The following is a 162,581-nucleotide window of genomic DNA, read 5'->3' as shown; positions in this document are numbered from 1 at the left end:
AAAGTATTTGAAAAACCGAAAAACTCTAATCCCTGATGGCCTAGCTTTAAGGGAAGCTTACAATACCTGTCAAAACCTGAAACCGAATTGAGCAAGCCTGCAATCTGTAGCTGGAACGAAGAGGAAAGATTTGAAAAATTCGTGGAAGAAGGTGCCCGTGGCTCTTTTATCGCCGTAAAACCAAACCTCGCCTACTTCAGGAAGAACTTACCTATGTCATCGCCACAATTTTTTACTGTTGTGTATAAAATAGCACACGGCGACCCTGTGTTTGAAGAAAATATAGAAGCAATAAAAAAATCCGTTGATTTTGCAACCCTGAAAAATATGCTGGGCAAATAATACCCGGAATTTTGGGAGAATTCACTACCCTCCCGATGCCTGTCGGCCCTTCCAGCCGATCAGCAACACGCCGATAATTACAAGCACAGTACCGGCAATCTGCCCGATATGCATCGTCTCACCCAAAAACAAGTAAGCCTGTGCAATGGTGCTCACCGGCCCAATGCTCGACACAATAGCGGCATTGTTTGAGCCGATCTGCTTCAGCCCCGCATTCATCAAAAACGCCGGCAGCACAGTAGCAATGATCGCCAGCAACAACCCGTATTTCCACATACCTGCCTTCAGCTGGAGGTCGCCCACCTCATGTGTAAAGAAGAAATGCAACAGCACGCCTGTCGTAGCCGCCAGCATCGCATAGGCAGTAAACCGCGTTGATCCTACCTGCGGAATCAGCCTGCCACTGCCGGCGAGGTAAATAGCATAAGTGATGGAACAGAAAAAGACCATCATGGACCCGAAGAGGAAATTCGGATTGCCGAAGTCGAGCAGCAACTCCCCATAGTAGGCCATCCCGATGCCGAGGTAAGTGCACAACAAGGCCCACTTCTGCATCCGGCTCAGCCGCTGACGAAAGAAAACCATATTGATCAATGCAACAAAACTCGGGTAAAGAAAAAGGATCAATCGCTCCAGTCCCGCCGAGATAAACTGCAGCCCGATAAAATCGAACCAGCTGCTGATATAATATCCCATCATGCCAATGACAGAAACCAGTACCCACTGCCGTGCCGTCATTGGCTTAACAGCCGCATCGCGCGTCCAAATAGCCACGCCCAGGAAGAAAGGCAGGGAAAACAGCATCCGCAAGGCCAGCAGGGTGATCACATCAACCTGTTCATTGCGGAAGGCCAGCTTTACAATGATCGCCTTGGTAGAAAAAAGAACCGCCCCCAGGAATGTGAGCACAATACCTGGGAGCGGAAGATTCTTCGAAGTCGCCATTAAACGCTCACATTAAAGTCCCTCAATGCATCATTCAGGCTCGTCTTCAGATCTGTGCTTGGCTTACGCTGACCAATGATCAACGCACAGCTCACATTATATTCTCCTGCAGGGAATTTCTTCGTATAAGTTCCTGGAATCACCACGCTGCGTGCTGGCACACGACCCTTGTATTCCAATGGAGCAGGTCCGCTCACATCTATAATTTTTGTGCTCTGGGTAAGTACTACGTTTGCGCCAAGTACTGCCTCTTTCTCTACATGAACACCTTCCACTACGATACAGCGTGAACCGATGAAACAACCATCTTCAATAATTACGGGAGAAGCCTGCAAAGGCTCGAGAACACCACCGATTCCAACGCCACCACTCAGGTGAACGCCCTTACCGATCTGCGCGCAGCTGCCGACAGTAGCCCAGGTATCGACCATGGTACCTTCGTCAACATATGCACCAATATTTACATAGCTGGGCATCAGCACCACGTTCCTTGCAATGTAGGCCCCATAACGGGCAACAGCATGCGGAACCGCGCGAACACCGAGAGACGCATAATTCTTCTTGAGCTCCATCTTATCGTAGAATTCAAACGGCGCCAGGTCCCAGGTTTTCATCTGCTGGATGCTGAAGTACATCAGGATCGCCTGCTTCACCCACTCGTTCACCTTCCAGCCGCCTTCTGCCGGCTCAGCCACGCGTAAACGGCCTTTGTCCACTTCTTCCATTACCGCGCGGATTGCATCGGCGAAATTGTTTTCCTTGCACAGTTCCCGGTCTTTCCAGGCTTGAGCGATCTGATCCTGTAATGTCATCGTTTGCAAAATTTATTTACAAACTTAATGAAGAACAGGTGTAAACGCTATAAGATTTTTATGCCAACACTAACCTGGAAACCCTTGTTCTTCCAGGCATTTTCAAGCTCTGAGGTGTTGATGTCTTTAAGCCCGCTGTAGTAACGCCCGGTGATCCGGAACGCACCAAAGTTGACCTGTGCACCAGCGAGCAAAGCGAAATCGCCGGACTCAAATGCTTCCTTTCCATTTGCGAGAAGATCCTTTTCATTGTCCAGCAATACGCCGAACTGCGGTCCGGCCTGCAGGCTTAGCCAGTCGAGCAACCTGTAGTTCAATGTAATCGGAATGGTGAGGTAATTCAGTTTAATGTCCTGGTTCGAACTGCCAGGTTTTGCGTCATTCACGATGTCTTCAAAATCATCGGCAGTCTGCGTGTTATATTGTGACCACAATAATTCCGGCTGGATGAACCATTTTTTTCCCAGTCCGAGTTCAGCAAAACCACCAAGATGGTAGCCATAGTTGAACTCATCTTTCAATTCCTTGCCATCAATTTTCGTAATGTTTGCGCCCCCTTTTATCCCAAGATGAAAACCCTGGGCCTGCGAATAAGAATACGCCATTAACATGGCCAGCAATGCAAATAATCTCGATTTCATAAAACGGGTATTTGATTGAAAGTTAATTCAATTGGTATGCCAACCAGATGTAATGGCTGTTAATTAAGCGCAAATTTGTGGAAGCCCGTCTACACCAGTTCTATGACCGTTATCTCGGGAAGGATACCCACGCGGCCGGGATAACCAATGAAACCGAAGCCACGGTTCACATAAAGTTTTTGTGTTCCTTCTTCATACAACCCTGCCCATTGCTTATACATGTATTGGACAGGGCTCCAGCGGAAGCCGGGCATTTCAACCCCGAACTGCATGCCGTGGGTATGTCCGCTCAGGGTAAGATCTATATCGGGATAATTGTTGCGTACCTCGCCATCCCAGTGACTCGGGTCGTGACTCATCAATATGCGGAAGGGATAACTTTCGGTTCCTTTATATGCATCGGGAAGCTTACCATACTTTGGAAAATTTCCTTTCGCACTCCAGTTCTCGATGCCGAGCAATGCGATCTGTTCACCACCACGTTCTACCACAACGTGTTCATTCATTAATAATCGCCAGCCCATTTCTTTATGTACGCCTTTCAGTTTCTCGAGGTTTTCAATTTTTACTTCGGGCGAATCCCAGCGAACATAATCACCGTAGTCATGATTACCTAGCGTGGAGAAAACACCCATAGGTGCGCTGAGCTGTGCAAAGAGATGTTTGAAGTCGTCCATCTCCGTAGCCCTGTCGTTCACGAGATCGCCGGTAAACAGGATCATGTCGGGCTTCTGATCCATGATCTTCTTCACGCCTTTTTCAACGGCACGGTGATCTGTGAAGCTGCCGGAATGGATATCGCTGATGTGCACGATCTTCAATCCTTTAAACGCAAGCGGCAGGTGACCATAAGCCAGCTTCAACTTCTTCACATTGTAATTATACTTGTTGGAAAACCCGTAAATGAAAGTCCCGAGTAGGGTACTGCCCGCCGCCAGTCCAAGCCAACTGAGGAAAGCAGAACGGGTGATGCCGTTCGGAGCCAGCGAAACCGGCACAGACGGATTACTGTACAATTTCCCGATCGTCCACATCGCTCCTCTTCGCACATCATCAACCAGAATAAAAATGGAAGCGATAAGCTTCGCAAAGAAGAGACCGACAATGATGGCGAAAATATAGCTCCGCAGCGACCGCGGCCAATTAGTGGTGTCGAGGTAGGGAAATGCGATCAGGAAACCCATTGCCAGCACGGAGATCGTCCAGTAAGCTGTGTGCAGAATGATTCTTGTCTTTGACCCGGCACCCTGGCTCACGAACCGGAGGGCCTGGAAAACATAAATGTCGAGGATCAGCAGGATGGCGATGATCACCCAGAGAAAACCGGAATTGCGCATTGATCAGCGTTTTTAAAATGCAATGAATTCATCGAGCTGGTGATTGATGGCATAGAGCGTAGGCTCATCTTTAATGCTGCCATCAAGGTTCAGCAATACATTCACAACCGATATCGGCAGTTTGTTCGGATGCACGTAAACTTTCATGTAATTTAAGATCCCTGTAAGGTGTTCCATGCCGCGCAGGTTACCCGCCCTTCCGGTTGAAACGCCGGTGAGCAGGGCCTTCTTCCCCCACCACACGCGCTGGATATCGCTGCTGTCGAACAGGGATTTCAACACCCCGGGAATGCTGCCGTTGTATTCAGGGGATACGAAAATGAATTTTTCCGTCGGGATCAGCACGGATGCTTCCAGCTCACGGATGGAGTCGTTCCGCAGACTCACATCCAGGTTTTCCAGCGAGATCAGGCGCGTTTCCACTCCCTTCTGCTCCATGATATGGTGGTACTGCCGCGCGATTTTTATGGTATTACTGCCTGGTCTGTTGGTGCCGGAGATGATGGTATACATATAAATCTTTCTGTCTGTAAAATTATTGCCCCGAAACGTTATTTTTGCCATCCTTACCCCAAAAGGTATAATAATATAGAATGCAATTCACTTATTACGGTCATTCCTGTTTTTCGGTGGCGATCAATGGCAAACATATATTGTTTGATCCATTTATTACGCCCAATGAACTGGCCGGCGGGATTGATGTGAACAGTATTGCAGCGGATTATATCCTGGTTTCGCACGGCCATGCCGACCACGTGGCGGATTGTGTCGCCATTGCGAAACGGACCGGGGCGAAGGTGATCGGTGCCTATGAAGTGACCGGCTGGCTGGAACAGCAGGGTGTGACCAACACCCACCCCATGAATACCGGGGGCGGCCGCGATTTTGGGGATTTCCGCGTAAAATGCGTGGTAGCGCAACATTCGAGCAGCATGCCCGACGGAAGCTATGGCGGTAACCCGATGGGCTTCATTGTATTTACAGATGCTGGAAATTTTTACTATAGCGGTGATACGGCGTTAACGATGGACATGCAGCTCATTCCCCGATGGGCAAAACTTAATTTTGCGGTGTTGCCAATTGGCGACAACTTTACCATGGACGCTACTGATGCGCTGGCATGCGCCGACATGGTGCAGTGCACGAACATCATCGGTGTTCATTACGACACTTTCGGCTATATCAAAATTGACCATGCAGCTGCGCAGCAGGTATTTGCCGCTGCGGGAAAAAAACTAAACCTGGTGCCGATTGGCGCCACTGTGAATATATAATTCAAACCCTGGAAAACCACGCAAGAACGAGGATCTATTATGGCAAGAATCATTGGCGTTGCAAATCAGAAAGGTGGTGTAGGAAAAACCACAACTGCTATTAACCTGGCGGCAAGTTTTGCCGTGCTCGAATTCCGCACGTTGCTGGTGGATGCCGACCCACAGGCCAACAGTACAACCGGTGTGGGCTTCGACCTGCATAATGTCACGCAGAGTCTTTACGACTGCATGGTGAATGCAACTCCCATCCGGGATGTGATCCTGAAAACAGATATTCCCCACCTCGACGTGGTTCCCTCGCATATTGACCTGGTTGGTGCGGAAATTGAAATGATCAATTATCCCAACCGTGAGAATGTGCTGAAAGGAATTCTCCAGCCCATACAGGATGATTACGATTTTATTGTGATCGATTGTTCGCCTTCACTTGGACTGATAACCGTAAACGCCCTTACGGCTGCCAATTCGGTGATCGTTCCGGTGCAGACCGAATTCTTCGCCCTTGAAGGACTCGGGAAACTGCTTAATACCATCAAGATCGTTCAGAACCGGCTCAACCAGGAGCTGGCGATTGAAGGGATCCTGATGACCATGTATGATGGCCGCTTAAGGCTCTGCAACCAGGTGGTGAGTGAAGTCCGCAGGCATTTCGATGAACTGGTATTCGATACCATCGTTCACCGGAATACGCGGATCAGTGAAGCCCCTTCCGTAGGAAAACCGGTGATACTATACGATGCGTACAGCAAAGGCTCTGTTAACTACCTCAACCTCGCAAAGGAGATCCTCCAGAAAAACAATATGACGCGCATCAGCCAGGAAGAAAGGATCATGGAAGTGCCCGAGGGCGAAGCCGACGAGGAAGCATAAGCCTGGCAATTTTCAATTTCTACTTTTGACTTTTTACTTTGAAACATGAACAGTCCGAATAAAAAAGAAGCACTCGGCAAGGGAATCCGTTCCCTGCTGCAGAACATAGATGCTGACCTGAAAAACACGTCAGGCCAGCTGAAACCCCAGGTGGTTGAACAAGCCACCGGAATGATGCGGATCGCAATCGACCAGATCGAGACCAACCCCAAGCAGCCCCGTCACGACTTCGACGAGCAGGCACTGAATGAACTGGCGGCGAGCATTAAGATCCACGACATTATCCAGCCTATCACGGTATCAAAACTGCCTTCAGGCAAGTACAGGCTGATCTCGGGTGAAAGAAGGTTCCGCGCTTCGAAGATTGCAGGACTGAAAGACCTTCCCGCCTATATCAGGCAGGCAAATGACCAGCAGTTGCTGGAGCTCGCGTTGCTGGAGAACCTGCAGCGTGAAGACCTGAATGCGATTGAAGTAAGTCTCAGTTACAAGCGCATGATGGATGAACTTAGCTATACCCAGGAGCAGGTTGCAGAAAGAATGGGAAAGGAAAGAAGTACGGTTGCCAACTATATCAGGCTGCTGAAACTCCCGCCCGATATCCAGGTGTCAGTGCGTAACGCAGACATCAGTATGGGTCATGCGCGTGCGCTGATCAATGTGGATGTGGTGGACAAGCAGCTGTATATTTTCAACGAGATCAAGAATAAGGGACTGTCCGTTAGGCAGACAGAAGAACTGGTGCGTAAGATGTACAAAGAGGAAGCCCCGGCTGTTAAAAATGCTGCAAAACCAGCCTTACCTCCAGCTTACAAGAAAATAGAAGATAATTTAGCGACACATTTCAGCACCCGGGTGAAACTCGCTCATAACAAGAAAGGACATGGCAGCATCACCCTGGAATATTATTCCATCCAGGAACTGAATAAGATCCTGGAAGCGATGGGTGTGACGGTGAACTGATCACATGAAACAAACCAGATTTTTCGCCTGTATCCTGTGCATAATTTTCGGTGTTAGCCCGGCATTTGCGCAGGATACTGTTGTTGTGGTTCCCATTGTACGGGAAACCATTCCCAAAGATTCCGTCGTAACGCGTGTGCAGGGCATGCGGATCAAATCAGATGTTGTGGATGAAACGCAGCTTAAAAAGTCTAACATCGACACCATTCCGAAAGGGCCCAACCATCCGCGCCGGGCAGCCATCCGCTCTGCCCTGATTCCTGGCTGGGGACAGGTGTACAACAAGAAATACTGGAAAGTTCCCATCGTATATGCCGCGCTGGGTATCACCGGCTATATCTTCTTCGATAACCTGCAAACCTACAAGGATGTCCGGTATGCCTACAAGGTTACCGTAACCAAGGACACGGCGAACTATGCTAACGTTCCCGACTACCTGCAGCAGCACGTGATCCGCGGCAATGTGAATGGTCTCGACAACTACCGTCGGGAAGTGCGCCGGAACATAGACTACTCTGTACTCATCTTTGCACTATTCTGGGGATTGAACGTGATAGACGCTACCGTTGATGCACACCTGAAAGAGTTTGATGTGAGCCCGACATTGAGTATGAAGTTCAAGCCCCAATTACCCAACGGTACTTACGGCAGTGTAGCAGGTTTGACCCTGAAGTTCGACATACACTCCGCCAAGTCAAAATTGAAATTCCAAAATTAAAAACGGGTTGTCCTTTTGCTTAATTTTGGGATCGCCAATTTTTCCTTTTTAGTTTTCACTTATTAATCAGAACCATGCGTATTGCGTTAATCGGATATGGCAAAATGGGCCAGGCAATTGAAAAAATCGCCCTGGAAAGAGGCCATGAAATAGTACTGAAAATAGATGTAGACAATATCGACCAGTTTACCCGTGAAAACCTGGCTAATGCTGATGTTGCGATAGAATTCACAAGTCCGCACAGTGCGTACGACAACGTGATGAAGCTGTTTGAATACAATGTTCCCGTGGTATGTGGTTCTACCGGTTGGCTCGACAAATACGAAGCGGTGGAGGAATACGCGTTGCAGCAACAGTGCGCTATGGTATATGCCAGCAACTATTCGGTGGGTGTAAATATCTTTTTTGAAGTGAACAAACGCCTCGCTGAGCTGATGTCTTCTCATCCTGACTATACTGTTTCAATGGAAGAGATCCATCACACCCAGAAGAAAGATGCACCCAGCGGAACAGCCGTAACCCTCGCCGAACAGGTGATACAGCGGATTCCGCAACTGAAGAAGTGGGTGAACAATATGTCGGATAATCCGCAGGAGCTCGGGATCATCAGTGAAAGGATCGACCCCGCCCCGGGCACCCATAAAGTCCTTTACAGTTCAGAGATCGACGATATCGAGATCATCCACACGGCACATAACCGTACCGGTTTTGCCACTGGTGCGGTACTCGCAGCTGAATTTATTATCGGGAAAAAAGGCCTCTATGGTATGAAAGAGGTATTAGGTTTGTAAATTACCTCCTGAATGATTTCCAAAAAGACCCAATACGGACTAAAAGCCCTGACCTACCTTGCCCAGCAGGAAAGCATGGGACCTGTACTCATTGCAGACATTGCTGAAAAGAAGAATATTCCCCTGAAGTTTCTTGAAAGCATCCTGCTCGACCTGCGGAAAGCAGGACTACTGGAAAGTAAGAAGGGAAAAGGCGGCGGTTACTTTTTCGCCGTTCCACCCGCAAAGATCAAGGTAGCGACCGTGATCCGCCTGCTCGATGGCCCCATTGCCCTCCTGCCCTGCGCCAGCCTTAACTTCTATAAGAAATGCGACGACTGCGATGAGCGCTCATGCGGCCTCAACCACATTATGCGTGAAGTACGTGATGCCAGTCTACGGATTCTCGAAGAGAGAACGGTGGCTGATATCGCGGAGGAATATTAAGCTGGCATCCTTCATTTTTTTTACTCCTGAATTCGGATTATTCCCGGTTTTAATCAGATTATTCCCTTTTTTAATCGGATTATGAAAAAGTGCTTGCAAGTATTTTCAATTGCTTATAATTTGCAAACCCGTGGAAGCCGTCTAAGAGCCGTCTAAGAGCCTTCCAGAAGCATAAAACAAGCATAAAACAAGCTTCCCGGAAGCATCCCGGAAGCATGTTTGAAGCATGTTTGAAGCTATAACGAAGCGTCCCGGAAGCTAGCCGGAAGCTACAGAAGTGCATGAACGACACACACAGGGGTGCGTGAACGACATGAAAAAGGCACAAATTAGTCCACCAAAAGGGAGTCGATCGTTTCCTCGAACTCGCGGGTATACTGCGTATAGAGATCACCGGTAGCCGGTCCAAAAAAGCCGCCATGAACTTTCTTCACCTTGCCATCTTTGCCTATGAAAATCGTACTCGGGAAAGATTTGATCTGCGTGATCTGCGGAAGTGTCTTCTCCGTACGCAAAGTATCAGAACTTGTGACCCCAGTCAGCAGAATGGGATAGTCGACATTGAACCTTTGCTGGAATTTCCGCAGGCTCTTCTTTGAACGTTCGTTATCGAGGCTGTATTCATATGCCAGCGCCAGCATTTCAATTCCGCGTTCTTTATTCTTTTTATAAAAGTCGCTCAGGTATGCGGTTTCATCCATACAGTTCGGGCACCAGCTGCCCATGATCTGGATCACCACCACTTTATTACGGAACCGCGCATCATCGATGCCAACCAGTTTATCATCAAGATCAGGAAAACGGAAATTCAGTTTGTCTTCGCCCGGCTTGAGCTTAACGGCAACTTCATCCATAGACAGAACTGCGTTTTCGTTGCGCTTGCCGGAGAAGTTTCCTGTGTATACCGGACCGGAATAGTGTACACCACTTTCAATACGATCGGATCCGGCAAGCTTTGCCTTAAACACATACGCGTGACTGCCATCAAACGTGGAGAGGAAAAGACTGTCACCCTTTACGATACCCTCGAGGTAGCGATAGTCGCCCGAAGCGAGTGAAATGCTTCCCGTCAGTTTATTTCCTTTTTGTTGAAATTCGGCAACTGCAGGTTCTGAGTTTCCATTCTTGCTGGTGAAGGTCAGCTCCCACTTTCCGCCCAGTTTAGCGGCAGCCGGTTGCCCTTTTGGGAATCTTTCAGTTACTCCTGGTGTGGCAACAAAAGGCATTTCCTGCGTTTTACGGCTCGTGCCCTTGATCCACTTTCCCTTTAGCGATCCATCCTTCTGCAGCTGAAGTGCAAAGGATGATTCGAAGAAAGGCATCTCGATGAAAACGGAATCACCCTTTTGGCTAACCTGTTTAACCTCGAGGCGTTCATCTGCATTAATGATATGTATAACAGGCTGCTGTTGTTTGTAGCTTACATCAAATAAGAAAACAATGTGCTGACCATCTTCCCTTAAAAGACTTCCTTTCCAAACGCCCTTTTTGAGTTTCTGGGCATTCAGTGAACCAAAGCCAAGCAGTATCATTCCAACCAGTGTAAACACAGATTTCATAGTCTACCAAATTAATGGGCAAATATATGATAATGTCAACAACCAGTAATGAACGAACTGTGAAAGTTGCCGGAACTTATCAGACCGCAGCACTTTGCGCTTCCTGCTTTTCCAGGTTGAGCAGCATGTCCTCCGTCATTTTGGGAAGGTCGTATTCATGTTTCCAGTTCCAGTCGTTACGTGCAACACTGTCATCGATGCTTTGCGGCCAGCTGTCGGCTATGGCTTGCCGGTAGTCGGGCTCATAAGTGATCTGGAAGTCAGGAATATGCTGTTTGATGGTTGCGGCGATCTCCTTTGGAGAAAAACTCATTGCCGAGATATTATAGGAAGTACGCACCGTGATCTGGCTCGCAGGCGCTTCCATGAGCTCGATAGTTGCCTTAATGGCATCGGGCATATACATCATGGGCAGGTATGTATCTTCCTTCAGGAAGGAAGTGTATTTTTTTTCTTCCAGTGCTTCATGGAAGATCTCTACGGCATAGTCGGTTGTACCACCACCGGGGGCAGACTTATAACTGATGAGGCCGGGGTAGCGCAGGCTGCGCACGTCAACACCGAAACGCTGGAAATAATAGTTGCACCAGAACTCACCTGCATACTTGGAAATTCCATACACCGTGGTGGGCTCAATGACGGTGTACTGGGGACATTGCTGTCTTGGTGATGTAGGTCCGAACACGGCAATGGATGAAGGCCAGTACACTTTATGGATCTGCTCTTCGCGTGCGATATCGAGCACGTTCAGGAGGCTTTGCATATTGAGGTTCCAGGCGAGGTTTGGATTTTTTTCACCGGTAGCAGAAAGAATAGCTGCCAGCAGGTAGATCTGGGTGATACCCTGCCTGATCACCATCACATGCAACATTTCCCTGTTAAGGGCATCGAGGGAAACGTATGGCCCGGTACCACGCAACAGTTCATTTTCTTCACGGAGGTCCGAAGCGATAACATTGCTGTTACCATAAATGTTACGCAGCGCGAGCGTAAGCTCAACGCCTATTTGTCCGCACGCACCTATTACAAGTATCTTTTCTTTAGTCATATCGGAAGCAATTTCGGGTGCAAACGTAAACAGGAAATTCAAAATTTAAAACTCAAAATTCAAAAGAGTTGCCGGGGGAGCCAGGCTTCCGCGTAGTTTCAGCCATGCAAACGTTTCCGGAAAATCAGAACAACGACTTTCCTTATATCTTTGCACGCATGGAACAATTTCTGAAAGACCTGTTCAAAGGTCAGTCTTACGATGAGAAAAACTTTTTCCTGGTTGCCGGTCCCTGTGTAATTGAAAGTGAAGAGCTGCTTTTGGAAGTGGCCACAAAAGTGAGCGCGATCTGCAAGGACCTGGGCATCCCTTATATCTTCAAATCTTCTTACCGGAAGGCAAACCGCACCAGCGCCAGTTCATTTACCGGGCTTGGTGACGATATGGGTCTCGGCCTGCTTAAAAAGACCGGCCAGGCATTCAGCCTGCCCACCACCACAGATATTCACGCCCATGATGAAGCGGCCCATGCTGCGGAGTATGCAGACGTGCTGCAGATCCCTGCATTCCTTTGCCGCCAGACCGACCTGCTGGTAGCGGCGGGTGAAACCGGGAAGGTGATCAATGTGAAGAAAGGCCAGTTCCTCAGCGGTCCGTCCATGAAATTTGCGGTAGAAAAGATCCGGAATACCGGCAACAATAAAGTGATCCTGACAGAGCGTGGAACGACGTTCGGGTACCAGGACCTGGTGGTGGATTACCGGAATATTCCGTGGATGAAAGAACATGGTGTTCCGGTTGTAATGGATTGTACCCACAGCCTGCAGCAGCCCAACCAGACATCCGGCGTTACGGGTGGCAACCCGGCCATGATTGGCACTATAGCCAAAGCTGCACTCGCGGCAGGTGCGGATGGATTGTTCATTGAGACACATCCGAACCCCGCGGTAGCATTAAGTGACGGGGCAAATATGTTGCAACTTGACCAGTTGGAGTCGCTTTTGAGGCAACTGGTAAAGCTTCGAAAGGCACTATAGTCCAGCAGGTTACAAAGGTTACTTCGCGTCAGCGCCGTAGATCTCCACAACAATAGAGCCATCGGCTTTCACAACGCCACGGTACATCCCCTCGGTGTTGAAGGGCATGGTATAGTTTCCATTCTTGTCGACTGCGATGAGGCCGCCATCGCCGCCGAGGGCGGGAACGCGCTTCATCATGACTTCATTGGCCGCATCTGACAAGGAGCGGTTCCCGAATTCCATCATGTCGCTGATGGTCTTGGCTACCACTACCCTGATGAAGTATTCACCCCAGCCGGTACAGCTGACCGCGCAGGTCTCGTTATTGGCATAGGTACCGGCGCCAATGATCGGGGCATCCCCAACCCGGCCGTATTTTTTATTGGTCATGCCGCCCGTACTTGTGGCGGCAGCGAGGTTGCCATGCTGGTCGAGGGCAACGGCACCAACGGTACCGAATTTATTATCCTTATTGGTAAAGAGGTAGGCTTTTGACTTTTTGCTGCCGTGGTCCAGTTCCATTTTAAGGGAATCTTCTTTTTTAGCGTTCTGGAGTCCGCGCCAGCGTTCTTCCGTATAGAAATAAGACGGGTCAACGATCTTTATCCCCTGGCTGGCTGCAAATTTTTCAGCACCCGCTCCCACCATCATTACGTGATTGCTCTTTTCCATTACTGCACGCGCGGCAAGAATGGGGTTACGGATGGTGGTAACACCGGCAACAGCACCTGCTGCCTGGTCCTTCCCGCTCATGATGGCAGCGTCGAGCTCATTACGGCCTTCGTTCGTAAACACCGCGCCTTTACCTGCATTGAAGAGCGGGGAATCTTCCATAACAGTAACTGCTGCGGTTACGGCATCCAGTGAGCTGCCGCCTTTTTGAAGGATGGCATAACCGTTTTTCAGGGCGAGCGTCAATGCTTCCTTATAAGCCTTTTCCTTTTCAGGGGTCATCTTACTTTTCAGGATGGTTCCTGCGCCGCCATGAATTACCAAAACATATTTATTCTTTGCCGGCAGGGGGGCTTCCTGTGAGAATGACGTGTTAAAAAGCAACAATACAGAGAGCCTTACAAACCATTTCATATAAATAATTCGTTAGTTTATAAAAATAACAGGGCCCGCAAAGTAGCGAATATTTATTTTTACCAGTCAATTCCCGCATCCTGAAACGCGTTCGAAATATAATTGGTTACATATTACTCTCGCTGCTCCTGTTGGTGGTGTTGGTTTACTTCTCCCTGCAAACATCTTTTGTACAGAATTTTCTCGCCCGGCATGCGGCATCACGGTTATCTAAAGCGCTGAATACGGAAGTGCGGGTTTCGCATATTGACTTCGACTTTTTCGATAAGCTTGAACTGAAAGGTACCCTGGTGCGCGATCGCAATAAAGACACCCTCCTGTATGCGGGCGTTCTGAGGGTGAATATCACCGACTGGTTCTTCGTAAAAGACAAGATCGAACTCAAGTATATCGGGCTGGAGGGAACAAATATTTTCCTTCACCGGAAGGATTCCGTCTGGAACTACCAGTTCCTGGTAGATTATTTTTCCGGACCGCCTTCTGCAAAAAAGGCCAACCCGATCGAGCTTACGCTGAAAACAGTCGACCTGAAGAATATCCGCGTTTTGCAACAGGATGAGTGGCGGGGCGAGAACCTGGGACTTTCGCTGAGTTCCATGCACCTGGAAACGGATAAGTTCGACCTGCACGGAAAAGCGATCAGCATCAAAGAGCTGGCGTTTGTAGAACCGGTCTTCTCCATTTATAATTATGATGGGTTACGGCCACCACGAAAAAGAATCCAGAACGACAGCATTCCGCCCAATGACCCGGAGCACCTGCGCTGGAACCCGGGAAAGTGGTCGCTGACCATCAACTCGCTTACCATCAAAAACGGGGCAATGCGGCATGACCTCGAAAACGACCGCAAACCCTATTATTATTTTGATGGCGCCCATTTCCTCTGGGGGAAGATCAACAGCAAATTCACCGACGTTAAACTGGTGAACGATACTTTCAGCGGGGCGATCAACCTTTCCACCCTCGAGAGAAGCGGGTTTGAAGTGAAGCAGCTGAAGGCTAATGTCCGCTTCCACCCTGAAGCAATGGAATTTGCGAAGCTCGATATCCGGACCAATAAAAGCAGGCTGCGGAATTTTTTCGCCATGCGGTACGACAGCTTCGACGATATGAGCCAGTTCATCGAGAAAGTGCGGATGGAAGGCGCCTTTGAAGATGCATTGATCCACAGTGATGACATCGCCTATTTCGCTCCCCAACTGGCGAAATGGGATAAGCGCATATCGATATCCGGTAAAATAAAAGGATCAGTTAATAACCTCAGCGGTAAAAAGCTGGTGGCCAAGGCCGGGCAGAACACTTACCTGGTTGGTGACTTTGACCTGACTGGCCTGCCGGATCTTGACCGGACATTTCTTGACTTTACGGCAAACGACTTCCGTACGACCTATGAGGATGTAAAAAAGCTTATCCCCGAACTGGCAGGCATAACCGAACCGAAGCTGGATGAACTGCAATACCTGCGTTTCCAGGGAAACTTCACCGGTTTCCTGAAAGACTTTGTTACGTACGGCACGATCGAAACCGCATTGGGAACCATCCGGACCGACGTGAACATGAAGCTGCCGGATAAGGGTCCACAGGTGTATAAAGGAACCATTCGAACCGAAGACTTTGACATCGGGAAGTTCCTGAATGATCGCAACATGGGGAAGCTTGCCTTCGAAGGCGACATCAGGGGCAAGGGCTTCTCGCTTCATAACCTTGATGCCACACTCAAGGGCAACCTGGGTTTCCTGGAATACAGGGGTTACACCTATAAGGATATTTCGGTCGACGGGCAGGTGGCGCAAAAACTCTTTAACGGGAATATCGCCATCAACGATGAACACCTTGAAGCAACGATGAAAGGTCTCGTCGACCTTTCGGGCAAGGTTCCGGTTTTTGACTTCACTGCCCTCATCAATAATGCCAACCTCAGGAACCTGAACTTCACTAAGGATGAGTTGGACATCAACGGCAGTTTCAACATGAACTTCAGCGGGAACACGATCGATAATTTTATCGGCACGGCCCGGGTATCAGATGCTTCCGTGTTTAAGAATGGCCAGCGTATTTCGTTTGACTCTTTATATGTTGAGTCATCGTTACAGAGCAACGGCAATAAGACGATCACCGTAAAAAGCAATGAATTCGAAGGTATACTTGCAGGAGAATTCAACATAAGTTCTTTACCCGATGCCTTCCAGACCTTTCTCAACAGGTATTATCCCAGTTATATTGCAGCGTCGAAGAAAAAGGTGGACAACAATTTCAGCTTCTTTATTACGACGAGGAAAGTAGATGATTACCTCGACCTGCTTGACAAGCGACTGAAAGGATTTAATTATTCCACCATCAACGGGCGGCTGAATACCAGGGATAACATCTTCGATGTAGATGCGGATATTCCGCAGTTTGGCTACAACAAGCTTGGCTTCTACGATGTAAAACTGCAGGGACGGGGAAATTATGATTCGTTGTCAGTCTCCACAGCTATCGGCGATATATTTGTTAACGACAGCCTGCATTTCCCGGGCACCCAGTTGTCTGTCCGCTCTGCAAATGATATTTCACAGGTGAATCTGAAGACCAGCGCCAGCCAGACATTGAACCGCGCAGATGTTTCCGGTGAAGTGCAGACCCTGAAGAACGGGATCCGCGTCATGTTTCATCCTTCGAGCTTTGACATCAACGAGAAACAATGGGTCATAGACAAGGGTAGTGAGATCATTCTCAGTCGTGAGCTTGTGACTACCGACGGCGTCCGTATTTACAGCGGCGACCAGGAGATCCTTGTAACATCCGCCCCCTCTTCCATCGGCAAAGGCAATGACATTAAAATAGAATTGCAGAAAATAAACCTCGGTGACTTCACTCCTTTCTTTGTGAAGAGCAACAGGATCGAAGGACTCTTCACCGGTACTGTTGAAGTGATTGAACCTTTCGGTAACCTGCAGGTGGATGCAACGGCAAAAGCTGAACATTTCCGGCTCGACAACGATTCGATCGGGATACTCGACCTTGTTACTACTTATTCGAAGAAGTCGGGCAAAGTGACGTTCAAAGCCACTTCCGCCAATGAGAACTATACGTTTGATCTCGCAGGACTGGTAAATACGAAGGATAGTCTCGCAGATGAGATAGACATCAATACTACGTTCGACAAGACAAACATTTCCATGCTCCAGAAGTACCTGGCAGGTATTTTCAGTAAAGTGGACGGCAAGGCAACAGGAAAACTGCAGATCAAGGGAAAGGCCAATAACCTCAAATACATTGGTGATGTAAGTCTCGCGGATGCAGGCCTGCTGGTCGATTATACCAAAGTATATTACAAGCTTAAGAATGCCCGGGTTCTGTTCAGCGATGGCCTGATCGATTTCGGAAAGATCCAGCTCGAAGATACACTTGGCAACAAGGGCGAACTCGTGGAAGGGAAGTTATATCACAATAACTTCAAGGACATGGCATTTGATTTCCGCGTGCGAACCAATAAAATGCTGTTGCTGAATACGAAGGGTGTCGATAACAAAATTTTCTACGGAACAGTGATCGGCAAAGCGAACCTGAACCTTACCGGTCCCATGTATGATATGAATATGGATATCAGCGGTGAGCCGACTGACAGCAGCAAGTTCTATATCGTTACCGGCTCGGGAAGGGAAAGCGCGGAAGCTGACTTTATCGTGTGGAAGAAATACGGGAAAGAAATGGAAGCATACCGGCCCTATGGCAAGGAAAGTAACCTGACTGTTTCACTGGATATCAATGCCAATAATAAAGCGACAGCGTATGTAATCCTGGATGAAGTTTCAGGAGATATCATTTCTGCGCAGGGAAGTGGCAACCTTAAAGTGCGGGTCGGCACCAACGAGGCACTTAGTATGAATGGCCGCTATGAAATAGAAAGGGGCTTTTATAATTTCAATTTCCAGGCGTGGAAGAAGACCTTCAAACTGATGCCCGAGCGGGGTAATTATATTACCTGGTCAGGCGACCCTTATGAAGCGCAACTGAAGATCGACGCCTTGTATGAAGCAGAGAATGTGAAGTTCAGCGACCTGTTGAGCAGCGGTGGCTTCAGTGTTACCAGCGAGGATGTAAAACATTACCGCGGAAAAGTAAATGTGATCGCGACCATCTCTGAGCGACTAACCCAGCCGAGGATCAAATTCCAGATCGAGCTTCCTGAAAACAGTTCGCTCAAAAACAATTCGGAAGCGCAGGCCTTGATCCAGATCATCCATCGTGACGAAAATGAATTGAACAAACAGGTGTCCTACCTGATCCTGTTCAACAGCTTTGGACCGCTTACGGCTGCCGGAAGTACGTCAAACAACAGTTCATCATTTGCAAGCACGGCATTCGAAAGCCTGGTTTCGAGCAGCATTTCCGGTTTCCTGTCGAGCGTGCTCACCAATGAGTTTTCCAAGCTCCTTCAGAATGTATTCAATGATAAGAGCCTGAAGGTAAACCTCAGTGCTTCACTTTACAGTGGCACAAACATTACAGGAGAATCCAACTCCCAGATCACACTCCCCGACCGTACCAATATCAACCTGAGTGTAGGGAAAAGCTTTTTAAATGAGCGACTCACTTTCGTGGTGGGAAGCGCCATCGATTTCGGGATAGGTTCGCAGCAGGCGTCTACATTCCAGTTCCTCCCCGATGTTACAGCCGAATACAAGCTGACACCCGACGGCAAATTCCGGATCACGTTCTTCTATAAGAATAACTGGAGCTACATCGCGCAGAACGCCCTGCAGCGTTCGGGTGTAAGTATCTCCTACCGAAAGGAATTCGACCGGATCAATGAGTTGTTCCGCCGCAAGAAGAAGAAAGAGTTAGGTGTTCCCCCTACGGTGGACTCAAGCGATGAGGCGAGCCACTAAAAATGGAAACATTTATTCTCCGTCGAGGATCCGGTGTCCCAGTTTGTCGCGCTTTGTCTTCAGGTATTTTTCGTTGTGGGGGTTTGGTTTGACCTTGATGGGAACGCACTCGACGATCTCAAGACCGTAGCCAATAAGGCCAGCCCGTTTTTTCGGGTTGTTACTGATGAGTTTCAGCTTGGTGATATTGAGGTGTCGCAGGATCTGGGCGCCCACGCCATAGTCGCGCTTGTCCATCGGGAAGCCCAGGTGCAGGTTAGCCTCAACAGTATCCATCCCTTCTTCCTGCAGCTTATAAGCCTGCAGCTTGTTCATCAGGCCGATACCGCGTCCTTCCTGGTTCATGTAAAGGACCGCACCCTTGCCGGCCGCTTCAACCATCTGGAGGGCTTTATGCAATTGCTCGCCACAGTCGCAGCGGAGGGAACCGAGGATATCGCCGGTAAAGCAGGAAGAATGCACCCGTACGAGAACGGGTTCATCTTTTTCCCACTCGCCTTTTATCAATGCAATATGTTCATTCTGGGTATGTTTCTCGCGGAACGCGACCATCTTGAAATGGCCGTATTTTGTAGGCATATCAACCCGCACTTCTTCATCGATCAGGGTATCGCGCTTCAGGCGGTATTCGATCAGGTCTTTGATGGAGATCAGCTTCATGCCGAACTTTTTCGCCAGCTGCTCGAGCTCGGGAAGCCTGGCCATGGTGCCGTCTTCGTTCATAATTTCCACCAGTGCACCGGCAGGTTCGAGGCCGGCGAGGCGTGCCAGGTCTATTGTGGCTTCTGTGTGCCCTGCCCTGCGGAGTACACCACCTTTCTTGGCTTTCAGGGGAAAAATATGTCCGGGCCGGCCAAGGTCGGACGGCTTGGTTGATGGGTTGATCAGTGCCTGGATCGTTTTTGCGCGGTCATGGGCGGAAATTCCGGTTGTGCAACCATGACCCAGCAGGTCAACGGAAACGGTAAAAGCAGTCTCATGAAGGGCGGTATTGCTGTTAACCATCATTTCCAGCTGAAGTTCTTCGCACCTGTCCTCCACCAGCGGAACACAGATCAGTCCACGCCCCTCCTTGCTCATGAAATTGATTACCTCGGGCGTCACGTGGCGGGCGGCAACGATAAAATCCCCCTCATTTTCCCTGTCCTCATCATCCACCACGATGACCATCTTTCCGTTCCTGATGTCTTCTATAGCACTTTCGATACTATCCAGCATAGTGATTATTTAACCACAAAACTAACGAATATTAGGGACGGGAATACCCAGTTGTTCTCCGGGGGCCGGGCAGCCCTGCTGGCATGACAATTTGTTAATATTGTCTTAATCCCATTAGACTTTTATTTATTTTATTTGCAGCTAAATAACACACATATATGCTTATGAAGCGAATTGCCGGACTAATATGCCTGCTAATGGCATTTTCGATCGTCACATTGGCTCAGGTAACTACCAGCAGCATGACGGGAACCGTTAAATCGGCAACCGGCGAAGCCCTGGTAGGCGCTACAGTAACAGCCGTACATACCCCGACGGGAACTGAATACAAAACTGTTACCCGCACATCGGGGCAATATTCGATTCACAACATGAACCCGGGCGGTCCCTACACAATTACGTTTACACATGTGGGTTTTGATAATGTAACCCGTACGGATATCCATTTGAACCTGGGAGAATCATCCAGCCAGGATGCACAGATGCGCGACAAGCAGAGCACGCTTACCGAAGTTGTGGTTGCCGGCCGGCGGAATACGAGCGCTTCGGGCAAAGGAGGAACAGAAACAGCGATAGGCCGTGACAAGATCGCCAACCTTCCGTCTGTGGGCAGAAATCTTTCAGATTACCTGCGGTTTACTCCGCAGGTAAAGGTGACGTCCACCGGTGGTTTATCCATCGCGGGACAGAACAACAGGTACAACTCATTCATGATCGACGGGGCAGTAAACAACGACGTATTTGGTTTGAGTGACCAGGGTACCAATGGTGGCCGTGCCGGAGCACCACCTATCAGCATTGATGCGATCGACCAGATCGCCGTTCAACTATCACCTTATGATGTTTCCCTCGGTAACTTCACCGGCGGTGGTATCAACGCCATTACCCGCCAGGGAACAAATACCCTTACCGGGTCGGTATATTACATTTTCAGGAATGAGCAGCTGACAGGCAAGAGCCCCCTTGCGACCGTGAACCCTGCGACAGGAAAATCCGAACGCACACGCCTGCCCGACTTTTCGAACAAGACTTACGGCTTCAGGGTCGGCGGTCCCATCATCAAGAATAAGCTGTTCTTTTTTGCCAACCTCGAAAAGCAGGATGATAACCGTCCACAGCCCTTCGATACATCATTCTATGTTGGCCGTTACCTGAGGAATGACAGTGTGAATGTTTTGGTCAATCACCTGAAGTCGGCATATAATTATGATCCGGGCGAATACATCAACAACCCCGACCAGATCGAGGCAACGAGGCTGGCATCAAGGATCGACTGGAACATCAATCCATCCAACCAGCTGATCGCAAGCTATCGATATACGAAACTGGAGAGGACCAACCCCGACAGGAGTGCGAATACGAATATCTACTTCTTTAATAACGCGGAATATTATCCATCCATAACACATTCGGGATCTGCGGAACTGAATACAAAGATCAACAATTCCGTTTCCAACAAACTGCGTGCGACGGTAACAACGGTAAAGGATGACCGCGCGATTGTCGGAAATCCTTTCCCCGAGATCCAGATCAGGGATGGAAGTGGGAACCTGAATTTCGGCAGTGACATTTCGTCAACCGCCAACCTGCTGAAACAGGACATCATCAACATCTTCGACGCGTTGAAAGTGATCAAGGGCAAACACACCCTGACGGCAGGTTTTGACCTGGACTTCAACAAAACATATAACCTGTTCATCAACAGGAATTACGGCTTCTACCAGTATGCCAATATGGGAGAATTTATCCGTGAAGGCGCTCCCATCCGTTACCGGAGAGGATACTCGCTGGTTGACGGAAACAAGATCGGTGACAATTCGGAAGGTGCCGCTGCGGAATTTAAAACCAACAGGCTCGGATTCTTCGTGGGTGATGATATCAAGTTCGATAACAATTTCACACTGACAATTGGACTGCGTGCAGACCGTACCGCGTTCCAGGACGACCCCGTTACGGATGCATTCTTCCGGGATACAGCTGCTGCAATCATCGGGCAGTACTACGACCTGAAAGGTGCTGAGACAGGAAAGATGTTCAAGCCGAAGTTTATGTTTTCACCCAGGATCGGGTTTAAGTATAATATCCCGGAAGAGAATATTACTATACGTGGTGGTATCGGCCTGTTTTCAGGAAGGATCCCGCTGGTATGGCCTGGAGGCGGCTTCCAGAATACAGGTGTAACAGCCGGGGCAATCGATCGCCAGAACAACAACGGTATTACCTTCCCCGATGGCACGAAAGTTCCATTCCGCAGCGATGTGAACAACCAGTATACTGCATCAGATTTCGGTGTAACTACAGTTATTCCGCAGGGAGAGCTGAACCTGGTTGCAAAGGACTTCAAACTGCCACAGGTATTACGTTATTCACTCGCGATGGATAAGCGCTTCGGCAATGGCTGGACTTTCACCGCAGAAGCGCTGTTCACACACAACATCCATGAAGTTGACTGGACCAACCTTGTCTTCGATCCGAATACAAGGGTTACCACCACTGGTCCTGATGAACGCACGGTATACGATCCGAAGATCCCGTTTGTTGATCGCAAGATCGCTCTGCGGCCATACCTGCCGGCAGGCAACGAGGGACGTAACCCCTATACTTCTATAATCCTTGTTTCTAATAACGAAGACAAAAAAGGATTCGCCTACAACTTCAGCTTTACTATCGACAAAGCATTCAGGAATGGCTGGGCTGCCAATGCGAATTATGTGTACGGCTCTTCACTCGTGAAGAATGAGGCAACCAGTTCCATTAACTCTTCCAACTGGAACAACATGGAAGCAGTGGATGGACGGAACTATATTGGTCGCACCCGTTCCGACTTCGACCTGGGACACCGCATCACTGCATATGTTTCCAGGAAGATCAGTTACCTGAACAAGAAGATGGCAACCACTATTACGCTTGATTATGTGGGACAGTCAGGAAGCCCGGTAAGTTATACCATGACCGGAAACATCGGGCAGGATGGTGTTGACTTCAACGACCTCATGTATATTCCTACAGAGACAGATTTACAGTCAATGGTATTCCTTTACCAGAATACAGTTCCCGGATTCCCGTCATCTACAACTGACCCGCAGGTAATTGCTTCCAACATTGCAAAACAGAAAGAGTTGTTCAATGCATTTATTGAAGATGATAAATACCTGAGTAAAATGAGGGGCCAGCATGCAGAGCGCAATGGTGCAAGGCTGCCTTTCACCAATGTGATCAACCTTGGTATTAAACAGGATTTCAACCTTACGCTCTCTAATAAAGTGTACAGCTTCCAGATCGGCTATGATGTGTTCAACCTTACAAATATGCTGGACAAGGATTGGGGACGCCAGTACTTTGCAAACTTTGACCAGGTGCAGATCCTGCAGTTTGCAGGCTACCAAAGCGGAACAACAACTCCGACATACAGGTTCATTCCGCAGACCAATGCGCTGGGACAACCATACCAGATCAGCGATGGTACTACGTTGTATAATAATACGCGCTGGAGCAGCCAAATAAGTTTGCGGTTTAACTTCTAAATAGAAGTTGCTGTGAATACGTGAACAGGTCAATAGGTGAATAAATCACTTATTGACCTGTTTGCTTAGGAGAATACCACTAAAAGGGCATTGCCTGTGAAGATGAGCAAATTATCTTAGCAATGGTTCCTGGTCTTTTAAGGTGGTAATTGTTTTGTCATAAAACTCAGGATCAGGAACCTCTCTTTTTGTTCTTCCTCATTACAGGTTCTTTTATCGTGTAATCATAGTCCATTCCAGGAACGCAGGCATCGCCCTTGCCCAGGTTGCAATATCATGTTTGCCGTCGGAGAGTTCGAGATATTTCATGTCGTGATGCTGGTCATAACCTTTGGCAGTTAATTCTTTCATCAGGTCGAGCGTATCGTCGATCGAATCAATGATGCCGTTGTTGTTGCGGTCATGGGTTTCATCCATGGTACCGGTGGAGAAAAAGAATTTCAGCCATGAGGCATAGTTTCCTTTCCTGATGAGCTGGTGCATGATCCGGTGCTGGTCGTCGCTGTATGCCGGATCGTCCTGGTCGATCGTGCGCCACCATAGGGATCCGGAAAACACACCTACTGCAGAAAATTCATGCGGGTGAGCCCAGACGATGTCGAGTGCACTGAGGCCGCCGAGGGAAAAACCTGCGAAGATCTTTTCACTGAATTGTTCGTAGCCAAGCTGGCGGCGGACAAATGGAAGCAGTTCTTCAAAAATAAATAAAGTGTATGCCATGGCTTTGCTGCCCTGGCCGAGGTAGTCAAGTACTCCTGCCGTTCCGTATTCCTGTTTTCTTTCCGGGCCGGCATGAATGGCAACGGTTATAATTTTTTTTGTGAGTCGCTGGATGTTATCTTCTAAAATATCCGTGAGTCCTAATGATTCCATTTGCTGTCCATCGTTGATGAGCAGCAGTGCAGGAAGTTCATATGAACTGAGTTGCTTAGGCGTCCATGTTGAAATGGTTACCTGCCTCTCGAGGTGATCCGATTTTATCTCAAATTGCTGGGTGGTCAGGGTCGAAGTTTTCTCGGGGCAAATCTGTTCCGTCATGTCTGTACTGAGAGTAATTGTTCTGAACGCTCAAAATACATGTTTTTCACTAAATAATAGTATATTGAAAACAGTTAGTAATCACTAAACTGTTGAATGAGATATGAAAAAGATCGGCATCCTATTTGGGCAGGAACGGAGTTTTCCAATGGCTTTCATCGAACAGATCAATAGCAGGAATATAGAAGGAATTGTGGCAGAACCGGTACGCATAGAAAAGGTAATGCAGGGAGAGCCAACAGAATACGCAGTAATAGTTGATCGTATATCCCAGGATGTTCCATTTTACCGCGCTTACCTGAAAAACGCGGCTTTGTGTGGATCGGCTGTGATCAACAACCCCTTCTGGTGGAGTGCCGACGAAAAATTCTTCAACAATTGTCTTGCAACAAAAATCGGGGTTCCGGTACCGAAGACCGTGATACTTCCATCGCGGGACCTACCATCCGATACAACTGACCAGTCATTCAGCAATCTTGCCTACCCGCTCGACTGGGAAGGGATTTTTAAATATGTTGGATTCCCCGCATATATGAAACCATTCGCCGGGGGTGGCTGGAAAAATGTTTACCGGCTAACCAGCATGGAAGATTTCTTTGAAAAACATGCTGAAACCGGCCAGCTCGTAATGCTTCTGCAGGAAGAAATAATTTTTGACGAATACTACCGGTGTTATTGCATAGGCGGGAAGGAAGTGCGCATTATGCCTTATGAGCCGCGTAACCCGCATCACCTCCGTTATCAGGCCGGTTTTTCGCCGTCTCCAGAGCGGCTGAAACAAATGGAAGAAATCGTACTTCAGCTTAATCATTTCCTTGGCTATGATTTCAACACCGTTGAACTGGCCGTACGGGATGGTATTCCATATGCGATCGACTTTTGCAACCCTGCTCCTGATGCTGAAATAAAAAGCGTGGGAGAAGATAACTTCGCCTGGGTTGTTGAAACCGCTGCGAATTATGCGATCGAAAGAGCGATGGCACATCAACCAGGGAAAGACAATCTTACCTGGGGTAAATATGTTCAACGCAGTTCTGCAAAAACAAACCTTGTATAAATCCTAACCGTTACTGACGAATCATGAGTGCCATCAATTACCAACAATTCACCCTGGGAATCGAAGAAGAGTATATGGTGATTGATCCGCAAAGCCGGGAGCTGAAGAGCCATGAGCAGCGCATTGTGCTGGAGGGCCAGAAGCTCATCAAGGATAAGGTGAAAGCGGAAATGCACCAGGCCGTAGTGGAAGTAGGTACGGATATCTGTAAAGACATTGACGAAGCATTGCATGATGTGGCTACCCTGCGCAAAACTATTTCACAGGTGGCCACTGAACTTGGATTTGCAATGGGTGCAGCAGGAACCCACCCCTTCAGTCACTGGGAAAGCCAGCTGATCACAGACCACGTACGTTACAGTGAAATCGTTAACGAGCTACAGGAAGCAGCACGCAGTAACCTCATTTTCGGGTTGCATGTGCATGTTGGAATGGAAAGCCGGGAAATGGCCAACCATATTGCAAACAGCACGCGCTACTTTCTTCCCCATATTTATGCATTGAGCACCAATTCGCCCTTCTGGGAAGGACGACAGACGGGCTATAAATCATTCCGCACAAAAGTCTTCGACAAATTCCCACGGACAGGTATACCCGAATATTTCGCTACCATTGAGGATTACGATAATTATATTAAGATGCTCGTGAAAACGAACTGCATCGACAATGCGAAAAAGATCTGGTGGGACCTGCGTGTGCATCCTTTCTTTAATACGGTTGAGTTCAGGATCTGTGATGTTCCGCTGACCACACATGAAACAATCATCATTGCGGCGCTGTTCCAGGCTATTTGTGCCAAGATCTATAAGCTTCGCACGAACAACATGAATTATATCCAGTACTCACGTGCACTGATCAACGAGAACAAATGGCGCGCAAGCCGGTATGGCATTGACGGCAGGCTGATCGATTTCGGGAAAGAGGAAGAAGTGAATACCCGCGTACTGATCTATGAACTGCTCGATTTTGTTGATGATGTGGTTGACCAGCTCGGCAGCAGGCATATTTTATCACTCGTTCCCAACCTGCTTGAAACAGGCACTGGTGCAGACAGGCAGCTGAGGGTTTATAATGAAACCAACAGCATGGTGGCTGTGGTCGACTATATCAAAGACCAGTTCCTCTACGGTATCTGATTTATATTTGCCCCTTATGCGTATATCATTTTTGATGCTGGCCATGTCAGCAATCCTGCTCTCCTGTTCGGGAAAAAAACCTGCCGACCTGGTAGTACACAATGCCCACATTTACACGGTTGATGAAAATTTCTCAACCGCCGAAGCACTTGCCGTTAAAGACGGCCGGATCCTCGCTTCCGGAACCAATAAGGAAATACTTGATGGTTACGAGGGTGCTGAAGTTATTGATGCCGGGGGAAAATTTTTGTATCCCGGGTTTATCGATGCCCATTGCCACTTTTATGCATACGGGCTCGGTCTCCAAACAGTGAACCTGGTAGGCACAGACAGCTGGTCTGCCATACTCGACAGCCTGAAATCCTTTGCTGTTCGTTATCCCGAAGGATGGCTGGTAGGTCGCGGGTGGGACCAGAACGACTGGCAGGCAAAAGAATTTCCAACCAATGATGAGCTGAATAAACTGTTTCCTGATCGCCCTGTGATCCTGTCGAGGATTGATGGACATGCAGCAATTGCAAACAACAAAGCGCTGGCTTTGGCAGGTGTGAAAGCCGGGGATAAAATGACCGGGGGCGAAGTGGAAGTGAAGAATGGTGTAGCTACCGGATTGCTGATCGATAATGCCGTAGACAGGGTAGCTGCGGTTATACCAGCGCCGGGAGCAGACCAGGTCAGGTCCGCGTTGTTGAGTGCGGAAGCGAATTGCTTCGCAGTGGGACTTACAACTGTCGACGACTGCGGTCTTGATTACACCAATGTAGAATTTATTGACAGCCTGCAGAAGAAGGGTGACCTGCAAATGCGCGTATATGCGATGTTAAGCGACGCAAAAAGAAACTACGATTACATTCTGCCGAAAGGACCGATCAAAACGGAAAGGCTGACTGTACGTGGATTTAAAGTTTATGCAGACGGCGCACTTGGGTCGAGGGGAGCCTGCCTGCTTAAGCCATATAGTGACAAGCCGGGTCATTATGGTTTCCTGCTGAGCGACAGGGAACACTTTGATTCTGTTGCCGCCCTGCTTGCGCCGACGGATTTCCAGATGTGCACACATGCAATCGGCGACAGCGGTAACAGGACGGTCCTGAATATATATGCGAAATATCTGAAAGGAAAGAACGACAAGCGCTGGCGGATCGAACATGCGCAGGTGGTTGACCCGGCGGATTTCAGTTTGTTCGGCAATTTCAATATTGTTCCTTCTGTACAGCCCACACATGCAACATCAGACATGTATTGGGCAGGTGAACGCCTTGGTAAGGAAAGGGAAAAAACAGCGTATGCTTATAACGACCTGCTGAAGCAGAATAATTGGATTGCCCTTGGTACTGATTTCCCTGTTGAAGACATCTCTCCCTTTAAAACATTCTATGCTGCAGTAGTACGAAAAGACAGCAAAGGTTATCCCGCAGAAGGCTACCAGGTCGAAAATTCCCTGAGCCGTGAAAACACCCTAAAAGGCATGACCATCTGGGCCGCCCAAAGCAACTTCGAAGAAAAAGAAAAAGGTAGCATCGAGAAGGGCAAACTGGCCGACTTCATCCTGCTCGACCAGGATCTTATGAAGGTCGCCCCCGATAGCATCCTGTCCACCCGCGTACTCCGCACCGTTCTCGGCGGCAAATCCGTTTTCGTTCGCTGACGCTGCCTCTCCCGTCGGGTCTCTCCCGTCGGGTCTCTCCCGTCGGGTGCCACCCGTCGGGTGAAAAAAGGTGAAAAAGCGTATTTTTGGTGCTATGCAAGCGAAGGGAAATAAGGTTAGGGTGGCGATCCTGGACCTCTATGAGGGGCAGGAGAACCAGGGCATGCGTTGTATCAGGGAAATTTTGAATTCATTTGGGGATGAGCACCAGATCGACCTGGAATGGGATGAATTTGAAGTACGCCTGGGCAAAAAGGTGCCGGACCTGAGTTATGATCTTTACATTTCGAGCGGCGGGCCGGGCTCACCACTGGAAAGTGAAGGTAGCGAATGGGAAACTGTTTATTTCAGCTGGTTGAACAGCGTCGAAAACCATAACAGGCAGCATTCTAACACCAGGAAAAAATATGTCTTCTTCATCTGTCATTCTTTCCAACTAGCCTGCCGGCATTACAAGGTTGGGACAGTAGCCCCGCGAAAGTCAACAGCATTTGGCGTCTTCCCCGTGCACATGCTTCCGGGAGCGCAAAAAGAAACCGTGTTTGACAGCCTGATGGATCCTTTCTACGCGGTGGACAGCCGTGATTTCCAGGTGATCCAACCCGATCATGCGCTTATCCGCCGTATGGGCGCAAAGATCCTTGCGATTGAAAAGGAACGTCCGCATGTACCCCTCGAGCGCGCCATGATGGCCATCCGCTTTAATGAATACATGATAGGCACGCAATTCCATCCTGAGGCTGATGCGACTGGCATGTCGATGTACCTGCAGCGCGAAGACAAGAAAAAGACTGTTATTGCCAATCATGGACTTGCCAAATGGAAAAGCATGATCGAACATCTCAACGACCCGGACAAGATCCTGAAGACATACGGAAGTGTGTTACCAAATTTCCTGAGAGAAGGAATCGAAAAAGTACAAAGTCAATAACAGAAGAGCCCCCAACGGGGCTTTTTTAATTTTGAATTTTTACATTTGATTTTACAACTATAAACTATGGTTCCGGCAATAAGGGAGGCATTCAACAAAGCATTTACCGTTCAGCGTTACGAATCATTCCTGGCAGACTTACACAATCACCATCCCGGGGCAATAGAATTCAGGGTGGCAGAGACACCGGTTTTCATTGACAAAGCTTTCGCGGCCAAACTCACTGATGCATGCGAAAGCATTATAGATGTGATCCTAAAACCGGACTTCAAACAGCTGACAGAAAAAAGTATTCCCGATCATGAAAGGGTGCCCGGCGAAAACAGCCATCCCCACATGATCGCTTTTGACTTTGGAATTTGCCGGAACGCACAAAACGAATTGGAGCCACAACTGATCGAAATGCAAGGCTTCCCTACCCTGTTTGCTTTCCAGGTATATTATCCTGATATCCTGCGCGACCATTTCCAGATCCCCGGGAACTACTCACAATTCCTGGGCGGCTACGATCGTGAAACATATCTTGCAGAACTTGAAGACCTTTTACTTGGACCATATTCACCTGAGGAAGTAGTATTGCTCGAGATCAAACCACATGAACAGAAGACACGGATCGATTTCTACTGCACCCGGGAATACACAGGAATACAACCCATATGTATAACCGAACTAATCCGCGAAGGCGACCAGTTGTTTTACCTGAACAATGGGCACAAGACAAGGATCAGGCGCATATACAACAGGGTCATCTTCGATGACCTCAGGAGCCAGAAGGACAACCTGGGTGAATTTGTTGACATAACCCAGCCACTTGATGTGGAATGGTTGCCGCATCCAAACTGGTTCTACCGCATCAGCAAATTCACGCTTCCATTTATACATCACCCGTACGTACCGGAGACCAGGTTCCTGAATGAAATAAAGGAAATGCCACAGGACCTGGAAAACTATGTCCTCAAGCCCCTGTTTTCCTTCGCAGGGCAGGGCGTGGTGATCGATCTTACCAAAAATGACCTGGAAGAAATAAAAGATCCGGAAAACTGGATCCTGCAGAAAAAAGTACAATACGCGGAGGTAATTCCTACACCTGATGAACCTGCCAAAGCGGAGATCAGGATGATGTATATTTGGAAAGATGGCTGGGCAAGACCGAAGCCAGCCATCAACCTAGCGCGGCTCAGCAAAGGTAAAATGATTGGAGTTCGCTACAACAAGGATAAAGAATGGGTCGGTGGAAGTGTTTGTTTTTTTGAACAATAAAATATGATCTGCTATGATGCATCTCAATGATATTCCGGCTAAGGAAGTGGTACCCGGATTGTTCGGCAAATTTGTGCATGGTGAACAGACAACACTTGGGATCTGGGAAATAAAAAAAGGCAGCAAATTGCCTGAACATGAGCACGAAAATGAACAGATCACTTTCATCGTGGAAGGTGAACTTGAAATGACGATCGGTGGCATTACAACCGTATTCAAAGCCGGCAACCTGCAGGTCATTCCCCCGCACGTTCTGCATAGCGCAACAGCACTAACCGACGTCAAAGTGATCGACACCTGGACGCCGGTTCGTGAGGCTTACCGTTTCGGACTGGAATAAACGGAATAAGCGATACTATTCTTCCTCTGCTGTATTCTTCATCTTGCCAAGCACGGCGTGGGCATTACGCAACACCAGCTGGCTTTCTTTCAGCGTTTGGTCGGCACTTGTGATCCCGAGTTGATCTACAGAAACCGTGTCGACTTTTACTTCCACCATCCTGAACCTGTTAGGACCTTCTTTGGCAAAAACATATTGACGACCTCCAAACCTGACAATGGCCTCATCCGGCACAACCAGGGCCTGGCGTTTGTCGAGCAGGATCCGCGCATTCAGGAACATGCCCGGCATAAGATTTTTCGGCATCGTTTCAAAATGACAATGCACGATGCCGCTCCTGCTTTCGTCAACATTACGGGTGAATACAATCACTTCACCATTGTAAGTGCGCTCCGGATCATCTACAAATTGCATGATCACTTTCTGTCCAATCCTGACCTTACTGATATCCTTTTCAAATACCGTGAGCGCCCCGTGCATATCGTCGGGATTGATCAGTTCAAAAAGAACATCAGTCGGGTTGACATACTTGCCAATATTTACATTCACCCGCGACACGTATCCATTTATCGGCGAACGAAGGGCAACAGAGCGCGACAGATTTGATTCATCAAGCCTTGCAGGATCAATTCCAACCAGCTGTAACTTTTCCGAGAACCCTTTCAGCAATACCTGCTGTGACCGGTAGTCAGTTGCAGCCTGTTCAAAAACTTTTCCTGCATTCACCTGCTGTTCATTCAGGAGTTTCTGACGTTCATATTCCTGGCGAAGGTATTCGAGCTTCGATTTTGTGACCAGGTAATCCTGTTGAAGCTGAACCAGCGCCTGGTCTTCTATCATCCCGATCACTTCTCCCCTGCTGACATGCATACCTGGCAACAGCTTTGTTGATTTCAGGTAGCCACCAAGCGGAAAGCTTACGGAAACAATATTCTGCGGCGGCACGTCGATCATTCCATTCACCCGCAATTCAGAACTTACCACAGTATCATTCGCCTGGCCCACCACAATGCCTGCATTCTTTAACTGCTCTTCACTCAGTTCAACAATTTCTTCCGGTTGTTTATTTTCTGCCGGTGCCTCCTCATTTGCGGGAGATGCACATCCTGCCATTACCAGCAGCAATAAAAGGTTCAATATTTTATTTTGGATTTTCATTAGTTTCCATTGATATATTCCAATTCAATAATTGTCTGGTTAAGGGCACGTACTGCCTCAAGATATCCCAAACGGATAGATAAAGACTGGTTCATCAGCTGAGTCCATTGCAGGTAGTTGATCTCCCCGTTTGTAAAGGAAAGTCCCGCCTGGCGCTGAAGCATTTCGGCATGTGCATTACCGTTACCAATATAGTAGTCGGCCTGTTGCCTGAGTTTCCGGTATTCTTCCATAAGTTCTCTTTTCCGGAAGTGGATGGAACGCTCAGCAGCCTTAACGGAAATGGAAGCAGCTTCCGCTTCAACAGTTGCAGCTTTCACCCGGCTGCGGGTCGCCTTCATAAAAAGCGGAAGTGACATCGTGAGGTTGACCAGGTGAAAGCGATCGCCACTGCCATAGTATTTCTGGTTGACTCCATCGGGTGACTGGTAACCAACTATCGACTGGTTGCCATACCCCACGCTAAGGTCGGGCGTTAATTTCGCCTTCTCTGCAGCAGCTGTGGCTTCGGCAATTTCAACCTGCTGTTGTTGATACTGAACCAGCGGGTGACTTCCGGCTTCATCCAGAGCCGGCAATTCCATTTCAATGCGCCCGTATTGCGGCAGAAGGTATTCGTCGGTATTAAGGATCCTCGCCAGTTGTTCCTGCATCACCAGCCGGTCTGCTTTCAGCTCCTGGATCTGCAGTTCCAATAGTCCGGCCTGCGCTTCAGCTGAGGTCTTCTCCAGCGGTGCAGCTTCCCCCGTTTTAACCCTGAGTTCAGATACGGTAAGGAAACGGGTGAAAACAGAATCAAGCTGAACCAACAACTTTTCTTTCTCATCGAGTTCTGCAAGCGAATAAAACAGGCGCCTGGTTTCCCTGCGAAGGTCAGCTGCCTGCAGGTTCACATTGGCATCCTGGCCGGCGCGCTCCTTTTCATATAACTGCCGCTGACGGCGGTAAACTACAGGCAGGGAAAAACCCTGGCTGACAAACAACCTGCTGTCGTTGGCGGCACTGTTGATATTTCCATACTCAACTCCAAGTTGGGTCTTCGGCAGTTCTACAGTTCCTTTGCTCAAAACGGACCAGTAATCCGATTTTTTCCGGCCAGCCTGCAATGAGAGATTTTCCCGCTGCAGGATCTGTAACATAGAGTCGAGCGGAACCCGCCTCGCAGTTTTCGTTTGTGCAAAACTGTTATTACTTCCCAGGATCGGAAGAAGAATTGCCAGCATAACCGTTCCCATGACGTTACTTGTGCGGCGCTTCATTTGACGTTGTTCAACCCAGCGAAATACAATGGGCAATACAACCAGTGTAAGCATGGTTGCCGTGATGAGTCCGCCAATCACGACAGTCGCAAGCGGACGCTGTACTTCTGCACCCGGACCGTGGCTCAGTGCCATTGGCAGGAAGCCGAGCGAAGCAACGGCAGCGGTCATCAGCACAGGCCGCAGCCTTATGGTAGTTCCTTCCATGATCAATTGATTTATATCTGTGATGCCCTGCTGTTTTAACCGGTTAAATTCGGCAATGAGGACGATCCCATTTAATACCGCTACACCAAAGAGCGCAATAAATCCAATGCCTGCCGAGATGCTGAACGGCATTCCACGAAGAGTAAGCGCCAACACTCCGCCGATAGCAGAGAGCGGGATAGCCGAAAAGATGAGTAGTGCATAACGCATAGACCCGAATGAAAAATACAGTAGGAGAAAGATCAGCAACAAGGCAACAGGCACTGCAATCGCAAGCCGCTGTTTGGCCTCCTGCAGATTTTCAAACTGTCCGCCGTAGTGAACCGAGTAACCGGCATTCAATTTCAGTTGCTTTCTCGCACGGCCCTGCAGCTCTTCCACAACGGATTCCACGTCGCGGCCGCGAACGTTGAAACCCACAACAATCCGCCGGCGGGCATTTTCCCTTTGGATCTGGCTGAATCCATCCTTTACCTGCACGTCCGCCACCTGGTACAGGGGGATCTGGGAACCCATTGGAGTGGGAACCAGCAACTGGTTGATATCGTTCAGGTCTGTCCGTCCCTCCGGGCTCAGCCGAACGACCAGGTCAAACCGCCGTTCATTCTCATACACGAGACCGGCACTCTCACCAGCAAATGCGGCCCTGATCAAACGGTTTACTTCGTTTACGGATAACCGGTAACGTGACATTGCCTCGCGGTTATACTTCACCACGACCTGTGGCAATCCGCTAATGCTTTCGATATAAATATCCCGCGCACCACTTACCTGCCGGATGATCTCTCCCATCCGGTTTCCATAGCGCACCAGAGAATCCAGGTTCTCACCATAAATTTTGCAGACTACATCCTGCCTTGCCCCCGAGATCAGTTCATTGAACCGCATCTGTACCGGGAATTGAAAACCGGCCGTAACGCCCGGGATCTCTGCGAGCGCCGCACTCATTTTGTTGGCCAGTTCATCATAGGTCCGGGCCGAAGTCCACTCCTTTTTGTCCTTCAGCAAAATGATCATATCCCCTACCTCGATGGGCATCGGATCAGTTGGAATCTCACCCGCTCCTATCCGTGTTACGATCTTTTCAATTTCAGGAAATCGTTTCTTAAGGATCTCTGCACCCTTCCGGGAAACATTTACAGAAGCGGAAAGTGCACTGCCGGGTAGTACGCGGGTGTCGACTGCAAAGTCCCCTTCCTCGAGTTCCGGAATGAATTCACCACCCAGCCTGTTCATGAGGAAGATCGTGATTACAAACAGAACCAAAGCGCCTGCCACCACTGTTTTAGGAAAGGCCAGCGACTTTAGAAGCAAGGGACGGTACCAACTGGTCACCTTATCCATTAACCTGTCTGACAATACTTTTTTATGTCTTAGCTTCTTGCTCAGCACCAGTGAAGTCACCATGGGCACATAAGTAACAGAAAGCAGGAATGCGCCAACCAGTGCGAAGGCAACGGTCTGTGCCATGGGACGGAACATTTTTCCTTCTATGCCCACCAGTGACAGGATCGGCAGGTAAACTACGAGGATGATGATCTGGCCAAATATGGCGGCATTCATCATTTTGCCGGAAGCTTTTGCTACCTCATCATCCATCTGGTCGCCGGAAATCTGCTGGATACCTGCGAATGTCTTTGAATGATATAACCGGAACAACACTGCTTCCACAATAATCACGGCGCCGTCGACAATGAGGCCGAAATCAAGCGCACCCAGGCTCATCAGGTTGCCGGAAATGCCGAACAGGTCCATCATGATCACCGCAAACAACATTGATAAGGGAATCACTGAGGCTACGATCAGTCCTGCACGCAGGTTACCGAGAAACAGCACCAGCACCAGCACCACGATCAATGCGCCTTCCACCAGGTTCTTCTTTACTGTACTAATGGCATTGCCGACCATTTTGGTGCGGTCATAAAACGGTTCCACCTCAATGCCCGGGGGAAGGGTTTCCCGGATCGCCTCCATTTTTCGTTTTACTTCCGCAACCACCTGCGACGCATTGGCTCCTTTCAGCATCAGCACCACAGCCCCGGCAACTTCACCCTCATCTTCGTAAACCATTGCACCGTACCTGACGGCATGGCCTATGCGAACATCGGCAACGTCGCGCAGGTAAACCGGAACCCCTTCTGCGGTATGTTTGACAAAAATGGAACGGATATCATCGAGCGATGTGGCAAGTCCCTCGGTGCGGATAAATAATGCAGTCGCATTTTTTTCGATATATGCACCGCCGGAATTCTGGTTGTTCTGTTCCAGCGCCTGGAATACTTCAGCAACCGAAGTACCCATGCTCTTCAGCCTGTCGGGCATTACAGCCACTTCGTATTGCTTCAGGTGTCCCCCGAAACTGCTGATATCTGCAACTCCCGGTGTACCGAGCAATTGTCGCCTGATGATCCAATCCTGGATCGTCCGGAGGTCGGTGAGGCTATATTGCTGTTCATAACCTTTGGCCGGTTTAACCACATATTGATAGATCTCACCCAAACCTGTGGTTGAAGGGGCCAGTTCCGGTGTACCGGAGCCTTCGGGAATCTGTTCCTTGACCGTGATCAGTCGTTCGGACACCTGTTGCCTGGCCCAGTAAACATCCGTTTCGTCGCTGAACACAATGGTTACAACCGAAAGCCCGAACCGGGAAATTGATCGCAGCTCCGCCATCCCAGGAATATTGGCTGCAGCCTGTTCAATAGGAAATGTGATAAGACGTTCCACTTCCGGCGCGGCAAGCGTCGGGGAAACGGTGATCACCTGCACCTGGTTGCTGGTGATATCTGGAAGGGCATCTACCGGAAGACGGGTCAATGAGTAGGTGCCCGAGGCAATAAGCCCAATTATAAACAGGCTTACGACCAGCTTGTTCCGGATGGAAAAGCGGATTATTCTATTTAGCATATTTAGTCTTTACATGATCAAAGAGAGTGAATGATCATGCATGCCGTGGAGGCTGGAAGATGCTGTGCAGCGCCTGGCTGGAAGAAAAGGAGCCCTTGTGAAGATTATATTCCTTCCGGATCTCTGCAACCTGTTGCTCAAATTCTATGGAGACAGGTTCTTCAAACACAAAGCTGATTGCGGTGAGGCAGTCTGCCGTTTTAAAAGGCAGCTGCATGTCGCGCTGGTAATCATTATCCATAACCGTGTGGCCCTGGTAATGCTCTTTCAGGAAATCCAGCAGTGTAATGGAAGAATTGAGTTGGCGGTGCTCAATGAAATGTTCGATAAGTACGGGTAGTTTCATCAGTTGATGCAACTCCGTCTGTGCCAGTACGAACAGCACCAGGAAAAATATGGTGGAGGCTTTCCTCACGCCGTAAAGATAGTAAGGGAAGCTGCAACCCGCTGTATTTTTTAATCTGTACGGCCTTTCCAGGTGTATCTCAATCCGAAAAAAAGCTTTCTTCCCTGGTTGGGGGCATATACATAATTGGGGTCGAAAGTCAGGCCGTAGGGGTTCTCTGGCGTAGCCACAACTTTACCATCCGTCCCATACTCAACTTTCTTGTCGAAGGGATCATGAGCCCGCGCAATAATGAAATCAGTATTGCGAGCCGGGGTAAAGTTGAGCAGGTTCTTCACCCCACCGAACCATTCCATTCCTTTTCTACCCTTATACGTAAGCTGCACATTCTGAATGCTCCATACGGGTGATTTTTCCGGCCGCGGATCAGTAGGACCAAGCAGCGGCAGTAACATCGGTCCATACAGGTTCCCTGTATAGTCGATCATCCAGTTGCCTTTTCCAAGGGTGTAGGAGACCGTCCATGTACCTGACCATGGCTCGGTAAGCAGCTGGCGGCTATGCGCGGTTTTTCCGGCGGCATCCCTGTTTGTTATGGAAACGTCCTGGAGGGTAAAACCAGTGGTCAGTCTCAACCTGTTGCGGAAAGCCGCTTCCATGTTTATGCTGAATCCTTTTGATTCCGCATAACCATCAAGGTTTGAATAGATGATCTTATCCGGGTCGCTGGTATAATCAGGAATGATCCGGTTGGTAAAATAAGTGTACCAGGTTGCAGCTTCCAGGTTCAGGTAACCACCGGGCACCACGAATTTGCGGGAGTAGTTCAGGTTCACATTATAGCTCTTCTCCGGTTTCAGCGAGCCAACGATCTCCACCTTACGGGCACCTGTAAGCGCTGCATGATCTTCGGTAAAAAGATTAACTACCCTGAAGCCGGAACCGGCATTGAGCCTGAGGTGATCCATTTCGGAAATGGTCCATTTCCAGGCAATGCGTGGGGTTATGATGTTCCCGTGACGTTTATCATAGTCGTATCGTAAACCAGTCAGTAACAGGTGATCACTATGCAGCTGCCATTCGTCCTGGATAAAGATTCCCGGCAGGAAGATCTTATCAGGTGAATTCTTCGCACCTGTTGCGGAAGCTGTTGCCGGCGTATTATCATCATACCAGGTGTAACGCCCCACAATCCCTGACAATAACTGGTGACTACCGGCATCCTTTTCCCAGGTGAACTGGCCAAAGCCGATCCGCTGGTCAGCGTCGAAGATTGTATTGCCATAGGCAGAACGCTGGCGATGTGCGTTTGCTGAAAAGGAGAACATAATTTTTTCAGGTACCGGTAACTGGTAATTCCCGATCAGCTCTCCCCTTGTTGTGGTGATCTGTTCGCCGTAAACTGAATCGCCGCCGCGGAATTTGCGTGTCCATTGCATTTCACCACCCCAGCGATCTTCCGCAATGACGCGTACCGCAACTGCTGCCTGCCGGTTCTCCTTCCTTTGCCAGCTGATCTTCTGGAACAGTGAGATCCTGTTCTGCAAGGTCACGTCAGTGAAATTGTCCCTATTCTCATCATAACGATGGGTGAAGTTGTAATAACTGATGCCCAGAAGCGACTGGCTTTTTTTGCCTGTTGCAAAGCGGAAACCCGCATCCAGGTTATGTTCGCGCCAGCTGGTACCGCTGTATTCCACCGAAACTGCAGGAGCTTTGCGCGGATGTTTGGTTATGACGTTGATCAGTCCACCTATCGCTTCACTCCCATACAGTGATGAAGCGGGCCCCTTTACGATCTCAATCCTTTCGACAAGTGAATTCGGAATACCCTGCAACCCGTAAACCGACGCGAGGCTGCTGACGATCGGCATCCCGTCGATCAGTACCATGGTATATGGACCTTCCAATCCATTGATATGGATATCGCCTGTATTGCAGACATTACAGTTCAACTGTGGCCGAACACCATTCACCATCTGCAGCGCGTCAAAAATTGAAGGTGACGGATTTTTCCGGAAAAAGACCGGTGTATATACTTCAACCGGAACCGGGCTTGCAGAACGCTGGACCGCTCTCATGGTTCCTGTCACTACCACTTCATCCATACTTTTTCGCGAAGGCTGCATCCTGACAAGCAGCTCCGCGCCATCAAGCGCGACCACCTGCTTCTCAAACCCAATCGCCGTTATTTCTAGGGCCATTATGGAGTCCGGCACCTGCAGCCGAAAGCTGCCGCTGCTTGTTGATGCTACCGAAATTTTCAAGGCCGGGAGACTGATCGTGGCTCCTGCAACAGCTTCCCCGTTTTCTGCATGAACCAGTTTTCCGGACACCCAACGGGTTTGGGCTGAAGCGCTCAAACCCAGTACTATCAATATTATAAGAGTAAAAACTAACCGCATTTTTAGACTTGTCTAAATTTATTTTTAGACAAATATAAAGAAACAGGGAGTCTGTCACAAATAATATTTTTTGCTAATTGGTAATAATCGCTGAGAATGGCACGTTATTCGCAAAAGCAGCCATATGAAACAAAATTTAAACAGCATCAGGAATGCCGACAAGATCTTCCTCGCGCTGATCGTTACTTCTCTCGTCGTGTTTTACTCAATAGTTGCGTTGGTTCTGGGATAAATAAGTTGCCGTAGTTTTATGGCATGGAACTAACCATCAGACCGATCACTGTTGACGACAATGCTGAGATAGCAGCGATCATCCGTGCAGCGTTGAAGGAATTTGGGGCAGACAGGCCAGGCACGGTTTATTACGACGACACCACCGACCACCTCTTTGAACTTTTCCAGGAACAAGGCAGTGCTTATTTTATAGCTGAGTCCGGTAACCGGATCATCGGCGGAGCTGGTATTTACCCGACGAAAGGATTGCCTGAAGGCTATTGTGAACTGGTGAAAATGTACCTGTCGCCCGATGCACGGGGTAAGGGCCTTGGCAAACAGCTGATCAGCCTCTGCCTTCGTACAGCCGCAGACCTGGGTTATTCCCATATATACCTGGAATCGATGCCTGAGCTGAAAAAGGCGCTTTCCGTTTACGAAAAATTCGGCTTCACCTACCTTAAAGGCCCGCTGGGCGAGTCCGGCCACTTTGGCTGTGGATTGTGGATGCTACTCGACCTAAGCAGGGATTACTTCGTAAAGACCGCTGAAGAGATATAATTTCCCGGTTGCCACTTCCTTACACTGGTATCGTTTTCTAAGTTTCTTTCCTTTCCGGAACAACCGTCCGCCGTCAATCGCAAACAAAGTGCCTTCCGGAAGTTCCTCCACCAGGGTGCCCTTTGAATCGGGATGATCGTGGTGCCGGAGCACCCGCATCAGTGGTTCATCGGCACAGCTGCTCGCAGGCAGGTTATGAAGGCTCTTCGTCAATGCAGCTTCCACGTCAGCAGGAAACAATTGTTTGCCCAGGAATTCCTGCAGCAGAAGCCGGTACAGGTCTTTCCACTCTTTTCCGTGTGCAGCAACCCGGTGTCCGAATCTTTCAAAAGTGACCAGGTGGGCCAGCTCGTGCACGAGGGTGATCAGGAATGCATACGGGTTAAGATTCCCGTTAACACTGATCCGGTGATTCAATCCGCGATGGGCGTGGCGATAATCACCAAGCACTGTCTTTCGCTCGCGGGTGATCGTGAGGTGTACTTTATAGTGATGCAGGTAATTTGCCACCATTTCAAAAGTTCCTTCAGGCAGGAAATGGGAAAGTTGCTGGAGCGGGTATTCCTGTTTTGCCATCGTCAGCTGGTCTTGGATTTCTTCAACACAACCCTGAGTTCGATGAACGTGTAGAGCATATACAGGAACATACAACCGAATAAGGCAGGTTTGTTGACCTTATCACGGAACAGGAAGATATAAACGAAAGCTGCAGTAGCACCGCCGAAAAGTTTGAGCAGCATACCGCCGTAAACGCTCCTGAGGAAAGCCGGGGTAGAGGAATTTTCAGCACTGCGGGCGTGCATCACGAAGGAGAGTAAAAAAATAACAAACAGGATGAGGTTCCCGGTGAGCAGGATTGCGGTATCCACACCCAGTCCGTCCATCCGCTGGCGGAAAACCAGCAATAAACCATTCACAACCAGGAAGACGATCAACAAGGGTAACAAATCAGGTCTGATTCGGGCGGTCTTTTTTTCCATTTCTGTCGCGCGCTGTTTCTTTTACCAGTTTTATTATGGTAACAGCAATTATGAGCAAAGGTAATACCCAAACCAATAGGGGCACACCGATGCCCAGCCACCGGTCTGCACTGATTCCGGCCCATACGGCCAGAGCCAGGGCAACCATTAGCTGGCTACCCAGTGAAATATACCTGAGCCATGAAATCTTCTTATCAGGCTGCCGGTGCTGCTTTAGTCTTTTCATTTACGGCCGGAGAAACTTCCGTTCCCATATGGCATGCGCCGTTAAAGGTTGCTGCCGGTTCGATCTGCAGTTTGCCAGCGTGGATGTTACCGTTTACAATGCCGGAAGACTTGAGTTGAAGCAGTTCCTTTACTTTGATAGTGCCGACCACTTTACCCATGATGTCTGCCTGCAGACCATGGATATCGCCTTCTACAACGCCATTGGCGCCGATCACTACCTTGGCAGAACTGTGCACATTGCCGATGAGGGTTCCGTCGATCCGCAGATCGCCGTTACTTGTAATGTCCCCTTTCAGTGTAGTCCCGTTTCCGATCAGGCTGGTGCTGTTACCGCCTGTTTCTGCAGCAAATTCAGTTTTGGATTTTCCGTTGAACATAGCTTTGGATTTAATCTGTGGTTGTTTCCGTAGGTGGTATATTCAGGGAGGTGGTATCCAGCTTAACGGTTACGTCTCCCTGTAAAACTTTTTTTATGCTTTGCAGGTATTGATCCTTGTACTGCATGGCCTGTTCCAACGAATCTGTCCGGATCTTCAACTGCCTTAATTCTTTTGTTGCACTGGCGCTGCCGTACCCCGGTATATACAATTTCAGCGGGGTAAAAACGATCAGTGCCACTGTCAATCCCGTCAGTAAAACGAAAATGGTGCTCATAACGATATACACACTCAGCCTCGATAACTTAAAGGTTACCACCTCCTCATAGCTGTCATCGTTCATTACCACCAGGCGGTACCGGTTACGTAAACGCTTAAAGGTGGTATTTGTATTGTTTTCAGGCATTAAAATTGTTCCGTTTTCCTTAAAAGACAGCCACAAACTACATAAAAATCGAGCCAATTAATTTGGATAACTTTAAAATAATTTTCTTGCAGAAGAGTTAATATCACTTTAGTTTGCGCAGATGATCAATACACAAGGCACCAGGATCCTGATTTCGTTCCTAATCTGCCTTTCCTGTTTTTTACCTGGATTGGCTCAGCCAACCCTCGACCCTGATCTGAAAAAACCCGCCAAATACGAGAACCGTACGCTGAGGGCAGAGAAAACCGGTCAGAAAAAATTCAACGCTCCCAGGAGATTCTTCCAGAACACCTATACACATTACAATTTTTTCTTTAATGCACGGGAGAAGCTGAACAGGGTGCTGGACAACGCACGGGCCCAGCAGATAGACCGTTACACCGAATTGCTGTCCTTCTATAACTATTCGCTTGAAAATACCTCATCACAACAGACGGAACTGGATTCCGTGATCTACAAGGTAAACGCCGGCATCTTCCTGCATGACCTGCGTAGCGACTGGATGGACAATCTTTACCTGCTGATGGGCCAGGCCTATTACTACCGCAATACGCTCGATACGGCCTATATGACCTTCCAGTATATGAACTATGCCTTTTCGCCGAAGGAGGAAGACGGTTACGATAAGGTGATCGGCAGCAATGCCAACGAAGGTGGAAGTGTGATGAAAGTGTCTACGGTCGAAAAACGCAATGTGATCGATAAGGCATTGTCGGAACCTCCCAGCCGCAATGACGCGCTGATCTGGCTGGTACGCACCCATATTACGAGGAATGAAATGCCGCAGGCTGCCACACTTATCCAGACACTCCGGCATGACCCCACTTTTCCCAAACGCCTGCATAACTCGCTCGATGAAGTGAGTGCATACTGGTTCTATACAGCTTCACAGTACGACAGTGCAGCATATTATCTTGAAAAGGCGCTTCCGGTGGCTTACGATAAGAAGGAGCTTGCAAGATGGGAATACCTGCTTGGACAGTTGTACTCGCGTGCAGGAAAAACTGCCCTGGCAAAAGATGCCTTCGAGCGTTGTATCAAACACACCATGAACCCGGTAATGGAAGTTGCCGCGCAATTGCAGGCTACCCAGCAGATCACGGGCATCAATGATGTAGACTGGCAAGCAGCCATTGCAGCCCTGGAAAAAATGGCCAGGAAAGAGCGGTATACAAATTACCGCGACCTGATCTATTATACCATCGGGCAAATTGAAGTAAGGCGCGGAATGATTCCCGCGGCCCAGGCGCACCTGTTGAAAAGTGTAAAATACAGCACGGTAAACCCGGATCAGAAAACCCGCTCCTACCAGCTGCTGGGTGACCTTTCATTTAACCAGAAAGAATACGTTCCGGCAAAAAACTATTACGACAGTGTAGAAATGGGTTATTTACCCGAAGCAGAAGCCCAGGCACTCACTGCCCGTCTTGAAGGGCTCGAGGTCGTAGCTTCCAATTATTATGTGATCAACAGGCAGGATAGCCTTCAGCGGCTGGCGGCAATGCCTGAAGACAAAAGAAACGATATTCTCACCCGGTACCTGCGACAGCTTCGCAAGCAAAGAGGCTTAAAAGATGATGACCTTTCCGGGGCTCAACAGGCTGGCGGACCGGTTTTCGTTCCGGCAGGAAACACAGTTCCGTCGGACCTGTTCGTAACCTACAATTCCGGCGAGTGGTATTTTTACAACAACTCCCTTAAGAGCAGGGGATTTACTGAATTCCGGAACAAGTGGGGCAACCGTCCGAATACAGACAACTGGCGGCGCAGCAACAGTGTGAGCAATGTTACTTTCAATAAAGAAATAAAAACGGAAGAAGCAGAAGCGGCGGCAGAGGATGCAGAGCTTTCCCTCGAAGCACTGATTGCAAAACTGCCGATAACACCTGAGCAGCAAAAGGTCTCCAATGATTCCATCCTGCAGTCCCAATACATGCTTGCCAATACCATTCAAAACAGCTTCGAGGACTATGCCACTGCAGCAGTGAATTATGAAGGTCTGCTTGATCGATTCCCAGCCAGCAGCAAAGAAGCCGAAATCCTGTACCAGTTATCTATATGCTATCAGATGCTGGGTAAAACAGCGGACCTGGACCGGGTAAAACAAAAACTCGCAAAGGAACATCCGGAAACCCGCGAAGCGAAGCTGGCTGCTGACCCGGTAAAGGCGCAAGAAGAAGAGAATGCGCACGTGAAAGGCGCAACGGTTTCGTATAGTCACGTGTACGACTTGTTTATCGAGGGTAATTTCGATGGCGCTATTGCGGCAAAAGCAATTGCAGACAGCATTTACGGTTCGAATTTCTGGACGCCGCAGTTACTGTATATTGAAGCAATTTATCATATCAAGAAAAGGGACGACAACCAGGCCATTAATGTGCTCCAGTTACTGATTGGCCAGTTTCCTGATCACCCCATCGCCGAGAAAGCCAAAAACCTGATCAGCGTTGTGCAGCGAAGGGCTGAGATTGAAGACTACCTGACGAAGCTCGAGATCCAGAGACCTGCTGAAGACAGCGTCGTAACCCTGGAAGAAAAAGCAGTTGCCGCACCGGTTGAAAAAAAGCCTGAAGCAGTGACACCCGACCCCAGGGAAGCGAAAGCGGTGCAGCCCAAAACGGAATTGCCGGCAGTTAAGCCTGTGCCTGGAATCACTGATAGCAGCAGGCTGAAAAAAGAAGCTCCTGCCGTGCCCACAGGAACTGCATTCAGCAGGCATGCCGCACAGCCTCACTTTGTTGTGATTGTGCTGGAAAATGTGGACCCCGTTTATGTTAATGAAACACGAAATGCATTCAACAGATATAATAAAGAAAACTACTATACAGTTCCTATGAATGTGACGATTGTAGGACTGACAGACCAGGTTAAGATGGTTGCCATCAAAGGACTGGCAAATGAGCAGGCGGCAAGGGATTATATTGTGAAGGCAAAAGCACAGGCTTCAAAGGATATCATCCCCTGGCTCAAGGCGGACAAATATTATTTCATTCCTGTGGCTGAATCCAATATGGACCTGCTGATGAACAATAAAGACCTGCCTGCCTACCGAAATTTTTTAAAACAATTGTTCCCGAGTGAGTTTTAGGCCATCAGGTCCTGATTTTATACTTTCGGGCGTAATATTTGAAAGTTCAATTCCAAGAAAGAAAAATTATGAAACATTCCGCACGTGTTTTCTGGAAAGTGTTTTTGATAGGTTTTGCCGCATTTGCCCTGCTACTCATCCTGATCAATGTGGGGGTTTTCGGCAAATTGCCCTCCCTGAGTGAACTCGAAAACCCTTCCATCCTCCAGGCTACAGAGATTTATGCGGCGGACGGTACGCTGATGGGAAAGTATTACAGGGAAAGGGGGAACCGCAGCAATGTTGACTATCACGATATCTCAAAACACGTGGTAAATGCCCTGGTAGCTACTGAAGATGAAAGGTTTTATGAGCATTCCGGGATAGACGGAAGATCTGTTGCGCGGGCCATCATCTTTCTCGGCCGCGAAGGCGGCGGCAGCACTATTACGCAGCAGCTGGCGCTCAATATGTTTTCTGAACGTGCCAGGAATCCCATTACCCGGGTGATCCAGAAACTGAAAGAATGGATCATTGCCATTAAACTGGAAAGAAATTTTACAAAACAGGAAATCCTCACGCTTTACCTGAATACAGTTCCATTTGGTGAGAATGTGTATGGTATCCGGAATTCTTCGCTGACATTCTTTCAAAAGGAACCCGACCGCCTCAATGTGGAGGAAGCGGCAGTACTTGTCGGAATGCTGAAGGGAAACACGATCTACAATCCCCGGAAAAATCCGAAAAATGCAATGAACCGCAGGAACGTCGTACTCGACCAGATGGCCAAGAACAACTACCTGACTGCAACGGAAAACCAGAAGCTGAAGCTGAAACCAATTGTACTGAATTATCGCAAACAGGATGAAAATGCCGGGCTTGCGCCTTATTTCCGCGAGGTGTTAAGGGACGACATCAAACAGTGGTGCAAGAATACCACCAACCCTGCAACCGGCGATCCTTATGACATTTACAAAGACGGGTTAAGAATTTATACTACCATCAACCCTCGCATGCAGCTGTATGCGGAGGAAGCGGTAGCTAAGCAGATGCCGGTACTCCAGAAGGCACTCAACGCCCAGGGTTCCATCAAGAAAGGAGGCGTATGGAAAGGGCACAACAATGTGCTGGACGCCGCCATGAAGAACAGCGAGCGCTGGAAAAACGCTAAGGAAGACGGCCTTTCTGAGGAAGCGATCCGCAATAGTTTTAAGCAGAAGGTGCCGATGAAGATCTTCGCATGGAACTCGAAGCGTGAAAAGGATACGGTAATGACACCGCTTGATTCCATCAAGTACCATCGCCAGATGCTGCAGACTTCATTTATGGTTATGGATCCGGTAACAGGTGAAGTAAAAGCCTGGGTTGGTGGCATTGATTTCAAGACATACAAATTTGACCACGTTAACCTGAATACGAAACGCCAGGTAGGATCATCCATTAAGCCATTCCTGTATTGCGAAGCAATAGAAGAAGCTGGGTTTACTCCTGAAACTCCTGTTGAGAACGTGGTCCAGGACTTCCCGGGTTATGGACTTGTACCTGCCAAAGCGGAATGTAAAGGCAATACGGTGAGCATGGCAAGTGCCCTGACCTATTCCCTGAACTGTGCCACTGCCTATATCATGAAGCAGATCGGGCCGAAACGTTTTGTGGAATTCCTGAATAACATCAATATCAAAACGAAGGTGGAGCCCTACCCTTCCATCTGTCTTGGTGCCGTTGACCTGTCGATGTATGAAATGCTGTATGGATACACCATGTTTGCAAACCAGGGATTCAGTACTCAGCCAACATATATTACACGCATCGAAGACCGCAATGGTAACGTACTGGAAAGTTTCCAGACGAAGATGAACCAGGTTATCAGCGAATCTGCGGCTTATACCACAACAAAGATGCTTGGCGGACCAGTTGAAATGGGTACCGCGGCCGGATTGCGTTCCCGTCTTGGTGTAGCAGAGCTGGCGGGTAAGACCGGTACCACCAACGACAATGCGGATGCATGGTTCATTGGATTTTCACCACAGTTGCTGGCTGGTACATGGATAGGTTGCGATGACCGGTTTATCAGGCTGGAAAGCGGCTTAGGTTATGGCGGACAGGCAGCAAGGCCAATCTGGGAGTATTTCTTTAAAAAAGTATATGCAGACAAGACCCTTGGAATTGACCCCCTCGCGAGGTTCCCGCAACCCGAGAAATTACGGAATGAGCTGACCTATGACTACATGAACATTATTGACCAGACCCCGCCACCGGGTGCAGAAGGCACAGACCAGGGCAATGGCATGGCAGAACAATATCTTGCGGCTCCCGATACGAGCAATGTTCCGGTAGAATCATCACTCAATGCTGAAGAACAGAAAGTGTTGAACGAAGCGAATCAGAATGGCAGGAAGGATGAAAAAAAAACAACTGACAAGTCTGCGGTAGAACCACCGAAGGAAAAGAAAAAAGGAATCTTCCGCAAGATCTTCGGCAAAAAAGACAAGAAGGACGAATAATACCCAGTTTTGATGCACAATAAAAAAAGCGCCTTGCGGCGCTTTTTTTATTGACTTATTTTGAATTCGACCCGCCGGTTCTTTGCCCGGCCTGCGGAAGAATTGTTATCGGTAATTGGGTTTCCCTGTCCCTGCCCTGTTGCAGTAAGCCTGTCTGCAGCCACACCTTTTTTGCCAAGGTAGGCCTTCACAGCATTGGCACGTTTCTCACTCAGCTTTTGGTTCAGCTCAGCGCCACCGGTATTATCCGTGTGACCCACGATATCCACTTTCAGTTGCGGGTATTCTTCATTGAGAATTTTAGCAGCCTTGTCAAGCTCTTTCTTTGCCCCGGCAGTAAGTGTGGCACTCCCGGTAACAAACTGGACATTACTTGCATTGAATTTCGAAGTTTCAAGCCTGGGGCAACCGAAATTGTCTGCAAGCCCGGGAACATCGGGACATTTATCTTCTTCATCATTCACCCCGTCTTTGTCCGTATCCGGAACCGGGCATCCCTGGTAGCGGGCCAGCCCGGCCACATCCTTACATTTGTCTTCTTCATCATTGATGCCATCTCCATCAGTATCGGGAATGGGGCATCCTTCATAACGGGCAATGCCTGGCTGGGTGGGACATTTATCATCCTTATCGGCAATCCCATCACTATCCTGGTCTTTCTCCTGTTCCACAACTACAACCGGCGGCGGTGGTGGTGGAATTACTTTTTCTTCTTTCGGCCTTCCTATATTGCCAGCGAAGCCGATACCCTGGTAAAAATGATAATTAGTAGTACTGGTCACTTTCATCCTGTACTGGGTATTGATCAGGAGAAAAGCTTCGTCAAAAAAGTTTACCTGGATACCTACACCCACGGGAATGAATGCCCCGAAGTATCCTCTCCACTGTGATGCACCGATACCGGCTGAGATGTATGGCGAAACCCAGTATTTATCAGAAACCATTTTGCCGTGAACCATGGCATCCCATTCGAACAGTGCCCCGTCTTTGCCATTCTGCGGCTTATCATCCATGGGATATTCCAGGAATGAAACACCAAGAGTTGTTGAGAAATCAAAGTGGTTGCTTAGACCCTTCATGTAGTTGCCGGCAAATCCAAAGTTCAGGTCGCTGAACTTAGCCCAATCATTGTCTTTCAATACAGTGCTGAGGGAGGTTGACCGGATGCGTTGCGGCGTTACAAAGTCATTGCCGAAAAAGTGGATCCCGATAGCGGGTCTTTTGATATAATTTTCATCCTGGCCAAAAGAGTTCGTGAAATAGCAGCATACTGTCAATACTGAAAGTACTATTTTCTTCATAATGGGTGTTTGGTTTGCTGGGGTCAAAAATAGTTTTCAGCTACAAATATTGAAAATTATTTATTGGTTGCTTCGTTGGCAGTTGCCAGTTCTGCAGGCATTTTTTTTCCCAGTACCTCCACTTTCACTTTCGCGAGACCGTGACCGGTGTAACCCAGTTTTTTTGCGGCGGCGCGTGACAGGTCGACCAGCCTGGGGTTCTTATAATGCAGCCTGTCATTGACCTTCACGAGGACTTTGCGCCCGTTACGCTGATTAGTTACCCTGATCCAGGTTCCTAAAGGCAGACCGTTATGTGCGGCAGTAAATTTATTGGCATCATAGACTTCACCACTGGCCGTTTTACGTCCATGGAATTTGGCGGCGTAATAACTTGCGGTTCCAAACTGCACTTTGGCAGTGTTGGCCTTCCTTTTTTTCCTGCTTTGTGTTTTTAAACTGTCGGCAGGCGTTGCGTGAGCTACCCCCGTATAAAGGAGACTCACTGCGAGGAGCAGTCGTTTCAGGATTTTCATAGATCAACTTATTGGTTTGGATTTGAAATATCTGTCTGCAAGAAAGCGGTCCTCGCCATAGATATCGTCGAAAAACCGCAACTTATCATCCTTCGCTTCAATGGTAAAATAGCGTATATAAATCGGAACGCGCGCAAAATCTGAAATTATATGCTTCTCCTGCCGGCCAATCCATGCTTTGATCGTATCCGGATTATACCGGATCTCGTCATTCCTGACCAGGAACCTCGATAGTTTCTCCCATTCCTGCACTCGCACACAACCGTGACTCAGTGCCCTGTCCTTTTTACCGAACAATCCGCGTGCATTTGTATCGTGCAGGTAAACGGCATATTTATTCCTGAAATTGAATTTCATCAGTCCAAGTGAATTGTCATCTCCCTGGCGTTGCCTGATCAGGTAGGGGAAATTATTCCTGGTGACTTTATTCCACTCAACTTCCGCTGGGTTCACCACGCTGTCATACTTGTCAACCACCATCAAGTTCTGTTTTTCCAGGTAAGTGATATCTTCCTGAATTTTCGGCAGCATCTCTTTGAAGATGATACTATATGGAACCGTCCATTGCGGATAGGTAATAAAATTCGTGATCTCACTGCTCAATACCGGTGTTCGTGTTTTGACGGCACCCACAATGATCTTTGACTGCATTACAACGGTATCGGTATCCACTACTGTCAACTGGTAAGCAGGAAGGTTAACCCAAACAAATGTTTCGGGCATATGTTCCGGGATCTGCTGGCGGTAACGGTCAAGCGTAATCGCAATACGTTTGAATTTTTCCCAGTCTGTATTGTTCAGGCTCTTAATGGTGAGCTCAGCTGCGACACCTGTTGTACGGATCCCGTTCGCCTGCTGGTAAGTTTTTACTGCCTTTGTATACGTTGCCGAATCGGCGGGGTTCCAGTCAGCCGCAAGCAGCCCGGCTTCCTGCAATCGTTTTGCAACCTCACCATAAACTGCGGTGCTGTCAGGATTGGGAAATGTAATGATCGTGTATTCACGAAACTGTGCTGTGTCAAGAAACCTCGGTAACAATTCCCTGATCTGTTTGTAACCCTGGTGAACTGGTTCCAGGCTTTCGAGCGTAGACCTGAGTTGCCCCTGCACAATCCCGTTCTTTAATACATCGACCTGCTTTGTTGTATTGAAAAGTGAATCGTTACTAACAGTTATGCTGTCCCTATCAAAGTGACCGTATTTAAGATGCGATGCCATTAGCAGGTAGGCGTCGCTCAGCAGCAGGTCGGCCCTGGCCCACAAGGCAACATTCTTCCTTGCAACCGTGTCAGTAACAATTTTATTACGGATGGCAAGAAGTGGAAGCAGGTGATAATCGGAAGGAAATAACCCAAACTCTTTTGCTTTGCTGACAAGGAAAAACAGTGAGTCGCCCCGTGGCAGCCAGTTGCCTTTATCACTCCAAAGTGGCTGGTAAGCACCTGATGTATAAACTTTATTCAACGCATCAATATGCGGAATGACCGTTGAATCCTTCATTTTATCCCCGTTGTTTAAAATGAAATCGATCGATTGCTTCAACTGCTCTTCGATTTTTTCTTCGATCTCTTCAGGAGACTTCGCAATGACCACATCAGCGGGAGCCTTTACAGCCTGGTCACTGCCGCAGGAAAGATTGATGAACATGGTGAATGACACCATACATATCAAAAGCCGGTTATATTTCCAGAGTAAGGGATTATTCCTCATGTTGCGTAACAGATTCTTTATTTTCATTTGAGCAAAATCTATTCCGGTCATGTACAATATAGTTATTCGCCTTCATTTCCTTTGCTTTGTATATACGTTTTTTTGTCTTCATGTTAGTGCGCAGGACACTGTAAAGTCCACCCTTCCCATTATTAAAGACCCGGAACAATTCAGGATGGTTGTCAGCAACGACAGCTCACAGCAGTTGATAAGGCTTGACAAACTGGCACCCAATATAAGGCTCGACCTCCGCTACGCAGATAAAAACAACTTTACAGGCAAAAGATTGTATCCGAGGGGCCTTAAAATTACCTTCCTGCGAAAAGCACCAGCAGAAGCACTACGGGAAGTTGCGATCGAACTGGAGAAACAGGGTTTTGGATTGAAAATTTTTGATGCATACCGGCCATATTCGGCGACGGTTGAAATGTGGGATCTGATCAGGGATGAACGTTATGTTGCCAACCCGGTGAGAGGCAGTGGTCATAACCGTGGCTTATCTGTGGACCTGACGTTATACTATATGCGAAGCGGGAAAGAACTCGCTATGGGCACCGGCTTTGACAACTTTACAGAAGCGGCTCACCACGACAACCCGAACCTGCCGGAAAAAGTGCTAATCAATCGCGGCATCCTGAAATCAGTTATGGAAAAGCATGGATTCCAGGCACTGGATACAGAATGGTGGCATTACAGCTGGCCTAATAACCGGAAATATGATGTCCTGGACCTTAGTTTTGAGGAAGTGAACAGGTTTCAACCTTCACCACCGCGTCAACATTAATTGGTCCATAAATATGGGGGAAAGTATCCTGGATGGAAGGCGACCATTCGTGTACGATCTGGCTGCGAAGCAGGCCTGGATCAATCACCAGTTTAACAAGGTCGTGGCGACCGGAAAAATAACGCTGCAATACACCTTCTACCTGGTGGTCTTCGGAAGCATGGATATATCCCTCTTCATGTAGCGTACCGCAATGGTAATTACCATTGATAACCGCATCTTCCCAATCTGCTTTTGACGTGATATGATAAATCATTATTCGCTTATTGTTTTACGTTAGGCCTGGTTTGCATCATTAAATCTGCAAGTGCAATAGCAGTTACAGCTTCAAGTACGACAGGAACGCGCAATGCTATACATAAATCATGCCTGCCCTTTACCGAAAATGTCTCCTGTTCACCGGTTTCCCAGTTAAGTGTTAACTGCTCTTTAGGCGTGCTGGATGTTGGCTTGATGGCTATGCGAAACACCAATTCGTTCCCGTTGGTTATGCCACCTACCACACCACCAGCATGATTGGTCCTTGTTTTGCCAGACTGGTCCTCAATGGCATCATTGTGCTCGATACCGAACATTTTTGCTGCCCGGAACCCTGTTCCGAATTCAACACCCCGCACTGCAGGAATGGCGAAGACGGCATGACTGATGACAGACTCGACAGAATCGAAAAAAGGTTCACCCCAACCGATCGGGAGTCCTTCAACCCGGCACTCCACTATGCCACCGATAGAATCCTTCGCATCAATTGCTTTCTGTAACCCGGCCTCCACATCTGCTACCCCGCCTATCTCAAGGATCGTAGCGCGTATACTTAAGGAAGATAAGATCTTTTTAGCAACTACACCGGCAGCAACAAGTCCGACCGTAAGCCGGCCGCTGAAATGTCCACCACCCCTGAAATCTTCAAAGCCACCGAATTTCTGGTGTGCGACAAAGTCAGCATGCCCAGGCCTGGGCACCGCCCGCTGCTTTTCATAATCACCGCTTCTCGTGTTCTTATTTTCAAACATTATCGTCAGTGGTGCTCCTGTGCAATGGCCATTGAACAATCCTGTCTGGAATAAAGGAAAGTCATCCTCTTTACGTGGTGTGGTTCCTTTCTGCATACCACCTTTTCTCCTTTCGATGTCTTCCTGGAAATCGTCCGCTGAAAGCGGAAGACCGGGCGGAACTCCGTCTACAATAACTCCCACCGCAGGTCCGTGTGATTCACCAATTATCGTAACCCTGAATAGTTTTCCGAATGCGTTCATTGATCTGTTTACTTTTTCACGTTAATGGTCATGCGTATTTTACTTTGGCCCCAAGCTGCCTGATATGGTCGAAAAAGACCGGGTAAGACTTGTTGATGGCATCAGCATCAGAAATGGTTGTTGTGCCTGTTGCTTTCAGGCCGGCTACTGCCGTTGCCATTGCTATGCGGTGATCATGGCGTGATGATACCGCAGCACCATTCACCTGGTTTCCGCCATGAATGATCATCAGGTCACCCTGAAGTTCAATTGACACACCCATCTTTCCAAATTCTTCCTGCAGAGTCAGCGCCCTGTCGCTCTCTTTATGTGCGAGCCTTCCAACGCCTTCGATAACTGTCGTGCCTTCGCAGTATGCGGCAAGCGCAACAAGCGGCGGAAACAGGTCGGGACAGTCTGTTGCGTTGAAATGGAATGCCTTAAGGGGCATAGGACGCAGTATTATCTGCTCGGCTTCGATGCTGATTCCCGCACCGCAGCTCATGAGCGCTTGCAATACCGCCTTATCTGCCTGCGTGGAAAATACATCAAGCCCTTTGATGGTTACATTCCCTGCAATTGCACCTGCCACGAGCAGGAATGCACCGCCGCTCCAGTCACCTTCAACCGTATATGTTCTCTTTACAGGTTCAACACTTGCAGCTTGCTTTTTGAAATAGAAAGATTCATAGTTCCGGTTCTCCGGCACGTTCATCCCGAACGCCTGCATAACTGCGAGCGTAAGGTCCACATACGGTTTGCTTTTCAGGTCTGTAACCTGCACTTCCACATCACTGGCGCCGCTGGCTGAATAAGCAAACAGGATCCCGGTCAGGAACTGTGAGCTCAGTGATCCGTCGATGGTTATGTTGCGAGGCTGAAGGGGTCCCTTTACTTTAAGGGGGAGCTTGCCGTTATTCGAGTGAACTTCGACACCAAGTTGCGGAAGCACAGAGTCGAAGAAGTCCATCGGCCTTGTAACAAGACTGCCCTCACCGGTGATGGTGATCTCACGATCATTCAATGCAACCAGTGGCGTGAACATCCTGATCCCAAGCCCGCTTTCGCCACAATGCACAGCCTGCTCGCGTGCATGCACACCCGAACTTTGCACTTCCAGTGAACCGGCAGACTTTTTTACTTCTGCACCCAATGCGCTGATGACGCCGAGTGCTGCTTTATCATCATTCGACTCACCGGGATTCCGGATTATGGTAACCCCGCCGGCAGCAAGCGCTGCCGCACAGGCACGCTGCATCGAACTCTTGGATGCCGGCGCATAAATCTCACCCGCCAATACGGAAGGTTCTATGGTTGCGATCATACTGTAATTAGCAGTTATAATTGTTCTATTATAGTTTTCACCTGGTCAAGCGGCAACGTATGTACCACTCCCTTTCCGATCCTGTCAAGCAGGATGTAGTGAATAGTATCACGTTCCCTTTTCTTGTCATGCTTAAGTACATCAAACACTTTGGTCCGATCGAAACTTGCATAGGTAGGCAGTCCATAACTGGAAATAAGTGATACCACTTTTTCGGTCTGCCTGAAACCAAGCAAAGACGATGAAAGATGAGCGGCATAGGTCATGCCAATGGAAACAGCCTGACCGTGGGAAAGTTCAAACTGGTTCTCAAGCGCATGCCCGAGGGTATGACCGAAATTCAGGAGCTTTCTTTCGCCCTGTTCAGTCTCATCCCGCTGAACCACTTTGGTCTTCAGCAGGGCATTCCTTCGAACCAATGCAGCAATTGCATTCTTCCGGCCACGGTAATACGCAAGATCATGTTCTGCAAGTTCGCGGAACATCGGGGCATCCTTGATGCATGAATGTTTGATGATCTCTGCAAATCCGTTCTGCCACTCGCTTTCGGGAAGCGACTGCAACAGGGAAACATCAAAGAACAGGAAGGCAGGCTGGCGGATTGTTCCTACGAGGTTTTTATATAAACCAACGTCGATTCCATTCTTCCCACCAATCGATGCGTCTACCATCGCGAGCAGGCTTGTCGGGATAAACCCGGTGCGGATGCCGCGCATATAAGTTGCGCCAACATACCCCGTCAGGTCGGTGATTACTCCACCACCAAAGCCGATAAGAGTTGTCTTCCTGTCGGCCTCCATCTCCGCCAGCGTGTCGACGATCGTGTCAGCGGTCTGCTGCACTTTAAACTCCTCGCCGGGTTTGACAACGATCGTGTTCCAGCCTTTGAGCTTCTTCTTATAGCTGTCGTACAGGTTTTCATCAGTGATGATCACTGAATACTTCCTGTCTGCAACCAGCTGAAGCTTTGACAGAGAAGCATTAAAATGGTATTCCGTTACAGCATTTCCTATCCTGATCTTTTTACTTTCCATTTTGCCTTTCGAATGTGCTTAACTGTTCATGATCTTGTTCTGGTGGTTGATGCTTTCCATGTGTACTGCATCGAAGTACCGCGTGATGAATTCTTTGCTCAGGCCAAGTTTATCGCCTTTCAGGAAAGCACGGTCAAGGATCTCGTTCCACCTGTTGGTCTGGAGGATCGTGATGTTGTTATTCTTTTTGTAGGTACCGATCTGTTCTGCAACTTTCATCCGCTGGCCGAGGATCTGCAACAGTTCGTCATCGAGGTGATTGATCTGCTGGCGGAGTTTCTCCAGGGCTGCATGGTATGATTCTGAATCCACATCCTCTTTTCTCCATGCCAGTGTATTGAGCATTTCAGCGAGCTTCTCAGGAGTAACCTGCTGTTTTGCATCACTCCAGGCATTATCTGGATCAATATGGCTTTCGATCATCAGTCCATCGTAATCGAGGTCAATCGCCTTTTGCATTACATCCATGAGAATATCACGACGGCCACAGATGTGTGAAGGGTCGTTGATCACCATCAGCTCCGGGTTGCGCCTTTTCATTTCAATCGCAAGGTGCCACATTGGTGCATTGCGGTATTCTGTGTTACCGTATGATGAGAATCCACGGTGAATGAGACCAATCTGTTTAATGTTTGACTTTGCAACTCTTTCAACAGCGCCAAGCCACAATTCCAGGTCGGGGTTAATGGGGTTTTTGATCAGCACTGGAACGTCGGCACCACGAAGGGCGTCGGCAACTTCCTGAACACTGAACGGGTTAACTGTAGTACGAGCACCGATCCAGAGGATGTCCACATCAAAATGAAGGGCATCTTCCACCTGCTTTGCTGTAGCCACTTCCACTGCAACCGGCAGACCAGTCAGCTTTTTTGCCTGCTGGAGCCATGGCAGTCCCTTAGTACCAATACCTTCAAATGAGCCTGGACGCGTACGTGGTTTCCAGATCCCCGCCCGGAGAACGTCAACCTTACCTGTATTGGCGAGCTGCTGTGCCGTAGCGAGTACTTGCTCTTCCGTTTCTGCGCTGCAGGGTCCTGAGATGATCAGGGGACGTTTCGCCCATGCCTGCTGTGTGATTTGTTTCATTGTTTTGTTGTCAGTTGCTTGCATATAGATTATTTAAAATTAGCATTTTGATATTTATCCAAGAATTCTGCGGATCCTGTTTGCGTTTTCAATCAGTTCCTGCAGGTAATCATAGTTCTCTTTTTCAAGGCAGGACTTGAACTTGCGGAGCTGGCTGATGTGCTCGTTAAGGACGTCCAGTACATTATCGCGGTTCTGCATGAAGATGGGTACCCACATGGCGGGATTACTTTTGGCAAGACGCACCGTGCTTTCAAAACCACCACTGGCCAGCTCAAAGATCGCCTGGTCTTCCCTCTCCTTTTCCAGCACCGTATTGGCGAGGGCAAAGGATGTGATGTGCGAGATATGACTTACGTAGGCTGCGTGAAGGTCATGCGCCACAGCATTCATTTCCAGCAGGTGCATGCCGATTTTTTTATAAGCGAACCGGGTCCACTCCACAGCATCGGCGTCGCTTTCAGCAGTATTACAGAGTACCACCGCCTTGTTTTCAAATGCATTTTTCACTGCTGCCTGCGGACCGCTGTATTCGGTTCCCCACATCGGGTGTGTGGCAACATAACGGCCTCTTTTAGGGTGACCGGAAACCGCATTGATCATTTGCTCCTTGGTGGAACCGGCGTCAAAGACGATCTGGTTGGTTACCAGGTCAAGTACCTTCGGCAGCAGGGCAACCATCTGGTCTACCGGAACGGCGAGAATGACCACCTCACTGCGCTCAATGGCCTCCTCCAGTGGTAACACTTCATCAACAAGTCCAAGTTCAACAGCGCGGGTCGCATGTTCACTGCTTTTTTCAACCCCGATTATACCGGCGGCCATCCCCTTTTCATTCAGCTGCAGTGCCAGGGAGCCACCAATCAATCCAACGCCTACTATGGCTATTTTTTTCCTTTCCATTTTATTGAGCTTCTGCTTTACTGGTTGCTGCTGCCGTGGCCGCTAATTTGATCCGGTCCATTGCAAGAATGATCTTTTCTTCCGGACTGCACAGGCTAACCCGGATATAGTTATTACCTGCAGATCCGAAAATCCCGCCAGGTGTAATGAACACATTCGCATTATAAAGTACATTATCACTCAAAGCATATCCATCCGCGTGAGCGTCGGGAATCGCTGCCCAGACAAACATGCCAACCTGGTTGGGGTCGTAGGTGCATTGCAGCAGGTCGAGCAGTTCAAAAACCAGTTTTCTCCTGCGTGCGTACACTGCGTTTACGCTGTCGTACCATTCCTTTCCGAGGCTCAGCGCCTTTGCCGCTGCAAGCTGTGCCGGAAGGAACATACCACTGTCCATATTGCTTTTGAAGCGGAGCACTTCATCGATCCGGGTCTTACTGCCGCTAAGCATTCCAACCCGCCATCCTGCCATGTTATGACTTTTACTTAAACTGTTGAGTTCGATCACCACATCACGGGCACCTTCAACAGCAAGGAGGCTTACTGGCTTCTCATTCAGGATGAAACTGTATGGGTTATCGTGGCAGATTAGTATATTATGTTTCCTGCCAAACTCCACCAGCTTCGTAAAGAACTGCAACGAGGGAAGCTGGCCTGTAGGCATGTGCGGATAATTGACCCACATGAGCTTCACTTTGCTGAGATCAGTTTTTCCAAGCGCATCGAGGTCCGGCTCCCAGTTCAGCGAAGCGTGCAGTTCATAAGACACCGGCACACCACCGGCAAGCCTTACTGCACTGCTGTAGGTCGGGTAACCAGGATTCGGGATCAGCACTTCGTCACCTTCATTTAAGTATGTCATGCAGATGTGCATAATGCCTTCCTTGCTCCCGATGAGGGGAAGAACTTCCGTTTCGGGATCAAGTTCAACATTGTACCACTTCCTGTACCAGTCGCTCATGGCAGTACGCAATACCGGGCTTCCCTTATAATTCTGGTAAGCATGTACATTGGGCTTTGCACTTTCTTCTTTCAGGGTCTGCACCACATCCGGGTGCGGAGGCAGATCCGGGCTTCCGATACCGAGGTTGATAATGGCCTTCCCCTGCCGGTTCAGTGAATCTATTTCACGCAGCTTCTGCGAAAAATAATATTCCCCGATTCCATTCAATCTTTTTGCTGTGGTGATGTTCATGGTGTTCTTCCGTTTTTGTATATGCCATATACCTGCAAGGCTGCGGTAAGCGGTTTTATTGCTGCGATGATCGATTCAAATTGTTCAAGGCTGTCAAACTCCATATCAGCATGGAAGCTGTATTCCCAGTCGCTGCCGGGAATAGGAAAACTTTGCAGTTTGCTGAGATTGATACCACCATCCGCAATGCGACTGAGCACGCGGGCAAGGCTTCCCCTCGAATGGTCGGTATGAAAATTAACCGAAGCTTTGTTCGCCCCTGCTACCGGCGCTACCAGGTCTTCGCGTTTCAATACCAGGAAGCGGGTATAATTGTTCTTCATGGTATGGATGTTCGGAGTCAGCACATTCAGCTCGAACAGGTCAGCCGCAAGTTTACTTGCAATGGCAGCAGCATGCCTGTGCCTCTTCTGGTGAATATGTTTTGCGCTAAGCGCCGTGTCTTCCGTCTCTACCAGTTTCCAGTTGTACTTCTCGAGGTAATCGATGCACTGCAGGATTGCCATGGGATGGGAATGCACCTCGCGGATATCTTCAAGCTGTACCCCCGGATTGGCAAGCAGGTTCTGCTTGATCTGGAGATAGACTTCACCAACTACGCGGAGATTACTTTTTTGCAGCAGGTTGTAATTGGGAAGGATACTGCCGGCGATGGAATTTTCAATGGCCATTACACCACCGTCACTTTCTTTTTTGCTGCCTGCAATCCTGATCACTTCGCGGAATGTGTCGCAGGGAATCACTTCCACCTGCTTACCGAAGAATTGCTGTGCAGCCACCTGGTGAAAGCTGCCTTCGTAACCTTGTATTGATACTCTTGTTGCCATAAAAAACAAGAGTCCCGGCTTTCTGCCGGGACTCTTTATGTTAGTTGTTGATGAACGTTTTTGGTTGATCAAACACAAAGCATCGCCGGCCTTCTGCCTGTAAAAAAGTAGAAGTAAAAATAAAATCGGCCAAATGCTTTCGCTGTGATCATGAAGTAAAAATAATCAATGAATTGATAACGAAAAAAGTTTTTTTCCTTACAGATGTTAGTTTACCCGCTATTTAATTGCTTTCAGGACAACCTTTTGCGTTGTTCATCGTCTATTTTCTTAAAGAGATGATAAGGCTTGAACGTACGCCAGGCGGGCAGTTCAAGCAATTCCAAGTAGCGGTGCAACTTGGCTTCCCTGAAATCATATTGCGTCTGTTCCGGCATGTTGAGCAAAACGACCCAGCCATTGTTATCTATCATTTCTTCATACCATTCTTCGTAATAGTCGCGATCCCCGCTATGAAAATTGAGTACGTTCTCGGCGATGATGATGAATTTGTAAATGCCATTCGAATGAAACTGATCGATCACATCGCGCTTCAGGCTCATAATGTCATTTTCGATGGCATCATTCCATTCACCTATCAGTTCAATGATGGCATAGTGCTCCTCATAGTCCGCCATGATCACTTTCATGTAAAGCGTACGTGACCCGAACTCATCCCACTGCGGATGGATATAGTAATTGTAAATGGTCTGGGAAAACTCAAACTCAGAATATACACGGCCATAGAAAGGCGAATGTTCATCTTCCTCACTCACATAAATGTGTCTCCAGTTATAAAAAGGTTCGATGTCGTGCATAGTCAATAGCCCCCGGGCAATTTACGGTCTTCTGCAAAAATTGCCAACACCGGCCCCATTAACCTGCTGAATCGACAGCCTTTTTAACACTACCCCACTTCAGCAATAATTCCCGGGCTTTTTCATAGTCATTTATGGAAAGCTCCTCCATGACCATTTTGGTACCACGGTCAACAAGTTTTTCATTGCTGAGCTGCATATTTACCATCTTATTATCTTCTACCCTGCCGATCTGGATCATGACTGCGGTAGAGATCATATTCAACACGAGTTTTTGAGCCGTGCCACTTTTCATTCTTGTGCTTCCGGTCACAAACTCGGGACCTACAACAACTTCGATTGGAAAGTCTGCGTGTTCGCTGATGGGAGAATTAGGATTGCACGAGATAGAACCGGTTGTGATGCCCCTGCTCCTGCATGCTTTGAGGGCACCGATCACATATGGTGTGGTACCGCTGGCGGCGATCCCGATAACGACATCCTTTTCGCTCACGAAATGTTTTTCGAGGTCGGCCAATCCCTGCTCAAAGCTGTCTTCCGCATTTTCGACTGCTTTCTGGATGGCTTCTTCCCCACCTGCGATGAGACCGATTACAAGTCCATAAGGCATTCCGTAGGTCGGCGGAATTTCACTGGCATCAAGGATGCCAAGTCTTCCGCTTGTTCCTGCGCCCAGGTAAAACAACCTTCCGCCTGCAAGCATTTTGTCAACTATGGATACAACGAGCTTTTCAACCTGTGGAATTGCTTTTGCGACTGCCTTCGGAACCTGCTGGTCTTCGCTGTTTATAAGCTCAAGGATCTCGCTGACGGGTTTCTTATCCAGGTTTCTGTAATGGCTTTCCTGTTCTGTAACTTTCACAAAATCAGTCATATTCTATGGTTCAAATATTGGTTTTATGATGAATGATAGGCAACTAATCCTTCCATAGGATGCTGCAGGATTTTTCCGAGTTCAAATTCGTACGACGCTGTCAGATCCATTACAACGTCCCGGAAGCCGAATGCAACCCCGCCTACAAAATGAACGGGAAGCTTCCAGCTTTCATTGTACTTGCAAAGGTGATTGAAAAAAAAGTCATTCAGGCCATCTTCAATGATATTCTCCACCATGAAATGCCCCCTGTTCTCGGCAAGGAACAATGTGAATCCCGCCAGGAAGCGGTTAGGCAGCGGATGTTTATACACCTTGTCGAGAATCTCTACATCAGTAAGTTTGAACTTCTCGTCAAACCTGTACTGAAGCTCCTCGTCAAATGTTTTGTAGAGGTAGTACTGGACTACTTTTTTGCCAAGGTAGGCCCCGCTGCCTTCGTCGCCAAGGACGTAGCCGAGGCCGGGACTGTTCTTCACAATTTTCTTTCCATTATAAAAGCAGGAGTTGCTCCCGGTACCAAGGATGCAGGCAATTCCCTTGTCCTGCAGGCATACTGCCCTTGCTGCTCCAAGCAGGTCGTGATTCACATCCACTTCAACGGAAGGGAATACACGCTTGAGCGCATTTTTGATTGTTCTCCTGTTTTCAGGATTCTTGCACCCGGTTCCATAATAAAATATCGCCTCTATGGAATAGCGGCTGATCTCCGGGTGAAGATCGCGGCGGACCAGGTCTTCTACCTGAGTGCCATTTAAAAAGTAAGGGCTTATTCCCAGCGTAAACACCGTTTTCTTAATCTTTCCCTTTTCTACCACACACCACTCGCATTTGGTTGCCCCGCTATCAGCTATTAAAATCGCCATGATGTTTCCGTTAAAGAGAAACGAAAATAAAACTATGTTACCATACTGGCGTTATTTATGTATGGTAACCACGCCTTTGCTGCAATTGTGTAATTTGCAGGGAGAATAACGCGTATGAACGAGAAAAAGAGATTACAGGTGTGGCTGCCACTTCTTTTTGCGGTGGTCATGATCATTGGGATGGTGCTTGGTTATAAGCTTCGAGACAATACCCAGACAGCCAGGGGAATTTTCCAGTTTTCGACAAAAAGGGCGCCGGTGCAGGAAGTGCTGGACCTGATCATGATGAAATATGTCGACAAGGTAAACACCGACACACTTGGTAATGACGCCATCCAGGAAATGCTCGTTCGCCTCGACCCGCACTCCAGCTTTATCCCGGCCGTGCACCTTAGTGAAGTGAACGAAGACCTGCAGGGAAACTTCCAGGGGATCGGGATTGAATTCCACATTTTCAAAGACACCGTTAACGTAGTAAGCGTACTGTCAGGCGGACCAAGTGAGAAAGCCGGGCTGGCAGTAGGTGATAAATTTATTAAGGTGGCTGACAGTTCCGTAACGGGCACTGTTACTTCAGAAAGCATCAAGAAGTTGTTGCGTGGCCCCGGTGGCTCCACTGTTTCTGTTACCATGCTTCGCAGTGGCAAGCTGATGAAGTTTGACATCCAGCGGGGCATCATTCCCCTGCCATCCCTGGAAGCTGCCTATATGGCCAACCCGGGCACTGGCTATATACGGATCAGCAAATTTTCCGAAACCACTTACGAGGAATTCATGAGTGCCCTTGAGGAGCTTAAAAATGAAGGATTGCAGTCACTCGTTCTTGACCTTCGCGGAAATGGGGGTGGCATCCTGGGTGAAGCCATCGAGATTGCCGATGAATTCCTGGACGGCGATAAACTGATCGTATATACCGAAGGGAACAGCGTTCCGCGCCAGGAATACCGGGCCCGCCGGAGAGGCTTGTTTGAAAAAGGGAAGCTTGCCCTGCTTATGGATGAACAATCCGCATCTGCCAGTGAAGTTCTTGCAGGTGCATTACAGGATTGGGACCGCGCTGTGGTGATCGGGCGCCGGAGCTTCGGGAAAGGGCTGGTACAGGAGCAGTATAACCTGAGTGACGGCTCGGCTTTAAGGCTGACCGTTGCCCGTTATTACACCCCATCCGGACGAAGTATCCAGAAACCGTACGACAAGGGAATCGACGCCTATGACAATGACATCCTCGAAAGATACCAGCATGGTGATATGGTAAATGCAGACAGCAACAAGATTGCCCACGGCAAAGCCTACAAAACCAGCGGTGGTAAAGTGGTGTATGGCGGCGGGGGTATCATGCCGGATCATTTTGTGGCTGCCGACACGGCGATCCTGTCAAAAGCGTTGGGTGAACTTTACCGCAACAACACTATCAATAACTTTACTTATCTCTACTATATTAATAACAGTAACCAGATCAGGACTTATAAAAATGCCCAGGCATTTGCCGGAAATTTTAAATGGTCTGGCCGTGACTGGAGCAATTTTGTTGATTTTTCAGCGAAGGACAGCGTATCACTTCATTCCCTGCCGGAGCGTGACAAAGTGTTTCTGCAGGAAAGAATGAAGGGACTGCTCGCGAGGTATCGCTGGCGGAACGAGGGCTATTACCTTGTAGTAAATGAAAAAGATGCCGCGGTAAAAAAAGCAATAGAAATCTTGAAATAAACCGTTGCGGATTCAACTCATATCGAAAAGGGCCGACTGCTGAGCAGTCGGCCCTTTTTCAGGATAAGGTGATATACTTAACTTATTGCACTGCGGGCCTGTCCAGGATCTCTTTCTTTTCGATCTTGTAAGACTGGATCAGTCCGAGGCCGCCGCCGATCCCGATAAGCGCAAACCAGAGAGCCGGGTTTTCTTCGTCGTGGAGCATATACTGGGTAACGAAATAAGCGAGGGCGAGTCCGATGCCGGCTCCAAGGAGCAGCAATCCCCATTTCAGGTTGCGGTAAGGCGCGGGTCGATTATTGAACTCTTTCGGGTTCATCCCCCTTTCGATCATGGCCATATTTTCTTTGTTCCGGAGGTAGCATAACCCAAAGATCATGGTGAAAAAGCCAAGGAATACGAGTGCTACCATTAATTCTTCTTGCATAAAACGATATTTTAATTGTTGTTACGGTTAGTGTTCTGTTCAATCAGACTACTGCTTCCGGCGCCAGGTTACAGGGGTTCACTATTTTTTTTCATTTTTTCCTGAACCCGGTAATATGACTGCACGTCGTTCCGACGGGTTACATATATAATTATGTTTATTTTGTGGAGCGCCCTGCCGGTAAAGAATTAAAAAACGGCTGTAACCGGCAGGCAAAAGACGTAGTCATATATACGGCCATGCAAACAGGGCAGACAGACAACGATATCATCCAACAGGTCCGGGACGGCGACCAGCAGGCGTATGCGCAGCTGGTCACCAAATACCAGAATTACGTATTTACGATAGTTCTGCGGTATGTACCCGGTCGCGAAGATGCCGAAGAAGTAGCCCAGGATGTTTTCGTTAAAGCATATCGCAGCCTGTCTGATTTCAGGGGGGAAAGTAAATTCAGTACCTGGTTGTATACTATCACAACCACCACCTGTATCACTTTCCTGAGAAAAAAGAAGCTTGAAGTGCACTCACTTGACAACGAAAAAGTGCTTGCCCATGCTGAAAATATCGACGGCGGGATGCGGGCTAACCAGGTGGAACAGAAGTCCAGGATAAACATGGTCAACCAGGCAATAGCGCTGTTATCGCCGGAAGATGCACAGGTGATCACCCTGTTCTATAAAGGTGAGCAGACCCTGGATGAAATTGCACAGGTACTTGGACAGGAAACAAATACCGTTAAAGTTCGGTTACACAGGGCAAGGCAACGGTTAAAAGATAAAATGGAAAAGTATTTTGCGGCAGAAGTCAGGGACTACGCATCACATTGACAATAACCACCACAAATAAGAGTATATGAATGACCAGCACCAGATCGAAGCACAATTGTGGGAATATATAGACGGTCTCTCTACACCGGAGGAACGTGGGTTCATTGAACAGCTGATTGCCAGCGACCAGCTATGGCGGAGCAAATACGAAGAACTCCTCCAATTCAACAAATCCCTGAATGAAGAGATTGAACTGGAACAACCCTCCATGCGGTTCACAAAAAATGTCATGGAAGAGATTGCCAGGTTACATATCGCACCTGCAGCAAAAACCTATATCAATAAGAATATCATCTATGGTATCGCCGGGTTCATGATTTCCCTGATCGTCGGGTTTGTAATTTATGCGATTGCACAGATCGACTGGTCAGCAGCCGCTACCGAGCCAGGCCGGTTTACCATGGATCTGAGCCGCATCGATTTCAGCCGGATAGATACCAGCAAGATCTTCAGCAATACATATGTGAATGCGTTCATGCTGGTGAATGTCGTGCTGGGACTGATGCTGCTGGATCGTTACCTGGCGCAGCAACGCAAATCCTGGAAAAAAGAAGGGAGCGGGAACTAATTCCCTTGCATTATAAAATTTTTGTATCTTATCGGAAACCATCTGATATGAAAGTTCTCTCGCTTGGGGTTTTCCTGCTCCTGAGCCTCCCTTCGGCCAACACGCCATCAGTATTTACCGAATTAACCCGTAAACAACAAAAGATTATCGGGTGCACTCCCGACTGGTCCGGCGTCGATATTGGCAGTATGGCAGAGACAATGATCCCGCTTCCCGGATCAGGTTCATGGAATTGGAAAATTTCGACGAAGAGTGACAGTGCACAATTTTATTTCAACCAGGGCATCAACCTGTATTATGCCTTCCACATTGTAGAAGCTGTCCCCTCCTTCCGCAAGGCGCAGCAATTTGATCCCGAATGTGGCATGTTATATTGGGGCGAAGCGCTGGCCCTTGGTCCAAATATCAACGACGTTGGTTATGCCGCATCGTCAGCAGCGTTTGCTGCAGCGGAAAAGGCGGCAGGCCTGGCAGAAAAAGCATCTGCCAAAGAAAAGCTGCTCATCAATGCGATGAAAGTAAGGTACAGTAAAGACAGTACGGCAGACCAGTCAGCCCTCAATGAATTATACGCAGCTGCGATGCGCGGTGTGTACAGCCAGTTTGAAAAGGACGCTGATGTTTCCTCGCTGATGGCCGATGCGCAGATGCTTTTACATCCATGGGATTTCTGGCAGCATGACGGCAAAGCCCAGCCCTGGACGCCTGAATTGGTACAACTACTTGAAAAAATCCTGAAGAACGCCCCCCGGCATCCGGGAGCAAATCATTACTATATCCATGTTGTTGAAGCGTCCGATGATCCGGGCAGGGCGCTGAAAAGCGCCGACAGGCTTGCAGACATTGCCCCTTCACTCTCGCATCTCGTGCACATGCCTTCTCACATTTATGTAAGAACCGGCATGTACGAAAAAGGCATCCAGGTTAATACCAATGCACTGGCCGGCTACGAAAGATACAAGCGGTTATTCCCTGAGGTAGAAACCAAGGCGGATCTGTACGACATCCATAACCGTCATTTGCAGGCCGCCTGCGCCATAAACCTGGATGATTACCAGAAGGCCTTAAAGATCTCAGACGAATGCCGGACCAGCTTCACCCCCGACTGGCTCACGCTGCCGGTGTTTGGCTACTACATCCAGTATATCTATATGACACCGGAAATTACCATGACTGCCTTCAGGAAATGGGACGAAATCCTCAGGCAACCGGAAGTTCATGACAGCCTGGTGTACGCGAAGCTTCTGCAATCCTTTGCAAAAGGCGTTGCTGCGGCAAGAAAGGGAGAAAGCGCAGAAGCGGAAAACAGGCTGAAGACGCTCGAAAAACTGCTGGAAGACACTACGCTCGCCGCCCCGATTGGCCCAATGAATGCGCCGAAGTCAGGATCCCTTGTGGCACAGTCCTTACTTCGGGGAGCGATCGCCGAAAGCAAAGGCGATAAATCCGCAGCCATTGCAGCATACAGGAAGGCCGTAGAACTGGAAGATGCCATGATCTATATGGAGCCGAAGGACTGGCTGCTTCCTGCGCGCCACTGGCTTGGCGAAGCCCTTCTTTCCGACAGCCAATGGAATGAAGCCGCAAAAGTTTTCCAGGCCGACCTCGAAAAGAACCCCGGAAACCCTTACGCAAAAAAAGGCCTGAACGCCAGCAAAAAGAAGAAGCAAACGATTGAAATGTAAAAAATACATTTATGTAAATTTTGCACAAACGGTTGCATACACATAGATTATCAGGAAATCCTAAGTTACAGTTCGAATTAGGACACTGAATAATCATTAATGGTACAATCGATTTTACCTGAATTTCCGATCGGCGGCAATGACCTTAGGCTCGAACCTTTTGGATCCGGACTCATTAACAAGACGTGGAGGATCAGGACCGGACAGAAAGATTATATTCTTCAGCGGATCAACGATGATGTTTTCCGTGAGCCACGGCTTATTGCTGAAAATGTGCGGCGGATTGCAGACTATCTCCAAAAGAATCATCCCGATTACCTATTCATTGTACCGGTCAGGACAACGCAGAACGATGACCTGGTGTTCCGTGATGGGGAAGGTTATTTCCGGCTGGCACCGTATGTAGACGGCTCACACACGCAGGATATGGTAACCTCGCCGAATGAGGCATTTGAGGCGGCCAACCAGTTTGGAAAGTTCACCGCACTTTTATCCGGTTTTGATGCCCAAACCCTGAATATCACCATCCCCGATTTTCACAACCTGACCTTGCGATATGAGCAGTTCCTGGAATCTCTTTCTTCAGGAAACACCTCGAGGATCAGTAATGCAGCAGCAGAAGCAGCGTTTATCACCAGCCACAGGCATATCGTGGAAACATATGATGAAATCATCAGTGATCCCGCCTTCAGGACAAGGGTAACACACCACGATACAAAGATCAACAATGTATTGCTCGACGGTCAGAATAAGGGACTTTGCGTGATCGACCTCGACACGGTAATGCCCGGATTTTACATAAGTGATGTGGGCGATATGATGCGGACTTACCTGTCGCCCGCAACGGAAGAAGAAACCGATCTTGACAAAGTTTCCGTACGTGAAGAAATTTTCCGGGCAATTGTGGAAGGTTACCTGAAAGAAATGAAAGTCGTACTTACCCTTAAGGAAAAACAGGCATTCGTTTACGCAGGCAAGTTTATGATTTACATGCAGGCTATCCGTTTCCTGACCGACTATTTCAATAACGACAGGTATTATGGTGAAAAATATCCTGGCCATAACCTGAACCGGGCGAAAAACCAGATCGATTTGCTGCAAAAACTGATCAGCGTGGAAGAACGGCTGACCGTCATCCTCACACAGATCATTAATCAATAACACCAATTATCAGATAAACTATGAGCTCAGATCGCAGAAAATTCTTACGCAACATCACCCTTGGAACTGGTGCCCTCGTTAGTGGAATGCCGGCTTGGGCAAACGAAAATGCTGCCGACGGAACTGATGCCGGCTTCATGCCGGAGCGTGCTTCAGGTTTCAACATGTGCGGATACGCCGCACCTAAAATTGATAAAGTCAGGATTGGCTTTGTGGGACTAGGAATGCGTGGACCCGGCGCAGTGGAAAGAATGAGCTTTATTGAAGGAGTCGAGATTGCCGCACTTTGTGACAAGTTCCCTGACCGTGTGGCCAGCGCCCAGAAGATCCTGGAAAAAGCCGGGCTGCCAAAAGCCAAGGAATATACCGGTGAAGATGGCTGGAAGGCAATGGTTGAAAGTGACCTCGATCTTATTTACATCACAACCCCATGGCACCTGCATACACCCATGGCCCTGTATGCCATGAATAATGGCAAACATGCGGCTACCGAAGTACCTGCCGCACTTACCCTTGATGAATGCTGGCAACTGGTAGAGACGTCGGAGAAAACGAAAAAGCATTGCATGATGCTGGAGAACTGCTGTTACGACTTCTTTGAACTGCTTACGCTGAACATGGCACGCAACGGGCTTTTCGGTGAGATCCTGCACACTGAAGGGGCATACATTCATGACCTCCTCAGCCTCAACTTCTCGAAAACGGGTTATGCAGACATGTGGCGCCTTCGCATGAATGGTAAACATAACGGTAACCTGTATCCCACGCACGGACTGGGACCTATTGCACAATGCATGAATATCAACAGGGGCGACCAGATGGACTACCTTGTTTCCATTCAAACAGCTGACTTCCAGATGAAGGACAAAGCAAAGGAACTGGCTGCAACAGATTCGTTCTTCAATGAGTTCACTGACCTGAATTATCGTGGAAACATGAATACCACGCTCATTAAGACCATCAAGGGCAAGTCCATCATGGTGCAGCATGACGTAACTTCTCCCCGCCCCTATTCGAGGATCCACCTCGTCAGCGGAACAAAAGGAGTCGCGCAAAAATGGCCTTCGCCAGGTAAGATCGCTTTCGGTCACAGCTGGGTTAAGCCGGAAGAAATGAAAGAACTCGAAGAAAAATATACGCCACCAATTGTGAAACATATCGGTGAAATTGCGAAGAGCGTAGGTGGACATGGAGGTATGGACTTCATTATGGACTGGCGGCTGATAGATTGCCTCCGCAACGGCCTGCCACTCGACCAGGATGTGTATGATGCTGCGCTCTGGAGCTGCATTATCCCGCTTTCTGAAAAATCAGTGAACAAGCGCGGACGCTCAATGGATATCCCTGATTTCACAAGGGGTAACTGGAAGAATAACAAACCTGTAAGCCTGTCACTGGAAGGTGGCGCAACAACCACAGTAAGGAAAACTGCTAATAGCGGCAGCCAGCTGTAATGCTTACCAGTTCATTGCATTCGAAATAACTGTTTGCAGTTCTTTTGCTATTGCCTGGTGTTCGGTCAGGTCAGGATGGTCACCGCATCCGTTGTGATAACGTTTGCTGAAGAAATAGGTATGGATCTTCTTCATACCATTACGTGACAATTCTGTCCTGACCGCATTAAGCACTTCTTTCTGCCAGGCGACAAGCTCAGGAGTCGCCATTGGACTGGTCAGGAGAAATATCGTTGAAGCGGGGTGTGCCGCACGCAGCTGGTTTACAAACTTCACGTAAGCCTTACGGAATACCGTCTTGTCCTGGATTCCATCGTTTTGTCCAAGGCTCACTGTAATCACATCCGGATGATATTTTTCAGTATCCCAGGCTATACTGTTTGGTCGCAGCGTAACATTGTTGTAGACCTGGGGCATGGTATAGTTTAACTCACAACAGCTCTGCATGAGTCCTATCCCGGTAACAGATGTCAGGTGCCATTGCGCCTTCAGCATGCGGGCAGTCAATGGGCCATATGCATAATAAGTATTGTGCTGATCGTACCATTCCCCTTCTCCGCACGGTTTGGAAAGAATATCACTGCCGGTGCCACAGGTAATGGAATTTCCAATAAACTCAATCTTGCGAAGTGGTGCTCTCGCCGGTGCTAAAAGCTTCCGGCATTTCAGGCCTACGAACTCAAGGTACCCGATTCCGCTTTCAGTCCCCTTGCAGATAAGAAGCGTGTGCGCGCCGCTGTCAAGTCCACGCGCAATATCTATCACGTTCCTTTTTTTGGATAACCTGATCCGGCTGTAAAACTTCCCGTCGATCATTACCTGGATGTAATTGTGATTCTTACTGAGCTGCTCTTCATCATTGATCAGCAGCTGGCAGTCACTTCCTTCAAACCTTGTTTCAATGTAAACGCCCGGTGCCCAGAAGCGGGGCAAGACGGGATTGGAGAAATCGACCCTGCCTGTGTAGCGAAAACGGTCGTCGGCTGCGGTGAACAGCTCAAGATTTTTACCAGGATCGGTGGAGTTATCCTGCCTGCAGCTTATCCAGGCCAATAACGCCAGAATGCGGAATATCCCCAACTTCATATCGGAACTATTGACTGAATCATCATGCGTTTCGATTATTCCTAACGGTAATATATAGATTTTTGGTGATACGAACAAATCTCATCAATCCGGTTGATCAGTTCTATGCACGCCCGCCCATTGTGGTATGGGCATTTCCAGATGCCGACCTTATCCTGGCCTGGCATAATGTTCCCGTTTTCGGTTAACCCCCAATACCATTCACCTCCATTCCTGTCGATCATTGCTGACCGTATGAACTTCCAGGTCTTTAAAAACCTGTTCAGGTATTCTTCATCAAGAGTCAGCTGCCAGGCATTGAACAGTCCCACAACCGCTTCTGCCATTGGCCACCAGTGCTTTTCTTTATTAACCTTCCCTTCAACCGGGTCATACTCATACCACAGTCCACCGTCCTGGTCCATCCCTTCCAATGCAGCATCCGTAAGCCGGATCGAAAGGCTTTTGAAAGCCTGTATGAGTTCAGCATCACCACTGGTTTTCGCTGCTTCATAAAGAAGCCAACCCGCTTCAATGTCATGGCCATAGGAAATACCAGGTGAACGCAGATTCCAATCCATATCAAAGAAGAGATTAAGGTGCCCGCTCTTATTGTCAATGATCCGGTTCCGGAAGATGTTCAGCAGGCCTGTAAGATCCTCAAGCAGTTGTTCATCGGGCCACACGGAATAAAGGTTTGCATACGCTTCAAGAACATGCAGGTGTGTGTTCATGGACTTAGCTTCGTTGGCATCCTTTTCACTAAGCCGAAGATCATGGATAGATTTCCAATCGACTGTAAATGCTTGCACATAACCACCGTTCTCACTGTCAAGACTATGACGCCGGATGAGCTGGTATAAGGCGATGCAGTGTTCCAATGCCTTCAGATCCCCGCTTACCCGGTACCATTCCGACATCGCATAGATCACAAATGCATGGGCATATATCTTCTTGGTTTCATCGAGGGGATTGCCTGTATAGTCTACAGTCCAGTACACACCACTGTGACTGCTGTCGATAAAGTATTTTTCGATATAGCGAAATGCGCGTTCCGCCAACTGCCGGTGAGATGCAGACCGGGTGATGGGAAATGCCGCCGCGAAGGTCCAGAGGATCCTTGCATTCAGCACGGATCCTTTAGGGGAAAATTCAATGACCTTATTGTCCTCATCAATCCTTCCCACAAATCCGCCAAACATCTGGTCAATAGTGTGGGTTGACCAGTACTGCAAAATATCATCCAGTTCCTTCCTGAGTTCTTTATGTAATTGAAGAAACAGCATTTGTCAGGTGTTCATTTTTTTCATGAAGTTTATTCTGATCGATGATCGCAGTCAGGGTTTCAACAGATGAAGCCGACCGGAATCCATCGGGAGAGGTCTGCTTCACATAATCAAGCAGCTGAGCGATGCTGCTTACTGCCACATGCAGCCGCGAATCAGATGAAGCGTAATAGATAAAAACTGTGCCATCATCATCTGCAATCCAGCCGTTTGAGAAGAGCACATTTGACACATCACCAGTCCGTTCTTCACCCTCCGGCGCCATAAAATAACCCCCGGGCTTGAAGATAACCCTTGAAACATCCTGCAGATCAGTCATGAAAAGGTAGAGCACATAACGCAGACCGGCAGCGGTATTACGTACGCCGTGAGCCAGGTGCAGCCAGCCTTCTGTGGTTTTGATCGGCGCAGGGCCCAGGCCGTTTTTTGCCTCATAGACCGTATGATATTTCCTGCAGTCGATTACTTTCTCACTTTGGATCACAGCATTTTCAATGTCATCACACATCCCGAAGCCAATTCCTCCCCCGCTGCCGGCTGAAATAAATCCGTCCTGCGGACGCGTATAAAAAGCGTATTTCCCTTCCACAAATTCAGGATGCAGCACTGCGTTCCGCTGTTGTGGTGAAGGGGTTACCAGGTCGGGAAGCCGTTCCCATTTTTCAAGGTCTTTCGTTCGCACAATTCCGCATTGTGCAATGGCCGCCGACTGGTCCGATCCAGGTGAAGCCTGGTCAGGGCGCTCCGTACAGAATAATCCATAGATCCAGCCATCTTCATGCTTCACGAGGCGCATATCATACACGTTGGTATCGGGATCATTGTTTTCCGGAAGCGTTACCGGGTAATCGCGAAAACGAAACCGGTCAATCCCGTTGGGGCTTTCGGCAATTGCAAAAAAAGACTTCCGGTCACTTCCTTCCACTCTGGCTACCATCACATATCGCTCCCCGAATTTTATCGCTCCTGCATTAAAAACAGCGTTTATCCCAAAGCGTTCCATCAGGAATGGATTACTGTTTTGATCCAGATCATATCTCCAGAAGACGGGAGTATGCGCAGCTGTCAGGACCGGATATTTGTATCTCCGGAATACACCATTAAATTCCTCCGCCGGTTCATTGATCCTTTCCGTCAGCATTGCATGATCATTTTGAAGCTGCTGCAGCCGGTCTGTAAAATTATTTCGCATTCAACTTGGTTTAGTTAGTTGTCCAGCCTGTTCCACCAGGTTCTTTTAAGTACGAGCACAACCGATACCAGGATTGCTGTTGTAATAACCAACGGCATCTTAGCCCACAACACCACGTACATAGGCAGGATGGTGAGGCAGCATTGCGCGATTATTCCCAGCATTACATTCATCATGTCAGGTCCGAATCTTTTGTTAACCGGGAACGATGGATCGTCGGCAAGAACTTTATCCCGGATGGGATTCCAGAATCCCCATGGTCGCACGCTCGTATAAAACTTTTTCAATACCACTTCATCAGTGGGCGGGGCTGCGTACGTGCCTATAACACACCCCGCAAGAGAGATCGCAAACAGCAACGGCCAGTAGTATAATGCAAGTCCGGAAAATAAGTAAGGGAATACCATCGCAGCCAGGATGCCGCTTATCATTCCCCAGAAAAATCCATTCGCATTAAATCGCCACCAGTACCACTTCAGCATATTGGCAGCAATATATCCGCCATACAAAGCACTGACGATCCATTGCAGGATGCTGTTCACATCACGGGCAAAAAATCCAAGTACAATGCCAATCGTTACCACCAGCACGCCAACAAGATAATTGGCAGTAATAGTCCTTTGGGTACTGGCGGAAGGATTAATATACTTCAGGTAAATATCATTCACGATGTAGGCCTGTGCAGCATTCAGTGTACCTGAGAACGTGCCCATGAATGCGCCAAGCAAACCTGTCAGGACCAATCCAAGTAAACCGGAAGGCAGGAACCCGTTTATGGCAGCAGGCAGGATCTTTTCAAAATCTATATTACCCGCCGCATCCGTAAGCGAAAGCTGGTTATAATACAGCAATGCCAGCACGGTCAGTCCTATAACCATCGAATATCTCACAGGCAGCAGGATGATACTCACAAAGCCACTCATTTTAGCCGCGTCTTTGGGTGACCGTGTGCTCAACACCTTCTGCATATCATAGTTAGGTGCGGGGCCTGCGAGACTGGCAAACACACCTTTAAACAACATCATCATAAAAAAGATCCCGAACAGCCCGAATCCGTCTGCTGCAATCTTTTTATTTGCTGCAGGCAGGATCTCACTCCAGTTCAGGCCCAGCTCCCATCCAAAGAACGGGTTGGACCAGCCTCCAGGCACTTTCAGCATTGCTTCTTCACGACAATGCAGGTGCGTCATAGCAATTACTGCAATGGAGATGCAAGCCACTGTCAGGATGATATACTTGATAAAATCCCCCAGCACAATACTATGCAGTCCGCCAAGAATGGAATAAAACATGGCGAACAGCGTAAAGATGATACCATAGAAATGCGGTACAAATTCCTTCGCAACATGGAATGGAATATAGTCGCTCACTAATTCCCAGGGAACAAATATTTCAATGAACTTACCCAGCCCAATGAATCCGTACGCCAGGAATCCAAAGCAACTCAGCAATGCAAAAGCCACAACTACATTGTGAGATGGCTTCACTCCCCGGCCTTCGGTTCCAAACCTGGTCGCCAGCCATTCTGCGCCTGTATTTGCGTTAGAACGCCGCAGCCACCGGGAAAGGAACATCATCATGAACACCTGGTTGAAAACCGGCCATAGCCAGGGGATCCAGATGCTTTTCATCCCATACACGAAACAGAGGGAGACCATCCACATCGTTCCGCTTATATCAAACATATCCGAAGCATCGCTAAGACCGAGCATGTACCACGGCAATGATTTGCCGCCCAGCAGGTAGCTTTCCTTATTCTGGCGCGCTTTCTTCCGGAACCAGAAACCGAGCATTACCATTGTCGCCAGGTAGGAGATAATTATGGCCCAGTCAATCCATTGTAATTTCATGTTACAGCAGCTTAGTCACAGGACGCATAATACAACGTTTTGATGTCCGGTCTTACTATAAAAATAAATTCAATACGTACTCAGTATTGATACTATATTATCAAAAGTTTATACCATAAAACATTTAGAATTTCCATTTTACCCCAACCAGCCTTACCTGCAAGGCATTTAAAAATTGGGAAAAAGCAAAACTTATTGATACTTTTAGCAGTACCACATGAGACAGACAAGCGACAGGATTCTACGTGAAATCACTCCCCTGACCCAGAGTGATTGTTTCACTCTTTTCACACGCGAGAAATCGGGCTTTGATTTCCCGCTACATTTCCATGAAGAATTTGAACTGAATTTTATCCTGAATGCAAGCGGTGCACGCCGGGTTGTAGGTGACCATATGGAAGAGATCGGGGATATAGAATTGGTACTTGTAGGCTCAAACCTTCAGCATGGCTGGTTCACCCACAAATGTGTGAACAAGGAGATCAAGGAAGTCACCATCCAGTTTCACAAAGATCTGCTCGACGAAAAAATGCTGCGTCGTAACCAGCTGAGCTTTGTCCGGACCATGTTGGAAAGATCACTGCGCGGGATCCTTTTTTCTGCAGAAACTACACAGAGCCTGGCACCGCGACTGCTGAACCTCAGTCAGAAACATGGCTTCGATTCCGTACTTGAGCTTTTCTCCATCCTGCACGATCTGTCCATTTCAAGGAACATGCGGATCCTGAGTGATTCGACATTCAACAATATTGAACAGTACACCTATAACAGCAGGCGGGTGGAAAAAGCGCTTGAGCATATGAACAGCAACTTCGACAAACCGATCTCGTTGTCTGATGTCGCAAAGCTGGTCAGTATGTCTGATGTAGCTTTCAGCAGGTTTTTCAAAACCCGTACCGGTAACAATTTTATTGACAGCCTCATCGAGATCCGGCTTGGGCATGCCAGCCGGCTGCTGATAGACACAACTCATTCCATCGGCGAAATCGCATACCGCTGCGGGTTCAACAACATGTCCAATTTCAACCGCGTATTCAAAAAGAAGAAAAACTGTACGCCAAAAGAATTCAGGGAAGACTACAATGCGGTAGGATCCGGAACCCGGGTCTTTATTTAGCCTATTCCGGGAAAAGGGTCCGGTCAATGCCGGGAATTATCCTTAATGCATTGCGGTAATAGATCTTCTTCAGGATCTCATCTGTAAGCCCCATTCCATACATTCTCCAGAAGGCGTGGTATTTCTTGTGGTAAGGGAAGTATTCGTCATCGGTCTCAAGCACCCGGAAATAAGTGGCATATTCATCCGGCACCCAGCTGTCTTTCCCGAACAGGATCCGGTCCTGGTACTTAGCAAAAAACGCTTTGGACATCCTTGGCTGGCGGCCAAGTTCGGCAATCACTGCTCCAAACTCGACCACAACATTGGGAAGTGCGGTCAACAGGCTGTCCAGTTTTCCGAGGTTGTTCGGGTACCAGCCAAAATGTGCGGCAATGAATGTAGTACGCGGATGATTCCCAAACATGCGGTGTTGTTCGGCAATCAGCACTTCCCAGGGTGCGGGGTTATCATCACTTCTTTTCCGGTTGGGATGTGTCTGCAATTCCAGCCACCGTTCATTATGTTCATCTGCGTTTTGCCAGAACGATTCAGGATCTGCGGTATGAATGAGGACCGGGATCTTCAGCTCTGCACACTTGTCCCAGATCGGGGCCAGTCTTTTGTCATCGATCGTTACACGATTTCCATCCTTGTCACGCACGGAGAAACCAAGGTTCTTGAAGATCTTCAGGCCATTTGCACCATTTCGTACATCTTCCTCCAGTTGCTTTACTGCGTTGTCTGTCCACCCCTCTTTTCCAATTCCACTGAAATCAATATTTGCAAACAGGATTATCCGCTGTGTTGCATGGGCCGACTTCAGGTCGGCAGCCATTGATTTAAGCCGGTTTCCCGTTCCCCCGCTCAGGTTCACCATTACTTTCATATTCAGCCTGTCCATTTCACCGACCAGTTGATCAATATTGCCTGCGCCGAGGTTGTTCTGGTGATTATGCACATCAATAAAGGGATAACGTGCCCGGGTAACCGAATGCCCCGGAACTACCAGCGTTGAAACGGGGTCGTACTTTTCAAAGTCCATCTTCACCTCCTGGGCTTTAAGCGTACAAAACGCGAAATGAAACACAGCACATAACAGTAAGCAGCGGCTGTACATACGAATATTATTTTTCGTAAGATATCTGAATTTTGGTACGGAACAACTACCGCTCTTACTTTGCAGTATTATTTCCAGACATAAATACAAGCAAGATGGCGGGAGGAAGGAGAAAACAGGCAGACTCACAGGACAGTGACAGACCCAAAGTAAAAGTAAACCGGGAGAATCTCCGCCAGGCGCTGGTGTTGTTTACCTATCTCAGGCCATACCGTGCAAAATTCGCGTGGAGCCTGGTATTTATTGCGCTGTCGGCATTCACTACAAGCCTGTTCCCGCTTTTTCTTGGCAAGATGATAGATGCGGCCGCTCCCGGCGCCAGCCTACCTTCTGTGAACCCAGCAGTTTCAATGCCTTTCAGCGAACAACTGCGGCATGTGAAATGGAGCCTGAACACTACCCTGCTGCTCATCTTCATCCAACTCGCGATTCAAACCGTTTTCTCATTTCTTCGCATATACCTGTTAACGGAAGTAGGTGAAAAAGCGCTTGCCGGCATGCGGAAGGATGTTTACAGCAAACTGCTCACGATGCCAATGAGTTATTTTTCAGAAAAGCGGGTGGGCGAACTGAGCAACCGGATCTCTTCTGACCTCTCCCAGATCCAGGATGCCATTTCATTTACACTTGCGGAATTTCTGCGCGGCATTTTTACCCTCGTAATCGGACTCGTATTTATATTCTGGATCAGCACCAAGCTTGCGCTGGTCATGCTGGCAGTAGTTCCTGTTATTGCAGTTCTTGCCGTGGTATTCGGAAAAAGGATCCGCAAAATGTCGCGCCGGGCACAGGACCAGCTGGCAGAGAGCGGCACCATTGTGCAGGAAACATTCCACGGGGTTTCCATCGTTAAGGCATTTACGAGTGAATACCACGAGATCAGCCGCTATGTTAAAAGTATTTATGCAGTTGTAGATACAGCCATTTCGAATGCACGTTACCGTGGTGCATTTGTGTCCTTCATGATCTTCAGTGTATTCGGGGCAATCGCTTTCGTAATGTGGTATGGAGCAGGCATGATACAGAGCGGACAGCTTACCATCGGTTCACTCACCATGTTCGTAATCTTTTCCATGTTTGTAGGCGGAACATTTGCCGGTTTCGCCGATATGTTTTCACAATTACAGAAAACCCTCGGCGCTACGGAAAGTGTTCGTGAAATACTGCGGGCCGAAGGTGAACCAGTTCAACTTACCCCCGTCGATGTCGAGCCCGCTTACAGGTTACATGGGAACGTCCGGTTCGACCACGTGGCTTTCAGTTACCCCGGCCGGAAAGATGTACCTGTATTACGTGACTTGTCATTGACCGCATCGAATGGCCAGCAGATCGCTCTTGTTGGACCAAGTGGCGCGGGCAAAACAACCATTGCTTCCTTATTACTCCAGTTCTATCATCCCGATACCGGTACCATTTATTTTGATGACAGGCCCGCAGACAGTTTCCCCCTCACGCAACTGCGCAGGCAAATGGCATTTGTGCCACAGGAGGTGTTATTATTTGGCGGCAGCATCAGGGAAAATATTGCTTATGGCAAGCATGGCGCAACCGAGGAAGAGATAATGGACGCGGCAAAAAAGGCCAATGCCCATGAATTCATCAGCAGGTTCCCCGAACAGTATGACACGATCGTTGGTGAAAGAGGCATTAAGCTGAGTGGTGGACAAAGGCAGCGTATAGCCATCGCAAGAGCTATCCTGAAAGACCCCGCAATCCTGATTCTTGATGAAGCCACTTCTTCACTCGACAGCGAAAGTGAACAACTTGTACAGGAAGCCCTCGAGAACCTCATGCAGGGACGTACTTCCTTCGTAATCGCTCACAGGCTGTCTACTATCCGGAATGCGGATCGTATCGCGGTAATCGAACGCGGAATGGTTATCGAGGCGGGCACCCACCAGCAGCTCATGTTACATGATGGACTTTACAAACGGCTCAACGATATGCAGTTTGAATTCGGTGTTGTCACTCAATCACCTGTCACAGGCGAACCTTCTGTAGAATAATTTACCCGGGCGGATTAAAAAGTCCTGGTCAGGACGGTACATTCCCGTGGCAAGTATTTGGCATTATGCCCTTTAACTAACGATGGATGTATGCCCGATCTGCTGCCCTTTAATGTTTCCGGCGCCTTCACCCGGATGGGTGACCAGGCTTATTTTTTTCGCTCATTTGTCCGCAACCTGTTCGACAGGGACTTTGAATGGGAAGAATTTCTCCGCCAGTCCTACCAAATCGGTTATAAGTCTATTGGCATCTGTGCGCTTACGGGATTCATCCTGGGTATTGTGCTTACACTGCAGTCAACCCCCACCTTAAAGGATTTTGGTGCTGAAACCTTTATCCCGGGTATGGTTGCTATTTCCATAATCAGGGAAATCGGGCCTGTAATTACAGCTCTTATCTGCGCAGGAAAAACCGCATCGCGGATCGGTGCAGAACTCGGAAGTATGAACGTTACAGAACAGATCGACGCCATGGAAGTATCGGGCGCCAACCCCATTAAGTTTCTTGTTGTTACGCGGATCCTTGCCTGCATGATAATGATCCCGATGCTTACAATACTCGCAGATGCAATGGCATTACTTGGCGGATATGCAGCATCCGCCTTGTCGGCCGAAATCACGCTGCAGCTTTATTTCACCAAAGCAATCAGCAACCTGGAATTTTCCGATATCATTCCGGCAGTGATCAAGACCATCCTGTTTGGCTTCAGCATTGGCTTTGTCGGGTGTTATAAAGGCTTCCATTCCACGCGGGGAACGGAAAGCGTGGGACAGGCAGCAAATTCCGCCGTAGTAACAGCGTCCATCTGGATAGTTATTATTGATGCGATCGTAGTGCAGGTGACGGGTTCTATCCTATATGCCTAAATGAAACCTATGGAACATGTAATTGAAATAAAAGAACTGAAAAAAAGCTTTGGAGAAAACGATGTCCTGAAAGGAATCGGACTAAATGTATCACGTGGTGAAAACGTGGTGATCATGGGCCGTTCCGGTGAAGGAAAATCGGTGACCATCAAATGCATTGCCGGGCTCCTGACACCCGATAGTGGTTCATTGAAAGTAATGGGCGATGAAGTGAAAGAGCTGGCTGAGGATGGACTTAAAAAAATGCGTCGCAAGCTGGGTTTCGTGTTCCAGGGTGCGGCCCTTTACGACTCCATGACTGTCAGGGAGAACCTCGCCTTCCCGCTGAAAAAAGTGCTGAAAATGAAAGACCGGGAGGAAATAGAACGAACCTGCAGGGAAGTGCTTGAAGCGGTCGGACTTAACGACACACTGGAAAAATTGCCTTCAGAACTGAGCGGGGGGATGAGAAAGCGTGTAGGCCTCGCCCGGACACTGATCGTAAAACCTGAGATCATCTTATATGATGAACCGACTACCGGGCTCGACAGCATCACTTCAAAGGAGATCAGCAATCTTATCCTAGAGATGAGGAAAAAATACAAAACCACTTCAGTCATCATTACGCACGATCTATCCTGTGCCCAGATCACCGGCGACAGGATCTTAATATTGAAAGACGGAGTATTTGCAGCTGAAGGAACTTATGAAGAACTGGAAAACTCATCTGATGAATTTGTAAGATCATTTTTTAAATAAGCACCATGATTATAACAAATGAACAAAAACTGAAGACCGGGGTGTTTGTAATCATCTGCATCGGGCTGCTGGCGGTAATGCTGTTTCTTATCGCCAAGAGAAAGAAAATCTTCGGCAACAACTTTACGGTCTATGCCAACTTCAAAAATATCGCCGGCACCACGGAAGGCAATTTTGTCCGGTATGCCGGCATTAACATCGGCACTGTGGAAGCAATAAAAGTTGTAAACGATACAACCGTACAACTGATGATGACACTCGACCGGGAAATGCAGCCATTCATTAAATCCGATGCCATTGCAAGTATCGGGAATGACGGCCTGATGGGAGATAAACTATTGCATATTGCTCCCGGAAATACAACATCCAAACCTGTAAAGGATGGAGACACCATCCAGGCTTCCAACCCCATGGATGTGGACAGGATCATGAATAACCTGTCGAGCGTTACTGACAATGCAGCTTTTTTGACGGAGGGACTTGCTGAGATAGTAGAAAAGATAAACAATGGTGAAGGCTCGATCGGGAGATTGCTGACTGATGAACAAATGGCCGACCGGCTGGAAGGCACGATTGAAAAGGCAAATAAAACGGTGACGACTATTGACAAGACTGCGAAGTCAGTCGATGAAAATATGCAGGCCGCAAAGAAAAGCTTCCTGTTACGCGGCTATTTCAGGAAGAAGGAAAAACAACGAATCAAGGATTCGATAGAGCAAGCGAAAACTAAGCAGTAAAATAAAAATGGGCGTCCGTATTCACCGGACGCCCATTCACTTATTGACTTATTCACTTATGACTTATCACAAGATCTTGATCATGATATTCTTAAAATAAGCTTTGTTTCCGTGGTCCTGCAAAGCGATTCTTCCTTTTTTGGCGCTGCCATAGTCAGGAAAATCCTTCCATTTCCCGATGCTCTTTTCTTTATTCCATTTATCATCGCCAGCCTGGAATTCGACAATTTTTTCACCGTTCAGCCAGTGTTCCACATGACCGTTATTGTAAACGATCCTGCTTGTGTTCCACTCGCCTATCGGCTTTACTTTCTTTTTGTCATTCGGCAGGTTCATGGCATAGTCGGCACCTGTCTTCTGCCAGTCTTCCAGTTTGTCGGGATAACCTTCGTCATCTATCATCTGGTATTCCGGTCCGGTTTCGTATGGGCCCTTGTATTTCGGATCTTCCACAACGTGATACATCACGCCACTGTTACCGCCTTTATTGATCTTCCACTCCCAGCTCAATTCAAAATTCTCATATTCATTGTCAGAAACAATATCACCACCGGTATCACCTTTTGCAGCGCCAAGGCAAACCAGGGCGCCATCTTCGATGATCCAGTTTTTAACTTCACCCTTCTTGTTGTACCCGTGCCATCCGGCGAGGGACTTTCCATCAAAGATGCTTGTTTCGGTGGCTGCAGTACCTGCAGCAGCAGCGGTTGTATCTTTCATATCTGCCTGGTTTTCCTGGCTGGTCTGGTTATTTGCATTGTTGCACGCTACCATTCCGGCAACCATGGCAACCAGCCCGGTTTTCAGTAACAAATTTGAACTCATTTTTATGATTTTATTTCTTAATTAATTGCATTTTTTCAGGGTTCCAGCGGATAGCCGTATCCTGGTGGTAACTGTCGTTACAAAGCAGCGCAGGTGCCGCGGCGCGATATCCGAATACCGCGTCTTCAACCACCTTTCCACCATTCCGTACTGCGTTTAAGAAGTTCGCAAAATGGTCATATGGTCCGCCCAGGTATCCCTTTTCAGCTTCAAACGTATATTCTTCGGGACCAAGGATCCGCTTACGTCCATTAACCGGTGTACCAGCCTTCTTCATCTGCTCGATAAAGAACGGATCATCGGAAGCAAAGGATTTATTCCGCTTCAGGGTCACACTGTCCCAGGTCACATCCATAGAACCTTCGCTGCCCACCAGTTTAAGATATGTAGTACCGCTGGTTCCGTCTACGAAGTTGCAACGCAATGAAAGGTTGAAAGCAGGATGTGCCTGCGCCTGCGGATAATCGAATGTTCCGAGAAGAACGTCAGGTACTTCCCTGCCGTCTTTCCAGTACCGCAAACCACCTGCCGCATAAATTTTCTCAGGGCCAAATGAGTCGGTAATAAAATGCAGGCTTGAAAACAGGTGTACGAACAGATCGCCTGACATCCCCGTACCATAATCTGTATAATTGCGCCAGCGGAAAAAGCGGGTTGCATCAAACGGGCGCTTCGGCGTATTACTGATAAAAGTGTCCCAGTCAACGGTTTTTGGTGATGCGTCGGCAGGAATGGGATATTGCCATGCACCCGTAGGTGAATGTCTCGCCCAGAACCCTTCGGCATAATTGAGCTGGCCGATAGCGCCGTCTTTCAGGAGTTGTTTTGCTTTCTCATTACCAAGTGAAGAAACGCCCTGGCTTCCCACCTGGAAGATCTTCCCGGTTTCCTGCTGTGCTTTGATAACCGCGGGTCCTTCTGTTACCGCATGTACCATCGGCTTTTCGCAATACACATGCTTGCCGGCTTTCATCGCATCGATGGAGATCTGCTGGTGCCAGTGGTCCGGCGTGGCCACGATCACCGCATCAATATCTTTCCTGTTAAGCAGTTCACGATAGCTGCGCGTGGTAAAGATATCGGCGCCCCAGCGGGTCTTAGCTTCCGCAAGACGACCGTCATAGAGGTCACAAACAGCCACCAGCTTTGTACCGGGAACTTGTAATGCTGTTATTGTATCCTGCACTCCCATGCCACCCGCACCAATAAGTGCGATATTGATCTTGTCATTTGCACTCTGGCCGGGACGGCGTAATACAGATTTAAAAACGTTGCTTTTCTCAGCGGCAAAAAGACTCGACCCTGTTGCAACCGCTGCTGTACCTGTCGCAAGATTCATCAGAAAATTCCTGCGAGAGGCTCCTGGATTCTTTTTCATGTATGTGATCAGTTTAAAGTTTTTACTTTAATGTCTTTCCATCTCACTTTAATTCCACCACCATCGTGGATCTGCAGTGCGATAAATCCATTCCCCTGCCCGATCTTTTCATCTTTCAGGTGAACCATCTCCTTGCCGTTGAGCCAGGTCGTTACTTCATCGTTGATTACCTGGATCTTCATTACATTCCATTTGTCCTGGTTAAGGTTCTTCTCATCTTCTGGTTTCGGCTGGATGAGCCAACCCCTGCCATATGATTCGTAGATACCACCGGTATGCATACCCGCAGGGGCAACTTCTACCTGCCAGCCATTGATCTTGGTGCCTTCAATTCCTGAACGGATGAATACACCACTGTTCCCGTTGGCCTCGAGTTTGAAGCGCAGCTCCAGGATGAAATTTTTGTACGGCTTTGTTGTAGACAGGTAACCATACTGCTTGTCCGGGCCGCTTTCACAAACGAGCTCACCGTCCTGCACATACCATTTTTCCGTACCGTGAATGGTCCACCCATCAAGGTTCTTACCGTTAAAAATGGGTTTGAATTTCTGGCTGAAAGCCATCGTTGAAATGCCTGCAAGGGCAATAAGAAGAAATAGTTTTTTCATATGGGGGATTAATTTAGGCCATAATTCTTAAATAATCCGCTCTTGTAATGATTGATTTTTAACCAAAACTTATAAGTGCCGCCTGGCTCTTATTAAAGCCGGATTAAAACCGGTGGCAGGGTTATTGAAAGCACGGGGTATTATTCAACCAAAACCAGGAGAACCATGGCAAATCTGAACGGACAGAAAGTAGCCCTCCTGACCGAGGATGGATTTGAGGAAGTGGACCTTACCAGCCCGAAAAAAGCTCTTGAAGCAGCCGGTGTAACTGTGGATGTTGTGTCGCCAAAAGCCGGAAGGGTAAAGGCCTGGGACCATGACCACTGGTCAATTGAAGTGACTGTGGATAAACAGCTTGGCGGGAAAATTCTTCGATAGTGGTAAACCGGTTGCGGCCATTTGTCACGGAGGTGAAGGAATTCATCAACGAAAATAAAAACCTGATTATGAAATCACTCATTTACGCGCTCACCACTTGTTTTTTCCTCGTGTGTTGCAATAACTCAGGCTCGTCTACATCTGATAAGGATACTACATATATCGAAGACCGGGGCACTGACACAACACGCGAAAGACAGGACACGGCAAGCTATGAGCGAATGCCGAATAGTGCTGATACACCGCGGTAGAAAGGGGAAAATTTAACACCCTGACAATCAGAAAAAATAGCGACATTTAATGTCTAAATCCGGGGTTATGAATATTACTCACCGGCTACAGGAAGGTTATGTATCCACTACAGACCTGGTAGTAACGATCCTTCGAATCGCCCTAGGAATTGTCATACTTCTCAAAGGCATTTTCTTTCTCAGCCATTCTGAATACCTGGGCAACCTGATCAGGCATACAAACTTCGAACTCAAGACGCAATTCTGGATCTCTTACATTGCGTTTGCCCATTTGTTCGGGGGAGTGTTCATTATACTGGGACTGATAACCCGTTTTGCCTGCGCGATCCAGATTCCCGTGCTGATCGGGGCCGTATTCTTCGTGAACCCCGCACAAGGTTCCCAAACCAGCACTTTTGAGATTGTGCTGGCAATTGTTGTACTCATTTTGCTGGTGTATTTCCTGATCAAGGGACCAGGCAAAGTTTCAATGGATGAATCCCTGAAGAAATTCCTGCTATAAGCTCTGGCGATATCAGCGGTTTACCACAACATCGTATCCGAAGCGGATCAATGTACCTACTACCACAAGCAGGAAAAAGATCCTTATAAACCTGTTCCCCCTGCTGATTGCCATCCGCGATCCAAGCCAGCCACCCATTGCATTACTTACAGCCATTGGTAGCGCAATGGCCCAGATGATCTTCCCTTTTATCAGGAAGAGGCAAATTGAACCCATGTTAGTTGCCAGGTTCACGAGTTTCGCATGTGCCGATGCATGCAGGAAATCGAAACCAAGCAATACGATAAATGCCAGCACAAGGAAACTCCCGGCACCCGGCCCGATAAACCCGTCATAAAAGCCTATTACCACACTTATGATGCATGCGTAAGTAAGTTGCCGTGCCGGGGAAAGTTCTTTTGCGGTATGACTGCCGAAATCTTTTTTAATGAAGGTGTAGATAAACAGCAATAACAAAACTATCAGCAACAACGGTTTCATGAAGTCATTACTAACGGTGGTCAGCAATGCAGAACCGGCAAATGCCGAGGCCAGCGAAAGTACCAGCATCAGCAGGAGCAACCGCAAGTTCAGGTCCACATTCTTTATATACTGGTAAGCTGCGAAACCTGTTCCGCTGAAAGCAGGAATCTTTAATGTTCCGATCACAGTAGAAACGGGTAATTGCGGCAACAACACAAGACCCATTGGTGTTTGTATCAGTCCGCCACCACCGGCAATAGCATCAACAAAACCGGCAGTAAAAGCAGCACAGCAAAGCAGGAGTAAATTTATTCCATCAGTAGCCATTCACCTAGCATTATATTTGCAAACTTAACCTCAAATTCTGCAAATCAATGGGTGAACTGGACAAGCATTTAAGAGTCAGACAATCGGGCCTTTCCGGTGCAGGAAAGGGGTTATTCACAACAAAATTTATTCCGAAGGGAACCAGGATAGTGGAATACCTGGGTACCATTACAAGCTGGAAAGATGTACAACACCATGAAGGCAAGAACGGATATATTTTTTATGTAAAGCGTAATCATGTCATTGATGCTGGTCCGCATCCTGAAGCAATCGCCCGCTATGCAAATGATGCCAAAGGCCTTTCAAAGCAAAAAGGACTTGTCAATAATGCTGAATACCTCGAAGAAGGTTCCCGCGTGTTTATTGTTGCAAAAAAAGACATACCCGCCGGTGCTGAGATCTTTGTCGACTACGGCAAGGAATACTGGCAGAATGTGCGCTTCAACTTGAAACTCGACGAGCAGGAAAAAAAGAAGAACGGCAAATGATCACCTTAGAACGAGGTTCACCCGCCCGCTGCTAGCCTTAATATTAACCGGGATCCCGCCACCGTGCATTGTGCCCGTGATTTCCCTTTCATTCGCTTCCCCTGTAAAATTCTGCAGGGCACTTGTCTTGATCTTGTCGGCCTGGAGCTTAAGGTCAATGCCCTTGCCACCGGGAATGGTGACGTCTACATTTCCGCCGGAGTTGGAGATCTTCACAAATTTTCCGAGTGTTTTAATCTCGACATCAATGTTACCACCACTTGTTGATGTTTCCAGGCTGCATGACAGGTCACTCAACTGCACATTTCCGCCTGATGTATGAGCATCCAGTGCTCCCTGGACAGTGCGACCTTTAATATTCCCGCCACTGGTTATTGCTTTAATGTCACCGTTCAGTTGCCCGAGGGTAATAGTGCCTCCCGATGTGCTAAGCTTCATATCGCCATTACAATCTTCCGCTGCGATATTTCCACCGCTGGTCGTAAGTTCCATATTATCACGGGCATGAGCAACCGTAATGTTGCCACCGGAAGTAGTGCCCTTGACCTTTCCACCACCCACATTCTTAAGGTCCAGGTTGCCGCCGCTTGTCGTAAAATCCTGCTTTCCGCCGGTCAACCCGTCCACTTTGATATTACCACCACTGGTTGCCAGGTCGCCTGCAACATTCTGCGGTACAAATACCACAAAGGAAATGCTCAGTGTGGTGTTCCAGTCGCGCACTTTGTTTTTGGGGCGCGCGATCGCCACGAGTTTGTTCCCGGTAAGGGACACATCGAGGTCATATTCCGAACTCAGCTTCCGCTGGATTTCGTCGCTGGACAAGGTCTTTTTCCCGTTTGCCGGGCGCACATATACATCTACCCGCGATGGCGTATTGCCGCCAGTTACCGTAATGTTACCCCCTGAAGTTTCCACTTTTAACTGTGAAATGGATTTCCCATCGAACGATTTCGTAGTATACGGTGTTTGGGAATCCTGGGCGTAAATGGTGTATGCGAAGAGGTTAAACAGGAGGATAAGATACTTTTTCATGGCAGCATTTTTTTGTATGTTACTGTAGAAGTAAGTTATTTAAAAAATATGAGCTTCAGAAATGTACTGATAAGAATCAGCATGGTGCAGGTGTTTGCGTATATGCTCGTATCGTGTTCATATACAGCCGGTAAAACCAAAGTTCTTCTCAGCGAGGCACGGAAGAAGGGGCCCTTCGATGCGATTATCGTGCCGGGGGTGCCACTGGAAGACGGGAAGTGGAGCAGGACTATGAAAGGGCGCGTTTATTGGGCGAAATACCTGTATGAGCAGGGTATTGCGCGTAATATCATCTTCTCTGGTGGTGCGGTTGCCACACCATACCATGAGGCCAGGGTGATGGCGATGTATGCGATCGCAACAGGTGTTCCTGCACATGTCATTTACACCGAACTTAAGGCCGAACACAGTACCGAGAACGTGTATTATTCCTACAAGCTGGCGCGCAAACTTGGCTTTACCAAAATAGCGGTCGCCTCCGACCCCTTCCAGACCCGGATGGTCAAAGGCTTCGCCCGGAAAAAAGTGGATCCCGATATTGTCATGATCCCCATGGAGCTGGGAATCCTAAAACGCATGGAACCGGTAATGATCGACCCGGTGATCGACTTTTCAGACCTGCAGGTAGCTGACTTCCAACCCCTGAATGAACGGGAAGGATTCTGGAAGCGGTTACGCGGAACGCGTGGTCTTAACATCGATGAAAATGCATACCCTTAGGGCCTGATGATCATCCGCAATGACTGGTCGCGGGTAAAATAGGAACCTGTCCAGTTGTACAGCGTCCGCAGTTTATTCCGGTAATTCACTAGCGACATCAGGTGCACGAAGATCCAGATGAACCATGCTATAAATCCTTTTAAATGGAGCTTTGGTTTAGGCAGGTCGGCTACCGCTTTGTTCCTGCCGATAATGGCCATGGTGCCTTTGTCGTGGTAGGAAAATGAACTGAGTGTTTCACCCTTTTTTATGGCTTTGAAATTCTTTACCAGGTTCCTTGCCTGCTGGATTGCCACCTGTGCGAGCTGGGGATGACCGTTGGGCCAGGCAGCTTCATGAGTTTGCAGGCTGGTATCTCCCACAGCGTAGATGTTATCCATCCCTACCAGCCTGTTGAATTCATTTACCAGCATCCTTTTTCCCCTGCCGATATGTTCAGGCGGTAAGCCTTTGGGTGCAGTTGCAGTTACTCCCGCGGCCCAAACCAGTGTATTGGTAGCAATTTTATCGCCGTTAGACAACGACACAATATCATTGTCGTAATCGGTTACGGTGAGCCCGAGCTTCACCTCCACTCCCATTTTTATCAGCTCTTCGTAAGTGTCGTGCTGCGATTCCTTGCTCATGGGTGCCAGCAGTGCCTTGCCACCGTCTACCAGGTAGATATGCGATTCATAACCCCTGCCTGTGAGCTCAGGATAATCTTTCGGTACAATGTATTTCTTCATTTCGGCAAGCATCCCGGAAATCTCCACACCTGTTGGTCCGCCGCCAGCGACTACTATAGTGAGCATTTTCGTTCTCTCGGCTGCATTGGTGGCTACAGATGCTTTTTCCATAGTAAGCAGGAAATGATTCCGCAACTCAAGCGCATCGTTCACGGTTTTCATTGGCAATGCATTCTGCTTCAGGTTTTCCATTCCGAAGTAATTCGTTCCCGCACCTGTTGCAAATACAAGATGGTCATAAGAAAGCTCGCCGTTTGAAAGGATCACTTTATTTTCTCCCGGCACCACTTCGAGAAATTCCCCCATCCTGAAATGAAGGTTCTCCTTATGGGTAAACAATTTCCTGAACGGGTAGCTGATATTCGACACTTCAAGAAACCCCGTTGCTACCTGGTAAAGCAGCGGGGGGAAGAAATTATAGGTATTCCTGTCTACAAGAGTCACGCTGTAATCCTTGCTATGTGCCAGTTCCTTTGCGATGATGATGCCGGCAAAACCGCCGCCAATGACCACAATCTTTTCCATATAAATTGTTACTGTGTGCCATAAAGTAACAAATTATATACCTGACACTACCATTTTTGCTTTTTCGCGTTGGTTGCTTTGGCCGTTTTGGTTATGTTGAAGACGCGGGAGATGTTGAATCCGAAGTAAATGCCACCGTCTTTCCAGGTATCTGTTGTATTCGCTATATAATTGGTTGGTATCGTTCCTACTGAATTACTAAACACCAGTTGGAACACGTGGCCACCGGTTTCAATGTCGATACCTCCGGAAAGCGAATTGTACACTTCTGTTGAATTCACCTGGTTGGGAAACAGGTATGTATACTCGGCATTAAAGCTTATCCGTTTGGAAAGTTTGATCCTGCCGCCGCCGCCGAGTGCATAGATATTATTTTCATCCTCACGCGTCGGCACTAGGTTGTAGTGCAGCCAGGTGGGAGTCAGCTGGAAAGAAAATGCGGGGCTGAATTTACGTGCGATCAATGCCTGGGTGAAATACCTGGTGCGGTAATTACCATCCATGTATTCCTTATCGTCATATTTCAGGGTAATATAGGTTATGCCCGCGTTGAGGCTCACCGTTACCGGCATGCGGTTGTCGCTTGTCTGCCGCAGGACCTTATACTTCAAAGATCCGTCGAAAGTCTTCTCGTATGAACTTCGTCCCAGGCTCACAGCCAGCCTGTCGGTAATTCCATAATCAAAGCCCAGGCGAATGGTGGCATTATCGAGACCAAACAATTCGTAAGCACCATCACTGATCTTGCCAAAGCGGTGCATGATCATTACCTGCAGTACCCCTTTCGCCGGGGATTCAACGCTGGCTGTATTCTGTATGAATGTACCCTTGAAAGTACCCTGTACATAGCTTCTTTGTGCCGTATCCATGGCGTCCAGCTCCTTCAGCAGTGAGCTGGTGTCCGTCTGGGCCTTTATTGATACAGCGATAAAACATATTATTACGGTCAGGGACAGACGCTTTATTTGCTCCATAATTTTTTTTTGGATCATTGTTTTTTGCATTCGAACAGGATCTCCACATCCACTTTGCGGGCGATTTTGTCGCGTACGAGGGAAGGGATCGCAATTTTGAAATCTTCAGGTACCAGTTGAAATGTTGTCTTGCCACTCAAAACGCCGTCAGTAACTACAATGGATGCAGGAACGGAAATTTCCCGGGTTACACCATGCAGGCTTAGCCTGCCTTTGACATTTACGTTGTAAGTTCCATTCCTGCTTACATCTACAGGGTCAGCATAAGTGCCTTCAAAGGTCGCTTTGGGATACCTGTCGCTTTCCACATAGTTCTCGTTAAAGTGGGTCTGCATCAGTGCTTTGGGAAATAAGAATCCCTTCATCAGCATCGATACCGCAACACTGCTGGTTGCCGGATCGATAATGGCCAGGACCTGCTTATTCTCAGCCCTGATGTCTTCAAGATCGGTTTTGGAGTAAAAACGGGCTATACCATTTTTCGTAAGGTACTTCTCATTTACACCTGTGACATAGGATCCGAGAATGACCAGAAACAAGACTACTTTCATCATATCACATTAATTGTTCTGTTTACCCTGGCTGATCCAGGCTTCAATCTTATCGATATTACAGTCAGACAGTTTTCCGCCGGATTGAGGCATTGGGGGAAACCCGGGTGAATGGTTGATCACTCCGACAAGCTTGCCGTTATCCGCCACCACCTTAACCCCGTCATAAGTCGTCAGGTTAACATTGCCATTCAAAAGGTTTGGATTATGGCAGGTAGTGCAGTTAGCGTTCAGTATGGGCTGGATATTTCCGGCAAAGGACATATTCTCTGTAACGCAGTTATCATTGCCTGGCTGATCTTCCTCATTATCCTTGGAACAGGATCCCACTGTTACGATCAAAACAAAAAACGCTACAGGAATAACTATGCTTTTTTTCATATGGTTGCTATTGATTTTCTTTAATGATACAATCCACCAGGTTTACATCAAGCAGGTAGCCGGCACAGGTGCCTTTCACTACAATTTCCTGGTTCAGGACAGCAGGCGAAGGAAGGCTGGCCATGGAGCAATTAATATTTCCTGCACCTCCTGTTTCAAGTAATATGACCATGTTTCCTGCCGACGTATCTACCCGCTGAACCTTTCCTTTCACTTCGATCATCTTGTTCAGGTACATGCCGTTTGCGCGTGGCTCGTCCTGTTCAAAAGCACCATAAAGAGTGCGGGCGTCGGTAGTTACATCTGTCCGCGTCGACTCTGCAGTGGCACGGGGCTTATTGTATAGATAGTACCCGTAGCCTCCCGACAGTACGATCGCTACAATTGCTATTGCGATGATTCTTTTTTTTGCCATACGTATCAATCACTTGTTTTACCTCCGGCTGCAAGCCAGTCAGTGATGATCTTCTTTTCTGTAGCATTTAACGGCGGACCACCCTGTGGCATGGTTTCCTGGTCAACAGCCTGGGTTTTTATCGCAGGTCCGCGCTGCTGGATGCCGCAATCAGTACGGAAATCAACTCCGGCCGGGTTGGACCCGTTGTGACAGGAAATACACTTCGCATTGATGAGGCTTTTCACGGCCGTGAATGTGGGCCCGTTCGCTTCTCCGTCGACAGTGACAGTAGACGAAGACTCACAACCTTTGCTGTCTTTGGCAAAAACGGTGTAATCACCGGGTGCAACATTGTTGAAAACATTTTCAGCCTGGTAAGCGCCGCCGGAATTCAGTTTGTAGGTAAAACCTGAACTGCCGCTAGCCGTCACCGTTATGGTTCCTGTGCCAGTGCATGCTTCCGAAGCGGTTTTGGACAGGGAAACGGAAATATTGGTTCCCGCACATGGATCGGAGGGTCCATCGTCATCGCTCTTGCCACAGGCGAGGAACATAGAAAAACTGAATAAGCATAAACACCTAATGGTTGCTGATAGTCTCTTGTGCATATGGATGGATTCTTTCCTTCTTATCGTTTCTTCAATCCATATGGTTGCCTCTGTCAGGTTTTTTTAATGATCAGAAAGGAAGATTATATCGCACACCGGTTTGAATTCCAATGCTTCCCAGTTTTACTGAACCTTCACCCACTCCCCTGAGCGGAATGCTCAGGTATGGAACTGCATGGAATGTAAACTGCTTGTAGATCGGCCGCTCATAGCCAAAGCCGACTGACGCACCCGAGAATAGTTTGAACGAATTTGTACGGTAAGTATATGCACCGTCTGCCTGGTTCCCATAACGGAGGTAGTCGTAATCGTAACCTTCCCGCTTCATGATCGTGGATGACAGTCCCGCAGTTACAAACAATGTATATTTTTTCTGCTGGCTGATATCATAACGGAATTGCAGCGGAATCTCTATAACGGAACAGTCAGCATACACTTCCTGTAGTTTGTAATTCGGGTTCGTAAAATATGATCCTTTCTTGGGGGTATAATCATCGGCTTGCGCTTCATACTTTTTCTTATTGAAAGCGACACCGGCCTGCACAAACCACCGTTTCGAAATCCGGTAACCTATTCCGCCTGTGTAACCGATGTTTAATTCACCCAGCTTGTTCCCTGGTACGAATGACCATTCCGGCAGTGCAGCTGCGTACACATAGAAGCGGGATTTCCTGGAGACTTCCGGTTTTATGCTGGCGAGCGGTGGAATGTATTCCCCTGTTTCCGGATCAATGCAATCCGGGGCACTGGTAAGTGAAGCCGAAATGTTTTCAGCAGCACGGAGTATCGCGTTTTGAGCAGGTTGATTCTTCCCTCTTGTCGCCTGGTTAGAGTTGCGGCCACTGTTTGCAGCAAATGAGCTAACCGCGGCGGCAGGAACAACTGATTTACCTGCACCCCGCCGAGAATGGCCTGCATTGGTTGTTGACAGGCCTGCAAGTGAGGTTTGCGGCGTTCCGGCAACAGCCTGTACCTGTTTACTGCTACCAGTTGAAGGAGTTACCGGTGAAAGGCCGGGTTCCCCGGACCCTGTTGCCAGTGACGGTTGTATCGGAAAATTACCCGCCGGCTGTTCAGCGCGGGGTAATTGCCTGTCCGCTAGTGCATCCCGTGCCGGGAAAAGCGGCAGCTGTCTGTTTTTTTCAGGTAAAGCTGCATCTGAGCCCTGGTATGGAAGAAAAACATCAGGCTGGGTATTCGGGTGATCACCTGCCATCTGATGTGAGTCTGGATTAAGGCTGTACAACATCAGAAAGCCGAGGATAAGCAGTCCAGCGAACCACCACCACGCGAAGAAACGCCTGCGCTTCTTCTCCTCCCGCTTCAGGAGCGTTTCCATTTTAAGCCACGCAGCTTCATTAAATGGCGGCTCGGGCTGCCGTAACTCGGCCTCCCGGAACCAGTCATCAAATGACCTGTTATAGTGCTCTCTGTCCATGAATTTCAAATTGCGTCTGCTTGTTTAAAATCATTTTCTGTAGGTTGATCCTCGCTTTCGCAAGGTTGGATTTTGACGTACCTATGCTGATATTAAGCATACGTCCGATTTCCTCGTGTGTATATCCATCAATTACATACAAGTTAAAGACCATGCGGTAGGCTGGCGTAAGCCTGGTGATCAATTCCAGTAATTCTTTGTGGGAGAGTCGTTCAAGTCCTGAAGCGGGTACCTGTAAGTCTCCGAAAGCTTCCACCTGGTCATTAATTAAAAGTGGCCTGTGCTTTTCTTTCCTTACATGATCAATGGCGGTATTGATGAAGATGCGCCTGATCCAGCCTTTCAGAGAATTTTCGATGGATTCGTACCGTGGTTGAAACTGGCGGATTTCCGTAAAGATTTTCAGGAACCCGTCATTTATTACCTCTATAGCCTCTTCCTCCCTCGAAACATAACGGTTGCATATGTTGAACGCATAGCCATAAAAATGCGCGTAAAAGCGCTTCTGGCTCGGCGGATCCAACACAATACACCCTGAAATGAGGGTCTGCAATAACTCGTCTGTACCCTGGGTTAAACTCATCTATTGCAAATCAATACGTAACATAAAGTACGGGGGTTGCCTGCGCATAAAGATAATCCAGTTTCCCAGCTTTTGAAATGGAGAAGGCCGGTCAACCCATGTGGGTTGCCGGCCTCGGCATTCTCCTTTGTCACACTTCAAATCCGACCTTCAAATACCCTATCACATTGCAGGGAGTGGCAGCGAAACCTCCACAACCTTCCTGCGCGAAAGCAACCGGTCAATGATCAGGTACATCACGGGTACCAGCACCAGGGTCAGCAGCATAGAACTGGATAGTCCCCCAATCAGCGCCCAGGCCATCCCATTTTTCCATTCTGCACCCGCCCCACTCGCCAGCGCAAGGGGCAGCATCCCGATCACCATCGCAATAGTGGTCATCAGGATCGGGCGCAGCCTCGTTTTACCCGACTCGAGCAGCGCATCTATTACGTTGTAACCCGCCGCCTTCAGCTGGTTCGTATAGTCAACCAGCAGGATTGCATTCTTGGCTACCAGTCCCACCAGCATAATAATCCCCAGGATCGAAAAGATATTAAGCGACTGCATCGCCAGTGCGAGCGCGAGGAGTGCCCCCACCAGCGCAACCGGGATGGAGAAAAGTACCACGAACGGATAGATATAGGAATTGTACAGCGCCACCATGATCAGGTACACAAAAATGATGGAGGCGATGAGTGCATAGCCCATGCTGCCAAATGCTTCCGCCTGCTGCTTCATGGTTCCATCATATTCTATAGTTATTCCATCGGCCAGGGGTCCATCGCCAACGAGTGCGCGGATCTCCTCACCCACCGTTCCCTGCGGACGGCCAACCACTTCGGATGATACAGTCACCGAACTGATCCTGTCCTTCCGCTCCAGTTTGGCTGGTCCAAGTCCACGCACAATTTCCGCGAACTGGTCGAGCCTGATACTCTCGCCCTCTGTATTCTTGACCGTTAGCTGCTTCAATTCATCAATTGACCGCCGGTTAAATGCGTCCAGCTTCACGGTGATGTCATAATCATATTGCCCCCCTGTTACCTTCGACTCACTGTCACCATTGAACGCCAGTTGTAACACTCCGCCTACCTTGTCCATCGTTAGTCCTAAGGCCTTCATCTTTTCCTTGTCCACTTTAACGCTTATCTCCGGCTTGTCGTTTTCAATGGAGATCTTCTGGTCCGAAGTTCCCGCGATTGTTTTCACTTTCGCCAACACGCTGTCGGCCATGTCCATTAACTCATCCACATTACCTCCACTCAGTATTAACTGGATGGGTGCTTCGGAAGTGTTGCCCATAATATCCACGTTGCTGATCTTGATCTTCGCTCCCACCACCTTCTCCTGCAACTCCTTCTTGATCTGCTGCGCGAACTTTTCCGTGCTCATGCTCCGCTTCGATTTATCGACCAGCTTCACACTAACCTCAGCTTTGTCTTTTGAACCCTGCGCGGCAAACTGGTTGTCACTCTTACCGATAGACGAAAACACATTCACCACCTCGGGCTTCGAAAGAATATATTGCTCCACCTCCTGTGTTTTCAGGTTGGTCTGAGCAATCGTGGCATCCTTCGGCAACTCGACATTCACCACAACCTCACCGCGATCACCCATGTTCACAAATTCACTCCCGATAAATCCTTTTCCAACCAGCGCAAATGATCCAACCATCAGGGCCATTGTTGTCAGCAACACCCATCTCTTGTGACCGAGGCTCCAGCTGAGGAGTTTCCCATATTGTTCACCTAGTGCGTTGATCTTTCCTTCTACCCACAAGATCACTCTTCCTCCCAGCCGCTTCGGGTTCGGGTGTGTCAGCTTACCGAACCGCGATACCAGCAATGGGGTCAGCGTAAAGGAAACGAACAGGCTCATCAGTGTCGACACCACCACAACCAGTGAGAACTGCCTGAGGATATTGGACACAAGTCCGTCAACCATCGTGATGGGCAGGAATACCACTACGTCCACAAGAGTGATCGACAAGGCGGTGAATCCAATTTCCTTCCGGCCTTCCAATGCCGCCGTTACCTTGTCTTTGCCCATCTCCAGGTGCCGCTGGATATTTTCCAGCACAACTATACTATCATCCACGAGGATCCCTACAACAAGGGAAAGCGCCAGCAGCGTCATCAGGTTCAGCGTAAAACCGAACATGTGGATCGCAATGAAAGTGGAAACAAGCGACGCGGGAATAGCGATCATCACGATCACCGCATTCCGCATGCTATGCAGGAATACCAGCATTACCAGCGCAACCAGGATGATGGCAAGCATGAGGTCATGGTTCACTGCCTCTGCTGCTTCCAGTGTGAACTCCGATGTATCCTGGGCAACAAAGAATTCCAGTCCCGATGATGCAAATTCTTTCTCCAGCCTTGCCGTTTCTTCTTTCATCCCTTCACTCACTTTCACCGCATTGGCATCGGTTTGCTTATACACCAGCAGGCCGATCGCCGAGTTGGCATTATACCGGCTGATCGATTCTGTTTCCTTCACGCCGTCGATCACCGTTGCCACATCGCGCACATAAATAGCTGACCCGTTCCTGTTGGCGATCACCGTATTTTCCAGGTCAGCCGGATCAGTAAATTTCCCGGCAAGCCTGATCGAGGCTTCAGATGATTCGTTCTTCACTGAACCGGCAGGAAAATCAAGGTTGGAATTATTCAGCGCTGTCAGCACTTCCTTTGCATCAAGGCCATAGGATTCCAGTTTTTTCCGGTCCACATTCACCCTTACCTGGTGTTCTTCACCACCCATTATTCCCACGTTGGCAACGCCTTCCAGTTTCGACATCAGCGGTGACACGCGTTGTTTAACGATATCATACAACTCACGGTTATCAATATTCGCCGTTACGGACATCTTGATTATCGGTGATTCATCTACCGAAAATTTGGAAATAACCGGGTCCTTTGCATCTTCCGGAAGTTTCGAGGTGATCCCGTTGATCTTGCGTTGCGCGTCCTGCATGGCGATGTCCACATCCGCATTCGCCTTGAGCATAATGATCACGTTGGATAGTCCCTCGTAGGACTGCGACTTGATTGCATCCAGGTTCTCCAGTGTCGATACTGCATCCTCCACTTCCTTAGTTACCGAATTCTCTACCTCGGAAGGTGCTGCACCCGTATATGTCGTACTGATGGTGATCATCGGCTGTGACATTTTCGGCAGCAGTTCATACCCCAGTGATAAATAGCTCACAATTCCCAGCAACGCCAGCACCGTGAAGATCACTACCACGAGCGTTGGCCTTTTTACTGCTAATGATGTTATTGACATAGGATCAGTTTTATTTGATTATTGATATGGCGGTACCGGTCTCCAGGTTCAGCTGGCCTGAAACCACTACCTGTTCACCTGCCTTAAGTCCCCCGGTCACCTGCACTTTTGTCGGCGTTACGATACCTGTGCTGATCTCCCGCAGTTCCGCTTTATCCTCTTTCACCACGAATACCTTTGCATGTTTTGCACTTCCAGTAAGTGCCGAGGCCGGTATCGACAGTCCTGTTGATGTTGATCCCGTTACAAAAGCCACATCAGTGATCATCCCGGCTTTCAGTTTCTCTTCGCCGGTGTTGACATAATGGATCTCTGCCAGGAATTTTCCGGATGCATCGGCCTTATCACTGAGCATCGCGATCTTTCCTTCAACGGGGTGCGACAGCACCGGGCTGCTGATGCTGACGGGTTGTCCCGGCACCACGCGAAACGCTTCGTTCTCCGACAGGTACACCTGGATCTTGAGGGCAGAGTTATCGATCAGCTCCGCCAGTTTTGTTCCGAAGCTTACATACGACCCTTTTTCCACGAGCAGGTTTTCCATGGTACCACTGAAGGGTGCCCTGATCTGCATGTGATCCATTTGCTGAAGAACTTCTTTCTTCTGCGCAAGCAGCGATTCATGGTTGATCCTCACTGATTCCAGTTGCAGCGGTGTGGCGCCTCCCAGGTCGATCAGACGCTTGTATCTTTCCAGGTCGAGTTCTGCTTTACTGATGGAATATTCCAAACTTCTCATTTGAGCAGTGTAAACCGACGCATCAAGTGAGGCGATCGCCTGTCCGGCACTGACCCTGTCACCGTTCTTTATCAGCAGGTTCACCAGTTTTCCCTGCACTTCCGATGCGATGGTCACTTCGCGAACCGGGCTTGTTTCACCGTTCAGCGTAAAGGAAGTGGAAAATGTATCCTCCTTTACTTCAATTGCCTTAACAGGAATCTGTGGTTTTATTTTTTTCGGGTTTGCAGCGAGGTCAATCTTTGATTTGTTATTTGCGAGTACCACGCCGATTAAAACAACGAGGCCTAAGCCGATGCCTATTGATACGATCTTCTTTTTCATTTTATAATGTGTTGATAAAGTCAGTTAATAATGATCCGTTTGCTTTGTGCATATCGAGTCTTGCGGTCTGCAGGTCGATCAGCGCCTGGATGTGCAGGTTGTCTGCATTGCTCAGTTCCTTTTCCGCTTCAAGCAGTTCCATCAGTGATGATACACCCTGGGCGTACAACTCGCGGCGGGCAGTGAACACATCCATCGCCAGCGCGAGGTTGTGCCTGGTGATAGCCACCTGCTCCTGGTTGTTACCGAATGTGAGCGCGGCACTTGCTTGTTCCATATGAGCCTGTTCGAGCTTCTGGTTATCCTGCAGCTTCAGCTGTTCGAGCTGAAGCCTCGCCGTATTGACCCTGCTCTTCCTGCGGTTACCGTCCAGGATCGGGAGCGTCATGGTAACTCCTACCGTTGAACTCCTGTATGAATAGTCCCCATTGAACGCCTTGCCTGGATCGTTGAACTGGCTGTTATAATAATACCTGAAATAGGAATTGACAGAAGGTTTACTCTCCGCCCTGATCGCATTCATTTCAACTTCCTTTGATTCGATCAACTGCCGCGAAAGCCTGATGTCTTCCCTTTGAAAAATACCACCCCTAATCTCCGCCTGGCTGGTGCCTGCTGTAATTGTGTCAGCAATAACAGTCTTGGCAGCAGCTGGTAGTCCGAGCAGGTAATTGAACCGGGTAAGCTGTTCATCATAATTGGTCTGCAGTTGCTGGATGTTGGACAGCAGGTTTGCTACGTTGATCTGGAGCGACTGCAGGTCGATCTTTTTCAGCACGCCATTGTCGTACTGCGCCTGTGCAATCGCCAGCACCCCCTTCATATTGCTATAGTCGCGATTGTTGGTCCGCAGCATTTCAGCATAAGCCTGCAGGGAATAGAACGAAGTGGCGACCTGGTAAACCAGTTCTTCCTTCGACAGGTTGAACTTCGACGATTCGATCCCCTTCTGCAATGCTGCATTTTTGACCTGCAGCTTCAGGTCTTTCCGGTAGAGTGCCTGGGTTACTTCTACACCCGCACGCATATTGTACCGGGTGCCGAATTTCACGCCAACATAGTCCTTGTTTGGCTGCCCGATCACGGAACCTGGTAACAGCTGCGAAGCTATCGCCGGGTTGTACTCGCTCTGGGTGGTAAAGTTGGCTTGCGGCAGGTAACCTGCCTTGACTTCCTTTTTCTTTTCGTCCGCCATCCTGAGGTTGAGGCTGTCGGCTTTCAGCGAGTAATTGTTTGATATAGCGGTTTGAATAGCCGACCTGATGTCATATGACCCGGACTGGGCCGATGCCATTTCAGCGACCGATCCGAAAACAACAAAAAGGATTAGGCCCATTACCCGCTTTCTTCTTCTGCACATTGTAATTTGATTTTGGTTTTGAAATTTGAAGTGCGGACACAAAGTTGGCCTCCAGGAAAGGCGTCACTGTTCGGTTTGGCAAATCCGAACTGCTATAGGAGCGCATTACCTGTTCGGATTGGCAAATCCGAACGCCCGGTTGAATCGTTCGCAATGATTTCCAGGGAATAAGAAAACTGCATGTACAAAAGGGAAATGGGAGTTCGGATCAGCGGATCGGAACGCGGAGGCTAATTGAAGTTATCATGAAGAGATGGCAACCTGCTGCTGCCGGCGAAAATCAGGAATAAATGCAGTTACTTTTGTAGCTATGTCAGCATTATTTTCCCCTCTGCAAATCCGGAATGTTACGTTAAAGAACAGGATCGTTGTTTCTCCTATGTGCCAATACTCTTCGGTAGATGGCTTTGCAGACGACTGGCACCTGGTTCATCTCGGGAGCCGCGCCGTGGGTGGGGCAGCACTGGTGATCAGTGAGGCGACAGCAGTTTCACCAGAGGGCAGGATCTCTCCTTCCGACCTCGGCATCTGGAAAGATGAACATATAGAACCATTGGCAAGGATTGTACGGTTTATCCAGCAACAGGATTGCGTGGCAGGCATCCAGCTCGCACATGCCGGCCGTAAGGCTTCACATACTCCTCCATGGCAGGGTGGGAAAGAAATCCCGGTATCAGCAGGTGGATGGAAAACATTCGCACCAAGCGCCATTCCTTTTCGGGAAGAAGAAACTGCACCGGAAGCACTGGATGTAGCAGGAATAAAAAAAGTGATCGCAGATTTTCGTGCTGCAGCTTCAAGGGCAGTACAGGCAGGGTTTACCGTTATCGAGATCCATGCTGCTCACGGCTATCTCATCAATGAATTCCTTTCACCGCTCAGCAATCAACGTACAGATAGTTATGGTGGAAGTTTTGAGAACAGGATCCGCCTGCTGATTGAAGTCATTCAAAATATAAAAGAGGTATGGCCGAAGGAGAACCTGTTGTTTGTGAGGTTATCTGTTTCCGAATGGGCAGAAGGTGGGTGGAAAACCGACGACTCTGTTAAGCTTGCGCAAATCCTGAAAGACAGCGGGGTGGACCTAGTCGATTGTTCGTCAGGGGGAAATACTGCCAAAGTCCAGATTCCGCTGGCACCCGGTTACCAGGTGCATTTCGCGGAAGAAGTAAGAAAGACTGGCATCAAAACCGGTGCGGTGGGACTGATAACAACTGCAGCCCAGGCTGAACAAATCATTGGCAATGGCCAGGCGGACCTCATTTTTCTTGCCAGGCAAATGTTAAGAAATCCTTATTTCCCGCTGCATGCCGCTGATCAGCTCAATGGAGAAATGCATTGGCCTGTCCAATATGAACGCGCCAAACCGGTATCGGGTGCAAAGCATTAAATTTGCACCCATGAATTTATCAACTGTCAGGCTAGTGGTTACAGATATTGATGGTACCCTTCTCGATTCACGGCACAAACTCAGTAATGATTTTTACCCGACATTCTCACAACTAAAGTCGAAAGGCATCCTGTTTTCAGCAGCAAGCGGCCGGCAACTCTTCAACCTCCAGAAGCGTTTCGAACCCATCGTTGAAGATGTGATCTTCATCTCCGAAAACGGCAGTTATGTCGTGTACAGGAACGAGGAACTTCTTGTGCAGGCCATGCCCGCAGCGGTTACCAGGGAACTGTTGGCAACCGCACTGGGAATTGCCGGCGCTTACCCGATTTTATGCGGAAAGAAAAAAGCGTATGTGCAGCATACCAATCCTGAATTCATTTCCAACGTGGAACTGTATTATGAAAAATATGAGGTCGTGCCCGACCTTCTCCAGGTAACCGATGATGAATTCCTGAAGATCGCCATCTGCGACCTCGTCGGTTCTTCGGTCAATAGCTACGGTTACTTCAAAGATCGTGAAGACGAACTTCAGGTGAAGATCTCAGGTAAGATCTGGCTTGACCTTTCCCATAAACTCGCCAATAAGGGCCGTGCGCTGGAAGTTGTACAACAACGGTTTGGAATAAGTGCGGAAGACACCATGGTCTTCGGCGATTACCTTAATGATCTCGAAATGATGAGTAAAGCCCATTTCAGCTTCGCAGTGGAAAACGCGCACCCTGATATCAAGAAGGCAGCACGTTACCGCGCAAAGAGCAATGATGAGAATGGTGTGGTGGAGATGTTACAGCAAATGGTTAACCTGGATTAAGAAAATTACTTAACCTGGGTTATTGGGCACCCCCTGCCGGTGATAGTAATTTTGTTCGTAAATAAACAATTAAACAACGAATAAAATGGAAACACTGGCAAAAACGAAATGGGTCCTTGACCCCGCACACTCAGAAGTAGGTTTTAAAGTAAAACACCTGATGATCTCTACGGTTACCGGTTCCTTCGGTAAGTTCGATGTACAGGTATCGTCTTCAAAGGAAGACTTCAGCGATGCTAAAATCGTGTTCACTGCAGATACCGCAACCATCAACACCAATAACGAGCAAAGGGATGGTCACCTGAAGTCCGGTGACTTCTTCGATGCAGAAACATTCCCGGAAATCCGTTTTGAATCAACTTCATTTGAAAGAGCTAAAGGAGCCGATTATGTACTGAACGGTAATCTTACTATTAAAGGAGTAACACGTCCGCTTGCTATCCCCGTTGAATACGGTGGAAGCGTTCGCGATCCCTGGGGAAATACAAAAGCAGCTTTCAGCATCGACACCAGGATCAACAGGAAGGAATTCGGACTTACCTGGAATGCAGCACTGGAAACAGGTGGTGTAGTTGTAGGTGATGACATCCGCGTACTTGCAGAGATCCAGTTGCTGGAAAGTCAGAGCTAATAATGATTTGAGCCATAAGTGCTCATTGTTTGTTGTTTACTTACTGCCTGGGACTAATCATCCCGGCAGTAAGTAAACTTTTTTTTATCCTCTCCTTCCATGGCGGCCATTTCCGTTGCCATTGCCATTTCCGTTCCCATTACTATTGCCGTTCCCGTTACCATTGCCGCGGTTACCATTACCACGACTGTTTCCATACTCCCGCCGGCCATTGTTGTTATGTTCGCGATACTCGCGCGGGCGCTGGTCATTCCTTCCCTGGTTGTAATCCCTTCCACCACGACCACCATTTCCATCGCGGCCATCCCTTCCATCACGAACGCTTCTTCCGTCACGAGCTTCTCTCCTGTCATGGTTTTCTCTCCTGTTGTTGTAATCCCTTCCGTCGCGGTGATCCCTCCTGTCACGATTATCCCTTCCATCGCGGTATGTCCTTTCGGGCCGGCGATTGTCGCCATAGTACCTGTTTCCCTGGTGGTAATGATTCGTCCGATGTGGCACATATACCTGGTGGGCATGCACTACGCGATGCGTATGTACAACAGGGTAATAGCGGTTATAATAAACCCGCCTCGGGTAGTACACATGGTAGTATGCCGGCCTGCACGGACGATACCAAACCGGCCTGCTTCTCCACGACCAGGGCGACATCCAGGTAATATACGCAGGGCCATACACAAACCGTACGGATGGCCAGAACCATACATTAATAACAACCCGCGATCCGCTTTCGGGTGATTCAAACGCGGGACCATGGGTGTTTTTGGGATAGCTGTAATTCATGCCGGTATCTTCCGCTTCATCCTGCGGCTCAACGATCACCTGCTCACCGAAGATGTCTTCATCGCCAACGATCTGGATCATCGCGCTTTCTTTGCCGTTCTTTTCCAGCTCTATAACGGCAATGTCCTGGTTTTCCGATTCGGAAAGCATTGCCTGCATGATAAATACGTGTGAATCATTTTCCTTACGTGAGATAACCCGGATATAGTCAATCTCACCGTCGTTGTTCAGGTCCAGGTTGTTCACATCATTTCCTTCTGCATTTATCCTGCGCTCAAAATCTTCGGGTGATGATGATTGTTTGAAAAGTTCGAGGGCGGCGCCGAGACTGAAGTTATCGCCGGCAACCTTTGCCTGTTCCTGCTCCTGCTCCTGTACCGACTGCGCATACCCGGCTGATCCCGATAATAATGCGGCTACTGCAAGCCCGATCAATTTAACTGTTTTCATAAAGTAGAAGTTATACAACAGATAGGACTATACGCAGTTGCCGAAGTTTAAAGTTTCCAAAAAAATTTGTTTCAGGTCCATTCACCGGCAAAAAAGGGTGGTTCATCGAAAGGATTTCGAAACGCACCATCTGCTGAGCATCTTTGTTCCGGATATAATTACAGGAACCCGCTAAACCCTAACCCTAGCACAACAAGTAGAAGTATTTTTAGTCGGAATTGGTTGTTTTACAGATGTTTTACATGGATGCCCCGCTCTGCGGGGCTTTTCATTTTACATAATGCCATTCGCGCACTTAACAGTTGTTTCTCCGGCTCGCTGGACGCAAGTTCATACGCCTTTTCAAAATAGCCGTGCGCCTTTTCAAATTCAGATAATTCAATATATAATTCACCCAGCGATGCATGATAAAGGTAATGGCCTTCCAGCCCCGTTATCCGGTGAAGCTCTCCAATCGCATACCCGATACCGATAGCATAGGCGGAAGCGATGGCCCTGTTCATGGCTACAACAGGGTTCGGCTGTAAACGGAATAAATGCTCGTAAAGATTAAAGATGCTTAACCAGTCGGTTTGCCCAAAAGAAGCGGCGGCAGCATGACGCGATGCAATTGCCGCTTCAAGATGATATGCTGAAACCTCAAATGGTTCCGCAGCCAACTCGAGATGTGCAAATCCATTACTGATCAGTTCTTTGTCCCACGTGCTCCGATCCTGGTATTTCAATAATATGATCTGGCCATTTTCGTCCAGCCTGGAACTGAGGCGGCTCGACTGGAAACAGCACAAGGCCATGAGTGCATGCGTCCGAGGCAGCCCGGTAAGCGGGTGGGAACATAACAGTGCGCAAAGCCGCATCGCCTCGCTGCACAGGTTTTCCCTGATGAAGTGTGCCGGGTTAGAAGCATTGTATCCCTCGTTGAACAGCAGGTACAGCGACTTGAGCACCGCATCGAGCCGGTCTTTTAATGCGTCGCCTTCAGGTACTTCAAGTTCTATGCACTCGGTTCGGATCTTTTCTTTCGCCCGGTAAATACGTTTGGCAATGGTTTCATCTGTTGTGAGAAAAGCATGGGCTATTTCGCTGATGCTGAGCCCGCATAAAGTTTTTAGTACAAGAGCGACCTGCGACTCCGTGGGAATGGATGGATGGCAGCAGGCAAACATCATCCGGAGTTGGCTGTCCTCTATCTCATTATCCATAAACAGCTGGTGAACGGTTGGACTAAGTGTCCATTCCGATTGTAACAGCATTGCATAGCGGGACCGGATCTCCCTGAACTTTTTGTTCCTGCGCAGTGCATCGATGGCCTTATTCCTGGCTACATGGTACAACCATGCTTGCGGATTTTCAGGTATGCCCGAATATGGCCATGAATTCATCGCCTGCAATAAGGTGTCCTGGATTATATCCTGGGCCAGGTGCAGGTGTTGCATACCCAGCAATCGCGCCAAAACTGAAGTCATCTTTCCCGATTCGTGCCGGAAAAGATGACTTACCAGTTTACTGACTTCAGTTCCATCCACTGATTATTTTTTTGGAAATGCAGGATTCGCTTTCACTTCTTCCACCTGCAAGGTATGACGCAAAGTATGCGCGTTTATGAACAACATCATCTGGTAAGAATCGATGGTACCCAGGAATGGATGGGGAATAAAATGATTGCGGAGATCTTCCTGTGTTGACTTAAGAAAACTGAGGTTGGCATCACGTCGTTCGTTGAATGTCTTCAAGGCATCTTTTGCAGAACCGAACTGCCCGGTGGGTCTAAAGCCTTCGGGGGCCTTCGCTTTGAAGCTGCGGTCTGTGATCATTTTCATGATGGCTTCATCAGTATGTTTGAGCTCGGTCTTTTTTGCAGGATCTGCAGTTTCCTTCAAGGAGGCCATGGCATATTCAGTGAGATTCTTTTCCGCAATGGCAATATGCTCGATACAGTTAGCTATACTCCAAACGGAATCAGCTGCTTTCCAGTTTAGCTGTTCGTCAGACAATCCTTTGATATCGTTGTTCAGGCGATCCTTTACCTCATTAAAATAAGTAAGGGCGAATTTCCTGTCCTTTTCAGACAGCGGATCGTTGAGGGTAAAACTGAACAGCCCCAATGTTAGAGCCAGCGCGAGTAATTTTTTCATAAACAATTAATTTATATATTGAATTTACATATCAATTTTCATAACCTCACGTACCTGCACACTTGTCCCATACTCCAGGTCAGGACATTCTTTGGCAATCTGTACTGCTTCGTCCATATCTTTTGCGGAAACAATAAAATAGCCACCTACTACTTCGGCACCTTCAGTATAGGGCCCGTCAGTAACTGTTTTGTTTCCCTTTACGAGTTTTCCGCCTGGCAGCAGCGGTTCCCCTCCCAAATACTGGTTGGTGCTGCTAAGCTTTTCGATCCAGGCCATCCATTTACCCATTTGTTCCTGCATTAATTCGGGGCTCTGTCCGTCCATCCCACCATGAAAGATCAGCATGTACTTTTCCATAACTTACTTTTTAAGTGATTATTCAATTTGTTTGATCTATGACGGACGGGGCAACCGAAAACGGACAAACTACATAAAAAAAAACCCGGTAACAGCGAAAGCCACTACCGGGTTGTCTGAAAAAACACATTAGTTTACTGTTTTTCCATTTCTTTTTTCTTCTTGTCCACTATCTCCCTGTACTTGGTTTGTTGTTCCGGAGTCAGGAATTCCATCATCTTAGCTTCCTTTTCCTTTTTTAGCGCCATCTTCTTTTCTTTCTGTACATCTTTTGATAGAGATGCATCATTCATGATCGCGTCAAATTTCGGATTGTATTCGCTATTGAGTGCATCATACTTCTGTGTTTGTTCAGGAGTGAGCTTAAGTTCGTCCTTGATCTTTTTTTCCCATTCGGTACGATCTTGTTTGTAATCTTTAGTTTCCTGAGCAACTACGGAAAAAGATGCAAATGCGGCAACAATAAGTAATACCAAAAACTTTTTCATAATGATCATTTTTAGATTGTAGATTGGAGCGACATGTAACATCCCCGAAAATGGTGCCAGTTTTAAGAATGTGCGATTCTTTTTCTGTTTCTTAACCCTAGATACAGTAATGCAAAAACAGAAAAAGTACCAGCGGCAATGAGGATCCATGGAATGCGAACAATTATATCATGGTATACCCAGCCCGCTATTAAAGCTCCCAGCCCGATACCGGCTTCCAGCGCAATATACATGGTTGCCATTGCCTTTCCCCGGTGTTCAGGAAGGCTGAGGTCAATAGTCCACGCATTCACAGCGGGCGATAAAATACCTGTTGCAACACCGTATAATACGGCACCGCCCAGCAGCCCCGTCACATTCCCCGAAATTCCAAGCACAAGAAGCGAAATAAACAGGATCACCAACCCTGTAATGATCACATTTACCCGTCCCTTCCGGTCAGAAACTTTGCCGGCAATAAACCGCACAAGCAGGGAGGCCAGTGTGAAGACCATAAAAAACAATCCTTTGTTATGAATCCCCAGGTGTTCGCCCCAATCCGGGATCAATGTTAGTATTGCCCCATAGGAGATATAGGAAAGCAGTGTTACAATTGCTGCAGGCAGTGCATTCACATCGATGATCTCGTTTTGTGTGATCCGAAGCAGGGAAGCTTTGAATCTTACTTTATTCTCCAGCGTTTCCTTCATATTGTACAGGATAACGATCGAGAGCAGGGCAAATAACGACGAGCAATAGAACAGCACGTCCATGGAATAAGATTGCCGGATTGCACTGCCGATCGCCGGTCCAACAGCCATGCCGGTACTAAAGCAGATACCATGGATGCCAAGCGCTTCGCCCCATCGCTGAACCGGTACAATATCAGCGACATAGGCTGCTGTGGCCGTCGGCTTAAAGCCTGTAGAAAATCCATGGATCAGCCGGAGGAAAAGAAAACCCGCTACCGACCCCAGCACCGGGTAAAGAAATCCGCAAATGAAGCAAACAATTGAACCAACTGCCATTACCGGCACCCTGCCAATAGTATCTGTGAGCTTTCCGCTGAAAGGCCTGGAAATGCCCGCCGTCAGTGTGAACAGGGCGATGATCAACCCCTTATACTCCGCACCACCAAGGCTTTCCAGGTAGGAAGGCAACTCCGGGATGAGCATATTAAAGCTGGCCGAAAATAGTAAGGAGCTGAGACAAAGTAGTCCGAAAGAAAGGTTATAAATGGGATGCGCTTGCTTCGACATATAGGTCGGTAAAGGTATAAATTATGCCAACAGCGACCCAGAATAGCGAAGGGTCCGCAAGCAGTGCCGCAGACCCTTCTGGGAGTAAGGAGCAAAAAAGCAAGTTTTCCTTTACATGGCTCACTACTTTAATCGTTGGATTATTTAGCCGGGTTGCTTCACCGGGAAAATTTTCATGGCATTAATTTTATATGGGGAAAAACAGCACACTGCCGTTTTCCTATGTCATGAAGATCATTTACCTGTTCGCTTTCCTATTCCTGGCAAGCATTTGCAATGCCCAGGATACCACCCGTAAAAAGAGTGGCGTAAAGGCTTTTGCGAATGATTTCATCGACAATTTCTTCATTGCACGGGGCCGCACACACGATTCGGTCTTCTTCCAGAAAAGCGAGCGCTACTTCCAGCCTTACGCCGGTCGCATCATCCGGAAAACAATCGTCCGTAAACTGGGCTTCGGGGAAAGCGTGCTGGATACCTCGGAGAATATCCTTAATTCCATTACCAGGCTGGCCAACTCTCTGCAAAGCGGTACCCGGCCCGGTGTCATCCTGCAGTTCATGTTTGTGAAACCCGGGCAATCGCTGGACCCTTTCCAGCTGGCAGACAATGAACGGCTGTTCCGCGAACTCGATTTTGTGAAGGATGCCCGGATCAGGGTGCGGCCCGTGCCCGGCAATCATGATTCAGTCGACATTATTGTCGTGGTCCGCGACGTGTTCAGCTGGGGAGGAAAAGCAGATGCATCGGGCATTAATTCCTTTTCAGGTACCATTTACGACGCCAACCTTTTCGGAGCTGCACAGCGCCTGGAATACACCGCGCTATATGACAAATACAGGCAGCCGAAATTCGGCTCTGAGATAATGTACAGGAAATATAATGTCGGTGGATCATTCACGGATGTTCAACTGACCTACTCAAATATCGACAAGGGAATTTCCCTGGGTGATGAATATGAAACCTCACTCAACCTCAAACTTGACCGGCCATTGTATACGCCCAATGCAAAATTTGCGGGTGGAATGAACCTGAGCTGGAATGTTTCCAAAAACCGGTATGAGAAACCCGACAGCATTTTCCGGGATTATGAATACGCGCTTACCGATGTATGGGGCGGTTATAACTTCGGGACCCGTACTACCCGATTCCTCAGCGAATACCGTGAAGATGACCGGAAAAGAAAATTTGCCGCGGTACGGGTGTATAACCAGCACTTCAGCCGCAAACCGGTACTTGAAGATTACAATTACCTCTACACCGATAAGCTCTTTGTTCTTGGCGAATTCAGCTGGTACAAACTGAATTTTTACCGCACCAATTACATCTTTGGCTTTGGCCGTACAGAGGACCTTCCCGTCGGTATCACCAGGAAATTTACCTCCGGCTATACCCGCATCGACAGCATTGAAAGACCATACTTTGGCTGGGAATACAACCACTGGATGGAAATCAGGGAAAACTACCTGAGTTACACCCTTGCCCTTGGTACAAACTATTACAAAGGAAGTTTCGAAGACAACAGCCTCCTGTTCAACATGTCCTGGTTCAGCCGCCTTTTCAACTTCCGCAGGTTTAAATTGCGGCAGTTTCTGAATATGAGCTATGCAGGCATCGGGAATTACCACCTGTATGACCAGTTGCGGATCGACAATGAATTCGGGATCCACCGGTTTCGGACAGACAGCATCCGTGGATTGCAGCGGCTCAGCCTGGGTATGGAAACAGCTATTTTCACCCGACTGCAGCTCCTGGGCTTCCGGATCGGATTTTTCACTTTCGCCCGGGGATCACTGCTAGCCCCACAGGGCAAAGCTCTTTTTCATGGAGATATCTATAGCGCGCTTGGCGGTGGCTTCCGCACAGCCAATGAAAACCTCATTTTCGGCACAATTGAAGGAAGAATTACCTGGTTCCCGCGTACCGTCGGGAATATCAACAGCATTGTGCTTACATTATCCAGTAATGTCAGGTTCCGGTTTTCCCGCTCCTTTGTGCAGGCTCCCTGGTTTGCCAGCATCCGCTGACACAATATAAATGCAGATTTTTTGTTATTAATAGTACCCTAATCTCAATCCGTATGCAAAACATTCGTACCCTCCTCGTGTTAGCCATTGAAAATGTGCTACTTGTATGGGGATCAGTAATCCTGGCCCTTACTTACACCTCAACCAGCCACCCTTTTCTTTCACCCATTTCCTGGTACCTGATCGGTTCGGCGATGATCGTGCTGAATTTCACCAGGAAAAGAGCCCCGCGCACTACCTGAGATATTGGTAAACAGCGTTTTGCGGTGACTCTTCCCCGAGTTGCAGTTTCACCAGGTCAATGACCTCCTGGCGAATGGCAGCATCGTGCACCGGGAAACAGACTTCGATCCGCCGGTAAATGTTCCGGTTCATCCAGTCTGCCGACCCCAGGTATACATCGTCTTTTCCATCGTTGTGGAAGATGAAGATCCGCCCATGCTCGAGGAACCTCGACACGATCCGCTTTACGCTGATATTGCTGCTCATATTCGGCACGCCGGGTTTCAGGCAACAGATCCCCCTTACCAGCAGCTCGATCTTAACGCCGGCTAAGGAGGCGTCATATAATTTGCTGATCAGGTCGCGCTCTTCAAGATTATTGAGCTTGATCCTGATAGAAGCTGGCTTGCCCTCGCGGGCATGCCTGATCTCCCTGTCGATGAGCTGCAAGAATTTCTTCTTCAGGTTGTATTTCGCGACCAGCAGGTAGCGAAACTCGGGTTCTTTTGTGCCATCATCTTTACGGCTGCCAAATTTTATAAACAACTGCTCCAGTTCCTGCAACATCTCTTTGTGGGAAGTAAACAATACATGGTCGGTATAGAACCTGGCCGTTGACTCGTTCAGGTTGCCGGTAGAGAATAGCCCGGAATAATTTGTCTTTCCCTCTTTCTGCTTTTTAACCAGTGCTGTTTTTGCGTGCACCTTTAAAGAAGTGGGACTGTAATGCAGCTTCACTCCTGCCGCCTTCATCATCTTTGCCCAGCGGATATTGTTGGCCTCATCAAATCTTGCCTTAAGCTCAACCAGCACGGTAACTTTCTTACCATTCCTGGCAGCACTGATCAATGCATTGACGATTTTCGATTGCTCCGCAACCCGGTATAAAGTTGTGTAGATTTCGGTCACATCCGGATCCATCGCTGCTTCATTAAAAAACCGGAGCACCAGGTCAAAGGAATGATACGGTGGATGGATCATCAGGTCGTTGCCGGCAATGTATTCAAGCAATGTGCTTTCACCGGTAAACCCACGCACTTTATGCGGCTGCCATTTCCCGTAGGAAAGTCCGGGCTGGTGTACAGGTAATGAAGCGAAATCCTTCAGGTTATGGTAAGGCCCGCCTGATACAAGATTTGCATTTTCCAACCTGAATGCTGCCACAAGTAACTTCAGCAGTTCGTCCGGCAGCCGCCCGTCATACAATAACCTTGTAGCCAAACCGAAATCACGGCGCGCGATCTGTTTCTCCATCTTCTCCACCAGGTCTTCGGTGTATTCGTCCTCCAATGACAGCTCAGCATCACGGGTCACTTTGAGGTTATAGAAACCGGTTATTGTCCACCTGCTATACAGGTAACCGATATGCGCCCTGATAAGATCCTCAAGGAATATGATGTATTGGATCCCATTGGGGTTGACAGAAAAAAACCGTGGCACCTGGTTTACCGGGATATTTATGAGAAGCTGCTTCTGGTTAACGCCCTGCTGCAATACCAGCAACGCATACAGGTGATTGTTTTCCGGGAAGAAATCTTTCGCAGCCTGCAGGTCAACAGGCGTGAGTGTGCCCAGAACCTGGTTAAAGAAATATTCTTTTGTGGCCTTGTGAATCACTTCCGGCAATGGTTCATTATAAACCAGGTGAATGCCATAGGTTTTTAGTTCCGGTAGAATTCCCTCACGTAGAATGTGACCGTAGTTATCCAGCTGGTTGCTAACGGTCATGCTTACCTGCGCTGGAAGGGCTTCCGGTTCTGCGTTCGACCCGGCGGTTGATTTCTTTTTATCCGGCATTTTGATCCTGGCAAGCGCCATCAATGCCGGGATCCTGACCCGGTAAAACTCATCGAGGTTTGATGAGTAAATGGAAAGGAATTTTATCCGCTCCAGCAGTGGTACTTTCCTGTCACCGGCTTCCATTAACACCCGCTCATTGAAGGAAAGCCAGCTTAGGTCCCTGTCGTTAAAAGTGTACATTTTTTGAAGTTATTGACCTGTTCACATATTGACCTTCCACGTCTCTTCGCGAGGGAGTGAAACAAATATCTCATCCCCAGGCTTAAGATCGTTACGTACTGTAAGGACTTCTATTATGTTCCCGGAAAATAAAACATCGAGCTCATATAAAGCGCCCATGAAGGTTACCCTTTTAACAACAGCGTTAGCAGGACCACTCTCTTTTTGGGTGATGTTGAATTTTTCGGGGCGGACAAAGACCCCGCCATCCAGGATGTTGTATCGACCCAGCAGGCTGCCCGCATATTCACTCACGGGCCGGTAATAAATTTCGTAAGGATCACCACGCTGGATAATGCTGCCGCTTTTCATGATCAGCACTTCGTCTGCCCAGGAAAGAATGTCCTGCGGGTCATGGGACACCAATATGCAGGTGATATCGAGTTGCTCCCCGATATCGGCGATAACGGACTTCAATGTCTCCTTATGTTGCCTGTCGAGGTTTGAATAGGGTTCATCGAGTAATAAAAGTCTCGGTGAAGAAACCAGCAACCTCGCCAGTGCAATGCGTTGCCTTTCGCCGCCGGAAAGCCTGTCCGTCCGCCGTTTAAGCAGGTGGCTGATCTCGCAGATCTCAAATATTTCTTCGGCTTTGCCTGGCACCAACTGGTTGGCATAAAAGAGAATTTCTTCTACCCGGTAAGAATTGCGCAGCTCGAAATGTTGCGACAGGTAGGCGATGCCGGGCTGACCGGGAATCAGTCTTTCGAGTGGACCAAGCACCCGTTTCCTTTCAAACATCGCCACGCCTTCGTCCGGCTGCGCGAGCCCGCCGACGATCTTCAGCAATGTGCTTTTTCCCGAACCCGTTTCGCCGGCGATGGCAATCTTCTGCCCTTTTTCCTGGCTGAAACTGACCTGGTTAACAACCAGCTCTCCTCCCTCCTGCTTTGAAATGCCGGATACGCTTAAAAAATCCATATGACCTGCAAGATATCAATCCTTCACGATCTTGAACTCAACGCGCCGGTTCAGCTGGCGGCCATCGTCTGTATCGTTGGGAACCAGCGGCATGGTTTCACCATAGCCATGTGACACGATCCTCGCCGGGTCAATACCTTTGGACAGGATGTATTCGCGGCAGGATTTCGCCCTGTTATGGCTCAGCGTGATATTGTATTCATCCGTACCCCGGCTATCCGTATGCGCACTCAGCTCAATTTCGATTGCCGGGTTCTCTTTCAGCAGGGCAACCACCCTGTCCAGTTCAACAAAGGACTCCGGCCGGAGATCCCACTTGTCGAAGTCGAAGAATACGTTATTCAACCGCACCACCTGCCCGATCTCGATCGGCACCAGGTAAAGGTCGCGGTGGATCTCTTTATATCCTGCCTTGATGAGCGAATCAAGTTTCAGGTTCTCGGAAATGGAAAAGAAGTGTTTTGCCTGCGCCCTGATCGCATAGTTCTTATTATAGGGAAGTACGATCTTGAATGATCCGTCGAGCGGACTTGAAATCCCATTACCCGCAACGGCACCATCCGGAAGTGTTTCATATACCAGCGAAGCACTGAGCGGTTCCTTTGTCTTTTTGTTGTACACATTCCCACTTACCAGCACTACCGGGTCTGGCTTTACTTTTTCAAGCAGGTTTACCCGCACGATATCGGACTCACCCATTGTATTGAGGCTGGTGGTAAGGTAGGCATATTCCCCGCCTGCATCCATGGTAAAAAATGCATCCCATTCCGGTGTATTGATCGGGCTGCCGAGATTCACCGGCATCGACCACTTCTGCCAGCTGTCGTCGAGTCTTTTGGTCATCCAGATATCGTTGTCACCGAAGCCACCCGGGCGATCACTGCTGAAATACAGCGTTACCCCATCGGAAGCAAGGTAAGGCGTCATTTCATTATTCCCGGGAAGGTTGATCATTTTACCGAGGCTCTTTGGCTCGGTCCAGCAACATTCTTCTTTTTTAAAGCAAACGAAAAGATCATTGACCGGACTGCCTTCTTCGGGGGACATGTATAATAGCAGGGTCTTGCCATCATGCGACATGCTGGCGCCAGACTGGTGCCCGCGGTCATACTTGTAATAATTTTTGATATTGAGTCCATCGGGTTCACTCCACCGTCCGTTGCTTTGCAGCTGCACCATGCTGACCCCCTTTCCATGAAATGCGCCATTGATGAATGCGCCACGGATTAGCATGCGGTTGTTGTCGGGCGAGATCCAGTAAACAGCATTATACTGGGCTGTATTGAGGGGGTATGCGAGGTGCCGGGCTTCGGTCCATTTACCATTCTCGTCACGTTCCGAATACCAGATATCCTGCGAGTTCGGCACTGAACGATATTTTGTATTCGCCGGGTGGTTCTCGCAGATAAAGAACAGCAGGTTCCCATCAGCTGACACTACAGGCCTCAACTCTGCAAGGTCACTGTTGATATTGACACCAAGGTTTTCGATTTTGACAATGGTCGCCGCGCTTATCACATTCTCTTTCTGCTTCTCCAGGCGGCCGGTATCATTTTTCGCGCGCCGGTAACTGCTAACGAGGGAGTCATTGGAAGGCTGGGCAAAAGCCGCTGCAGCAAAAAAAATACTCAGGAGAAGGGTAAAACTGTTTCTCACGGTTCAGGATTTTAATAATAACGGTTCAGCCGCTATATTAATACATCCCGCTCATTCCATTCATCGAAAATCCACTTGAAATAAATAGTAAAAGCCCGGTGTACTCTTGCACGCCCGGGCTCTTCCCTTTTTAATTTTGAAATTTTACTTTTTAATTTTCTCACACTTTCACCCAGGCCTGCTTCTTATGGCTTTCGATGATCCGCTCACAGATCACGAGTTCTCTCAGGCCATCAGCAAAGGTCGGGAAGGTTGGGTTGGCAGGTTGTTTACCCGCTTCAACCGCAGCATAAACTTCCTTAAAAAGTTGCTTTGACGTATCCGGGAAGCCTTCGTTGTGGCCACCGGGGAAGCTGATCAGGCTCACCGCTTCACTGTAGAACAGGGAAGGGTCCTTCATCAGCACCTGGTTGGCGCCATCGCGCTTTCCAACCCAGATCTCGTTTGGCCTTTCAGAATTCCATTCGATGTTGGATTTTGATCCGCCAATTTCTACATTGAGTCGGTTCTTACGACCCGCTGCCACCTGGCTCACGGTTACGCTGCCCTTGTTGCCATTGCTGAAACGCAGCAGCACGTTCGCATGATCTTCCGTGTTAATGGGAACTTCTTCGTAATCGGCGGCAGAAAGGGTATTTGTTGAATATGTTTCAATGCGCTTTAGCGGCTTGAGACGCTTCTTGTGTACAGTAGAGAAGTCTGCCATTACTTCTGTGATCTCCAGCCCGGTTACGTATTCGATCACATCGAGCAGGTGCGAACCGATATCGGCGATCGCCCTTGATTCACCAGACTTGTCCGGCTCGAGGCGCCAGTTATAATCTGTCTGGAAGAACAGCCAGTCCTGCAGGTAAGACCCCAGCACGGAATAAATTTCCCCCAGGTCGCCTTTCTCCCTCATTACACGCATTTGCCTCACTAAGGGATAATAACGCAGGTTGAAATGGATGGCGTTTACCAGGCCGCTTTCTTTAGCGATCTTCACCAGTTCTTCTGCTTCTTCGATCTTCGTCGCCAAAGGCTTTTCACACACTACGTGCTTTCCTGCCAGCAGTGCCGCTTTTGCCTGTGAAAAATGGAGGAAGTTTGGCGTGCAGATATGGATGCTTTGGATGTCCTGCTGCTGCAGCAGCTCATCGAATGTATAGGCACGGTCGATCCCCAGTCCGGCAGCTTTTTCTTTCGCCAGCTCAATTGTTGCTTCGCAAAGTGCAGCCACTTCGATATTCGGCAGGCGGCGGAGGGCTTCGATATGTGCGGGCCCTATGAATCCTGTGCCGACAACGGCCACTTTAATTCTTTTCATTGTTCAGTTTTGTTTTTCGGATCGTTAAATTAAGTATTTAATGCCTCACCTGCTCAAAAAAATGCACGCCTTTTTTATTTGAGACGATGATATCCGGCAGGTTATCACCGTTGATATCCTGTACAATGAAACTGTTACCCACACCCGAATTGTTGTCAATCTCGTGCGGGATCCACTCCGGATTTTTGCCTGGCCTGAACTCAAACCAGTAGAGCACAGCGGGCTCAGCTGCCCCTGGATCTTTTTCGTTATGGGCTTTATAGCGTTTACCGGTGATGAGGTCCGGGTGGCCATCGCCATTGATATCGGCAAATTCCAATGCATGTGACTGCGAGAATAATTTACTGATCGTATGGGTTTTCCAACTGGTATTATTTCCTTCACGCACCTGTTCATGCCACCAGATGCCGTAATCATGGGCGGAAGACGAAAGCACATCCTGGTCACCATCGCCATCAACATCGTACACAAACATATTGGCACAGTCATCGCCTAATTTGGCTTCATGGAATTTCCAGCCTTCTTTAGCTGTGTTGCCTGGATTCTCCCACCAGCCGTCTTTGATCACCACATCATTCTTCCCATCAAGATTCATATCGCCCCAGCCGAGCCCATGCGTGTACCGGTGCGTTCCCCGGGTGCTGTCGAAACTGATTACGGTGCGCTTCCATTCGGTGCTTTTGTTGCCCGGTGATTTCAGCCAGATCACTTGCTTTGCCACTTCATCATTACAGATAAGATCCATCCGGCCATCACCATCCACATCTACCCATGCGGGTGATTCGTTGCCGGCGTGCGCTATCACGACTGTGCCCTTCCATGGAGCTTCCGTGTTGCCGGGGTTCTCATACCACATGCAAACTTCACCGGGCTGGTCGAGCCGGATCACATCAGCACGATTGTCACCGTTCACATCAGTGGAATAGTTGTGGAAGGTGGTGCTGTAACCCGGGATTGGATTTAAGGTATCGGAATGGACCCGGTGCTGTTTCCATCCCGGCGCTTCATACCAGTACGGGCCGGCGATAATATCGGTCTTGCCGTCATTATTGACATCCGCTACAGTGACGCCCTCCGATACAAATGTGCTGTCTACCGTGTGTTTGCTGAAACTGGTGGTGGCTGCAGACTGTGTCGCTGCGGACTGTTTCGTTGCGTCCCGGCACGAAATGAGCAGCACTACCATTGCTATCGTATGAATCTTCACCTGGTTATTGATCATATTTTCTTGTTCTAACGTTGTCAGTCAACCGAAAACGCCATCAGCGCATCACCCATCCGGGTTCGCAATTTCCCATGCCCACCCGCTGCGATCACAACATATTGTTTTCCTTTAATGGAGTACGTCATGGGTGTGGCCTGCGCAGTTGCCGGCAGCATGTATTGCCATAACAGCTTCCCTGTTGAGGTGCTGAATGCACGCAGGTGACCATCAAGACTTGCGGCCACAAAGGTCAGGTTGCCGGCCGTTGTGATGGCGCCACCAAGATTTAGTGAACCCCATTTCTCTGCATCCGGGTATTTGCGTGGGTCGAGCATGAATCCCAGCGGCACTTCCCATTTCTTCTCCCCCGTTTTCATGTCGATGGCCAGTAGTGTTCCCCATGGCGGCGCGGTCTGGATCTTCATTCCACCCGTATCCACCTTGAAAAGATAGTCCCTTTTCATTACATAGGGGGTGCCGGCCTGCCTGCCGGTCTCAGCGCGGATCAGGTCTTTATTCTGCCGCTCCACCATTTCCAGGCTGTCGCGCGGGATCATCCGGATGATGGCCGCAAGGTGATTGATATTAGTAACGAGCAATCCCCGCCCCGGGTCGTAGCTCATTCCACCCCAGTGAATACCACCCACATTGCCTGGCGTGATGATGGTACCGCCATAACTCGGCGGCGTGAAGATGCCGCCACTGGTGAATTGTTTGATTCGTTCTGTGGCAGCTATCCATTCGGCTTCGTTGAGCCCCCAGGCATTTTCTACACCCACCTTCTGTAATCCGAGTGGTGCCGGCAGCACCGGGAATGGCTGCGTTGGCCAGGCCGATTCACCCGCCACGGTGGAACCCGGAACCGGGCGCTCTTCGACCGGGAAGACCGGCTTCCCGGTTTCGCGGTGCAGGATGAACACATGTCCCATTTTCGTTCCCACGATCACTACGGGAGTTTTCTTTCCATCTTTTATGATTTCCGCAAGAATCGGTTGCGCTGCGATGTCATAGTCCCACAGGTCGTGGTGCACCACCTGGAAATACCAGGCAACTTTGCCCGTGGAAGCATGCAGCGCTACCAGGCTGTTGCCATACAGGTTTTGCCCATGGCGCTCGCCTCCATAATAATCGGGACTCGGAGCCGAGCAGGGAACAAAGACGAGGTTGCGGTCAGGGTCAGCCGAAATGACCGACCAGGCATTGGCTGCCCCGCTTTCATGGGCGTTTGGTCCCTGCCAGGTATTCCAGGCCGGGTCGAGGGAGTCGCGCGGGATCGGGTCCCAGGTCCATTTCAACTGGCCGGAGTGCACATCGTATGCCCTTACGGCGCCGCGCGTCATTTTCATTTGCTGGTTATCACCAAGCGAGGATCCAATCACCACGAGGTTTCCGATCACCGCCGGCGGTGAGGTAACACTCAGGTCGCGGCCGAGTCCTGCTTTCAGGTCAACAGTTCCATTTACGCCAAACTGTATGAGCGGCTTCCCGGTTTCCGGGTGCAGGGCAATGAGCCTGCCGTCGATAGTGGGAACGAAGATGATCTCCGGTTTGGTTGGTGCGTTGCCTTTGGCCGCCGGCCAGGCAGACACCCCGCGCGAAGTGACCTCGGAGTAGTCGGCCCTGAGGTTTACCTGCGGATCGTACATCCATACCTGTTTGCCCGTCGACGCATTCACTGCGAACACCCTGCAGGTGGGGGTCGTAAAATATAAAGTTTCATCAATCATCAGCGGCGTGGTTTCAAAAGCTGACTTTGAGATCAGTTCGGTTCCCTTATAGGTTTCAAGCTCGCCGGTGTTGAAGGTCCACGCCGGTTTCAGCTTCGACACATTGGATTCATTGATCTGTTTCAGCGGCGAGTAGCGCGTACCGCCTGCGTCCCTCCCATATGCCGGCCATTCCGACTGGCCCTTCGCCTGGTACGCGAAAGAGGCTGTGATCGCTATTGCAATGATTCCCTTAAACATATGCTGGTTGTTTGGATGCAAACCTAGTCTCCCTGCGACCCGCCCTCAAATCCGATTGACCACTAGCCATAAAACGGTGACCGCAGGTGTATTCACCCTATTTCACCGGCCCGGACTCACCGGCCGGGACTCACCCGTCGGGTGCCACCCGACGGGTGAACACCGCAATTTGCCCTCTCGTCAAAAAAACTGCCGGGGCACAGGGGCGCCGGATAACTTTGTGCTGTGAAGCCGTTCCGAAAATATGCATTCCCTGCCTTGTTCGCGTTACTGATTTATGCGACAATCCGGGTGATCAATGACACCATCGCAGAAGATATTTTCTGGGAACGGCCCTGGACTCTGAACATGATCGAGATCGGCACCGCGATCATCACCGGCCACCTCACCATCTTCCTGCTCGACCGTCTCTTCAAATACTTCGACAGCCACCCGCCGGAATATACCGGTCCCCGCAGAATTGCGTTCGAGATCAGCTGCATAGTGATCATTGAAATCGTAGTAAACAACATCACACTCACCCCGATGGCAGCAGTCACGGACGACGGGCTTTCCCGGGGCGACATTGCCATCATCAATATCATTCCGCTGCTGTATGCGCTGATCTATTATGCGATAACCCGTAGCCAGCACCTGCTCAGGCAATACATTGAAAGCCGGGTCCAACTGGAAAAAATGAGCCGCGACCGCGCTGAAACTGAACTGAAATTCCTGAAGGCCCAATACCACCCGCATTTCCTCTTCAACGCACTGAATACGGTTTATTTCCAGATGGACGACAACCCCGCCGCCGCAAAAGCCACCATAGAAAAATTCGCCGAACTGTTGCGGTACCAGCTTTATGATCAACAGCAGACAGTAGAAATAAAAAAGGAAATTGAATACCTCTCTACTTATATCGACCTGCAAAAGATCCGCACAACAGACAGGCTGAAACTACAGGTATCCTTCCCTGCCAATCTCAACGGCCAACGCGTATACCCACTCCTGTTCATGCCGCTGGTTGAAAACGCTTTTAAATATGTCGGCGGTGATTACCACATGAAAGTGGAACTAAAAAATAATGCGGACAATATCGAGCTGCTCGTGGAGAACTCCATAAACAACAACGCGGCACAACACACAGTGGGCGGACTGGGCCTCGAAAGCCTGAAACGCAGGCTTGAGCTTCTTTACCCCGCAACACATACCTTGCAACTCGAAGAAGTCAACAATGTTTACACAGCGAAACTGACCATAAACTGCATGGAATGAATATCAGCTGCATCATAACGGACGATGAACCAATCGCAAGAAAAGGACTAAAAGGTTATGTGGAACGCACCGGCTTCCTCGAGCTCAGGGCTGAGTGCGAAGACGGCATTGAACTTAATAAGCTGTTGAAAGGATCACCGGTCGACTTGCTGTTCCTCGACATTGAAATGCCCGGACTCAGCGGCATTGACCTGCTTCGCAGTCTCACAACTACACCGAAAGTCATTTTCACCACCGCGTATGAACGCTATGCAATCGATGGCTTTGAACTCGAAGTACTCGATTACCTGCTGAAGCCCATTTCGTTCGAAAGATTCCTGAAGGCTGCGAACAAGGCATTCGATTATTTCAACGCAAAAGCTTCACTGCAGACATACCTCTTCGTGAAAACGGACCGTTCACTCGAAAAAGTAATCATCAGTGACATCCTGTTCATAGAAGCAATGGAGAACTATATCCGTATTCACACCGTTGAAAAAAAATTGCTGGTACATTCTACGCTGAAATCCTTTCACGACAAGTTGCCCCAGGGCAAATTCATTCAGCCGCATAAATCCTTTCTCGTAAACATAGACCAGGTAAACGCTGTAATGGGCAACCTGCTCATCATCGGAAGCCAGGAGATCCCTATCAGCAAATACAAAAAAGACGATATACTCAGGGCTATTTCCTAAATTTATTGCTTCTAAAACCACAAGCAAGTTGCAATGACAGGAAAAGTACTGGTTATCAAGCTTGGCTCGGCTGTCATAACCAATCAGGAAGGAAATATTGATACGACGATCGTAAAAAAAGTTGCGGAAGAAGTTGCTGCCCTCAGCCGTCAGTACAACATTGTACTGGTATCGAGCGGTGCAGTAGCCAGCGGAAAAAAATTCCTTTCCGCATACAAGGGCACACTAACAGAACGCAAGGCTGCAGCTGCAGTCGGCAATCCCATTCTCATCCAGCTGTATCACCAGTACCTTCAGCAGGAAGGTATCACTGTTGCACAGGCGCTTTGCGAGCGGATGCATTTTTCAAACCGCAAACAATTCCTGCAGCTTAAAGAAACATTCGAGACTTTTTGGGAGAACAAGATCGTGCCGGTAGTAAATGAAAATGACCTCGTAAGTAATGTTGAGATCAAGTTCTCAGACAATGATGAGCTTGCCACACTAATCGCCATCGGGTTCGATGCAACATCGATGTTGCTGTGTACATCAGCGGGCGGACTGCTCAATGATAACAAAGAAGTGATCTCAAGGGTCGACAGGATCGATGGTGCAGTACTGCAACATGTGAATACAGAAAAAAGCAATGTAGGCTTAGGTGGAATGTTGTCGAAACTGACTTTTACCCGCCTCGCAACATCACTGGGCATACATGTGGCCATCTGTGGATTGAAAGGCGAACGGCCACTGCAGGATGCGCTTGAAGGAAAGAACGGCACCTGGTTTGAACCGCAGTCATCCAACCTGCGGGCAAGACAGAAATGGCTTGCCAGTGGCTCCGTAACTCTTGGCACTATTCATGTTGATAAAGGCGCAGCAAAGGCGCTGTTTGCACGCAAGAGCCTGCTGACAGTCGGTATCAGCAATACAGAAGGTAAATTTGTAGCAGGAGAAGTGGTACAGCTGCGTGATGAAACCGGCGAGATCATTGGCGTTGCCAAATCGAAACTCGCCGCAGGCGAGATTGGCAGGCAGCTGACAGTGCGCAATGTGATTGCTGCACATGCCGACGATATCGTGCTATTTTAATTGAAACTCATGAAACAGGAAGTACTTCCGCTCATCATAAAAACTCATAAGGCCTCACCACAACTGCAGGATCTGGATGCGAAACAACTCAAACAATTGATCGTATCGCTCGCGGAAGAAGTGGAAGCTGGCACTGCCAAATTACTTAAGGCCAACCAAAAAGATCTCGCATTGCAGGCACCCGACAATCCCCGCAACGATCGCCTGCTGCTGAATGAGCAAAGGATCTCAGCAATAGCGAAAAGCATCAGGAAAGTCGCACGCCTGCAGGACCCGACAGGACAGGTACTGGAAAAAAGGACCCTGCCAAATGGACTTGCGCTGAGCAAGATAACGGTTCCCCTGGGCGTTGTGGGCGCCATCTACGAATCAAGGCCAAACGTCACCTTCGATATCGCATCCCTGTGCCTGAGGAGCCGCAACGCCTGCGTGCTGAAAGGAAGCAGCGAAGCAGCCAATACAAATAAGGTAGCAGCCGACCTCATCAAAAAAGTCTTAAAGAACCACGGACTTTCAACCGATCTCGTGACCCTGCTCCCCCCCGATCGCGAAGTGGTAAATGAAATGTTCACTGCCACGCGTTACATCGATGTATTAATACCGCGGGGATCGGATAGCCTTATCCGTTATGTAAGGCAAAACAGCCTTGTCCCGGTAATTGAGACCGGCGCAGGCGTATGCCATGTTTTCGTGGAAAGCAAAGCAGACCTCGATAAAGCTGTTGACATTGTCGTGAATGCAAAAACCTCGCGACCTTCTGTATGTAATGCCGCAGATGCGATCCTTATAGACAGGAAAATTGCGGCGAAATTCATCCCGAAACTGCTCCCTGAATTTCAAAAGCACGGCGTAGAAGTGTTTGCTGACGCCGCTTCCTACCGCATCATGAAAGGCTACCCGCATCTTGAAAAAGCGCAACCCGAAGACTTCGGCCGCGAATTCCTCAGCCTGAGATGCGCCATGAAAATCGTAGAGGGCCTTGATGAAGCCCTCGAGCACATCGCAAAATATTCCACCCGTCACAGCGAAGCGATAGTATCAGAAGATAAAAAAGCCTGCGAAACTTTTATCAGGAAGGTTGATGCAGCAGCTGTTTACACCAATGCATCCACGCGGTTTACTGACGGTGAAGAATTTGGTCTCGGTGCAGAGATCGGAATCAGCACCCAGAAGCTGCATGCACGTGGTCCGTTTGCACTGGAAAAACTGGTAACAGAAAAATGGGTTATCAGGGGACAGGGACAGATACGATAATTTTTTTTCTACATAACTCACTGATATTATACTGTTTATAACGGTCACGTATATTTCCTAAGTATAACAACCTATGTGAACTCAATCCGGGAATATATCTTTACATCATTCAACTGACCACACAGTCCCGGTTTATTGAAAAACCTGTATCGTCGTACCCCCGGACAAGCTGTTGAGTCGCGCTCCAATATTCTATACAAACTCCCCCAATTTCCTCTGGCAGACTTGTTTCATTAATCCAAATCTTTGGGTCGGCATTGTATCATCTGTAAAATGAAAACAATGTTGAAAACTCAGATCTTCAGGATTCTACTTGCCGGAATTCTTGTACTGGCAATTTCTGCACCAGCAGGAAGCCACATGAACGCTGCAGCTTCACATTCTTTTTCTGATGAAGCCGTACGTACCCGTGAAATTTTCTCCTACGTTAACAGGTATATCGATAAGAACATCGAGAGCCTGGAAAAGATCCGCAAAAAGAACAAGAACACCTTTCGCATGATGGATGGCGTGTTCACGAAATACGACCTGCCGGTTGAGCTCAAATACCTGGCAGTGATCGAATCTGAACTGAAGTCCACTGCAGTGTCGCGTGTCGGCGCTGTAGGTACCTGGCAGCTGATGCCGGAAACCGCACGCATCCTCGGACTTAAGGTCACCGACAAATACGACGAAAGAACCCACACTTACAAAAGCACGAAAGCCGCAGCCATTTACCTGCGCGACCTGTATACCGAATTCAACGACTGGCTGCTGGTACTCGCGGCGTATAATTGCGGTCCCGGCCCCGTTTACAAAGCGATCCGTAAATCAGGCAGCCGCGATTTCTGGAAACTTCAAAACTACCTCCCACTCGAAAGCCGTACACATGTAAAGCGTTTCATCGCGACCCATTATTATTTCGAAGGTGCGGCAGTACCTTTGCAGAATGGCATATTTTAAAAGGCTGCTGGATCTGCTTGATACGGAACTGCAGGAAGACAGGCAAACGTATCGCGAACTGATTGAGCGTTCATCCGTACAGGAAAGAAAAGAGAACGGGCTGACCTGGTATCCCATTGCCATCCGGGATACGGAACTCGGTCGCGGCGATTATCTTATCGTTGAAGTTGAACGCACTACCAATACGGACATCATTCACCAGCTGCGGTTCGGCGCATCCGCAGCTTTATTTTCCCAGCACGATCCACAGAACGATCGCATTGAAGGCATCATCTCGCACCAGTCGGAGAACCGCCTGAAGCTGACCCTCAGGACCGACGAACTGCCCGACTGGTCAGACAATGGGAAGCTGGGAATCGACCTGCTGTTTGATGAGAACAGTTATGATGAAATGCGCGGGGCGCTGCGACAGGCGTCGGCACAGATGGACAAAGGCCAGGAAGGAAAGCTCGTTCGCATACTCACGGGAGAAGACCGGCCTTCCTTTCAACAGGGATGGAAACCTTTGCCTTTTCCCAGCCTCAACGAATCGCAGCAGCATGCCGTGAACATGATCCTTTCTTCCAATGAGCTGGGTATAGTTCACGGTCCGCCGGGAACCGGCAAGACCACCACTTTAGTCCAGGCAATCAAAGCCCTGTACCAACAGGATGAGTCGCCGGTACTTGTAGTGGCCCCAAGCAATACAGCCGTTGACCTGCTGAGTGAAAAATTAGATGCACAGGGATTGAATGTAGTTCGCGTTGGTAATCCTGCGCGTGTATCCGAACACCTCATGGAACTGACGATCGACAGCCGGATGTCTGCCCACAGCAGCATGAAAGAAGTGAAAAAGCTGAAGAAGCAGGCAAGTGAATACCGCAACCTGGCGCACCGTTACAAGCGAAACTTCGGTAAGGCGGAACGCGACCAGCGCAAGGCGCTTTTCGACGAGGCGCGTAAGATCCTGAAAGACGTCGAATCAACAGAACAGTATATCCTCGATGATATTCTACGGAAAGCACAGGTAATAACAGCAACACTTGTCGGCGCGAATCATTATACAGTCCGGAACCTTCGCTACAAAACAGTTGTACTTGATGAAGCAGCGCAGGCACTCGAACCCGCCTGCTGGATTCCCATTCTAAAAGCACAACGGGTGATCATGGCGGGTGACCACCAGCAACTTGCGCCCACGATCAAATCTGATGAAGCCGCCAAAGCGGGGCTGGCACACACCCTGTTCGAAAAATGTGTGGCCATGTACCCTGAAGCTGTTACCATGCTGGAAGAACAATACCGCATGAACAACGAGATCATGGGCTATTCCTCCGAGGTATTTTACGATGGCAAACTGAAGGCACATGCTTCGGTGGCGACGCACCGGTTGCTCGCAGGCGACAAGCCATTAGTCTTTATTGATACTGCCGGCTGCGGCTATGAAGAAAAAACATTAGGAACCAGTACCTCCAACCCTGAAGAAGCCGCACTGGTAATGCGTCACGCGGAACTATTGCTCACAGAGATCATTTCGGCTAATGGTAGCAGTGAGCTGCCTTCGGTGGGAATAATCTCCCCTTACAAACAACAGGTCGAAACACTGAAGGACCAGTGGATTCACACGCCCATGGCTAAGTCTTATGGTGGTCCGGTATCAGTGAATACAATCGACAGTTTCCAGGGACAGGAGCGCGACGTGATCTATATCAGCATGACCCGTAGCAACCCGGATAGCAGGATCGGATTCCTCTCCGAGATCCGTCGGATGAATGTGGCCATGACCCGTGCGCGGAAGAAGTTAGTAGTGATCGGTGATAGTGCTACCTTATCGCAGTCGCCATTCTATGCCGGTTTCATTAAATATGCGGAAGATAATGATGCATATCAGAGTGCGTGGGAGTTTATGTAACTCTATCGCACAATCTTCACAGCTATTTCTGCAGCGAAATCATCGAGGCTTGTCGTACCCGTATTGCTGAGGATAATAATAGTGGAACCGTCTTCGAGAATATGAAATAACATTCCCTGGGCGCCCATAATTTGCCCGGGCCTCTTTATTATCTTGTACATCTTATTATTGATCCCGTAATTTTCGTACACCCATACGCCATAGCCATACTCGCCAAGGCCGGAAACAAACATTTTATCCAGCGATTCCTGCTTTAACAGCTTAAGCCCGAAAAGTGCCCGGGTGAACAACGAAAGATCGTTTACGGTTGAGTACATCGAACCTGCCGCATACCAGTTCTCCGAATAAACCGGAAGATCGGGCACCAGTTTTTTGATGTCGTCGCGGTAGAAGTAAGTGTCAGCCAGCCCCGCCGTTATCTCATGCTGGTATAAAGGCCCTGAGTTTTTCATTTGCAATGGCTGCAGAATATTTTCCTTTACAACCTGTTCATAGGGCTTGCCGGAAATTTTCTCTATGATCTTCCCCAGTATAATATACTCCGCATTATTATAGTCAAAAGCTTTACCGGGTGTATTTACAAGCCTGCCGCTGCAGAACCGGGTCAGCAATTCTTCACTGGTTATTGGTTGCTGGTAAACCGGTAAACCATTTTTCAAAGCGCTTTCTACAGACGTTACGGTATCCATATTGGCTATCCCCGAAGTGTGGTTCAATAGCTGGTGTACCGTCACCTTATCAACTCCTTCGCCCTTATAACCCGGTAAATAGTTACCGATTGTCTTATTGATATCAAGTTTTCCCTGCTCAGATAATTGCATCACCAGGACAGACGTAAACAATTTTGTTATAGAAGCGATCTTATATTTCGTTTCAAGCGTATTGGGAACTTTAAACTGGAAGTTGGCGTAACCGAAACTCTTGTTATACGTTATTTTGCCCTTCTGTTCAATCAGCACCGTTCCATTGAAAATGTTTTTGTTCGCAAATGAATCAATAAACCGGGCAGCCGGTGACGATTGAGCGAAAAGACAGTTGATCTGTATAAGGAAAACAATGGCGACTGCGGCGGTTTTTTTCATATGAAAACTATTGCTTCCCGTTAGACGGACTGACCCGGCAGAAGGTTACAGCCAAATACCAATTTTAGTGTCCACCCGCAGCTGCAGCGAGATCTTCCTTACTGGCCTTCTTGGTGCGAATCATCAGCACAAAGGGAACGCAGATCAGGAACAACAACCCAAGGTACAGGAACACATCCATATACGAAAGCACACTCGCCTGCTTGAGTACCGACAGCTCCATCATCTTGTTCGCACTACCAACCGCCTGGTCGTGGGGCATTCCGCTCATGGAGAATTTGCTAATCAGTCCATTCAGCTTCTGCTGGTAAAGCGGGTTATCGGCGGTGTAGTTTTCGATCAGGTTGGCGCGGTATGATTGTCCCTGGCGCGACATGAAAGTCGTGATCAGCGCGATCCCGAAGGAACCACCCAACTGCCGCATCATACCCGTGAAGGCGGCTCCCTGCCCTATCTGCTGGCCTTTGAGGGTGGACAGCGACATGGTTGTGATAGGGATGAAAAGCATCCCCATCCCGATACCGCGGACGATCAGCATCCAGAAGAAATTATCCTCGGCAGTATCTGGTGTAAGGATCTTATATCCCCAGAAACTGTATACGAAAAAGAGAAACATGCCACAGGCAACCAGCAGTGGCTGGCTGACTCCTTTCTGCAGCAGGCGACCTATTATCGGCATCATGAAAGCGGTGGTGAGCGCCGCAGGCACCATCAGCATTCCCGCCTGCTGGGCGGTCCACCCCAGCGTACTCTGGGTGTAAAGCGGAACAATAAACGTAGATCCATAGAGCCCGAAGCCCATGATAAACGACAGGATCGTGCCGATGCGCAGGTTGCCATTTTTCAGCACGCGCAATTCCACGATTGGATTATCATAGGTAAGTTCGCGCCAGATGAAAAAGAAGAACCCGAACACTGCCACAATCGTCATGATAACGATAGACGTATTGTTGAACCAGTCTTCTTCCTGTCCACGCTCCAGTACATATTGAAGCGAACCCACAAATGCCATCAGCAGCACGATACCGAGGTAATCGATCTGCGATGCTGATTTCTTCTCAGCATACTTCGGACTACGAACAAACTCAAAAATGAAGAGTGCAGCAATTATGCCGATCGGGATATTGATGTAGAAGATATACGGCCAGGAGAAATTGGTAACGATATAACCTCCGAGCGGCGGACCCAAAGTTGGCCCGATGATCACACCCAGTCCATAAATAGCCTGCGCCATCCCGCGCTTTTCAGGCGGATAACTTTCTGTGATGATGGTTTGTGAAGTTACCAGCAATGCACCGCCACCGAGTCCCTGCACAAAGCGGAAGAACACCAGTTCCCAGATATTGGTGGCATTACCGCAGAGGAAAGAACAGATGGTAAAGATGATCACCGACGCGGCATAATAGTTCCGCCGGCCGAACTGCTGCGAAAACCAGCTGGTCATCGGAACCACGATCACGTTCCCGATCGCGTAGGCGGTGATCACCCAGCTTACCTCGCTCAGCGTTGCCCCGAGGTTCCCCTTCATATCGTTGAGGGCAACGTTAACGATCGTGGTATCCACGATCTCGAGGAGCGCACACATAATGGCCGTGATGGTAATGACTACCCGCCGGCTTCCATATTCGATCAATGATTCCTGTTGCATGCGTTGTGATTAGTTTACTTCATCGAGATGAACATCAACAAAGACATTCATACCCGGACGTAACCTGGCGAGGACTTCCTTACCCGTAGTGAATTCGATTTTAACCGGCAGGCGCTGTACTACTTTTACGAAGTTGCCGCTTGAATTATCGGGTGGCAGGAGGGAGAACCTTGAACCAGTTGCCGGCGAGAAAGAAGTTACTTTTCCTTCGAACTCACGGCCCGGGAAGGCATCGATAAAAATGACTACTTTTTGTCCCTCTACCATTTTATTGATCTGCGTTTCCTTGAAGTTGGCGATCACCCACGGCGTTGTGCCTTGTACCAGTGAAAACAATGACTGACCGGCCAGCACAAATTGTCCGACGTGTACGTTTACTTTCGACACCATTCCATCCTGCGCAGCGGTAATAACAGTATACGATAAGTTGAGCTCCGCATTATCGCGGTCTGCCTTCTTCTGGCGGACATTCGCATTGGAAACATTCACCTGCTTTGAAGTGGCATGACTTTGCGAAGCAGTTGCCTGGGTCTGACGAATCGCAGCTTTCTTCTGCTCTTCCAGTACTTTCAGTTGCTTCTCAGCGGTTTGACGCGCTGCATCAGCCTGTTCAAACTGCTGTTGCGTGATGCTATGATCAGCGATCAGGTTCTGGTAGCGCTTGTAATCTTCCGTAGCGCGCCAAACGTTTACCCTTGCCGCTTCGATCTGCGCATCGATAGTAGCCACATTAGCCTGCACTGTTGCCACATTCGCCTGTGAAGCTACCGTGCTTGCCTGTGCCTGGTCGAGAGATTGCTCTGCAGAAAGGATAGCAGCTTCAGCCTGCTCCAGTTTGATTTTGAAGTCGCGGTCGTCGAGGATCACCAGGGTATCGCCTTTCTTCACGGGCTGGTTGTCTTTTACGCGCACTTCAGTCACATAGCCGCTAACGCGGGGAATAACTGGAGTAATATCTGCTTCCACCTGCGCATCATCGGTTTCTTCGTGGTGTTGGGCGTGGATATATTTGGTTAATCCAAAAGCACCACCGCCCAGTACGAGTGCTGCAAAAACAATGATAAAGCGGAGATTCAGTTTCTTTTTATTTGTAGGTTGTTCCATGATTGGTCGATAAGTGAATAAGTCAATAGGTGAATAAGTGAATGGGTTATGGGGTTGACCGGAAGTGATCGGTTATTACTCCTGCTGTTCTTTCGAGGTTGTAATAGCTGATGGCAGCGTCGGCTTTGGCCATTTCATACTCGAGGTTGGCGCGAAGGCGTGCAACGTTGGCATCGAGCAGGTCGGTTGTCGTTGCAAGACTATTGCTGAACTTGTTATGAACAATACGATAGTTCTCATTCGACTGTTCCACTGCCTGCTCAAGAACTGCGATCTTTTTTCCTGAGAGAATCGCTTCCTGGTAATCGTGGTTCAATTGCAGTCGAACCTGGTCGTTCAGTTGCGCGCCCATCACCTGCACCTGCTGTCTCCGCGCTTCAGCAGCCGCCACCTTCGATTTGGTCTTCCAAAGTGAGGAAATACTGTAATGGATGCCTGCACCGGCATTTACCGCATTTGTGATGGTCAGGAAACCGGGAATGTCTGCTGCGAAATATCCTGCGGTTACGGAAACGGAAGGATAGTAATCAGATTTTGATTGTTTGATCTGCGAAGCGGAAGCCTTCTCACGCTCACGGACAGCCGCAACATCCTTCCGGTGCGTAAGGCTGAGTGATTCCCATTCTTCCAATGATTTGCCTGCGGCCAGGGCAGCAGGTTTTTCAATAGGTTTTATTATCGTGCCGGACGGTAGTCCGAGTTGAACATCTAAATTAACATTGGCGAGGTCCCGGTCTTTCTGCGCTTCAAGTAACGCAAGCTGGAGATTGGATGCTTCCAGTTCGGCTTTGAGCAGGTCGTTGCGGGCAAGCAGGCCGTTCTTCTCCATATTCCTGAAATCCTTCACCCGCTCCTGCGATTCTTCCAGGTTCTTTTCCACTACGGTAATAGCCGCATCTGCCTTGTAAAGATTATAATATGCGGCAATGGTGTTCTGGATAATGCCATCCGTATCATTGGCAGCATCGAGCTTTGCAGCTTCTGAGAGAAAACGGGCGCTTTCGATACCTGATTTGATCCGGTAACCGGCAAATACGGGTTGGCTTACATTAAGCATGCCATAGATAGCTTTGTTCACGTTTACCGGCTCCTGGGCGTTACCGTTTCCGCTCCCATTGCTCCCTTTCGTTTTCATGTCGATTGTCGGCTTCGCAAGCCAGAGGGCAGAACCGCTGACTGCCGCATCGGGAAGCCGGCCATCTTTTGCCTGTTGCAGCAGGGCGTTTGCTTCATCGATCTTAGCGCTGGCAAGCCTTAGCTGTTTGCTTGACTGGAGGCCGAGTTCAACTGCCTGTGTGAGACCAAGCGGCATGGAATCCTTCGACAGCAACTGTGGTGATACCATGGAAGGACCCTGTGCTTGTACGAATATGCCATTGAATAAAAGAGACAGGAATAAAATTCGCTTTAATATAATTGATTTCATTTTTTGCTGTTGATCAGTTCTTGTTGTGGAATAGGTTCCTTACGGGTCAGGGCTGAATAAATCAGGTGCAGCATATGACGCTTCAGGTCGTCGCCGATCTTTTTCCAGAAGACCTCGTCCTTCTGCCCGGCTTTGCCGTATGAACTGCGTACTGTATCACAATTGGTAGCTACGCTGATGAGTGTTCCGAATAAAGTGTGCATCATCAGGTGCACGTCTATTGAAGACACGAACTCTCCCTGCTCCTGCCCCTGCGCGATCAACAGGTTCATCAGTTCAAGGTTCCGCTTTTTCGTTTCGGAAATAAGCTTGCTGATTTCCTTCACTTCCTTTACGGCCGTTTCCCGGGACAGGATCTGGTAAAAGCTGGGGTTGGCTACCATTTTATCGACGTAGTTGTTCACAAGGATCTCGAGCTTCTGTAATGGCGTCAGGGTCTTGTTTTCGAGCAGTCCCTGCAACAAAACCTGCCCTGCTTCCATCCGCTGAACGAAAAGCGCTTCGAGCAGCTTTTCCTTGGAGCCGAAATAGTAGGAGATCATAGCCACGTTAACATGGGATGCAGCAGCTATCTCCCTTACGGAGGTAGCGGCATAACCCTTTTCCGAAAGCAGTTTTTCCGTCGCCGCGAGAATGGCGACCTGCTTCTCGTTATACCTGGTCTCTTTAGTGCTGTTATTTTCCATTTGCAACCCAAAACTAAACGATCGTTTAAATTAATCAAACATTTGTTTAATAATTAGCCGATCGGGGTATTGGTTTAGCTGAGGAGGACATTCCAGGCAGGTTCTGTCCAGCTTCGGCCGACGATGAAAACCAGTATTTCCAGGCTGGCACCATAGCCTTAATTAAGCAAATTCTGTATAAGTTGATAGGGTTTTGATAGGGTTTTGATAGGGTTTTAGTAGGGTTTTGATAGGGTTAAATGCCTATTAATATCCTTCTAATGCCCAATTAATAATCTATCAAGTAGTTGAAATAACACTTTTTTTATATATTTTTAATTGCTAACCTAATATCCCGCATATGGCAGCATCAAGTAAAACCGCACTTTTCAAGGATTACACGGGCAAAATCAATAACCAATTTGTTTTGAAGCGTTATGGTGATAAAAGCGTAATCTGCCGGCTTCCGAAAAAGAACAAGCGCAAAGAGCGCACACCAAATCAATTGGAGAACAACATGGTCATGAAAATGGCCAACAATTGCGCCAAGGCCCTTATAAAAGATCCGGCACGAAGAGACGCCGCACTGCTAAAGCTCAATGTCACGCGCAATAAATTGTATACTTCCTTGGTCAGTCTTTATTTTCAACAGGCTAAAGCAGCCAAAGAAAACAACAAACCCTACCCGGGAAAGTTAATCCTCCCAGGCAACGAGGTTACCACAAACGGTTGATCAACCTGATAATGATTGTAATGATGACACTGAAGATGATCATCGTTGTCAAAGGAAAATAAAATCGGAAATTCTCGCGCTCTACGCGAATATCACCAGGCAGCCTTCCGATCCAGTGCAGCTTGTCATGGAAGAAATAAATGACGATTCCTGCGAGCGCAATCAGCAGCCCCACCACAATCACCATTTTGCCCGTTTGCGGAGTCATACTGCAAATTTACTCACCCGTCGGGAACCACCCGTCGGGTCTCACCCGTCGGGTGAAGGACCGTGTAAACACCCTATTTTAGGATGGGTTTCCAGTAGTTCAGCCAGTCGATCATGCGACTTGTGTACCCGTATTCGTTATCGAACCAGGCAATCAGTTTAACCTGGCGACCGACAACCGAAGTGAGACTGCCGTCTATTATGGCAGAGTGCGTGTTGCCTTTAATATCTGCAGACACCAGTGGATCTTCAGTATAAGCCAGCACTTCACGGAAGGTCGACGAAGCGGCATTCTTGAACAACTGGTTAATCTCGGCCGCAGTCGTGTTCATCGACATCTGGGCCGTCACGTCGACCAGCGCACCATTGGTAACCGGTACCCGAATCGAAAGCGTTCCGATTTTATCTTTCAGCGGAAACAACCGCTCCAGGGAGTGTACAAGGTCTATTTCCACCGGAATTATCGACTCGGCAGCAGCACGACCGCGACGGAACTGTTTGTGGGAAGTATCGACAAGCTCCTGGCGGGAAGTGTAGGAATGCAGGATATTAAAATGAACCGATTCTATACCAATCGACTGCAGGAGGTAAATGATATGTGTAGAGCAATTGGTCATGCATCCGCCAGGTGAAACGATATCAATGTTGTCTTTCAGCTGGTGCTGGTTGAAACCGTAAATCAACAATGGAATATCCGGAGAGCCGGTAGTGGAGAGAAGGACTTTGCGCGCGCCTGACTTAAGGTGTTCGGAAGCGCCTGCCATCGTGGTGTAACGTCCCGAACATTCCAGCACAACATCCACATTCCATCCACCCCAGTTGATATTGGCTGGATTTTCTTCCTGGAATGTAGCGACGATCTTATCTCCTGTTACGAGTGAACCTTCATCCAGTGTCAACTCGCCGGCAAAAGGCCCGAACAGTGAATCGTACTTCAGCAGGTAAAGCAGGTTGTCGGCCGGCATGATATCGTTCACCGCCACGAGCTCGATCCCGGGATAATGTACCAGTCTCCTGAATAGCAGTCTCCCGATCCTTCCCATTCCATTAATCGCTATCCGCATGCAAATAAATTTGCCGCAAATATCTGACAAAGTCAACGAACAATGATCAAAGTGCCTTTCCTGGTGAAGAGCTCGCCGCTGTCGCAGATCAATTCAACAAAATAGACATAGGTGCCACCAGGTGCCGGGTTACCTTTAATGGTTCCATCCCAGCCCGCCTGCCTGTCGCCCACCTGGTAATTGTTGCGCTCATACACGACATCTCCCATCCTGCTATAAATCTTAAGGCTCTTAACCTCTTTTATCCCGCGACCAAGGATATTAAAGCGGTCATTGTTTCCATCGGAATTCGGTGAAAAAGCGTTGGGAATGGAAACATTTTCTGAACAAACCAACCGGATGCTTACATCGTCCTTCGCTTCACAACCATACTGGTTCCGCACGGTAACTGTATAAGTGGTATGGTCGCGCGGAGCAGCAACAGGCGAAGGGCAATTCGTGCAACCGAGACTGCCACGTGGCGTCCAGTTCCAATTCACCACGTCACTGCTTCCGATAGCAAAAAGCTGGACCTTTTCACCGGTTGACAGTTGTAGATCCTTACCAGCGTCAACAGTGGGAAGATCACGCACCACCACTTCAATATCCGCTGTATCTGAAAAGCATTGGTAGGCATCGTAACCCACAACACGGTAAATAACCGACTCGGATGGTGAGGCAACGGGCTTGTCGCTTGTGGAGTTACTGAGTCCTTCACCGAGGATCCAGCTATAGGAATGCGCGCCGCTAACCGGCAGCTGAACGGAAAATCCGCGGCACAGGAAAGTATCAGCGGGAACAGCAATCTCAAACGGCCTGGCAACTGTTACGAAAGTTGAATCGGTATTTACACAGCCGAAGCTGTTGGTCACGGTCACAAAGTAATTCGTACTGAACTGCGGTGAAGCCATCGGGTTGGAAGACGATGTACTGCTTAAACCTGTCGACGGCGTCCATGCATATACGTTACCACCTTCTGCATTCAGCTGCACTGCGTTACCCAGGCAAATAGCAGGTTGCTGCGGCTGCAGGTTGGTCACCGGCCTCGGGTTTACCTGCAGGGCAGTGAATGCAGTATCCGAACAACCGTTCTGTGAAAGAATGGTGCGAACTGAATACAAACCTGCAACCAGGTATTGCACGGCGGCAGGATCCTGCAGCGAAGAAACACTTCCATTCCCAAAATCCCAGGCCCACTGCTGGTCGCCCGTGGCATCAGCAGTTGCGGTATAAATCACTGAACCAGATTCGCAAACCTGCGGTGGACCAGCTACCGTCGCGTTCGTTTTGCGTACAACCTTAACAGGCTTTTCCACTTCCGCCACACAGCCATAAGGAGAAGTTACTTTAAGCTTCGTCGTATAATCGCCGACAGTATTGTAGTAAAAATCAGGGGAAGCCAACGACGAACCATCATTATATCCAGACAACCATTCATATTGAAGGGTAAGCTGGAGCTCATCCGCAGCAAGACTCTGAATAACAGGACTGAAATGCACCCACCCTGAATCACACACCTGCCCGGGTGAAAAATCAAAAACTGCCTCAAGCCTGTCGATCACGATCTTATCATCGATGCGTGAAGTTCCCGCACACCCTGAACCATCTTTCAGGATCAGCGCAGGCTGGTAGATGCCTGCAGTCTTGTAACTGTGAACAGAGAATGTGTCGGTGGTCTGCAACAGCGTACCATCACCAAAATCCCAGGTGAAAGAAGTTGCATTGCGCACTTTGGCACTTAATGTAACAGAAAGCGAAGTACACCCGGATAATGTATCAGCGGATAAGATCGCATATGGCCCTTTGATCTCGATAGGCACTTTGATGGAATCCACCGCGCCATTTAACCCGTATGCATATAGTGTAACATTATAAATGCCGGGATTCTCGTAGGTGGTCGAGACGTTATTGTTATTGCCCGCGATCTTACCATTTCCAAAATCCCATGCAATTGAAACAGCATTATCTGACGTGTTGGTGAACCGCGCTACAACGGGCGGACAACTATTATTATTTATATAGGAAGTAGTATACGTGAAGCCGGCGGTTACATCTTTGATGTGCACCAGTTTTGTTATTGAATCAACGCAACCTGTCGCCGGATCTTTCACTTTAAGCTTAACTGTATCCGTACCAACATTACCATAGAATTTGTAGGCATAAGAGTCATTGCTGGTTGTGCCGTCATCAAACGTCCATGTATACTGGTTTTGCCAATTATAAGGGAAGCTGTTTGAGTTGTTATAAAAATAGACGGTGTTGTTTGGCATCACCCTTTCCGGCGAGAAATAAAAGTCTGCCTTGGGACCATAAATACTTACCAGTTTTGAATACGTGTCTGTGCTTGAAAAACAACCCTCTGCATCGGTTACCTTCAACTGTGCATAATAGTTACCTGGAGTTGCATACTTGTGCTCAATGGGTTTTCCTTCATTTAAAGCCTGCGACTGTCCATCCCCGAATATCCATTCCCATTTAACAATGGCTACATTATTCCGGGCAACGGAAGCTTCTGTAAACTCTGCAGGCGACTGGTAACAAACCTTGTCTTTGCTTAGATCAAATGCCGCTATGGGACCGCGGATCTTCAATGGAAGCAGGTTGGTAGTATCCGGGCAGCCAAAGTTGTAAGATGTAATGATCACGCGCAGGTTTTCCTTCGACGCATCAAAACTGCCATAGCGACCGTTGAAAGTAGTGGTCCAGGTTTGTTCAGGTAGTTGATTGTATCCTGAATAATCGGTACCGTCACCATACTGGAGTTTTGTTACATAGTAATGGGTTCCGTAATAATTCCAGGGGGAAGGCAACGGGTTGTTCTCCATGCCGGTTACCTTGATGCTGAGTTGCCCGTTTGCACAAATTTCCGACGAGGTGGAAGACAAAACCGGAGACTGTTTCAGCAACACGGATGCAAAGATGGAGTCCCGGACAGAGCAGGAACCATTGGTAATGGTAAGAACCGCTTTAAAGCTTCCGGTTTTGGTATAGGTATGTTTGATTGCTAATTCTTCAGTGAGCAATTTTACTGCTGGTGTACCATCACCAAAATCCCATGTCCAGGTCTCGGCCTGCCGGCTTTGCTGGGTGAATGTGACTTCCCCTCTTGTGTTTTCACAGGTATTCTGGAAGGATGAGATCTTAGGGAAGCCGGGCATCACTTTGATGTAGTTGCTCCTGGTTATGGTGTCGCTGCAATTGCCATTGGAAGCAACCAGCATCACCGTATAGTCGCCGTCCTGCTGGTATTGGTGCACAGGATTTGACCAGTTGTCCTGCCCCCAGAAATTGTCACCATAAAACCATTGCCACTGCGTTACAACTCCCTTCGATTTATCCTGGAATTGGACCGGTGTGTTACCACATACTGTAGTGTTTGTGGCGGTAAAATCAGCTTCCGGTCTTTTATAAACATAAATGGGATAAGTAGCGGTGCCTTTACATCCGCCTTTCGTGGTGTAGTTCAGGGTAACATTGAAACTACCTTCCCGGTTGTAAGTATGCTCAGGTTGGGCTTCGCTGGAATTTGTGTTATCGCCGAAGTTCCATTTGAAATCGGTGATCTCTTCTGAACTGTATGTAGTGAACCCGGGTGTGAGGCCGATACAACCTGAGCTGTTCCCCGACCTGAGGATAATGCGGACTTCGGGTTTATAAATATTGAGATACTGCGAGGTACTACCAGTGCAACCATCCGCATTGGTGACTGTGAGAGTGATCCACCTGACTCCGTCCGAGTTGAATGTATATGAAGGTTCCTTTGTCGTTGCAGAAGCGCCGTCGAAGCTCCACTGCCACTTGGTGGCTCCCGTAGTTGTATCGCGGAAGTTGATCTTTACCGGTGCTCCGCAAACACCATTCATGTCGGCAACAAAGCCATTAACCTGCGGTGATTTTTTCACTACCACATCTTTGGTAACGGTTTGGGTACAGGTTCCATAATTGGCAGTAAGCGTGAGTTTGCGCGCGCCGGTCTGGTAAAAGGTAAAGTTGGCGTCGCTGCCACCGTACGAATAGGTACTGGAGCCATCATCCGCCATCCAGTTGCTGTATTGAGGTTCCGGTGAACTTTTATTGGTGATCCTGATTGTATTGTTATTGCAGATCGTTGCGGGAAGGGTAAAATCGGTGGTAAAGTTCGCCACGCTGATGGTGGTGGGCTGACTGGTCGAAACGCAGCCGTCAGCATTCTTTGTGGTGAGTTTGACCTGGTAGTTTCCCTTCTTGCTGTACACGTATGAAGGGTCTTTGTCGGTGACTGTATTGCCATCGCCCATATCCCAGCTATACGTCAAGGTTCCGGGACCGGAACTCGTATTGCTGAGCCTTACTGCATCGGTCAGGTTACAGACCGCAGGGGTAATCGCCGTTAACGATGCCTGCAAGGTGGGCATGATCTCAATGAGGGAAGGCTTCTCGAGTGTCTTCGAACAGCCATTACTGTTAGTAACAGTCAGGCTGACCGATGCTTTCTGCGCATTGTTATAAGTATGGGAGATGGTTTTGTACTGGCTTCCCTGTTCGAGGCCGCCATCGCCGAAGTCCCACACGTAATTCGAAATGTTACCGTCGCCGGATGTGGAACTGCTGGTAAATTTAACAGCGAGCGAAGCACAACCTTTGGTGACATCAGTGGTGAAGTCGACCGTAGGTTTCTTATACACCGTAACCTGGAGTGATTTGGTGCTTGTCTGTCCACCGTCCTTTGCCGTAAGGGTGACTGTAAATACTTTCTCTTCGGTATAGGTGGCACCCGGATTGGTGAGCGTGGAAGTATTACCGTTACCGAAAGTCCAGGAATAAGTTGTTGACCCGGAACCACCGGTCGTTTTATTGGTGAAAATAACTGCGTGCGGTGCGCAACCGCCGGCTTTATCAATAGTAAAATCCGCTTTCAACTGGCTATGGGCCTGTACGGACAAGACCAAAAGAAAGGCACATAACAGTAGGTACTGTACGCGGAAAGGGCAGTTAAGTCGGGGCATCTGGGTTCGGGGGCTGTAGGCGCCAAGATAGCAACAGAAGTCAAAAGTTAAAAGTCAAAAATCAAAATTTAACCCGTGCCTCCTTCACTTCTTCCGGCGTGATGGGTGTTGCCTGGTTGTTCCAGGAATGGCGGACCTGGCTGATTATGGTGGCCAGCTCTTTATCGGAGAGGAAATGAAATGCAGGCATCTGGCCTTTACCGGTAAGGATCAAACGAACCAGGGTTTGTTTATTTCCCAGCACCACGGCATTGGATTTCAGTGCAGGGTAAATACCTGGAAGGCCCGCCCCGTCTGCTTTGTGGCAGGATGCGCAGTACATGGAGTAAAGGTCTGCCGGCGCCGAAGTTGTGATCGTTTTTGCCGCGACTTTGCCTTTCCCTGCTGCAGAAAGTTTAATAATTCGATCGTCCTGTTGTTTGGGAAAACCGGTGGAAGGGTTCCAGTCGCGGTTGCTGGTTGACAGGTACACATCACCGCCAGGGGAAACACAGATATCGCGTATGCGTCCCAGCACATCTTTAAGAAGTACCAGTTCTTTGACGATATCTTGTTGGGCACTATCGAGCTGGAGCACGCGAAAACTTTGATCTTTCAGGCTGGCAAGCAGCAGGCAGTTGTTCCACTCCGGGATCCTGGTTGAATGGTAGTAGTCGAGCCCGGAAGGGGCAATGGTTGGAGTCCAGGATTTTTTAGGCGGGAGGAATGGGTTGTTTGTTTTCTCTTCAGGCCGATCGGCATAGCCCTGGATGATCGGCCAGCCATAGTTCTGTCCTGGCCTGATAAGATTCACTTCATCATCGGTTGCGTCACCATGTTCCGAGGTAAAGATGTTGCCCTTTAGAGTTGATGCGATGCCCTGGATATTGCGGAAACCCCAGGCCCACACGGGGCTGCCGGGTATCGGGTTATCGGCGGGAATTGTGCCATCGGCATTGAACCGGAGGATCTTGCCGTTAAGTGAGTTTTTGTCCTGTGCGTTTTTGCCGTTGAAAATATCACCGGTTGACCAAAGCAGTGAGCCGTCAGGTGCAAATGCTACCCGGGAGCCGTTGTGGCCAATGCCACCCGGAATTTCCAGCAAAAGTTTCGGATCGACCAGGGTGTCATTATTCAACCGGAAGCGGACCAACCTGCTACGAATGCTGGTATCCCTTTTTATGGTGTAATCCATGTACGCATAGATGTCGCCGTTTTCAAATTTGCGTACTGCCATTCCCAGCAATCCCATTGTACGTTCGCGATGAACTCCAGGTATGGTCAGCAACAACTGCTTCTTTCCGGATTCGGGGTCAATCCTGCTGACAGTGCCGCTTTGTTCCGTGAACCATACCCGGTTATCCGGTCCCCAGGTAATTTCCCATGGAACGTTCAGCTGCGAGTCAATAGTTTGTACGCTTAGCAGCGTACTATCGAGTTGTAATGAGAACAGTGGTTCTACGCGATATTCAATTTGCTTCCTGGATGAACAACTCACCAGGCAAAGAAAAAACAGCAGGTAGACCAAAGACTTCATACAGGCTCAATAACTGAATAAATATCAATAATCGCAAACTTCGATTAAATTAGGTGATAGTAGATATGCTACCTGAATTGCAGACCAAAAAAATATGCTGGCAAACCTAAGTTCAAAAATATCAGGCAAACCCTACAAGCTATTTTTAGTTACCGCAATTCTGCTATTCGCCTATTCGTTCATCGACTCTGAAAAAAGCTTTGACTTCCACCTGTACGATACATACTATATTATTTCAAATTCGCTTTTTATCCAGGCAATAGGAACTGCCCTTTTACTGCTCTGGACCGCCTATGAACTCCTGGGTAATACATTATGGAAGCGAAGCCTGGCCTGGTTTCATATATTAGTTACCCTGTTCATCCTGATTATATTTCTCCAGTCAAATCTTTGGGGTCACAAACTTACCCCTTCTATAGAAGAAGATTTCTCATATGAAGATTTTCAAGCCGTAAAGGCAAGGGAATCAAAAATCATGTTGTCGTTAGTTGTCCTTTTCCTGGCTGGACAACTTGCTTTTATTTTGAACATTTTCGTTGGCGTAGCCAGGAAGCTTCTGGAAAACAGGTAACACTATTTACCGCCGTGCATTCAAAAATTTCCTCACCGGCTCGTCATAAAATTTCATCACCAACCATGCAGCAATAATCATCAGCAAGGTACCGGAAACGATTACAAGTGCCAGTTCACCAGTCTCGGGTTTATGTGCAGCGAGATAATTACCAAACATCCAGATCAGGGCGTAGTGGGTCATATATAAGGGATAGGAAATCCTGCCAGAGAAATTGCAGACCTTCTTCAATGCCGGGGAAAGCAGCGAGCCGGCGCCGAGGGAAACTACCAGTGGAAAGAAAAACAATACGGTGGCAGTTTCCGTGAGCCAGCTCCATTTGCCGAAGGGCACCAGGAAGGCAGCTGTCAGTAATAAGGAAAGACCGATGAACCCAAGCCTGTTCCGGATGATCCAGTTGGAGCGGTAGATCAGTAGTCCGGCCATGAAAGAATAGGAAATGCGGGCCCCGCCATCCCAGAAGGTATCTTTACTCCATCCTCCCAACAGGTTTCCGGAACGGAATGATACGTAGCATAAGGCTGCAGCGGCTACCAGGGTTAAACCGATCAATACTTTACGACTCACCCGCACAAGTACAAACGCATAGAATATGTTCGCCACATATTCCCAGAACAGGGACCATGACGGCGCATTCAGGCTGAACAGGTTAAAGGAACGTTCAGTCATCACCGGGTAAGGAATCAACAATACAGAAGTGAGGAACAGGAGAAAAATGCTGCCCCCGCTGTAGGGCGAAGCGTGATCTGCGAAAGGATCGACCAACAATGCAAGGAGTCCAAGTACTGAACCAAGTATCACTAACGGGTGCAGCCGGATCAGCCTCGACTTAAAGAATTCCTTCAGTCCCATTTTTGAAATGCGGTCGTCGTATGCGTAACCGATCACAAAGCCCGACAAACAGAAGAAGAAGTCAACCGCGAGAAATCCATGCGCAATGAAGTTCTTACTGAAATCAGTAAACACCCATTCCATATAATGAAATACCACGATCGCCAGTGCGGCAACACCCCGGAGTCCGTCAAGAATCTCAAAATGTTGCTTTGTCTTCAGGATCTCCGGAGTCAGTTTTTCGCTGTTCATAAGGACGCAACATTAGCCATTTTATCTTAAATCGTACCTTTAAATGCAACCCGCTGAAAGCCAGCTCTGATCCGGCCGGAATCAAAACTGTTGCATCATGAAAAAGTCATATACTTTTCTTGCCATCCTGCTGTTCCTGTTCATCCAGCCAGCATGTAAAGACAGCAGTAAAACCACCGCGACACTCCCAGGACCCGCAACTGCCGTTAAAAGCGTATGGATCAACGGCGACAGCATCCACTATATCGAACAGGGACAGGGCAGCCCGATTATTTTTGTTCATGGTACACTTGGCGATTACCGGGCGTGGCAGGGGCAAATGGACACTTTTTCCCGGCAGCACCGGGTAATTGCTTATAGCCGCCGTTATGCCTACCCGAACAACCAGGGGGTATCTGATGCTGCCGATTACTCGATCGTTCCACATGCAAGCGACCTGGCAGAATTTATCAAAGCACTGAACATTGGGCCGGTTCACCTGGCTGGACATTCCTACGGGGCATTCACCATCCTGGCAACAGCAATTAATCACCCGGAGCTGGTAAGCAGTCTTACCCTCGGCGAACCACCCGTTACTTCATTGCTGAAGTTAACAGCTACCGGCGACTCGATCTACAAACAGTTTGTTGATGGAACGCTCAACCGCGCAAAAGAATCGTATGGCAAAAACGACACGTCAGGATCCTTGGCTGTTTTCATTACAGGCGTCATCGGTGACAGTCTTTTTTATTCAAAAATCCCGCCGGCGGACCAGGCCTCGATGAAGATGAACATGATTGAATACCAGGGAATACTCAACAAGCAGGACTTCTCCCCTGCACTAACCTGTGATGAGCTCAAGAAAATAACTGTGCCGGTATTGATCCTGCAGGGCGAGCGTACCCCTGCTTTCTTCTCAGCGATAAACACTGAACTGGATCGTTGCCTGACAAACAAATCGCTGATCATTTTGCCGAACAGCTCCCATGGACTCCAGGCAGAAAATCCTTCCGGCTATAACAAAATTGTTCTTGAATTCATAAACAAGCATTCCAATTAACCGTTAACTTATTGACTTATTCACTTATCTATGAATGCAACAAGTACCAACACCTGGTCCAGGAACGGCTATTCAGTCGCCAACAATCTAAAAATGTACTACGAGATCTATGGCGAAGGAAAGCCGCTCGTGCTTCTTCATGGCGGTGGTTCGACCATCCAGACCAGCTTCGGTCGCATCATTCCTGCACTCGCACAACACAGGCAGGTTATCGGCGTGGAACTGCAGGCACATGGTCGTAGCGGGGACAGGGATTCAGAAATCTCCTTTGAGCAGGATGCTGACGATGTTGCTGCCTTGCTTCAAAACCTCGGCATTCAAAAGGCATCGGTACTTGGATTCAGCAACGGTGGCACTACAGCGTTACAACTGGCTATCCGTCACCCTGTAATAGTAGATAAGGTCATTGCTGCCTCCGCTTTGTGTAAACGCAATGGAATCCCTGGCGGCTTTTGGGATTTCATGAAACAGGCAACGCTCAACCATATGCCGCAGCAATACAAAGATGCTTACAACGAAGTTGCCCTGAACCCGGGCGATCTTCAAACCATGCACGACAAATGCGCAAAGCGGATGGTTGATTTCAAGGACATCAGTGATGAGCAACTGAAATCAATAACCGCACAAACCCTGGTAGTGATCGGCGACCAGGATGTGATGACACCGGAGCACGCAGTTGAAATGCACAGGCTAATTCCGGGCAGCCGGCTCGCGATCATTCCCGGCGGCCACGGCGCTTACATGGGCGAGATCACAACCCTGCAACCCGGTGGAAATAATGAATCCTTCTTCGTTCCCATGATTGAAAGATTTCTTGACAATTAAATCATTTTTAAAACGAATTGTTATGAAGATCAGGAAAGAAGACATTCCGGTAAAAATGGAGGCACCAGGCACAATCATGCGCTCAATGGGCGGTTATGGCGGAATGGCGGTTGCGTTCAATGAACTACCTGCAGGAACTGACATGGGTCCGCTTCTGCAGGGACTCAAAAACGACAGTTGCCATTGTCCACATTGGGGCTATGTCGTGGAGGGTGAAATGGTATTGAAGTATGATGATGGAACCACGGAAAGATATACGACAGGCGATGTTTTCTACCTGCCCCCGGGGCATACTGGCACAATCGAAAAGGACACCAAGCTGATTGATTTCAGTCCTGAGAAGGAATTCAAGGAAGTGATGGATCACATCGCTAACAAACTGGCACAATTATCGGGCGAAACTGCAAAAGCATAGCATGGATCTCTCCTCGTTAAATTTCCTGCTTGGAACCTGGCAAACGGAAGGCCGGGTTTTAGCCGATGACGAAACTCCTGCTACCCTGTTCAGTGGAACGGATACTTACGAATGGGTCTTACACAACCAGTTCATCGTGCACAAGGTTGATGTCACAATGGGTGACACAAAAGTTGAAGCCGTCGAATTTATTGGTGAGTTTGATAAAACAGGCCAATCGGTAAAATTGCATTCGTTTGACAACCAGGGAAATTATACATTGATGCATGGGCAGCTCGACAAAACACGCCGGTTACACATCACCGGGGATAAAATGCGGGCAACATTGAGCGTTGTTAATGAGCACGAAATGCACGCGACCTGGGAAAAGTCTGCCGACAACAAAACCTGGTTACCATGGATGGAATTAAAGCTAACCAAATCGTAAATTCAATGCACAGACTTTGGATACTCGTTTTACTGTTTGCATGCAATACTGCGCCTGCAACTTCTCCGGATGAAGAGAAGAAGATCATCACGGAGATCAGCAGCGCAAGGGCGAAGGCTTTCAATGAAGGCAATGCCTCAGGAATTGCATTTCATTTTACCGACGATGCCAAACTGATGGCACCAGGCAAGCCGGCACAAACTGGTAAGGCCGCGGTGCAGGCTTATTACCAGTCGATCTTCGATGAATACAGTACTCAACTGGAAAGCCATTATGAAGAAGTGGAGGTATCAGGGTCGCTTGCTTATGGACGGGGATTCGCCAAAGTAACTCTTGTTCCGAAGAAAGGCGGTGCACCAATAACCTCCACAGCCAAATATCTCAATATCCTCAAAAAGCAAGCAGACGGCACCTGGAAGACCACCCATGATATCTGGAATGACAATTAATTCCAAACAGAATAATATCCGTGCCGTTGAACGGGCTGCTGCTGAAAAAGCATACAACCATGCCCGTGAGGTATACAATAAAATCATCAGGGAGTCGAAGTAAACAACCTAAACCTGCTATTATGTGGAACACCAATTCATTATGGTTCGAAGTTTCCGTGGTAACGATCTTCTTTCTTCTCGGGCATATTTTCTTAGGGCACTTTGAGGAAAGAAGTCCATGGTGGCGCAAGCTGGCTAAATACATTGTAACCATGGCGGTCATCCTGGGCCTGTCCGTATTTGCGGGCAGGAATGTTGCCCTGGCTGTACTGGGATTGTCATTGCTGCCGGTGATTTACATCCATGCGATAGTGCTGCCGAAAAAAGGGATTAATGGGTGGACTGCCGAGCCGCGGTCGAAGTATTATGAAATGAGGGGCTGGGATAAGAATATCTTTGGCGAGGAAGGAAAAAAAGTAATTGAATGAACCGTGACCTCGAAAAGCTGGATAACCCAGTCTGGCATGCCCTGCAGGAAACTCACCGTGAATATGCTATGGATTTCGGGAACATTCAATTCTATCATCCGGACTATTGTCCATTTGGTGGGTTTGAGCAACGCGAAAACATTGCTGATGGAATTGAAAAATATGCTGCACATTGCGACAACTTTTTTGTCGTAGGCGAAAAGCCATCTATCCCCGGCAGCCTGGAACTGAAGAATGAACTGGTTTGTGAGCAGATGGTCATCAATACAACACTCAATGTAGAAAGTGCTGAAATAATTGTTCCGTTAACACGGCAACATGCACAGTTGTTGTGGGACCTCGTGAACCTGGTGCAACCGGGTTATTTCCGGATTAAAACTTCACAGCTGGGAAATTATTACGGTATATTTATCGATGATAAACTGGTAGCCGTAACAGGAGAGCGGATGCAGGTAAATGAAGGAGTTGAAGTAAGCGCAGTAGTAACACATCCAGACCATACCGGGAAAGGCTATGCGAAACAACTTGTCGCGCACACGGTTAACAATATCCTTCAGCGAGACAAGCTTCCCTTCCTCCATGTGTCAGCAACCAATACCGGCGCGATAAATCTTTACAGGAAGCTTGGATTTACCACGCGTCGAAAGATCAGCTTCTGGAATTTTATTGTACCAGGGACAAAACAATTATGAACGCAATAGGAAATACACCATTAGTTAAGTTAGAACGATTATCTGAGCCCGGATGTGCGGAGATCTGGGTCAAGTGCGAGAACGCAAACCCGACCGGCAGCATGAAAGACCGGATGGCATTGTCCATGATCGAAGGAGCGGAAAGACGTGGCGACCTGGAGCCGGGTGGCACGGTGCTGGAATACACGGGTGGCAGCACCGGCGGTTCGCTGGCGATGGTATGTGCAAAGAAGGGTTATAAGGCACACCTGGTTTGTTCAGACGCTTTTTCGCCGGAAAAACTCCAGACCATGAAACTGTTTGGTGCAACACTGGAACTAATCCCGGGTGCGAACGGCATTACGGCAAAACTTATTGACCAGATGATCGCACGGGCAAGGGAACTCAGTACGCAACCAGGCATTTTCTGGACGGACCAGTTCAACAATACCGACAACCGGAACGCCTATCATGCGATGGCCCGCGAGATCATGGATGTATTGGGAACGGAAATAGATGAATTCATCACCGGCGTAGGAACGGGCGGTAGCTTTTCAGGAAATTCAGAAGTATTTAAGAAAGAAATCCCTGGCATCCGCTGCATTGCAATTGAACCCTATTTTGTGCGTTCCCTGTCAGGAGGCGATACTACCGGCACGCACAAACTGGAGGGCATAGGGTCAAGCTTTGTCCCATCTATCTGCAGGCTCGACCTGGCTGATGAAATAATTTCTGTAAAGGATGAAGACGCCTATGAAACCGCCAGGAAATTGGCAACGATGGAAGGGATCTTTGGCGGAACGACATCAGGCGCGAATGTATGGGCCGCAATTCAACGCGCGAGGATTATTGGACCAGGAAAGAAAATAGTAACGATTATTATAGACTCAGGGTTGAAGTACCTGCGAGGCGACCTGTATTCTTAAATTAAAAAGTAAAAGGCGACATGAGTAGTAGCAACAACCACCTGCTGCAGGGGATCGACACGGTGATTGTAAGGGTAAGCGATGTGGCAGCATCCAAAGAATGGTATGAACAGAAACTTGGACTTGAAGCGATCTGGCATGATGATCAGATCCGGCTGGCGGTAATGGATACGAAGAGCCCGACAAGCCTCACGTTATGGCAAACGGATAAAGTAATCAGCAATGACCGGGAAACAGCCTCCTACCCTATTTTCAAGACCCCGGATGCAGGTGCTTTGCGGAAAGAATTAATTGGCAGGGAGATCGAAGTGGGTGAGATCATCAAAGATGCATTCGTTACCTATTTCTTCTTCTATGATCCGGATGGAAACCAACTTGAAGCGTGCCAGGTGCACGACGTGTAACAAATTCACCCGAAAACGAACAAAGTAAAACTTGTGACAACATATGGCTTGACACATGTGGCCGTTGCGGTAAATGACGTGCATAGGACATTGCAGTTCTACCAAGAGGTTTTTGGAATGGAAGTGATGTACCTGCAGGAGGGGTTTTTGCAGCTGAGAACACCCGGCTGTAATGATATTTTGGTGTTTGAAGAGAATACAGGCAGGCCGGCAGGTGAGTCGGCAGGGATTGCACATTTCGGGTTCCGGTTGAAAGCGCCAGGCGATATCGAAGGTTTCGAGGAGAAGATTGTGAGCGCGGGCGGAATAATTATAAGTAAGGGAGAGTTTGTACCGGGTTCGCCATTTATATTTTTCCGTGACCCCGATGGTTATGAGGTGGAAATCTGGTATGAGCTGCTGGCGGATTAGCCCGTACATTTGAACCATGGCAAAACAGAAGATCTACCAGGTTGATGCATTTACAGACAAAACCTTTTCAGGAAATCCCGCAGCAGTTTGCCCGTTTGACCAATGGCCCGCGGATGAGCTGTTGCAAAACATAGCACTAGAAAACAACCTTGCTGAAACAGCATTCTATGTAAAGAAAGGTGACCAGTACGAGATCAGGTGGTTCACGCCGGCAGTAGAGGTAGACCTTTGCGGACACGCGACACTGGCATCGGCATTTGTCCTCTTCAACCAGGAAGGTCATAACAGTGATGAAATACTTTTTCATTCACCCCGCAGTGGTGAACTGAAGGTAACAAGGCAAGGCAACCTCCTGACTTTAAATTTCCCGACAGATGTGTACACCCGGGTTGAATTGTCTCACAATTTATTGAACGGGTTTAACCTGAAACCTGTGCTGGCACTGAAAGGCAAAACGGATTATGTATTGGTATTTGACAAGGAAGACCAGGTCCGCAACATCCAGCCACATCTCGATATTATAGCGCAACTGGACGCCCGCGGGGTGATTGTAACCGCAAAAGGCGATGAAGTTGATTTTGTCTCCAGGTTCTTCGCGCCACAATCCGGCATAAACGAAGACCCGGTAACCGGATCGGCGCACACCACGCTCACACCTTACTGGGCAAAAAATCTGGGCAAAAATGAACTTACGGCCATCCAACTCTCACCACGGAAGGGCTACCTTCAGTGCCGGTACCTGGGCGACCGGGTAGAGATAAGTGGCCAGGGTAAATTATATTTAACAGGTGAAATCCATCTTGATTAACATACTAACCATTCTGATCCCGTTATATGTTGTCATTTGCTTAGTCATCTATTTTTTCCAGGAACGCCTCATCTTTTTCCCGGAAAAACTAAAGCAGGACTTTGTATTTGGATTCCCCCAGCCATTTGAAGAATTAACGGTTCGCTCGGCAGACGACAACTCTTTACATGGAATCCTATTCAAAGCGAAAAACCCGAAGGGATTGGTATTTTACCTTCATGGCAACGCCGGTTCCCTGAATTCGTGGGGAGATGTTGCAGAAACCTACACTTCGCTTGACTATGATGTTTTCCTTCCCGATTATCGTGGTTACGGGAAAAGCGAAGGAAAGATCACCAGTGAAAGCCAGTTTATCAGCGATCTGCAACTCATGTATGACCAGGTAAAATCGCGATACGACGAAAAGAATATTGTTGTGCTGGGATATTCCATTGGAAGCGGTCCCGCTGCTGCTATCGCCGCTGCCAATAATCCACGCCTGCTGATCCTGCAGGCTCCTTACTACAGCATGACCGATATGCTCAAACACACCTACCCTTTTTTACCGCCCTTCCTGCTGAAATATAAATTTGATACGAACAGGTACCTCGACGCCTGCAAAATGCCGGTGGTCCTGTTTCATGGTGAACACGATGAAGTGATCTACTATGGATCTTCCGTCAAATTAAAAGCCCACCTGAAACATTCCGACACGTTGATCACCCTGTACAGGCAGACCCATAACGGGATTACAGAGAATCTGCAATACCAGCAGGCACTTGCAGGAATACTCCAGTAATACTGCGGATGAGCTTGTAAATTTGATTCGTTATGAGCAAGGAGCAAACAACTGAACTGTTGAGTTTCCTTAAGCCATTCGGACAGGAAATCACAGACCTGGTCATGTGGCTGAGAACATTTGTCTGGGATCAGTATCCCGAAACAAATGAGCTCATCTATGACAATTACAATGCCCTTGCATTCGGCTGGTCGCCGACAGACCGCCTTGGACATACATTCTGTTCTATTGCTGTCGGAAGAACCAGTAAGAATGTGCACTTTGGATTTTACCACGGATCTGAGTTAAGCGATCCTAAAAAGGTCCTGCTCGGAAAAGGCAATCAATACCGGTATATCCTGGTAACAGGAAAGGACAGTTTTCCTGAAGCGTACATTAAGGAACTCGTGCAGGAAGCATATTCCAATTCAATCAAAAAGGTAAAGGATAAGAAACAACCCGTGAGTGGTCAAACCATTGTCAAATCCATTTCAGAAAAGAAACGAAAATAAAAACTGATCCGTTTGTCCAATCCGGCCCTGTTCATTTGTTATACATACAAAGCAGTTACTAAAAACAAATGCAGGCATTATGAGCAAGATAATTGTCTTCAATTTCATTTCGCTCGATGGCTATTATAAGGGGCCAGATGGCGATATCAGCTGGCATCGGCATGGCCTCCAGGAAGCGGAATACGGGCTGGAACAAATGAAAAAGGAAAACATTCTTCTGTATGGAAGAGTTACCTATGAAATGATGTCCGGTTACTGGCAATCAGCTGAGGCAAAGTCCGGCAACAAGGCGATGGCGGAAGAGATGAACAGGGCGGAAAAGATCGTCTTTTCACGAACGCTTAAATCCGGCAACTGGAACAACACCCGCGTTCTAAAAGTCAACATCACCGACGCCATAAAACGCATGAAGCAGGAGCAGGACAAAGACATGGCCATTCTTGGCAGCGGAAGTATTGTTACACAGTTTGCGGAAGCGGGGTTAATTGATGAATACCAGATCATGATCGATCCGGTAGCATTGGGTAAGGGCACCCCGATTTTTAACGGCATGGGTAAACCGCTTAACCTGCAACTGGTTGAATACCGGGCATTTGATTCGGGTGTAGTACTGCTCAGGTATCAACCTATTTAAAAAATTAAAAGAAATACAATGGAAGAGTATCTTTTACTAATGCGACTGGACCTGCTGACCAAAGAAGCACAGCCTTCACCGGAACAATTGCAGGAATACATGAAGCAATACCACGACTGGGTCGGTGGCATTGCCGCACAGAATAAATTCAATGGTGGCACCGGGTTATCGACCGAAGGGAAAGTGATCAAGACCAATAACGTCATCACCGACGGGCCGTTTGCAGAGATCAAGGAATCCATCGCAGGGTTTATTTCCATCAAGGCAAAGGACTTCGATGAAGCCGTTGCGTTGGCAAGTGCGTGTCCCATCCTCCAGGGAGCAGGCAACAGTGTCGAAGTAAGGAAGGTGGTTTCCGTCCACAACAAGAATTAAGATCGAACGCGTATGGAGAACGGCGAACTTATTCCCCACCTGTTCCGCATGGAGTACCGGAAGATCGTTTCGGTACTGGCGAAGTATTTCGGTTCACCGCATATCGACCTTGCCGAAGACATTGCCAGTGAAACCTTCCTTACAGCGACGCAGACCTGGGGAATCAATGGCATACCAGTTAATCCAGCCGGCTGGCTATACGCAGTTGCACGGAACAAGGCCATCAACCAATTGAAACGGAATGCTTTTTTTGAACAGTCGATTGCGCCGGAAATAAAAAGTACGCAATCATTGTTCACGTCCATGGTTGAATCAGACATTGATCTTTCACCCGGTAACATAAACGACAGCCAGCTGCAGATGATATTCTGTATATGCCATCCCTCACTGCCAAGGGAAGCGCAGGTTGGACTGGCATTACGGATCCTCTGCGGCTTTGGGATTGACGAGATCGCCACAGCATTTCTTACCAACAGGGAAACCATCAATAAACGGCTTCAAAGGGCGAAACAAAAACTCCGTGAACTGGAGATCGCCATAGCGCTTCCACAGGAACCTGAAATGGAAGAAAGGCTCGATCAGGTACTTACCACTATCTACCTGTTGTTCAATGAAGGATACTATTCTGTCAGCGGCCAACAACCCATCCGCAGGGAATTATGTTTTGAAGCCATGCGTCTTTGTTACCTGCTGATTGAAAATCAGCAGACAAATAAACCGCGCGTAAACGCACTGCTTTCCCTCATGTGCTTTCATGCTTCGCGGCTGGATGCACGCACAGCCGAAAACGGTGAACTTATCCTGTATGACGACCAGGACCAGAGTCTCTGGAACAGTGACCTTGTAAGTAAGGGTGCATATTTCCTGAACCAGGCCGCCAGTGGTTCAGACCTGTCGGCATACCACCTGCAGGCGGGCATCGCTTACTGGCATACGCAAAAAAAGGACACAGCCGAAAAGTGGGAAAATATCCTGCAATTCTATAACCTGTTGCTGCAGCTGGAATATTCCCCGATTGCTGCAATGAACCGCACGTATGCGCTATCAAAAGTGCATGGCAAAGAGTTTGCAATTAAAGAAGCAGAGAAGCTCCGGCTTGAAGAAAATCATTTTTATTACATCCTATTGGGCGAACTTTATACCGGTATCAACAACAGTAGTGCCAGGGTGTATTTTGAGAAGGCAAGGGAGCTGGCAAACACATCGGCGGAAAAGCAGATCATCGGGGTAAAACTAGATAAGCTTGACCAGGCAAGACCATACAACAATTCGGGATGAAGGATTGATTCCTGTCGAAGGAGGAAACGTGTGGTATAAAATTCATGGCGCGGATAAAACTGCAACGCCTATTCTGTGCCTGCATGGCGGTCCCGGTTTTCCCTCCTACTATCTTGAACCGTTAAAGGCTTTAGCAACCGAAAGGCCCGTCATCCTGTATGACCAGCTGGGTTGCGGTCGTTCTGACCGTCCCGATGACGATAGTCTCTGGACACTCGACAGGTTTGTACAGGAACTGCATGAAGTAAAAAATGCGTTGCAGCTTGACAGGTTCCATTTATTCGGGCACTCCTGGGGAAGTATGATCGTGGCGGAATACCTTGCCGGTACGACAGAAGGAATTTCAACCGTCACATTTGCCGGGCCTATACTTTCAATTGAAACATACCTGGCCACAGTTAACAAACTTAAGCTGGGTTTACCGGAAGCCACCAGGAATACGCTTGTCGAACATGAAGGCGACAGGTCGTTTTTCGCAACCGACTACCAGGAAGCTTACGAAGCATTTATGAAAGCACACTGGTGCAGGATCAGCCCTTTCCCGGATGAAATCCAGAGATCTTTCCAAGAATTCAATAGCGAAATATTTCAAACGATGTGGGGACAGGTAGAATTTTTCTGCACGGGAAACCTGGTAGGATTTGACCGGACTGATATCCTGGTCGATCTGCATATGCCGGTCCTGTATACCTGTGGCAGGTATGACATCACGACCCCGGAAAATGTTGCCACCTACGCATGCATGACCGAAGATTCAACGCTGGCAATTTTTGAGAAAAGCGGGCATATGACAATGAACGAGGAGCCCGAACTATATACCAGCACACTAAGTAAATTCCTGAACAGGCAGGAGTCCTCCGACTAGCCTTTTGCTTTCCTGATTTCCTTTGCATTCATTTTCTTTCTCGAAACAGCCTGCTTCATGAACGCGTCCATTTCTTCGAAACGCCTGAACATATAGTTGCTTACCTCATGTCCACCGCCTTCATAGGTATAAAGCGCTGCAGGGAGTTTATTACGCTTTGCAAATTCAAATACCGAACCCGAACCAGACAACATCAGCCAGCCTTCGTCAGTTGCCCGGCAAAAACGATGGGCAGCAGTTCCGAATGGCACGAGCTGGTCGCGGGTACCATGCATGAGCAGGGCGGGGATCCAGTTTTCCTTTGTTACTTTATTCATGTCGACAATGGCACCTGCAAATGACATGAGACCGGCATAATGGAAGCGGTTGGCAGCGAACGGGTTGTATACTACATTCAGGATTGCTTCAGCCCCGGCACTGCTGCCTGAGATGAACAACCGGGAGGTATCAACACCCAATTCGGCTGCATGATTCGCCAGGTAGGCAGTCGCATCCATTGCGTCTTCCACCGCATACCGGATGGCCTTCAGTTTTTCACCTGTCGGGGTTGTACAACCGAAACTTTTCCCTTTCAGGTACAACCGGTACTTAATTACAAAAACATTATAGCCGAGAGCGGCAAGCCCGTTCCCCATAGGGTGCTGGTTGGCTGGGTCACCGCCGGTAAATGCGCCCCCGTGCACAAACAGGACGGAGATTCCGTTTGGCTGCACACGGGGACTATACCGTTCAAACCACAAAGTATCGTTACCTTTTATCGCATAAGTGGTCCGCTCCGGTTTTGATCCGGGTTGCTGTTGGGCAAAGGCACCGCAAACCGGGAGGAAGAATGCGATCAGCAGTAAATACCTGTTAAGCATGGATCAGATTATTGAACAGATACCGGGATAAAAATAAGTGGCGTAGGGAGGCAGGATGCGCCGGGAGGTGAATACGTTAGCTTGATCGTCTGCTCCTCACCGTTAGCGGATGGCTGGAACACCTGTACCAGGATCGCTTCAGGCGCGGCACGGGTGATCAGCTTGTCGGAAGGAAGCTGGATGATGCCATCATCAAATTTCCCTTTGCTTACTACCATGCTGTTGGCCATTCCACCACACCATTTGTTGTCGCCACTGCGTGCGTTCCAGGTCACAAGGGCAAGCGCCTTTCCATCCGTGCTTTTCCATTTGATCTCCATATTGTACATCACGCCATAGTTGCCGGCGAGTTTTGCTTCAACACCAAGGCTCGCGTCTGTACCCAGCACCCATGGATCTTTGTCACCATCAGCAACCACCATAGCAACGGGACCATTCTTTGTATCGATCGCTGATGTGCTGGTTACTTTATAGTTGCTCACACCAAACAGTCCGCGACCGGCATTCGCATGCGCAGAAGTGATCACACCCTTGATCCGGGCCAGTGCCTTCGGACCAGGCGTACCGGGGTCTGTCTGGATGATGCTGATCTCCGCTGGCTGGTCCACCACGAATTCGTAGAAGCCATGCACCAGCTCATCGTACTTCACTATATTCTTTTCAAGTTGTTCGTCGATGGGAATTGCTTCACCAGGTTTAACCGTACGAACCTTATCCTGCGGCTTTGAAGCGAAGTATTCTGCCAGTCCCTGTTTCCCGATCTGGAAGTAATTGGTGCTGGGTTTCTGTGAAGAATACTTCAGCATCTTGATACTCATCTTTCCGGTACCGAGGTTCTTAATAACAGCTGTGATCTTGCGGTCGATCTTTGCCGGCTCTTTAACACCGTTCACGTTATATACATAAAGCCGGACAGAACCGGGCTGCACTACTTCCTTCAGAGCAATCCCTTCCGGGATCCGGATATATTCCGGATCATCAGAAATAATATACTGCGGACCAGGCATCACCACTTTTTTGTAGTCGAGGTTTGACATTTTTTCTGTCAGCAGGCCGGGCAATTGCACAATAGTACCCTGCTTAGCTTCCCGGATCGCAGCTTCGTGTGCTGCAGTGATAGTTTGCGCCGAGGCAGACGTAATGCCTGCAGCCATCATTACAGAGGCCAGGACAGTTTTTACGGCATTGGTTTGAATCAGGTTCATAATGAAAATATGATTGGTGATAGGAATTAAAAAGTCCGGATGTATTCGCGGTAACGGTTGTACAGGTGACCTGCCTGCAGGTATGCAGATTGCGGGCTCATGAAATGCGAGAACTCGAAAGTGATGGCCTTGTCATAGCCAGCCCGGCGTGCAGCTTCCAGCTTCAACCGCAGCTTTTCGAACTTGATGGGCAGGAACTTGATGGGCATGTCCCGGTCAAAGGACTCGGCGTTTGTCCAGCATTGCAATCCGAATGTATCGGCCATCTTTTTATTGACAGCGAAGAAGTCTTCCAGCTCATGATAGTCAATATGACCATCCTGGAAGGCGACGGCATCGACCGCGCCATTCAGCTGCGAAAAGATCTCGCTCCACTCCTGCTCATGTTCTTTCAGCGAAACGGCATCTTCTTTAGATATTGTAGAAGAAGCTGCCATCACCGCCTTCTTTCCATCTATCCACGGCGAGATAAATGTAGGCAGTCCATTGCTTGCCTGTTTACATTGCAGTCCGAGCGTGCGGAATGCGTCTGCAGCACCTTTTGTTTTCCGGCTGATCTCCATACTCAGGTACCAGCCTTTAAAACTCTTGTAACTGCCATACTGGTTCCATACTTCATCGATCACATACCTGTTGGCATCGATCTCATGCTGCATGTTACCTGTATCCCAATAGCGACCGCTATCGTAAAGACCGAAATAAAACTGCATGCCATGTTTGTCCGCCACCTCGAGGTAAAGCTTAACGAGGTCAACAGGCGGCTCATAACAGCCAAATTCCTGCTGCAGGTATTTGGATGGATAAGTGATAAACCTCCTGTACCCACTCCTGATCAGGATCACCGTGTCGATACCTATGGCTTTCATGTGGGCAAAGTCACGGTCCCACTCCTCCGCGCCCCAGTTCTGGTGCGGGATATCGTGGCTGATCTCATCTATGAATGTGCCGGTTATTTTCATGGTAATGTCAGAGGTATTTTTTGTCTTTCAGGTATTTGACCCATGCAGCATAGGCCGCGGGGTTAATATGAATGCCATCGGGGGTATAAGTCGCTTTCAGGTCCCCTTTCTCATCGGCGAAGACCTCGTGCAGGTTGATGTACGTGAGGTTGCCGGCTTTCGCGATTCCCTGGATATTCCGGTTCAGCGCGAGGACAGTATCCTTCTTATTTTTCAGGTAATCGTATTTAAGTACGGCGTCGTTCATCGGCAGCACGCTCTGGACATAAAGTTTTGTTTTGGGAGAGGCGGCGACTATTCGCTCCACGATGCGCTTATAGTTGGCCGTTATTACTTCAACCGGTAAGCCGCGACCAATATCGTTGATACCAATCAGCAGGAACAACTTTTTTGGTTTGTATTCCAGGATATCGTCGAGGCGGGCCAGGACGCCAAAGGTATTGTCGCCGCCGATGCCACGATTCATGATCACTGTACCGGGCAACAGCTCGTGCCACTGCCCTCTTTCGGTAATGCTGTTGCCAAGGAAAACGATAGCATTCTTTTGACCCGGGAGACTGGCAAATAGCTCCATCCTTCCCTGGTAATAGGTATTGTTATAGCTGCTGTCGATCTTTTTGGGCGTAGACTGTGCGGATGAGGCCAGCGCGACACAGATCAAGCCGCCGGTTATTATTCCTTTCACTTTATAAGTATTTTTTCTTGCGTAAATAATCGACCCACAAAATGTAAGCTGCAGGTTTAAGGTGAAGGCCGTCTGTAGTAAGGTCACGTTTCAACTGGCCGTTCCCATCTGCAAACACTTCGTTATGCAGGTCTATGTATACGAGTTTATTCTCCGCTGCGATCGCTTTCATCTTTGTGTTCAGGTCGCGGATCTTGTCATTCTTGATCTTTGCATAGATATCTGCGAGAACGGATTCCGTTACAGGCAGCACGCTTTGCAAATAGATCTTTGTACGCGGGGAGACTGCTTTAACCTTTTCCACTATTCTCCGGTAGTTGGCTGCGATGTATTCGTTGGGCGTTCCGCGCTTAATGTCATTTACCCCTATCATGAGGAAGATCTTAGCAGGCTTTGACTCAAGCACTTCGTCGAGGCGTGCAAAGACGCCGAAGGAATTATCGCCACTGATGCCACGGTTAACAATGGTTTGTCCGGGATAGATCTCCTGCCAGTCGCCGACTTCGGTGATACTGTTACCCAGGAAAACAATTTCATTTTTGCTGTTGGGTAATTTATTGAAGAAAGCGAGCCGGTCGCGGTAATAGCCATTGTTATAGCTGCTGTCTACTTCCTGTGCTGTTGATGCGATTGCAGGCAGTGCAAGGGCTGCCAGCATCGTGAACTTCATTATTGATTTCATGCTGCGGTTATTTTTAAACGATCGTACCAGGTGAATTTCAGGATAGCCATGCAGGTGATCCAGACGCCCATGGCGATGAACCCGTTGCGGAAGAATCCGAAGACAAAGAAGATAGGCATGATCACCATGCTCATCTGCCAGCAAATGCCGACAAGCACGTTCAGCATATCCCATTTGAACTGGCGGTTGGGCTGGAAACCCGGATCGGTTTTCTGAACAAGTTTCAGAACTGGAGTCCACCAGCCCCAGGGGCGGGTGTTGGCATAAAAGCTCTCGAGCACTTTCTGGTTTGGCGCCGGGGTGAGCAGGCAACCTATTACACTACCCGCCATTGACAGGAAGAGGATCAGGAAGAAAGAGATCAGGGTTCCGATACTGCTTGCGAACAGTTCCTTACATTCCGGGATATAGTTATTAGCCAGCCACTGCATCAGTTTCGGAACGAAGGTTGCGGACAACAACCCGGCGAGCATACCGGCAAAATACCCGTAGCCATTGAAGCGCCACCAGATCCACTTAAGCACATTGGCTGCAGCATAACCGCCATACAATGCGGAAGTGATCCAGATGGTAAGAGAACTAAGGGACTCTGCAAACAGGCCGAATACGCAGCCTACCAGGATAATGCTGATGGAGGTAACATAACTCCATTTCACATAGTGTGCAGGCGGTTCATCAGGGCGGAAATATTTTTTATAGAAATCATTGACCAGGTACGCGGGGGCAGCATTCACGAAGGCCGAGAAAGTACTCATAAATGATGCCAGCAAACCTGCCAGCACAATTCCCCGGATTCCGGAGGGCAGGTAGTCGCTCACCACTTTGCTCAGCACGATCTCGAAATCAGGCTTTTGCTGGTTCTGCAATACGGGCATCAGGTACTGGATGCCGACCAGGGTGAGTGCACTCACCATCATGAACAGGGGAATATAGAGCACGAGGTTGGTGAACCCTGTGAGCATCGCAGCTTCACGGGGTTTCTTGGCGCTGAGGATGCGTTGCATATCGAAACCCGGGACTGGTCCTGCGAGACTGGCAAAAATTCCTTTGGCAATCATCATCATGAGCAATGCACCGAACCAGGTGAACCCATCTTCAGCGATCTTCTGTGTTGCCTGCGGGAAGCGGCTGTTCCAATCTACATTGAGCTTCCATTCCGGCCAGAAGCTGGCCCAGCCGGATGGCAGGTTGCTTTGCAGCACACCGTAATCGATATCGCGAACTGCATAGGCAACGACCAGCAGGCAGCTCACAACGAGAATGCCATATTGGAGCACCTCTGTAGCCACTACGCTGTACATCCCCCCTTTAACAGTATAAAATGTGGTGAGCGCAACAATGATCAGCGCATAGGTCTGTGCGTTGGTAAGGACCGCATTGGATAAGTCCCATGGCAGCAGGTTTGACGCAAACTTGCCAATGCCGACATATACATAACCGATAAACCCGATCACACTGATAATGGCGAAGACCACCACGATCATGTGCGCGAGCCTTCCACCTTTGTCATCACCGAAACGTTTGATGATCCAGTCGGCGCCGGTCATGGCATTGCTTCGGCGGATCCAGATGGCGAGGAACACCATTACAAAGATCTGGTTCCAGATGGGCCACAGCCAGGGCAGCCACGCGGCTTTGAAACCATATACAAAGAGCAGGGCAACATAAAACGCGGTGCCACTTACATCGAACATGCCGCTACTATTGCTGAAACCCAGCCAGTACCACTTAATGTTGTTGTCACCAAGAAAATACGATTGGATATTCTTTGAAGCTTTTTTGGAGATCCAGAAACCGATTCCGACGATAGCGACGATATAGAGCAGGATTATGACTATGTCAATAGTAGCAAGATTCATGTCAGGGGGCAGTTATGATTTAGTGAACGTTAATCTTTTTCAGCAACAGTTCCGGTTCGTTGGTGGTAATGAAATCAACCTGTTGCTGCAGGAACCAGTCCATCAGCGCAGGGTCGTTTACTGTCCACACGTTTATCGTGAGATTATTCTTTTTCGCAGCTGTAATCCATTCCGGTTTCTTTTGAAATACACCTGAATTATAATCGATACCAAACATTTTGTCGGCAGCAATTTTGCCGGGATCAACATCGCCGCGCAGGTAGGCAACGCGTGCATAAGGATCGAGCCTGAGCACTTCTTTCAGTATCTCATAGTCGAAACTGATATAGTCAACCCATGCCTGGGCTTTATGCTTATAGATGGCGGCAACAACCTTCCGGGTGAGCGCAATTGCGCGTTCCTTGCTGATAACAGAAGGCTTTATTTCCACGATCAGTTTTGTTGTGTATTGCTTAACCCCGGCTGCCAGGTAGGCATCGAGCGTCGGCAGGAACTCGCCATTCGGAAGTTTAAGCTTTGCAAGAGTCGCTGACGAAGTTTTTTCAATAGTGATGCTGTCGATTGTCGGATCATGGTGAATGAAAGGAACAGAGTCTGATGACATGTGAATGTCAAATTCCGATCCTTCACATCCCAGTGCGATGGCATGTTTCAATGAGCCGATCGAATTCTCAGTAGCGCCGGTATTCTTAAATGCACCACGATGTGCGATTACCTTGTTCCGATGGAACTGGTTTTTAAGGATCCGGAAATCCGCAGAAGTTGCCCCATCTGTCACCGTAATGTCGTAGGCATTGCGATCAGGCTGCTTTGTCTTCTTCCAGTACAATTCATTCCCGTTACGGATCTCAAATGATTTACGGCCTGCACCTTTTAACTGGAATACCGGATTACCTGTTTTATTTACCAGGTGCAGGGTGCCGACTTTCTTTGTCGCAGAATCGATCAGGTAACTATCCAGTTGGACAGATGAAACCGTTTCCTGTGCGACTACGGGTACGCATGCCATCAATAACAGGTAAAGCATGAGGTTCTTCATAACAGTCTTTCTTTTTTTAAGTGATTAACCCATGCAAGATAACCTTCGCCGGACAAGTGAAGTCCATCGTAAGTAAATCGGGCAGCCAGCTGGTTCGACTGGTCGAGCAGGCTGCTATATACATCCACATAACGGATGGAAAGTTCGCGGGCGAGGGATTCGAGTTGTTTGTTCATTTCCCTTACCTGTGTATTTGTGCCCTTATAATATTTTGTGTTGATCAGCTGGTCGTTGATCGGAAAAACACTTTGAATATAAATTTTAGTCGCGGGTGACAAGCGGCTAACTTCCTGCACAAGCCGGCGATAGTTCATTACCACCTGCTGAATGGCTGCATTACTGTTAAGGTTCAGGTCGTTTGTTCCGATCAGCACGAAAAGTTTTGCAGGCTGATGACGCGCCACTTCATCGAGGCGGGCGAGCAGTCCGAATGAATTGTCGCCGGAGATGCCGCGGTTCAGCACTTTCGAAAACCCGGTAAATTCGGCCCAGTCGCCCCAATGCGTGATGCTGTCGCCGAAAAATACAATTGGCTTTTTCACAACCGGCAGTTGGCGGAAATACGCGGTACGGCTATCGTAGAGATAATTATGATACGACGAATCATAAACTTTCTTGTCGACCTGCTGCGCATTGGCAGCGGGAACAAAAAGCAGGGAGCTTGCAGCCAAAGCCAGGTTCCGCAAGATGTTATTTCCTTTTAGGTTTTCCATAACCATTTCCGTTTGGTAAAGAATATTGTGA

General features: G+C 48.5%; 152 protein-coding genes (1 of these 152 cut by a window edge). 66 read left to right on the top strand and 86 right to left on the bottom strand.

Going from position 1 to position 162,581, the window contains the following annotated elements; all coding sequences use genetic code 11:
• Window positions 1–87 precede the first annotated feature (87 nt).
• Window positions 88–342 carry a hypothetical protein gene (locus tag OI18_RS14490; protein WP_039140861.1) on the top strand — a complete coding sequence of 85 codons (255 nt, stop codon included), beginning with the start codon at window positions 88–90 and terminating at the stop codon, window positions 340–342.
• 24 nt (window positions 343–366) lie between these two features.
• Here OI18_RS14490 and OI18_RS14485 read toward each other — a convergent pair whose 3' ends face one another.
• The 5 genes from OI18_RS14485 to OI18_RS14465 form a co-directional block, all read right to left on the bottom strand.
• Window positions 367–1,287, bottom strand: a complete 921-nt coding sequence (locus OI18_RS14485; protein ID WP_039140860.1) for a DMT family transporter — start codon at window positions 1,285–1,287, stop codon at window positions 367–369.
• On the bottom strand, window positions 1,287–2,099 hold the full coding sequence (locus OI18_RS14480) for a 2,3,4,5-tetrahydropyridine-2,6-dicarboxylate N-succinyltransferase (protein ID WP_039140858.1): 813 nt from the start codon (window positions 2,097–2,099) through the stop codon (window positions 1,287–1,289). The genes OI18_RS14485 and OI18_RS14480 overlap by 1 nt, the downstream gene beginning before the upstream one ends.
• 47 nt (window positions 2,100–2,146) lie before the next feature.
• Window positions 2,147–2,740 (bottom strand): porin family protein, encoded by a 594-nt coding sequence (locus tag OI18_RS14475; protein WP_039140855.1) that lies wholly within the window; start codon window positions 2,738–2,740, stop codon window positions 2,147–2,149.
• A gap of 89 nt (window positions 2,741–2,829) precedes the next feature.
• The gene (locus OI18_RS14470; RefSeq protein ID WP_039140854.1) at window positions 2,830–4,077 is read right to left on the bottom strand and encodes a metallophosphoesterase; all 1,248 of its coding nucleotides are present in this window, start codon (window positions 4,075–4,077) and stop codon (window positions 2,830–2,832) included.
• Between the two features lie 12 nt (window positions 4,078–4,089).
• Window positions 4,090–4,590 carry an NADPH-dependent FMN reductase gene (locus OI18_RS14465; protein ID WP_039141022.1) on the bottom strand — a complete coding sequence of 167 codons (501 nt, stop codon included), beginning with the start codon at window positions 4,588–4,590 and terminating at the stop codon, window positions 4,090–4,092.
• Between the two features lie 80 nt (window positions 4,591–4,670).
• On the opposite strand from OI18_RS14465, the gene OI18_RS14460 reads away from it, so the two are divergent.
• The 6 genes from OI18_RS14460 to OI18_RS14435 all read left to right on the top strand — a co-directional run bounded on the left by OI18_RS14460 (window position 4,671) and on the right by OI18_RS14435 (window position 9,119).
• A complete protein-coding gene (locus tag OI18_RS14460; protein ID WP_039140852.1) occupies window positions 4,671–5,351 on the top strand; it encodes a metal-dependent hydrolase in 681 nt (226 codons plus the stop codon).
• Between the two features lie 39 nt (window positions 5,352–5,390).
• Entirely contained in the window at window positions 5,391–6,221 is an 831-nt protein-coding gene (locus OI18_RS14455; protein ID WP_039140850.1) for a ParA family protein, read from the top strand.
• A 45-nt stretch (window positions 6,222–6,266) separates the two neighbouring features.
• Window positions 6,267–7,184: a ParB/RepB/Spo0J family partition protein gene (locus tag OI18_RS14450; RefSeq protein WP_039140848.1), complete on the top strand. Its 918-nt coding sequence runs from the start codon at window positions 6,267–6,269 to the stop codon at window positions 7,182–7,184.
• A gap of 4 nt (window positions 7,185–7,188) precedes the next feature.
• Window positions 7,189–7,902 (top strand): DUF5683 domain-containing protein, encoded by a 714-nt coding sequence (locus tag OI18_RS23850; RefSeq protein ID WP_052273242.1) that lies wholly within the window; start codon window positions 7,189–7,191, stop codon window positions 7,900–7,902.
• 74 nt (window positions 7,903–7,976) lie between these two features.
• A complete protein-coding gene (gene dapB, locus OI18_RS14440; RefSeq protein WP_039140847.1) occupies window positions 7,977–8,693 on the top strand; it encodes a 4-hydroxy-tetrahydrodipicolinate reductase in 717 nt (238 codons plus the stop codon).
• 12 nt (window positions 8,694–8,705) lie between these two features.
• Complete coding sequence (locus OI18_RS14435) at window positions 8,706–9,119, top strand: RrF2 family transcriptional regulator (protein ID WP_039140845.1); 414 nt, start codon at window positions 8,706–8,708, stop codon at window positions 9,117–9,119.
• A 329-nt stretch (window positions 9,120–9,448) separates the two neighbouring features.
• Here OI18_RS14435 and OI18_RS14430 read toward each other — a convergent pair whose 3' ends face one another.
• Window positions 9,449–10,678 (bottom strand): peroxiredoxin family protein, encoded by a 1,230-nt coding sequence (locus tag OI18_RS14430; protein ID WP_039140843.1) that lies wholly within the window; start codon window positions 10,676–10,678, stop codon window positions 9,449–9,451.
• A gap of 79 nt (window positions 10,679–10,757) precedes the next feature.
• Window positions 10,758–11,726, bottom strand: coding sequence for an NAD-dependent epimerase/dehydratase family protein (locus OI18_RS14425; protein ID WP_039141017.1), 969 nt, complete (start codon window positions 11,724–11,726; stop codon window positions 10,758–10,760).
• Between the two features lie 158 nt (window positions 11,727–11,884).
• On the opposite strand from OI18_RS14425, the gene kdsA reads away from it, so the two are divergent.
• Window positions 11,885–12,703, top strand: coding sequence for a 3-deoxy-8-phosphooctulonate synthase (kdsA, locus tag OI18_RS14420; protein WP_052273255.1), 819 nt, complete (start codon window positions 11,885–11,887; stop codon window positions 12,701–12,703).
• A gap of 18 nt (window positions 12,704–12,721) precedes the next feature.
• Here kdsA and OI18_RS14415 read toward each other — a convergent pair whose 3' ends face one another.
• Window positions 12,722–13,771, bottom strand: coding sequence for an isoaspartyl peptidase/L-asparaginase family protein (locus tag OI18_RS14415; RefSeq protein WP_039140841.1), 1,050 nt, complete (start codon window positions 13,769–13,771; stop codon window positions 12,722–12,724).
• Window positions 13,772–13,905: 134 nt separating this feature from the next.
• On the opposite strand from OI18_RS14415, the gene OI18_RS14410 reads away from it, so the two are divergent.
• The gene (locus tag OI18_RS14410; RefSeq protein ID WP_152616830.1) at window positions 13,906–18,645 is read left to right on the top strand and encodes a translocation/assembly module TamB domain-containing protein; all 4,740 of its coding nucleotides are present in this window, start codon (window positions 13,906–13,908) and stop codon (window positions 18,643–18,645) included.
• A gap of 12 nt (window positions 18,646–18,657) precedes the next feature.
• Here OI18_RS14410 and OI18_RS14405 read toward each other — a convergent pair whose 3' ends face one another.
• On the bottom strand, window positions 18,658–19,863 hold the full coding sequence (locus OI18_RS14405) for a bifunctional 3,4-dihydroxy-2-butanone-4-phosphate synthase/GTP cyclohydrolase II (protein WP_039140837.1): 1,206 nt from the start codon (window positions 19,861–19,863) through the stop codon (window positions 18,658–18,660).
• A 197-nt stretch (window positions 19,864–20,060) separates the two neighbouring features.
• On the opposite strand from OI18_RS14405, the gene OI18_RS14400 reads away from it, so the two are divergent.
• Window positions 20,061–23,387 (top strand): TonB-dependent receptor, encoded by a 3,327-nt coding sequence (locus OI18_RS14400; protein ID WP_052273241.1) that lies wholly within the window; start codon window positions 20,061–20,063, stop codon window positions 23,385–23,387.
• A gap of 213 nt (window positions 23,388–23,600) precedes the next feature.
• Here OI18_RS14400 and OI18_RS14395 read toward each other — a convergent pair whose 3' ends face one another.
• Window positions 23,601–24,425, bottom strand: coding sequence for an alpha/beta hydrolase (locus tag OI18_RS14395; RefSeq protein ID WP_052273240.1), 825 nt, complete (start codon window positions 24,423–24,425; stop codon window positions 23,601–23,603).
• 103 nt (window positions 24,426–24,528) lie between these two features.
• On the opposite strand from OI18_RS14395, the gene OI18_RS14390 reads away from it, so the two are divergent.
• The 6 genes from OI18_RS14390 to OI18_RS14365 all read left to right on the top strand — a co-directional run bounded on the left by OI18_RS14390 (window position 24,529) and on the right by OI18_RS14365 (window position 30,797).
• Window positions 24,529–25,482 carry an ATP-grasp domain-containing protein gene (locus OI18_RS14390; protein ID WP_039140834.1) on the top strand — a complete coding sequence of 318 codons (954 nt, stop codon included), beginning with the start codon at window positions 24,529–24,531 and terminating at the stop codon, window positions 25,480–25,482.
• A gap of 23 nt (window positions 25,483–25,505) precedes the next feature.
• Entirely contained in the window at window positions 25,506–26,618 is a 1,113-nt protein-coding gene (locus OI18_RS14385; RefSeq protein WP_039140832.1) for a carboxylate-amine ligase, read from the top strand.
• Window positions 26,619–26,634: 16 nt separating this feature from the next.
• On the top strand, window positions 26,635–28,266 hold the full coding sequence (locus OI18_RS14380; RefSeq protein ID WP_039140830.1) for an amidohydrolase: 1,632 nt from the start codon (window positions 26,635–26,637) through the stop codon (window positions 28,264–28,266).
• A gap of 94 nt (window positions 28,267–28,360) precedes the next feature.
• Complete coding sequence (locus tag OI18_RS14375) at window positions 28,361–29,197, top strand: type 1 glutamine amidotransferase (protein WP_039140828.1); 837 nt, start codon at window positions 28,361–28,363, stop codon at window positions 29,195–29,197.
• 66 nt (window positions 29,198–29,263) lie between these two features.
• Entirely contained in the window at window positions 29,264–30,457 is a 1,194-nt protein-coding gene (locus tag OI18_RS14370) for a hypothetical protein (protein ID WP_039140826.1), read from the top strand.
• Between the two features lie 13 nt (window positions 30,458–30,470).
• Window positions 30,471–30,797, top strand: a complete 327-nt coding sequence (locus OI18_RS14365; RefSeq protein WP_052273239.1) for a cupin domain-containing protein — start codon at window positions 30,471–30,473, stop codon at window positions 30,795–30,797.
• A 15-nt stretch (window positions 30,798–30,812) separates the two neighbouring features.
• Here OI18_RS14365 and OI18_RS14360 read toward each other — a convergent pair whose 3' ends face one another.
• From OI18_RS14360 to OI18_RS25090, 4 genes are read right to left on the bottom strand one after another with little or no spacing between them, the layout of a single operon-like run.
• Complete coding sequence (locus OI18_RS14360; RefSeq protein ID WP_039140824.1) at window positions 30,813–31,955, bottom strand: efflux RND transporter periplasmic adaptor subunit; 1,143 nt, start codon at window positions 31,953–31,955, stop codon at window positions 30,813–30,815.
• A complete protein-coding gene (locus OI18_RS14355; RefSeq protein ID WP_039140822.1) occupies window positions 31,955–36,328 on the bottom strand; it encodes a CusA/CzcA family heavy metal efflux RND transporter in 4,374 nt (1,457 codons plus the stop codon). Before OI18_RS14355 ends, OI18_RS14360 begins: the two co-directional genes overlap by 1 nt.
• A 34-nt stretch (window positions 36,329–36,362) precedes the next feature.
• On the bottom strand, window positions 36,363–36,743 hold the full coding sequence (locus OI18_RS14350; protein WP_039140820.1) for a hypothetical protein: 381 nt from the start codon (window positions 36,741–36,743) through the stop codon (window positions 36,363–36,365).
• A gap of 41 nt (window positions 36,744–36,784) precedes the next feature.
• Window positions 36,785–39,079, bottom strand: coding sequence for a TonB-dependent receptor (locus tag OI18_RS25090; RefSeq protein ID WP_039140818.1), 2,295 nt, complete (start codon window positions 39,077–39,079; stop codon window positions 36,785–36,787).
• A gap of 255 nt (window positions 39,080–39,334) precedes the next feature.
• Between OI18_RS25090 and OI18_RS14340 the strand changes: the two genes are divergently transcribed.
• The gene (locus OI18_RS14340) at window positions 39,335–39,853 is read left to right on the top strand and encodes a GNAT family N-acetyltransferase (protein ID WP_052273238.1); all 519 of its coding nucleotides are present in this window, start codon (window positions 39,335–39,337) and stop codon (window positions 39,851–39,853) included.
• Here the strand turns inward: OI18_RS14340 and OI18_RS14335 are convergent.
• From OI18_RS14335 to OI18_RS14315, 5 genes are read right to left on the bottom strand one after another with little or no spacing between them, the layout of a single operon-like run.
• On the bottom strand, window positions 39,812–40,429 hold the full coding sequence (locus OI18_RS14335; RefSeq protein ID WP_039140817.1) for a SprT-like domain-containing protein: 618 nt from the start codon (window positions 40,427–40,429) through the stop codon (window positions 39,812–39,814). The genes OI18_RS14340 and OI18_RS14335 overlap by 42 nt on opposite strands.
• A gap of 2 nt (window positions 40,430–40,431) precedes the next feature.
• The gene (locus tag OI18_RS14330) at window positions 40,432–40,800 is read right to left on the bottom strand and encodes a hypothetical protein (RefSeq protein WP_152616829.1); all 369 of its coding nucleotides are present in this window, start codon (window positions 40,798–40,800) and stop codon (window positions 40,432–40,434) included.
• Window position 40,801: 1 nt separating this feature from the next.
• Window positions 40,802–41,059, bottom strand: coding sequence for an AtpZ/AtpI family protein (locus OI18_RS14325; RefSeq protein ID WP_072039015.1), 258 nt, complete (start codon window positions 41,057–41,059; stop codon window positions 40,802–40,804).
• On the bottom strand, window positions 41,028–41,438 hold the full coding sequence (locus OI18_RS14320) for a bactofilin family protein (RefSeq protein WP_039140812.1): 411 nt from the start codon (window positions 41,436–41,438) through the stop codon (window positions 41,028–41,030). Before OI18_RS14320 ends, OI18_RS14325 begins: the two co-directional genes overlap by 32 nt.
• 10 nt (window positions 41,439–41,448) lie before the next feature.
• The gene (locus OI18_RS14315) at window positions 41,449–41,844 is read right to left on the bottom strand and encodes a hypothetical protein (RefSeq protein WP_039140810.1); all 396 of its coding nucleotides are present in this window, start codon (window positions 41,842–41,844) and stop codon (window positions 41,449–41,451) included.
• Window positions 41,845–41,965: 121 nt separating this feature from the next.
• Here OI18_RS14315 and porW point away from each other — a divergent pair, with 121 nt between their 5' ends.
• Together porW and OI18_RS14305 are read left to right on the top strand one after the other, a co-directional pair.
• The gene (porW, locus tag OI18_RS14310) at window positions 41,966–44,953 is read left to right on the top strand and encodes a type IX secretion system periplasmic lipoprotein PorW/SprE (protein WP_039140808.1); all 2,988 of its coding nucleotides are present in this window, start codon (window positions 41,966–41,968) and stop codon (window positions 44,951–44,953) included.
• A 68-nt stretch (window positions 44,954–45,021) separates the two neighbouring features.
• The gene (locus OI18_RS14305) at window positions 45,022–47,436 is read left to right on the top strand and encodes a penicillin-binding protein 1A (protein ID WP_039140807.1); all 2,415 of its coding nucleotides are present in this window, start codon (window positions 45,022–45,024) and stop codon (window positions 47,434–47,436) included.
• A 47-nt stretch (window positions 47,437–47,483) separates the two neighbouring features.
• Here the strand turns inward: OI18_RS14305 and OI18_RS23845 are convergent, their stop codons facing one another.
• From OI18_RS23845 to OI18_RS14290, 3 genes are read right to left on the bottom strand one after another with little or no spacing between them, the layout of a single operon-like run.
• Window positions 47,484–48,737, bottom strand: a complete 1,254-nt coding sequence (locus OI18_RS23845; protein WP_052273237.1) for an OmpA family protein — start codon at window positions 48,735–48,737, stop codon at window positions 47,484–47,486.
• Window positions 48,738–48,793: 56 nt separating this feature from the next.
• Entirely contained in the window at window positions 48,794–49,252 is a 459-nt protein-coding gene (locus tag OI18_RS14295) for a septal ring lytic transglycosylase RlpA family protein (protein WP_052273236.1), read from the bottom strand.
• 3 nt (window positions 49,253–49,255) lie between these two features.
• Window positions 49,256–50,989: a L,D-transpeptidase family protein gene (locus tag OI18_RS14290; RefSeq protein WP_160290241.1), complete on the bottom strand. Its 1,734-nt coding sequence runs from the start codon at window positions 50,987–50,989 to the stop codon at window positions 49,256–49,258.
• 22 nt (window positions 50,990–51,011) lie between these two features.
• On the opposite strand from OI18_RS14290, the gene OI18_RS14285 reads away from it, so the two are divergent.
• On the top strand, window positions 51,012–51,746 hold the full coding sequence (locus OI18_RS14285; protein ID WP_039140803.1) for a M15 family metallopeptidase: 735 nt from the start codon (window positions 51,012–51,014) through the stop codon (window positions 51,744–51,746).
• Here the strand turns inward: OI18_RS14285 and OI18_RS24265 are convergent.
• The 11 genes from OI18_RS24265 to OI18_RS14235 form a co-directional block, all read right to left on the bottom strand.
• Window positions 51,694–52,002 (bottom strand): DUF952 domain-containing protein, encoded by a 309-nt coding sequence (locus OI18_RS24265; RefSeq protein ID WP_072039014.1) that lies wholly within the window; start codon window positions 52,000–52,002, stop codon window positions 51,694–51,696. The genes OI18_RS14285 and OI18_RS24265 overlap by 53 nt on opposite strands.
• A gap of 7 nt (window positions 52,003–52,009) precedes the next feature.
• The gene (locus OI18_RS14280) at window positions 52,010–52,999 is read right to left on the bottom strand and encodes a chorismate synthase (protein ID WP_039140801.1); all 990 of its coding nucleotides are present in this window, start codon (window positions 52,997–52,999) and stop codon (window positions 52,010–52,012) included.
• 28 nt (window positions 53,000–53,027) lie between these two features.
• On the bottom strand, window positions 53,028–54,302 hold the full coding sequence (gene aroA / locus OI18_RS14275) for a 3-phosphoshikimate 1-carboxyvinyltransferase (protein ID WP_039140799.1): 1,275 nt from the start codon (window positions 54,300–54,302) through the stop codon (window positions 53,028–53,030).
• Window positions 54,303–54,316: 14 nt separating this feature from the next.
• Window positions 54,317–55,336, bottom strand: a complete 1,020-nt coding sequence (gene aroB, locus OI18_RS14270) for a 3-dehydroquinate synthase (protein WP_039140796.1) — start codon at window positions 55,334–55,336, stop codon at window positions 54,317–54,319.
• A gap of 18 nt (window positions 55,337–55,354) precedes the next feature.
• Complete coding sequence (locus tag OI18_RS14265; RefSeq protein ID WP_039141002.1) at window positions 55,355–56,422, bottom strand: chorismate mutase; 1,068 nt, start codon at window positions 56,420–56,422, stop codon at window positions 55,355–55,357.
• Window positions 56,423–56,476: 54 nt separating this feature from the next.
• Window positions 56,477–57,325: a prephenate dehydrogenase gene (locus OI18_RS14260; protein ID WP_039140794.1), complete on the bottom strand. Its 849-nt coding sequence runs from the start codon at window positions 57,323–57,325 to the stop codon at window positions 56,477–56,479.
• 1 nt (window position 57,326) lies between these two features.
• A complete protein-coding gene (locus OI18_RS14255; protein WP_052273235.1) occupies window positions 57,327–58,520 on the bottom strand; it encodes a pyridoxal phosphate-dependent aminotransferase in 1,194 nt (397 codons plus the stop codon).
• Window positions 58,517–59,347 carry a prephenate dehydratase gene (locus tag OI18_RS14250; protein WP_039140793.1) on the bottom strand — a complete coding sequence of 277 codons (831 nt, stop codon included), beginning with the start codon at window positions 59,345–59,347 and terminating at the stop codon, window positions 58,517–58,519. Before OI18_RS14250 ends, OI18_RS14255 begins: the two co-directional genes overlap by 4 nt.
• A gap of 233 nt (window positions 59,348–59,580) precedes the next feature.
• Window positions 59,581–60,144 carry a hypothetical protein gene (locus tag OI18_RS14245; RefSeq protein ID WP_039140791.1) on the bottom strand — a complete coding sequence of 188 codons (564 nt, stop codon included), beginning with the start codon at window positions 60,142–60,144 and terminating at the stop codon, window positions 59,581–59,583.
• Between the two features lie 58 nt (window positions 60,145–60,202).
• Window positions 60,203–61,018 (bottom strand): N-acetylmuramic acid 6-phosphate etherase, encoded by an 816-nt coding sequence (gene murQ / locus OI18_RS14240; RefSeq protein WP_039140788.1) that lies wholly within the window; start codon window positions 61,016–61,018, stop codon window positions 60,203–60,205.
• A 23-nt stretch (window positions 61,019–61,041) separates the two neighbouring features.
• A complete protein-coding gene (locus OI18_RS14235) occupies window positions 61,042–61,884 on the bottom strand; it encodes an N-acetylglucosamine kinase (RefSeq protein WP_039140786.1) in 843 nt (280 codons plus the stop codon).
• Window positions 61,885–61,998: 114 nt separating this feature from the next.
• Here OI18_RS14235 and OI18_RS14230 point away from each other — a divergent pair, with 114 nt between their 5' ends.
• Complete coding sequence (locus tag OI18_RS14230) at window positions 61,999–63,591, top strand: S41 family peptidase (protein WP_039140784.1); 1,593 nt, start codon at window positions 61,999–62,001, stop codon at window positions 63,589–63,591.
• Between the two features lie 82 nt (window positions 63,592–63,673).
• Here OI18_RS14230 and OI18_RS14225 read toward each other — a convergent pair whose 3' ends face one another.
• The gene (locus OI18_RS14225; protein WP_039140781.1) at window positions 63,674–64,021 is read right to left on the bottom strand and encodes a DUF6249 domain-containing protein; all 348 of its coding nucleotides are present in this window, start codon (window positions 64,019–64,021) and stop codon (window positions 63,674–63,676) included.
• A gap of 164 nt (window positions 64,022–64,185) precedes the next feature.
• Here OI18_RS14225 and OI18_RS14220 point away from each other — a divergent pair, with 164 nt between their 5' ends.
• The 5 genes from OI18_RS14220 to OI18_RS14200 all read left to right on the top strand — a co-directional run bounded on the left by OI18_RS14220 (window position 64,186) and on the right by OI18_RS14200 (window position 69,716).
• Window positions 64,186–64,848 (top strand): RNA polymerase sigma factor, encoded by a 663-nt coding sequence (locus OI18_RS14220; RefSeq protein WP_240312776.1) that lies wholly within the window; start codon window positions 64,186–64,188, stop codon window positions 64,846–64,848.
• Window positions 64,849–64,873: 25 nt separating this feature from the next.
• Window positions 64,874–65,416 carry an anti-sigma factor gene (locus OI18_RS14215; protein WP_039140780.1) on the top strand — a complete coding sequence of 181 codons (543 nt, stop codon included), beginning with the start codon at window positions 64,874–64,876 and terminating at the stop codon, window positions 65,414–65,416.
• 47 nt (window positions 65,417–65,463) lie between these two features.
• Window positions 65,464–67,101: a tetratricopeptide repeat protein gene (locus OI18_RS14210; RefSeq protein ID WP_052273234.1), complete on the top strand. Its 1,638-nt coding sequence runs from the start codon at window positions 65,464–65,466 to the stop codon at window positions 67,099–67,101.
• 99 nt (window positions 67,102–67,200) lie between these two features.
• Complete coding sequence (locus tag OI18_RS14205) at window positions 67,201–68,262, top strand: phosphotransferase enzyme family protein (RefSeq protein WP_039140778.1); 1,062 nt, start codon at window positions 67,201–67,203, stop codon at window positions 68,260–68,262.
• A gap of 20 nt (window positions 68,263–68,282) precedes the next feature.
• Complete coding sequence (locus OI18_RS14200; RefSeq protein ID WP_039140775.1) at window positions 68,283–69,716, top strand: Gfo/Idh/MocA family protein; 1,434 nt, start codon at window positions 68,283–68,285, stop codon at window positions 69,714–69,716.
• Window positions 69,717–69,719: 3 nt separating this feature from the next.
• Here OI18_RS14200 and OI18_RS14195 read toward each other — a convergent pair whose 3' ends face one another.
• Genes OI18_RS14195 through OI18_RS14180 form a run of 4 tightly spaced genes read right to left on the bottom strand, consistent with a single transcriptional unit; the run spans window position 69,720 to window position 75,109 of the window.
• A complete protein-coding gene (locus OI18_RS14195) occupies window positions 69,720–70,802 on the bottom strand; it encodes an SGNH/GDSL hydrolase family protein (protein ID WP_039140773.1) in 1,083 nt (360 codons plus the stop codon).
• A gap of 41 nt (window positions 70,803–70,843) precedes the next feature.
• Complete coding sequence (locus OI18_RS14190; RefSeq protein ID WP_052273233.1) at window positions 70,844–72,067, bottom strand: AGE family epimerase/isomerase; 1,224 nt, start codon at window positions 72,065–72,067, stop codon at window positions 70,844–70,846.
• Window positions 72,045–73,259, bottom strand: a complete 1,215-nt coding sequence (locus OI18_RS14185; protein WP_039140771.1) for a glycoside hydrolase family 130 protein — start codon at window positions 73,257–73,259, stop codon at window positions 72,045–72,047. Before OI18_RS14185 ends, OI18_RS14190 begins: the two co-directional genes overlap by 23 nt.
• Window positions 73,260–73,273: 14 nt before the next feature.
• Window positions 73,274–75,109 carry a sodium:solute symporter family protein gene (locus OI18_RS14180; RefSeq protein WP_039140769.1) on the bottom strand — a complete coding sequence of 612 codons (1,836 nt, stop codon included), beginning with the start codon at window positions 75,107–75,109 and terminating at the stop codon, window positions 73,274–73,276.
• 217 nt (window positions 75,110–75,326) lie between these two features.
• On the opposite strand from OI18_RS14180, the gene OI18_RS14175 reads away from it, so the two are divergent.
• A complete protein-coding gene (locus tag OI18_RS14175; RefSeq protein ID WP_039140766.1) occupies window positions 75,327–76,226 on the top strand; it encodes a helix-turn-helix domain-containing protein in 900 nt (299 codons plus the stop codon).
• A 1-nt stretch (window position 76,227) separates the two neighbouring features.
• Here the strand turns inward: OI18_RS14175 and OI18_RS14170 are convergent, their stop codons facing one another.
• Entirely contained in the window at window positions 76,228–77,325 is a 1,098-nt protein-coding gene (locus OI18_RS14170) for an amidohydrolase family protein (protein ID WP_052273232.1), read from the bottom strand.
• 95 nt (window positions 77,326–77,420) lie between these two features.
• Between OI18_RS14170 and OI18_RS14165 the strand changes: the two genes are divergently transcribed.
• From OI18_RS14165 to OI18_RS14150, 4 genes are all read left to right on the top strand, one after another.
• Window positions 77,421–79,331: an ABC transporter ATP-binding protein gene (locus tag OI18_RS14165; RefSeq protein ID WP_052273253.1), complete on the top strand. Its 1,911-nt coding sequence runs from the start codon at window positions 77,421–77,423 to the stop codon at window positions 79,329–79,331.
• Between the two features lie 90 nt (window positions 79,332–79,421).
• Window positions 79,422–80,198: an MlaE family ABC transporter permease gene (locus OI18_RS14160; RefSeq protein ID WP_039140765.1), complete on the top strand. Its 777-nt coding sequence runs from the start codon at window positions 79,422–79,424 to the stop codon at window positions 80,196–80,198.
• 9 nt (window positions 80,199–80,207) lie between these two features.
• Window positions 80,208–80,936, top strand: a complete 729-nt coding sequence (locus OI18_RS14155) for an ABC transporter ATP-binding protein (RefSeq protein WP_240312775.1) — start codon at window positions 80,208–80,210, stop codon at window positions 80,934–80,936.
• 5 nt (window positions 80,937–80,941) lie between these two features.
• A complete protein-coding gene (locus tag OI18_RS14150) occupies window positions 80,942–81,673 on the top strand; it encodes an MlaD family protein (RefSeq protein ID WP_039140760.1) in 732 nt (243 codons plus the stop codon).
• A gap of 66 nt (window positions 81,674–81,739) precedes the next feature.
• Here the strand turns inward: OI18_RS14150 and OI18_RS14145 are convergent, their stop codons facing one another.
• The 3 genes from OI18_RS14145 to OI18_RS14135 are packed head-to-tail and all read right to left on the bottom strand — an operon-like array spanning window position 81,740 to window position 84,484.
• Window positions 81,740–82,498, bottom strand: a complete 759-nt coding sequence (locus OI18_RS14145; protein ID WP_039140983.1) for a 3-keto-disaccharide hydrolase — start codon at window positions 82,496–82,498, stop codon at window positions 81,740–81,742.
• Between the two features lie 10 nt (window positions 82,499–82,508).
• Window positions 82,509–83,876, bottom strand: coding sequence for a Gfo/Idh/MocA family protein (locus OI18_RS14140; protein WP_039140759.1), 1,368 nt, complete (start codon window positions 83,874–83,876; stop codon window positions 82,509–82,511).
• A gap of 8 nt (window positions 83,877–83,884) precedes the next feature.
• Window positions 83,885–84,484: a 3-keto-disaccharide hydrolase gene (locus OI18_RS14135; protein ID WP_039140757.1), complete on the bottom strand. Its 600-nt coding sequence runs from the start codon at window positions 84,482–84,484 to the stop codon at window positions 83,885–83,887.
• Window positions 84,485–84,649: 165 nt separating this feature from the next.
• Between OI18_RS14135 and OI18_RS14130 the strand changes: the two genes are divergently transcribed.
• From OI18_RS14130 to OI18_RS14120, 3 genes are all read left to right on the top strand, one after another.
• Entirely contained in the window at window positions 84,650–84,862 is a 213-nt protein-coding gene (locus OI18_RS14130) for a DJ-1/PfpI family protein (RefSeq protein ID WP_052273231.1), read from the top strand.
• 68 nt (window positions 84,863–84,930) lie between these two features.
• A complete protein-coding gene (locus OI18_RS24550) occupies window positions 84,931–85,113 on the top strand; it encodes a hypothetical protein (protein ID WP_152616828.1) in 183 nt (60 codons plus the stop codon).
• A gap of 67 nt (window positions 85,114–85,180) precedes the next feature.
• The gene (locus tag OI18_RS14120) at window positions 85,181–85,615 is read left to right on the top strand and encodes a DoxX family protein (protein ID WP_039140754.1); all 435 of its coding nucleotides are present in this window, start codon (window positions 85,181–85,183) and stop codon (window positions 85,613–85,615) included.
• Window positions 85,616–85,627: 12 nt separating this feature from the next.
• On the opposite strand, the gene OI18_RS14115 is transcribed toward OI18_RS14120, so the two are convergent.
• Window positions 85,628–86,404: a TSUP family transporter gene (locus OI18_RS14115; RefSeq protein ID WP_039140752.1), complete on the bottom strand. Its 777-nt coding sequence runs from the start codon at window positions 86,402–86,404 to the stop codon at window positions 85,628–85,630.
• Between the two features lie 47 nt (window positions 86,405–86,451).
• Here OI18_RS14115 and OI18_RS14110 point away from each other — a divergent pair, with 47 nt between their 5' ends.
• Window positions 86,452–86,892: an SET domain-containing protein gene (locus OI18_RS14110; protein ID WP_039140751.1), complete on the top strand. Its 441-nt coding sequence runs from the start codon at window positions 86,452–86,454 to the stop codon at window positions 86,890–86,892.
• Here the strand turns inward: OI18_RS14110 and OI18_RS14105 are convergent, their stop codons facing one another.
• Window positions 86,893–87,927: a DUF4097 family beta strand repeat-containing protein gene (locus OI18_RS14105; protein WP_039140749.1), complete on the bottom strand. Its 1,035-nt coding sequence runs from the start codon at window positions 87,925–87,927 to the stop codon at window positions 86,893–86,895.
• A 48-nt stretch (window positions 87,928–87,975) separates the two neighbouring features.
• On the opposite strand from OI18_RS14105, the gene OI18_RS14100 reads away from it, so the two are divergent.
• Entirely contained in the window at window positions 87,976–88,647 is a 672-nt protein-coding gene (locus OI18_RS14100; RefSeq protein WP_052273230.1) for a YdcF family protein, read from the top strand.
• On the opposite strand, the gene OI18_RS14095 is transcribed toward OI18_RS14100, so the two are convergent.
• The 11 genes from OI18_RS14095 to OI18_RS14045 all read right to left on the bottom strand — a co-directional run bounded on the left by OI18_RS14095 (window position 88,644) and on the right by OI18_RS14045 (window position 100,528).
• Window positions 88,644–89,900 carry an NAD(P)/FAD-dependent oxidoreductase gene (locus OI18_RS14095; protein WP_039140747.1) on the bottom strand — a complete coding sequence of 419 codons (1,257 nt, stop codon included), beginning with the start codon at window positions 89,898–89,900 and terminating at the stop codon, window positions 88,644–88,646. The two genes, OI18_RS14100 and OI18_RS14095, sit on opposite strands and share 4 nt — an antisense overlap.
• Before the next feature lie 47 nt (window positions 89,901–89,947).
• Window positions 89,948–90,874 carry a DUF5777 family beta-barrel protein gene (locus OI18_RS14090; protein WP_205410048.1) on the bottom strand — a complete coding sequence of 309 codons (927 nt, stop codon included), beginning with the start codon at window positions 90,872–90,874 and terminating at the stop codon, window positions 89,948–89,950.
• A 14-nt stretch (window positions 90,875–90,888) separates the two neighbouring features.
• A complete protein-coding gene (locus OI18_RS14085) occupies window positions 90,889–91,428 on the bottom strand; it encodes a YceI family protein (protein WP_052273228.1) in 540 nt (179 codons plus the stop codon).
• A 6-nt stretch (window positions 91,429–91,434) separates the two neighbouring features.
• Window positions 91,435–91,806, bottom strand: coding sequence for a c-type cytochrome (locus tag OI18_RS14080; protein ID WP_039140745.1), 372 nt, complete (start codon window positions 91,804–91,806; stop codon window positions 91,435–91,437).
• Window positions 91,807–91,813: 7 nt separating this feature from the next.
• Window positions 91,814–92,221: an OB-fold protein gene (locus tag OI18_RS14075; protein WP_039140743.1), complete on the bottom strand. Its 408-nt coding sequence runs from the start codon at window positions 92,219–92,221 to the stop codon at window positions 91,814–91,816.
• 5 nt (window positions 92,222–92,226) lie between these two features.
• Window positions 92,227–92,757, bottom strand: a complete 531-nt coding sequence (locus OI18_RS14070; protein ID WP_039140741.1) for a hypothetical protein — start codon at window positions 92,755–92,757, stop codon at window positions 92,227–92,229.
• 124 nt (window positions 92,758–92,881) lie between these two features.
• Window positions 92,882–94,249, bottom strand: a complete 1,368-nt coding sequence (locus tag OI18_RS14065; RefSeq protein ID WP_039140739.1) for an outer membrane beta-barrel protein — start codon at window positions 94,247–94,249, stop codon at window positions 92,882–92,884.
• Window positions 94,230–94,832, bottom strand: coding sequence for an RNA polymerase sigma factor (locus OI18_RS14060; RefSeq protein ID WP_039140737.1), 603 nt, complete (start codon window positions 94,830–94,832; stop codon window positions 94,230–94,232). The genes OI18_RS14065 and OI18_RS14060 overlap by 20 nt, the downstream gene beginning before the upstream one ends.
• A gap of 162 nt (window positions 94,833–94,994) precedes the next feature.
• The gene (locus OI18_RS14055; protein WP_039140735.1) at window positions 94,995–98,105 is read right to left on the bottom strand and encodes an efflux RND transporter permease subunit; all 3,111 of its coding nucleotides are present in this window, start codon (window positions 98,103–98,105) and stop codon (window positions 94,995–94,997) included.
• A 10-nt stretch (window positions 98,106–98,115) separates the two neighbouring features.
• A complete protein-coding gene (locus OI18_RS14050; RefSeq protein WP_039140731.1) occupies window positions 98,116–99,168 on the bottom strand; it encodes an efflux RND transporter periplasmic adaptor subunit in 1,053 nt (350 codons plus the stop codon).
• A 1-nt stretch (window position 99,169) separates the two neighbouring features.
• Window positions 99,170–100,528 carry a TolC family protein gene (locus OI18_RS14045; protein ID WP_082037977.1) on the bottom strand — a complete coding sequence of 453 codons (1,359 nt, stop codon included), beginning with the start codon at window positions 100,526–100,528 and terminating at the stop codon, window positions 99,170–99,172.
• A gap of 310 nt (window positions 100,529–100,838) precedes the next feature.
• On the opposite strand from OI18_RS14045, the gene namA reads away from it, so the two are divergent.
• The 3 genes from namA to OI18_RS14030 all read left to right on the top strand — a co-directional run bounded on the left by namA (window position 100,839) and on the right by OI18_RS14030 (window position 103,363).
• Window positions 100,839–101,918, top strand: a complete 1,080-nt coding sequence (gene namA / locus OI18_RS14040; RefSeq protein WP_039140724.1) for an NADPH dehydrogenase NamA — start codon at window positions 100,839–100,841, stop codon at window positions 101,916–101,918.
• A 10-nt stretch (window positions 101,919–101,928) separates the two neighbouring features.
• Window positions 101,929–102,732: an HAD family hydrolase gene (locus tag OI18_RS14035; RefSeq protein ID WP_039140722.1), complete on the top strand. Its 804-nt coding sequence runs from the start codon at window positions 101,929–101,931 to the stop codon at window positions 102,730–102,732.
• Between the two features lie 85 nt (window positions 102,733–102,817).
• Window positions 102,818–103,363, top strand: a complete 546-nt coding sequence (locus tag OI18_RS14030; RefSeq protein WP_240312774.1) for a YceI family protein — start codon at window positions 102,818–102,820, stop codon at window positions 103,361–103,363.
• An 84-nt stretch (window positions 103,364–103,447) separates the two neighbouring features.
• Here the strand turns inward: OI18_RS14030 and OI18_RS23840 are convergent, their stop codons facing one another.
• From OI18_RS23840 to OI18_RS14000, 6 genes are all read right to left on the bottom strand, one after another.
• On the bottom strand, window positions 103,448–104,596 hold the full coding sequence (locus OI18_RS23840; RefSeq protein WP_052273227.1) for a hypothetical protein: 1,149 nt from the start codon (window positions 104,594–104,596) through the stop codon (window positions 103,448–103,450).
• 227 nt (window positions 104,597–104,823) lie between these two features.
• Window positions 104,824–106,122 carry an RNA polymerase sigma factor gene (locus OI18_RS14020; protein WP_039140721.1) on the bottom strand — a complete coding sequence of 433 codons (1,299 nt, stop codon included), beginning with the start codon at window positions 106,120–106,122 and terminating at the stop codon, window positions 104,824–104,826.
• Between the two features lie 3 nt (window positions 106,123–106,125).
• Complete coding sequence (locus tag OI18_RS14015) at window positions 106,126–106,731, bottom strand: DinB family protein (RefSeq protein ID WP_039140719.1); 606 nt, start codon at window positions 106,729–106,731, stop codon at window positions 106,126–106,128.
• Window positions 106,732–106,755: 24 nt separating this feature from the next.
• A complete protein-coding gene (locus OI18_RS14010) occupies window positions 106,756–107,091 on the bottom strand; it encodes a YciI family protein (protein WP_039140717.1) in 336 nt (111 codons plus the stop codon).
• Between the two features lie 134 nt (window positions 107,092–107,225).
• Entirely contained in the window at window positions 107,226–107,579 is a 354-nt protein-coding gene (locus OI18_RS14005) for a hypothetical protein (RefSeq protein WP_152616827.1), read from the bottom strand.
• A gap of 62 nt (window positions 107,580–107,641) precedes the next feature.
• On the bottom strand, window positions 107,642–108,817 hold the full coding sequence (locus OI18_RS14000) for an MFS transporter (protein WP_039140713.1): 1,176 nt from the start codon (window positions 108,815–108,817) through the stop codon (window positions 107,642–107,644).
• Between the two features lie 191 nt (window positions 108,818–109,008).
• On the opposite strand from OI18_RS14000, the gene OI18_RS13995 reads away from it, so the two are divergent.
• Together OI18_RS13995 and OI18_RS13990 are read left to right on the top strand one after the other, a co-directional pair.
• The gene (locus OI18_RS13995; protein ID WP_039140711.1) at window positions 109,009–110,844 is read left to right on the top strand and encodes a hypothetical protein; all 1,836 of its coding nucleotides are present in this window, start codon (window positions 109,009–109,011) and stop codon (window positions 110,842–110,844) included.
• Window positions 110,845–110,897: 53 nt separating this feature from the next.
• Window positions 110,898–111,086, top strand: a complete 189-nt coding sequence (locus tag OI18_RS13990) for a hypothetical protein (RefSeq protein WP_039140710.1) — start codon at window positions 110,898–110,900, stop codon at window positions 111,084–111,086.
• Here OI18_RS13990 and ppk1 read toward each other — a convergent pair.
• The 6 genes from ppk1 to OI18_RS13960 form a co-directional block, all read right to left on the bottom strand.
• Window positions 111,079–113,046, bottom strand: a complete 1,968-nt coding sequence (gene ppk1, locus OI18_RS13985) for a polyphosphate kinase 1 (RefSeq protein WP_039140707.1) — start codon at window positions 113,044–113,046, stop codon at window positions 111,079–111,081. The genes OI18_RS13990 and ppk1 overlap by 8 nt on opposite strands.
• Window positions 113,047–113,067: 21 nt before the next feature.
• A complete protein-coding gene (locus tag OI18_RS13980; RefSeq protein ID WP_052273226.1) occupies window positions 113,068–114,006 on the bottom strand; it encodes an ABC transporter ATP-binding protein in 939 nt (312 codons plus the stop codon).
• A 15-nt stretch (window positions 114,007–114,021) separates the two neighbouring features.
• Window positions 114,022–115,662 (bottom strand): OmpA family protein, encoded by a 1,641-nt coding sequence (locus tag OI18_RS13975; protein ID WP_052273225.1) that lies wholly within the window; start codon window positions 115,660–115,662, stop codon window positions 114,022–114,024.
• A gap of 160 nt (window positions 115,663–115,822) precedes the next feature.
• Entirely contained in the window at window positions 115,823–116,968 is a 1,146-nt protein-coding gene (locus tag OI18_RS13970; protein WP_039140705.1) for a Gfo/Idh/MocA family protein, read from the bottom strand.
• A 37-nt stretch (window positions 116,969–117,005) separates the two neighbouring features.
• Entirely contained in the window at window positions 117,006–118,190 is a 1,185-nt protein-coding gene (locus tag OI18_RS13965; RefSeq protein WP_039140702.1) for an FG-GAP repeat domain-containing protein, read from the bottom strand.
• A 20-nt stretch (window positions 118,191–118,210) separates the two neighbouring features.
• The gene (locus OI18_RS13960; protein ID WP_052273224.1) at window positions 118,211–120,139 is read right to left on the bottom strand and encodes a pyrroloquinoline quinone-dependent dehydrogenase; all 1,929 of its coding nucleotides are present in this window, start codon (window positions 120,137–120,139) and stop codon (window positions 118,211–118,213) included.
• 225 nt (window positions 120,140–120,364) lie between these two features.
• Between OI18_RS13960 and OI18_RS13955 the strand changes: the two genes are divergently transcribed.
• From OI18_RS13955 to OI18_RS13930, 6 genes are all read left to right on the top strand, one after another.
• Window positions 120,365–121,393: a sensor histidine kinase gene (locus OI18_RS13955; protein WP_052273223.1), complete on the top strand. Its 1,029-nt coding sequence runs from the start codon at window positions 120,365–120,367 to the stop codon at window positions 121,391–121,393.
• The gene (locus OI18_RS13950) at window positions 121,390–122,067 is read left to right on the top strand and encodes a LytR/AlgR family response regulator transcription factor (protein ID WP_039140699.1); all 678 of its coding nucleotides are present in this window, start codon (window positions 121,390–121,392) and stop codon (window positions 122,065–122,067) included. The genes OI18_RS13955 and OI18_RS13950 overlap by 4 nt, the downstream gene beginning before the upstream one ends.
• Window positions 122,068–122,100: 33 nt before the next feature.
• Window positions 122,101–123,135 (top strand): glutamate 5-kinase, encoded by a 1,035-nt coding sequence (gene proB, locus OI18_RS13945; RefSeq protein ID WP_039140696.1) that lies wholly within the window; start codon window positions 122,101–122,103, stop codon window positions 123,133–123,135.
• Window positions 123,136–123,144: 9 nt separating this feature from the next.
• The gene (locus tag OI18_RS13940; protein WP_039140693.1) at window positions 123,145–124,389 is read left to right on the top strand and encodes a glutamate-5-semialdehyde dehydrogenase; all 1,245 of its coding nucleotides are present in this window, start codon (window positions 123,145–123,147) and stop codon (window positions 124,387–124,389) included.
• A 282-nt stretch (window positions 124,390–124,671) separates the two neighbouring features.
• Window positions 124,672–125,331, top strand: a complete 660-nt coding sequence (locus OI18_RS13935; protein WP_205410047.1) for a lytic transglycosylase domain-containing protein — start codon at window positions 124,672–124,674, stop codon at window positions 125,329–125,331.
• Window positions 125,318–127,219 carry an AAA domain-containing protein gene (locus OI18_RS13930; RefSeq protein ID WP_039140690.1) on the top strand — a complete coding sequence of 634 codons (1,902 nt, stop codon included), beginning with the start codon at window positions 125,318–125,320 and terminating at the stop codon, window positions 127,217–127,219. The genes OI18_RS13935 and OI18_RS13930 overlap by 14 nt, the downstream gene beginning before the upstream one ends.
• Window positions 127,220–127,221: 2 nt before the next feature.
• Here the strand turns inward: OI18_RS13930 and OI18_RS13925 are convergent, their stop codons facing one another.
• The 5 genes from OI18_RS13925 to OI18_RS13905 form a co-directional block, all read right to left on the bottom strand.
• On the bottom strand, window positions 127,222–128,301 hold the full coding sequence (locus OI18_RS13925) for a serine hydrolase domain-containing protein (protein WP_039140687.1): 1,080 nt from the start codon (window positions 128,299–128,301) through the stop codon (window positions 127,222–127,224).
• Between the two features lie 64 nt (window positions 128,302–128,365).
• On the bottom strand, window positions 128,366–129,949 hold the full coding sequence (locus OI18_RS13920; protein WP_039140684.1) for a DHA2 family efflux MFS transporter permease subunit: 1,584 nt from the start codon (window positions 129,947–129,949) through the stop codon (window positions 128,366–128,368).
• A 9-nt stretch (window positions 129,950–129,958) separates the two neighbouring features.
• Complete coding sequence (locus OI18_RS13915) at window positions 129,959–131,053, bottom strand: HlyD family secretion protein (protein ID WP_039140681.1); 1,095 nt, start codon at window positions 131,051–131,053, stop codon at window positions 129,959–129,961.
• Window positions 131,054–131,099: 46 nt separating this feature from the next.
• Window positions 131,100–132,479, bottom strand: a complete 1,380-nt coding sequence (locus OI18_RS13910; protein WP_052273221.1) for a TolC family protein — start codon at window positions 132,477–132,479, stop codon at window positions 131,100–131,102.
• Window positions 132,476–133,165: a TetR/AcrR family transcriptional regulator gene (locus OI18_RS13905; protein ID WP_052273220.1), complete on the bottom strand. Its 690-nt coding sequence runs from the start codon at window positions 133,163–133,165 to the stop codon at window positions 132,476–132,478. Before OI18_RS13905 ends, OI18_RS13910 begins: the two co-directional genes overlap by 4 nt.
• Window positions 133,166–133,505: 340 nt before the next feature.
• Here OI18_RS13905 and OI18_RS13900 point away from each other — a divergent pair, with 340 nt between their 5' ends.
• On the top strand, window positions 133,506–133,877 hold the full coding sequence (locus OI18_RS13900) for a hypothetical protein (protein ID WP_039140678.1): 372 nt from the start codon (window positions 133,506–133,508) through the stop codon (window positions 133,875–133,877).
• Here OI18_RS13900 and OI18_RS13895 read toward each other — a convergent pair.
• From OI18_RS13895 to OI18_RS13880, 4 genes are all read right to left on the bottom strand, one after another.
• Window positions 133,861–134,085: a DUF2905 domain-containing protein gene (locus OI18_RS13895; protein WP_039140677.1), complete on the bottom strand. Its 225-nt coding sequence runs from the start codon at window positions 134,083–134,085 to the stop codon at window positions 133,861–133,863. The genes OI18_RS13900 and OI18_RS13895 overlap by 17 nt on opposite strands.
• 73 nt (window positions 134,086–134,158) lie before the next feature.
• The gene (locus OI18_RS13890) at window positions 134,159–135,148 is read right to left on the bottom strand and encodes a type I glyceraldehyde-3-phosphate dehydrogenase (protein ID WP_039140674.1); all 990 of its coding nucleotides are present in this window, start codon (window positions 135,146–135,148) and stop codon (window positions 134,159–134,161) included.
• Between the two features lie 32 nt (window positions 135,149–135,180).
• On the bottom strand, window positions 135,181–140,049 hold the full coding sequence (locus OI18_RS13885) for a PKD domain-containing protein (RefSeq protein WP_160290240.1): 4,869 nt from the start codon (window positions 140,047–140,049) through the stop codon (window positions 135,181–135,183).
• A gap of 124 nt (window positions 140,050–140,173) precedes the next feature.
• Complete coding sequence (locus tag OI18_RS13880; RefSeq protein WP_039140669.1) at window positions 140,174–141,628, bottom strand: PQQ-dependent sugar dehydrogenase; 1,455 nt, start codon at window positions 141,626–141,628, stop codon at window positions 140,174–140,176.
• Between the two features lie 94 nt (window positions 141,629–141,722).
• Here OI18_RS13880 and OI18_RS13875 point away from each other — a divergent pair, with 94 nt between their 5' ends.
• Window positions 141,723–142,199, top strand: a complete 477-nt coding sequence (locus tag OI18_RS13875) for a hypothetical protein (protein WP_039140667.1) — start codon at window positions 141,723–141,725, stop codon at window positions 142,197–142,199.
• 6 nt (window positions 142,200–142,205) lie between these two features.
• On the opposite strand, the gene OI18_RS13870 is transcribed toward OI18_RS13875, so the two are convergent.
• On the bottom strand, window positions 142,206–143,282 hold the full coding sequence (locus OI18_RS13870) for an acyltransferase family protein (RefSeq protein ID WP_039140665.1): 1,077 nt from the start codon (window positions 143,280–143,282) through the stop codon (window positions 142,206–142,208).
• Between the two features lie 97 nt (window positions 143,283–143,379).
• On the opposite strand from OI18_RS13870, the gene OI18_RS23835 reads away from it, so the two are divergent.
• The 17 genes from OI18_RS23835 to OI18_RS13785 all read left to right on the top strand — a co-directional run bounded on the left by OI18_RS23835 (window position 143,380) and on the right by OI18_RS13785 (window position 154,548).
• Window positions 143,380–144,321, top strand: a complete 942-nt coding sequence (locus tag OI18_RS23835; protein ID WP_052273219.1) for an alpha/beta fold hydrolase — start codon at window positions 143,380–143,382, stop codon at window positions 144,319–144,321.
• 30 nt (window positions 144,322–144,351) lie between these two features.
• A complete protein-coding gene (locus OI18_RS13860) occupies window positions 144,352–145,146 on the top strand; it encodes an alpha/beta fold hydrolase (protein ID WP_039140662.1) in 795 nt (264 codons plus the stop codon).
• Window positions 145,147–145,168: 22 nt separating this feature from the next.
• Window positions 145,169–145,561 (top strand): cupin domain-containing protein, encoded by a 393-nt coding sequence (locus tag OI18_RS13855; RefSeq protein WP_039140660.1) that lies wholly within the window; start codon window positions 145,169–145,171, stop codon window positions 145,559–145,561.
• 1 nt (window position 145,562) lies between these two features.
• A complete protein-coding gene (locus tag OI18_RS13850; protein ID WP_039140658.1) occupies window positions 145,563–145,988 on the top strand; it encodes a DUF1579 family protein in 426 nt (141 codons plus the stop codon).
• Between the two features lie 5 nt (window positions 145,989–145,993).
• Window positions 145,994–146,437 (top strand): YybH family protein, encoded by a 444-nt coding sequence (locus OI18_RS13845; RefSeq protein WP_039140656.1) that lies wholly within the window; start codon window positions 145,994–145,996, stop codon window positions 146,435–146,437.
• A gap of 122 nt (window positions 146,438–146,559) precedes the next feature.
• Entirely contained in the window at window positions 146,560–146,907 is a 348-nt protein-coding gene (locus OI18_RS13840) for a hypothetical protein (RefSeq protein WP_039140655.1), read from the top strand.
• Window positions 146,904–147,599 (top strand): GNAT family N-acetyltransferase, encoded by a 696-nt coding sequence (locus tag OI18_RS13835; RefSeq protein ID WP_039140654.1) that lies wholly within the window; start codon window positions 146,904–146,906, stop codon window positions 147,597–147,599. The genes OI18_RS13840 and OI18_RS13835 overlap by 4 nt, the downstream gene beginning before the upstream one ends.
• Window positions 147,596–148,504 (top strand): PLP-dependent cysteine synthase family protein, encoded by a 909-nt coding sequence (locus OI18_RS13830; protein WP_039140652.1) that lies wholly within the window; start codon window positions 147,596–147,598, stop codon window positions 148,502–148,504. The genes OI18_RS13835 and OI18_RS13830 overlap by 4 nt, the downstream gene beginning before the upstream one ends.
• Window positions 148,505–148,524: 20 nt before the next feature.
• Window positions 148,525–148,908, top strand: a complete 384-nt coding sequence (locus tag OI18_RS13825; RefSeq protein WP_039140650.1) for a VOC family protein — start codon at window positions 148,525–148,527, stop codon at window positions 148,906–148,908.
• Between the two features lie 33 nt (window positions 148,909–148,941).
• Window positions 148,942–149,319 carry a VOC family protein gene (locus OI18_RS13820; protein WP_072039013.1) on the top strand — a complete coding sequence of 126 codons (378 nt, stop codon included), beginning with the start codon at window positions 148,942–148,944 and terminating at the stop codon, window positions 149,317–149,319.
• 16 nt (window positions 149,320–149,335) lie between these two features.
• Complete coding sequence (locus OI18_RS13815; RefSeq protein WP_039140645.1) at window positions 149,336–150,127, top strand: PhzF family phenazine biosynthesis protein; 792 nt, start codon at window positions 149,336–149,338, stop codon at window positions 150,125–150,127.
• Window positions 150,108–150,905 (top strand): alpha/beta hydrolase, encoded by a 798-nt coding sequence (locus tag OI18_RS13810; RefSeq protein WP_039140643.1) that lies wholly within the window; start codon window positions 150,108–150,110, stop codon window positions 150,903–150,905. The genes OI18_RS13815 and OI18_RS13810 overlap by 20 nt, the downstream gene beginning before the upstream one ends.
• Window positions 150,906–150,937: 32 nt before the next feature.
• Complete coding sequence (locus OI18_RS13805; RefSeq protein ID WP_039140640.1) at window positions 150,938–151,396, top strand: DUF1801 domain-containing protein; 459 nt, start codon at window positions 150,938–150,940, stop codon at window positions 151,394–151,396.
• A 79-nt stretch (window positions 151,397–151,475) separates the two neighbouring features.
• A complete protein-coding gene (locus OI18_RS13800) occupies window positions 151,476–152,030 on the top strand; it encodes a dihydrofolate reductase family protein (RefSeq protein WP_039140638.1) in 555 nt (184 codons plus the stop codon).
• Window positions 152,031–152,048: 18 nt separating this feature from the next.
• Window positions 152,049–152,405, top strand: a complete 357-nt coding sequence (locus OI18_RS13795) for a YciI family protein (RefSeq protein WP_039140635.1) — start codon at window positions 152,049–152,051, stop codon at window positions 152,403–152,405.
• 12 nt (window positions 152,406–152,417) lie between these two features.
• On the top strand, window positions 152,418–153,683 hold the full coding sequence (locus OI18_RS13790; protein ID WP_039140633.1) for an RNA polymerase sigma factor: 1,266 nt from the start codon (window positions 152,418–152,420) through the stop codon (window positions 153,681–153,683).
• Window positions 153,649–154,548, top strand: a complete 900-nt coding sequence (locus OI18_RS13785; RefSeq protein ID WP_160290239.1) for a proline iminopeptidase-family hydrolase — start codon at window positions 153,649–153,651, stop codon at window positions 154,546–154,548. Before OI18_RS13790 ends, OI18_RS13785 begins: the two co-directional genes overlap by 35 nt.
• On the opposite strand, the gene OI18_RS13780 is transcribed toward OI18_RS13785, so the two are convergent.
• The 9 genes in view from OI18_RS13780 to OI18_RS13740 are tightly spaced (at most 26 nt apart) and all read right to left on the bottom strand, a layout consistent with a single transcriptional unit that may run on beyond the window.
• Window positions 154,545–155,408, bottom strand: a complete 864-nt coding sequence (locus tag OI18_RS13780; protein ID WP_052273217.1) for an alpha/beta hydrolase — start codon at window positions 155,406–155,408, stop codon at window positions 154,545–154,547. The genes OI18_RS13785 and OI18_RS13780 overlap by 4 nt on opposite strands.
• A gap of 8 nt (window positions 155,409–155,416) precedes the next feature.
• A complete protein-coding gene (locus OI18_RS13775) occupies window positions 155,417–156,613 on the bottom strand; it encodes a hypothetical protein (protein ID WP_039140631.1) in 1,197 nt (398 codons plus the stop codon).
• 26 nt (window positions 156,614–156,639) lie between these two features.
• The gene (locus tag OI18_RS13770; RefSeq protein ID WP_039140630.1) at window positions 156,640–157,572 is read right to left on the bottom strand and encodes a DUF4434 domain-containing protein; all 933 of its coding nucleotides are present in this window, start codon (window positions 157,570–157,572) and stop codon (window positions 156,640–156,642) included.
• A gap of 7 nt (window positions 157,573–157,579) precedes the next feature.
• Complete coding sequence (locus tag OI18_RS13765; protein WP_039140629.1) at window positions 157,580–158,257, bottom strand: GDSL-type esterase/lipase family protein; 678 nt, start codon at window positions 158,255–158,257, stop codon at window positions 157,580–157,582.
• A gap of 1 nt (window position 158,258) precedes the next feature.
• Window positions 158,259–158,939: a GDSL-type esterase/lipase family protein gene (locus tag OI18_RS13760; RefSeq protein ID WP_039140626.1), complete on the bottom strand. Its 681-nt coding sequence runs from the start codon at window positions 158,937–158,939 to the stop codon at window positions 158,259–158,261.
• On the bottom strand, window positions 158,936–160,798 hold the full coding sequence (locus tag OI18_RS13755; protein ID WP_039140624.1) for a sodium:solute symporter family protein: 1,863 nt from the start codon (window positions 160,796–160,798) through the stop codon (window positions 158,936–158,938). Before OI18_RS13755 ends, OI18_RS13760 begins: the two co-directional genes overlap by 4 nt.
• 19 nt (window positions 160,799–160,817) lie before the next feature.
• Entirely contained in the window at window positions 160,818–161,837 is a 1,020-nt protein-coding gene (locus OI18_RS13750; protein ID WP_205410046.1) for a glycerophosphodiester phosphodiesterase, read from the bottom strand.
• Window positions 161,834–162,550, bottom strand: a complete 717-nt coding sequence (locus OI18_RS13745; protein ID WP_160290238.1) for a GDSL-type esterase/lipase family protein — start codon at window positions 162,548–162,550, stop codon at window positions 161,834–161,836. The genes OI18_RS13750 and OI18_RS13745 overlap by 4 nt, the downstream gene beginning before the upstream one ends.
• Window positions 162,538–162,581, bottom strand: partial view of a DUF5009 domain-containing protein gene (locus OI18_RS13740; protein ID WP_039140623.1) — the final stretch only. Its footprint extends 1,354 nt past the window's final position; only the last 44 of its 1,398 coding nucleotides appear in the window; its start codon lies off the right edge, out of view — the gene reads right to left on this strand; the stop codon is at window positions 162,538–162,540. Before OI18_RS13740 ends, OI18_RS13745 begins: the two co-directional genes overlap by 13 nt.

Source organism: Flavihumibacter solisilvae (assembly GCF_000814475.1).
Lineage (GTDB): Bacteria > Bacteroidota > Bacteroidia > Chitinophagales > Chitinophagaceae > Flavihumibacter > Flavihumibacter solisilvae.
This window is presented reverse-complemented; position numbering and strand designations above follow the sequence as displayed.

Excerpts from the sequence above, each read along its gene's own strand:
- OI18_RS14375 (WP_039140828.1), top strand. The coding sequence starts at position 28,361 with ATGCAAGCGAAGGGAAATAAGGTTAGGGTGGCGATCCTGGACCTCTAT.
- OI18_RS14190 (WP_052273233.1), bottom strand. The coding sequence starts at position 72,067 with ATGCTGTTTCTTCAATTACATAAAGAACTCAGGAAGGAACTGGATGAT.
- OI18_RS14295 (WP_052273236.1), bottom strand. The coding sequence starts at position 49,252 with ATGAAAATCCTGAAACGACTGCTCCTCGCAGTGAGTCTCCTTTATACG.
- OI18_RS14385 (WP_039140832.1), top strand. The coding sequence starts at position 25,506 with ATGAGTGCCATCAATTACCAACAATTCACCCTGGGAATCGAAGAAGAG.
- aroA (WP_039140799.1), bottom strand. The coding sequence starts at position 54,302 with ATGATCGCAACCATAGAACCTTCCGTATTGGCGGGTGAGATTTATGCG.
- OI18_RS14255 (WP_052273235.1), bottom strand. The coding sequence starts at position 58,520 with ATGAACATCACCACAGCAAAAAGATTGAATGGAATCGGGGAATATTAT.
- proB (WP_039140696.1), top strand. The coding sequence starts at position 122,101 with ATGACAGGAAAAGTACTGGTTATCAAGCTTGGCTCGGCTGTCATAACC.
- OI18_RS14110 (WP_039140751.1), top strand. The coding sequence starts at position 86,452 with ATGGGTGAACTGGACAAGCATTTAAGAGTCAGACAATCGGGCCTTTCC.
- OI18_RS13940 (WP_039140693.1), top strand. The coding sequence starts at position 123,145 with ATGAAACAGGAAGTACTTCCGCTCATCATAAAAACTCATAAGGCCTCA.
- OI18_RS13875 (WP_039140667.1), top strand. The coding sequence starts at position 141,723 with ATGCTGGCAAACCTAAGTTCAAAAATATCAGGCAAACCCTACAAGCTA.
- OI18_RS14095 (WP_039140747.1), bottom strand. The coding sequence starts at position 89,900 with ATGGAAAAGATTGTGGTCATTGGCGGCGGTTTTGCCGGCATCATCATC.
- OI18_RS24265 (WP_072039014.1), bottom strand. The coding sequence starts at position 52,002 with ATGATTTATCATATCACGTCAAAAGCAGATTGGGAAGATGCGGTTATC.
- OI18_RS14160 (WP_039140765.1), top strand. The coding sequence starts at position 79,422 with ATGCCCGATCTGCTGCCCTTTAATGTTTCCGGCGCCTTCACCCGGATG.
- OI18_RS14390 (WP_039140834.1), top strand. The coding sequence starts at position 24,529 with ATGAAAAAGATCGGCATCCTATTTGGGCAGGAACGGAGTTTTCCAATG.
- OI18_RS13760 (WP_039140626.1), bottom strand. The coding sequence starts at position 158,939 with ATGAAATCAATAATGAAGTTCACGATGCTGGCAGCCCTTGCACTGCCT.
- OI18_RS13825 (WP_039140650.1), top strand. The coding sequence starts at position 148,525 with ATGAGTAGTAGCAACAACCACCTGCTGCAGGGGATCGACACGGTGATT.
- OI18_RS14430 (WP_039140843.1), bottom strand. The coding sequence starts at position 10,678 with ATGAAATCTGTGTTTACACTGGTTGGAATGATACTGCTTGGCTTTGGT.
- OI18_RS13850 (WP_039140658.1), top strand. The coding sequence starts at position 145,563 with ATGGATCTCTCCTCGTTAAATTTCCTGCTTGGAACCTGGCAAACGGAA.
- OI18_RS14465 (WP_039141022.1), bottom strand. The coding sequence starts at position 4,590 with ATGTATACCATCATCTCCGGCACCAACAGACCAGGCAGTAATACCATA.
- OI18_RS14425 (WP_039141017.1), bottom strand. The coding sequence starts at position 11,726 with ATGACTAAAGAAAAGATACTTGTAATAGGTGCGTGCGGACAAATAGGC.
- OI18_RS14120 (WP_039140754.1), top strand. The coding sequence starts at position 85,181 with ATGAATATTACTCACCGGCTACAGGAAGGTTATGTATCCACTACAGAC.
- OI18_RS13970 (WP_039140705.1), bottom strand. The coding sequence starts at position 116,968 with ATGAAAAGAATTAAAGTGGCCGTTGTCGGCACAGGATTCATAGGGCCC.
- OI18_RS14290 (WP_160290241.1), bottom strand. The coding sequence starts at position 50,989 with ATGAAAATAAAGAATCTGTTACGCAACATGAGGAATAATCCCTTACTC.
- OI18_RS14075 (WP_039140743.1), bottom strand. The coding sequence starts at position 92,221 with ATGGCAAAAAAAAGAATCATCGCAATAGCAATTGTAGCGATCGTACTG.
- OI18_RS14000 (WP_039140713.1), bottom strand. The coding sequence starts at position 108,817 with ATGTCGAAGCAAGCGCATCCCATTTATAACCTTTCTTTCGGACTACTT.
- OI18_RS14035 (WP_039140722.1), top strand. The coding sequence starts at position 101,929 with ATGAATTTATCAACTGTCAGGCTAGTGGTTACAGATATTGATGGTACC.
- OI18_RS13900 (WP_039140678.1), top strand. The coding sequence starts at position 133,506 with ATGGCAGCATCAAGTAAAACCGCACTTTTCAAGGATTACACGGGCAAA.
- OI18_RS13745 (WP_160290238.1), bottom strand. The coding sequence starts at position 162,550 with ATGGAAAACCTAAAAGGAAATAACATCTTGCGGAACCTGGCTTTGGCT.
- OI18_RS14045 (WP_082037977.1), bottom strand. The coding sequence starts at position 100,528 with ATGTGCAGAAGAAGAAAGCGGGTAATGGGCCTAATCCTTTTTGTTGTT.
- OI18_RS14195 (WP_039140773.1), bottom strand. The coding sequence starts at position 70,802 with ATGAAGTTGGGGATATTCCGCATTCTGGCGTTATTGGCCTGGATAAGC.
- OI18_RS13855 (WP_039140660.1), top strand. The coding sequence starts at position 145,169 with ATGAAGATCAGGAAAGAAGACATTCCGGTAAAAATGGAGGCACCAGGC.
- OI18_RS13800 (WP_039140638.1), top strand. The coding sequence starts at position 151,476 with ATGAGCAAGATAATTGTCTTCAATTTCATTTCGCTCGATGGCTATTAT.
- OI18_RS14280 (WP_039140801.1), bottom strand. The coding sequence starts at position 52,999 with ATGAACGCATTCGGAAAACTATTCAGGGTTACGATAATTGGTGAATCA.
- OI18_RS14305 (WP_039140807.1), top strand. The coding sequence starts at position 45,022 with ATGAAACATTCCGCACGTGTTTTCTGGAAAGTGTTTTTGATAGGTTTT.
- OI18_RS13890 (WP_039140674.1), bottom strand. The coding sequence starts at position 135,148 with ATGCGGATAGCGATTAATGGAATGGGAAGGATCGGGAGACTGCTATTC.
- OI18_RS14355 (WP_039140822.1), bottom strand. The coding sequence starts at position 36,328 with ATGCTAAATAGAATAATCCGCTTTTCCATCCGGAACAAGCTGGTCGTA.
- OI18_RS14450 (WP_039140848.1), top strand. The coding sequence starts at position 6,267 with ATGAACAGTCCGAATAAAAAAGAAGCACTCGGCAAGGGAATCCGTTCC.
- OI18_RS14235 (WP_039140786.1), bottom strand. The coding sequence starts at position 61,884 with ATGGCGATTTTAATAGCTGATAGCGGGGCAACCAAATGCGAGTGGTGT.
- OI18_RS14205 (WP_039140778.1), top strand. The coding sequence starts at position 67,201 with ATGGTACAATCGATTTTACCTGAATTTCCGATCGGCGGCAATGACCTT.
- OI18_RS13950 (WP_039140699.1), top strand. The coding sequence starts at position 121,390 with ATGAATATCAGCTGCATCATAACGGACGATGAACCAATCGCAAGAAAA.
- OI18_RS14080 (WP_039140745.1), bottom strand. The coding sequence starts at position 91,806 with ATGAAAAAAAGCATAGTTATTCCTGTAGCGTTTTTTGTTTTGATCGTA.
- OI18_RS14325 (WP_072039015.1), bottom strand. The coding sequence starts at position 41,059 with ATGAAAAGACTAAAGCAGCACCGGCAGCCTGATAAGAAGATTTCATGG.
- OI18_RS14005 (WP_152616827.1), bottom strand. The coding sequence starts at position 107,579 with ATGAAAAAGTTTTTGGTATTACTTATTGTTGCCGCATTTGCATCTTTT.
- OI18_RS14100 (WP_052273230.1), top strand. The coding sequence starts at position 87,976 with ATGAGCTTCAGAAATGTACTGATAAGAATCAGCATGGTGCAGGTGTTT.
- OI18_RS13805 (WP_039140640.1), top strand. The coding sequence starts at position 150,938 with ATGAGCAAGGAGCAAACAACTGAACTGTTGAGTTTCCTTAAGCCATTC.
- OI18_RS13790 (WP_039140633.1), top strand. The coding sequence starts at position 152,418 with ATGGAGAACGGCGAACTTATTCCCCACCTGTTCCGCATGGAGTACCGG.
- porW (WP_039140808.1), top strand. The coding sequence starts at position 41,966 with ATGATCAATACACAAGGCACCAGGATCCTGATTTCGTTCCTAATCTGC.
- OI18_RS14150 (WP_039140760.1), top strand. The coding sequence starts at position 80,942 with ATGATTATAACAAATGAACAAAAACTGAAGACCGGGGTGTTTGTAATC.
- OI18_RS14015 (WP_039140719.1), bottom strand. The coding sequence starts at position 106,731 with ATGAAAAAATTACTCGCGCTGGCTCTAACATTGGGGCTGTTCAGTTTT.
- OI18_RS23850 (WP_052273242.1), top strand. The coding sequence starts at position 7,189 with ATGAAACAAACCAGATTTTTCGCCTGTATCCTGTGCATAATTTTCGGT.
- OI18_RS14245 (WP_039140791.1), bottom strand. The coding sequence starts at position 60,144 with ATGCACGACATCGAACCTTTTTATAACTGGAGACACATTTATGTGAGT.
- OI18_RS13830 (WP_039140652.1), top strand. The coding sequence starts at position 147,596 with ATGAACGCAATAGGAAATACACCATTAGTTAAGTTAGAACGATTATCT.
- OI18_RS14065 (WP_039140739.1), bottom strand. The coding sequence starts at position 94,249 with ATGGACAGAGAGCACTATAACAGGTCATTTGATGACTGGTTCCGGGAG.
- OI18_RS14170 (WP_052273232.1), bottom strand. The coding sequence starts at position 77,325 with ATGTACAGCCGCTGCTTACTGTTATGTGCTGTGTTTCATTTCGCGTTT.
- OI18_RS14285 (WP_039140803.1), top strand. The coding sequence starts at position 51,012 with ATGTACAATATAGTTATTCGCCTTCATTTCCTTTGCTTTGTATATACG.
- OI18_RS14225 (WP_039140781.1), bottom strand. The coding sequence starts at position 64,021 with ATGCAAGAAGAATTAATGGTAGCACTCGTATTCCTTGGCTTTTTCACC.
- OI18_RS14485 (WP_039140860.1), bottom strand. The coding sequence starts at position 1,287 with ATGGCGACTTCGAAGAATCTTCCGCTCCCAGGTATTGTGCTCACATTC.
- OI18_RS13905 (WP_052273220.1), bottom strand. The coding sequence starts at position 133,165 with ATGGAAAATAACAGCACTAAAGAGACCAGGTATAACGAGAAGCAGGTC.
- OI18_RS13925 (WP_039140687.1), bottom strand. The coding sequence starts at position 128,301 with ATGAAAAAAACCGCCGCAGTCGCCATTGTTTTCCTTATACAGATCAAC.
- OI18_RS13990 (WP_039140710.1), top strand. The coding sequence starts at position 110,898 with ATGCAAAACATTCGTACCCTCCTCGTGTTAGCCATTGAAAATGTGCTA.
- OI18_RS23845 (WP_052273237.1), bottom strand. The coding sequence starts at position 48,737 with ATGAAGAAAATAGTACTTTCAGTATTGACAGTATGCTGCTATTTCACG.
- OI18_RS14455 (WP_039140850.1), top strand. The coding sequence starts at position 5,391 with ATGGCAAGAATCATTGGCGTTGCAAATCAGAAAGGTGGTGTAGGAAAA.
- OI18_RS14400 (WP_052273241.1), top strand. The coding sequence starts at position 20,061 with ATGGCATTTTCGATCGTCACATTGGCTCAGGTAACTACCAGCAGCATG.
- OI18_RS25090 (WP_039140818.1), bottom strand. The coding sequence starts at position 39,079 with ATGCGGTTAGTTTTTACTCTTATAATATTGATAGTACTGGGTTTGAGC.
- OI18_RS14055 (WP_039140735.1), bottom strand. The coding sequence starts at position 98,105 with ATGTCAATAACATCATTAGCAGTAAAAAGGCCAACGCTCGTGGTAGTG.
- OI18_RS14230 (WP_039140784.1), top strand. The coding sequence starts at position 61,999 with ATGAACGAGAAAAAGAGATTACAGGTGTGGCTGCCACTTCTTTTTGCG.
- OI18_RS13840 (WP_039140655.1), top strand. The coding sequence starts at position 146,560 with ATGTGGAACACCAATTCATTATGGTTCGAAGTTTCCGTGGTAACGATC.
- OI18_RS14210 (WP_052273234.1), top strand. The coding sequence starts at position 65,464 with ATGAAAGTTCTCTCGCTTGGGGTTTTCCTGCTCCTGAGCCTCCCTTCG.
- OI18_RS14085 (WP_052273228.1), bottom strand. The coding sequence starts at position 91,428 with ATGATGAAAGTAGTCTTGTTTCTGGTCATTCTCGGATCCTATGTCACA.
- OI18_RS14435 (WP_039140845.1), top strand. The coding sequence starts at position 8,706 with ATGATTTCCAAAAAGACCCAATACGGACTAAAAGCCCTGACCTACCTT.
- OI18_RS13860 (WP_039140662.1), top strand. The coding sequence starts at position 144,352 with ATGAATGCAACAAGTACCAACACCTGGTCCAGGAACGGCTATTCAGTC.
- OI18_RS14175 (WP_039140766.1), top strand. The coding sequence starts at position 75,327 with ATGAGACAGACAAGCGACAGGATTCTACGTGAAATCACTCCCCTGACC.
- OI18_RS14165 (WP_052273253.1), top strand. The coding sequence starts at position 77,421 with ATGGCGGGAGGAAGGAGAAAACAGGCAGACTCACAGGACAGTGACAGA.
- OI18_RS14135 (WP_039140757.1), bottom strand. The coding sequence starts at position 84,484 with ATGAAAAAACTATTTCTTCTTATTGCCCTTGCAGGCATTTCAACGATG.
- OI18_RS14215 (WP_039140780.1), top strand. The coding sequence starts at position 64,874 with ATGAATGACCAGCACCAGATCGAAGCACAATTGTGGGAATATATAGAC.
- OI18_RS14140 (WP_039140759.1), bottom strand. The coding sequence starts at position 83,876 with ATGAAAAAGAATCCAGGAGCCTCTCGCAGGAATTTTCTGATGAATCTT.
- OI18_RS14405 (WP_039140837.1), bottom strand. The coding sequence starts at position 19,863 with ATGCTGGATAGTATCGAAAGTGCTATAGAAGACATCAGGAACGGAAAG.
- murQ (WP_039140788.1), bottom strand. The coding sequence starts at position 61,018 with ATGACTGATTTTGTGAAAGTTACAGAACAGGAAAGCCATTACAGAAAC.
- OI18_RS13920 (WP_039140684.1), bottom strand. The coding sequence starts at position 129,949 with ATGCAACAGGAATCATTGATCGAATATGGAAGCCGGCGGGTAGTCATT.
- OI18_RS13775 (WP_039140631.1), bottom strand. The coding sequence starts at position 156,613 with ATGAACCTGATTCAAACCAATGCCGTAAAAACTGTCCTGGCCTCTGTA.
- OI18_RS14260 (WP_039140794.1), bottom strand. The coding sequence starts at position 57,325 with ATGGAAAGGAAAAAAATAGCCATAGTAGGCGTTGGATTGATTGGTGGC.
- aroB (WP_039140796.1), bottom strand. The coding sequence starts at position 55,336 with ATGGAAAGTAAAAAGATCAGGATAGGAAATGCTGTAACGGAATACCAT.
- OI18_RS13845 (WP_039140656.1), top strand. The coding sequence starts at position 145,994 with ATGCACAGACTTTGGATACTCGTTTTACTGTTTGCATGCAATACTGCG.
- OI18_RS13930 (WP_039140690.1), top strand. The coding sequence starts at position 125,318 with ATGGCATATTTTAAAAGGCTGCTGGATCTGCTTGATACGGAACTGCAG.
- OI18_RS13995 (WP_039140711.1), top strand. The coding sequence starts at position 109,009 with ATGGGGAAAAACAGCACACTGCCGTTTTCCTATGTCATGAAGATCATT.
- OI18_RS23840 (WP_052273227.1), bottom strand. The coding sequence starts at position 104,596 with ATGAAAACAGTTAAATTGATCGGGCTTGCAGTAGCCGCATTATTATCG.
- OI18_RS14060 (WP_039140737.1), bottom strand. The coding sequence starts at position 94,832 with ATGAGTTTAACCCAGGGTACAGACGAGTTATTGCAGACCCTCATTTCA.
- OI18_RS14050 (WP_039140731.1), bottom strand. The coding sequence starts at position 99,168 with ATGAAAAAGAAGATCGTATCAATAGGCATCGGCTTAGGCCTCGTTGTT.
- OI18_RS14340 (WP_052273238.1), top strand. The coding sequence starts at position 39,335 with ATGGAACTAACCATCAGACCGATCACTGTTGACGACAATGCTGAGATA.
- OI18_RS14315 (WP_039140810.1), bottom strand. The coding sequence starts at position 41,844 with ATGCCTGAAAACAATACAAATACCACCTTTAAGCGTTTACGTAACCGG.
- OI18_RS14010 (WP_039140717.1), bottom strand. The coding sequence starts at position 107,091 with ATGGAAAAGTACATGCTGATCTTTCATGGTGGGATGGACGGACAGAGC.
- OI18_RS14395 (WP_052273240.1), bottom strand. The coding sequence starts at position 24,425 with ATGACGGAACAGATTTGCCCCGAGAAAACTTCGACCCTGACCACCCAG.
- OI18_RS13880 (WP_039140669.1), bottom strand. The coding sequence starts at position 141,628 with ATGAAGTCTTTGGTCTACCTGCTGTTTTTTCTTTGCCTGGTGAGTTGT.
- OI18_RS13965 (WP_039140702.1), bottom strand. The coding sequence starts at position 118,190 with ATGATCAATAACCAGGTGAAGATTCATACGATAGCAATGGTAGTGCTG.
- OI18_RS14265 (WP_039141002.1), bottom strand. The coding sequence starts at position 56,422 with ATGAAACAAATCACACAGCAGGCATGGGCGAAACGTCCCCTGATCATC.
- OI18_RS13795 (WP_039140635.1), top strand. The coding sequence starts at position 152,049 with ATGGAAGAGTATCTTTTACTAATGCGACTGGACCTGCTGACCAAAGAA.
- OI18_RS13915 (WP_039140681.1), bottom strand. The coding sequence starts at position 131,053 with ATGGAACAACCTACAAATAAAAAGAAACTGAATCTCCGCTTTATCATT.
- OI18_RS14155 (WP_240312775.1), top strand. The coding sequence starts at position 80,208 with ATGGAACATGTAATTGAAATAAAAGAACTGAAAAAAAGCTTTGGAGAA.
- OI18_RS14475 (WP_039140855.1), bottom strand. The coding sequence starts at position 2,740 with ATGAAATCGAGATTATTTGCATTGCTGGCCATGTTAATGGCGTATTCT.
- OI18_RS14180 (WP_039140769.1), bottom strand. The coding sequence starts at position 75,109 with ATGAAATTACAATGGATTGACTGGGCCATAATTATCTCCTACCTGGCG.
- OI18_RS24550 (WP_152616828.1), top strand. The coding sequence starts at position 84,931 with ATGAAATCACTCATTTACGCGCTCACCACTTGTTTTTTCCTCGTGTGT.
- OI18_RS14105 (WP_039140749.1), bottom strand. The coding sequence starts at position 87,927 with ATGAAAAAGTATCTTATCCTCCTGTTTAACCTCTTCGCATACACCATT.
- OI18_RS14115 (WP_039140752.1), bottom strand. The coding sequence starts at position 86,404 with ATGGCTACTGATGGAATAAATTTACTCCTGCTTTGCTGTGCTGCTTTT.
- OI18_RS14415 (WP_039140841.1), bottom strand. The coding sequence starts at position 13,771 with ATGAAATGGTTTGTAAGGCTCTCTGTATTGTTGCTTTTTAACACGTCA.
- OI18_RS14365 (WP_052273239.1), top strand. The coding sequence starts at position 30,471 with ATGATGCATCTCAATGATATTCCGGCTAAGGAAGTGGTACCCGGATTG.
- OI18_RS14380 (WP_039140830.1), top strand. The coding sequence starts at position 26,635 with ATGCGTATATCATTTTTGATGCTGGCCATGTCAGCAATCCTGCTCTCC.
- kdsA (WP_052273255.1), top strand. The coding sequence starts at position 11,885 with ATGGAACAATTTCTGAAAGACCTGTTCAAAGGTCAGTCTTACGATGAG.
- OI18_RS13960 (WP_052273224.1), bottom strand. The coding sequence starts at position 120,139 with ATGTTTAAGGGAATCATTGCAATAGCGATCACAGCCTCTTTCGCGTAC.
- OI18_RS14090 (WP_205410048.1), bottom strand. The coding sequence starts at position 90,874 with ATGGAGCAAATAAAGCGTCTGTCCCTGACCGTAATAATATGTTTTATC.
- OI18_RS13780 (WP_052273217.1), bottom strand. The coding sequence starts at position 155,408 with ATGCTTAACAGGTATTTACTGCTGATCGCATTCTTCCTCCCGGTTTGC.
- OI18_RS14200 (WP_039140775.1), top strand. The coding sequence starts at position 68,283 with ATGAGCTCAGATCGCAGAAAATTCTTACGCAACATCACCCTTGGAACT.
- OI18_RS13910 (WP_052273221.1), bottom strand. The coding sequence starts at position 132,479 with ATGAAATCAATTATATTAAAGCGAATTTTATTCCTGTCTCTTTTATTC.
- OI18_RS14030 (WP_240312774.1), top strand. The coding sequence starts at position 102,818 with ATGGAAACACTGGCAAAAACGAAATGGGTCCTTGACCCCGCACACTCA.
- OI18_RS14335 (WP_039140817.1), bottom strand. The coding sequence starts at position 40,429 with ATGGCAAAACAGGAATACCCGCTCCAGCAACTTTCCCATTTCCTGCCT.
- OI18_RS13935 (WP_205410047.1), top strand. The coding sequence starts at position 124,672 with ATGTTGAAAACTCAGATCTTCAGGATTCTACTTGCCGGAATTCTTGTA.
- OI18_RS14130 (WP_052273231.1), top strand. The coding sequence starts at position 84,650 with ATGGCAAATCTGAACGGACAGAAAGTAGCCCTCCTGACCGAGGATGGA.
- OI18_RS14360 (WP_039140824.1), bottom strand. The coding sequence starts at position 31,955 with ATGAAAATCCAAAATAAAATATTGAACCTTTTATTGCTGCTGGTAATG.
- OI18_RS13895 (WP_039140677.1), bottom strand. The coding sequence starts at position 134,085 with ATGACTCCGCAAACGGGCAAAATGGTGATTGTGGTGGGGCTGCTGATT.
- OI18_RS13980 (WP_052273226.1), bottom strand. The coding sequence starts at position 114,006 with ATGGATTTTTTAAGCGTATCCGGCATTTCAAAGCAGGAGGGAGGAGAG.
- OI18_RS13870 (WP_039140665.1), bottom strand. The coding sequence starts at position 143,282 with ATGAACAGCGAAAAACTGACTCCGGAGATCCTGAAGACAAAGCAACAT.
- ppk1 (WP_039140707.1), bottom strand. The coding sequence starts at position 113,046 with ATGTACACTTTTAACGACAGGGACCTAAGCTGGCTTTCCTTCAATGAG.
- OI18_RS13770 (WP_039140630.1), bottom strand. The coding sequence starts at position 157,572 with ATGAAAATAACCGGCACATTCATAGATGAGATCAGCCACGATATCCCG.
- dapB (WP_039140847.1), top strand. The coding sequence starts at position 7,977 with ATGCGTATTGCGTTAATCGGATATGGCAAAATGGGCCAGGCAATTGAA.
- OI18_RS13835 (WP_039140654.1), top strand. The coding sequence starts at position 146,904 with ATGAACCGTGACCTCGAAAAGCTGGATAACCCAGTCTGGCATGCCCTG.
- OI18_RS14480 (WP_039140858.1), bottom strand. The coding sequence starts at position 2,099 with ATGACATTACAGGATCAGATCGCTCAAGCCTGGAAAGACCGGGAACTG.
- OI18_RS14320 (WP_039140812.1), bottom strand. The coding sequence starts at position 41,438 with ATGTTCAACGGAAAATCCAAAACTGAATTTGCTGCAGAAACAGGCGGT.
- OI18_RS13815 (WP_039140645.1), top strand. The coding sequence starts at position 149,336 with ATGGCAAAACAGAAGATCTACCAGGTTGATGCATTTACAGACAAAACC.
- OI18_RS14145 (WP_039140983.1), bottom strand. The coding sequence starts at position 82,498 with ATGAGTTCAAATTTGTTACTGAAAACCGGGCTGGTTGCCATGGTTGCC.
- OI18_RS14460 (WP_039140852.1), top strand. The coding sequence starts at position 4,671 with ATGCAATTCACTTATTACGGTCATTCCTGTTTTTCGGTGGCGATCAAT.
- OI18_RS13755 (WP_039140624.1), bottom strand. The coding sequence starts at position 160,798 with ATGAATCTTGCTACTATTGACATAGTCATAATCCTGCTCTATATCGTC.
- OI18_RS13750 (WP_205410046.1), bottom strand. The coding sequence starts at position 161,837 with ATGAAGAACCTCATGCTTTACCTGTTATTGATGGCATGCGTACCCGTA.
- OI18_RS14185 (WP_039140771.1), bottom strand. The coding sequence starts at position 73,259 with ATGCGAAATAATTTTACAGACCGGCTGCAGCAGCTTCAAAATGATCAT.
- OI18_RS14470 (WP_039140854.1), bottom strand. The coding sequence starts at position 4,077 with ATGCGCAATTCCGGTTTTCTCTGGGTGATCATCGCCATCCTGCTGATC.
- OI18_RS14370 (WP_039140826.1), top strand. The coding sequence starts at position 29,264 with ATGGTTCCGGCAATAAGGGAGGCATTCAACAAAGCATTTACCGTTCAG.
- namA (WP_039140724.1), top strand. The coding sequence starts at position 100,839 with ATGTCAGCATTATTTTCCCCTCTGCAAATCCGGAATGTTACGTTAAAG.
- OI18_RS14250 (WP_039140793.1), bottom strand. The coding sequence starts at position 59,347 with ATGGCAACAAGAGTATCAATACAAGGTTACGAAGGCAGCTTTCACCAG.
- OI18_RS14070 (WP_039140741.1), bottom strand. The coding sequence starts at position 92,757 with ATGTTCCTCGCCTGTGGCAAGAGCGATGACGATGGACCCTCCGATCCA.
- OI18_RS23835 (WP_052273219.1), top strand. The coding sequence starts at position 143,380 with ATGAAAAAGTCATATACTTTTCTTGCCATCCTGCTGTTCCTGTTCATC.